The sequence below is a fragment of the Pseudonocardia yunnanensis genome (genome assembly GCF_039534065.1).
Taxonomy (GTDB): Bacteria; Actinomycetota; Actinomycetes; order Mycobacteriales; family Pseudonocardiaceae; genus Pseudonocardia; species Pseudonocardia yunnanensis.
This window is the reverse complement of the sequence record NZ_BAAAUS010000034.1, coordinates 57,672-288,357: the sequence shown is the minus strand read 5'-3', so window position 1 is coordinate 288,357 and position 230,686 is coordinate 57,672. Positions and strand designations below refer to the sequence as shown.

At 71.2% G+C, this 230,686-nt stretch carries 182 protein-coding genes, 2 tRNA genes and 1 pseudogene (2 of these 185 only partly in view); 86 read left to right on the top strand and 99 right to left on the bottom strand.

The features are described from left to right. Positions 1 to 434, bottom strand: partial view of an alpha/beta fold hydrolase gene (locus ABD743_RS29905; protein ID WP_344725701.1) — the 5' portion only. Its footprint begins 421 nt before the window's first position; the window shows 434 of its 855 coding nt (coding positions 1-434); its start codon is at positions 432 to 434; the stop codon falls past the left edge of the window. A gap of 165 nt (positions 435 to 599) precedes the next feature. Here ABD743_RS29905 and ABD743_RS29900 point away from each other — a divergent pair, with 165 nt between their 5' ends. Next, positions 600 to 6,302, top strand: a complete 5,703-nt coding sequence (locus ABD743_RS29900; RefSeq protein ID WP_344725700.1) for an ATP-binding protein — start codon at positions 600 to 602, stop codon at positions 6,300 to 6,302. 58 nt (positions 6,303 to 6,360) lie between these two features. Here the strand turns inward: ABD743_RS29900 and ABD743_RS29895 are convergent, their stop codons facing one another. Continuing rightward, positions 6,361 to 7,545 (bottom strand): glycoside hydrolase family 3 N-terminal domain-containing protein, encoded by a 1,185-nt coding sequence (locus tag ABD743_RS29895; protein WP_344725699.1) that lies wholly within the window; start codon positions 7,543 to 7,545, stop codon positions 6,361 to 6,363. Between the two features lie 90 nt (positions 7,546 to 7,635). Between ABD743_RS29895 and ABD743_RS29890 the strand changes: the two genes are divergently transcribed. Together ABD743_RS29890 and ABD743_RS29885 are read left to right on the top strand one after the other, a co-directional pair. Beyond that, positions 7,636 to 7,884, top strand: coding sequence for an AbrB/MazE/SpoVT family DNA-binding domain-containing protein (locus tag ABD743_RS29890; RefSeq protein WP_344725698.1), 249 nt, complete (start codon positions 7,636 to 7,638; stop codon positions 7,882 to 7,884). After that, a complete protein-coding gene (locus ABD743_RS29885; protein ID WP_344725697.1) occupies positions 7,881 to 8,285 on the top strand; it encodes a PIN domain-containing protein in 405 nt (134 codons plus the stop codon). The genes ABD743_RS29890 and ABD743_RS29885 overlap by 4 nt, the downstream gene beginning before the upstream one ends. Here ABD743_RS29885 and ABD743_RS29880 read toward each other — a convergent pair. From ABD743_RS29880 to ABD743_RS29860, 5 genes are all read right to left on the bottom strand, one after another. Next, positions 8,278 to 9,276, bottom strand: coding sequence for a glutathione S-transferase family protein (locus tag ABD743_RS29880; RefSeq protein WP_344725696.1), 999 nt, complete (start codon positions 9,274 to 9,276; stop codon positions 8,278 to 8,280). The genes ABD743_RS29885 and ABD743_RS29880 overlap by 8 nt on opposite strands. Positions 9,277 to 9,573: 297 nt before the next feature. Next, positions 9,574 to 10,197, bottom strand: a complete 624-nt coding sequence (locus ABD743_RS29875; protein WP_344725695.1) for a GtrA family protein — start codon at positions 10,195 to 10,197, stop codon at positions 9,574 to 9,576. A 95-nt stretch (positions 10,198 to 10,292) separates the two neighbouring features. After that, on the bottom strand, positions 10,293 to 10,841 hold the full coding sequence (pcaG, locus tag ABD743_RS29870) for a protocatechuate 3,4-dioxygenase subunit alpha (protein ID WP_344725694.1): 549 nt from the start codon (positions 10,839 to 10,841) through the stop codon (positions 10,293 to 10,295). After that, complete coding sequence (gene pcaH, locus ABD743_RS29865; RefSeq protein ID WP_379658937.1) at positions 10,834 to 11,580, bottom strand: protocatechuate 3,4-dioxygenase subunit beta; 747 nt, start codon at positions 11,578 to 11,580, stop codon at positions 10,834 to 10,836. The genes pcaG and pcaH overlap by 8 nt, the downstream gene beginning before the upstream one ends. Further along, entirely contained in the window at positions 11,577 to 12,746 is a 1,170-nt protein-coding gene (locus ABD743_RS29860) for a 4-hydroxybenzoate 3-monooxygenase (RefSeq protein ID WP_344725693.1), read from the bottom strand. Before ABD743_RS29860 ends, pcaH begins: the two co-directional genes overlap by 4 nt. Before the next feature lie 80 nt (positions 12,747 to 12,826). On the opposite strand from ABD743_RS29860, the gene ABD743_RS29855 reads away from it, so the two are divergent. From ABD743_RS29855 to ABD743_RS29835, 5 genes are all read left to right on the top strand, one after another. After that, positions 12,827 to 13,567 (top strand): IclR family transcriptional regulator, encoded by a 741-nt coding sequence (locus ABD743_RS29855; protein ID WP_344725692.1) that lies wholly within the window; start codon positions 12,827 to 12,829, stop codon positions 13,565 to 13,567. Between the two features lie 212 nt (positions 13,568 to 13,779). After that, positions 13,780 to 14,505: a YoaK family protein gene (locus ABD743_RS29850; RefSeq protein ID WP_344725691.1), complete on the top strand. Its 726-nt coding sequence runs from the start codon at positions 13,780 to 13,782 to the stop codon at positions 14,503 to 14,505. A gap of 135 nt (positions 14,506 to 14,640) precedes the next feature. Beyond that, positions 14,641 to 15,639: an acetamidase/formamidase family protein gene (locus ABD743_RS29845; protein WP_344725690.1), complete on the top strand. Its 999-nt coding sequence runs from the start codon at positions 14,641 to 14,643 to the stop codon at positions 15,637 to 15,639. A 13-nt stretch (positions 15,640 to 15,652) separates the two neighbouring features. Further along, positions 15,653 to 16,411, top strand: a complete 759-nt coding sequence (locus ABD743_RS29840) for an SDR family NAD(P)-dependent oxidoreductase (protein WP_344725689.1) — start codon at positions 15,653 to 15,655, stop codon at positions 16,409 to 16,411. A 2-nt stretch (positions 16,412 to 16,413) separates the two neighbouring features. After that, complete coding sequence (locus ABD743_RS29835; protein WP_344725688.1) at positions 16,414 to 17,547, top strand: epoxide hydrolase family protein; 1,134 nt, start codon at positions 16,414 to 16,416, stop codon at positions 17,545 to 17,547. A gap of 144 nt (positions 17,548 to 17,691) precedes the next feature. Here ABD743_RS29835 and ABD743_RS29830 read toward each other — a convergent pair whose 3' ends face one another. Further along, positions 17,692 to 18,984, bottom strand: a complete 1,293-nt coding sequence (locus ABD743_RS29830) for a competence/damage-inducible protein A (RefSeq protein ID WP_344725687.1) — start codon at positions 18,982 to 18,984, stop codon at positions 17,692 to 17,694. Between the two features lie 28 nt (positions 18,985 to 19,012). Further along, entirely contained in the window at positions 19,013 to 20,005 is a 993-nt protein-coding gene (locus ABD743_RS29825; protein ID WP_344725686.1) for a patatin-like phospholipase family protein, read from the bottom strand. 166 nt (positions 20,006 to 20,171) lie between these two features. Between ABD743_RS29825 and ABD743_RS29820 the strand changes: the two genes are divergently transcribed. Next, entirely contained in the window at positions 20,172 to 21,446 is a 1,275-nt protein-coding gene (locus ABD743_RS29820; RefSeq protein WP_344725685.1) for a glycosyltransferase family 2 protein, read from the top strand. 32 nt (positions 21,447 to 21,478) lie between these two features. On the opposite strand, the gene ABD743_RS29815 is transcribed toward ABD743_RS29820, so the two are convergent. After that, positions 21,479 to 21,940: an acyl-CoA thioesterase gene (locus ABD743_RS29815; RefSeq protein ID WP_344725684.1), complete on the bottom strand. Its 462-nt coding sequence runs from the start codon at positions 21,938 to 21,940 to the stop codon at positions 21,479 to 21,481. A 206-nt stretch (positions 21,941 to 22,146) separates the two neighbouring features. Here ABD743_RS29815 and ABD743_RS29810 point away from each other — a divergent pair, with 206 nt between their 5' ends. The 3 genes from ABD743_RS29810 to ABD743_RS29800 all read left to right on the top strand — a co-directional run bounded on the left by ABD743_RS29810 (position 22,147) and on the right by ABD743_RS29800 (position 24,215). Beyond that, on the top strand, positions 22,147 to 22,545 hold the full coding sequence (locus ABD743_RS29810; protein WP_344725683.1) for an STAS domain-containing protein: 399 nt from the start codon (positions 22,147 to 22,149) through the stop codon (positions 22,543 to 22,545). A gap of 55 nt (positions 22,546 to 22,600) precedes the next feature. Beyond that, positions 22,601 to 22,696 (top strand) — tRNA-Sec (locus ABD743_RS29805). A gap of 124 nt (positions 22,697 to 22,820) precedes the next feature. After that, a complete protein-coding gene (locus tag ABD743_RS29800; RefSeq protein WP_344725682.1) occupies positions 22,821 to 24,215 on the top strand; it encodes an amidase in 1,395 nt (464 codons plus the stop codon). 36 nt (positions 24,216 to 24,251) lie between these two features. Here the strand turns inward: ABD743_RS29800 and ABD743_RS29795 are convergent, their stop codons facing one another. Together ABD743_RS29795 and cds1 are read right to left on the bottom strand one after the other, a co-directional pair. Next, complete coding sequence (locus ABD743_RS29795; protein ID WP_344725681.1) at positions 24,252 to 25,652, bottom strand: alkaline phosphatase PhoX; 1,401 nt, start codon at positions 25,650 to 25,652, stop codon at positions 24,252 to 24,254. Positions 25,653 to 25,858: 206 nt separating this feature from the next. Then, on the bottom strand, positions 25,859 to 26,962 hold the full coding sequence (cds1, locus tag ABD743_RS29790) for an L-cysteine desulfhydrase Cds1 (protein WP_344725680.1): 1,104 nt from the start codon (positions 26,960 to 26,962) through the stop codon (positions 25,859 to 25,861). Positions 26,963 to 27,297: 335 nt separating this feature from the next. On the opposite strand from cds1, the gene ABD743_RS29785 reads away from it, so the two are divergent. After that, positions 27,298 to 28,005 (top strand): hypothetical protein, encoded by a 708-nt coding sequence (locus ABD743_RS29785; protein ID WP_344725679.1) that lies wholly within the window; start codon positions 27,298 to 27,300, stop codon positions 28,003 to 28,005. After that, on the top strand, positions 28,002 to 31,244 hold the full coding sequence (locus tag ABD743_RS29780; protein WP_344725678.1) for a bifunctional cytochrome P450/NADPH--P450 reductase: 3,243 nt from the start codon (positions 28,002 to 28,004) through the stop codon (positions 31,242 to 31,244). Before ABD743_RS29785 ends, ABD743_RS29780 begins: the two co-directional genes overlap by 4 nt. 433 nt (positions 31,245 to 31,677) lie before the next feature. Here the strand turns inward: ABD743_RS29780 and selD are convergent, their stop codons facing one another. Then, positions 31,678 to 32,712, bottom strand: a complete 1,035-nt coding sequence (gene selD, locus ABD743_RS29775; RefSeq protein ID WP_344725677.1) for a selenide, water dikinase SelD — start codon at positions 32,710 to 32,712, stop codon at positions 31,678 to 31,680. A gap of 131 nt (positions 32,713 to 32,843) precedes the next feature. Between selD and ABD743_RS29770 the strand changes: the two genes are divergently transcribed. From ABD743_RS29770 to ABD743_RS29750, 5 genes are all read left to right on the top strand, one after another. After that, the gene (locus tag ABD743_RS29770) at positions 32,844 to 33,668 is read left to right on the top strand and encodes a coiled-coil domain-containing protein (RefSeq protein ID WP_344725676.1); all 825 of its coding nucleotides are present in this window, start codon (positions 32,844 to 32,846) and stop codon (positions 33,666 to 33,668) included. A 94-nt stretch (positions 33,669 to 33,762) separates the two neighbouring features. Then, positions 33,763 to 35,106, top strand: a complete 1,344-nt coding sequence (gene selA / locus ABD743_RS29765; RefSeq protein ID WP_344725675.1) for an L-seryl-tRNA(Sec) selenium transferase — start codon at positions 33,763 to 33,765, stop codon at positions 35,104 to 35,106. Beyond that, the gene (gene selB, locus ABD743_RS29760; protein WP_344725674.1) at positions 35,096 to 36,943 is read left to right on the top strand and encodes a selenocysteine-specific translation elongation factor; all 1,848 of its coding nucleotides are present in this window, start codon (positions 35,096 to 35,098) and stop codon (positions 36,941 to 36,943) included. Before selA ends, selB begins: the two co-directional genes overlap by 11 nt. Before the next feature lie 59 nt (positions 36,944 to 37,002). Then, the gene (locus ABD743_RS29755) at positions 37,003 to 37,416 is read left to right on the top strand and encodes an anti-sigma factor antagonist (RefSeq protein WP_344725673.1); all 414 of its coding nucleotides are present in this window, start codon (positions 37,003 to 37,005) and stop codon (positions 37,414 to 37,416) included. Between the two features lie 286 nt (positions 37,417 to 37,702). Further along, positions 37,703 to 37,996, top strand: a complete 294-nt coding sequence (locus ABD743_RS29750; RefSeq protein WP_277398639.1) for a WhiB family transcriptional regulator — start codon at positions 37,703 to 37,705, stop codon at positions 37,994 to 37,996. 53 nt (positions 37,997 to 38,049) lie between these two features. Here the strand turns inward: ABD743_RS29750 and ABD743_RS29745 are convergent, their stop codons facing one another. From ABD743_RS29745 to ABD743_RS29730, 4 genes are all read right to left on the bottom strand, one after another. Then, positions 38,050 to 38,496, bottom strand: coding sequence for a hypothetical protein (locus ABD743_RS29745; protein WP_344725672.1), 447 nt, complete (start codon positions 38,494 to 38,496; stop codon positions 38,050 to 38,052). Between the two features lie 298 nt (positions 38,497 to 38,794). Further along, complete coding sequence (locus tag ABD743_RS29740) at positions 38,795 to 41,008, bottom strand: SpoIIE family protein phosphatase (protein WP_344725671.1); 2,214 nt, start codon at positions 41,006 to 41,008, stop codon at positions 38,795 to 38,797. 61 nt (positions 41,009 to 41,069) lie between these two features. Further along, on the bottom strand, positions 41,070 to 42,473 hold the full coding sequence (locus ABD743_RS29735; protein WP_344725670.1) for an Nramp family divalent metal transporter: 1,404 nt from the start codon (positions 42,471 to 42,473) through the stop codon (positions 41,070 to 41,072). Between the two features lie 102 nt (positions 42,474 to 42,575). Continuing rightward, positions 42,576 to 43,109, bottom strand: a complete 534-nt coding sequence (locus ABD743_RS29730) for a GNAT family N-acetyltransferase (RefSeq protein ID WP_344725669.1) — start codon at positions 43,107 to 43,109, stop codon at positions 42,576 to 42,578. 40 nt (positions 43,110 to 43,149) lie between these two features. Here ABD743_RS29730 and ABD743_RS29725 point away from each other — a divergent pair, with 40 nt between their 5' ends. Further along, positions 43,150 to 43,713, top strand: coding sequence for a helix-turn-helix domain-containing protein (locus tag ABD743_RS29725; protein WP_344725668.1), 564 nt, complete (start codon positions 43,150 to 43,152; stop codon positions 43,711 to 43,713). Positions 43,714 to 43,766: 53 nt separating this feature from the next. Here the strand turns inward: ABD743_RS29725 and ABD743_RS29720 are convergent, their stop codons facing one another. From ABD743_RS29720 to larE, 9 genes are read right to left on the bottom strand one after another with little or no spacing between them, the layout of a single operon-like run. Next, positions 43,767 to 45,563 (bottom strand): IlvD/Edd family dehydratase, encoded by a 1,797-nt coding sequence (locus ABD743_RS29720; RefSeq protein ID WP_344725667.1) that lies wholly within the window; start codon positions 45,561 to 45,563, stop codon positions 43,767 to 43,769. Positions 45,564 to 45,580: 17 nt separating this feature from the next. Further along, positions 45,581 to 46,342: an SDR family NAD(P)-dependent oxidoreductase gene (locus tag ABD743_RS29715; protein WP_344725666.1), complete on the bottom strand. Its 762-nt coding sequence runs from the start codon at positions 46,340 to 46,342 to the stop codon at positions 45,581 to 45,583. 15 nt (positions 46,343 to 46,357) lie between these two features. Then, a complete protein-coding gene (locus ABD743_RS29710; protein WP_344725665.1) occupies positions 46,358 to 47,899 on the bottom strand; it encodes a UxaA family hydrolase in 1,542 nt (513 codons plus the stop codon). Further along, positions 47,899 to 49,200 (bottom strand): nickel pincer cofactor-dependent isomerase, group 22, encoded by a 1,302-nt coding sequence (locus tag ABD743_RS29705; protein ID WP_344725664.1) that lies wholly within the window; start codon positions 49,198 to 49,200, stop codon positions 47,899 to 47,901. Before ABD743_RS29705 ends, ABD743_RS29710 begins: the two co-directional genes overlap by 1 nt. Positions 49,201 to 49,211: 11 nt before the next feature. Beyond that, the gene (gene pdxA / locus ABD743_RS29700; RefSeq protein WP_344725663.1) at positions 49,212 to 50,207 is read right to left on the bottom strand and encodes a 4-hydroxythreonine-4-phosphate dehydrogenase PdxA; all 996 of its coding nucleotides are present in this window, start codon (positions 50,205 to 50,207) and stop codon (positions 49,212 to 49,214) included. Then, a complete protein-coding gene (locus ABD743_RS29695) occupies positions 50,204 to 51,325 on the bottom strand; it encodes a four-carbon acid sugar kinase family protein (RefSeq protein ID WP_344725662.1) in 1,122 nt (373 codons plus the stop codon). The genes pdxA and ABD743_RS29695 overlap by 4 nt, the downstream gene beginning before the upstream one ends. A gap of 31 nt (positions 51,326 to 51,356) precedes the next feature. Beyond that, complete coding sequence (gene larC / locus ABD743_RS29690; RefSeq protein ID WP_344725661.1) at positions 51,357 to 52,505, bottom strand: nickel pincer cofactor biosynthesis protein LarC; 1,149 nt, start codon at positions 52,503 to 52,505, stop codon at positions 51,357 to 51,359. Further along, on the bottom strand, positions 52,502 to 53,167 hold the full coding sequence (larB, locus tag ABD743_RS29685) for a nickel pincer cofactor biosynthesis protein LarB (protein ID WP_344725660.1): 666 nt from the start codon (positions 53,165 to 53,167) through the stop codon (positions 52,502 to 52,504). The genes larC and larB overlap by 4 nt, the downstream gene beginning before the upstream one ends. Then, positions 53,164 to 54,000: an ATP-dependent sacrificial sulfur transferase LarE gene (larE, locus tag ABD743_RS29680; protein WP_344725659.1), complete on the bottom strand. Its 837-nt coding sequence runs from the start codon at positions 53,998 to 54,000 to the stop codon at positions 53,164 to 53,166. The genes larB and larE overlap by 4 nt, the downstream gene beginning before the upstream one ends. Positions 54,001 to 54,198: 198 nt before the next feature. On the opposite strand from larE, the gene ABD743_RS29675 reads away from it, so the two are divergent. From ABD743_RS29675 to ABD743_RS29660, 4 genes are all read left to right on the top strand, one after another. Further along, positions 54,199 to 54,597 carry an STAS domain-containing protein gene (locus ABD743_RS29675; protein WP_344725658.1) on the top strand — a complete coding sequence of 133 codons (399 nt, stop codon included), beginning with the start codon at positions 54,199 to 54,201 and terminating at the stop codon, positions 54,595 to 54,597. Between the two features lie 68 nt (positions 54,598 to 54,665). Next, on the top strand, positions 54,666 to 55,106 hold the full coding sequence (locus ABD743_RS29670) for an ATP-binding protein (protein ID WP_241034770.1): 441 nt from the start codon (positions 54,666 to 54,668) through the stop codon (positions 55,104 to 55,106). After that, positions 55,103 to 55,882, top strand: a complete 780-nt coding sequence (locus ABD743_RS29665) for a SigB/SigF/SigG family RNA polymerase sigma factor (protein ID WP_241034771.1) — start codon at positions 55,103 to 55,105, stop codon at positions 55,880 to 55,882. The genes ABD743_RS29670 and ABD743_RS29665 overlap by 4 nt, the downstream gene beginning before the upstream one ends. 30 nt (positions 55,883 to 55,912) lie before the next feature. Beyond that, positions 55,913 to 57,136 carry an NAD(P)/FAD-dependent oxidoreductase gene (locus ABD743_RS29660; protein ID WP_344725657.1) on the top strand — a complete coding sequence of 408 codons (1,224 nt, stop codon included), beginning with the start codon at positions 55,913 to 55,915 and terminating at the stop codon, positions 57,134 to 57,136. 10 nt (positions 57,137 to 57,146) lie between these two features. Here ABD743_RS29660 and ABD743_RS29655 read toward each other — a convergent pair whose 3' ends face one another. Then, positions 57,147 to 57,368: a DUF3618 domain-containing protein gene (locus tag ABD743_RS29655; RefSeq protein WP_344725656.1), complete on the bottom strand. Its 222-nt coding sequence runs from the start codon at positions 57,366 to 57,368 to the stop codon at positions 57,147 to 57,149. 123 nt (positions 57,369 to 57,491) lie between these two features. Here ABD743_RS29655 and bcp point away from each other — a divergent pair, with 123 nt between their 5' ends. After that, positions 57,492 to 57,959 (top strand): thioredoxin-dependent thiol peroxidase, encoded by a 468-nt coding sequence (bcp, locus tag ABD743_RS29650; RefSeq protein WP_344725655.1) that lies wholly within the window; start codon positions 57,492 to 57,494, stop codon positions 57,957 to 57,959. On the opposite strand, the gene ABD743_RS29645 is transcribed toward bcp, so the two are convergent. Further along, positions 57,949 to 59,328: a 6-phospho-beta-glucosidase gene (locus tag ABD743_RS29645; RefSeq protein ID WP_344725654.1), complete on the bottom strand. Its 1,380-nt coding sequence runs from the start codon at positions 59,326 to 59,328 to the stop codon at positions 57,949 to 57,951. The genes bcp and ABD743_RS29645 overlap by 11 nt on opposite strands. A 155-nt stretch (positions 59,329 to 59,483) precedes the next feature. Between ABD743_RS29645 and ABD743_RS29640 the strand changes: the two genes are divergently transcribed. From ABD743_RS29640 to ABD743_RS29630, 3 genes are all read left to right on the top strand, one after another. After that, positions 59,484 to 60,671 carry a carbohydrate kinase family protein gene (locus ABD743_RS29640; RefSeq protein WP_344725653.1) on the top strand — a complete coding sequence of 396 codons (1,188 nt, stop codon included), beginning with the start codon at positions 59,484 to 59,486 and terminating at the stop codon, positions 60,669 to 60,671. Between the two features lie 55 nt (positions 60,672 to 60,726). Beyond that, positions 60,727 to 61,404, top strand: a complete 678-nt coding sequence (locus ABD743_RS29635) for a hypothetical protein (RefSeq protein ID WP_344725652.1) — start codon at positions 60,727 to 60,729, stop codon at positions 61,402 to 61,404. Continuing rightward, positions 61,369 to 61,441 (top strand) — tRNA-Leu (locus ABD743_RS29630). The genes ABD743_RS29635 and ABD743_RS29630 overlap by 36 nt, the downstream gene beginning before the upstream one ends. Positions 61,442 to 61,471: 30 nt before the next feature. On the opposite strand, the gene ABD743_RS29625 is transcribed toward ABD743_RS29630, so the two are convergent. Then, complete coding sequence (locus ABD743_RS29625) at positions 61,472 to 62,155, bottom strand: TVP38/TMEM64 family protein (RefSeq protein ID WP_344725651.1); 684 nt, start codon at positions 62,153 to 62,155, stop codon at positions 61,472 to 61,474. A gap of 129 nt (positions 62,156 to 62,284) precedes the next feature. Here ABD743_RS29625 and pcaC point away from each other — a divergent pair, with 129 nt between their 5' ends. Beyond that, positions 62,285 to 62,686: a 4-carboxymuconolactone decarboxylase gene (pcaC, locus tag ABD743_RS29620; protein WP_344725650.1), complete on the top strand. Its 402-nt coding sequence runs from the start codon at positions 62,285 to 62,287 to the stop codon at positions 62,684 to 62,686. A gap of 7 nt (positions 62,687 to 62,693) precedes the next feature. Here the strand turns inward: pcaC and rdgB are convergent, their stop codons facing one another. The 12 genes from rdgB to clpS form a co-directional block, all read right to left on the bottom strand. Beyond that, positions 62,694 to 63,284, bottom strand: coding sequence for an RdgB/HAM1 family non-canonical purine NTP pyrophosphatase (rdgB, locus tag ABD743_RS29615; RefSeq protein WP_344725649.1), 591 nt, complete (start codon positions 63,282 to 63,284; stop codon positions 62,694 to 62,696). Continuing rightward, positions 63,281 to 64,033 carry a ribonuclease PH gene (gene rph / locus ABD743_RS29610; protein ID WP_344725809.1) on the bottom strand — a complete coding sequence of 251 codons (753 nt, stop codon included), beginning with the start codon at positions 64,031 to 64,033 and terminating at the stop codon, positions 63,281 to 63,283. Before rph ends, rdgB begins: the two co-directional genes overlap by 4 nt. An 85-nt stretch (positions 64,034 to 64,118) precedes the next feature. After that, positions 64,119 to 64,904: an MBL fold metallo-hydrolase gene (locus ABD743_RS29605; protein ID WP_344725648.1), complete on the bottom strand. Its 786-nt coding sequence runs from the start codon at positions 64,902 to 64,904 to the stop codon at positions 64,119 to 64,121. Between the two features lie 10 nt (positions 64,905 to 64,914). Next, positions 64,915 to 65,316, bottom strand: a complete 402-nt coding sequence (locus ABD743_RS29600; RefSeq protein ID WP_344725647.1) for a hypothetical protein — start codon at positions 65,314 to 65,316, stop codon at positions 64,915 to 64,917. After that, positions 65,309 to 65,671, bottom strand: coding sequence for a hypothetical protein (locus ABD743_RS29595; protein ID WP_344725646.1), 363 nt, complete (start codon positions 65,669 to 65,671; stop codon positions 65,309 to 65,311). Before ABD743_RS29595 ends, ABD743_RS29600 begins: the two co-directional genes overlap by 8 nt. Before the next feature lie 74 nt (positions 65,672 to 65,745). Then, positions 65,746 to 66,582, bottom strand: a complete 837-nt coding sequence (gene murI / locus ABD743_RS29590; RefSeq protein WP_379658932.1) for a glutamate racemase — start codon at positions 66,580 to 66,582, stop codon at positions 65,746 to 65,748. A gap of 10 nt (positions 66,583 to 66,592) precedes the next feature. Beyond that, positions 66,593 to 67,222 (bottom strand): rhomboid family intramembrane serine protease, encoded by a 630-nt coding sequence (locus ABD743_RS29585; protein WP_344725645.1) that lies wholly within the window; start codon positions 67,220 to 67,222, stop codon positions 66,593 to 66,595. A gap of 150 nt (positions 67,223 to 67,372) precedes the next feature. Next, positions 67,373 to 68,323: a PLP-dependent cysteine synthase family protein gene (locus ABD743_RS29580; protein ID WP_344725644.1), complete on the bottom strand. Its 951-nt coding sequence runs from the start codon at positions 68,321 to 68,323 to the stop codon at positions 67,373 to 67,375. A 30-nt stretch (positions 68,324 to 68,353) separates the two neighbouring features. After that, entirely contained in the window at positions 68,354 to 68,626 is a 273-nt protein-coding gene (locus tag ABD743_RS29575) for a MoaD/ThiS family protein (protein ID WP_344725643.1), read from the bottom strand. Positions 68,627 to 68,676: 50 nt separating this feature from the next. Further along, a complete protein-coding gene (locus ABD743_RS29570; RefSeq protein ID WP_344725642.1) occupies positions 68,677 to 69,156 on the bottom strand; it encodes a M67 family metallopeptidase in 480 nt (159 codons plus the stop codon). A gap of 67 nt (positions 69,157 to 69,223) precedes the next feature. Next, positions 69,224 to 69,775 carry a DUF2017 domain-containing protein gene (locus ABD743_RS29565; protein WP_344725641.1) on the bottom strand — a complete coding sequence of 184 codons (552 nt, stop codon included), beginning with the start codon at positions 69,773 to 69,775 and terminating at the stop codon, positions 69,224 to 69,226. After that, positions 69,772 to 70,068, bottom strand: a complete 297-nt coding sequence (clpS, locus tag ABD743_RS29560; RefSeq protein ID WP_241035040.1) for an ATP-dependent Clp protease adapter ClpS — start codon at positions 70,066 to 70,068, stop codon at positions 69,772 to 69,774. Before clpS ends, ABD743_RS29565 begins: the two co-directional genes overlap by 4 nt. Before the next feature lie 78 nt (positions 70,069 to 70,146). Between clpS and ABD743_RS29555 the strand changes: the two genes are divergently transcribed. Next, on the top strand, positions 70,147 to 71,454 hold the full coding sequence (locus tag ABD743_RS29555) for a nicotinate phosphoribosyltransferase (protein ID WP_344725805.1): 1,308 nt from the start codon (positions 70,147 to 70,149) through the stop codon (positions 71,452 to 71,454). Continuing rightward, positions 71,451 to 72,017, top strand: coding sequence for an isochorismatase family protein (locus ABD743_RS29550; RefSeq protein ID WP_344725640.1), 567 nt, complete (start codon positions 71,451 to 71,453; stop codon positions 72,015 to 72,017). The genes ABD743_RS29555 and ABD743_RS29550 overlap by 4 nt, the downstream gene beginning before the upstream one ends. A 59-nt stretch (positions 72,018 to 72,076) precedes the next feature. On the opposite strand, the gene ABD743_RS29545 is transcribed toward ABD743_RS29550, so the two are convergent. After that, positions 72,077 to 72,982, bottom strand: coding sequence for a hypothetical protein (locus ABD743_RS29545; RefSeq protein WP_344725639.1), 906 nt, complete (start codon positions 72,980 to 72,982; stop codon positions 72,077 to 72,079). Between the two features lie 138 nt (positions 72,983 to 73,120). On the opposite strand from ABD743_RS29545, the gene ABD743_RS29540 reads away from it, so the two are divergent. Then, on the top strand, positions 73,121 to 75,142 hold the full coding sequence (locus ABD743_RS29540; protein ID WP_344725638.1) for an ATP-dependent DNA helicase: 2,022 nt from the start codon (positions 73,121 to 73,123) through the stop codon (positions 75,140 to 75,142). Positions 75,143 to 75,155: 13 nt separating this feature from the next. On the opposite strand, the gene ABD743_RS29535 is transcribed toward ABD743_RS29540, so the two are convergent. The 6 genes from ABD743_RS29535 to ABD743_RS29510 form a co-directional block, all read right to left on the bottom strand. After that, positions 75,156 to 75,869 carry an aminoacyl-tRNA hydrolase gene (locus ABD743_RS29535; protein WP_344725803.1) on the bottom strand — a complete coding sequence of 238 codons (714 nt, stop codon included), beginning with the start codon at positions 75,867 to 75,869 and terminating at the stop codon, positions 75,156 to 75,158. A 20-nt stretch (positions 75,870 to 75,889) separates the two neighbouring features. Next, on the bottom strand, positions 75,890 to 77,122 hold the full coding sequence (serB, locus tag ABD743_RS29530) for a phosphoserine phosphatase SerB (protein ID WP_344725637.1): 1,233 nt from the start codon (positions 77,120 to 77,122) through the stop codon (positions 75,890 to 75,892). Positions 77,123 to 77,144: 22 nt separating this feature from the next. Next, positions 77,145 to 78,899, bottom strand: coding sequence for an aa3-type cytochrome oxidase subunit I (ctaD, locus tag ABD743_RS29525; RefSeq protein ID WP_344725636.1), 1,755 nt, complete (start codon positions 78,897 to 78,899; stop codon positions 77,145 to 77,147). Between the two features lie 172 nt (positions 78,900 to 79,071). Continuing rightward, entirely contained in the window at positions 79,072 to 79,881 is an 810-nt protein-coding gene (locus ABD743_RS29520) for a PIG-L family deacetylase (protein ID WP_344725635.1), read from the bottom strand. Between the two features lie 73 nt (positions 79,882 to 79,954). Continuing rightward, positions 79,955 to 81,817: an AAA family ATPase gene (locus tag ABD743_RS29515; protein ID WP_344725634.1), complete on the bottom strand. Its 1,863-nt coding sequence runs from the start codon at positions 81,815 to 81,817 to the stop codon at positions 79,955 to 79,957. 93 nt (positions 81,818 to 81,910) lie between these two features. Further along, positions 81,911 to 83,020, bottom strand: coding sequence for an NDMA-dependent alcohol dehydrogenase (locus ABD743_RS29510; RefSeq protein WP_344725633.1), 1,110 nt, complete (start codon positions 83,018 to 83,020; stop codon positions 81,911 to 81,913). A gap of 270 nt (positions 83,021 to 83,290) precedes the next feature. Here ABD743_RS29510 and ABD743_RS29505 point away from each other — a divergent pair, with 270 nt between their 5' ends. From ABD743_RS29505 to ABD743_RS29475, 7 genes are all read left to right on the top strand, one after another. Continuing rightward, complete coding sequence (locus ABD743_RS29505) at positions 83,291 to 84,895, top strand: benzoate-CoA ligase family protein (protein ID WP_344725632.1); 1,605 nt, start codon at positions 83,291 to 83,293, stop codon at positions 84,893 to 84,895. 13 nt (positions 84,896 to 84,908) lie between these two features. Then, positions 84,909 to 85,328: a GNAT family N-acetyltransferase gene (locus ABD743_RS29500; RefSeq protein WP_344725631.1), complete on the top strand. Its 420-nt coding sequence runs from the start codon at positions 84,909 to 84,911 to the stop codon at positions 85,326 to 85,328. Positions 85,329 to 85,509: 181 nt separating this feature from the next. After that, positions 85,510 to 86,853 (top strand): ABC transporter substrate-binding protein, encoded by a 1,344-nt coding sequence (locus tag ABD743_RS29495; protein ID WP_344725630.1) that lies wholly within the window; start codon positions 85,510 to 85,512, stop codon positions 86,851 to 86,853. Then, complete coding sequence (locus ABD743_RS29490; RefSeq protein ID WP_344725629.1) at positions 86,850 to 87,830, top strand: carbohydrate ABC transporter permease; 981 nt, start codon at positions 86,850 to 86,852, stop codon at positions 87,828 to 87,830. The genes ABD743_RS29495 and ABD743_RS29490 overlap by 4 nt, the downstream gene beginning before the upstream one ends. Further along, entirely contained in the window at positions 87,827 to 88,702 is an 876-nt protein-coding gene (locus tag ABD743_RS29485) for a carbohydrate ABC transporter permease (protein WP_344725628.1), read from the top strand. Before ABD743_RS29490 ends, ABD743_RS29485 begins: the two co-directional genes overlap by 4 nt. Continuing rightward, the gene (locus tag ABD743_RS29480) at positions 88,699 to 89,901 is read left to right on the top strand and encodes a Gfo/Idh/MocA family protein (RefSeq protein ID WP_344725627.1); all 1,203 of its coding nucleotides are present in this window, start codon (positions 88,699 to 88,701) and stop codon (positions 89,899 to 89,901) included. Before ABD743_RS29485 ends, ABD743_RS29480 begins: the two co-directional genes overlap by 4 nt. Before the next feature lie 32 nt (positions 89,902 to 89,933). Then, positions 89,934 to 90,761 (top strand): sugar phosphate isomerase/epimerase family protein, encoded by an 828-nt coding sequence (locus tag ABD743_RS29475; RefSeq protein ID WP_344725626.1) that lies wholly within the window; start codon positions 89,934 to 89,936, stop codon positions 90,759 to 90,761. Between the two features lie 73 nt (positions 90,762 to 90,834). Here the strand turns inward: ABD743_RS29475 and ABD743_RS29470 are convergent, their stop codons facing one another. Both ABD743_RS29470 and ABD743_RS29465 read right to left on the bottom strand, forming a co-directional pair. Further along, entirely contained in the window at positions 90,835 to 91,689 is an 855-nt protein-coding gene (locus ABD743_RS29470) for a sugar phosphate isomerase/epimerase family protein (protein WP_344725625.1), read from the bottom strand. Positions 91,690 to 91,706: 17 nt separating this feature from the next. Then, positions 91,707 to 92,704 (bottom strand): annotated as a pseudogene (locus ABD743_RS29465) (LacI family DNA-binding transcriptional regulator). A gap of 158 nt (positions 92,705 to 92,862) precedes the next feature. Between ABD743_RS29465 and boxC the strand changes: the two are divergent. Next, positions 92,863 to 94,560, top strand: coding sequence for a 2,3-epoxybenzoyl-CoA dihydrolase (gene boxC / locus ABD743_RS29460; RefSeq protein ID WP_344725624.1), 1,698 nt, complete (start codon positions 92,863 to 92,865; stop codon positions 94,558 to 94,560). Positions 94,561 to 94,574: 14 nt separating this feature from the next. Continuing rightward, positions 94,575 to 95,987 carry a benzoyl-CoA 2,3-epoxidase subunit BoxB gene (boxB, locus tag ABD743_RS29455; RefSeq protein ID WP_344725623.1) on the top strand — a complete coding sequence of 471 codons (1,413 nt, stop codon included), beginning with the start codon at positions 94,575 to 94,577 and terminating at the stop codon, positions 95,985 to 95,987. Between the two features lie 1,547 nt (positions 95,988 to 97,534). Here the strand turns inward: boxB and ABD743_RS29450 are convergent. Together ABD743_RS29450 and ABD743_RS29445 are read right to left on the bottom strand one after the other, a co-directional pair. Next, a complete protein-coding gene (locus tag ABD743_RS29450) occupies positions 97,535 to 99,109 on the bottom strand; it encodes an alpha/beta hydrolase (protein WP_344725622.1) in 1,575 nt (524 codons plus the stop codon). A 289-nt stretch (positions 99,110 to 99,398) separates the two neighbouring features. Further along, complete coding sequence (locus ABD743_RS29445) at positions 99,399 to 100,562, bottom strand: D-2-hydroxyacid dehydrogenase (RefSeq protein ID WP_344725621.1); 1,164 nt, start codon at positions 100,560 to 100,562, stop codon at positions 99,399 to 99,401. 6 nt (positions 100,563 to 100,568) lie between these two features. On the opposite strand from ABD743_RS29445, the gene ABD743_RS29440 reads away from it, so the two are divergent. The 3 genes from ABD743_RS29440 (at position 100,569) to ABD743_RS29430 (ending at position 103,544) form a co-directional block, all read left to right on the top strand. Beyond that, positions 100,569 to 101,630 (top strand): alpha/beta fold hydrolase, encoded by a 1,062-nt coding sequence (locus ABD743_RS29440; protein ID WP_344725620.1) that lies wholly within the window; start codon positions 100,569 to 100,571, stop codon positions 101,628 to 101,630. A 100-nt stretch (positions 101,631 to 101,730) separates the two neighbouring features. Further along, positions 101,731 to 102,264 (top strand): RNA polymerase sigma factor, encoded by a 534-nt coding sequence (locus ABD743_RS29435; RefSeq protein ID WP_344725619.1) that lies wholly within the window; start codon positions 101,731 to 101,733, stop codon positions 102,262 to 102,264. Further along, positions 102,261 to 103,544, top strand: a complete 1,284-nt coding sequence (locus tag ABD743_RS29430) for a VOC family protein (RefSeq protein WP_344725618.1) — start codon at positions 102,261 to 102,263, stop codon at positions 103,542 to 103,544. Before ABD743_RS29435 ends, ABD743_RS29430 begins: the two co-directional genes overlap by 4 nt. A 21-nt stretch (positions 103,545 to 103,565) precedes the next feature. Here ABD743_RS29430 and ABD743_RS29425 read toward each other — a convergent pair whose 3' ends face one another. Beyond that, entirely contained in the window at positions 103,566 to 104,276 is a 711-nt protein-coding gene (locus ABD743_RS29425) for an SDR family NAD(P)-dependent oxidoreductase (protein WP_344725617.1), read from the bottom strand. Between the two features lie 129 nt (positions 104,277 to 104,405). Between ABD743_RS29425 and ABD743_RS29420 the strand changes: the two genes are divergently transcribed. The 5 genes from ABD743_RS29420 to ABD743_RS29400 all read left to right on the top strand — a co-directional run bounded on the left by ABD743_RS29420 (position 104,406) and on the right by ABD743_RS29400 (position 109,703). Continuing rightward, positions 104,406 to 105,302, top strand: a complete 897-nt coding sequence (locus tag ABD743_RS29420; RefSeq protein ID WP_344725616.1) for a helix-turn-helix transcriptional regulator — start codon at positions 104,406 to 104,408, stop codon at positions 105,300 to 105,302. Positions 105,303 to 105,486: 184 nt separating this feature from the next. Then, a complete protein-coding gene (locus tag ABD743_RS29415; RefSeq protein ID WP_344725615.1) occupies positions 105,487 to 105,906 on the top strand; it encodes an ArsR/SmtB family transcription factor in 420 nt (139 codons plus the stop codon). Further along, complete coding sequence (locus ABD743_RS29410; RefSeq protein ID WP_344725614.1) at positions 105,906 to 107,336, top strand: substrate-binding protein; 1,431 nt, start codon at positions 105,906 to 105,908, stop codon at positions 107,334 to 107,336. Before ABD743_RS29415 ends, ABD743_RS29410 begins: the two co-directional genes overlap by 1 nt. 98 nt (positions 107,337 to 107,434) lie before the next feature. Further along, entirely contained in the window at positions 107,435 to 108,979 is a 1,545-nt protein-coding gene (locus tag ABD743_RS29405) for an amidase (RefSeq protein ID WP_344725613.1), read from the top strand. Between the two features lie 244 nt (positions 108,980 to 109,223). Beyond that, positions 109,224 to 109,703 (top strand): MarR family winged helix-turn-helix transcriptional regulator, encoded by a 480-nt coding sequence (locus ABD743_RS29400; protein ID WP_344725612.1) that lies wholly within the window; start codon positions 109,224 to 109,226, stop codon positions 109,701 to 109,703. 264 nt (positions 109,704 to 109,967) lie between these two features. On the opposite strand, the gene ABD743_RS29395 is transcribed toward ABD743_RS29400, so the two are convergent. Next, positions 109,968 to 110,441 carry a GNAT family N-acetyltransferase gene (locus tag ABD743_RS29395; RefSeq protein ID WP_344725611.1) on the bottom strand — a complete coding sequence of 158 codons (474 nt, stop codon included), beginning with the start codon at positions 110,439 to 110,441 and terminating at the stop codon, positions 109,968 to 109,970. Positions 110,442 to 110,494: 53 nt separating this feature from the next. Between ABD743_RS29395 and ABD743_RS29390 the strand changes: the two genes are divergently transcribed. From ABD743_RS29390 to ABD743_RS29380, 3 genes are read left to right on the top strand one after another with little or no spacing between them, the layout of a single operon-like run. Beyond that, on the top strand, positions 110,495 to 111,130 hold the full coding sequence (locus ABD743_RS29390; RefSeq protein ID WP_344725610.1) for a class I SAM-dependent methyltransferase: 636 nt from the start codon (positions 110,495 to 110,497) through the stop codon (positions 111,128 to 111,130). Positions 111,131 to 111,140: 10 nt separating this feature from the next. Beyond that, the gene (locus tag ABD743_RS29385; RefSeq protein WP_344725609.1) at positions 111,141 to 111,968 is read left to right on the top strand and encodes an MOSC domain-containing protein; all 828 of its coding nucleotides are present in this window, start codon (positions 111,141 to 111,143) and stop codon (positions 111,966 to 111,968) included. A gap of 50 nt (positions 111,969 to 112,018) precedes the next feature. Beyond that, entirely contained in the window at positions 112,019 to 112,843 is an 825-nt protein-coding gene (locus ABD743_RS29380) for an MOSC domain-containing protein (protein ID WP_344725608.1), read from the top strand. Between the two features lie 72 nt (positions 112,844 to 112,915). Here the strand turns inward: ABD743_RS29380 and ABD743_RS29375 are convergent, their stop codons facing one another. Beyond that, positions 112,916 to 113,707: a TIGR03084 family metal-binding protein gene (locus ABD743_RS29375; protein WP_344725607.1), complete on the bottom strand. Its 792-nt coding sequence runs from the start codon at positions 113,705 to 113,707 to the stop codon at positions 112,916 to 112,918. A 230-nt stretch (positions 113,708 to 113,937) separates the two neighbouring features. On the opposite strand from ABD743_RS29375, the gene ABD743_RS29370 reads away from it, so the two are divergent. Then, positions 113,938 to 114,792, top strand: coding sequence for a metallophosphoesterase (locus tag ABD743_RS29370; RefSeq protein ID WP_344725606.1), 855 nt, complete (start codon positions 113,938 to 113,940; stop codon positions 114,790 to 114,792). An 8-nt stretch (positions 114,793 to 114,800) separates the two neighbouring features. Here ABD743_RS29370 and ABD743_RS29365 read toward each other — a convergent pair whose 3' ends face one another. The 8 genes from ABD743_RS29365 to ABD743_RS29330 all read right to left on the bottom strand — a co-directional run bounded on the left by ABD743_RS29365 (position 114,801) and on the right by ABD743_RS29330 (position 122,346). Continuing rightward, positions 114,801 to 115,430, bottom strand: coding sequence for a TetR/AcrR family transcriptional regulator (locus tag ABD743_RS29365; protein WP_344725605.1), 630 nt, complete (start codon positions 115,428 to 115,430; stop codon positions 114,801 to 114,803). 115 nt (positions 115,431 to 115,545) lie between these two features. Continuing rightward, positions 115,546 to 116,778 (bottom strand): alpha-D-ribose 1-methylphosphonate 5-triphosphate diphosphatase, encoded by a 1,233-nt coding sequence (locus ABD743_RS29360; protein ID WP_344725604.1) that lies wholly within the window; start codon positions 116,776 to 116,778, stop codon positions 115,546 to 115,548. Then, positions 116,775 to 117,518 carry an ATP-binding cassette domain-containing protein gene (locus ABD743_RS29355; protein ID WP_344725603.1) on the bottom strand — a complete coding sequence of 248 codons (744 nt, stop codon included), beginning with the start codon at positions 117,516 to 117,518 and terminating at the stop codon, positions 116,775 to 116,777. The genes ABD743_RS29360 and ABD743_RS29355 overlap by 4 nt, the downstream gene beginning before the upstream one ends. Positions 117,519 to 117,523: 5 nt before the next feature. Then, positions 117,524 to 119,347 carry an alpha-D-ribose 1-methylphosphonate 5-phosphate C-P-lyase PhnJ gene (locus tag ABD743_RS29350; protein ID WP_344725602.1) on the bottom strand — a complete coding sequence of 608 codons (1,824 nt, stop codon included), beginning with the start codon at positions 119,345 to 119,347 and terminating at the stop codon, positions 117,524 to 117,526. Then, on the bottom strand, positions 119,344 to 120,552 hold the full coding sequence (locus tag ABD743_RS29345) for a carbon-phosphorus lyase complex subunit PhnI (RefSeq protein WP_344725601.1): 1,209 nt from the start codon (positions 120,550 to 120,552) through the stop codon (positions 119,344 to 119,346). The genes ABD743_RS29350 and ABD743_RS29345 overlap by 4 nt, the downstream gene beginning before the upstream one ends. A gap of 2 nt (positions 120,553 to 120,554) precedes the next feature. Beyond that, the gene (gene phnH / locus ABD743_RS29340; RefSeq protein ID WP_344725600.1) at positions 120,555 to 121,142 is read right to left on the bottom strand and encodes a phosphonate C-P lyase system protein PhnH; all 588 of its coding nucleotides are present in this window, start codon (positions 121,140 to 121,142) and stop codon (positions 120,555 to 120,557) included. Beyond that, positions 121,139 to 121,597 (bottom strand): phosphonate C-P lyase system protein PhnG, encoded by a 459-nt coding sequence (locus ABD743_RS29335; RefSeq protein WP_344725599.1) that lies wholly within the window; start codon positions 121,595 to 121,597, stop codon positions 121,139 to 121,141. Before ABD743_RS29335 ends, phnH begins: the two co-directional genes overlap by 4 nt. Further along, positions 121,594 to 122,346, bottom strand: coding sequence for a GntR family transcriptional regulator (locus tag ABD743_RS29330; RefSeq protein ID WP_344725598.1), 753 nt, complete (start codon positions 122,344 to 122,346; stop codon positions 121,594 to 121,596). The genes ABD743_RS29335 and ABD743_RS29330 overlap by 4 nt, the downstream gene beginning before the upstream one ends. 276 nt (positions 122,347 to 122,622) lie before the next feature. On the opposite strand from ABD743_RS29330, the gene ABD743_RS29325 reads away from it, so the two are divergent. From ABD743_RS29325 to ABD743_RS29310, 4 genes are read left to right on the top strand one after another with little or no spacing between them, the layout of a single operon-like run. Further along, entirely contained in the window at positions 122,623 to 123,585 is a 963-nt protein-coding gene (locus ABD743_RS29325; RefSeq protein WP_344725597.1) for a phosphate/phosphite/phosphonate ABC transporter substrate-binding protein, read from the top strand. Next, positions 123,582 to 124,406, top strand: a complete 825-nt coding sequence (gene phnC / locus ABD743_RS29320) for a phosphonate ABC transporter ATP-binding protein (RefSeq protein ID WP_344725596.1) — start codon at positions 123,582 to 123,584, stop codon at positions 124,404 to 124,406. Before ABD743_RS29325 ends, phnC begins: the two co-directional genes overlap by 4 nt. Then, the gene (gene phnE / locus ABD743_RS29315; RefSeq protein WP_344725595.1) at positions 124,406 to 126,181 is read left to right on the top strand and encodes a phosphonate ABC transporter, permease protein PhnE; all 1,776 of its coding nucleotides are present in this window, start codon (positions 124,406 to 124,408) and stop codon (positions 126,179 to 126,181) included. The genes phnC and phnE overlap by 1 nt, the downstream gene beginning before the upstream one ends. Before the next feature lie 30 nt (positions 126,182 to 126,211). Continuing rightward, complete coding sequence (locus tag ABD743_RS29310; RefSeq protein ID WP_344725594.1) at positions 126,212 to 126,745, top strand: HD domain-containing protein; 534 nt, start codon at positions 126,212 to 126,214, stop codon at positions 126,743 to 126,745. An 8-nt stretch (positions 126,746 to 126,753) separates the two neighbouring features. Here the strand turns inward: ABD743_RS29310 and ABD743_RS29305 are convergent, their stop codons facing one another. Next, positions 126,754 to 127,071, bottom strand: a complete 318-nt coding sequence (locus ABD743_RS29305) for a hypothetical protein (RefSeq protein WP_344725593.1) — start codon at positions 127,069 to 127,071, stop codon at positions 126,754 to 126,756. A gap of 133 nt (positions 127,072 to 127,204) precedes the next feature. Between ABD743_RS29305 and ABD743_RS29300 the strand changes: the two genes are divergently transcribed. Beyond that, on the top strand, positions 127,205 to 128,386 hold the full coding sequence (locus ABD743_RS29300) for an acyl-CoA dehydrogenase family protein (RefSeq protein WP_344725592.1): 1,182 nt from the start codon (positions 127,205 to 127,207) through the stop codon (positions 128,384 to 128,386). A gap of 9 nt (positions 128,387 to 128,395) precedes the next feature. Here the strand turns inward: ABD743_RS29300 and ABD743_RS29295 are convergent, their stop codons facing one another. The 5 genes from ABD743_RS29295 to ABD743_RS29275 form a co-directional block, all read right to left on the bottom strand. Further along, entirely contained in the window at positions 128,396 to 129,166 is a 771-nt protein-coding gene (locus tag ABD743_RS29295; protein WP_344725591.1) for a crotonase/enoyl-CoA hydratase family protein, read from the bottom strand. Then, on the bottom strand, positions 129,163 to 129,324 hold the full coding sequence (locus tag ABD743_RS29290; protein WP_344725590.1) for an AMP-binding enzyme: 162 nt from the start codon (positions 129,322 to 129,324) through the stop codon (positions 129,163 to 129,165). The genes ABD743_RS29295 and ABD743_RS29290 overlap by 4 nt, the downstream gene beginning before the upstream one ends. A gap of 441 nt (positions 129,325 to 129,765) precedes the next feature. After that, a complete protein-coding gene (locus ABD743_RS29285) occupies positions 129,766 to 130,038 on the bottom strand; it encodes a helix-turn-helix domain-containing protein (protein ID WP_344725589.1) in 273 nt (90 codons plus the stop codon). Beyond that, positions 130,035 to 130,379 (bottom strand): hypothetical protein, encoded by a 345-nt coding sequence (locus tag ABD743_RS29280; RefSeq protein WP_344725588.1) that lies wholly within the window; start codon positions 130,377 to 130,379, stop codon positions 130,035 to 130,037. Before ABD743_RS29280 ends, ABD743_RS29285 begins: the two co-directional genes overlap by 4 nt. Positions 130,380 to 130,421: 42 nt before the next feature. Then, the gene (locus ABD743_RS29275; RefSeq protein WP_344725587.1) at positions 130,422 to 130,658 is read right to left on the bottom strand and encodes a MerR family transcriptional regulator; all 237 of its coding nucleotides are present in this window, start codon (positions 130,656 to 130,658) and stop codon (positions 130,422 to 130,424) included. A gap of 1,075 nt (positions 130,659 to 131,733) precedes the next feature. Between ABD743_RS29275 and ABD743_RS29270 the strand changes: the two genes are divergently transcribed. Next, positions 131,734 to 132,237, top strand: coding sequence for a hypothetical protein (locus ABD743_RS29270; protein ID WP_344725586.1), 504 nt, complete (start codon positions 131,734 to 131,736; stop codon positions 132,235 to 132,237). A 94-nt stretch (positions 132,238 to 132,331) separates the two neighbouring features. Here ABD743_RS29270 and ABD743_RS29265 read toward each other — a convergent pair whose 3' ends face one another. Next, complete coding sequence (locus ABD743_RS29265) at positions 132,332 to 133,594, bottom strand: AMP-binding protein (RefSeq protein WP_344725585.1); 1,263 nt, start codon at positions 133,592 to 133,594, stop codon at positions 132,332 to 132,334. A 685-nt stretch (positions 133,595 to 134,279) separates the two neighbouring features. On the opposite strand from ABD743_RS29265, the gene ABD743_RS29260 reads away from it, so the two are divergent. Further along, on the top strand, positions 134,280 to 135,092 hold the full coding sequence (locus ABD743_RS29260) for an SAM-dependent methyltransferase (RefSeq protein WP_344725584.1): 813 nt from the start codon (positions 134,280 to 134,282) through the stop codon (positions 135,090 to 135,092). A gap of 31 nt (positions 135,093 to 135,123) precedes the next feature. Here the strand turns inward: ABD743_RS29260 and ABD743_RS29255 are convergent, their stop codons facing one another. Further along, on the bottom strand, positions 135,124 to 135,780 hold the full coding sequence (locus tag ABD743_RS29255; RefSeq protein ID WP_344725583.1) for a hydrolase: 657 nt from the start codon (positions 135,778 to 135,780) through the stop codon (positions 135,124 to 135,126). A gap of 293 nt (positions 135,781 to 136,073) precedes the next feature. Then, positions 136,074 to 136,991 (bottom strand): glutamate ABC transporter substrate-binding protein, encoded by a 918-nt coding sequence (locus ABD743_RS29250; protein ID WP_344725582.1) that lies wholly within the window; start codon positions 136,989 to 136,991, stop codon positions 136,074 to 136,076. A 166-nt stretch (positions 136,992 to 137,157) separates the two neighbouring features. Between ABD743_RS29250 and ABD743_RS29245 the strand changes: the two genes are divergently transcribed. Then, positions 137,158 to 137,913: an SDR family NAD(P)-dependent oxidoreductase gene (locus ABD743_RS29245; protein WP_344725581.1), complete on the top strand. Its 756-nt coding sequence runs from the start codon at positions 137,158 to 137,160 to the stop codon at positions 137,911 to 137,913. Between the two features lie 15 nt (positions 137,914 to 137,928). On the opposite strand, the gene ABD743_RS29240 is transcribed toward ABD743_RS29245, so the two are convergent. Continuing rightward, positions 137,929 to 139,497, bottom strand: coding sequence for a bifunctional metallophosphatase/5'-nucleotidase (locus tag ABD743_RS29240; RefSeq protein WP_344725580.1), 1,569 nt, complete (start codon positions 139,495 to 139,497; stop codon positions 137,929 to 137,931). Positions 139,498 to 139,813: 316 nt separating this feature from the next. Here ABD743_RS29240 and ABD743_RS29235 point away from each other — a divergent pair, with 316 nt between their 5' ends. The 8 genes from ABD743_RS29235 (at position 139,814) to fdhD (ending at position 148,735) form a co-directional block, all read left to right on the top strand. Further along, a complete protein-coding gene (locus ABD743_RS29235) occupies positions 139,814 to 140,413 on the top strand; it encodes a superoxide dismutase (protein WP_344725579.1) in 600 nt (199 codons plus the stop codon). A gap of 160 nt (positions 140,414 to 140,573) precedes the next feature. Next, the gene (locus ABD743_RS29230; RefSeq protein WP_344725578.1) at positions 140,574 to 141,509 is read left to right on the top strand and encodes a LysR family transcriptional regulator; all 936 of its coding nucleotides are present in this window, start codon (positions 140,574 to 140,576) and stop codon (positions 141,507 to 141,509) included. A gap of 69 nt (positions 141,510 to 141,578) precedes the next feature. Beyond that, a complete protein-coding gene (locus tag ABD743_RS29225) occupies positions 141,579 to 142,061 on the top strand; it encodes a formate dehydrogenase subunit gamma (RefSeq protein ID WP_344725577.1) in 483 nt (160 codons plus the stop codon). Further along, entirely contained in the window at positions 142,058 to 143,632 is a 1,575-nt protein-coding gene (locus tag ABD743_RS29220; RefSeq protein ID WP_344725576.1) for a formate dehydrogenase beta subunit, read from the top strand. Before ABD743_RS29225 ends, ABD743_RS29220 begins: the two co-directional genes overlap by 4 nt. Continuing rightward, positions 143,629 to 146,454, top strand: a complete 2,826-nt coding sequence (gene fdhF, locus ABD743_RS29215; RefSeq protein ID WP_344725575.1) for a formate dehydrogenase subunit alpha — start codon at positions 143,629 to 143,631, stop codon at positions 146,452 to 146,454. The genes ABD743_RS29220 and fdhF overlap by 4 nt, the downstream gene beginning before the upstream one ends. 3 nt (positions 146,455 to 146,457) lie before the next feature. Next, positions 146,458 to 146,685: a formate dehydrogenase subunit delta gene (locus ABD743_RS29210; RefSeq protein WP_344725574.1), complete on the top strand. Its 228-nt coding sequence runs from the start codon at positions 146,458 to 146,460 to the stop codon at positions 146,683 to 146,685. Further along, positions 146,682 to 147,875, top strand: a complete 1,194-nt coding sequence (locus tag ABD743_RS29205) for a molybdopterin molybdotransferase MoeA (RefSeq protein WP_344725573.1) — start codon at positions 146,682 to 146,684, stop codon at positions 147,873 to 147,875. Before ABD743_RS29210 ends, ABD743_RS29205 begins: the two co-directional genes overlap by 4 nt. After that, entirely contained in the window at positions 147,863 to 148,735 is an 873-nt protein-coding gene (gene fdhD / locus ABD743_RS29200; protein WP_344725572.1) for a formate dehydrogenase accessory sulfurtransferase FdhD, read from the top strand. The genes ABD743_RS29205 and fdhD overlap by 13 nt, the downstream gene beginning before the upstream one ends. 118 nt (positions 148,736 to 148,853) lie before the next feature. On the opposite strand, the gene ABD743_RS29195 is transcribed toward fdhD, so the two are convergent. The 4 genes from ABD743_RS29195 to ABD743_RS29180 form a co-directional block, all read right to left on the bottom strand. After that, positions 148,854 to 149,165, bottom strand: a complete 312-nt coding sequence (locus tag ABD743_RS29195; RefSeq protein ID WP_344725571.1) for a type II toxin-antitoxin system PemK/MazF family toxin — start codon at positions 149,163 to 149,165, stop codon at positions 148,854 to 148,856. A gap of 12 nt (positions 149,166 to 149,177) precedes the next feature. After that, positions 149,178 to 149,405, bottom strand: a complete 228-nt coding sequence (locus ABD743_RS29190) for a hypothetical protein (protein WP_344725570.1) — start codon at positions 149,403 to 149,405, stop codon at positions 149,178 to 149,180. A gap of 105 nt (positions 149,406 to 149,510) precedes the next feature. After that, complete coding sequence (locus tag ABD743_RS29185; protein ID WP_344725569.1) at positions 149,511 to 150,965, bottom strand: MFS transporter; 1,455 nt, start codon at positions 150,963 to 150,965, stop codon at positions 149,511 to 149,513. A gap of 160 nt (positions 150,966 to 151,125) precedes the next feature. Then, positions 151,126 to 152,859 carry an alpha-keto acid decarboxylase family protein gene (locus tag ABD743_RS29180; RefSeq protein WP_344725568.1) on the bottom strand — a complete coding sequence of 578 codons (1,734 nt, stop codon included), beginning with the start codon at positions 152,857 to 152,859 and terminating at the stop codon, positions 151,126 to 151,128. 206 nt (positions 152,860 to 153,065) lie between these two features. Between ABD743_RS29180 and ABD743_RS29175 the strand changes: the two genes are divergently transcribed. Genes ABD743_RS29175 through ABD743_RS29165 form a run of 3 tightly spaced genes read left to right on the top strand, consistent with a single transcriptional unit; the run spans position 153,066 to position 155,954 of the window. Then, positions 153,066 to 154,118 (top strand): FecCD family ABC transporter permease, encoded by a 1,053-nt coding sequence (locus ABD743_RS29175; RefSeq protein ID WP_344725567.1) that lies wholly within the window; start codon positions 153,066 to 153,068, stop codon positions 154,116 to 154,118. Next, entirely contained in the window at positions 154,115 to 154,975 is an 861-nt protein-coding gene (locus ABD743_RS29170) for an ABC transporter ATP-binding protein (RefSeq protein ID WP_344725566.1), read from the top strand. The genes ABD743_RS29175 and ABD743_RS29170 overlap by 4 nt, the downstream gene beginning before the upstream one ends. Next, positions 154,896 to 155,954 (top strand): ABC transporter substrate-binding protein, encoded by a 1,059-nt coding sequence (locus ABD743_RS29165; protein ID WP_344725565.1) that lies wholly within the window; start codon positions 154,896 to 154,898, stop codon positions 155,952 to 155,954. The genes ABD743_RS29170 and ABD743_RS29165 overlap by 80 nt, the downstream gene beginning before the upstream one ends. Before the next feature lie 24 nt (positions 155,955 to 155,978). On the opposite strand, the gene ABD743_RS29160 is transcribed toward ABD743_RS29165, so the two are convergent. Both ABD743_RS29160 and ABD743_RS29155 read right to left on the bottom strand, forming a co-directional pair. Next, positions 155,979 to 156,896 carry a hydroxymethylglutaryl-CoA lyase gene (locus tag ABD743_RS29160; RefSeq protein ID WP_344725564.1) on the bottom strand — a complete coding sequence of 306 codons (918 nt, stop codon included), beginning with the start codon at positions 156,894 to 156,896 and terminating at the stop codon, positions 155,979 to 155,981. 1 nt (position 156,897) lies between these two features. Continuing rightward, positions 156,898 to 158,136 (bottom strand): CaiB/BaiF CoA transferase family protein, encoded by a 1,239-nt coding sequence (locus ABD743_RS29155; protein ID WP_344725563.1) that lies wholly within the window; start codon positions 158,134 to 158,136, stop codon positions 156,898 to 156,900. 121 nt (positions 158,137 to 158,257) lie between these two features. Between ABD743_RS29155 and ABD743_RS29150 the strand changes: the two genes are divergently transcribed. From ABD743_RS29150 to ABD743_RS29130, 5 genes are all read left to right on the top strand, one after another. After that, the gene (locus ABD743_RS29150; protein WP_344725562.1) at positions 158,258 to 159,067 is read left to right on the top strand and encodes an IclR family transcriptional regulator; all 810 of its coding nucleotides are present in this window, start codon (positions 158,258 to 158,260) and stop codon (positions 159,065 to 159,067) included. Between the two features lie 224 nt (positions 159,068 to 159,291). Beyond that, the gene (locus ABD743_RS29145) at positions 159,292 to 160,728 is read left to right on the top strand and encodes an MFS transporter (RefSeq protein WP_344725561.1); all 1,437 of its coding nucleotides are present in this window, start codon (positions 159,292 to 159,294) and stop codon (positions 160,726 to 160,728) included. Positions 160,729 to 160,958: 230 nt separating this feature from the next. Continuing rightward, complete coding sequence (locus ABD743_RS29140; RefSeq protein WP_344725560.1) at positions 160,959 to 162,146, top strand: MFS transporter; 1,188 nt, start codon at positions 160,959 to 160,961, stop codon at positions 162,144 to 162,146. Positions 162,147 to 162,198: 52 nt separating this feature from the next. Continuing rightward, complete coding sequence (locus ABD743_RS29135; RefSeq protein ID WP_344725559.1) at positions 162,199 to 163,176, top strand: aldo/keto reductase; 978 nt, start codon at positions 162,199 to 162,201, stop codon at positions 163,174 to 163,176. A gap of 95 nt (positions 163,177 to 163,271) precedes the next feature. Further along, positions 163,272 to 163,772: a hypothetical protein gene (locus ABD743_RS29130; RefSeq protein ID WP_344725558.1), complete on the top strand. Its 501-nt coding sequence runs from the start codon at positions 163,272 to 163,274 to the stop codon at positions 163,770 to 163,772. Positions 163,773 to 163,781: 9 nt separating this feature from the next. On the opposite strand, the gene ABD743_RS29125 is transcribed toward ABD743_RS29130, so the two are convergent. Continuing rightward, entirely contained in the window at positions 163,782 to 164,408 is a 627-nt protein-coding gene (locus tag ABD743_RS29125; protein ID WP_344725557.1) for a DJ-1/PfpI family protein, read from the bottom strand. Between the two features lie 198 nt (positions 164,409 to 164,606). Here ABD743_RS29125 and ABD743_RS29120 point away from each other — a divergent pair, with 198 nt between their 5' ends. Further along, positions 164,607 to 166,052, top strand: coding sequence for an outer membrane protein assembly factor BamB family protein (locus ABD743_RS29120; protein WP_344725556.1), 1,446 nt, complete (start codon positions 164,607 to 164,609; stop codon positions 166,050 to 166,052). Here ABD743_RS29120 and ABD743_RS29115 read toward each other — a convergent pair. The 3 genes from ABD743_RS29115 to ABD743_RS29105 form a co-directional block, all read right to left on the bottom strand. Further along, complete coding sequence (locus ABD743_RS29115; protein ID WP_344725555.1) at positions 166,027 to 167,487, bottom strand: FAD-dependent oxidoreductase; 1,461 nt, start codon at positions 167,485 to 167,487, stop codon at positions 166,027 to 166,029. The two genes, ABD743_RS29120 and ABD743_RS29115, sit on opposite strands and share 26 nt — an antisense overlap. Before the next feature lie 115 nt (positions 167,488 to 167,602). Continuing rightward, positions 167,603 to 168,373, bottom strand: coding sequence for an alpha/beta fold hydrolase (locus tag ABD743_RS29110; RefSeq protein ID WP_344725554.1), 771 nt, complete (start codon positions 168,371 to 168,373; stop codon positions 167,603 to 167,605). A gap of 203 nt (positions 168,374 to 168,576) precedes the next feature. Beyond that, complete coding sequence (locus ABD743_RS29105; protein ID WP_344725553.1) at positions 168,577 to 169,395, bottom strand: APH(3'') family aminoglycoside O-phosphotransferase; 819 nt, start codon at positions 169,393 to 169,395, stop codon at positions 168,577 to 168,579. Between the two features lie 163 nt (positions 169,396 to 169,558). On the opposite strand from ABD743_RS29105, the gene ABD743_RS29100 reads away from it, so the two are divergent. The 3 genes from ABD743_RS29100 (at position 169,559) to ABD743_RS29090 (ending at position 172,851) form a co-directional block, all read left to right on the top strand. Continuing rightward, positions 169,559 to 169,942, top strand: a complete 384-nt coding sequence (locus ABD743_RS29100) for a VOC family protein (RefSeq protein WP_344725552.1) — start codon at positions 169,559 to 169,561, stop codon at positions 169,940 to 169,942. Between the two features lie 270 nt (positions 169,943 to 170,212). After that, entirely contained in the window at positions 170,213 to 170,710 is a 498-nt protein-coding gene (locus ABD743_RS29095; protein ID WP_344725551.1) for a (2Fe-2S)-binding protein, read from the top strand. Beyond that, complete coding sequence (locus ABD743_RS29090) at positions 170,707 to 172,851, top strand: xanthine dehydrogenase family protein molybdopterin-binding subunit (protein ID WP_344725550.1); 2,145 nt, start codon at positions 170,707 to 170,709, stop codon at positions 172,849 to 172,851. Before ABD743_RS29095 ends, ABD743_RS29090 begins: the two co-directional genes overlap by 4 nt. Positions 172,852 to 172,881: 30 nt before the next feature. Here ABD743_RS29090 and ABD743_RS29085 read toward each other — a convergent pair whose 3' ends face one another. From ABD743_RS29085 to ABD743_RS29065, 5 genes are all read right to left on the bottom strand, one after another. Further along, entirely contained in the window at positions 172,882 to 173,982 is a 1,101-nt protein-coding gene (locus ABD743_RS29085; RefSeq protein ID WP_344725549.1) for an LLM class flavin-dependent oxidoreductase, read from the bottom strand. Then, positions 173,979 to 174,749, bottom strand: coding sequence for an enoyl-CoA hydratase/isomerase family protein (locus tag ABD743_RS29080; RefSeq protein WP_344725548.1), 771 nt, complete (start codon positions 174,747 to 174,749; stop codon positions 173,979 to 173,981). Before ABD743_RS29080 ends, ABD743_RS29085 begins: the two co-directional genes overlap by 4 nt. 80 nt (positions 174,750 to 174,829) lie before the next feature. Beyond that, positions 174,830 to 175,978 carry an FAD-dependent monooxygenase gene (locus tag ABD743_RS29075; RefSeq protein WP_344725547.1) on the bottom strand — a complete coding sequence of 383 codons (1,149 nt, stop codon included), beginning with the start codon at positions 175,976 to 175,978 and terminating at the stop codon, positions 174,830 to 174,832. Positions 175,979 to 176,154: 176 nt separating this feature from the next. Beyond that, entirely contained in the window at positions 176,155 to 205,953 is a 29,799-nt protein-coding gene (locus tag ABD743_RS29070) for a DUF4781 domain-containing protein (protein WP_344725546.1), read from the bottom strand. A gap of 1,397 nt (positions 205,954 to 207,350) precedes the next feature. Next, positions 207,351 to 208,319, bottom strand: a complete 969-nt coding sequence (locus ABD743_RS29065) for a GbsR/MarR family transcriptional regulator (RefSeq protein ID WP_344725545.1) — start codon at positions 208,317 to 208,319, stop codon at positions 207,351 to 207,353. Positions 208,320 to 208,531: 212 nt separating this feature from the next. Between ABD743_RS29065 and ABD743_RS29060 the strand changes: the two genes are divergently transcribed. Both ABD743_RS29060 and ABD743_RS29055 read left to right on the top strand, forming a co-directional pair. Beyond that, positions 208,532 to 209,725 carry a cytochrome P450 gene (locus tag ABD743_RS29060; protein WP_344725544.1) on the top strand — a complete coding sequence of 398 codons (1,194 nt, stop codon included), beginning with the start codon at positions 208,532 to 208,534 and terminating at the stop codon, positions 209,723 to 209,725. Between the two features lie 124 nt (positions 209,726 to 209,849). Beyond that, positions 209,850 to 211,586, top strand: a complete 1,737-nt coding sequence (locus ABD743_RS29055) for an MOSC domain-containing protein (RefSeq protein WP_344725543.1) — start codon at positions 209,850 to 209,852, stop codon at positions 211,584 to 211,586. A gap of 15 nt (positions 211,587 to 211,601) precedes the next feature. Here ABD743_RS29055 and ABD743_RS29050 read toward each other — a convergent pair whose 3' ends face one another. The 3 genes from ABD743_RS29050 to ABD743_RS29040 all read right to left on the bottom strand — a co-directional run bounded on the left by ABD743_RS29050 (position 211,602) and on the right by ABD743_RS29040 (position 217,057). Beyond that, positions 211,602 to 212,270, bottom strand: coding sequence for a maleylpyruvate isomerase family mycothiol-dependent enzyme (locus ABD743_RS29050; protein WP_344725542.1), 669 nt, complete (start codon positions 212,268 to 212,270; stop codon positions 211,602 to 211,604). A gap of 145 nt (positions 212,271 to 212,415) precedes the next feature. Further along, positions 212,416 to 213,786 (bottom strand): hypothetical protein, encoded by a 1,371-nt coding sequence (locus tag ABD743_RS29045; protein WP_344725541.1) that lies wholly within the window; start codon positions 213,784 to 213,786, stop codon positions 212,416 to 212,418. Between the two features lie 400 nt (positions 213,787 to 214,186). Beyond that, entirely contained in the window at positions 214,187 to 217,057 is a 2,871-nt protein-coding gene (locus ABD743_RS29040) for an ATP-binding protein (protein ID WP_344725540.1), read from the bottom strand. A gap of 383 nt (positions 217,058 to 217,440) precedes the next feature. Here ABD743_RS29040 and ABD743_RS29035 point away from each other — a divergent pair, with 383 nt between their 5' ends. Next, positions 217,441 to 217,887 (top strand): DoxX family protein, encoded by a 447-nt coding sequence (locus tag ABD743_RS29035; protein WP_344725539.1) that lies wholly within the window; start codon positions 217,441 to 217,443, stop codon positions 217,885 to 217,887. Between the two features lie 36 nt (positions 217,888 to 217,923). On the opposite strand, the gene ABD743_RS29030 is transcribed toward ABD743_RS29035, so the two are convergent. The 7 genes from ABD743_RS29030 to ABD743_RS29000 all read right to left on the bottom strand — a co-directional run bounded on the left by ABD743_RS29030 (position 217,924) and on the right by ABD743_RS29000 (position 227,161). Continuing rightward, positions 217,924 to 220,455: a Pls/PosA family non-ribosomal peptide synthetase gene (locus ABD743_RS29030; RefSeq protein ID WP_344725538.1), complete on the bottom strand. Its 2,532-nt coding sequence runs from the start codon at positions 220,453 to 220,455 to the stop codon at positions 217,924 to 217,926. Between the two features lie 347 nt (positions 220,456 to 220,802). Further along, positions 220,803 to 221,627, bottom strand: a complete 825-nt coding sequence (locus tag ABD743_RS29025; protein ID WP_344725537.1) for a DUF1295 domain-containing protein — start codon at positions 221,625 to 221,627, stop codon at positions 220,803 to 220,805. Further along, positions 221,624 to 223,021, bottom strand: a complete 1,398-nt coding sequence (locus ABD743_RS29020) for a class I SAM-dependent methyltransferase (protein ID WP_344725536.1) — start codon at positions 223,019 to 223,021, stop codon at positions 221,624 to 221,626. The genes ABD743_RS29025 and ABD743_RS29020 overlap by 4 nt, the downstream gene beginning before the upstream one ends. A gap of 50 nt (positions 223,022 to 223,071) precedes the next feature. Continuing rightward, on the bottom strand, positions 223,072 to 224,235 hold the full coding sequence (locus ABD743_RS29015; RefSeq protein WP_344725535.1) for a class I SAM-dependent methyltransferase: 1,164 nt from the start codon (positions 224,233 to 224,235) through the stop codon (positions 223,072 to 223,074). 125 nt (positions 224,236 to 224,360) lie between these two features. Next, on the bottom strand, positions 224,361 to 225,089 hold the full coding sequence (locus tag ABD743_RS29010; RefSeq protein ID WP_344725801.1) for a DUF1365 domain-containing protein: 729 nt from the start codon (positions 225,087 to 225,089) through the stop codon (positions 224,361 to 224,363). Between the two features lie 41 nt (positions 225,090 to 225,130). Next, positions 225,131 to 226,393 (bottom strand): NAD(P)/FAD-dependent oxidoreductase, encoded by a 1,263-nt coding sequence (locus ABD743_RS29005; protein WP_344725534.1) that lies wholly within the window; start codon positions 226,391 to 226,393, stop codon positions 225,131 to 225,133. Positions 226,394 to 226,453: 60 nt separating this feature from the next. Continuing rightward, positions 226,454 to 227,161, bottom strand: coding sequence for an alpha/beta hydrolase (locus ABD743_RS29000; RefSeq protein ID WP_344725533.1), 708 nt, complete (start codon positions 227,159 to 227,161; stop codon positions 226,454 to 226,456). An 825-nt stretch (positions 227,162 to 227,986) separates the two neighbouring features. Here ABD743_RS29000 and ABD743_RS28995 point away from each other — a divergent pair. Both ABD743_RS28995 and ABD743_RS28990 read left to right on the top strand, forming a co-directional pair. Beyond that, complete coding sequence (locus ABD743_RS28995) at positions 227,987 to 228,121, top strand: hypothetical protein (protein ID WP_344725532.1); 135 nt, start codon at positions 227,987 to 227,989, stop codon at positions 228,119 to 228,121. 567 nt (positions 228,122 to 228,688) lie between these two features. Beyond that, positions 228,689 to 230,656: an APC family permease gene (locus ABD743_RS28990; RefSeq protein ID WP_344725531.1), complete on the top strand. Its 1,968-nt coding sequence runs from the start codon at positions 228,689 to 228,691 to the stop codon at positions 230,654 to 230,656. Between the two features lie 19 nt (positions 230,657 to 230,675). Here ABD743_RS28990 and ABD743_RS28985 read toward each other — a convergent pair whose 3' ends face one another. Continuing rightward, positions 230,676 to 230,686, bottom strand: partial view of an SseB family protein gene (locus ABD743_RS28985; RefSeq protein WP_344725530.1) — the end only. It continues 406 nt past the right edge of the window; 11 of the gene's 417 nt are visible here — the last part of the coding sequence; its start codon lies off the right edge, out of view; the stop codon is at positions 230,676 to 230,678.

Sequence of the window (230,686 nt, the reverse complement as noted above, 5' to 3'; positions counted from 1 at the left end):
CAGGACGCGAGCGCCTGCCTGGTCGTGAACAGCGAGCGGACGTACACCCCGGGCGGCGGCACCGAGATGGCGGTGAGCGAGCGGACGCGGTCGGGGTTGCGCGCGGCCAGCGACCAGGCGACCGCGGCACCCCAGTCGTGCCCGACGAGATGCACCCGACCCGCCGGGCCGACCAGCGAGTCGACGACGGCCAGCGCGTCGCCGACGAGACCGGACATGCGGTAGGCACGCCTGCCCCGCGGGCGGGCGCACGGCGAATAGCCGCGCTGGTCGGGGGCGAGCGTCCGGATGCCGGCCGAGGCGAGCCGCTCCGCGACGGCGTCCCATGCCGTGCCACGCTGTGGGAATCCGTGCAGCAGAAGAACCGGGACACCATCGGCCGAACCATGCTCGTGGACGTCGAAGGTCAGGTCACCGTGGGTCACCGTCAGCACCCGTGCATCATGCAATGCCGCTCACTCGGGGGGTTACCCGCTCGTCGGTTGTGCGACAGCGGGAGGTCGAGTTGGGTGGGCCCGGGCCGGGAGTTCCAGGCGCTACGGTCCCCGCCGGTACTGCCGCGGGAGGGGCCGTGGCACCAGTGACGAGAGTGAGCAGATGTGACGGATCAGTCGTTCCACCGGGTCGTCATCGTCAACCGCGGGGAACCGGCAATGCGGTTGATCAATGCGGTACGAGAGTGGAACGCCGAGGTCTCATCACCCGGATCTCCCGAATCCCTAGGCGACCGGCGGGAGCTGCGCACGATCGCGCTGTACACGGCGGTGGACCGGCACGCGATGTTCGTCCGCGAGGCCGATGAGGCGGTGCTGATCGGGCCGGACGATCCGGACCAGGCGTTCGCCGCGAGCCCGTACCTCGACCACGCGGAGCTGGAGCGTGCACTGCGGGAGGCGCGCGCCGACGCGGTGTGGCCGGGCTGGGGCTTCGTGTCGGAGAAGGCCGACTTCGCACGCCTGTGCCGTGAGCTGGGCATCGTGTTCATCGGCCCGTCGCCCGAGGTGATGGAGCGGCTCGGCGACAAGATCGCCGCGAAGAAGCTGGCCGAGGAGGTCGGCGTGCCGCTGGCCGCGTGGAGCGGCGGCGCCGTGTCCGACGTCGCCGCCGCGCGGGAACACGCGGAGCGGATCGGCTACCCGCTGATGGTCAAGGCCACCGCCGGTGGCGGCGGTCGCGGCATCCGTCGCGTCGACTCACCCGAGCAGCTCGAGGAGGCCTTCGAGCGGGCGAGCTCCGAGGCGTCGAAGACGGCGGGAGACGCCACGGTCTTCCTCGAGCGCGCGATCCGCGGTGGGCGGCACGTCGAGGTACAGGTGGTCGCCGACGCCGACGGCGACGTGTGGACGCTCGGGGTCCGCGACTGCTCGGTGCAGCGGCGCAACCAGAAGGTGATCGAGGAGTCCGCCTCCACCGCGCTCGACGCGGAGCAGGAGGGGATCCTGCGCGCGTCCGCGGCCGAGCTCGTCCGGGCGGCGGGCTATGTGAACGCCGGCACCGTCGAGTTCCTCTACGAGCCCGGGGAGCGGCTGCTGTCGTTCCTCGAGGTCAACACACGGCTGCAGGTGGAGCACCCGGTCACCGAGGCCACCACGGGCATGGACATCGTCAAGCTGCAGCTGCACGTCGCAGCGGGCGGCAGGCTCGCCGACATCGCACCGGAGGCCCCGGCTGCCCGTGGGCACGCGATCGAGGCGCGGTTGACGGCGGAGGACCCCGAGCAGGGTTTCGCACCGGCACCGGGGCGCATCGAGCACCTGGCCCTGCCCAGCGGGCCCGGGATCCGGGTGGACACCGGCGTCTGCACGGGCGACCTGATCCCGCCGCAGTTCGACTCGATGATCGCCAAGGTGATCGCGTGGGGCCGCGACCGGGGCGAGGCGCGGGCCCGGCTGTCCCGGGCGCTCCGCCAGACCGCGGCCGTGATCGACGGCGGCACCACCAACAAGGCGTTCCTGCTCGACCTGCTGGACCGCCCCGAGATCCTCTCCGGCGACACCGACACCACCTGGCTCGACGCGATGATGGCGAACGGCTACTCCCCGCCGCGGCGGCTCGACGTCGCGCTGCTCGCCACGGCCGTGGAGGCGCAGGACGCGCACGTGGCGCGCCAGCGCGACCGGCTCTTCGCCTCCGCCGAGCGCGGCCGTCCCGAGGTGGGGCACGAGACCTGGCACCAGGTGGACGTGCGCGCCGCGGGGCAGTCCTACCGGCTGCGGGTTGCCCAGGCCCGGGGCAACCGCTACCGCGTGGAGCTCGACGGCCATGTCGTGGACGTCGACGCGGAGCGCACCGGACGCTTCGAGCGCAAGCTCACGGTCGCAGGGCAGACGTTCGCGGTGCTCTCGGTGCCGCAGGGCTCCGACTACCTCGTCGAGGTCGACGGCGCGGTGCACCGCATCTCCGGCGGCGAGGCCGGCCTGGTCCGCGCGCCGGCGCCTGCGATGGTGGTGTCGATCCCGATCAAGCCCGGCGACGTCGTGGAGGCGGGTGACGTCGTGGCGGTCGTCGAGAGCATGAAGCTCGAGACGGCCCTGCGTGCGCCCGTGGCCGGCCGGGTCTGCGAGATTCTCGTCGCCCCGAACACGCAGGTGGAGGGCGGCACGAAGCTCGTCCGCCTGGAGCCCGACGCCGACGCGGCGGGCGCTGGCGACGGTGAGCGCGCCGACCTCTCCGGACTGGCCGGGCCGCCCGCGGTCGGGGCCGACGCCGCGGCCGTCGCCGCGGATGCGCTGATGTCGCTGCGGTTCCTCGTGCTCGGCTTCGACATCGACGAGCGCGACGCCCGCCCGCTGCTGGCGGCGCTCTCCTCGGCCCGCAACGCGCTCCCCCCGGACGACGCCCGCGTGCTCGCAGGCGAGACGGCCGTGCTGCGCATCTTCGCCGACCTGTGCGCGCTGTCGCGCAACCGCCGGGGCCCCGAGGACGAGACGCAGCAGATCGACCCCGCGGGCGAGGAGGCCCGCAACCCGCAGGAGTTCCTGCACGCCTACCTGCGCTCCCGCGACGCCGACGCCGAGGGCCTGCCGGAGTCGTTCCGGGAGAAGCTGCGCCGCGCGCTCGCGCACTACGGCGTGCCGGACCTGACGCCGGCCGCCCCGGTCTCCGCCGACGCCCTGAACAGCGCGCTGTACCGGATGTTCCTGGCCCACCGCAGGGCCACGGCCCACGTCCCGGTGGTGCTGGAGCTGCTGCAGTGGCGGCTGCTGCACCCCGACTCGCTCCCGGAGTCGACGCGTGAGGAGTACCAGCACACCCTCGACCGCCTGGTCCGTGCCACCCAGCTGCGGCACCCCGTCGTCGGCGGGTTCGCCCGCCGCGTCCGGTACACCTGCTTCGACGAGCCGGTGATCGCCGCCGAGCGCGCGGCCGGCCAGGCCAAGGTCCGCGCCGAGCTGGACCGGCTGTCCGACGACCCCGCCGTGCGCGCGGGGCAGATCGACACGATCGTCGCCGCCGCGGAACCGATCCTCGGCGTGTTCGGCGAGCGGCACCACGCCGCGATGCTCGAGGTGATGACCCGCCGGTACTACCGCGGGCGGACGCTGACCGACGTCCGGCTCGAGGACCGCGGCGGGCGTCCACTGCTCACCGCCGCCTACTCGCTCAAGGACGGCGCGCGGCCCCTCGACCGGGTCGACGACCTCGGCCCCGACCAGGCCGCGCATCTCGAGCAGATGGTGCTCGCCACCACGGTGCACACCGCGCCGGACGCCCCACCGGCGGGCGATCCGATGGCCGTGCAGGGCGACCTGAGGCGGATCATCTCGCAGCTGCCGGACAGCTGCACCGTGCTGCTCGACCTCTACGTCATCGCAGGCGAGGCTCCGGACGCCGACCCGGAGCGTTCGGCGGAGAAGATCAGCGCGATGCTGGGCAGGCTGCCGAACCGGCTCGCGCGCGTGGCCGTCGCGGTGCGCAGGCCAGGTGGTGACGAGCGCTCGGCGTGGTTCACGTTCCGGCCCGACCCCACCGACCGCCGCCCCGTCGAGGACCGCACGCTGCGCGGGCTGCACCCGATGGTCGCCGAGCGGCTCGGACTCTGGAGGCTCTCCGGTTTCGAGCTGACCAGGCTGCCCTCGCCGATCGACGTGCACCTCTTCCGCGCCGTCGGCAAGGAGGTGCCCGACGACCGCAGGCTGATCGCGCTGTCCGACGTACGTGAGCTGACGGTGCTGCGCGACGAGCGGGGTCGCATTCGCGCGCTGCCTCAGCTGGAGCACGTGCTCGACGCCTGCCTGGACGCCATGCGCTCGGCCCGCGCCACCGATCCCGGCGACGCCAGGGTGGACTGGAACCGGGTGCTGCTCTACGTCTGGCCCGTGGTCGAGGTGCCTGTCGACGAGGTGGACTCGGTGATCCGGGTGCTGGCCCCGCGCACCGAGGGGCTCGGCCTCGAACAGGTGCTGGTGCAGTTCCGCCACTCCGGCGGGGACGACGGCCGCGAGCCACGCGACCTCCTGCTGCGGATGTCCCGCCCACCCGGCGCCGGCCTCACCGTCCAGGTCACCGAACCGCCGACCGCTCCGCTTCGGGAGCTGGACGCCTACGCGCAGAAGGTGATCCGGGCCCGGCGCCGCGGGGCGGTCTACCCGTACGAGCTGGTCCCGATGCTGTTGCGCGACCCCGACCGCCGCGGTGCCGACACACGAGCCGCCGAGGCCGTGCGGGGGGTGTTCACCGAGTACGACCTGGACCCGGACGGTGCCCCGGTCGTGGTCGACCGCGCGCCCGGCGGCAACACCGCCAACATCGTGCTCGGCACGGTCACCACCCCGTCGCAGCGCTACCCCGAGGGCATGACCAGGGTGGTCCTGATCGGCGACCCGACCAAGGCACTCGGTGCACTCGCCGAACCGGAGTGCCGGCGCGTGCTCGCCGCGATCGAGCTCGCCCGTCGTTTCGACGCGCCCATCGAGTGGTTCGCGGTGTCTGCCGGGGCCAAGATCGCGATGGACTCCGGCACGGAGAACATGGACTGGATCTCCCGTGTGCTGCGCGGGATCATCGAGTTCACGCAGGACGGCGGTGAGATCAACGTCGTCGTCACGGGCATCAACGTGGGCGCCCAGCCGTACTGGAACGCCGAGGCCACGATGCTCATGCACACCAAGGGCATCCTCGTGATGACGCCCGACAGCGCGATGGTGCTCACCGGCAAGCAGTCCCTCGACTACTCGGGCGGCGTGAGCGCCGAGGACAACTTCGGGATCGGCGGCTACGACCGGATCATGGGCCCGAACGGGCAGGCCCAGTACTGGGCGCCGGACCTGTCCGGCGCGGTGGACGTGCTGCTCACGCACTACGCCCACACCTACCGGGCGCCCGGCGAGCGGTTCCCCCGCCCCGCCCTCACCAACGACCCGGTGGATCGCGACATCAGCGACTCGCCGCACTCCGGCCCCGGCTGCGACTTCACCAGCGTGGGCGAGGTGTTCACGGCCAACCCGGGGCGCAAGAAGCCGTTCGACATCCGCTCGCTGCTCTACGCGGTGGCCGACTCCGACCACCCGACGCTGGAGCGCTGGGTCGACATGCTCGACGCCGAGGGCGTGGTGGTGCTCGACGCGCACCTGGGCGGGCAGCCGATCGCGCTGCTCGGCATCGAGTCGCGCCCGCTCCCCCGCCGCGGGCGCCCGCCGGTGGACGGGCCCACGACGTTCACGGCCGGCACACTGTTCCCGAAGTCGTCGAAGAAGACGGCCAGGGCGATCAACGCGGCCAGCGGGAACCGGCCGCTGGTGATCCTGGCCAACCTCTCGGGCTTCGACGGGTCACCGGAGTCGTTGCGCCAGCTGCAGCTGGAGTACGGCGCCGAGATCGGCCGGGCGGTGGTCAACTTCGACGGCCCGATCGTGTTCTGCGTGGTCTCCCGCTACCACGGCGGCGCCTTCGTCGTGTTCTCCGGAACGCTGAACGACAGCATGGAGATCGCCGCCGTCGAGGGGTCCTACGCATCGGTGCTCGGCGGGGCGCCCGCCGCAGCGGTCGTGTTCGCGGGCGAGGTGAACAAGCGGACCGCCGCCGACCGGCGCATCTCCGATCTCGAGGGGCGCATCGCGGAGGCCCGGCAGGCCGGCGCCGAGTCCGAGGCCGCCCGGCTCACCTCGGAGCTCGCGGCCCTGCGTCCCGGCGTGCGGTCGGAGAAGCTCGGGCAGGTGGCCGACGAGTTCGACACCGCGCACAGTGTGGAGCGGGCACAGCGGGTCGGGTCGGTGCACTCGATCATCGATCCCACCCGCCTGCGCCCCTACCTCGCCGACGCCGTGCAGCGCGGTATGGCGAAGGCGGGATCGAACCGCTAGCGAGCAGCCGCCGGCTCGGCCCGTCGCACGGCGGGCCGAGTCGTACGGAGCGCTTCGGTCAGGAGCAGACCTGCTTGGCCTTCAGCACCCGCGTCACCGCGGCATCGTTCGCCGCGGGGTCGATGCGGCCCGCCTGCAGGTCCTGTTCCAGCCGGTCCAGCACCGGGGTGACGCGTCCGCCGCTCGACCACAGCGCCATGTCGGCGCCCGCGGTCAGGGCCCGTTCGACGGCCGTGGGCAGGTCGAAGGTGTCGGTGATGGCCTTCATGGCGCCCAGGTCGTCGGTGAGCACGAGACCGTCGAACCCGTAGTCGGTGCGCAGGAGGTGGTAGGCCGCGGGCGTGAGCGTGGCGGGCAGGTCGGTGGTGAGCCCCGGCACGTCCAGGTGCCCGACGAGCACGCCCGTGCGGCCGTCGGCGAGCGGGCCCCCGGGGCCGAGGAGGGTGGCGTAGGGGCGCAGGTCGTCGGTCCGCAGTTGGTCGAGCGGCGGGGTGGTGGCCTTGCCCTTGTGCGAGTCGCCGACGGCACGGCCGTGGCCGGGGAAGTGCTTGAGCACGGTGAACACGCCCGCCTCCCGCTCGCCCTCGGCGAAGGCGGCCGCGTACTTCGCGACCGTGTCGGGGTCGGTGCTGAAGGAGCGGTCCCCGATCACCGCATTCGCCGGCTGGTTTCCCATGTCGACGACCGGGGCGAGATCCATCGTGATCCCGCGGGCGAGCTGCGCGCGGCCCCGCTCGAGGCCCTGCTCCTTCACCTGCGCCGGCGTCATCCGCGCCGCCATCACCCGGGCGCTCGGCATGTTGCCGTCCAGGGTGTCGATGCGCTGCACGCGCCCGCCCTCGTCGTCGACGGAGACAGCGACCGGGATCCGGGCCATCGCCTGCACACCGCGCAGAGCCTGGTTGCTCAGCAGCTGGGTGGCGTTGTCGCCGACGAAGATGCCGCCCACCTGCGTGGCGCGCACGGTCTCGGCGGTGGTGGCCGGATCGGAGGCGTCGACGCCCACCATGAGCCGCTGCGCGAGCTTGTCGCGCGGGCTCATCGCATCGAGCACTGCGGCGCAGCGTGGCAGCCGGTCCGCACCCAGGTTCGCGCCGGTGAGCGGCGGCGCCGGAGCGGGTGGCGCCGCAGCGGCGGGTAGCACGGGGACCGCGGCCACAGCTGCCGCCAGCAGCGCGGCGAGGGAACAGGCCCGGGCGCGCCCGGGCAGCGTGTGCGAGAAGAAGCGTGATCGGCTCGGCATCGCACGCCATCCTTCCCCCGCGAGCGGCCGGGCGGGGGGCGGGGCACAGCGAGGCCAATCACAGGCCACCGCGAATGGTAGATTCCTACCATGCGCACTACCATCGACGGCGCCGGGCGTGTGGTCATCCCGAAGCAGCTGCGCCAGGCAGCCGCGCTCGAGCCCGGCCAGGAACTGGAGATCGTCGAGCGCAACGGGCAGATCGTGATCGAACCGGTCTCCGCGCCGATGGAGCTCGTCGAGCGCGACGGTTTCCTGGCGGCCGAGGTTCCGGGGGACGATGCCCCCTCCCTGACGCCCGACGAGGTGCGCGACGTCCTCGAACGCACCCGTCGGTGATCACATGTGACACCTCGGTCCTGGTCGCCGCATTCGCCAGGTGGCACACCGAGCATCCGCTCGCGGTGGCGGCGCTCACCCGAGTCGACGCCGTGATCGAGCATGCGCTGATCGAGACATTCTCGGTTCTGACGAGGCTGCCGCCGCCGCGGCGGGTTCCCGCGCAGCTCGTCACGTCGTTTCTCGACAAGCACTTCACCCCGTCGACGTCGCGGCTCGCGGGCGCCCCCTCCGCCGATGTCCTGCACGTGGCGGAAAGCACCGCCGTGATCGGCGGCGCCGTCTACGACCTCGTGATCGCGCTGTCCGCCGCACGGGCCGGCGCCGTGTTGCTGACCCTCGACCGGCGCGCCGCATCCACCTACGACGCCGCAGGTGTCGATTACGAGCTGCTCAGCTGATCGGAGGCACCCGCTCGCCCTCCGGCGGAGGACCGGGCGGGGTGCCGTCGCCGAACGGGCGGCCGCCGAGCGCTTCCCGCCCGTGCGGGGTGAGCCAGTTCCGGACGTCGGGGCCGAGGGGCACCACCCGGGTCGGGTTGATGTCCGTGTGCACGCCGTAGTAGTGCTGTTTGATCTGCTCGAAGTCGATCGTGTCGCCGAAGCCCGGAGTCTGGAACAGATCGCGCGCGTAGGCCCACAGCACCGGCATCTCGGTGAGCTTCTGCCGGTTGCATTTGAAATGGCCGTGGTAGACGGCGTCGAAGCGCACGAGCGTGACCCACAGCCGGATGTCGGCCTCGGTGATCGTGTCGCCGACGAGAAAACGCTGCGTTGCGAGCCGCTCCGACAGCGCGTCGAGCCGGGCGAACAACGCCCGGTAGGCCTGTTCGTAGGCTTCCTGGCTGTTCGTGAAGCCGCACTTGTAGACGCCGATGTTGACGTCCTCGTACACCGCCTGGTTGATCTCGTCGATCTCGGCGCGGTGCTCCACGGGGTAGAGATCCGGGGCGCCGTCGCGGTGGAGGGCGGTCCACTGGGTGGAGAAGTCGAGGGTGAGCTGCTGGAACCCGTTCGTCACCACCTTCCCGGTGGCGATCTCCACCACGGCGGGAACCGTGATGCCGGCGTCGAAGCCGGGGTCGGCCTTGCGGTAGGCCTCACCGAGGTACTCGATGCCGAGCACCGGGTCCCGGTTGTCCGGGTCGAGGTGGAACCGCCAGCTGCGCTCGTCGTGCAGTGGACCGGCCAGACCCATCGACAGCGCGGGCTCCAACCCCAGCAACCGGCGCACGATCACGCTGCGGTTCGCCCACGGGCATGCCCGGGCGACGACCAGGCGGTAACGGCCGGCCTCCACCGGCCATCGCGACGAGCCGTCGGAGGTGATCCGCTCGTTCAGTGCCACGGGCTTGTACTCGAATGCCTCGCTGCTGGACTGTGTGGCAGTCATGTCAACAATCTAAGCCGTGCTCCGGGATGACCACCCGGTTCAGGCCGCGCGGCCCTTCACTGTCGAGGGTCTGCCACGCCGGACCGATGCGACGAGGGAGGGCGACGCCGGTCAACGCCGCCGCCCCTCGTCCGCCCGCGGCGTCCCCGAGATCGGTCCCCTCGTCCATCCCGTCCGCGAGCACGTCAAGTCTCGAACGGGAGTGCGCCGCTCGCGCCAGGGGTGACCACGGGCTCGACCCCGGGCGCAGGCCCGTGGGGCCTACCGGCGACCGCTTGCTTCGGCCCGGTCGTCAGGTCAACCCAGCTGTTCGGATCCGCGCTCCGCGCGTTGCGAGGCCCCGGCGCCTTCCGATCGCGAATCGTCGTGGGCGTCCGGCTCGAACACCCAGTACCGCAGCACGAGGAACCGGCCCAGACCACCGAGGACGCTGGCCACGGCCACCGCCATGGTCTGCTCCCAGGCGGTCGGGGAGTCGATCGTGGCCGCGAGCAGCATCAGCACCGCGGAGCTGTAGAAGGCGTAGAACAGCACCGTGCCACCGCTCTGCACGTGGGAGCGCAGCCAGTGGACCCGGGCGCCCCCGAAGGTGAACCGGCGGTTCGCCTCGGTGCTCACCACAGTGCTCAGGACGAGAGCCACCAGGTTGGCCGGGATGGTGTCCCACCACGTCCGCAGCACCAGGAAGATCACGGCGTTCACGAGCGTGCCCAGGCCGCCGATCACCGCGTACCGGGCCAGCTGCACGAGTAGCGGATGGCGCTGCTCGCGCCCCGACGGCCCCCGACCGGACGGCATGCCGCCCAGCTGGGCGCCCACCGGGAGCGCTGCGCGCGCCACTTCGACCACGTCCCCCCACAGCTGCCTGAACCTCGTGGTCCCCGTTATCGCAGGGGCGTCGATGACCACGCTGTTCGTCACCTGTGACAACGATGTGGACGATCTCCGATTCCCGAGATGCTGCACATCGTGCAGTGATCGTCACCACCTGGCGCAACCGGGGGGCGCGGACGTCGTCAGACGGAGAGGAAGACGGTCTCCCCGACGCCCTTCAGGCGGATGTCGAAGCGCAGCTCGTCCGGGCCCGCCTCCTGGGCCACCAGCGTGGCGGCCCGCTCCGGCGGGAGCGACGCGAGCAGCGGGTCGGCGGCGTTGGCCGCGGCCTCGTCCGGGAAGTAGATCCTCGTGACCACCCGGTCGAGCAGGCCGCGCGCGAGCACGGTGACATCGATGTGGGGTGCCTGGCCGTCACCGATCGCGCCGGGCTTGACGGTGAGGATCTCGAAGCGGCCCTCTCCGTCCGTTGCGCAGCGCCCGAAGCCGCGGAACCCGGAGCCCGTCGCGCCCCGCGGGTCGTCCGGGTGGTCGAAGCGACCGTCGGCGTCGGCCTGCCACGTCTCGACGAGCCCGTCCACGACCGGTGCCCCGGCGCCGTCGGTGAGCACACCGGAGATCCGGATCGCTCCGGGCGTGCCCTGCGGCACGACGAGGTGCCCCTCCAGCCAGGTGAGCCCGAGGCTCAGGAACGGTCCGACGGTCTGTGACGGGGTCAGCAGCTCACTCATGGGGCTCCTCGAAAGGGGTCTGCTCGCGGCCGCGGAGCACGATGTCGAAGCGGTACGCCAGTGCCCATTCCGGGCGCGTGGCCGACAGGTCGAACGTCGAGACCATCCGCTGCCGGGCGGCGGGGTCGGGCACGGAGTTGAAGATCGGGTCCTGGTCGAACAGCGGGTCGTCCGGGAAGTACATCTGCGTCACCAGCCGCTGGGTGAACGACCGGCCGAACAGCGAGAAGTGGATGTGCGCGGGGCGCCAGGCGTTGTGGTGGTTGCCCCACGGGTAGGCGCCGGGCCTGATCGTGGTGAACGAGTAGTTGCCCTGGGCGTCGGTCACGACGCGACCGCCGCCGGTGAAGTTGGGGTCCAGCGGTGCGGGCCAGTTGTCCACGGCGTGGGCGTAGCGACCGGCCGCGTTGGCCTGCCACACCTCGACGAGCGTGTTCGGCACCGCACGGCCGTCACTGTCGAGCACCCGGCCGAAGACGACGATCCGCTGCCCGATCGCCTCACCCGCGTGCTGCGTGGTCAGGTCGTTGTCGTTCGGGCCGATGTCGCCGGTGAGCAGGGGACCGGTCACCTCGGTGAGCCGGTGGCGCAGCACCACGGGCGCCTGGGACGGCGCTCGCAGGCTCGTGCTCCGGTAGCCCCCGAACGACAGTGACGGGTGGTTCCCCTCCGCGGCCGGGCGGTAGCCGGCGGGATGCGGGATCGACGTGGTGGGTTGCGATTTCGCGAGTTCGGTCAACGGTTCTCTCCATGGGGCAGGCCGACGTAGTTCTCGGCGAGGGAGGTGGCCGCCGCGCGGGAGGTCACCGTGTAGCGCAGCTGGGACAGCTGCAGGCGGTGGGCGAAGGGGTCGGGGTCCGGGGAGACGTGCAACATCGAGGTCATCCACCAGGAGAAGTGCTCGGCCCGCCACACCCGGCGCAGACAGGTGTCGGAGTAGGCGTCCACCCCGGACTCGTCGCCGTGGCTGAGGTAGTCGGTCAGTGCCTCGGCGAGCACGCGTACGTCGGCGATCGCGAGGTTCATGCCCTTCGCGCCCGTCGGCGGCACGATGTGCGCGGCGTCGCCCGCCAGGAAGAGCCGGCCGTGGCGCATCGGCTCCGCCACGACGCTGCGCATGCCGGTGACGCTCTTCTCGATGAGCGGCCCCTCGTTGAGGGTGAAGCCGTCGGCGGCGAGTCGTACGCCCAGCTCGTCCCAGATCTGAGCATCCGACCAGGTGCCTGCATCGGTGTCCGGCGGCACCTGTAGGTAGAGCCGGGTGATCTCGGGGCTGCGCATCGAGTAGAGCGCGAACCCGCGCGGGTGGTTGGCGTAGGCGAGCTCGTGCTGCGTCGGAGCGGCCTTGGCGAGGATCCCCAGCCAGGCGTACGGGTACTCGCGGTCGAACATCTGTGGCTCGAACGCGCCGCGGCTGATGCCGTGGAAGCCGTCGCACCCGGCCACGACGTCGCACCGCAGTTCCTGCCGCTGTCCGTCGGCATCGGTGAAGCCGATCACGGGTGCGTCGGCGAGCCCGTCGAGCGTCACGTCCGACACCTCGAACCGGAGATCCCCGCCGTCGCGCAGCCGTGCGGCGATGAGGTCCTTCACGACCTCCTGCTGGCCGTAGACGGTGATACCGCGCCCGACCAGGTCGGCGAAGTCGATGCGGTGGTCGCCACCGTCGAAGCGCAGGGAGATGCCCTCGTGAGGCATCCCCTCGCGGTCCAGGCGCTCGGCGAGCCCGACCTCGCGCAAGAGCTCCACCGTGGGGTGCTCCAGCACGCCCGCCCGGACCCGGCGTTCGACGTAGTCGCGGCTGCGTGCCTCCAGCACCACCGAGTCGATCCCGGCCCGGGCCAGGAGGTGGGACAGCAGTAGTCCTGCCGGTCCGGCTCCGATGATCCCGACCTGCGTTCGCATACGGGCAAGACTGGCCTACCGGCCTGGAAGCGCTCGACTCCGCTTCCGCTCACCGGAAGCCCGAGGCAGACTGGCTCACGATGGCGCAGTCGGTCACAGCCCGTGTTCTGCAGGTGCTCGCCGCGTTCAGCGCCGAGCGCCCCGAGCTCACGCTCACCGAGATCAGCAGACGCACGGCGCTCCCGCTGACCACCACGCACCGCATCGTCGGCGAGCTCGCCGAGTGGGGCGCTCTGGAGCGGGCCACCGATGGCCGCTATCGCGTCGGGCTCCGGCTCTGGGAAGTGGGAGCGCTCGCCCCCCGCGGGCTGGGGCTGCGCGAGACGGCGATGCCGTTCCTGGAGGACCTCTACGAGGTGACCAGGCAGAACGTGCAGCTCGCGGTGCTCGACGACGACGAGGCGGTGTTCCTGGAACGGCTGTCAGGGCGTGGCGCCGTGCACGTCCTCACGCGCGTAGGGGGCCGGCTTCCGCTGCACGCCACGGGCGTCGGGCAGGTCCTGCTCGCGTTCGGCGGGCCGGAGCTGCAGGAGAGGGTGCTCGCAGGCACCCTCAAGCGCTACACGGATCGGACGCTGTGCGACCCCGAGGACCTGCGCCGGGCGCTCGCCGAGGTCCGCCGCACCGGCGTGGCGGTCACCGCCGGGCACGTCGAGCTGGTCGCCACCTCGGTTGCGGCCCCGGTGCGGGGCCCGCGGGGCGACGTGGTGGCCGCGCTCTCGGTCGTGGTGCCCTCCGCCAACTCCGACACCATGGCGTTCGTCCCGGTCGTCCGGGCTGCGGCAATGGGCATCTCCCGGCGACTCAGCGCTCCCGACTGATCCTTCCCGGCAACGAGAGCCCCAATGGCCACCACGCTCCAGGTGCCCGACTTCGGCGTCACGGGTGCTGCGCGGTAAGGGCGCCACGGTGGGGACACCACATGGAGGACATTGCGCACGCACCCGTCGACCTCGGCGCCGTGCTTGGACAACGATGAGAACAGACGGGACGGTCCTGTCCGCCCGGTGCCGTCGGGCACCGAGGAGGTGGAATGGCGAGCGCTGGGTCGCGGCTGTGGACCGAGCTCGCGCGGCACGAGGCGGACGGCCCGCTGCCACTGCTCTTGCTGGTGCTCACCCTGACGACTGGTGTGCTGGACGCGGTCAGCCTGCTCGGCCTCGGCCGGATCTTCGTCGCCAACATGACCGGCAACGTGCTGATCATGGGGTTCGCGATCGCGGGGACGCCGGGGTTCTCGCTGGCCGCCTCGCTGGCGGCCCTGGTGGGGTTTCTCCTCGCGGTGTTCGTCGCAAGACGGCCCGTCGAACGGTGGTACGGCCACCGTGGCCGGCTGGTGCGCAATACCGCGGCGATCGAGTTCGGCCTGCTCCTGGCCGCTCTCGTCGTCGCGATCGTCCGTCCCGGCGCTCCCGACACGCCGAGCGCCGTGGTCGTCGCCGCGATCCTGGCCATCGCGATGGGCCTCCAGAACACGACCGTGCGCCGCCTCGCGGTGCCGGACCTGACCACCACCGTGATCACGATGACGATGGTCGGCATCGTGGCGGACCGCGGGATGTCCGCCCGGGTCAAGGCCGCGCGCCGGATTCTCGCCGTCGTGATGCTGCTCGTCGGGGCGATCGCGGGAGCGCTACTGATGCTGCATGCCGGTATCGTCCCGGCGCTCGCGGTCGCGACCGCGCTGCTCGGGATCGTGTTCCTGATCGCCGCCTTGCGCAGCCGCCCCCTCGCGACCTGGCAGCTCGGAAAGAACTGAGACATCGGGTGCCCGCACCCGGCACCCGGTCGGCCCTCCCACAATGGGCCGAGTCGCCCCGTTATCCCCTACCAGCCGCTCCGTAACCTCCTGGGACTTGCGCGTCAGTAGTCGTTGACACGACGATCACCCCCCGTGGACGTCGTCGAGTTCCGCCCCGAGCCCGAGCAGTACGCATGGACATTCGGTGGGGTCGCGCCCACCCACCGCATCACGCCGGGCACCGTGCTACGGCTGTGGACGGAGGACGCCTTCTCCGGCCGGCTGCAGCGCACCTCCGACAAGCCGTCGCAGGTGCTGGACATGACCCAGGTGAACCCGCAGACCGGGCCGTTCCACGTGGAGGGTGCCGAGCCGGGCGACACGCTCGCGCTGCACATCGTCGACCTCACGCCGGCACGGGACTGGGGGGCGTCGACCACGATCCCGTTCTTCGGCGCGCTCACCGGCACCGACCGCACCGCCCTGCTGAACGAGCCGCTCCCCGAGCAGACCTGGATCTACCAGCTCGACCGCGCCCGAGGCACCGTGCTCTTCGAGGCCCAGCGCTCACAGCTGCAGGTCGAGCTGCCGCTCGCGCCGATGCTCGGCACCGTCGGTGTGGCGCCGCCCGGGCGGGAGGTCCGCTCGAGCCTGGTGCCCGACACCTTCGGCGGCAACATGGACACCCCTGAGATGCGGGCAGGCACCACCTGCTTCCTCGGCGTGAACGTCGAGGGTGCCCTCTTCTCCGTCGGCGACGGCCACTACCGCCAGGGCGAGGGCGAGAGCTGCGGCACCGCCGTCGAGGGCGCCATGAACGTCACGCTGATCGTGGAGCTGATCAAGGGTGGGGCACCGGCGTGGCCCCGGCTGGAGCACGACGACCACTACGCCGTCGTCGGCTCGTCCCGGCCGCTGGAGGACGCCTGGCGGGCCAGCCAGGTCGGCATGGTCGGTTGGCTCGGCGAGCTCTACGGGCTCGACCCGCTCGACGCCTACCAGCTGCTCACCCAGATCAGCCGCTCGCCGCTGGCGAACGTCTGCGACACCAACTACAGCGCGGTCACCAAGATCGAGAAGGCGCTGCTGCCCGGCGCGGACGCGTACGGGGGCATGCACCGCCATCTGCGTGACCAGGCCCGCGGTCTTTAGGAAAGGACCTCCGATGGATCTACAGCTGACAGGCCGGATCGCACTGGTCACCGGCGGTACGAAGGGCATCGGCCGCGCCGTCGTGGAGGGCCTGGCCACCGAGGGCGCCAAGGTCGCCTTCTGCGCGCGCACCGAGGCCGATGTCGCCAAGGTCGAGGAGGAGCTACGCGGCGCGGGCCACGACGTCACCGGCACCGCACTCGACGTCGCCGACGCCGACGCGCTCACCGCATGGGTGGCCGCATCGGCGCAGCACTACGGCGGCATCGACATCGTCGTGGCCAACGTGAGCGCCCTCTCGATCGGCCCCGGCCCGGAGCACTGGAAGCCGAGCTTCGAGGTCGATCTCATGCACACCGTGCGCACGGTCGACGCGGCCCTCCCGCACCTCGAGGCGAGCGGCGTCGGATCCATCGTCGCCGTGTCGAGCGTCTCCGGCCGGGAGGTCGACTTCGCGGCGGGCGCGTACGGCGTGATGAAGGCGGCGCTCGTGCACTACACGTCCGGGCTCGCGTTCCAGCTCGCCGGGAAGGTGCGCGCCAACGCCGTCTCGCCCGGCAACACGTACTTCGAGGGCGGCGTCTGGCACAGCCTCGACCAGAACGACCCGGAGTTCTTCGCCCAGGCGCTCGGGCTCAACCCCACCGGCCGGATGGCCACCCCGGAGGAGATCGCCTACGGCGTCATCATGCTGGCGAGCCCCCGGGCAAGTTTCATCACCGGTACGCATCTCGTCGTCGACGGCGCCCTCACCCGTGGGGTACAGCTCTAGGCATGCGCGAGTTCCGAGTCGAGGTCCCCGAGACCGAGCTGGACGACCTGCGGGAGAGGATCGCCCGCACCCGCTGGCCCGAACCGGCCACCTCGCCGGGCTGGACTCAGGGCGTGCCGCTGGACTACGCCCGCGAACTGTGCGGCTACTGGGCGCGCGAGTACGACTGGCGGCGCTGCGAAGCCGAGCTCAACGCGCTCCCGCAGTTCCGTACCGGCCTCGACGGCGGGGGTGACGACACCGTCGAGGTGCATCTGATCCATGCCCGCTCCCCGCACCCCGGCGCGCTGCCGCTGCTGCTCACCCACGGCTGGCCCGGCTCGGTCGTCGAGTTCCTGGGCGTGATCGAGGCCCTGACCAACCCGCCCGACCCCCGCGACGCGTTCCACCTCGTCGTTCCGTCGCTGCCCGGCTACGGCTTCAGCGCCAAGCCCACGGTTCCCGGGTGGGGCATCGAACGGATCGCCACGGCGTGGGCGCAGCTCATGGACCGGCTCGGCTACGACCGTTACGGCGCTCAGGGAGGCGACTGGGGCTCGCTGATCACCTCCGCCCTGGGCACGGGTGCCCCGGAGAGCCTCGTCGGCATCCACCTGACGATGCCGCTCGCCGAGCGCCCGCCGGACGCCGAGGCCCAGCCGCTCACGGTCGCTGAGAAAGAGGCCTTCGCCGCGCGCGAGACCTTCCAGAAGCTCGGCACGGGCTACTCCAGCGAGCAGTCCACCCGGCCGCAGACGATCGGCTACGGCCTGCTCGACTCGCCGTCGGCGCAGTGCACCTGGATCGTCGAGAAGTTCTGGGACTGGACCGACTGCGCCGGCCACCCGGAGAACGTCATCTCACGCGACCGGCTGCTCGACAACGTCATGCTCTACTGGCTCCCCGGCACCGGCGCGTCCTCGGCTCGGCTGTACTGGGAGAGCTTCAAGCGGCGGCGGATGGACGAGGTGCCCGTGCCCACCGGCGTCACCCAGTTCCCGCAGGAGCTCGTGCGGCTGCCCCGGCACTGGATCGAGCGTCGCTACACCGACCTGCGGCACTGGAGCGAGCCGAAGACGGGCGGCCACTTCGCCTCGCTGGAACAGCCCGAGGTCTTCGTGGACGAGCTGCGCACGTTCTTCCGCCCGCTGCGCTGATCGGGCTGATCCTTGCCTCAGGTCCGGTCGCCGCCGACGACGACGGCGGCCGGACCGACCCCCGACGGGCCGGGCTGCCAGAGCGATCACCACCGGGAGTTGCAATGTAGGTGCAGAGGGGCCGGTCGGCCACTCGAGGCGCGATCACTCCGCCCGGCGCGGTGCGGCCGCCCGCAGCAGCAGGTGCATCCCGAGGTCCGTCGAGCGCTCCCGCACGTCGGAACGCCCGCCCGGAAGGCGGGGATCGCGGGCCAGCACGAGGCCGCCGCCGGTGGTGACACAGAAGCAGACATAGCCGACCGGCTTCGCCTCCGTGCCACCGTCGGGGCCGGCGACACCGGTGATCCCGACGCCGACGTCCGCTCCGAACCGCTCGCGAGCGCCGTCGGCGAGAGCGCGCGCCACCTCGGGTGACACCGCTCCGTGCTCCTCGATCATCTCCGCCGGCACGCCGAGCAGCTGCGTCTTCGCGGTGTTCGAGTAGGCCACGACGCCCCCGGCGACGTACGCGGAGGAGCCGGGCCGGTCGACCAGCCGCGACGCGAGCATCCCGCCCGTGCACGACTCGCCGGTCGCAACGGTCCAGCCACGCTCCAGCAGCGCACGGGCGAGCAGCTCGTCGGTGGTGGTGCCGTCGTCGCTCACCAGGTGCTTCGCGTGCCGGGCCGCGAGAGCGCCGTGCAGCTCGGCCGCGAAGACCGCGGCACCGGGCTTCGGCCGCAGGTCCACCTCGAGCTCGGAACGGCGCAGGCAAGTGGTGACCTCCACCCCGGACAGATCCATCTCGGAGTCGAACTCACGCAGCGTCGACGCGATCTCGGACTCGGGCAGCCCGAAGAACCGCAACGACAGCGACGTCGCCGCGGGCACGCCTGCGAGCAGCTCCCGGAACGGCGGCGCCTCGAGCGCGGCGGGCCACATCCCCCGCAGCTCACGGGGCGGTCCGGGCATCACCACCACGAGCGGCCCGCCCGGCCGCGGAACCACCAGCCCCGGCGCCGTGCCGACCGGTGGCAGGGCGGTGGCGCCCCGCGGCACCATCGCCTGCTTGCGGTTGGCCTCATCCAGAGCGGGCCCGCCGAAGCCTGTGCGAACCGCCCAGCCACGAAGGATGCCGGCGATGTGCTTGCGCAGGTCCTCGTCGAGAACCAGCTCGACACCTGCGAAGGACGCCACCACCTGCGCGGTCAGGTCGTCCGCCGTGGGCCCGAGACCCCCGCTCGTGACGACCAGCACGCAGCCCGAGTTCACGGCGAACCGCAGTGCGGCGTCGAGATCGTCGGGCCGGTCGCCGACGAGCAGCACGTGCGCGACCTCGAAGCCGAGCTCGCCCAGCTCGCGAGCGAGCCACGGACCGTTGCGGTCGGTGATCGATCCGGTCAGAAGCTCGCTGCCCGTGACGATGACGGCCGCGCGCGGCCGCTCCCCTGCCTCCATGCCACCGACGTTATCCGCCGGAAGCGGATCAGGCGGGGTCGAGGTCGCGCCGCTGCGCGGCGACCGACTCGATGGCCGCGACGACGGACTCGTCGCCGACCCGCACCGCCTCGCCCACCAGCGCCGGATCGACGCACAACGAGCCCATGCCGACCGATCGGGACGGCCCGATCGCCGCCAGGTGCCCGGGGCCGCGGTCCGGATGGGCGGCATCGGTGACCAGCCGCAGGTCGGCGCCGTAGCGGCGGGATCCCTGCGCGACCGTGCCCAGCCCCGGCACCACCCTGTCGAGGGCGCGGGCCCAGAGCGACAGCCCCGCGTCGGCGTCGGGATGCAGGTCGTCGGTGCCGCGGCAGAGCACGACCAGCACGTGGGTGGCCCCGCCGCGCAGCGCCCGCGCCATGGCCAGCGGCTCGCCCACCGACCCGTCCACCCAGCGACGCCCCCCGTAGGAGACCGGCGGGCCGCAGAGCAGCGGGATCGACGCGCTGGCCCGCAGCGCCAGCCGCCAGTCCGCGACCGTCTCCATCCCCTCGAGGGTGTGCGCGCTGAGGTCACCCGCGTCCGTCGCCACGATCCGCAGCGACGCCGGGGTCTTCCCCAGCTCGTGCCATGCCATCGGCTTGCGGCCGTCGAGCACCTCGTGGATCAGGTGGTCCAGCGCCACCACGGGACGCCTGCTGCCGAGCCTGCGCATGTTGATGAACACGTCGGTGCAGAGGTCCTCGGGGTAGCTGGCAGCACAGGCCGCGGCGTCACCCGTGAGGAAGGCCGCCGCGCTGAAAGCCCCCGACGACGCGCCGTACACCTCGTCGAACGCCGGGACCAGACCAGCGCGGTCCAGCGCCCGGAGCATGCCGGCGACGTAAGCGCCCCGCATCCCGCCGCCGCCGATGACCAGGGCAACCCGGTGATCGTCCGCACGCTCTCCTGGCTCACTCCCCTCGGCCCTGCGATCCAGCAGGACGCTGATCACATCCCGGTCGCCGTGGAGGAAGGGGACGAGCGCCGCCGATGCCACGGCAGAAGGGTACGTGCCGTCCGGCGCGTTTCTCAGGGTGGCCACAGACGTTTGGCCGACCAATCGGGACCGATGGACGCCAAACGGACACACGTCACCCGTCGGACTGTCCGATTCCCCTTAGCGTTCCCGCTGCCCCCCATAGCCCATCTTTGGAAGGCCCCGGTTGTCCCCCTGGAACGCTCCCCATTCGCCGACCTGGGTCGGCGAGCTGGACCGCCGTGCCGCCGTCTCCGATCTCGCGGTGGCCCCCCACTTCACCGCGGCCCGGCTGCTCATCACCTCGAGCGGCGCCCCCGTCGGCATCGCCGAGCTACCGCTCGTCGCCGGCATCGCCCGCGCATCCGCCGTCCGTGCCGCCATCGACGTACAACTCGGTGAGGTGCCCGACCCACCCCTCCCCCCGTGGTCCGACGAACCGCTCACCGTCGTGGTGGCCACAAGAGGACGCGCGAAGAGCCTGGAACGTTGCGTGCGAGCCGTGCTCGCAGGTGACCACCCCGACATCACCGTGCTCGTCGTGGACAACGACCCCACCGACGACCGCACCGCCGCGGCAGTGCGCGCTATCGGCGACCCCCGCGTCCGATACGTGCTCGAGCCGCGCCGGGGCGCGTCCGTCGGCCGCAACCGCGGCCTACAGGAGGCCGACACGGCGATCGTCGCCTTCACCGACGACGACACCGAGCCGGACCGCGGCTGGGCCGGACGCATCGCAGGCGCGTTCGCGGTCGACCCTGCGCTCGCCTGCGTGAGCGGCCCCGTGCTCGCCGCGAGCCTCACCTCCGCCGAGGAGGTGGCCGCCGACAGCGCCATGGCCTGGAACAAGGGCTTCGAGCGACGGCACTACTCGCTCGACGAACCGCCGGCCGACTCCGCGATCTTCCCGTTCTCCCCCGGGCTGTTCGGGATCGGCGCCAACCTCGCGGTGCGCGCAGACGCGGCGAGGGCCGTCGGCGGTTTCGACGAGGCACTCGGACCGGGCTCCCTCACCCACGGCGGTGAGGACTGCGAGTTCATGGTGCGGCTCATCCTCGCCGGCCGCGTCCTGGGCTACGAGCCCTCGGCCTGGGTCTGGCACCACCACCGCACCAGCCCGGCGGCCCTGCGCGCCCAACTGGAGGGCTATGCGGTCGGACTCGGCGGCTTCCTCACGAAGATCGCGCTGGACCCCCGGGCTCGCGCGGTCGCGGCCCGGCGGATCCCCGCTGCGGTCGCGCAGATGCGCCGGATCTCCGAGCGGGAGAGTGAGGCGGGCCCCGCGATGCCTGCCGGCGCCGGCGGCGTGCGCCTGCGCGGTCTCATGACGGGCCCGGTCGCGTACCTCTGGGGCAGGCGGGTCGCCAGGCGGGCAGGCGGCCGGGTGCCGCCCCTGGTGGCACCACGCCTGCCGTTGCCGTCGGAGTCCCTGCCCCGCGAACCCACCGAGCTGCTCCTCTGACCCTTCGATCGCGGCGGCGCCGGCGCGACGGGCTACCCCAGCCCGAGTCGCTCCGGCGCCGTGGCGATCTCCGCCAGTCGTGCCCAGGGCTCCGCCACCAAACGGCGGATGGCGGAGTCCAGCACGCCCATGCGGCAGGTGATCTCGGCCGCTACGGTCTCGGAGTCCGCACCGTCGGTGCCCGTAGCGCCTTCCGCGCCGCAGCGGCGAATCGTGTGGGCCATCTCGAACGTCTTGCCCGTCCCGAACGTCATCCGGGAGTCGACATCAACCAGATCACCGTGACGCAGTTCGCGGACGAACCGCACGTGTGTCTCCAGGAGCACGATCCCCAGGCCGTGCTCCTGGAGCCGGGCCATCGAGCAGCCCGCGGCGGTGAGGTGCTCGGTGCGCGCGTGCTCCCCGTACTGGTGGTAGACGGCGTGGTTGACGTGGCCGTTCGCGTCGATCTCGTAGCTGCGGACGCTCACGCGAACGGAGAACCGGTCAGGCATTCCGGCAGGATCTCTCAGCCTGTACGCCCATGGCACCCCGCCCCGACGAGATCACCTCGATCCCGCCGTGACCGTGATCCCCTGCGGCAGGACGCCTCGGAGGGGGTGTTGTCGACGCCCGGGAGGGGCGCCCGTAAGGTTGAACCGCGGTTGAGACAACAGCCCGCCCCACCAGTCCACGACGTCATTTCGAGGAGCCGGTGCGCATGAGCGGCGATTTCCCCGTCGAGTCCGGAGGCGCAGCAGCCTCCGACGACATCGGCGAGGTCGTCCGGTTCGACGTCGTCGGCCACGGTGACGGCGTCAGGGTGATGCACGTGGTCGGTGAGATCGACACCCTCACCGCTCCGGTCCTGCGCGACCGCGTGACCGAGCAGCTCGCCGGCGTCACGCTGCTGGTCCTCGACCTCACCGACGTCTCCTTCCTCGGCTCGGCCGGACTCGCCGTGCTCGTCGCGGCCAAGGACGAGGCAGAGCAGCGGAAGTGCCGCCTCCGGCTGGTACCGGGCTCGCGCATCGTCACCCGCGCGTTGGAAGCCACCGGCCTGCTCGGCCTGTTCGAGATCGCCGACGGCGTCCCGCAGGCTCTCGAGGTCAATCGCTGATACCGCTGCCGGAGCGCCGTGAGCGGCACGGCTGGGGCCCGATAGCCTTCCTCGCGGAGGCGTAAGGGCGCCTGGTGGCCCCCGCGGTCTTCAAAACCGACGTGGCCGAGCATCTCGGTCAGGCGGGTTCGATTCCCGTCCGCCTCCGCCATTCCTGCCCCGACCTGGAGCGACGAGTCGCTGCCCGGCCCTGAACCGGACTCGCGGCGACAGGTCGACCGAACGCCTCGGCGGGTCGTCCGCGGATAACCGCTGATCAGTGCGATGGTGGGGGGATGGAGGCCCTCGACCTGACTGCGCTCACCGCGGCCGAGATCGTCGAGCGCGTGCACGACGGGCGGCTCAGTGCCGTCGAGGTCGCCCGAGCCCACCTCGCTCGGATCGCTGAACGCGAGCCCTGGGTAGGTGCGTTCCAGGAGCACGAGCCCGAGCGTGTGCTCGCAGAGGCGGGGGCCGTCGACTCACGGCCCGACCGCTTCGCCCTGCCGCTGGCGGGGGTTCCGGTGGCGGTGACGGACAATGTGGACGTCGCCGGCTACCCGACGCGGCACGGCTCGGCGGCCACCTCCAGCGAACCGGCCCGGCGCGACGACGAGCTGGTCAAGCGGCTGCGCGGCGCCGGGGCCGTGATGATCGGCAAGACCCGGATGTCCGAGCTCGGGATCTGGGGCTTCACACACTCGGCACTCGGCGTCACGCGCAACCCACTGGACCTCGAACTGGATCCCGGCGGGTCGAGCGGCGGCAGCGCGGCGGCGGTGGCGGCAGGGATGGCGGTGCTCGCCTTCGGCACCGACGGCGGCGGCTCCATCCGCGTCCCGGCGGCGTACTGCGGGGTCGTGGGGCTCAAGCCGGGCACCGGCGTCGTCCCGCTGCCCAGGGGCGCGCCGGAGCACTGGTGCGGGCTCACCGCCGCCGGTCCGATCGCCCGCACGGCCGCGGACGCCGCGCTGATGCTCGGTGTGCTGAGCGGGCGGGGCGATTCCGAGCAGCGGGACATCGACTCGGGTGATCTCTGGCCGGCGCGCATCGCCTTGTCGTTGCGCGATCCGTCGCCCTCACCGATCGGGCGCCTGCACTCCGACCACCGGGCCGCCGCGGTGGGGGCCGCGGCTCGGCTGCGCGCGGAACCGGGCGGCGCGACCGTCACCGTGGCGGACCCGCCCTACCCGCGGAACCTGGCTTCGCTCTGGACGCGCCGATGGCAGGCGGGGGTCGCTTCCGATCTCGCCGACCTCGGCCTCGACGACCCGGATGTGGAGCACCGCACCGCCACTCTGGCGCGCAAGGGCCGCCGGGTGCTGCGGTTCCGCCCGCCCTACCCGGAGGCCGCGGCCGTCTGGCGCGAGCGGTTCCTCGACTGGCTCGACGCGGGCGGCCACGACATGCTGCTGACCCCCGCGGTGGCCGGCCCACCGCTGCGAGCCGGCGCACTGCTCGGCCGCCGGTACCTACCGACGTTGCTGGTCTCGGCCGTCCGCGCCCCGTACACGCAGGCGTGGAACCTGGCCGGGCTGCCCGCCGTGGTCGCCCCGGTGACGGTTCGCGGCGCACCGGTGGGTGTGCAGCTCGTGGGCCGGCCGGGCGACGAGCCGAAACTGCTCGCCGCCGCGGCACGGCTGGAATGGCGGGCAGTGCCCGCGCTGGCCGCCTCCGCCAGGGGCCGGTGATCGGGGGACCCGGCCCCTGGCTCTGAGAGCGGCTGGTTACTTCTGCGTCTTCCAGGGACCGGTGATCGCGAACATGATTCCCGGGGTCTGGATGTTGCCGAACAGCACCTTCTTGTCGTTCGAGTAGACCGGGCCGGTGAACTCGCTGCCGTTGCCGAGCTCGTTGCGGGCCATCGGGAACGACTCGCCCTTCTCGGAGATGCCGAGGAGGTGCTGAACACCCTCGCCGTCCTCGGCCACGATCAGGCCGCCCCACGGGGAGACGCTGATGTTGTCCGGGCCGTCGAACGCGCCGTCCTGGTCGGGGTTCGGGTTGACACCGAAGCGCACCTTCAGGGTGAACGTCTCGCGCTTGGGGTCGTAGAACCACACCTGGCCGTCGTGCTCAACCGGGCTGTCCTCGCTGCGCGCGAAGCTCGTGGCGATGTACGCGCCGTTGTCGCCCCACCAGGCACCCTCGAGCTTGTGCCCGCGGGTCACCTGGTCGCCGGTGAACTGCTTGCGCGTGGAGGTGGTGCGGGCGTCACGGTCGGGCACCTCGGTCCAGGTGACGCTGTAGGTGGTGCCGATCTCGGTGGCGCGGGACAGGTCGTCGACGAAGGCGCCGCCCTTGTCCGTGCAGCGCATGGCGGCGAGCACACCGTCGGTCGGGCCGAGCTCCTTCAGGCCGCCCTTCTTCGGCTTGAAGCCCTTCGGCGCCTCCCAGCGGTACAGCAGGCCGTTCGGGCCACCCGCGTCCTCGGTGAGCAGGATGTTTCCCGACTTCGGGTCCACGACCGCGGCCTCGTGGGCGAACCGGCCGAGAGCCTTGATCGGCTGCGGGTTCTTGTTGGCCTCCTGGTCGAACGGGTCGACCTCGAAGACGTAGCCGTGGTCCTTGGTGCGGCCGCCGGAGCCGGCGAGCCCCTCGGTCTCCTCGCAGGTCAGCCAGGTGTCCCACGGCGTGATGCCACCGGCACAGTTGGTGGAGGTGCCCGCGATCCCGACGAACTCGCGGACCCGCTTGCCGTCCTTGTCGGTCTCGATGATCGTGCAGCCGCCCGCGCTGCCCTCGTCGTAGGTGAGGCCCTCGAGGTGCGGAACCGGCAGCTTCGTGTTCGCGAAGGGGTCGCCCAGCTCGTGGTTGTTGACCAGAACCGTGCCGCCGCCCTTCGCCTTGAAAGCGCCGGTCCCGTCGTGGTTGCTCGGCGTGAACTCGCCGGACTCCAGCTTCGTCACGCCGGCCTCGGTGACGACCGTGTACTTGAAACCCTCCGGGAGGGCGAGGCGCTTCGCGGGGTCGGCCACCAGCGGGCCGTATCCCACGCCCGCCGGAGCCGGAGCGGCGGCCGCGTTGGGCGCGGTGAGCAGGACCTCGCTCGCCCCCAGCAGCACGACACCGGCACCGGCAGCGGCAGTCCCCCGCAGGAACCCGCGGCGGGACATTCCGTTCGTCATCGATGTTCTCCCTGTCACGTACGTGGCCGATCGAGTTCACCCGACCGGGTGGTGGCCGGCCGTCACGTTCGCCGATCTACACGGCTGGAAGATGAACGGGGAGCGACGCGCACAGGTCACACACAGGACGGTCATCAGAGCCGTCGTGTGTCACAACGGACGAAAACGTCCTGGACAGGGGGAATGGGCCGGAAGACGCCGACGGGTCAGGAAGGTGGCGGTGCCCACTCCCCCGTCGCGAGGAACCGCTCGATCGCAGCCGTGTACGGCGCGAGATCCATCCCCTGATCGGCCACCCAGCCGTCGTCGTAGTAGCTGTGCCGGTAGCGCTCACCACCGTCACAGATCAGCGTGACGATGCTGCCGCGCACCCCCGCGTCGAGCATCCGGGCCACCAGCTGCCACACCCCCCACAGGTTGGTGCCCGTGGAGCCGCCACCCCACCGTCCGGTGACGGCATGCAGGTGCCGCACCGCTGCGACGCTGGCCGCGTCCGGCACCGGGATCATCAGGTCGATCAAGGACGGGATGAAGCTCGGCTCCATCCGCGGCCTGCCGATGCCCTCGATCCGCGAGGGCATGCCGGTGCCGTAGTCCGGCGCGCCCGTGGTCCAGCCGGGGAAGAACGCCGAGTTCTCGGGATCGACCACGGCGAGGCGCGTCGGGTGGCGCCGGTAGCGGAGGTAGCGGCCGAGGGTCGCGGACGTCCCTCCGGTGCCGGCTCCCATCACGATCCACTCCGGTACCGGATAGCGCTCCAGCGCGAGCTGACTGAAGATCGACTCGGCGATGTTGTTGTTGCCTCGCCAGTCAGTGGCGCGCTCGGCATAGGTGAACTGGTCGATGTAGTGCCCGCCGCACTCTGCGGCGAGCCGCTGCGCCTCCTCGTACACGTCCGGCGCGCGGTCGACGTAGTGGCACTGCCCGCCGTACCGTTCGATCAGCGCGATCTTCTCCGGGCTCGTCGACCTCGGCATCACCGCGACGAACGGCACCCCGATCAGCCGGGCGAAGTAGGCCTCCGAGACGGCGGTGGACCCCGAGCTCGCCTCGACGACGGTGGTGCCCTCGACGACCCAGCCGTTCACCAGCGCGTAGAGGAAGAGCGAGCGGGCGAGCCGGTGCTTGAGACTGCCCGTCGGGTGCACCGACTCGTCCTTGAGGTAGACGTCCACCCCCCACTCCGCCGGCAGCGGGAACGGGTGCAGGTGCGTGTCCGCCGACCGGTTCGCATCGGCCTCGACGAGCCGGATCGCCTCGGTCACCCAGGCACGGGTGCGGTTACAGGATCGGTCGACAGGCTCGGTCACGGGGCCAGTGAAGCGCACCGGGACCGGGCCGACCCCGCCGAGGCCGCGGGGGCCACTGCACTCCCGCCTGCCGGACGACGCCGGGGCGGTCCGAACAGGAGATCGCTGACCAGCGAAAACCCATCGTGTCCGGCGTCTAGCCGACCGTAGCCGCAGGCGGGGCCGTTCGCGTGAGCCGGTGGGGGCGAATGGCTCATCTCGCTCGGTACGGGGCGTCTCGGTATTGACCGGGCACCGCGGACGCCCGTACTACAGGCGCGGGACTGGGCGTCCCGGCGGGGAACGACGACCGGGCTGGCCGGTCCCGGGCGCCCGTGGTCCCGAGGGGACCTCCCATGGCGGCAGCCACTCGGCACGACACCGGTGACCCACCGGTCATCGCCAGGCCAGGGCTGTTCCACGCCCGGATGGCCGGCATCTCCGGCGTGGTGTTCGCGGTGTTGTTCGCGGTCGGGCTGGTGCTGCTCCAGCAAGCACCGGACCTGGAGGCCTCGGACGCCGAGTACGTCGCGTTCTACACCTCGGGATCGCGCAATGTGCTGGTCGCGCTCGGCCTGTACGTCGTCCCGTTCGCAGGCATCGCCTGTCTCTGGCACATGATCGCGACGCGCACCCTGCTGCAGGTACTCCGTCCGGGGTCGTGGTCGCAGATCCCGCACTGGCTGCATCTAGCCGCGGGAGTGTTGTTCGTCGCCATGCTCTACAGCGGTACGGCAGCGGTCGGCGCGGTGGCCCTGCTGTCCCAGTTCTCGAACGTCCCGGCGCCCGCACCCGACGTCGCCCGCGCCCTCTCGTCGGTGGGCTATTCGATGGTCTTCGTCTACGGCGTCCGCGCCGCCGGCGTGTACATGATCACCACCACCGGACTCGCCAGGCTGGCAGGCGTGCTCCCGCGCTGGCTCGCAGCAGCGAGCTACATCGTCGCCGCGTTCCTGCTGGTCAGCGTGACCTTTCATCCCGCGATCCTGCTGGTGTTCCCGGCCTGGGTGCTCATGATGAGCGTCCTGCTGCTCGTGCACCGGCCGATTGGAGAAACGCCATGAGCGAGCCGATCGGACTCGACGAGGTACCCGGTCCCCGAGGCCTCCCGCTGCTGGGCAACATCTTCGACCTCGACGCCCACAACCCGATCGACGCGCTGGTGCGAATGGCCGGTGAATACGGTCCCCTGTTCAAGCTCAACGTCCCCGGTGGGATGCGGCTGTTCGTATCCGGTCCCGAACTGGTGAACGAGATCTGTGACGAGCAGCGCTTCGACAAGCAGGTCGGCGGGGGTCTGTCCAACCTCCGTCGCGGCGGCATGTCGAACGGGCTCTTCACCTCCCGCACCGACGACCCGTTGTGGCACCGCGCGCACAACATCCTGATGCCACCGTTCAGCCAGCAGTCGATGCGCGACTACATGCCGAAGATGCTCGACATCGCCGATCAATTGATGGAGAAATGGGAGCGGCTCAATCCGGGCGAGGACGTGGACGTGCCCGCGGACATGACCAGGCTGACCCTCGACACCATCGCGTTGTGCGGATTCGGCTACCGGTTCAACTCGTTCTACCGCGATACGCCGCACCCGTTCGTCGAGGCGATGGTGCGTTCATTGACCGAGGCGCAGACCCGGGTCCGGCAGACGAAGCTGCAGACCCGGCTGCGGGTCCGCGCCCAGCGTCAGGCGGAGGAGGACCAGGCGTTCATGAACGACCTGGTCGACCGGCTGATCGCCGAACGCCGCGCAGAGGGGGACGCAGCCGACACCACCGACCTGCTCGGACGGATGCTCGTGGGCGTCGACAAGCAGAGCGGCGAGCGGCTGCCCGACGCCAACATCCGCGCGCAGTGCATCACGTTCCTCATCGCGGGCCACGAGACGACCTCGGGCCTGCTCTCCTTCGCGATCTACTACCTGCTCAAGAACCCGGACATGATGGAACGGGCGCGCGCCGAGGCCGATGACGTGCTCGGTACCTGGGCGTGGCCGACCTTCGAGCAGGTCCAGCGGCTGACCTACATCAGGCAGGTGCTCGACGAGGCCCTTCGGCTCTGGCCGACGGCCCCGGCGTTCAGCCGCTACCCCTACGAGGACACCGTGATCGGCGGCCGGTACTCAATCCCCGCCAACACCACCCTCAGCGTGGTGATTCCGGCGCTGCATCGCCAGACATCGGTGTGGGGCCCGGACGCGGCGGAGTTCAACCCGGACCACATGAGCCCCGAGCGGCTGGTCGGCATTCCCCCCAACGCGTACAAGCCCTTCGGCACGGGGCAGCGGGCGTGCATCGGGCGGCAGTTCGCGCTGCAGGAGGCCACGCTCGTACTCGGCATGCTGCTGCAGCGGTTCGAACTCGTCGACCACCTGGGCTACGAGCTGAAGACCAAGACGACGCTGACCGTCAAGCCGGACGAGTTCCGGATCCAGGTCCGGCCCCGCAGCGACGTCCACATCGAACGGGGCGCCGTCCCACCGGTGGCGACCGAGAGCCCCGTCCGCACCGAGTCCATCGGCACCGCCGCCGCGGAGGTCGCCCCGGCGGTGGCGCGGCACGGCACCCCGCTGTCGGTGCTGTTCGGATCGAACCTCGGCACGGCCGAGGGCATCGCCACACGGCTGGCGCAGGAGGGCACGGAACGCGGCTTCGACGTGACGCTGGGCGCGCTCGACGACCACGTCGACGACCTGCCCGCGAGCGGGGCCACCGTGATCGTGTCCTCGTCCTACAACGGCACGCCGCCGGACAACGCCGACGGGTTCTGCCGATGGATCACCGGAGCGGGCGACGGGGCCGCCGAGGGCGTCGCGTACACCGTCTTCGGCTGCGGCAACACCGAGTGGGCAGCCACCTACCAGGCCGTGCCCACGCTGCTGGACGAACAGCTCGACGCCCACGGCGGCCGCCGCGTGCACCGCAGGGGCGAGGGCAACGCGGCCGGTGACTTCGACGCGCAGTACCGCGACTGGCACGGCGACCTCTGGTCCGACCTCGCCACCGCGCTCGACCTGCCGGCCGAGGTCGGCGCCGCCGTCGACTCCGGGCCGCGGCTGTCCCTCACGTTGACCAACCGGCAGCTCACCAACCCGGTGATCGTGTCCTACCGGGCCCGCCCGGGGCGGGTCACCGTCAACCGGGAGCTGCTGGTCGGCAACGGCAAGCCGGTCGACCGCTCCACCCGGCACGTCGAGATCGCGTTGCCACCGGAGATGCCCTATCGCGCAGGCGACCACCTCGGCGTGCTCCCCCGCAACAGCGTCGACCTCATTCGCCGGGTGATGGCGCGCTTCGGGCTGGACGCCGGTCAGTACGTCACGATCATCCCGCGCAGCGGCACCCACACCCACCTCCCGATCGAGGAGCCCGCACCGTTGCTCGGCGTGCTCGGCAGCTGCGTCGAGCTGCAGGACGTGGCCACGCGCGACGACATCCAGACCCTCGCCCGCTACACCACCGACCCGGACCAGAAGGCCCAGCTCGAGTCCTTCGCCGGCGACGATGCGGACTCCCACGCCCGCTACACCGAGCACGTGTTCGCGCCGAACCGGTCGGTACTCGACCTGCTCGAAGCGTTTCCTGCGTGCGAGGTGCCGTTCGAGGTCTTCCTCGACATGCTGCCTCCACTGCGCCCGCGGTACTACTCGATCTCCTCGTCACCGATGGCGGATCCGGAGGTCTGCAGCATCACCGCAGGCGTGCTCCGCGGGCCTGCCCGGTCCGGGGTGGGGACGTTCACCGGGATCTGCTCAGGACACCTGTCGATCGTCCCGGAGAACGGCACGGCGTTCGTGTTCGTCCGCCAGCCCACGATCCCGTTCCGGCCGCCGGAGAACCCCCACGTGCCGATGATCATGATCGGCGCAGGCACGGGGCTCGCGCCGTTCCGCGGGTTCCTGCAGGAGCGGGCGATCCTGCAGCAGCAGGGCGTGCCGATCGCGCGGTCGCTGCTCTTCTTCGGCTGCCGCCGCCCGGACACCGACATGCTCTACGCCGACGAGCTGAGCACGTACGAGGAGCGGGGCGTGGTGCGCGTGGAGAACGCGTTCTCCCGGGCCGACGCCCGCTGCCGGTACGTCCAGGACGCGATGCTCGACTGCTCCGACGAGGTGTGGAGCCTGTTGCAGCAGGACGCCGTGGTGCTCGTGTGCGGCAACGCCGGGACGATGGCACCGGGCGTCCGCGCCGCCCTGCAGAAGATCTTCCGAGCCCACACCGGCGCAGGCGAGTCCGACGCCGAGGCCTGGCTCGCCGGCCTACGCAGCGCCGACCGCTACCTGGAGGACATCTGGGGCGGCTGAGCCACCGCCGTCCGCACGACCGGCGCGTTCGTCCCAGAGCCGCTCATCCAGCAGCGGGCCCGGCCCACCGTACGAGCGGCACGTCCGCCCAATAGGTCCGAATGAACGCGCCGCTCGTCCAGCAAAGCCGGGCCGGACGGAGCAGCGGGGCCGGCCCGGCCTTCCGCACGAGCGGCACTCTCGTCCACTAGATCGGGACCAGCGCGCCGCTCGTCCGACGCGCGCGCCGGCCCACCGGCGGGGCAGCGCCCAACCGCCGCAACGAACGGCACTCTCATCCATTAGGTCCGGATCAGCGCGCCGCTCGTCCGACAACGCCCCGCCGGCGCGGCACAGCGCCCTCCGCGCCGATCCCGCTCCACCCACTAGGGACGAGCGGCGCTCTCGTCCGATAGGTCCGGACCGGCGGGCCGCTCGTTCACCTCACGGGGGCTCAGCGCAGGGTTATGCGGCCCGTGCCCGTGCGGGCGCGGCCGATCACCGTTGCGGGGGCGCCCAGCTGCGCCACCGCCTCGGCGGCACGGTCGGGCGCGGCGCCGAACAGGAGGCCGCCGGAGGTCTGGGCGTCGGCGAGCAGCAGGACCTCGAGCTCCGCGAACCCGGCGGAGTCCACCGACGGGGCCACCCAGTCGCGGTTGCGGCGGGTGCCGCCGGGGATCGTTCCGGCCTCGGCCAGTGCGCGCGTGCCGGGCAGGAACGGCACGGCGGCCACGTCCAGCTCCACGTCGACGCCGGAGGCCGCCGTCATCTTCGACAGGTGCCCCAGCAGCCCGAACCCGGTGACGTCGGTGCAGCCTGTGGCGCCGGCGGCGACGGCCGCCACGGCCGCTGCGGAGTTGCTCGCCGTCATCGAGGCGACCGCGGCCTCCTGCACCTCGGGCGACGCGGTGCCCGCCTTGATCGCGGTGGTGGCGATACCGACCCCGAGGGCCTTGGTGAGCACCAGCACGTCCCCGTCCCGAAGCCCGGCGTTGGTCAGGATCCGGTCCGGGTGCACCTCCCCGACGACGGCGAGGCCGTACTTGGGCTCCGGGTCGTCCACGCTGTGGCCGCCGACGACGGCGAAGCCGCTCTCCGCGCCGATCTCGGCCCCGCCCGCCAGCACCTCGGCGAGCATCGACGTCGGCAGCTCCGACGAGGGCCAGGCCACGAGGTTCAGCGCGAACAGCGGGCGTCCGCCCATCGCGTAGACGTCGGACACCGCGTTCTGTGCGGCGATCCGGCCCCAGGTCCGGGGGTCGTCGACGAGCGGGGTGAAGAAGTCGGTGGTCGCGACCAGTGCACGGTCGGCGTCGAGCCGCCACACCGCGGCGTCGTCGCCTGTCTCGGTGCCGACCAGCAGGTCGGGGTGGGACTGCGGGGTCAGGGTGCGTAGCACGGTGGCAAGCTCGCCCGGAGCGAGCTTGCATGCGCAGCCCGCGCCGTGGCTGAACTGCGTAAGGCGGCGGGAGAGGGTGGATTCCGACACGACTCGAGCCTAAGAGTTCCCGGCGGTGATGGCAGTCAGGACGAACCCGACCAAACCGGCTACCGCACGAAATCACCCGCCTGTCGATCTCCGGTTCAGTTTCGCTCGTTCGGGGGAACAAACTACGCGCCGTGACGATCAGCGCCCAGAACCCTGCTCACGGAGTCCCGAACGTGCAGAGCGCGGGGACCGGCGGCCCGTCATCAGGGGGAGCGTCCTTCGACGTGGTCCGGCGCGGGTACGACCGCGACCAGGTCGACTCTCAGATGCGGGAGCTGCGGGACCGGCTGGCCAGCGCGGAAGCGGCCCGCCAGGGCGCAGAGCAGCACGCCCGGGCCACCGAGAAGGAGATGCGCGCCCGCGCCGCGGCCCAGGCGGACGCGCCGATGTCGCAGGACAGCTTCGGGTTCCGCGCCGAGAAGATCCTCCGGCTGGCCGAGCGCGAGGCGGCCGACGTCCGCAACCGCGCGGCCAACGAGGCCACAGCACTCCTCGAACAGGCCCGCGCCGACGCGGAGCGGCACCGCCACGAGGTGGAGCAGGCGCTGATCGCCCGGTCGGCCGAGCTGGACCAGGAAGCCACCCAGCGCAATGTGGCGCTGCAGGAACGCGAGCAGCAGGCCGCCGCCACCCTCGCCGCGGCCCGCGACGATGCCGCCCGCATCACCGACGACGCTCGGCACGCCGCCGACGCCCTCGTCAGCGAGGCTCAGGCCCGTGCCGAGGAGGTGCGCCACCGCAGCGAGCAGGACCTCAAGCGCCGTCGCGAGGCCGCCGAGCAGGAGCTGCGTCGCGTCGAGGGGCTGCACGAGAGCGTGCGCAACGAGATGGGCAGGCTCCACAAGCTGCTCGGTGCCGAGCTGACCACAGGTCCGGAGACCGGGCCGTTCGGCGGCGACGGCGCCGACTCCCCGGCAGCCCGGCCTGTTCAGCGCGAGCGCTCGACCGTCGGCTGAACCGGCCGCCGATCGGCGGCGGCGTAGCTCCCCGCGCCGCCGCCGGGGGTCCACTGCGGAACGTGGACGTGTTGCCTGGTCGTAGGGTGGTCCCGTGACCACGGTGGATCCGCGGCGACAGGTGCCGCGAACCGACGCGGTCCTGGCCGAGCCACGGATCGCTGCCGCGGCCGAGCGGCTCGGCCGAGCGCTCGTCAAGTCGGCGGTCACGGCCGCGCAGGATCGCGCCCGGCGAGGTGAGCTGCCGGTCGAGCAGGAAGCTGTCGTGAGCGCCGTGCTCGACTCGTTGCCGACCACCGCCACGGGCCTGCGACCGGTGTTGAACGCCACCGGGGTGCTGCTGCACACCAACCTCGGACGGGCCCCGCTCTCCGCAGCCGCCCGGGCCGCGCTGGACCTGGCCGCCGGCACCTGCGACGTCGAGCTCGACCTCGCCACCGGCGGGCGGGGTCCCCGCGGCGCCGCCGCCATCGACGCCCTCCTCGCAGCTGTGCCGGGTGCCGCGGCCGCCCACCTGGTCAACAACGGTGCCGCTGCGCTCGCACTGGTGGCCGTCACGCTCGCCACCGGCGGTCCCGACGGGCGCCGCGAGATCGTCATCGCCCGCGGCGAGCTCGTCGAGATCGGCGACGGGTTCCGCATCCCCGAGTTGCTCACGGCCACCGGGGCACGCCTACGCGAGGTCGGCACCACCAACCGCGTGAGCCGCGCCGACTACGCCGCCGCGGTCGGTCCCGAGACAGCACTGATCCTCAAGGTGCATCCGTCGAACTTCGTCATCAGCGGCTTCACCCGATCCGTCGAGATCGAGGAGCTCACCGACCTGGGTGTGCCGGTCGTCGCGGACATCGGCTCCGGTTTGCTGGCGCCGCACCCGCTGCTCCCCGACGAGCCCGACGCCGCGAGCACGCTCGCACGCGGCGCCACCCTCGTCACGGCATCGGGTGACAAACTGCTCGGTGGTCCGCAGGCCGGGCTGCTGCTCGGGGCGCCCGGTGAGGGAGCCCAGCTCGTGCAGCGGATCCGGCGCCACCCCCTGGCCAGGGCGATGCGGGTGGACAAGCTCACCCTGGCCGCGTTCGAGGCCACCCTCCGCGGGCCGGCGTCGCCCACCAGGGCCGCGCTCGACGCCGATCCGGAAGCTCTGCGCGCTCGCGCCGCGCGGGTGGCAGGCTCGCTCGCCGAGGCCGGCGTCGACGCGGTCGCGGCGGACTCCGCGGCCACCGTCGGCGGTGGGGGTGCGCCCGGCGTCACGCTGCCGAGCGCCGCCGTCGCGCTGCCCGAGCGGTACGCCGACGCACTGCGCGCTGGTGAGCCGGCCGTACTCGGACGCGTCGAGCACGGGCGCTGCCTGCTCGATCTGCGCGCCCTGCCTCCTGATGCCGACGCCGCTCTCACCGCTGCGGTGCTCGCGGTGGGAGCAGGACGTGAGCGGTAACGAGGGACGGTCCGCCCGTGCCGTGGTGGCCACCGCGGGCCACGTGGACCACGGCAAGTCCACGCTGGTCCGCGCGCTCACCGGGATGGAGCCCGACCGGTGGGCCGAGGAGCGCCGCCGGGGCATGACGATCGACCTGGGTTTCGCGTGGACCACGCTCGAGTCGGGCACCACCGTGGCGTTCGTCGATGTTCCCGGCCACGAGCGGTTCGTCACCGCGATGCTGGCCGGGGTCGGGCCCGTGCCCGCCGTGGTGCTGGTCGTGGCCGCCGACGAAGGGTGGATGCCGCAGTCCGCCGAGCACGTCGACGCGCTCTGCGCACTCGGTGTGCGCCACGGGCTCCTGGTGATCACCCGAAGCGACCTCATGGAGCCGGAACTGGCCCGCGACGAGGCGCTCGAGCACCTGGCCGGTACACCGCTCGCCGGCCTGCGGACCGTCTGCGTGTCGGCGGCGACCGGCGCCGGGCTCGACGAACTGCGCGACGCGCTGGACGACCTGATCGCCGATCTGCCCGAGCCGGACACCACGGCGGACGTGCGCCTCTGGGTGGACCGCGCCTTCACCATCCGCGGGGCCGGCACGGTGGTCACCGGCACGCTCGGCGCAGGCCGTATCCGTGTGCACGACGAGCTGGAGCTGCTCACGGCCGAGGGCGCTCGCACCGTGAGCGTTCGCGGTCTGCAGAGCCTCGGCGCCGACACCACCGAGACCGTCGGCGTGTCGCGGGTGGCGGTGAACCTGCGCGGGGTTCCCCGCGAGGCCGTGACCCGCGGCGACGTGCTGCTCACCGCGGGGGCCTGGCTCGCCACCGACCTGCTCGACGCCCGTCTGCACGGGATTCGCGACGGCGTCCCCGTCGACGTCGGCGACCTGCCGGCCGAGCTCAGCCTGCACATCGGCGCCGCAGCCGTCACGGCCCGGATACGGCCACTCGGCACGGACACCGTGCGGCTGCGACTGCGCCATCCGCTCCCGCTGCGCGTCGGAGATCGGGCGGTGCTGCGCGATCCCGGCCGCCGCGTGGTCACCGCCGGGCTGACGGTGCTCGACGTCCGTCCGCCGGAGCTGCGCCGCCGCGGAGCCGCCACCCGACGCGCGGCCGAGCTCGCGACGATGACCGGCGTCGCGTCCGCGGCCGCGGAGCTGACCCGCCGCCGTGTCGTGCGCCGCAGCGAGCTGCTCGCCATGGGCGTCGCCCACCCCGACCTGGACGTCGTGGCGCGCGGGGCGCCGGGGGCGGCCGGGTGGCTGGTGGATCCCGGGCGGGCCACCGAGATCGCGACCGAGCTGGCGGCTGCGGTGGCCGCGCACGACATCGACGACCCACTCGACCCCGGCCTGCCCACCGAGGCGGCGCGGCGGGCCGTCGGCCTGCCGGAACCGCGGCTGGTGGAGGCCGTGCTGCGCCACGCCGGGAGCGCAGGAACCGATACCGGCCTCGTGCTGCGGGACGGGCGGGTCGTGCGATCGGCGGCACGCTCGCTACCGCCCGCGGTTCGCGCCGCGATGGACACACTGCGCGCCGACCTGGAGCGCACCCCCTTCGCGGCGCCGGAGGCCGCGCGCCTTTCGGAACTCGGGCTGGGTCCGCGGCAGGTGGCCTCGCTCGTCAAGACGGGCGAGCTGATGCGGATCGCCGACGGCGTCGTGCTGCTCCCGGGCGCCGACAGGCGTGCCCTGGAGGTGCTCGCCGACCTCGGTCCCGAGTTCACGCTCAGCGCGGCACGCCAGGCCCTCGGTACCAGCCGGCGGGTCGCCGTCCCGCTTCTCGAACTCCTGGCCAGCGGCGGACACACCGTGCGGACCCCTGACGGGGGTCACCGGCTCGTCTGAGAACCAGGACGAGTGTCTGGAGTGGCAGAGCAGCCACGTGGCCCCTACCGTGAGCCTCGATGTCCGAGACCCGTGAAAACCTGCCCGCCGATCCTCCCTCCGTCAGGCTGGGAGGCGACGTCGACGACCAGATCACCCTGGACCGGCGGAGCCCTGCACCTGGGCAGGTCGTGATCGAGGTCGGAGGTGAGGTCGACATGCTCACGTCGCCTCAGCTGCGCTCTGCCGTGATCGAGCAGTTCGGCACGGAAGCGGGCGTGGAGCTCGTGGTGCTGGCCCTCGACGGTGTGTCGTTCCTCGGCACGAGCGGCTTGGCCGTCCTCATCGAGGTGCGCGAGGCGGCCCATGCCGCGGGTGTGGAGCTTCGGCTGGCGTGCACGGCGCGTCGCGTTCTCCGCCCGTTGACGATCGCCGGGCTCGTGCCGTTGTTCGACATCCACGACACGGTCGAGCAGGCCTTGGCGGCAACCTAGCCCGATTGAGTGACCCGTAACTGGCGTGAGCTGTATCACACCGGATCGGGTGAAGAGCGGCGTCGCCCGAGAGCGTGGAGGCGCCCACGCCGCGTAGGCGGCTCTCTGAGCTGCTCGAACGGCGGAGCAGACGTCCCACGGGCGGCCGCGGCGCCGAGCGTTCGGCCAGCGCGGAACGTCGGCAGATCCGTCATGTCCTATTGGGGGGTGTTTGGCCCCTCAACCAGCCGGGAACGACGTCGTGGATTCGCCGAGTGCCGTCGGGCACGAACGACAAGAGGTGACGATGAGCGACGTCAGCCGGCTTCCCGGCCCGATGGACCATGCGTGGCAGTGGCAGCGGTTGGGTTCCTGCCGGGGGATGGACAGCGCCGTGTTCTTCCACCCGGACGGTGAACGCAATCCGTCCAGGGCCCGCCGGACCGCACAGGCCAAAGCCGTCTGCCACCGATGCCCGGTGATCGAGCAATGCCGGGAGTTCGCTCTACAGACCCGCGAGCCGTTCGGGGTGTGGGGCGGCTTGGCGGAGTCGGAGCGGCGCGTGATCCTGGAGCAGCGCGGCGTGCCGCTGGCGAGCTGAGCGGCCAGAACAGCACGAGGGGTGGTCCGGGAGCGGGCCACCCCTCAGCGCTGTCAGGCCCCTTCCTCGCCGACGACCGACAGCTCGAGGCAGAGGTAGCGCAGCAGCGGAATGCCGTACACCTGCGCGATGCGCCGGGCCGCCCGGTTGACGACGGCGCGAGCCGCGTCGGCGGGCGCCGGGGCGGGTGCCAGACAGTAGACGCCCGGCTCCGGGTCGAAGCCGACGAGTTCACTGATCGCCGCCACGACGTCGTGCTCGGCCCAGGGCCCCAGCGGCTGGCGCAGCCCCAGGCGGTGCAGGTGCAGGCCGGGGACACCGAGTTGGTCCACATCGGCGCGGAGCTCGTCGTACCCGTCGTCGAAGCCCTCGCCGTACCCGTCGAGCGCCTCGACCACTGAGCCGGATACCGGCTCGTCGTCGGCGATGACCAGCACGTCGATGTGCGGGAACGCGGCGACCGCCCGTGCCAGATCCGACTCGGGCCGTAGTAGCTCCATCGCAGTGACGGCAACTGCAACGGCCCGTCGCCTCTGTAGCGAAACAGGCGATCGTTCGATGACAGATGTTGCCATCGGTGCGGAGAACGGAATCTCCGGAACCGCGACCATGTAGTACGTCCCCCTAGACGCGTGCCGACCCCTCGCCCCCCGAGGCGCCTCCCTTTCTGTTGAGGATTGAACCGGCAGGTCCCTACAGGTCGCTCGTTTCCCGGGACCTCGAACGACAAGCGGCGCGCCGCGATCCGCAAACGGCCCTACTACCAGCCGGTAACTCATTCCGGCCCTGATACGCCGTTCAGCGCTCGGCTGTCACAGTTTGATCATCGATGCGGACGGCGAGCAGCGCGACATCGTCGCGGAGGCGGTGCGGGCTACAGGCCGCCAGCACCTGTTCGACGACGGCTTCCGGTTCTGATCGGGGCGCCATTGCGGCGAGGGTGCGCTCCAGCAGCTCCGTGCGCTCGTCGGCGTCCTCCCCCGCGATGTCGGTGAGCCCGTCGGTGTAGAGCAGCAGGATCGAGCCGGGCGGACAGCGCAGCACGGCCTCCGTGCGCCCCGGCTCGGTGGCCCGGCCGAAGCTCCGCACAGCCCCGATCATCGGGGACGTGTGCTCGTCGAGCCGCCGGAGCGTGCCGTCCGGCCCGAGCAGGAGCGGCGCGGGGTGCCCGGCGTTGGCGTAGCGCAGGAGCCGATCGTCGCTGCCCTCGATCGGTTCGATCCGCGCGTACACCGCCGTGGCCATGGCCGCCATCTCCAGGCCCTGCACCAGCTGGTCGCAGCGGTCCAGCACCGACCCGGGAAGGCCCCCGTCCCAGGCGTAGGACCGGACGACGCCGCGCAGCTGCCCCATCGCCGCCGCGGCGCGCAGGTCGTGCCCCACCACGTCACCGACCGCCAGCCCCACGGATCCGTCGGGCAGTTTGAGCACGTCGTACCAGTCCCCGCCCACCTGGTTGCCGTCGACACCCACCAGGTAGCGCGCCGCCACCTGCAGTCCCTCCACCTCCAGCACGGCAGGCAGCAGGCTGCGTTGCAGGGTGACCGCCGCGGCGTGCTCCACCTCGTACAGGCGGGCGTTGTCGACGGTGAGCCCGGCGCGGCCGGCGATGTCGGTGGCCAGGTGCAGATCCCGCGAGCCGTACCGGCGTCCATAGGGATGCTGCGTGACGAGGGTGAGCGCCCCGAGCACCCGGCCACGCGCCCGTACCGGCACGACCATGACCGACCGCATCCTCAGCGTGTCGTACACGGCGGCAGCCGCAGGGTCCTCGGGGTAGCGGTCTTCGCCGTGCTCGGGCAGCTCCGGCACGAGGACGGGACGCTCCCCCACGAGCACGCTCCCGGTGTCGCTGCCGCTGCCCGGCCGGTTGCTGCGCAGCCTGCCCAGCTCCAGCATGCGCGCCTCGTCCGCGAACTCCCTGGCCGCCACGGCGATACGCAGCGGCACACCGGTGCCAGGCCGGTCCAGCAGGTCGACGGCGCACACGTCGGCGAGCTCCGGCACCAGGCTCCGCGCGAGCCGCTCGCACGCGTCGGTGACGCCGAGGGCACCGGTCATCTGCGTGGTCGCCTCGGCGAGCAGCCGCAGCTGACTACGGGCCTCCTCGGCCTCGGCGAGCGCTGCCCTGCGCTCCTGCTCGACGATCACCCGCTCGGTGACGTCGGTCTGCACTCCCACGAAGTTGATCAGGTCGCCCTGGCCGTCGAACACGGGCGAGATGGAGACCTGGTTCCAGAACGCGGTGCGGTCGCGCCGGTAGTTGAGCAACAACTCGGTGATCGGCTTGCGGCGCAGGAGCGCCTCGTGGATGCGCCGCACCGCGGCCCTGTCGGTGTTCGGTCCCTGCAGGAACCGGCAGTCCCGCCCGACGATCTCGTCGTAGGCGTAGCCGGTGAGCTTGGAGAACGACGGGTTGGCCCAGATCAGCGGGTTGCCGCCACGCCCCGGCGCGGTGATGGTGAACGACATGTCCGTGGCGATGACGGCGCGGTCCCGCAGCATCTCGAGCCGCCGCCGATCGCCGTGCTCGGTATTGGAGAGCTGGAGGAACACCACCAGCGCGCGAGCGTCCGTCCCGTTGTCGAAACCGGAGGGCACCATCTCGGCGGGCGCCTGCGAGAGGCTGAAGCCCGTGACCCAGAGCAGCTTCCCCTCGCTGGCCTCGCGCTGCGCGGAGGTGACGCTCCCTCCCCGTCTCGTCGCGTCGCGCACCGCCACCGGCTCCCCCGCCACCGATACGCCGCTCGCCACGAGCGACAGCGGCGAGCGGCTCTCGCTCATCCGCCTGCCCCCGAGGTCGGTGAGCCCCGCCGCGTCGCCCCAGCTGTCGATGTCGACGGGCAGCCGCACGCGGTTGCCTGTGAGCTCGATGGCCGCCTCGTTGGCGTAGACGACGTGCCGCCGCTCGAGGTCGATCACCAGGACTGCGGCGGGCGCCCCGTTCAATACCTGTGGAAGGTCTGCAACGGGGCGCGCCATGCCGGCACCGAGGTCTCTGCCGTCCTCCACCCAGTCCAGACTAGGGGCACCTCGGGTGCTGCGCGCCCGATGCCCGGAGCAATTCGGACACCTAGCCGATCCCGAGGCCGAACACCTGGAGCAGTGTGTAGACGCCCAGCAACCCGATGGCGACGCTGCTGACGACGAGCAGGACATTGAAGGTGGTCCCGCCACGCAGCCGCGGATCGGTCTCAGTGCTGCGCAGATACCAGACCGCCACCACCGTGGCCACGAGGAAGATGCCCGTCATCACGCCGCCGATCTGCACCATCACCACCGGCGACTGGATGGTGAGGTAGACGACCGCCCACAGGAGCGGCAGGGCGACCGTGAAGATGCGGATCCACCGCAGTCGGGCAACGGGGTCCTGCCAGTCGAGCACGCCCATCGTCGCCAGCAGGTTCACATACATCCGCGACCAGCTGGGCACCGCCGCCCACATCGTCGAGCCCAGCACCGCGATGGCACCGATCAGGAAGGCGATGCTCGCCCATTCGCCGAGCACGTCGGTGTAGATGCGCGAGAGCGTGGTGATCATCCCGTTGCCCTCGGGCACGAGACCCTGCGGGTTCAGCACCGCTGCGCCCATGATGTAGAAGGCGAGCGTGCCGAAGGTGTAGACGAGCCAGGAGATGAACGCGTCCTTGTACATCACCCGGATCCAGCCGTTGGCCCGGCGCACCCAGGCCTCGCTGCCGTCGTTCGGGCCCGCCCACCGCGCGTAGCCCTTCTCGATGCACCAGTACGTGTAGAACGTGATCTCGTCCGCACCGACGCCGGTGATTCCGAACATCGCGATCGCGGCGCCGACCGCACCCGCGGGAATGAGGAACGTCAGCCCGCTCGCCACGTCACCGGCGCCGTAGGCGAACGGCGTGAACGGCAGGCCGAGAGCGATGCCGACCGTGACGAACGTGAAGATCACCACGAGGAGCACCGCTCCCCGCTCGATGAGCCGGTACGAGTTCGTCCACAGCAGCGCGATGCTGCCCAGGGCGAGCATCGACGTCCAGATCAGGAGCGACTGGAAGGCGAGAGGGTCGGGCCCGAACGGCAGCAGGATGCTGAACGCCACGGCCGTGCCGCCGATGATGCCGCCGAGCTGCAGCAGCTTGGTGAGGGCCAGCACCATCCACAGGACGTTGACCCAGCCCATCCGGCCGATCCTCGGCGGCACCCTGTTGTAGCCGGTGAGCGCGGGCTGCCCGGTCGCGATGGTCCAGCGCGCCAGCTCGACCTGGACGGCGACCTTCACGAACGTGCTGAAGATGACCAGCCAGAGCAGTGCGAAGCCGACCTCCGCGCCCAGTGTGGTGGTGGCGATGAGCTCGCCCGACCCCACGATCGACGCACTGAGGATCAGGCCTGGGCCGAGATAGCGGAAGCTGGCCCTCCAGCCCATCGGCGGATCCTTGATCCCCTCCGGCGTCAGGGTGTACGGATCGGTGCTGGTGGTCTCGGGTGTGGCAGACATGCGGCCCCCGTCGGCGTTGACAGCGAGTACCCGATGATGGACAGATACCCCTGATCGGGTCAATGCGACGTATGCACCGTGGAGCCACATAAGCCGCAAAAGTCACACGAGCTCGGGCGGCGTCTCCGCCTCGGCGCCGATCGCTCGTTGCATGAAGGCCACGTCGTGCCACCTGCCGTGTTTCCAGCCGACGCGGCGGAAGGTCCCGATCTCCTCGAACCCCATGGCGCGGTGCAGGCCGACGCTCGCGTCGTTGGGCAGCGTCATGCCCGCCACGACGGTGCGGAACCCACGCTCGGCCAGCCGGGCGAGCAGCGCCTCGTAGAGCACACGTCCCCCGCCGGTGCGCTGCCTGCCGCGCTCGAGATAGACGCTGACCTCGCATGACCAGTCGTACGCCCGCCGCGCGCGGAACGGGCCGCCGTAGGCGTAGCCGATCACCCGGCCCTGATCCTCCAGCACGAGCCAGGCATGCGTGCGCACGGCGTCGGCGATACGCCGGGCCATGACCCCGGGCTGTGGCGGTTCGCTCTCGAACGAGATCGCCGTGTCGGTGACGTAGGGGGCGTAGATCTCCGCGCACGCCCGGGCGTCGGCATCGCAGGCGTCCCGTATCCGGGTGGACACAGCAGTCATGGCAACGATAGTAGACAAATCGGCCCCTATAGTGACAGCTGTGTCCGACCCGCTCTCCGCGTCACTCGCCGCCACGCTCTCCGCCGCCCGGCGGTCCCGTTCCCTGTCGGCCAGCGCTCTCGCGGAGCGCTCCGGTGTCTCGCGAGCGATGATCGGCAAGATCGAACGCGGCGAGGCGCAGCCCACCGCGGTCCTCCTCGGCCGTCTGTCGGCGGCGTTGGGAATGACGCTCTCCGAGTTGGTGGCCCGCGCCGAGGGCGGTGACCGGCGCCTCGCACGGGCCGCGGACCAGCCGACATGGACCGACCCGGAAACCGGCTACCGTCGCCGTGCCGTGTCACCGATCAGCGGCGGACCGCTGGAGCTCGTCGAGGTCGAGCTGCCCGCGGGCGCGGAGATCTCCTACGCGGCCGACACCTACGCCTTCAGGCACCAGCAGATCTGGGTACTGGAGGGCCGGCTGCTCTTCCGCGAAGGCGACACCGACCACGAACTCGACGCCGGCGACTGCCTTCAGCTCGGACCACCGGCCACGTGCACGTACGCGAACACGACTCGCGAGCCGGTTCGCTACCTGGTGGCGCTGACGAAACGCGCCACCTGACCCGACGACCGGAACCCCGCCGCGGCGGACGTCCCGGTCGTCGGTGGGGCGCCTCAGTGGTTGTCGCGGGGTATGCCCATCGTCTGGGCCACGCGCTGGTAGGCCACCGCGGGCTTGAGGACCATGCCGCCACTGAGCTGGTCGACCATCGAGCGCTGGATCTCCTGCCACGGCGTCTGCGACGGGGGCATCGGGTAGCCGCCCGCTTCCTCCAGCTGACGCCGGCGCTCCGCCAGCTCCTCGGGATCGACGAGGACGTCGGCGGCGCCCGTGTTCAGGTCGATGCGCACCGTGTCGCCGGTGCGCAGCAGTGCCAGCCCGCCACCGGCCGCGGCCTCCGGGGAGGCGTTGAGGATCGACGGCGAGCCGGAGGTGCCGCTCTGGCGGCCGTCACCGATGCACGGCAGCGAGTGCACCCCGCGCTTGATCATCGCTGCCGGGGGCTGCATGTTGACCACCTCGGCCGAGCCCGGATGACCCAACGGCCCGCCACCCCGGATGACCAGCACGGAGTCCTCGTCGACGGCGAGCTCGGGGTCGTCGATCCGGGCGTGGTAGTCCTCCGAGCCGTCGAAGACGACGGCCCGGCCCTGCAGGACGTTCGGATGGTCCGGGTCGCTCAGGTACCGCTCGCGGAACTCGGGAGAGATCACGCTCGTCTTCATGATCGCGCAGTCGAAGAGGTTGCCGCGGAGCACGAGGAACCCCGCGTCGCCGACCAGCGCGTCGTCGAAGGTACTGATCACGTCGCGGTCACTGGCCACCGTGGCGCGGCAGTTCTCCCCGATCGACGCCCCATTGACGGTGCGGGCGTCCTCGTGGATGAGGCCGTGTGCCATCAGTTCGTTGATCACCGCGGGCACGCCACCGGCGCGGTGGAACTCCTCGCCGAGGTACTTGCCTGCCGGCTGCATGTTGACGATCAGCGGAACGGTGAGTCCGAGCCGCTGCCACTCGTCCATCTCCAGCGGCACGCCGATGTGCCGCGCGATCGCGGTGATGTGGATCGGCGCGTTCGTCGACCCGCCGATGGCGGAGTTCACGACGATCGCGTTCTCGAACGCCTCGCGGGTGAGGATGTCGGAGGGCTTGAGGTCCTCGTGCACCATCTCCACGATCCGCCTGCCGGTCGCGTGGGCGATGCGGGCCCTGTCGCGGTGCGGAGCCGGGATCGCCGCGCAGCCGGGAAGGCTCATCCCGAGCGACTCGGCGAGGGCGTTCATCGTGGACGCGGTGCCCATCGTGTTGCAGTGCCCCGGCGACGGCGCCGACGACGCCACCAGTTCCACGAACTCGGCCTCGTCGATCTCACCGGCGGCCAGCATCTCCCTGGCCTTCCAGACGATGGTGCCCGACCCGGTGCGCTCGCCGTTGTACCAGCCGTTGAGCATCGGGCCACCGGACAGCACGATCGCCGGGATGTTCACCGTGGCCGCCGCCATCAAGCAGGCGGGCGTGGTCTTGTCACACCCGGTGGTGAGCACGACCCCGTCGAGCGGGTAGCCGTAGAGCACCTCGACCAGGCCGAGGTAGGCCAGGTTGCGGTCCAGCGCCGCGGTGGGGCGCTTGCCGGTCTCCTGGATGGGGTGCACCGGGAACTCGAACGCGATGCCCCCCATCTCCCTGATGCCCTCGCGCACGCGGTCGGCGAGCTGCAGGTGGTGGCGGTTGCACGGCGAGAGGTCCGATCCGGTCTGCGCGATACCGATGATCGGCCGGCCCGACTGCAGCTCCTCCCGGGTGAGGCCCCAGTTCATGTACCGCTCGATGTAGAGCGCCGTCATTCCGGGGTTGTCCGGGTTGTCGAACCACGCCTGGCTGCGTAGGCGACGTTGCCCGTCGGCGTTCATCCATGCTCCGATCTCGGTCAGGGGGTGAGCTGGCCGCCGTTGATCTCGATCACCTGTCCGGTGATGTAGCCGCTCATCGCCGGCGATGCGAGGAACAGCACAGCGCCGGCACACTCGTCGGGCCGCCCGGCACGGCCCATCGGGACGCCGCTGAGCATCCCCTTCATCTGCGCGTCGGACGTGTGGCGCTCGTGGAAGGGGGTGGTGATGATTCCCGGCGCGATCGCGTTGACGCGGATCCCCTCGGGCGCGAGCTCCTTGGCCAGCCCCCGGGTGAAGGTGCTGACCGCGGCCTTCGCCGTGGCGTACACGACCGAGCCTCCGGCACCGCCGGTGCGCGCGGCCACGGAGGTGACGTTGACGATCGATCCCGATCCCTGGCGGCGCATCACCGGCACGACCTGCCGGCTCGCGGCGAAGACGGACGTCATGTTGACGTCCATCACGCGCGCGTAGTCGACGTCGGACGTCTCCGCCACCGGGCTGCGACGCAGGAGGTCACCGGCGTTGTTCACGAGAACGTCCAGCCGCCCGAGCCGGGCGACGACGTCGTCGACGACCGCGGCGGCCCCGTCGGGTGGTGCGAGGTCGCCCGAGACCTCCACGGCCGTGCCCCCGGCGGCCTGGATCGCGGCGACGACCTTCTCGGCCCCCTCGCGGTTGCGGTGGTAGTGCACCGCAACGCGAGCACCGTGGCGGGCGAAGCCTTCGGCGACAGCCGCGCCGATCCCGCTGCTCGCGCCCGTGACGAGCACGACCTGATCACTGAAATCGAGCATCCCGTCCGTCCCTCATCACATGACTGCCCCGAGTTGCCAGGGCACGAACTCCTCTTGACCGAAGCCCAGCTCCTCGCTCAGGGTCCGGCGGCCGGACGCCGTCTCGAGGATCAGCTCGAAGAGCTCACGACCGACGTCCTGCACCGACGCGGCACCGTCGGCGATGACGCCGCAGTTGAGGTCCATGTCCTCGGCCATCCGCGTGTACATCTCGGTGTTGGTGGCGAGCTTCAGGCTGGGGGTGGGCTTGCAGCCCAGCACCGACCCGCGTCCGGTGGTGAAGCACATGACCGTGGCTCCGCCCGCCACGATGCCGGTGACCGAGACCGGGTCGTAGCCCGGCGTGTCCATGAACGTGAATCCCTTGTCGGTGACCTTCTCGGCGTAGCGGTAGACCGCCGTGAGGTTCGTCGTGCCGCCCTTCGCGACGGCGCCGAGCGACTTCTCCAGGATCGTCGTCAGACCGCCGGCCTTGTTGCCCGGCGAGGGGTTGTTGTCCATCGACCCGTCGTTGTCGGCGGTGTACTTCTCCCACCACCGGATCCGCTCCACGAGCCGGTCGGCGACCTCGCGGCTCACCGCCCGGCGCGTCAGCAGGTGCTCGGCGCCGTAGATCTCCGGGGTCTCGCCGAGCACCGCGGTGCCGCCGTGGCGCACGAGCAGGTCGACGGCGGCACCCAGCGCGGGGTTCGCCGTGATGCCGGAGTAGGCGTCCGAGCCGCCGCAGTTGAGCCCGAGCACGAGCTCACTCGCGGGCACTGTCGTGCGGCTCACGTCGTTCGCCGCCGGGAGCATCGCCTGCAGAGCCGCGACGCCCGCCCGCACCGTGGCGGCTGTGCCGCCCTGCTCCTGGATCGTCATCGTCGCCACGGGCGTGCTGGGGTCGATGCTCCACTCGTCGGCCACGCCGGAGATCTGGTTGACCTCGCAGCCGAGCCCGAGCAACAGGAAGCCTGCGAAGTTCGGGTGCTCGGCGTAGCCGGTGAGCGTGCGCTGGAGGACGGCGAGGCCCTCGCCGTCGGCGGCCATCCCGCACCCCGTGCCGTGGGTGAGGGCCACGACGCCGTCGACGTTCGGGAAGGCGTCGAGCAGGCCGGGACGGCGGAACTGGTCGGCGATCAGCTTGGCGGCGGTGGCCGAGCAGTTCACCGACGTGAGGATGCCGAGGTAGTTGCGGGTGGCCACGCGACCGTCGGCGCGGACGATGCCCTGGAAGGTGGCGCGCTCGGCCTCGGGCACCATGTCGGTGGCCGTGACATCGGAACCGGGGGCGTAGTCGCGCTCGAACGCCTTGAACTCGACGTTGTGCGTGTGCACGTGGTCGCCGGGCTCGATGGCCGTCGTGGCGAACCCGATGATCTGGTTGTACTTGCGCACGGGCTCGCCCACCGCGATGGCTGCCGTGGCGACCTTGTGTCCGCGCGGCACGGCCCGGCGAAGGGTGAGCCCGCCAGCTGTGGCGCCCTCGCCCAGATCGCGGAAGGCGACCACGACGTTGTCGGCCTCGTGCAGCCGCACACCGATCTCGTCGACATCCACCGACGATGCCCTGCTCATCAGCCCTCCAGCTGCCCTTCGTCGTCGAAGACCATCGGAACGGCCTCACCCGTGACCTCCAGGCCCGGGTGGGCCAGCACCTGTTCGCGCAGCGACTCGGACACCCACAAGTGCTCCAGGTCGAGGGTGTTGCGCATGCGGACGAGCGTGACCCCTGCGAGATCCGGCCGTCCGCAGGTGAGGATCGCCGCGGCGATCGCGCTCCGGTCGGTGGCCATCGCCATCGGCACCTGCGCGCGCTGCGGGCCGCCGAGGCCGGAGGTCATCGCGTTGATGTAGACGGCCTCCAGATCGATCCGCTCCAGCAGCCGGAACGGCACGAAGTCGGCGAGACCCAGGCCCACCGCGTTGCCGTGGGAGGCGTCGCTGACGTCCAGCACCGCGATGTTGGTGATGCGCGGACGCTCGAACTCCACGCTGCCGCGGATCATCATCCGGCCGATCACGTTGGTGTCCATGCCGGAACCGGAGTAGTTCTTGCCCAGGAGATCGACCACGGCCACGTCGATGTCGTCGAAGGGCAGGGTGGCCATCCTGCGCTTGGCGTCCAGGAGCAGCTCGCCCTCGACGGGGCCACCGATGTCCTGGGCCGCGACCAGCTCGATCCGGGCCGCCCGGTCACCCGCGTTCTCGATGATCGCGAGGCCGCCGAGCACCTTGCCCGTCTCGACGACCCGGCGGGCCACCTGCGGGATCCACACGCCGAGGTTCGCGGGGCCGTACCGGTGGATGCCCTCGGCGCCGCGCCGTTTCCCCAGCCCGATGGCGACGATCTTGGCGAGCCCGCTCTCCACCTCGTCCGAGAAGTCGGTGTGGGCTTTGATCCGGTTGACCGCGAGGATGCCGTCGGCCTTGGCCGCGTTGGCGTCGAGGTGCACCGCCGGACCGTCGGGCACCCGGCCCAGCTCGACCGTCTCCATCGTGGCGTGGATCGGCATGCCGAGCGACTCCTCGGTCATCCCGAGCTCGGCGAGCAGCTGCACCTGCCCCTCGGCGGTGGCGCCGCCGTGCGAGCCCATCGCCGGCACGACGAACGGCTCGGCGCCGAGCGATCGCAGCCACTCCCCCGCCGCGCGCACCACCGCGCACTTGTCGTGGATGCCGCGGCTGCCGGCCGTGATCGCCACGCTCATGCCGGGGGTGATCCGGGAGCGCAGCGGCTCCAGGGCCGCCGCCGTGGCCGCCGCGACGTCCTGGATGCGCGTGTCGTCCAGGAGCTGGCGGACGGGCAACAGGTGCGGGAAGGGCGCGTCGAACTCCAGGCCGCGAACGGCCTCGAACGGGCCCAGGTGGTTGGTCACGGCCTCTCCCCTCATGCGCGGGCGGTGGCGCGGGCCTGTGCCATCGCCGCCCCGACGGTGATGGCCTCGACGAGGCTGTCGGCGCTCGCTTTGCCGGTGCCTGCGATGTCGAAGGCCGTGCCGTGGTCGACGCTCGTGCGCACGATCGGCAGCCCGATCGTCGCGTTGACGCCGGTCTCGAAGCCGAGCACCTTCACCGCGATGTGGCCCTGGTCGTGGTACATCGCGATGGCCACGTCGAAGTCGCCCGCGACGGCCCGCCCGAACAGCGTGTCGGCGGGCCACGGTCCGCTGGCCGCGATTCCTTCGGCCTTCGCCTGCTCGATCGCGGGCGTGATGACCTGTGCCTCCTCGTCACCGAAGAGGCCGCCCTCGCCGGCGTGCGGGTTGAGCCCGGCGACACCGACGGTCGGCTTGTCGATCCCCATGTCGCGCAGTGCGGCGTGGGCGAGCCGGATCGTGGTCAGGACGCGCTCGGTGGTGACGCGCTCCAGCATCTTGCGGATCCCGACGTGTGTGGTGACGTGCACGACGCGGAGCTTCAGCGCGGTGAGCATCATCGCGAAGTCGGTGGTGCCGGTGAGGTCGGCGAGGATCTCGGTGTGGCCGGGGTAGGGGTGGCCGGCGAGCGCGATGGCTTCCTTGTTCAGCGGTGCGGTGACGATGCCGTCGATCTCGCCCGCGAGCGCGAGCGACACGGCGAGCTCCACACCCTCGAAGGCGATCTGCCCCGCCTCGGCGGAGAGCCGCCCGACGGGTACGGCGACGTCCGACGGCACGGGGAGCACGTCGAGCGTGCCCGGCTCGAAACGGGCCTCCCCGGGGGAGGACACCGCACGCAGGGCAGGCGGGTCGGGGACGACCGCCGCGGCGGCACGCAGGGCCTCGAGACTGCCGATCGCAAGGAGGCGCGCGACCGCGACCCGCGGATCACCTGCCGCCTTCAGTGTGACCTCCGGTCCGATGCCGGCAGGGTCACCGACGGTCAGCCCGAGCAACGGCGTCATGGGCGCACCTCCAAAGCCTCAGCGGCGCGGCACAGCGCGTCCTTCGCGCCGAATCCGCCCGACTTGGTGACCACCGGGATACAGCGGTCCCTCCCCATCACCATCTCACCCCGTGGCAGGCCAGGCGTCACTTCCGAGAGCAGGCACACCTCGTGAGCTCCGAGGACGGTCGCCACCGAGAGGGCGGTGGCACCGCCGGTGAGAACGAGCCCGGCGGACGGCGCCGCGTCCAGCACGGCGGTCACGACCCGCGCGAGCTCCGCCGTCAGCGCCACGGCCTGCGGGCTGTCCGGTTCGACCTCGCCGGTGACCTCGCAGGTCAGCACGATCCGGCGGCCGGCCCGCAGGGCAGCCGCCACGGTGGCGGCCGGGGACGGCGCCCCGGAACGGATCACCACGAGCTCGGCCCCGCAGCCGATGGCATGCTCCACCTGCGCCGTCGTGGCCGCATGCGCGGTGCCGACGACGAGCAGCACACCCGTGGCAGCCGCTCGCGCTCCGCCTCGGCGGGGCCGGGGCTCGCGCAGAGCGGCGAGAGCACGGGAGAGCCCGCCCGAGCCGATCGCGACGGACCCGTCCGCCACGATCCGGCGGGCGATCTCCGTCAGGTCGTCGTCGGTCTCGGCGTCGGCCACCCGCACACCGGACGGGAAGTGGTCCGCCACCCGTTCCACGGTCGTCTCCCCGTGAACGACGAGGGCCCCGTGCCGGACCGTGCGGCCCTGGCCGGGGAAGGCCGGGGTGGCGACGGCGTCACCGCCGCCCCAGGCGTCCAGCGCGACCGTGACATCGGCGCGCACCCGCCCGCGCAGCGTCGAGTCGATCTTGACGAACAGCATCTCGGGACCCCACTCCCGGATGCGGGACACCGCGGCCCGCATCCGCCGCGCGGCTTCGGCTTCCAGCCGCCAGCGGTTGTCGGTGAGCAGGGCGAGCACCTCGGCGTCCGCCGGCAGCACCTCGGAGGAGGGCAGGACGACGGAGACATTCATTCCGCGGGCGGCGAAGGGGGCTGCGGCGTCGGCGGCGCCCGTCAGGTCGTCGGCGACGATGGCCAGGTGACGGACGGTGCCGGAAGCCACTCGCGCGATGTCCTCCGTCGGCAGGGAAACGGCCACTTCCGAGGCTATGTGGATGCGCTTTCCAAAGTCAACGCGCCTCCTCCGACCCGGCGCTACGGGCCCGGCGCGTGACCTCCCGCAGCGGCAGGCCGAGTGCGGCCGCCGCCGCGGCCACGTCGTCGTGCTCGGGCTTGGAGCCCCAGGGACCGTGCTTGACCCGGACCGCGTGCCCGTCGACGTCGACGGTCACGGTGCTGCGGGGCAGCGCCAGCCGGTCGACGGTGGTGCGCCGTAGCCCGAGGCTGCCGGTCTCGGCGAGCACGATCCGTTCACAGTCGCCTGCCCGCTCCGGCGCGGCGAGCACGTGCACGGTGTGCGCCGGGCGCCCCTTCTTCATGACGATCGGCGAGAGCCAGGCGTCCGCGGCACCCGCGTCGAGCAGCAGCCCGACCAGGTGGCCCAGCACCTCGCCCGTGACGTCGTCGACGTTCGTCTCCAGCAACACCATCGCCGCCCCGGCTCCCGATGCGGCCCCGGAGGCCTCGCCGAGCAGGGCCTGCAGCACGTTCGGACGGTCGGCGGGGTCGCGGCTCCCCGCGCCGTAGCCGACGGACTGCAGTGCCATGGTGGGCACCGGCCCGAACCGTGCCTCCGCGGCGACGAGCAGCGCGGCCCCCGTGGGCGTGACGGTCTCCCCGCTACCGGTCCCCGTCACCTGTGCGCCCGCCGACGCGAGCAGCGCCGCGGTGGCCGGCGCGGGTAGCGGCAGGATGCCGTGCCTGGTCGAGACGGTGCCGGTGCCCAGGGCGAGCGGCCCGCAGTGCACCTCCGTGACGTCGAGGAGGTCCAGGGCCGCGGCGACGCCCACGGTGTCGACCACCGTGTCCAGGCCGCCGATCTCGTGCAGGTGGACGACGCCCGGATCGGTGCCGTGGATGCGCGCCTCGACCTCGGCGATCGCCCGGACGGCGCGCGCGGCCAGCGGCAGCTCCGCCCGCTCGACGTGCGCGAGCAGTGCCGCCGCCCGGCGCTCGGTCGCCGTGTCCTCCACGGTGACGAGCGCCCTGGTGGCCGACATGCCCCCGCGCGTGACGCGCGCGGCGTCGAGACTCCAGCCTGCGAGGCCGGTGCGCGCCACGGCCTCGCGGACGCCGTCGAGCGGTGCGCCCAGGTCCAGGAGGGCGCCGAGCAGCATGTCCCCGGAGATTCCGCTCACCGGGTTGAGCCAGAGGATCATCGCCTGACCGCCATCCGGTGCGCCGCCACCGCCGCACCGAACCCCGAGTCGATGTTCACCACCACGAGCCCCGGGGCGCACGAGCTGAGCATCGCGAGCAGCGGGGTGACCCCCTCCAAGGTCGCGCCGTACCCCACCGACGTGGGCACGGCGATCACCGGACAGCCGACGAGCCCGCCCACGACGCTCGGGAGCGCACCCTCCATCCCTGCGATGCAGATCACGGCGTCGGCGCCGGAGAGAACCTCGACCTCACCGAGCAACCGGTGGATACCGGCCACCCCCACGTCGCGCAGCTCGAGGACGTCCAGGCCGACCGCGCGGGCGACCGCCGCGGCCTCGGCCGCCACCGGTGCGTCGGACGTGCCTGCGGAGACGACGACCACCCGGAACGCCCGTGGCGACGCGGGCCGCCACACGAACAGGCGGGCGGCCCGGTCGTACTCCCCGCCGGGGACGGCCGCGGCGACGACCGCCGCGGTGGCCTCGTCGAGCCGCGTGACGAGCACCGGCCCCTCGTTGGCGGCGAGCAGCGCCCCCACCACGCCGACGATCTGCTCCGCCGTCTTACCCGGGCCGTAGACGACCTCCGGCAGGCCGAGCCGCCGCTCCCGACCGGTGTCGGCCCGCGCGTACCCGAGGTCCTCGAAGCCGTCCGTCACGGCGCGCTGCGAGCAGGCATGCCGAGCAGGACGTTCATCCGACCGCTTGCGAAACCCTGCAGGTCCAGCGCGCAGAAGTCGAAGCCTGCCGAGCGGACGACCGCGTCCAGCTCCCCGCGCAGCTGCGCAGCACGGGGCACCTCGTCAGCGGGAACCTCGATCCGCGCGACCGCGCCGCCGGCGTGGACCCGCACCCGGCAGACGGGGAACCCCAGCTCGCGCACCCCCACCTCGGCGATCTCGACGCGGTGCAGCACCTCCGGCGTCACCGGGTCGCCGTACGCCACCCGGGAGGCGAGACACGCCGCGGCCGGCTTCTCAGCGGTGTCGAGGCCGAGGGCCACGCTCACCTGGCGCACCTCCGCCTTGCCGAAGCCGACGTCGAGGAGCGGGGCGATCGCCCCGCGCTGGCTCGCGGCCCGCTGGCCCGGCCGATGGTCGCCCAGGTCATCCATGTTGGTGCCGAGGGCGATGCGGGCACCGGACAGGGTGGCCAGCGGCGCGAGGGCGTCGAACAGCGCCGTCTTGCAGTGGAAGCAGCGGTCGGCGCCGTTGGCGACGTACTCGGGCCGGTCGAGCTCGTCGGTGTCCACCTCCACGTGGGCGATGCCGCGGCCACGGGCGAACTCCTTGGCCGCGACGCGCTCCGCGCGGGGCAGGCTGGCCGACACCGCGGTGACCGCCACGGCACGCTCACCGAGCTGCTCCGCCGCCACGGCGGCCACGAGGGCCGAGTCGACCCCTCCCGAGAACGCAACGAGCAATCGCTGCTCGCTGCGCAGCCGACCTCGCAGAGCGGAGAGGAGGGCATCCACCGGTGGTTGCGTGCGCACCAGGTCACTGTATGTGTGCCGTGCGAGGACCCACCACCGGACAGCGGTGGTGCGTGCCGACGCACGTCGGCGCAAGGGTAGGGTTTCGCCTGACGCGCCCGAGACCCCATCGTTTCGACCGAGGTACTTGCGGAGCTCCGGATGGTGCTTCCTCGATCCGGCCGGGCCAGCGTCTTACAGGCGCCGGAGGTGGAGACCATGCCCGACCCCGCACAGCCCGGGTCGAATGCGCCCGCTGCCGATCCGGTCGGCGAGTTCCTCGGCACCGTCATCACGCGGTCCCGGCCCGGCACGGTCGTCCTCGAGGTGCAGGGCGAGGTGGACACCCTCACCGCACCCCAGTTCTCGGCCGCCGTCGACGAGCTGATGAACGATCGGACGAGCAGGCTCGTCGTCGACCTGAGCGGTGTGACGTTCCTGGCCTCGAGCGGTTTGGCCGTCCTCATCCAGGCGGCGCACCGCGCCGAGGAGCGCGGTGCAAGACTTCGGCTGGTCGTGACCACGCGGGCCGTCCGGCGTCCGCTGGAGGTCACCGGCACCGACCAGCTCTTCGACATGTACGCCGACGCGCGCCACGCGACCGGCGACGATGATTGATCCCTCACACAGCGGGTAGCAAGATGACCGATCACGTTCACAGCACGACCGGAAGGAGACCCGGCAGCGTGTCCGACCTGGACGGCCTCTCGCCCGCCGAGACGCTCGACGGGGCCTCGACCGTCGAGGTCCGGACGTCGGCGAGCGCCGCGCTGATCCCCACGATCCGCGCCGTCGCCTCCGACCTGGCCGCGCGAGCGGACTTCGACCTCGACGCCATCTCCGACCTTCGGATGGCCGTCGACGAGGCATGCGCCACTCTGGTCGACGTCGCCGCACCGTCCTCGATGCTGCTGTGCACCTTCATGGTGCGTTCGGAGCGCATCGAGGTGCACGCCGAGGTACAGGCCCGGCACCCCGATGCCGCGGTGTCCACCGACACGTTCGGATGGCGCGTACTCCAGACCCTCGCCGACGACGTCGCCGTGCACCACGAGCCCGGTGTCGGCGGAGCAGGACCCACCGTCGGCATCCGCCTGGACAAGCGCTCCGGCGATCTACCACGGTGACCAGGGCCGATCCCGAGTACGGCCACCTCGCTCCCCTGCTCGAGCGGTACGCGGCGCTGGAGCCGGACGACCCGGACCGCGAGAGGCTGCGCGAGGAGCTCGTTCGCGGCTTCCTGCCGGTGGCCCAGCACATCGCGCGCCGGTTCTCCAACCGGGGCGAGCCGCTCGACGACCTCGTGCAGGTGGCGACCGTCGGTCTCATCAACGCCATCGACCGCTACTCCCCCGAGCGCGGCAGCGACTTCTTCTCCTTCGCCGTGCCCACGATCAGCGGCGAGGTGCGCCGCCACTTCCGTGACCTCGGCTGGTCGATGCGGGTGCCGCGGCGGCTCAAGGACCTGCACGTGTCCATCAACGGTGCGGTCTCCGAGCTGTCGCAGAACCTGGGCCGGGCACCGAAGCCCACCGAGATCGCCGAGCTGCTCGGCGTGCCGGTGTCGGACGTGCTCGAAGGACTCGAGGCCTCGGAGGCCTACCGCAGCTCGTCGCTGGACGAGATGCTCTCGTCCGAGCAGGGCAGCGCCACCGTGGGAGAGCTGGTTGGCGCGGCCGACGCGGAGCTGGACCGCGTCGACTTCCGCCAGGCGCTGCGTCCCGTGCTGGCCGAGCTCGCCGAACGCGAGCGAACCATCGTCCTGCTGAGGTTCTTCGGCAACATGACGCAGACACAGATCGCCGATCGCGTCGGGATCTCGCAGATGCACGTCTCCCGCCTACTGGCCCAGACCCTCGACCGGCTTCGCTCGCGGCTGGACCCAGAGACCCGCGTCAGCTGACCTTCGGCTCGTTCCTGCGGAGGGAGACTCATGACCGGCCAACCCGAACACGTGATGATCATCGGCGCGGGCCTCGGCGGCCTGCGCACCGTCGAGCAGCTGCGCTCGGCGGGATACCAGGGACGGATCAGCCTCGTGGGCGCGGAGCAGCACGCTCCGTACGACCGGCCGCCGCTGTCCAAGCAGATCCTCACCGGCGACTGGGAGCCCGAGCGCACCACGCTGGCCGGGCTCGACGAGCTCGAGGACCTCGGCGTCCGCGTCCACCTCGGGATGGCGGCCGTGGCGCTGCGGCCAGGCGGTGGCGGCACCGGCTGGAGCCCGGGAGCAACCTCGGGCCACGAACTCGAACTCTCCGACGGCGCCACGCTGCACGGTGACGCCGTGGTGATCGCCACCGGCCTGGTCGCCCGCACGCTGCCCGGACAGCCCGACTCCGTCCACACGTTGCGCACACTGGACGACGCACTCGCCCTGCGCGCCACCCTGACGCAGATCGAGTCGCTGCTCGTCGTGGGCGGCGGCTTCATCGGCGCGGAGGTGGCGAGCGCGGCCCAGCAGATCGGGGTCGCCGTCACCGTCCTGGAGGGCCTACCCGTGGTCCTCGCCCGCGCGCTCGGGCCCGAGGTCGGGTCGATAGCCGGCCGCTTGCTCGTGGAGGGCGGCGTCGACCTGCGCACCGGAGTGAAGATCACCGGGTTCACCGACTCCACCGGCCCCGGCGTGGGCGTCGAGCTGGCCGACGGCTCGAGCGTCTCGGCCGACGCCGCGGTGGTCGGCATCGGCGGCGTCCCACGGCTGGACTGGCTGGCGAACTGCGGGCTCGACCTCGGCAACGGTCTACCCTGCGGTCCCACCGGCCGGATCCACGGGCTCGACGCCGGGTGGGCCGTGGGCGACGTGGCTGCCTGGGACGACCCGGTGCACGGTGAGCGCTACCGCGACGAACACTGGACGAGCGCCTCCGACCAGGCCGCGGTGGTGGCTCGCGACATCCTCGGCGCCGCTCCCCCGCCCGCGACCGTGCCCTACTTCTGGTCCGACCAGTTCGGTCTCAAGATCCAGCTCCTCGGCCGCCCGGAGCTGGCCGACAGCGTGGTGCCCCTGCACGGCGAGGGCTTCGACGGAGGTCCCGTCCGCGGCACCGTTGCCGGCTACCTCGACGGCGACCGGCTGGTGGCCGTGGTCGGCTTCGGTGCGGCCCGGATCGTCACCCGTTACCGCATGCAGGTAGCCGAAGGCGCAACCCTGTAGGGCCCGTGGGTCAGCGGAAGATGCGGCGGATGAACGCGATGGCGAGCAACGCCCCCAGGGCCATGAGGCCGTAGCGGATCCTCGGGTCCTCGAGCTGCTCGTGCACGCTGTCCTTGCCCGCGTCGACCAGGCGCTTCGGGCTGGCCCGCTCACCCAGCGCGTCCAGACTCTCGGCGAGCGCGTCCCTGGCCTGCTCGATCTCACGCTGAATGGTGTCCGGGTCGCGCGCCACGATGCCTCCTGCAGTTCGCACGGTCGAGGAAGATGCCACCGTAGATCACGCGCACCCCGCTGCTCGGCACGGCTCGGGCGGGTCGGCGCGCCACCCCCCGGCAGTGGTGCGAGTATCGCCGACATGAGCACTCGACTGGCGGTGGGCGACGCGGCCCCGGACTTCACCCTCTCCGACGCCGACGGCAAGCCGGTGTCGCTTTCGGACTATCGCGGCCGCCGGGTCATCGTCTACTTCTACCCCGCGGCCAGCACTCCAGGCTGCACCAAGGAGGCGTGCGACTTCCGCGACAGCCTCGCCGACCTCGGCGACGCAGGGCTCGACGTCATCGGCATCTCGCCGGACAAGCCGGCCAAGATCGCGAAGTTCCGCGACGCCGAAGGCCTGAACTTCCCGTTGCTCTCCGACCCCGACAAGGAGGTCCTCACCGCGTGGGGCGCCTTCGGGGAGAAGAAGATGTACGGCAAGACCGTCACAGGCGTGATCCGCTCCACGTTCGTGATCGACGGAGACGGCAAGATCGAGGAAGCCCAGTACAACGTGCGCGCCACCGGGCACGTGGCGAAGCTGCGCCGGGAGCTCAAGATCTGAGCCGCCCGGGGCCCAGCACCGCGGCCACCCCGGGGAGCGCCGCCCGGTAGGCGGCCACGAGCTCGCGCGCCACGGAGACCGAACCGACGAGGGGATGCTGGGCGAAGGCGCGCACGGCCAGCGTCACGGAGCCCGTGAACGCGGCCTCGATCGTGTCCTGCTCCACCGCCTTGACCTGCTGCAGGAGCCCGAGCATCGAGCCCGGAAGCGGATCGGTGGCCAACGGTGTGACGCCGTGCGGACCCACCATGCACGGCACCTCGACCACCGCGGCTGCCGGCAACCCCGGCACCGCCGAGCCGTTGCGCACATTGAGGATCAACATGCGCGGCGAGCCGCCGGCCAGCGCCGTCATCAGCTCCAGTGCCACCTGCTGGTAACCGCCCGCCGCGACGTCGACCGCCTCGCGCTCACCCGCACCGCTCGCGCGGCGGCTCTCCGCCATGTAGGTGGCATCGCGCTCGTCCCGGGTCCGCGACCAGCGTCGCAGTGCGTCCTCCGGGTCGGAGGTGGCCGCCGCGTCGTAGAAGCGAGCCTGCTGCTCGGCGAGGAACTCACCCCGGGTGGCCGGCTCGGACCGGATCGCCGCTACTGCCTCCGGCGTCCGGTAGAAGTAGTAGAGGTACTCGTTGGGCAGCGCCCCGACGGTGCGCACCCAGTCGGCGCCCATCAACCGCACCTCCTCGATGGTGCGCAGCGCGGCGTCGTCGGCGAGCAGATCGGGCAACCGGTCCACGCCGTTCACGCGCAGCGTGCGCAGCCAGCCCAGGTGGTTGAGCCCCACGTAGCCGACACCGAGACCGCTCCCCTCCCCGCCGGCCGTGGCGTCGCGCAGGCCCATGCCCTCGATCGCCCGGAGCGCCCGCTGCGCCAGGCCGACCGGTGAGTCACAGATGCCGATCACCCGCTCGCCGAGCACGCGCTGCATCGCCTCGGTGATCATGCCGGCCGGGTTGGTGAAGTTGATCACCCACGCGCGCGGCGCGACCTCGGCCACACGCTGTGCCACCCGCACCGCCACCGGCACCGTGCGCAGCCCGTACGCGATGCCGCCTGCACCGACGGTCTCCTGGCCCAGCAACCCGTGCGCCAGCGCGACGCGCTCGTCCACGGTCCGTCCGGCCAGCCCGTCCACCCGGATCGCCGAGAAGACGAACCGGGCACCCGTCAGCGCCTCGTCGAGATCGGTGGTGGTGTGCACGGCTGGGGCGCCCGGCCGGTCCATCCGGGCCAGCACGGCGCGGATCGCGGCCAGCCGCGACGGCGCCACGTCATGCAGGACGACCTCGGTGACCGGCGAGCCGCCCGCCAGCGCGGCGTAGACCAGGGGGACCCGGAAGCCCCCGCCGCCGAGGACGGTGAGTCTCACGCGAGCGCCTGCACGAAGTGAGCCACCCGCCGACGGTAACGCAGGCGCCACCCGCCTCCCGCGGGCCACGGGACACGGCCCCGCGATCGCGTTGCCACGCGCGCGGACAAGACGGCAGTATCCGAAGAGAACCACCGGAGGGGGATGAGTTCACCGTGACCAGCGCAGCGTGGAGCGCGGTTCCCGATCCGGAGGCGTTGCCGGTGGGGCCGCTGACCTTGCCGCACGAGACGGTCTGGTGGGACCCCCTCGTCAACGTGCGCGACGCCGACTGGCCCGACGTCGACGTGTTCATGTCCGGCATGGTCTTCCTCGACATCGTGTTCACCGGCCTGCCCACCCTCCCCGCCGCGGGCACGGAGGTGTGGGCCGGGGGGATGGCGTCCTGCCCAGGAGGCATCGCCAACCTGGCGATCGCATCGGCCCGGCTCGGACTGCGCACGAGCCTCGCGGCAGGCTTCGGCGACGACGTCTACGCCGACTTCTGCTGGCGCACGCTCGCCGGACAGGAACGGGTGGACCTGTCCCGCTCGCAGCAGTTCGCGGGGTGGCACTCGCCCGTCACGGTGTCGATGGCCGTGGAGCGCGACCGCAGCATGGTCACCCACGCCCATCGCCTGCCGATCAGCGCCGACACCCTGATCGGCACACCCCCGGCCTCGCGAGCGGTGATCACCAGCATCGGCGGAGGGGCAGCCGAGCCGGTACTCCCGGACTGGGTCGCCCAGGCCAGGGCGAACGGCTCGATGATCTTCGCCGATGCCGGCTGGGACCCCACCGGGGCCTGGGACCCCACCTTGTTCGCCACGCTCGACGGGTGCGACGCGTTCATGCCGAACGCCGTGGAGGCCATGAGCTACACCCGTACCGACAGCCCTCGCGACGCGCTGCACCGGCTCGCCCGCCACGTCCCGCTCGCCGTCGTCACCTGTGGGGGCGACGGCGCGATGGCTGTGGACGCCGTCACGGGCGAGGAGGCATCGGTCCCCGCGCTACCCGTCGATGCGCTCGACCCCACCGGCGCGGGCGACGTGTTCGGAGCCGGCCTCGTGCTGGGCACGATCGCGGGCTGGCCGCTCGAACACCGGCTGCTGTTCGCCGGGGTCTCCGCGGCGCTGGCCGTGCACGAGTTCGGCGGTTCGCTCGCCGCTCCCGGGTGGGGCGACATCGGGGACTGGTGGCGGCAGGTGGAGGCACGGGCCGCCGCGGGTCACCGGGGAGCCGACGAGCTGCGCCGCCGCTACGGCTTTCTCGACGCCCTGGTGCCCCGCACCCACGTCTGCGGTGTCCGGCGCGCAGCCGCCACCATCGCCCGCCAGTCGGACCTGACCCGCCCCGTCTGAGCGTCGTTGACGACTCTGGGCCCAGACTCGAACATGTGTTCGATATGATCCGTTCATGCCCCGCGCCCGAAGCTGGACCGACGAGCAGCTCGCCATGGCGGTGGCCGCGAGCCGCACGATGAGCGAGGTCTGCCGGCGGCTGGGGCTGCAACCCGGCAAGTACGACGTGCTCCGGCGCCACATCCAGCGTCTCGGGCTGGACGCCTCACACCTGCCCCGTGCGAGCGCGGCTTCGCCACGCAGCTCGCGACGCTTCAGCGACGAGGACCTCATCGAGGCGGTACGCGTCGAGACGTCGGTGCACGGCGTGCTGCGACGTTTGGGCTACGAGACCAACGGCGGGATGTTCCGCTACATCGTCGCCCACATCCGCCGGCTCGGCCTCGACACCAGTCACTTCCGCGGGCAGGGCTGGGCACGGGGATTGAAGCGGCCGTCCACCGGCCTCACCCCTCTCGATAAACTTCTGGTCAAGGGCTCCACAACAGGATCGAGTTCTCTTCGACTACGGCTCGTCGCCGCGGGACTGCTGCCCGACCGCTGTCAGGAGTGCGGACTGAACGAATGGCGAGGTCAGCCGCTTCCTCTCGCCCTGGACCACGTCAACGGCGACCACACTGACAATCGTCTTGAGAACCTCCGTATCCTCTGTCCCAACTGTCACGCCATGACCGACACGTGGTGTGGACGGAAGAACGCCGGCGTAGCCCAACGGCAGAGGCGCGGGTCCTAGGAACCCGACAGTGTGGGTTCGAATCCCACCGCCGGCACCCGTGCCCGAGAGGCGCTCGCCGAGAGCGCTACCCGGCCTGAGCCGCCCCGGTTCCCCCGTGCGCCGCAGGGGCGACCGGCTCGTCGATCGGCCGGCGGCGCGCCACCAGGAGCGCCCCGATGAGCCCCAGCAGCCCCGACACGACCGACACGGCGAACATGGCCGGGTGCGGGCTGCCGCCCACCGCCGCGTCGCCCAGCACCACGATCGCGACCGTGCCGGGCAGCACCCCGAGCACCGTGCCCAGCAGGTACGGCAGGAAGCGCACCCCGGACAGCGCCGAGGCGTAGTTCATCACCGCGAACGGCACGGCCGGGATGAGACGCAGGGACACCATGGCGAGCAGCCCGCTCTGGTCGAGCCGACTGCGCACCCAGGCCACTCCACGGCGGTGGGAGTGCCGCTCCGCCAACTGGCCGCCGATCAGCCGGACCAGCCAGAAGGCCAGCACCGCGGCCAGCGTGGTGCCGGCGACGGTGAGCAGCAGCCCCAGCACCGAGCCGAACAGCACGCCCGCGGCCACGGTGAAGACCGTGCGCGGCACCGGAGTGATCGTGATCGCACCCTGGAGCAGCACGAACAGCACCGGCGCCCAGAGCCCGGCGCTCTGCACCGTCTGGCGTACGTCGGGGATCCCGTCACGCAGGAGGAAGACGGCGATGCCGGCCACCACCAGCACAGCGGCGCCTGCGGCCACCCTCCTCCAGGTCATACTTCGACCGTACCGACGGAGGCGTCGACGACACGTCGACGGGTGCAGTACGCCACCATCAGGCCACCGCCCCGCCACCGTGCGATCACCGAACGACCCGCGTCGCGGCGACGGCTACGGTGGATGATCGTGACCACCGAGCAGCCGCAACCACCCGCCCTCGACCTCGACCCTGACGGGCTCGCCGTGCGCCGTGAGGTGCTCGGGCCCGATCACGTCGACGCGGCACTCGCCCGTGCCGACGACGTCACGGCCGAGTTCCAGGAGATGATCACCCGATACGCGTGGGGGCACATCTGGACCCGCCCCGGCCTGGACCGGCGGATGCGCAGCGCGATCACGATCACCGCCCTCGTCGCGCACGGGCACTACGCCGAGCTGGAGCTGCACCTGCGCGCTGCGCTGCGCAACGGCCTCACGCGGGCGGAGATCGTCGAGGTGCTGCTGCAGACCGCGATCTACTGCGGAGTGCCCGCCGCCAACTCCGCGTTCGGCGTGGCCCGCCGCATCCTGAACGAGGACGCGTCCTGAGCCTGGCTTACGACAGGTCGCGCAGGTGCGGGATGAGGGCGCGCATCGCCCTGCCCCGGTGCGAGGCCGCGTCCTTCTCGTCCGGACTGAGCTCGGCGCTGGTGCGCTGCTCCCCGTCCGGCACGAAGATCGGGTCGTAGCCGAACCCGCCCGAGCCACGGGGCTCGCGGACGATCCGGCCGGTCCATTCGCCGTGCACCACGGTCTCCAGGCCGCCCGGCACCACGAGCGCCGCGGCGCAGACGAACGCCGCTCCCCTGCGCTCGTCGGGCACGTCGGTGAGCTGGCCCAGCAGCAGCTCCAGGTTGGCGACGTCGTCCCCGTGCCGGCCCGACCAGCGGGCGGAGAGCACGCCCGGCATGCCGTTGAGGGCATCGACGGCGAGCCCCGAGTCGTCGGCCACGGACGGCAGCCCGGTGGCGTTCGCCGCGTCCCGTGCCTTCGCCAGCGCGTTCTCCGCGAACGTGGCTCCGGTCTCGGGCGCGTCCGGGAACTCAGGGACGTCGGCGAGCCCGACGACCTCGACGGGGCCGTCCGCGAGCATCCGCCGCAGCTCGGCGAGCTTGCCCGCGTTGCGGGTGGCGAGCAGCACCTTCACGGCTGCGTCGGCAGCGTGCCGGGGTAGGGCTCCGCGAGCGCGGCGGCCTGCAGGTCGGACAGCTGCCGGATGCCGGCGAGCGCCGTGTCGAGCATGGCGTCGAGCGTGCTGCGGGTGAACGTGGCGCCCTCACCGGTGCCCTGAACCTCGATGAGCGTGCCGGTGTCGGTGGCGACGACATTGGTGTCCACCTCCGCGCGCGAGTCCTCCTCGTAGGGCAGGTCCAGACGGACGCGCCCGTCGACGACCCCCACGCTGACGGCCGCCACGCGGCACGAGAGCGGCTTCGGGTCGGCGAGGCGGCCGTGTGCCCCGAGCCAGGTGACGGCGTCGGCGAGCGCCACGTAGGCACCGGTGATCGCCGCGGTGCGGGTGCCGCCGTCGGCCTGCAGCACGTCGCAGTCCAGGGCGATGGTGTTCTCGCCGAGTGCGGCCAGGTCGATGCAGGCCCGCAGCGAGCGGCCGATCAACCGGCTGATCTCGTGCGTGCGACCGCCGATGCGGCCCTTGACCGACTCACGGTCGCTGCGGGTGTTGGTGGCCGACGGCAGCATCGCGTACTCGGCGGTGAGCCAGCCCAGGCCGGAGCCCTTGCGCCAGCGCGGCACGCCTTCCGTGACGCTCGCGGCGCACAGCACCTTCGTGTCGCCGAACTCGACGAGCACCGAACCCGCCGGGTGTTTCTGGAAGCCGCGGGTGATCGTCACCGGCCGTAGCTGATCGTCGGCTCGGCCATCCGCCCTGGCCACGTCGCGGGCACTGCCATCCGTTCGTGTCACGCGCGCCAGCTTAGGTCGCCGGGCCGGGAGCCTTCGTCCGGCGGGAGGGACGAGCTCAGATCGTGTAGCCGGCGTCGGGGGCGACCAGCTCGACGGGTCCGCCGAATGCGGCCTTGGCCTCGGCGAGCAGTTGGTCGCCGTCGAACCAGGCCGGGACGTGCGTCACCAGCAGCCGCCCGACGCCTGCCGCCTCGGCGTGCTCGCCCGCTTGCCTGCCCGAGAGGTGCACCCCACGCGGCGGCTCCGACCAGGACTCGGTGACGTGCGGCCACGTGGCCTCGCAGAGGAGCACGTCGGCGCCGCGCGCGAGCTCCACCAGCCCGTCGCACGGGCCGGTGTCGCCGCTGTAGACGAGGCTGCGCCCGCCGTGCTCGACCCGGACCGCGTACGCGTCGCAGGGGTGGTCGACGGCGCGAGCGCGCAGTGTCACACCGGCGACCGTGCCGGTTGCGCCGTCGGAGAGCGGGTGGAAGGTGAAGACGTCTGTGAGGTCGGTCTCTGCCCGCTCGGCTGCCGAGGCCGCGAACGCGGCTGCGAACCGGTCCGGCGCCTCGACCGGGGCATGCACGGGCAGCGGCCGCGTGGTGGGGTCGAACGGCGGCCGCGGGTGGAAGCGGCGGTGCACCACGAGCGACGCGAAGTCGGCGCAGTGGTCGGGGTGCAGATGGCTGAACACCACCCCGTCGAGCTCCCACGGGTCGAGGTGGCGCTGCAGCGCACCCAGTGTGCCGTTGCCCAGATCCAGCACCAGGCGTGCGTCGCCCGCCTCGACGAGGTAGCCGGACGACGGCGAGGCCGGGCCGGGGCCGCTGCCGGAGCAACCGAGAACGATCAGCCTCATGAGCCGCACGCTAACGCGCGCGCGTGTGTCGCAACCACCACAAGCCGATGAACGGAAGGACCAGTGGCACGAAGCCGTAACCCCGCCCGTACACCGACCACACGGTGTCGTCGGGGAAGTCGGCGGCGTCGAACACGGTGAGCGTGCCGACGACCAGCACTCCGACCAGCTCGAACCCGACGGCGGCCCAGGCCAGCTTGCGGGCGCCGGGCCCACGCCCGTTCAGCCCGATCGTGGCCAGGATGTAGACGACTCCGGCCAGCGCGGAGAGCAAGTACGCCAGCGGCGCCTCGTGGAACTTCGTGGCGATCTGCACGAGGGCACGCGCGGTGGCGGACAGGGCGAACACGCCGTACACCGCGATGAGCACCCGGCCGGGGCCGGACGACGTGGCACGGGCGGGCTCAGGCACCTGCGTCCCACAGCCCCTGCAAGCGCCACACGGCCACCGCGGTGGCGATCGCCCCGACAGCCACGACCGTGCCGCCCCAGCGAGTGGGCTCGGCGGTGGCGAACTGCGTGGCGATCGGGAGCACGCACACCGACACGACGAGATAGATGAGGAACGTCGTGGTCTCCGGCAGCGTGACGCCGCCGAAGATCCGGACGGCCGCGATCGCGGCCTGCACGAGCAGGAGCGCCTCCGCGACGCCCACCGCGCGCTTCGTCCAGACGTCCGGCGGCCGGTTCAGTGCTGTCGTGACCACGCCGTACACGGCCAGCGCGGCAAGTGCCACGAGAACCACGATTTCCAGCGCCCCGATCACGCTGGGACGGTACCTGAGCGGCCACGACCGGCCCGCTCGGCATGGACCGGCGACGAGTGATCTGCGAGGGAACCTCAGCGGGCGAGGGGCGTCTGTTCCGTGGCCGGACCGAGAGCGGCGACCTGCCCGATCTCCGGGCCCAGGAAACGACGGCCGAGCCTGCGGAACGGCTCCGGGTCGCCCGTCGCGAGGAACTCGTGCGGGCCGGGCGCCGGGGCTTCGGGGTCGCGAGCGAGGTCGGCGTCCATGAGCACGCGCACGAGGTCCTTCGCGGTCTCGTCAGCGCTGGACACTAGCGTGACCTCCGGGCCCAGCACGATCTGCAGCACGGCGGCCAGCAGCGGGTAGTGGGTGCAGCCGAGCACGAGCGTGTCGACGCGGGCGCGCTGCAGCGGTTCGAGGTAGCTCTGGGCGAGGCCCAGGATCTGGCGCCCACTCGTCATGCCGCGCTCGACGAAGTCGACGAAGCGCGGACACGCCACCGCTGTGACCTGCACGTCGCGGGCCGCCTGGAACGCATCGGTGTACGCCCCGGACGCGATCGTGGCTCGAGTGCCGATCACCCCGATCCGCCCGGTGCGGGTGGCTGCGACAGCGCGGCGCACCGCCGGGCGCAGCACCTCCACGACCGGCATCGGGTAGCGCTCCCTGATGTCCGGGAGGCAGGCCGCCGTGGCCGTATTGCAGGCGACGACCAGGGCCTTGACCCCACGCTCCTGCAGCGCGTCACCGACGGCGAGCGCATGCCGGCGCACATCGGCGATCCGCAGCGGGCCGTACGGGCCGTTCGCGGTGTCGCCGACGTAGATGACCCGCTCGGCGGGCAGGAGGTCGATGACCGCCCTCGCGACCGTGAGTCCGCCGACACCCGAGTCGAAGATTCCGATCGGGGCGTCGATGTCTGAGGGCACGGCCAGAAGTCTAGGCGCCGAGGATCGGGGCGGGGCGGGATCGTCGGTCGGCCCGCGCAACGAGCCGCGCGGCCAGCAGCCCGGCCACCGCGCCGAACAGGTGCGCCTGCCAGGAGATGCCCGCCTGACCGGGGAGGATGCCGAACAGGATGCCGCCCCAGATCACGAACAGCGCCACCGCCAGCAGGATCTGTCGGCCACTGCGGGCGAAGAACCCGCGGGCGAGCAGGAACACCAGCCAGCCGAAGATCAGCCCCGACGCACCGATCGTGGACGTGTTCGCCGGGCCGATGAGCCACACCCCGAGCCCGCCGAGCAGCCAGATCATGGCGGTCACCACGACGAACTGCCGGAACCCGCCCGCCATGGCGAGGAACCCGAAGACGAGGAAGGGCACGGTGTTGGCCAGCAGGTGCGGCCATCCGGCGTGCAACAGCGGGGCCCAGAGAATGCCGTCCAGCCCGTCGAGCGTGCGAGGCACGATGCCGTCGTCGTCGAGGCGCAGCGCGGTGAGCTGGTCGACGAACTCGGCGATGTACAGCACGCCGGTGAAGAGCAGCATGAAGAACAACGAGCGCACCGGCGCGGGCGGAAGCACCCGCGCGATCGACCGACGGGACGCAGGCGCGGGGACGACCATACGACCGAGGCTACCCGCGCCAGGCAGCCGTTCCGCGGCTCTTCAGCGTTCCTTCAGCGAGTTCATGTCATTCCGGACGAGCGGGACGTCCGTCCGATAGGCCTGGACGAACGCGCCGCTCATGCAGCAGGAGTGCCGGTATCCGTCCGGCTACGCCCAGAGCTGGCCCTCGATGCCGTGGACCGCGTCGTCGAGTTCGCCCGCGTAGGCGCCCGTGGACAGGTACTTCCAGCCCGCGTCGGCCACGATGATGGCGATGTCGGCGGACTCGCCTGCTCCCGCCGCCTTCTCCGCCACGGCCAGCGCGGCGTGCAGGATGCCGCCGGTGGAGATGCCGGCGAAGATGCCCTCCTGCTCGACGAGCTGCCGGGTGCGGCGCAACGCGTCGCGCGATCCGACGCTGTAGCGCGCCGTGAGCACCTCGGGGTCGTACAGCTCGGGGACGAAACCCTCGTCGAGGTTGCGCAGCCCGTACACCAGCTCGCCGTAACGCGGCTCCGCCGCCACGATCTGGATGTCGGGCTTGTGCTCCCGCAGGTAGCGGCCGGTGCCGACGAGCGTGCCCGTGGTGCCGAGCCCCGCCACGAAGTGCGTGATCTCCGGGAGGTCACGCAGGATCTCCGGACCCGTGGTGCGGTAGTGGGCGTCGGCGTTGGCCGGGTTGCCGTACTGGTAGAGCATCACCCAGTCGGGATGCTCCGCCGCGAGCTCCTTGGCCAGGGCCACAGCCTGGTTGGAGCCGCCGGCCGCGGGCGAGGAGATGATCTGCGCGCCGTACATCTCGAGCAACTGCCTGCGCTCGATGGAGGTGTTCTCCGGCATCACGCAGATCAGCTCGTAGCCCTTGAGCTTGCAGGCCATCGCGAGCGAGATGCCGGTGTTGCCGGACGTGGGCTCCAGCACGGTGCAGCCCGGCTTCAGCAGGCCGTCCGCCTCCGCCTTCTCGATCATGGCGAGAGCGGGACGGTCCTTGATCGAGCCCGTGGGGTTGCGGTCCTCGAGCTTCGCCCAGAGCCGCACGTCCGGCGAGGGCGACAGGTTCGGCAGGCCGACGAGCGGGGTGTTTCCCACCGCGGCGAGCAGCGAGTCGTAGCGGGCCATCCCTGGCCTTCCTTCCCGTCGCCTGGTCCCTCAGCCGCCGGCGACGGCAGGCAGGATCGTGACGGTGGAGTTCTCGCCGACCGGGGCCTCGAGGCCACCGGCGAACCGGACGTCCTCGTCGTCGACGTAGATGTTGACGAAGCGGTGCAGCGACCCGTTGTTGACCAGGCGCGCAGCGATGCCGCTGTGACGCGACTCGAGGTCGTCGATCACCTCGCCGACGGTGCTGCCCTTCGCCTCGACGGACTTCTCGCCGCCGGTGTGGGTGCGGAGGATGGTGGGGATGGATACGGACACGGCCATGGCGATGCTCCAGGTCGGGTGGTTCTGAACGGTCGTGGCAGGGGCGGGCGTCAGACCGACGCGTCCCTGTCGGGGACGTCGTCCGCGCCGGTGTGCGCGAACATGTAAGACTCCACGACCTCAACCTGTTCCTCGGCGACCACACCGTCCACAATGCGGAACGACCGGAGCTCGTGCCCGGTGTGGTTCGGCTCGGCCTGCTCCCGCGTGGATACGAGCACGTAGTGCGCATCGGGCTCGGAGGCGAGCGCGATGTCGGTGCGCGACGGGTGGGCCTCCGTGGCGGTGTGCGAGTGGTAGATCACCACGGGCACCTCGTCGCGGGCGTCCATGTCACGGTAGAGGCGCAGCAGGTCACCGGAGTCGAACTCGTAGAACGTGGGCGACCGGGCCGCGTTCAGCATCGGGATGAACCGCTCCGGCCGATCAGAGCCCTCGGGCCCGGCGATGACACCGCACGCCTCGTCGGGATGGTCCCGGCGGGCGTGGGCGACGATCTCCGCAACGAGATCGGCTCGGATCACCAACACCCCAACAGCCTACGTCTCGAGGGCGCTTCATCCCACTCCAGCGGGACGGCTCACACCTCGTGGTGGCTCAGCGCACCTGCATCCGGCTCTGGACCAGCGCGTCCTGCACGAACGTGAGCCAGTGGTAGACGCCGATGTGGGTGGCACGAGGGTCGTCCGGGGGCAGCTCTTCAGGCATGTCCTCGCTCACGTCGAGGGCGGTGCCGAGAGCGAGCCGCACGTCGTTGAGTGAGGCGAGCCAGGCGTCGGCCTGTTCAGGTGTGAGCTCGACCCGGCCGCCCGACTCGGGCAGAGTCTCCAGCAGCACGGCCGCGGCCGAGTCCTTGGCCTCGATCAGCTCCGGTTCGTGCAGGGAGCGCAGGCCTGCGGCGAGGTCGGCGTCCTCGGTGGTGAAGTCGGGCAGAAGCCTGGCGAGGACACGGTCGGTGGGACGGGTCGACGGGCCGGTGCGCATGCCGGTGAGGGCAGCCAGCTCGTCGGCGGGGTTGTCGTCGGCCCTCCCGGCGAGGATCTGCCGGACCTCACCGACGAGGCCGCGCAGCACAGCGGCTTCCTGCGGCTCGAGCGAGGCCACGAGCCGCGCCCGGCCTCCGCGGCCGGAGCGCTTCCAGCCGTTCACGCGCGTTGCATGGTGGCCCACAGGCCGGCGGCGTGCAGCTTCGCGACGTCGGCCTCGATCTTGTCCTTGTCGCCCGCCGACACTGCCGCCTTGCCCTTGTGGTGAACGTCGAGCATCAGCGCGGTGGCCTTCGGCTCCGGATAGCCGAAGAGCTTCTGCAGCACGTAGGTGACGTAGGACATGAGGTTGACTGGGTCGTTCCACACGATCGCCTGCCAGGGCGTGTCCAGCACCGTGTCCTCGGCAAGGTCCGGATCCACCTGGCGCGTGGGTGTGGGTAGCGGCGCGGCCATGCGGTCCATGGTGACACCTCGGCCATCAGCGCCGCACGGCAACATAGGCTCCACCGCATGACTGAGCGGGCAAGGGCGATGAGCGGCAGTCCGTCGTCGGCCGGGGTCAGCACAGCGTTGCTCACCGACCGGTACGAGCTGACAATGGTGGCCGCCGCGCTCGCCGACGGCACCGCCAAGCGCCACTGTGTGTTCGAGGTGTTCGCCCGCCGACTCCCGGATGGCCGCCGCTACGGAGTTGTCGCCGGCACGGGCCGGCTCCTGGAGTCGATCGAGCGGTTCCGGTTCGGCGACCAGGAGCTACGGATGCTCGCCGACGTCGTCGATCGCGAGACGCTCGACTGGCTGGCGGACTACCGCTTCTCCGGCGATGTCGACGGCTATCCGGAGGGCGAGCTCTATTTCCCCGGCTCGCCCATCCTGACGGTGAGCGGCACGTTCGCCGACACGGTGCTGCTGGAGACGCTGGCCCTGTCGGTCCTCAACTACGACAGTGCGGTCGCCTCGGCCGCCTCCCGGATGGTCACGGCCGCCGCCGGCCGTCCGATCATCGAGATGGGCTCGCGGCGCACGCACGAGGCCGCAGCGGTCGCCGCCGCCCGCGCCACCTACCTTGCCGGGTTCGCCGCCACGTCGAACCTGGAGGCCGAGCGCCGCCACGGCATCCCCACCGCAGGCACCGCCGCCCACGCCTTCGTGCTCCTGCACGACGACGAGCTGGGCGCGTTCAAGAGCCAGGTCGCAACCCTCGGGGCGGACACCACCCTGCTCGTCGACACCTATGACATCCGGCGGGGCATCGAGCTGGCGATCGAGGCGGCCGGCCCCGGGCTGGGCGCCATACGCATCGACTCCGGCGACCTCGGCGAGCTGGCCCGGCAGGCCCGCCACCAGCTCGATGCCCTCGGCGCGAAAGAGACCAGGATCGTGCTGTCCGGCGATCTGGACGAGTACGCGATCGCCTCGCTGCGCGCCGAGCCCGTCGACTCCTACGGCGTGGGCACGTCGGTGGTCACGGGGTCCGGCGCGCCCACCGCGGGCCTGGTCTACAAGCTGGTGGAGGTCGACGACAAGCCGGTCGCCAAGCGCAGCGTGGCCAAGGAGTCCCGCGGCGGGCGGAAGTCGACGTTGCGTCGCTACAAGCCGACGGGCACGGCCATCGAGGAGGTCGTGCACCCCGCGGCCGGCCCGCCGGAGATGGGTCCGCACGACCGCGTGGTGCCGATCCCGCTGATGCGCGGTGGGGAGCAAGTGGCGGGCCTGCCCACGCTGGAGGAGTCCCGCGAGCACCTGCGCACCGCGCTCGTGTCCGTGCCGTGGGAGGGGCTCAAGCTCTCGCGCGGCGAGCCCGCCATCGCCACCGTGTTCGAGGGAGGCAACCGTTGACCCGTGCTCTGATCGTCGTCGACGTCCAGAACGACTTCTGCGAGGGTGGCTCGCTCGGCGTCGACGGCGGTGCGGCGGTGGCGGCCGCGATCTCGGCCGCCCTGCGGTCCGGGCAGCAGGGACGCCACTGGGATCACGTGGTGGCCAGCCGTGACCACCACGCCGACCCGGGCGCGCATTTCTCCGACGCCCCCGACTTCGTCGACACGTGGCCGCCGCACTGCCGGACCGGCACTCCGGGCGCGTCCTTCCACCCGGAGCTCGACGTCGCGCGGATCGAGGCGGTGTTCGACAAGGGCCTGCACGAGGCTGCGTACTCCGGCTTCGAGGGAATCGAGCCGGGTGGCGCGAGCATGGGCGCCTGGCTGCGCGCCCACGACGTGGACGCGGTGGACGTGGTGGGCATCGCCACCGACCACTGCGTGCGCGCCACCGCACTGGACGCCGCAGCAGGAGGATTCACGACGAGGGTGCTGCTGAGCTTGTGCACAGGAGTAGCCCCAGAGACGACGACCAAAGCGCTGGAACAAATGAGAACAGCAGGAATACAACTAGCGAGGTAAGGAGACGTAGTGCTGTCGGTGGTACGTGAGGGACAGCACTACGGCTCCATGGTCGAGTCTCAGACCGAGCGCATGCGGAAGGGTTCCAGGCGTACGGCCAGGTCGCCCGGGTCTCCATCCTCCTCCGGGAGGTGGTGGGCGCCCACCGCCTCCGCCAGCCCGATGCAGCGCGGGCCGTCGAACAGACCGCACGCATAGCGCACCGAGGCGTCGTCGAGGTCCAGCACGCCCACGCGGAGCTGGTAGATGCCCGGGTAGCGCACCTCGTCGAGGTAGTCCACGCGCAGCGAGCTCGGCGAGAGCCCGTCGAGCGGGCCACCGGTGGGGTAGCCGAGCACGTCGAGGTGCAGCTCGGCGAGGCCGTCGAGGTACCAGCCCGCCAGCGCCACGTTGTTCACGTGCCGGTTGGGGTCGAGGTCGCCGAAGCGGGTGCGGACGTCCAGCCGGAACGGGTACGCCTCGCGCACCGCGCGGGCCGGACCGCGCTGCAGGCGGGTCGGTTCGGGGGCGTCCATGCGCAGGGTCTTCAGCGCGTCGCGTACCGGCTCGGGAAGCGGCGCCGGTCCCCCGGCCGTCGCGTGCACGCTGACCGATTCGCCCGTGGCCACGCACTCGTCACCGGCGTAGACGCCGTAGGTGTAGGCGAAGGAGGAGGTGCCGATGTGGCTGACTCCGATACCGATGCGGTACTGCCCGGCCTCGATTCGCGCCCCGACAGCAGTGCGGGCAGCCACCTGCAGGGGGGCCAGCACGTCGACCCGGACCGAAGCCAGCAGCAGCCGCATCCGCCCGACCAGAGCGGCACCGAAGACATCCCGTTCGACGGCGATGCGCGCGTCTTCGAACCACCGCACGAGCGCGTCGCGCCCGATGCGCCGGCTCGGGTCCAGATCGCTGTACCGGGCGGCGTGCTCGATCAGCACCGGGTAGTCCGACGGACGGAGCATGAGCTGGGTGTGCGTCACTCTGCTCATGATGGCGGCACCCGGCCGCGGCCTGTGGGCCACCCCGCTCGGGATCACGTGTGAGCCTCGCAACGCAGGTCGCGGGCGGGATCGGCGGTTCTGCCGCGGGCCGGCAGGCGCTGGGAGTAGCCTCCCGGAGTGCCCACCACGACCGAGCTGCCCGGCGTGGCGGAGCTCCTGGAGGCGGCTGTCACAGCGGTCGGCGGCCGGCGCCGCGAGGGCCAGGACGCCATGGCCCAGGCAGTGCGCAGAGCGATCGCCACGGGCGAGCACGTGGCCGTGCAGGCCGGCACCGGCACGGGCAAGTCGCTGGCCTACCTGGTGCCCGCCATCCACCACGCCGTCGCGAAGGGCGCCACGGTTGTGGTGTCCACCGCCACCATCGCGTTGCAGCGCCAGCTGGTCGACCGCGATCTCCCGCGCGTGGCCAAGGCCCTCAAGCCGCTCCTCGGCCGCGCGCCCACGTTCGCGATCCTCAAGGGCCGTCGCAACTACCTGTGTCTCAACAAGCTCCACGGTGGTGACGAGCAGGACCCCGCCGACGAGCTGTTCGACCCCTTCGCGATCTCGGCGATGGGCCGCCAGATCAAGCGCCTGCACGAGTGGGCCGACACCACCGACAAGGGCGACCGGGACGAGCTGGTGCCGGGCGTGCCCGACTCCACGTGGCGGCAGGTCTCGGTCACCGCACGCGAGTGCATCGGGGCAGCGAAGTGCCCCATCGGCGACGAGTGCTTCGCCGAGAAGGCCCGTGCCGAGGCCGGCCACGCCGACATCGTCGTCACCAACCACGCGCTGCTCGCGATCGACGCGCTGGAGGGCCGCCCGGTGCTGCCCGAGCACGACGTCGTGGTGGTCGACGAGGCGCACGAGCTGGTCGACCGGGTCACCGGGGTGGCCACGGCCGAGCTGGCCTCGGGCGTGGTCGGCATCGCGGCCCGCCGGGTGGGCAAGCTGGTCGACCAGGCGGTCGCCGACCGGCTCGCCGAGGCGGGCGAGGGCCTCGCGATGGTGCTGGAGGATCTCCCGCCCGCGCGGTGGGACAGCCTGCCGCAGGCCGCTGTGGGTGCCCTCTCGGCGGTCCGCGACGCGGCCGCGGCGTGCAAGCAGTCGCTCGGGTCCGAACGGCGCGAAGACCCCGAGGCCGCCACCGGCCGCAAGGTCGCGCAGGCGGCGCTCGACGAGCTGGCCGACTCCGCGGTCCGGCTGCTCACCGCGTTCGAGGAGCCCGATCCGGCGAAGCGGCGCGACGTCGTCTGGCTCGGTGAGCAGGGGCCCGACGGCGCCCGGCACAAGGTGCTGCGCATCGCGCCGCTGTGGGTGGGCGGGCTGCTGCGGGAGCGGCTGTTCGGGCGGTCCACGGTGGTGTTGACGTCGGCCACGCTGGCGCTGGGCGGCAATTTCGACGCACTCGCGCGCCAGTGGGGCCTGCCGCCGGAGAAGGCGGCCGACACCGGCGGCGAGAGCGACCCGATCCCCGATCCCGACGCGCCGAAGTGGTCGGGCCTCGACGTCGGCTCGCCGTTCGCCCACGGCCGCAGCGGCATCCTCTACGTCGCGAAGCGGCTGCCCCCACCGGGCCGCGACGGGCTGCCGCCTGCCTACCTCGACGAGATCGCCGGTCTGGTGGAGGCGGCGGGTGGGCGCACCCTGGGGCTGTTCTCGTCGATGCGCGCGGCCAAGCAGGCCACCGAGGCGCTGCGCGGCAGGCTCGACACCCCGCTGCTGTGCCAGGGCGACGACTCCACGATGCAGCTGGTGAAGAGGTTCGCCGAGGACGAGCCCACCTCGCTCTTCGGCACACTCTCGCTCTGGCAGGGCGTCGACGTGCCGGGGCCCTCGCTCTCGTGCGTGATCATCGACCGCATCCCCTTCCCGCGCCCTGACGATCCGCTGGTCGCGGCGAGGCAGCGGGCCACCGACGCCCGCGGGGGCAATGGCTTCCTCACGGTGTCCGCCACCCACGCGGCCCTTCTGCTCGCCCAGGGCGCCGGACGACTGCTGCGCGGCATGGACGATCGGGGCGTCGTCGCGATCCTCGATCCCCGTCTGGCCACGGCCCGCTACGGCGGGTTCCTGCGTGCGTCGCTGCCGCCGTTCTGGCCCACCGACGACCGGGAGAAGGTGCACGGCGCGCTGCGGCGGCTGCGTGGGGCGTGACGACGGGCAGGGCTCAGCTCGGTGGCGTGGCGATGCAGGTGATCGTGCCCGGCGCCACCTCGGTGAAGCCGGCGTCCCGCACGGCCACGCCCTCGCCGCTCTGCACGCCGTCGCACAGCTGCGCCCAGCGATCACCGCGAGCCTCGCGCACGGCGAACGACGGCACGGCCGTGAGGCCCTGCGCGGCGGCGTAGAGCATCGAGGCGTGCCCGACCTGCGCGGCCGCCTTGCCCACGGTCATCTCCAGGTCGGCGTTCACCCAGATCACCGGCACCCCGGGCGGGGGCGGACCGGGTTCGTCGGCCGGTAGCTCGGTGCCGCCGATCTGCAGGCGGGACACCACTTTGGGCACCTCGTCGACGGGCCCGGGCAGCAGTGCTCGCGCCTCGGCCGGACCGTCGGGCGAGTCGACCACGCACGTGACGCCGGGGAGCTCCTGCACCGCCGCCCAGTGCGCGCCGCGGGCCCTCCGGGCGATCTTGCGGATGCGGCCGGCCACCCACGTGGCGACGGCGTCGTGCCACTCCCCTCCGGGCTCGGCACGGGGGTCGAGGCAGACGGCGAGCGCCGCGTCGGCCGCAGCTTCCAGCACCGGGGTGCGGGGGGCGGGGGGCCGGTCCAGCCGGAGGACGACCGGCATCGCCCGCACCACGCCGTCCGGCTCCGGCGGGATGTCGGTGTCGCGCCGCACGTACCGCGCGGCGAGCGGCTCCAGCACGCTGGTCATGTCGTGAGGGGCGGGGCTGGTCACGCGATCGGCACCCGCCGCAATACGCCTTCGGCCGCGTCGGCGTGCTCCACCTCGTCGCGGGTGATGCCGAGGACGAACAGCACCACGTCCAGGTACGGGTGCGAGAGCGCGGCGTCCGCGACCTCGCGCAGGGCGGGCTTGGCGTTGAACGCGATGCCGAGCCCCGCGGTGGACAGCATGTCGATGTCGTTGGCGCCGTCACCGACGGCGACGCACTGCTCCAGCGGAATGCCGAACGTCTCGGCGAACCGGCGCAGGGCCACCGCCTTGGCCGGTCGGTCGACGATCTCGCCGAGCACACGCCCGGTCAGCGTGCCGTCGACGATCTCCAGCTCGTTGGCGGCGCAGAAGTCCAGCCCGAGCTCGTCGACCAGGCCGCTGATCACGCGGGTGAAGCCGCCGGACACGACGCCGCAGCGGAACCCGAGACGCTTGAGCGTGCGGATCGTGGTGCGCGCACCGGGTGTGAGCTCCAGCTTCGCGGCGACCTCAGCGAGCACCGATTCCGGCAACCCTTCGAGCACCGCAACGCGCCGCCGCAGCGACTCGGCGAAGTCCAGCTCGCCGCGCATGGCCGCCTCGGTGACGGCCCGGACCTCCTGCTCGGCGCCCGCCCGGGCCGCGAGCATCTCGATCACCTCGCCCTGCACGAGCGTGGAGTCGACGTCGAACACGATCAGCCGTTTGCTGCGGCGGCTGAACCCGGCCCGCTCGACGGCGACGTCGACGCCGGCGGTGCGGGCCACCTCGACGAGCCGCGCGCGCAGCGTTCCGGGCGGATGGGCTTCGCTGCCACCAGACGGATCCGGTGAGACCATCAGCTCGAGCCCGGTGACGGGGTAGTCGGCGACCCGGCGGATGGAGTCGATGTTCGCTCCCACGCCGGCGAGCGCCTGCGCGATCGCTCCGAACGCGCGCGCCGTGATCGGGCTTCCGATCACCAGCACGACGTGCGTGGCGCGCTGCCGCACCGACCGATCGTCGGGCACCTCGAGCGAGGTCTGCACGTTCATCGAGATGCTCGCCATGGCCTGCTCGACGGCCTCCTGGAGGCCTTCGGGGTCGTGGTGGGCGGCCACCAGCGCTCCCAGCGTGAGCTGACCACGGATCACCACCTGCTCGACGTCGAGCAGGTCCACCCCGTGCCGGATGAGCGCGGCGAACAGCACCGAGCTCACGCCGGGCCGGTCCGGGCCGGTGACCGTGATGAGGACGGTGGTGTCTGTCATTCCGTGAAGCGTAGGAGATCGGTCACCGTGACCGCGGATCGCCGTTCGGTTGCGACTCCGGCCCGGTGTGCTGGGCCGCCACCTCGTACGGCGACGGCTTGCCGCTGGAGTGTGCCTCGTCGCGGAAGCGCTCCACCAGATGCGGGTAGTGCAGCTCGAACGCCGGACGCTCCGACCGGATCCGCGGCAGCTCGGTGAAGTTGTGCCGCGGCGGCGGGCAGCTCGTGGCCCACTCCAGCGAGTTCCCGAAGCCCCACGGGTCGTCCACCGTGACGATCCGGCCGTAGCGGTAGCTGCGGAAGACGTTCCAGATGAACGGAAGCGTCGAGGCACCCAGCACGAACGCACCGATCGACGACACCATGTTGAGCGTGGTGAACCCGTCGGTGGGCAGGTAGTCGGCGTAGCGGCGGGGCATGCCCTCGGCACCCAGCCAGTGCTGCACCAGGAACGTCAGGTGGAACCCGACGAAGGTGAGCCAGAAGTGCACCTTGCCCAGCGTGTCGTCCATCATCCGGCCGGTCATCTTCGGGAACCAGAAGTAGATGCCGGCGTAGGTGGCGAACACGATCGTGCCGAACAGCACGTAGTGGAAGTGCGCCACCACGAAGTAGGTGTCCGAGACGTTGAAGTCCAGCGGCGGGGACGCCAGCAGGATGCCCGTGAGGCCGCCGAAGAGGAACGTGACCAGGAAGCCCAGCGCGAACAGCATGGGCGTCTCGAAGGTCAGGTGACCCTTCCAGAGCGTGCCGATCCAGTTCACGAACTTGATCCCGGTGGGGATCGCGATCAGGAACGTGGTGAAGGAGAAGAAGGCCAGGAGCACGGCCCCGGTGGCGTACATGTGGTGCGCCCACACGGCGCCGGACAGCGCACCGATGGAGATCGTCGCGTAGATCAGGCCCTTGTAGCCGAAGACCGGCTTGCGCGCGAACACCGGGAAGATCTCGGACACGATGCCGAAGAACGGCAGCGCGACGATGTAGACCTCAGGGTGGCCGAAGAACCAGAACAGGTGCTGCCAGAGGATGGCGCCACCGTTGGCCGGGTCGAACACGTGCGCCCCGAGTTGCCGGTCGGCCAGCAGCCCGAGCAGCGCCGCGGTCAGCACCGGGAACGCGATGAGGATCAGGATCGCGGTGACGAAGATGTTCCAGGTGAAGATCGGCATCCGGAACATCGTCATGCCGGGCGCGCGCATGCAGATGATCGTGGTGATGAAGTTGACGCCACCGAGGATCGTGCCCAGACCGCCGAGCGCCAGACCCACGATCCACAGGTCCGCACCCGCTCCGGGCGTGTGCACCGCGTCGGACAGCGGCGTGTAGGCGAACCAGCCGAAGTCGGCCGCACCACCGGGAGTGAGGAAACCGGACAGGACGGTCAGTCCCCCGAAAAGGAACAACCAGTACGAAAAAGCATTGAGTCGCGGAAATGCGACGTCGGGGGCACCGATCTGCAGCGGCACGATGTAGTTGGCGAAGCCGAACAGGATCGGCGTCGCGTACAACAACAGCATGATCGTGCCGTGCATGGTGAACAGCTGGTTGTACTGCTCGTTCGACAGGAACTGCAGTCCCGGTTCGGCCAGCTCCGCACGCATCAGCAGCGCCATCGCGCCGCCTGCCAGGAAGAACCCGAACGACGTCACCAGGTAGAGGATGGCGATGTCCTTGGGATCCGTGGTGTGGAGCATCTTGACCAGCGCTGATCCCTTTGCCGACCGCCGGGCCGGATAGGGGCGCGCGGTGATCGGCTTGGGGGCGACGGCTGTCACTGAGCCTCCTGAAACTGCCTTGCCGATTGCATTTGGCCTTGCCGAACTGATGGGCGATCGGGGCTACGAGCCCAGCGTGGATCGTAGCTCTACCCGTCGTCGAAGGCTTGCCCCGGCCCCGGTATCCCGGCGTGACACACATCGCCCGAGAAACGGGCGTAATGCGACATAACTATCGCAATGGGTTGAAAAGTTCCTCGAACAGGTCGGGGGTGGCCGCCGGGCTCGGCAACGGGTCGACGACGTAGAACTCGACACCCATACCCATGGCGAACAGCGCGTCCGGCATCGCGAGGAGGAAGTGGTCGGGAGCGATCTGGCTCGCGTGGGCCCGCATCGACGCCTTCTTCTGCTCGACGAAGTCCACGGCGTCGACGCGGTGGGTGATCTCGCTCTCGGGCTTGCCGAAGGTCGGCTCGTCGAGCGCGGGGAGCTCCCAGCCCTCGGGCAGCTGCCCGGACTTGGCCATCCCGCGGATGCCCCGCGTCATCCAGTCGCGGTTGACGGTGCTCTGCGCCACCACGGGCACTGCCGACAGCTCGGCGGCGCGGCGGCCCACGCGGTGCACCTGGATGTGGTCGGGGTGCCCGTAGCCGCCGTTGTCGTCGTAGATCGTGAGGACGTCGGGCTCCTCCTCGTCGAGGATCACCGAGAGGAGCCGGGCGGCGTGGTCGACGTCGGCCCGCCAGAAGCAGAAGGGGGCGTCGTTGCTCGGCTCGCCCATCATCCCGGAGTCGGTGTAGGGGAGGAACTCCACGCGCTTCGCACCGATCGCGGCGGCCGAGTCGTAGCACTCCGCCGAGCGGCGGACGGCGAGCTGTTCACCGTCGGCGAGGACGCCGGGCACGGGTTCGCCCAGCTCACCACGTGTCGCGAAGACGAGAACAACGCGGTGACCTGCGGCAGCGGCGCGGGCGAGAGTGCCCGCCGAGCCGATCGACTCGTCGTCGGGATGTGCGTGAAAGGAGACAATTGTGCCCACCGAGCGAGACTATCTCCGCCGCGAGATCCGGCTCCCGGCCCTGCGCAGGGCGATCAGCCGGATCTCGTGGCGATCAAGTGAGGATCCGCGTCAGTGCCGGGCCGACGTCCGCGAGCCGGCGCACGGTCTGTGCCCGCCCGCCCGCTCGCGCAGCCAGCGCGGACGCCGCGGCCTCGGCCTCCGCGCCGCCCAGCGGCACCAGCACGTGCAGCCGGTCGATCCCGGCGAGTGCCTCCGCGGGCTCGTCGCCCGCTGTGTGCCGGCAGTCCGAGAGCAGCACGACCAGCCGCTCGTCGGCCACCGCCCCGGCGAGCTGGCGCGATGCCTCCCGCAGTCCGGCCGCCAGGTCGGTGAGGCCGTGGCCGCGCAGGGCGACGATGTCGGACAGCAGCTCCTCGGGCGGGCGACGCACGCCCTGTGCCTGCAGCACCCGCACGCCGGCACCGAACGCGAGAACCGCGGGCTCCAGCTTCCCGTCGGCCGCCACGACGACGCCCGCCGCGGCCACTGCCGCCAGCGCGACGGCGAGACCCTGCATGGATCCGGAGATGTCGACGACGAGGCACACGGCCCGACGGTGTGCGGTCCAGGTGCGGGTGACGATGTCGTCGGTCTCCGGCCGCCGCGACGGGCCGGGCGACCAGCCGTCGAGCGTGCGGTCGAGGTCGAGGTCGCCGTCCATGCCCCGCGCAGGCCCGAGCCGTCGCGTGCCCCGGGTACGCGCGGGCCCGACCCGGCCGAGCTGGATGAACACGCGGCCGGCCAGCCGCCGTGCCGCGGCCCGCAGCTGCGCATCGGTGGCCACGGCGAGATCGGCCAGCAGTGCGGCAGCGGCCTCCGGTGACGTGGCGAGCGCCCGGTCGAACGCCTCGGCGTCCAGCGAACCGAGCTCGGGAGAGACCTCGGCGAACTGCTCGTGACGCGCGCCGAGCTCACTACGGCCGAGAGTGCGCTCCCCCCGGTTGCGGTGCGGACGCTCGCGGGATCGGCCCGCCGCTCCCGGCGGCGGGCCGTCAGCTTTTCCCGGGCTGCCGGCCTCCGGCTCGTCACCGGGCTGTGGTGGTGCCGCGGCGTCCTCCGGCCAGAGCCGGTCGAGCAACTCGTCGATCACCGACTCCGCGGTGCGGTCGACGCCGTCGGCCACCCGGATCCGCCCGGACAGCGCGGCGTAGGCGGCGTCGCGGGCGGTCTCCCTGGCCGGCGCGACCTCGCCGCGCAGCTCCGTCAGTCCGGTGAGCACGAGTGCGAGGTCGATCGCGCCGCGCACCGACGAACCCATCCGCACGTCCCGGTGGGTGCGGGTGGCGCGGGTGAGCGAGACGGCGAAGTCGGTGACCCAGCCGGTCACCCCGCTGACCGAGGCGGTGATCGCCTGCTCGCCGGCCTCGTCCTGGTAGCCGAGCACCACCCGGCACATCCGGTCGGCGATCGCCTGGCTGACACGCGCGGTGCCGACCGCGTCGAAGGGGTTCATCGCGGCGATGAGCCGGAACCGCGGGCCTGCACGCACGGTGCCCAGCCGCGGCACGGCAATCTCGCCCTCGGTGAGCACGGTGATGAGGACGTTGAGCGTCTCCTCGGGAACCCGGTTGAGCTCCTCGAGGTAGAGCAGCGCTCCCCCACGCATCGCGGTGAGCAGCGGTCCGTCGACGAAGCTCGCGGGCAGGTACCCCTCGGCCAGCACCTGCGACGGGTCGTACGCGCCGATCAGCCGGGCCGGGGTGAGCTCGGCGTTCCCCTCGACGAAGACGACCTGCTGCACCGCATCGCGGGCGATCGAACGCAGCAGCGTCGACTTCCCGGTGCCGGGCGGCCCTTCGATGACGACGTGCCGGCCGGTGGCGAGCGCGACCGTCAGCACCTCCCGCTCCCGGCGCAGCCCGACGACGGGGACGGGCGAGGAGGTCTGTGACGGTGGAGCGGTCACAGGAGTCACGGGTGGCACCACCTTCGGAAGCGGCCGCGCCGGGCCCGCTGAGGACGGGCCCGGCGCGTCACGGGTATGGCGGACTCTGTTCCTCCGGTGCGGTCAGTAGACGATCACGCCCCGGATGTTCACCCCGTTGATCAGGTCGTCGTAGCCCTTGTTGACGTCATCGAGGGTGTAGGTGTTGGTGATCAGCTCGTCGAGCTTGAGCTGCCCGGCCTGGTACATGTCGACCAGCCGCGGGATGTCCTTGAACGGGTCGCCCGAGCCGAACAGCGAGCCCTGGATCCGCTTCTCGAACAGGGTGAGCAGCGCGCCCGGGATCTCGATCGTGTTCTTGGTCGGGTCGGCCAGGCCGGTGACGACGACCGTGCCGCCCTTGCGGATGGCGTGGAAGGCGTTGGTGGTGACCTCGGTGTCGACCACCCCGACCGTGACGATCGCCTTGTCGGCGCCCACGCCGCGGGTGAGCTCCTGGATCAGTGCGTGGGCCTCCGCGGCGGTGCCGCAGGAGTGCGTGGCGCCGACCCGCTCGGCCATCTCGCGCTTGTTGGCCAGCGGGTCGATGGCCACGACGTTGGTTGCGCCGGCGAGCGCCGCACCCTGCACGGCGTTGATGCCGATGCCGCCGACGCCGTAGATCGCGATGGTGTCACCGGGCTGGGTCTGCGCTGCGTGCACGGCCGAGCCGAAGCCGGTGGGGACACCGCAGCCGATCAGCACGGCCTTGTCGAGCGGTACGTCGTCGGCGACCTTGACGCAGGATCCCTGCGAGATCACGGCACGCTCGGAGAACGTGCCGAGCATGCACATGCCGCCGATGTCCTCCCCGGAGTCGGAGTGGAAGCGGTAGGTGCCGTCGGGCAGGTTGCCGTCGAGGATCGAGGCGCCCATGTCGCAGAGGTTGGTCATGCCGGCCGCACAGAACCGGCAGGCGCCGCAGACCGGGAGGAACGAGCAGATGACGTGGTCGCCGGGCTTGAGCCGGGTGACGCCCTCCCCGACCTCCTCGATGATCCCGGCACCCTCGTGACCTCCGACGATCGGGAAGCGCGGCACGATGTCGCCGTGCCGGAGGTGCTCGTCGGAGTGGCAGAGCCCCGCGGCGACGTACTTGATCAGTACCTCGCCTGCCTTGGGCGGGTCGAGGGTCAGCTCCTCGATCTCGAACGGTCGGCCCACCTCGCGCAGCACTGCGGCCTTGGTCTTCATCGACCCTCCAGACATCAGCCCTCGTTGGCTGATCATGTGACGTGAGTGTCTCCGGCAGGTCCCCCGGTCGCGGGCACCTGCCCATCGCCCGGGTGTGCCTCGTCCCCATTCGTATCAGCACGGGCATGCCAGCGGAAGGCCGTCGCACCCGAAGATCAGGCCCGTTCGATCGACGCAGAAGGGACGATTTGATCTTCTACTGATCTGTAGCGGCGAATGATGAAGCTGTAGTGTCTGGCCACCCGAACCGGCATGGGAGCGAGCGCCGTCATGACCGAACTCTTGAACGCCGCGGAGTACCTCACGGAACGCCGCGTCGCCGCGGGCGATCGTGACCGTGTGGCGATCATCCATCCGGGCGGGAGCCTCACCTACGGGGAACTCGTCGGCGAGGTCCGCCGGGTCGCCGCCGGGCTCGTCGCGATCGGCGTGCGCCCCGAGGAGCGGGTGCTGATGTGCATGGCGGACGACGTCGAGCTCGCCACGGCGATCCTCGCCACGATGTACATCGGGGCGGTGGCCGTGCCGTCCTCGACGATGCTGACCGGTGGCGAGCTGCACAAGCTGGTGACCGACTCGCGCGCCCGCGTGCTGCTCGGCGACACGCGGTTCGCCGACGCCGTGACCACCGCTGCGACGAACGCCCCCGACCTGCGCCACGTCGTGCTCACCGGGGACGTCGAGCCTCAGATCAGCGGGCTCGTCACGCTCACATGGCGGGCCTTGCTCGACGGCGGTCGCGACGTCGAGGTCGGCGCCGCCTACCGCACGTGGGACGAGTCGCCCGCGCTGTGGCTCTACACCTCGGGCACCACGGGCACCCCGAAGGGCGCCATGCACCGGCACACCGACATCCGCTACGTCTGCGAGACCTACGCGGATCAGGTGCTCGGCGTGGGACGCGACGACGTCTGCCTGTCGGTGGCCAAGCTCTTCTTCGCGTACGGCATCGGAAACTCGCTGTTCTTCCCTCTCGCCGTCGGCGCGACCACGGTGCTGGAGCCGTCGCGGCCGAACCCGGCGCTGTACGCCGACCGCGTGGCCGAGCACGGCGTCACGCTGTTCTTCGGCGGTCCGAGCTTCTGGGGTCCGCTGATGGCCGCCGACCTCCCGCGGGAGAAGTTCGCGACCGTCCGCAACGGAGTCTCGGCGGGAGAGACGCTTCCCGCCCGGATGTTCCACGGCGTCCGCGAGCAGTACGGCTTCGAGATCCTCGATGGCATCGGCTCCACCGAGGCGCTGCACATCTTCATCTCCAACGTCGCAGGCAAGGTCGTTCCCGGCAGCTCCGGGTTCCCCGTCCCCGGGTACCGGGTGGAGCTGCGCCGCACCGACGGCAGTGTGATCGAGGGGACGGGCGAGTCCGGGATGCTCTACATCGCGGGCGACTCGATCTGCACGGGCTACTGGTGCCGCACCGAGGTCAACCGGGCGGTGTTCCAGGGCGAGTGGATGCGCACGGGCGACCAGTACGTACGCGGCGAGGACGGGAGCTACACCTGCCTCGGCCGGGCCGACGACGTGCTCAAGGTCGGCGGGATCTGGGTGAGCCCCACCGAGGTGGAGACCCGCCTGCTGGAGCACCCGGCGGTGGCCGAGGCCGTGGTCGTCGGCGTGCCGGACGCGGACGGGCTCGACAAGCCGGTGGCCTACGTCGTGCCGCGGACGGGCATGGCTGTGGACCAGGACGAGATCATCGCGTTCTGCCGGGCCGGGCTCGCGTCGTTCAAGCGGCCCCGCCTCGTCGTCGAGGTGGACGAGCTGCCCAGGACCGCCACGGGCAAGATCCAGCGCTTCCGGCTGCGCGCCCTCGCCACCGCCACCGAGGCACCGGTGCCCATCACGGCAGCGGACGTCGCAGAGGTGCAGTCATGACGGAGGTGCGGCTGTGAGGTGGGTCCGGGAGACGCCCGCGCACTGGGACGCCGACAAGCAGCGCGTGCTCGGCGACCTCGCCCCGGAGCTGTTCGGCTTCGGCAGTCCCGGCGTCGGCGACGTCCTTGCCGACGAGTGGTGGCGGGTGGAGGACGGCGACCAGGTCCTCGGCTACGGCAGGCTCGACGACACCTGGGGTGACGCGGAGATCCTCGTGCTCGTGGATCCGCAGCGGCGCCGGTCCGGGGTTGGTGCGTTCATCCTCGAACGCCTCGAGGCAGAGGCCGCGGCCCGCCATCTGAACTACATCTACAACGTCGTGCCGGACCGTCATCCGGATCCCGAGAAGGTCACCGGCTTCCTCGCCGCGCACGGCTTCACCCCCAACGCCGTGGGCGAGCTCCGCAAGAAGGTGCCGGCCGAGGGGGCCTGACCCCCGCCCCCTCTCATCGGACGAGAGGGCCGTTCAACCGGATCTATCGGACCAGAGTGCCGATCGTTTGGTCGCCGGGACTGCAAATTCCTGCAAGGGATTGTGCCCCCGGATGCAGCCTGCCTATCTTCGGGCCCCAGCAGGCGGGTCCGCGGCTGCGATCAGACAAGGAGGTCTGACGATGTCCGGTCGAAGGTTCCTGGCGTTGGTGGGTGTGCTCGGGGTGGCGGTGACCCTCGCCGCGTGCGGGGGTGGATCGAGCAGCGGCGGCGGTGACCACACCGGACAGACGCTGCAGGTCTACCTCAGCAGGCAGGCGTCCTACCCCGACGAGCAGCAGCAGTGGATGCAGCACATCAAGGACGAGTTCCAGAAGAAGACCGGCGCGACCGTCGAGTTCGAGACCTACAGCTCGGCCACCGAGGAACAGCAGAAGATCCAGACCTCCGTGGTCTCGGGCCAGGGCCCGGACATCTACGAGATCGGCACGACGTTCACCCCCACCGCCTATTCCAGCGGTGCGTTCCTGAAGTTCGGCGACGAGCAATGGGACGCCGTCGGGGGCCGGGACCGGTTCGTGCCCTCCACGCTGGCGATGTCCGGCCCCGACGAGGCGGACCAGATCGCAGTGCCGTTCTCGTCGATCCCGTTCGTGCTCGTCTACAACACCCAGATGTTCGCCGCCGCGGGCATCGCCGGGCCACCGTCCACGTGGGACGAGCTGGTGGCGGACGCGAAGAAGCTGACCCAGGGCGACACGTACGGCCTCGCGATGGACTACAAGGACAACTTCTCGCCCTGGAAGTACGTCTGGATGTTCGCCCAGCAGTACGGCAACCCGCTGGTCGAGGGCACGACCGCCCGGATCGACGACCCCACGGTCGCCCGGGCCTACGACACCTACTTCGGGTTCCTCACGAAGGACAAGATCGTGAACCCGGACGCCGTCAACTGGTCATCGCCGGACGCCACCGCGAGCTTCGCGTCCGGGAAGTCCGCGATGTTCGCCATGACCAGCACGAGCGTCATCCCGACGCTCGCCAAGTCCCCCGTGGCGAACTCGTACGCGTTCGCGCCGATGCCGACCGTCCCGCCGGGCGAGAGCGCCCTGCCCGCCGGCGGCGTGCCTGCAGCCAGCATCGTGTCCGGCCAGAACCTCGTGGTCGCCTCCTACTCGCCGCAGCAGGACCTGGCCCTGCAGTACGTGGAGCTCGTCACCTCGGAGGCCGAGCAGAAGCACTTCTCCGACGTGTTCGGGGTGCTGCCCGTCAACGCGGCGGCCGCCGACTCGGTGGCCAGCGGGAAGGAGCAGTACGGGCCGGTGCTGGAGGCGGGCAAGCAGGCCAAGCCCACACCGTTCACCGGGGCGTGGTCGGAGATCCAGCTGGGGCTGACGAACATCACCGTGCAGTCGCTCGCCGGGCTGAGCGCGGGCTCGGTGCCGCCCGACCAGGTGCAGCGACAGCTCGCCGACCTCCAGAAGACCGCGCAGGCTGCCGTCGACAAGGCGGCGGCTGCCCGGTGAGCCTCACCAGCCCGGCGGACCGGCCACCCATGGCGACCCGCCCGGCCGCCGCGACGGCCGGGCCGAAGCGCACCGGCCCTGCCCGACCGGCCCGGCGTAGGCAGGGGCCCCTGTGGCTGATGACGCCGGGCGGCGTGCTGCTGCTCGTGGTGGTCGTCGTGCCGTTCGTGCTGGCGCTGTGGATGTCGGTCACCGACCTCGACCAGTACACGCTGCGGCAGTGGGCCGGCGCGCCCTTCCTCGGCCTCGGCAACTACGTCGAGGCCGTCGCCTCCGGTCCGCTGCTGCACAGTGTGTGGCTGAGCGTCGCGTTCAGCGTGCTGACCACGGTGCTGACGCTGCCGCTCGGGCTCGCCGCGGCGTTCGCCGCGCACGACCGCTTCCGGGGCCGCGGCCTCGTGCGCTCGATCTTCCTCATCCCCTATGTGTTGCCGGCCTTCGTGGTCGGCACCGTCTGGCGCATCGCGCTCGGGCCCGACGGCGCGGTCAACACCGTGCTCGGCACCGTCGGGATCGACGGGGGCAACTGGCTGATCGGGGGCCGCACCTTCTGGACGCTCGTGCTGGTCGACACCTGGGCGGCGTGGCCCTTCGTGTATCTGCTCTGCTTGGCCGGCCTGCAGTCCATCGGCCGCGAGGTGCACGAGGCTGTGGCCGTCGACGGGGCGTCGTGGTGGCAGAAGACGGTGTACATCGTGCTGCCGAGCCTGCGCGGTCCCCTCCTGCTGGCGGTGATCATCGCGACCCTGCACCACCTCAACAACTTCACGCTGCCGTTCGTGTTGTTCGGCTCGCCCGCCCCTGACGAGGTGAACGTCCTGCCGATCGCGATCTACTCGGCCTCCTTCCAGACGTTCCGCTTCGGCCTCGCCGCGGCGATGTCGGTGGCCTCGCTGGTGTTGGTGCTGATCCCGCTGCTGTTCTACCTGCGGGCCGTGCGGCTCGACACCGGGCTGGAGAAGGGGGCACAGGCATGAGCTCCGCCGGCAGGCGCTCCGGTGTGGACGCCACCGCGATCCTCCCGCCGGGTCTGCGCCGCGGCGTGATCATCGTGCTGGTGCTGTTCGTGCTGGCACCGTGCGCCTACATCCTCGCGGCCTCCGTGATGCCGGACATCGAGGTGGCCTCGGGCACGGTCGTCCCCAGCAGCGTCACGCTGGAGAACTGGATCGCGATCTGGACCACGGTGCCGCTGGCGCAGGGCCTCGCCACCAGCGTGCTGGTCTGCGGTGTCGTCGCCGTGGTCTCGGCGCTGCTGGCGGTGGCCACCGCCTACGTCCTCGTCCGGTTCACGTTCCTCGGACGCATCACGTTCCTGCGGGCGCTGGTGGGCCTGCAGAGTGTGCCCGGCACGCTGCTGCTGCTCCCGCTGTTCGTCGTCTACGCCTCGGCGCCCACCTACCTCGGGATCACGGTGGTGGGCACGACCTGGGGCCTGATGATCACCTACCTGACGTTCGCGCTGCCGTTCGCGACCTGGGTGATGGTCACCTACCTCCGGGGCATGCCCGTGGAGTTGGAGGAGGCCGGGCTCCTGGACGGGCTGAGCCGCATCGGGGTGCTGCGCCGCATCGTGCTCCCGCTGAGCGCCCCCGGACTCATCGTCGCCGCGATCTTCTCCTTCCTGCTGGGCTGGAACGACGTGCTGTTCGCGAGCGTGCTCACCCAGCCCCGGACCCGTACGGCGGCCGTCGTCCTGCAGGCGTTCGGGGCCTCCCAGGAGGGTGGAGCGCTCCCGCTGTACGGCCAGGTCATGTCGTCCGCCGTGGTCTGTGCCGTACCCGTTGTCGTCCTGTATCTGATCTTCCAGCGCTACCTCGTGGGTGGCCTGACCGGAGGGCTGAAGTGAACGATTCCGTGCCGCATGCACCCGTACGGTTCGCCGTTGTCGGCTGCGGGGTGATCGGACGCCTGCACGCGGAGGTCCTCGCCGCCGGGGAGGACACAGCACTCCGCGTGCTCGTGGACACCGATCCGGCCGCGGCGGACGCCGTGGCCGACCACGTGGCCGAGTTGTTCGGTGACCGGCCCGCCGTCACCACGTCCCTGACCGAGGCCCTGGCCCGCGACGATGTCGACGCCGTCGCCGTCTGCGTGCCCAGCGGTGCGCACGCCGCGGTCTCGGTGCCGGTTCTCGAGTCCGGGCGCCATCTCGTGGTGGAGAAGCCGCTCGACGTCAGCGTGGCAGCGGGCCGAGCCGTCGCCGAGGCCGCGGCCCGCCACCCCGGCCTCGTCGCCGCCGTGATCAGCCAGCACCGTTTCGACCCGGCGAGCGTGGCCGTCCACGAGGCCGTGACGCGTGGGGAGCTCGGCAGGGTCACCTCCGCTGTCGCGACGGTGTCGTGGTGGCGCAGCCAGGGCTACTACGACTCCGGCGACTGGCGCGGCACCTGGGATCTCGACGGGGGCGGCGCGCTGATGAACCAAGGTGTGCACACCGTCGACCTGCTGTTGTGGTTCCTCGGCCGGCCGATCGACGTGGTGGCCCACACGGCGCTGCTCGCCCACGAGCGGGTGGAGGTGGAGGACACCGTGGCCGCCGTGGTGCGCTTCGAGTCCGGCGCGCTCGCGACGCTGCACGCCACCACGGCGGCCTATCCCGGCCTCACCGTCCGGCTGCAGGTGATGGGCGACGCCGGCTCGGCAGTGGTGGACAACGACCGGCTGTACTACTTCCACAGCGCCCATCGCTCCAGCGTGAGGGCGGCCGGGGACGCCGGTGTCGGGCCGAACAGCGGAATCGGCGGCGACGGCAACCAGGCGGCTCAGCTCGTCGGGCCGGAGGACAGCGGGCAGCAGGTCGGAGGTGGCCCGGGCACCAGCGCCATGTTCACCGGCCATCATCGTCAGTACCGCGACGTCCTCGATGCGATCCGGACGGGCCACGCTCCGGGCGTGACCGTGGCCGACGCCCTGCTCGCCCTGGCCACCGTGCAGGCCGTCTACGAGTCCGCCCGGACCGGCACGGCCGTGGCGATCGCCGATGTGCTCGACGGCCGGATCGTCCCTGCGCCCGAACCGCCTCGGCGACCCGCCGCTGTCAGCTGAGACCCCTTCCGACCCGACCCGAGGAGCAGCCCGTGTGGACCCTGTCCGGCTTCGCCGACGAGATCTCCCCCGACCTGGACGAGCAGGTGCGCGTGCTCAAGGAGCTGGGGATGACCCAGCTGGAGCTGCGCGGCGCCTGGGACACGAACGTCTCCGACTTCGACGACGAGCAGGTGGAGCGCATCGCTCGCACCCTCGACGGGGCGGGCATCACGGTGTCGTCGATCGGCTCGCCCATCGGCAAGGTGCCGGTGACCGCTGACCTGGACGAGCACGTGGCCCGCTTCCGCCGCTGCGCGCAGGTGGGACGCCGGCTCGGCGCACCCTACGTACGGGTCTTCTCCTTCTACCCCAGGGACGCGCAGGATCCCGCCGCCGACCGCGACACCGTGCTGCGCGGCATGTCGGCGCTGGCGGCGGCGGCCGAACAGCACGGGGTCGTGATGCTGCACGAGAACGAGAAGGCCATCTACGGGGACGTCCCCGACCGCTGCCTCGACATCGTCGAGTCCGTGGGCTCGCCTGCGCTGCGCCTCACCTGGGACCCCGCCAACTTCGTGCAGTGCGGTGTCCGGCCGTTCACCGAGGGCTACGAGATGCTGCGCCCGTACGTGGACTACATCCAGATCAAGGACGCGATCGCCGCGACCGGCGAAGTGGTGCCGGCCGGGAAGGGCGACGGCGAGGTGGCGCAGACCCTGGCGGCCCTGCGCGCCGACGGCTTCGACGGCTGTTTCTCACTGGAGCCGCATCTCGCGCAGGCCAACGCGCGCGGCGGTTTCAGCGGACCGGAGCTGTTCGCCACGGCGCATGCGGCGTTCACCGGACTGCTGCGCGAGCAGGACATCCCGTTCCGGTAGCCCCTCCCGCGTCACCTGACCGGGCCTGGCGATCACTCGCCCGGCCCGGCAGGCGACCCGGACCGCGATCCGGTCAGGCCGGCACCGCGGCCACCCGGGCCGCTCGCAGGTAAGCGAGGTTCGCAGCCGTGCGCTCGGCCAGCGGCCGGTCGGTGGAGAAGTCCTCCACCGTGACCCAGCCGTCGTAGCCCAGCTCCGTGAGATGCCGCAGGTACGCACCCACGTCGGCCTGACCGGTCGGCAGCTCCGCCCACGCGTGCTCCCAGCGCACGGTTCCGTCCGCCCCGGTCTCCGCAGGTCGCCACACGCAGTTCTTGACGTGCACGTGCGCCAGGTAGGGGCCGAGCATCTCCAGGCCCGCCCGCACGTCCTCCCCGCCTTCGATCACGAGGTTGCCGAGGTCGTGGATCACCCCGACGGCAGCCGGGTCCACCCCATCGAGCAGGCGCAGCGCGGCAGAGGAGCTGGAGACGACGGTCTGGTGGTGCAGCTCGACGAGGACCTTGACGCCGTGGCGGGCCGCCCGCCCGGCGATGTCGGCGAAGCAGGTGCGGGCGTGGGCGAAGAGTTCGCCGTAGGACGCCGTGCCGAGCGCGGGCGTGCGCACCCGCACCTGGGCTGCGCCGAGGGCGGCGGTAGCGGCGAGCAGGCGGTCGACGTCGGCGTGCTCGTCGCACAGGGCGTAGCCCCCGACCCCGGAGAACTGCAGGCCTGCCCCCTCGGTGAGCTCGCGGATCCTCGGCACGTCCTGCTCCAGCGTGGCGAGCGGCCAGGTGCAGCGGTTGCCGGCCCAGAATCCCGGTTCCGGGGCGTCCTGCTGATCGACCACCCGCCACTCGATGCCGTCCCACCCCTGCGCGGCCAACTGCTCCACGGCCTCCCGAGGTGTCCATTGCGGCAGTGCGGCGGTGAAGACCGAGAACCTCACGGGTTCCTCCCTGGATGTCACTGACGGGGTTTTCTCCGGGCGGGGGCGGGTCCGGTCGAGCCACGGATCGTCAGCACGGCCGGCACGGTGTGCACGCGCGGCGGGGGCGCCACCGGCCGCAGCTGCTCCAGCAGCATGTCCGTGGCCAGCCGCCCGACCTGCTCGATCGACGCGGTGATGGTGGTCAGCGGGGGGTGGCAGAAGTCGGCACCGAAGATGTCGTCGCACCCGACCACGCTCATGTCGTCGGGCACCGCCACCCCACGGGTGAACAGCCGCTGCAGCACGCCCAGCGCGATCAGGTCGTTGAAGGCCATCAAGGCCGTCACGCCGGCGTGCACGGCGGCGTCGGCCGCGGCCGCGCCCGCCGCGCGGGTGGGCGGGAACGGCCCGAGGCGCCGGACCGACAACCCGGCCTGGCGTGCGCCCAGCTGCACGGCCCGCCAGCGTCGTCCGTTGGACCACGACGAACGCGGACCGGACAGGTAGGCGACATCGCGGTGGCCGAGTGAGGCCAGGTGGTGTACGGCCTGGACCACGCCCGACGGAGTGTCGATCACCACCGAGGTGACTCCGGCGTGCTGCGGTTGACGGCGGTGAGCGGAACCGAGCGGGCCGCCTCTCGCAGCGCGTCGTCGCTCAGCCGCGACGCCCCCAGCACCAGGCCGTCGGCGCCCTTCGCCGCCGTCACGATGTGCTGGTGCTCCAGTTCCACCGACTCGTTGGTGTCGATCAGGATCTGGCTGTAGCCCGCTGCGGCAGCCTGGGCCTGAGTGCCCCGGACCAGGTCGAAGAAGAACGGGTTGGTGATGTCGGGGACCAGCAGCGCGAGCGTCATCGACCGGCCCGACATCAGTGAGCGGGCGGCGGTGCTCGGCTGGTAGTCCAGCTCAGCGACGGCGGCCAGCACACGCTCGCGAGTGGCGGCGTTGACGAGGTCGGGCCGGGAGATGGCCCGCGACACCGTGGAGATGGAGACCCCGCATGCGCCGGCCACGTCGTGGATCGTCGCCATGGCCCCCCTGCTCGCACCGTTGCGATGCGGCGGTCGGGACCCGCCGCGCATTGCACGTTACTGCAAGCGCTTGCGCCGGGTAAGCCTCGTAAAGTTCTACACACATGGACCGCCCGTCGTGAATGTTGTAGAGTTTTGTGCGACCCACGGAGGAGCCGATGACGACCACCGCAGATCCCGACCAGGCCGCGATCCCGGCGGTCTCGTTCGACACCGAGCCTGCGTCGTACCGGCACTGGAGCCTCGACATCGACGGGGAGATCGCCTACCTCCGCCTCGACATCGACGAGGCGGGCGGCATCGTCCCGGGCTACGAGCTGAAGATGAACAGCTACGACCTGGGCGTGGACATCGAGCTCTACGACGCCACTCAGCGGTTGCGCTTCGAGCACCCGCAGGTGCGGGCCGTGGTCCTCACCAGCGCGAAGGACCGCAACTTCTGCGCGGGCGCGAACATCCGGATGCTCGCCCAGAGCTCGCACCCGTGGAAGGTGAACTTCTGCAAGTTCACCAACGAGACCCGCAACGGCATGGAGGACGCCACGGCCAACTCCGGCCAGACGTACCTCGCGGCCGTCAACGGCACCGCCGCGGGTGGGGGCTACGAGCTCGCCCTGGCGTGCGAGCAGATCCTGCTGATCGACGACAACTCATCCGCGGTGTCTCTGCCGGAGGTGCCGCTGCTCGGCGTGCTACCCGGCACAGGCGGACTCACCCGGGTCACCGACAAGCGCCGGGTCCGCAAGGACCGCGCCGACGTCTTCGCTACCCGGCCCGAAGGGGTGCGCGGCAAGCAGGCCGTCGAATGGAAGCTCGTCGACGAGGTGGTGCCGAAGCGAGTCTGGGACGAGACCGTGCGCGAGCGGGCCGCCACCGCGGCCGCCCGCTCCACCCGTCCCACTGACGTGCAGGGCATCTCCCTCACCCCGCTGCAGCGCGAAGAGACCGCCGACGGCATCCGCTACCAGCACGTCGAGGCGCGCTTCGACCGGTCGCAGGGCCTGGTGGAGATCACCGTGCACGGCCCGGAGGGGGACGTCCCCGACACCGTTGCACGTGTGCACGAGCTCGGCGCCGACTTCTGGCCGCTCGCGATGACCCGCGAGCTCGACGACCTCATCCTGCGGCTGCGCACCAACGAGCTGGAGCTCGGCACGTGGGTCATCCGCACGAAGGGCGCCGTCGAGCACGCGCTCGCGTTCGAGCGAGTCATCGCGGAGCACTCCCGTGACGACTGGCTGGTCAACGAGATCCGCCACTACTTCAAGCGGGTGCTCAAGCGCCTCGACGTCACGTCGCGCTCGCTGATCGCGCTGATCGAACCCGGCTCGTGCTTCGCGGGCGCACTGCTGGAGCTGGCACTCGCCTGCGACCGGCAGTACATGTTGGAGGGTCTGCTCGAGGAGGACGCCCAGGAGGGCGAGCCGGCGCAGATCGTGCTGAGCGAGAGCAACTTCGGCGCGTTCCCGATGAGCAACGGGCTGTCCCGTCTCGCGTCCCGCTTCTACGGCGACGACGACCACGTCGCCAAGCTGCGCCAGGAGACCGGCCGCCGGATCGAGGCCGTCGAGGCCATGGAGCTGGGCCTCGTCACCGACGCCCCGGACGACATCGACTGGGAAGACGAGATCCGGATCATGCTGGAGGAGCGCGCCTCCCTCTCCCCCGACGCGCTCACCGGCATGGAGGCCAACCACCGGTTCGTCGGACCGGAGACCATGGAGTCGCGCATCTTCTCGCGGCTCACCGCGTGGCAGAACTGGATCTTCGTTCGACCCAACGCCTCCGGCCCCGACGGCGCGTTGCGCAGGTACGGCACGGGACGCAAGGCCGACTTCGACCGCAAGCGAGTCTGAGAGCAGAGCGAATCATGTCGATCGACTACTCCGAGAAGATCCCGAACAACGTGGATCTGGCCGGCGACCGCAAGCTCCAGCGCGCACTGGAGAGCTGGCAGCCCAACTTCCTCAACTGGTGGAAGACGATGGGCCCGGCCGTCCCCACCGAGGACGTGTACCTCCGTACGGCGGTCGCCGTGGGCCGTGAGGGGTGGGCCCACTTCGACCACGTCGCCATGGAGGAGTACCGCTGGGGCGTGTTCCTCGCCGAACGCAACGCCGACCGGCGGATCGCGTTCGGGGAGCAGAAGGGAGAGCCGGTCTGGCAGCAGGTCCCCGGCGAGTACCGCGCCGACCTGCAGCGGCTGATCGTCATCCAGGGCGACACCGAGCCCGCCTCGGTGGAGCAGCAGCGCAGGCTCGGCGAGACCGCGCCGTCGCTCTACGACCTGCGCAACCTCTTCCAGGTCAACGTGGAGGAGGGCCGCCACCTCTGGGCGATGGTCTACCTGCTGCACGCCTTCTTCGGTCGCAACGGCCGTGAGGAGGCCGAGGCGCTGCTGCAGCGCAACTCGGGCGACCTCGACAGCCCGCGGATCCTCGGCGCGTTCAACGAGGAGACGCCCGACTGGCTGTCGTTCTACATGTTCACCTACTTCACCGACCGGGACGGGAAGTACCAGCTCGGCACGCTGAAGGAGTCTGCGTTCGACCCGCTGTCGCGCACCTGCGAGTTCATGCTCAAGGAGGAGGCGCACCACATGTTCGTCGGCACCACGGGTGTCGACCGCGTGGTGGCCCGCAGCGCCGAGCTGATGCGAGAGCACGACACCGAGGACATCGCCCCGCACGGCGGCATCCCGCTCGACGTGATCCAGAAGTACATCAACTTCCACTACTCGGTCTCACTCGACCTCTTCGGCTCCGAGCAGTCCACCAACGCCGCCAACTACTTCACCGCGGGCCTCAAGGGGCGCTGGCAGGAGGAGCGGCGCAAGGACGACCACGTGCTCACCGAGGACTCGGCCCACATCCAGCTCGTCCGCGACGGCGAGCTCGCCTCCGACGAGGTCCCGGCGCTGCTGGCGCTCAACAACGACCTGCGCACCGAGTACATCTCCGACTGCCAGAGCGGGCTCAAGCGCTGGAACCGGGTGCTCGAGCAGGGCGGCGTCGACCGGCGGCTGACACTGCCGCACGTCGGGTTCAACCGGGACGTCGGCCTGTTCTCCGAGCACCACATCACGCCCAAGGGCGACCTGGTCGGTGCCGACGTCTGGGAGGCCAACCGCGACAATTGGCTGCCCACCGAGGCCGACAAGACCCACGTCCGGTCGCTCATGCGCCCGGTATACGAGCCCGGCAAGATCGCGGGCTGGATCGCCCCGCCCTCGCACGGCATCAACGACAAGCCCTTCGAGTACGAGTACGTCCACTTCCCCTGAGCCTGGCCCGTGAGACGCGCCCCGGTCCGCTGTCCCTCGTGGGCCGGGGCGCCGTTGCCATGATCACCAGTTGGGGACGCGGAGGTGGGCCCAGCGCAGCCACGCGCCCGTGACCCCGGCCGCTTCACCATGATCACCAATTCGGGACGCTCAGCCGCGCCCAACACGGCTCCCGCTCCCCAAACAATGACCACGCCACTCCGCAGCCCACTCGCAGGTCGAGGTGACCCGCGGCCGGCATCATCGGGCTACCCCGCCGCAGCCACCACCCCCGCCCACCGCAGCCGTCCCCACCATGATCACCAATTCGGGACGCCCAGCCGCACCCAACACGGCTCCCGCTCCCCAAACAACGATCACGCCACCCGGAACCCGCCCGAGGGCTCAAGGGGGTCGCCGGTCGGCACGGAGCCAGCCGACGACAGCCACTTCCTCCCAAGCCGCCCATCGCGGCCAACCTGACCATGATCACCACTCGGGGACGCGCAGGCGCGTCCGACGCGGCCGCCGCGCCCGAAACACCGATCACCGCCGAGCGCTGACCCCGACCGCTGCACCATGATCACAAATTCGGGACGTCCGGCCGCGCCGAACACGGCCACCGCTCCCCAACGATCACGCCACCCCACAGCCCGCTCACGGAGCCGAGGTAACCAGCGGGCGGCATCCATCGGGCCAACCCGCAGCAGCCACCGCACCTACACGCGCCCACGGCGGCCGGCGCAACCATGATCATCATTTGAGGACGCACAGGCGCGCTATGCGCAGCTACCGCTCCACAAACAACGATCACCACGAAGCGCTCGCCCGGAAACGGCACCATGATCATCAGTTCGGGACGTCCAGCCGCGCCTAATACGGCTACCGCTCCCCAAACAATGATCACGCCACCGCGCAGCCCACTCGCGCGTCGAGGTGACGAGTCGTCGGCACCGTCGAGCCAGCCCGCCGCGCCACCGCCCACACCACAACGGCCGCCCCCACCATGATCACCGTTTGGGGACGCGGAGGCAGGCCCAGCGCAGCTACCGCGCCCCAAACAACGATCACCACGCAGCGCCGAGCCGGAGCGGCGCCATGATCATCGGTTGGGGACCCACAGCCGCACCCGACACGGCCACCGCTCCCCAAACAATGATCACGTCACCCCGCACCCGCCTGCGGCTCGAGCGGATCGCCGGTTGGCACCATCGGAGCCAGCACGCAGCCACCGCCCCACACCCCGCCCACCGCGGCCGCCCCATCATGATCACCAGCTAGGGACGCACAGCCGCGCCCAGCGCAGCTACCGCGCCCCAAACAACGATCACCACGCAGCGCCGAGCCGGCACGCCACCATGATCACCAGTTCGGGACGCCTAGCCGCACCCAACACGGCCACCGCTCCCCAACCAATGATCACTCCGCCGGGCAACCCGCGGGGTGATCACCACCGGTCGACAGCTCGGAGCCAACCCGCGGATCGAGCAGCGGCGGGCCGCTGGCCCACCGCAGCACCTGCGGATGTCCGATCCCCACGGGCCGAGCACCCGAGGCGTGGCGGACGGTTACGAGACCGCCAGTGCGGTCGGGGTCGGCTGCGGGAGCGGGGAGCACTGCGCGTCGGAGGTGTCGCCGGACTTGCGCTCGGGCAACGTGCCATTGGCGAGGTAGTCGGCGACGTGGTCGTTCACGCAGTCGTTGCCGCTCGAGAGCGACGCCGCGTGCGTGGTGCCGCCAGTGCCTTCCACCAGCGCGGAGTTGGGGAACTCGCGGCGGGCCTGGAGGGCGCCCGGGTACGGCGTGGCACCGTCGAGCGTCTCACTGACCAGCAGCAGGTTCTTCAGCTTGCTGCCGTCGATCTTCACGGGCTTGTCGGCTCCCGGCTTGACCGGCCAGAAGGCGCAGGGCGCGTTGTACCAGGCGTTGGCCCAGGCCTCGAACGGCGCTTTGGCCGCCACCTTCGTGTTGTCGTCCTGCCAGGTGCTCCAGTCGGTGGGCCAGGGCGCGTCGGTGCATTGCACCGCGAGGTAGATGGCGTAGTTGTTGTCGTCGGTGGGCGAGCCCGATCCGTCGTAAACCGCCTTCAGAGCCCCCGCGTCACCGTCGTGCACCCAGCGTGAGAAGGCGCTCGCGACGGTCTCGTAGTTGCGGACGTCGTAGCCCGCCCCGAGGAAGAGGTCGGTGAACTCGTCCGGCCCGATCTGACCGCCGGCCGGTTTCTGGCGCAGCTTGTCCTTCTCCGAGTAGAAGAGTTTCTCGACGTCGTCGCCGCTGTTGCCGAGCTTGTAGATGTTGTCGTTCTTGGCGATCCAGTCGAAGAAGATCTTCTCGTTGCGGTCGAACGCGACGTCCTGGCTGAGGTTCGCCTCGTACCAGACGTTCCGCTCGTCGACCACGCCGTCGAGCACCATCCGGCGCACCCGGTCCGGGAACATCGTGGCGTACACCTGGCCGATGTAGGTGCCGTAGGAGAAGCCGTAGTAGTTGATCTGGTCGGCTCCGAGCGCCTTCCGGATGCTCTCCATGTCGTTGATGGTGTCGACGGTGGTGAGGTGGCTGAGGAGAGCGCCGCCCGTCGACTTGCAGGCCTGGGCGTAGGACTGCGCGCGCTTCAGCCAGGCGGCCTCGGTGCCCGTGTCGGGGTCGTAGTCGGGCCGGTTGTAGCCGCCGTAGTTGGCGATGCAGCTCAGTCTGGGCTCGCTCGACCCAACACCGCGCGGGTCGAAGCCGATCCAGTCGTAGCTCGAACCGACGTTGCGCGGCACCGCGCCGCCGAGAAGCGAGAGCCCGACACCGGACCCGCCCGGCCCGCCCGGGTTGACGAGCATGACGCCCTGGTACTGGTTCTCGGGCACGGTGTGCTTCACCATCGACACCGCGAGCTTGATCTTCGTCTTCCCGGGTGCGGAGTAGTCGAGCGGCACCTCGACGAACCCGCACTGCGCCGACGCCGCCTTCAGCTGTTCAGCGGCGCAGGGCGCCCATGCCACCGGCGGCGGCGTGTAGTCGGGCGCGGCCGCGTCGGTCTGCACGGCGGCGTGCGCCTCCGCCAGCCCGAGCGCTCGATGGCCCGCAGGTGCGACAGCGGCCCCCACCGCCACGAGCCCAGCCGCCACAACAATGGTCACAATTCTGCGCACGCATGCCCTCCGACTTCTGCCCCGATGCGAGCGACAGATCCCCCTACGAGCGACACGTCACTCTGCGCTATAGCCGCCCAAACCTCAATCGGAGGGACGCCCCGCCGAGGGCGACGATCACCATGCGGAACCGCGCGGCGATTCCTGCCGGGTCCCACCGCCCTCCACACCGGACAGACGGGTCCATAAAGGCCCCAGGCCGCCCGGCGTGGGCAAAAGTGTGATCTGCGTCTCGGTAAGGGGCGGGAGACACGCACCCGGCCGGTCGCGCTCCTCCGCGCAGAGGCTGCTAGTAGAACTCGACGGTGTTCACCACGTTGCGCAGCGGGCGTCCGTCGAGGAGCCGGCCGGCGTTCTCCGCGAAGAGCTCGGCGATCCGCCGGCCCTCCGCCGCGGTGATGGTGGCGGTGTGCGGGCTGATCAGCACGTTCGGCAGATCCCACAGCGGGCTGGCCTGGTCGAGCGGCTCCACCGCGAACACGTCGAGCGCCGCGAAGCCGATGCGCCCGTCGCGCAGGCCGTCGATCAGGGCGTCCTCGTCGATGACGGTGCCACGGCCGACGTTGACGATCGTCACGCCGGGCCGGACGGCGGCGAGCACATCGGCGCTCACCATCTTCTCGGTGGCGTCCGTGCCGGGAAGGGTGACGACGATGCCGTCGACCCGCCCGACCACGGCGGCGAGCTCGTCGGGATGCACCAGCTCGGCCACGCCGTCCACCGGCTCGCCACGCCTGCTCGTGCCGATCACGCGTGTGCCGAGCGCCGCGAGCACCCTGGCGACCTCGCTGCCGATCCCGCCGAGCCCGACGACCAGCACGGTCTGCTCCCGCAACTGCGCCACCGGCCAGCGGCCCCACCGATGCGCGGCCTTCTCGGCGAGCAGCTTGGGCAGGTTCTTCGCCCCTGCCAGCAGCCCGAGGAGCGCGAACTCCGTGAGCGGGGCCGCGTGGACGCCCGCCGACGTCGTGAAGATGACGCGGTCGAGCTGCTCCTGGGCGAGGCCGGCCGCCTTCACGTGGGCGCCTCCCCCGGCGGCCATCGTGTGCACCCAGCGCAGGCCCGGGTTGGCCTCGACGGCGCGGCGCAGCTCTGCGGGGCGGTCGTCCGGGATCCCGTAGAGCGCTTCGGCCGCGTCGAGCATCTTCTCGAAGCGCTCCCGCTGCTCCGGGGTACGGACGAACGACGGGTCGCCGGCGTGGTCGGCCGGGTAGCGCACCGGCGGAAGCAACTCCTGGTCGCGCACCAGGTCGATGCGCGGCTCCAGACGCTCGATCAGCCCGCACAGCTCCTCGCTCAGGGGCGTCGCCACCGCGACCCGGAGCCGATCCTCCACCCGCCACCTCCTGCTCCGACCACCGCTGCCGTCCGCGGCTTCGGTGACACACCCTGTCACGACGACGAGCCGGGCCCGGCTGCGGACCTTGCCCGGCAGGCCGACACCCGAGAGCATCCGCGCATGACCCTGCCCCCGGCGGCGCTGCTCCCCGGCGTACGTTCCGCGACCGTCGACACCGACCGCATCCGCATGCACTACCTCGACTCGGGCCCGACCGGCGGCACGCCGATCGTGATGGTGCACGGCAACCTCTCGACCAGCCGTTTCTTCGAGCATCTGATGCCCGAGCTCGCGCAGTACCGGGTGATCGCGCCGGACATGCGCTGCTTCGGCGACTCCGAGCCCGCTCCCGTCGATGCGACCCGCGGCCTCGCGGACTGGGCGGACGACGTGTTCGCGCTGGTCCGCGCCCTCGGAATCGACGAGCCGCCGCATCTCGTCGGCTGGTCGACCGCAGGTGCCGCGATCGCCCGGTACGCGATGGACCGGCCCGTCGCGTCGCTGACCTTCCTCGACCCCGTTTCGCCCTACGGCTACGGCGGCGTCCGTGCCGACGGCACGCCCTGCTTCCCCGACTTCGCAGGTTCCGGCGCCGGCACCGTCAACCCCGAACTGGTGCGGCGCATCGCCGCAGGCGACGACTCGGACGAGAGCCCCCTCTCCGTCCGCAACGTCTTCAACGCCTTCTACGTCGCACCGGGCCACCGCGAGCCGCCCGAGCGCGAGGACCTGCTCGTCGCCGAGATCCTCAAGACGGTGACGGGCGACGCCAACTACCCGGGCGACCTCGCGACCTCGCCGAACTGGCCGGGGATGGCCCCCGGCACGTCGGGCCTCCTCAACGCCCTGTCCCCCAAGTACTGCAACTGGGCGGGCATCGTCGACCTGGATCCCAAGCCTCCCGTCCTCTGGACGCACGGCAGCGCCGACCTCGTGGTCGCCGACGGCTCGTCGCTGGAGCTGGGCACGCTCGGCGCATCAGGGGCCGTCCCGAACTGGCCGGGGCAGGACGTGTTCCCGCCGCAGCCGATGGTGAGCCAGATCAGAGAGGTACTGGAGCGCTACGAGCAGGCGGGTGGGTCGGTCCGCACCGAGTTCTTCGACGGGTCCGGACACGCCCCGCATCTGGACGCTCGCGAGAAGTGGCTCGCGGTGTTCACGGAGTTCCTGACGTCCACCTGACGCCGCGAGTCACCCGTTCCGGTCGGCGAGTCGCGCCGGCCCGCTGGTCGGATCGGGTGAACCACCGTCGGAGAGCGCGCCTGCGCGCCGATGAAGAGGTGTGCACAGCGGCGAGAGGGTCCGGCCGGACGCCGGTGCCGTACTGCTCGACCTCTACGACGTGGCGCTCCCTCAGGTCTACGGCTACCTGCTGGCGCGCTGCGGCTGGCAGGCACTCGCGGAGGAGCTGACGGCGGAGACCTTCCTCGCCGCCGTCGCCGCATGCCGGCGTGAGCCCTCCCCGGCGCCCACCACGGCATGGCTCATCGGCATCGCCCGTCACAAGCTGATCGACCACTGGCGCGCGGCCGAGCGTGAGCATCGCGGGCAGATCACCGTGGCTCTGGCCGAGCCGGACCCGGTCGACGACCCGTGGGAGGAGCGGCTCGACGCGATGCTCGCCCACGAGGTGCTCGACGCGCAGACCAGCACCCACCGTGCCGCGCTCACCCTGCGCTACCTCGACGGGCTGCCGGTGCCCGAGGTCGCACAGGTGATGGGCCGCACGGTGCACGCCACGGAGGCGCTGCTGGTTCGCGCGCGGAGCGCGTTCCGCCACAGCTACGCGGCAGTCGAGAAGGAAGGCCCGCGATGACCGACGCCTTCGACGCCCTCCGCATCCCCGACGCTCCCGCTTCTCCCGACCTGGAGTTCGCCAGTGGCCTGCGCGCCCGCATCGAGGGCGCCCTGCTCGCCCCTCGGGAGGTCCCCATGTCCGTAACCGAAGCGACGACCACCGATGTAGCTGCGCCGTCCCAGCCGCCTTCCCGGCCACCGACTCAGCACACCATCACGCCGTACCTCGCGGCCGCCGACGCCCGCGCCGCCGTCGACTTCTATGTCGACGCGTTCGGCGCAGTGCAGCGGGGCGAACCGATCGAGATGCCGGACGGCCGCATCGGGCACGTCGAGATCGAGCTCGGTGACAGCGTGCTGATGCTCGCCGACGAGTACCCGGAGCTGGACCTCCTGGCCCCGGTCACACGCGGCGGCCCCAGCCAGTCGCTGCGACTCGAGGTCGCCGACCCGGACGCGGTGGTGCAGCGCGCGGTCGCCGCGGGCGGCGTGCTGGAGCGCCCCGTGGCCGACTCCCCCCACGGCCGGGGCGGCGTGGTGCGGGATCCCTCCGGGCACCGGTGGATGGTGTCGCGTGAGGCCCCGTCGGCGGCGGCGCCACGGCCGGGGGACGTCGTCTACACCTCGCTCTGGACGGACGACGTCGAGCGGGCCGAACGGTTCTACGGGGCCGTGCTGGGCTGGGTGACGGCGCGGGGGTACGGATCGCAGGAACGTCAGGTGACGAACGCGGGCACCCGGCTGGGACTCTCCGGCGGGCACGCCCGGCCCACCGCCATGCTCTGCTACGCCGTGCCGGACGTGGACGCGGCCGTCGCCGTGGTGCGGGCCGCCGGTGGCACGGCGGGTGACCCCACCGACGAGCCGCACGGCCGCGTCGCGGACTGCGTGGACGACATGGGGGTGCCCTTCGCGCTGTGGACGGGTGCGTCCGCACCGGCCTCCGCGCCCGAGGCCCGCCCCGCGATCGCCCATCTCGTGGTGCGGACGCCGGACGCGCGCCGCGCGAGGGCGTTCTACGGCACGGTTCTCGGCTGGGGTTTCGCGCCCGCCCGTGTCCCGGACGGGTGGAACGTCCGTGCAGCAGGGCGCGATCCGTGGCCGCGCACCTCGATCTGGGGCGGCCACTCCGAGGACGCCGCGGTGGTGCCGGCGTTCACCGTTGCCGACCTCGCCGCTGCGGTGCACACCGTCCGCGAGGCGGGAGGCACCAGCACCGAGCCCGAGCGGCGCCGGTTCGGGACGGTGGCCGAGTGCCGCGACGACCAGGGTGGGCGGTTCCAGCTCGTCGAGCGCTGAGCCCAGCCCGCTCCGGGCCGGCTACCAGGGAAGCGGCCCGGTGCGGTCGAAGAACCGCCCGGTCGGACCGTCCGGTGCCACGGTCGCGAGCGCAACGATCGCGTCGCTGCCCTCCTCGACGGTCTGGACGCCGCTGTGGCCGTTGAGGTCCGTGGCTGTGTAGCCGGGATCGGCGGCGTTGATCCGGAACTCCGGCAGCGCCCGCGCGTACTGGCTCATGATCATGTTGAGAGCCGCCTTGGACGACGGGTAGGTGAGCCCCACGATCCGCGACTCCAGCCGCTCCGGGTCGCCGGTGATGGCCAGCGAACCCATCCCGCTCGACACCATCACGACCCGCGGTGCGGCCGAGCGGCGCAGCAGGGGCACGAACGCCCTGGTCACGCGGACGGGACCGAACACGTTCGTCGTGTAGCAGGCGAGCATCTCCTCGGCGCCGGTGTCCAGCGCCGCCACCAGCGGCCCGATGATCCCGGCGTTGTTCACCAGCACGTCGAGTCGCCCGTAGCGGCTCTCGACCTCCTTCGCGGCGCTCGCCACGGACTCGTCGCTGGTCACGTCCAGCGGGAGCACGGTCACGTCACCGTCGAGGCCTGCGGCTGCGGCCGCCCCGCGGCGGGCGTCCCGCGCTCCCAGCAGCACCGTCCAGCCGCGCTCTGCCAGTCGGCGCACGGTCGCCAGGCCGATGCCCTTGTTCGCGCCGGTCACCAGCGCGATCGTCGTTGGCGTCATCCTGGATTTTTCCGTCGTTTCCGTCATAACTCGACATTGCTGTCACGCCGGGGCCGCTGACCAGGTCCGACTCAGCCCGGGACTGCTTGTACCAGGCTGCGGGGGCGGAGGATGCGCCATGCTCGTCCGGTGGACCGCACCGAGCTCGGCAGCACGCTACGCATCTGGCGCGAGCGGCTCCGCCCGTCCGACGTCGGTGTGCCGGCCGGGTTGCGCCGTCGCACGCCGGGGCTGCGGCGCGAGGAAGTCGCCGCGCTCGCGGGAGTGTCGGTCGACTACCTGACGAGGCTCGAACAAGGCCGCGGCCCGCGCCCGTCCGACGGGGTGCTGTCCGCGCTGGCCAGAGCCCTGCGCGTCACCGACGCCGAGCGGGACCACCTCTTCCACCTGGCCGGCAGCGCGCCACCCCTTCCGGGCCGGATCCGCAGTGCCGTCCGGCCGAGTGTGCTGCGGTTGATGGACCGCTTCACCGATCTCCCCGCCCTCCTTCTCGACGCGAAGAGCGACGTTCTGGCCTGGAATCCGATGGCGGTCGCACTGCTCGGGGATCTGTCGTCGATCCCGCCCACCCGGCGCAACATCGCGCGACAGGCGTTCACCGGGACACACCGGGTCGAGTTCTACGCCGAGGAGCGGGAGCGACTCGACCGAGCCCTGGTCTCCGACCTGCGCCGATCCGCCGCCCGCTACCCCGCCGACCCGGGTCTGCAGCGCTTGGTGTCGGACCTGCGAGCGGCGAGCGCCGACTTCGAACGACTATGGACCCTGCGCGAGCTCGACGAACGTCACGGTGACACGAAGCGGATCCGCCATCCGGAGCTCGGGGTGCTGGAACTCGACTGCAACGTCCTCGAGGTGCGGGGCGACGACCAGGTGCTGCTGGTCTACTCCGCCGCACCCGGCACACCGGCCGCCGAAGCGCTGTCGCTGCTCCGTGTGATCGGTCTGCAAGACGTAGGTCACACCTCGACGGACTACGCTCGAACCCCTATACAAGGTCAGGACATCACTCAGGGGGGCCGGTAGTGAGCGAGCCTGCGAGCGAATCAGTGTCACAGCGCCTTCGCACGGTGACGTCTTCCAATGGGCCGGCGGAGCGCAGCGAGGGCGAGCAATGAGCGAGCTTGCGAGCGAATCAGTGTCACAGCGCCTTCGCGAAGCGCCGGCCGAGCGCAGCGAGGGCGAGCGATGAGCAGGAGGGACGACCGAGGTGGTTGCTGACGAGGCGTTCGACGCCCTCGCGGATCCGGTTCGCCGCGAGATCCTCACGCTGCTCTCCCAGCGCGACGAGTGCAGCGCGGGTGAGCTGTCCGAGCAGATCAGCCGGGTCGGCCGCACGGCCGTCTCCAGCCACCTGCGAGTTCTGCGCACCGCAGGGCTCATCGCCGAACGCCGCACCGGGCGCTTCCGCTACTACTCGGTGGACCCCACCGGGCCTGCGCAGGAAGTGATCCAGCTGCTGATCGAGCTGTTCCAGGGATCGCTCGACGCCACGAAGGCCGCTGCGGAGAACACTGCCGCGAGCACCGACCGGGTGAGCATCGCCCGCTCCGGTACGGCGACGGCGCCCGTGTCCCGGCCGGTCGCCGGTGCTGCCCACCCTGACGGGTCCGTCCGCCGAGCCATGTGATGAGCCGGCTCGCCCTCACCGCCGAGCAGCACGTCGACGCGCCGCCCGAGGCGGTCTTCGCGCTGTTCGGCGCAGGCGCGGGCGCGGGTTGGGTCTTCGACGCCGTGTGCGACCGGGTCGCCGTCGGCGCGGTCGTCACGTTGCAGGCACCGATGTTCGGCGTGGCCGCAGGCCCTGTGGAGATCCTCGGCCGGATCTCCAAGGTCCGTGCGCCGTCGCGCATCGAGATCCGTCATGACCAGCCATGGCGGGGGCGGCTGCGGGTGCACGCCGACCCCGACGGCACCGGCACCCGGGTCCGCCTGATCGCCGACCTCGACGATGCCGGCCTCCACTGGCTGATGCGCCGCCGCGGGTTCAGCGTGCCCGACGGCGCACCCGAGGGCACCCATCCCGTGGGCCTGCTGACGAGCAAGTCGGGGTCGGCCAGCGTGTTCGCGTCGGGCACCGAGAATCTCGCGGCGATGGCCGTCGACGAGATCAACGCCGAGGGCGGCGTCGACGGCAGACCGATGCGGCTGGTGGTCGGGGACGACGCCACCGACCCGCGGCTCGGCACGATCGAGGCGTGGCGGCTCGTGCACGCGGGCTGCCGGGTGATCATGGCGAGCACGACGTCGGCCACGTTCTCCCGGGCCGCCGACGAGCTGCGCGACTCGGGCGTGCTGATGGTCCAGCCCGTCATGAACGAGGGCGGCAGCAGCGGCGCGCTGCGCGTTCAGCTCGGGGAACGCCCCGAGAGCCAACTGCGGGCCGCGGCGCGTCCGATCATGCAGGTGGCCGGCGGGCGCCGATGGTTCCTCGCCGGCAACGACTATGTGTGGCCCCAGGTGGTGCACAGCACGGCGCGGCGGGTGCTCGCCGAGGACGGCGGCACCGTGGTGGGAGAGACCTTCGCGCCGTTGGGCACGCGGGACTTCGCCCCCCTCATCGAGGACGTTCTGAACTCCGGCGCAGACGTCATCCTGTCGTCCTTCGTGGGAGCCGACCTGGTGCACTTCGAACGGCAGTGCCACGCGATGGGTGTCCGCGACCGGTGCCGCTCCCTCGCGCTCGCCCTCGACGAGCCCACCCGTGAGCGAATCGGTGACGACGCGGCGGCCGGCATGTGGGGGGTGTCGGGCTACTTCGAGGAGCTTCCCGGCGACGTCAACGCTGCGTTTCTGCAGCGGTACCGATCGACGTACGGGCCGTTCGCACCGCCGGTGTCGAGCATCACGGAGTCGGTGTACGAGGCGATCCATCTCTACGCCAAGGCCGTCCGGCGCGCAGGCGCCGACGACCCGGCAGGCACAGCCCGTGAGCTGCGCCGCAGCCGCGACGACTTCCCCCGCGGTGAGGTCGCGGTCGTCGGACCCGAGACGGTGCGCCAGCGCATGTTCGTGGCCGAGGCGACGCGAGGCGGGTTCCTCGTGAACCTCCCTGGTTGACGTTCGATCACAAGTTCGTCATCGCGCCAATGATCGTTGACGCGTCCTGTATCGCCTCGTTACGGTGCGTTGTCTGCCGACTGCGAGGAGATTCCCGGATGCCCGTTCAGCCGCCTGATCCGTCGGTCATCACCAAGGTCGCCGAGAGTTACGGTCTGGGTCTGACCGACGCCGACGTTGCATCCTTCGCCCCGCTGGTGCACGGCGTGCTCCAGTCCTGGGACATCGTCGAGCGGCTGCACGCCGAGGTCGAGCCGGCCGTTCCGCAGCGGGCTTGGAGCCGTCCGGAGGCGGCCGACAACCCGCTGGGCGCCTGGTATGTCACCTGCGAGGTGACCGGCAGCGGACAGGGTCCGCTCGCCGGGCGCACGGTGGCGGTGAAGGACAACACGGCGGTGGCCGGGGTTCCGATGATGAACGGCTCCGCCACCGTGGAGGGCTTCGTTCCGCGCCGGGACGCCACGATCGTCACCCGGATGCTCGATGCCGGTGCCACGATCGCCGGCAAGTCGGTGTGCGAGGACCTCTGCTTCTCCGGCGGCTCGCACACCTCGCGCACGGGGCCGGTGCGCAACCCCTGGGACCCGACCCGGTCCAGCGGTGGGTCCTCCAGCGGCAGCGCGGCGCTTGTCGCATCGGGCGCGGTCGACTTCGCCACGGGCGGCGACCAGGGCGGGTCGATCCGCATGCCCGCATCTTTCAGCGGGATCGTCGGGCACAAGCCCACCCACGGCCTCGTGCCGTACACGGGCGCGTTCCCGATCGAGCAGACGATTGACCACGTGGGTCCCATGACGCGCACGGTGGCGGACGCCGCGCTGGTGCTGAGCGTCATCGCTGGGGTGGATGGGTACGACCCGCGGCAGCCTGCGGACCTCGTCGTCGACGACTACGTGGGCGCGCTCGAGCGCTCGGCCGAGGGACTGCGAGTCGGCGTCGTCAGCGAGGGCTTCGGGCACCCGAACTCCGACCCGGACGTCGACGACGCTGTGCGCGAGGCGATCGAGACCCTGCGCGAGGCCGGGCTCACGGTCGAGGACGTCTCGATCCCCTGGCACGCACATGGGCTGAAGATCTGGGACGTCATCTCCATCGAAGGCGCCACCGCGCAGATGGTGGACGCCAACGGCTACGGACTGAACTGGCAGGGCCTCTACGACCCCGAGCTGATGGAGTTCTACGGCAACAAGTGGCGCGAGGACGGCAGCCAGTTCTCCGAGACGGTCAAGCTCGTGCTGCTCTCGGGCCGGTACGCGCTCGACCGCTACCGGGGCAAGCACTACGCGATGGCCCGCAACCTGACCTCGCACTTGCAGGCGGCCTACGACGAGGCGCTGTCGCGTTTCGACGTGCTGGTCATGCCGACCACACCGATCCAGGCCTCGGTCATCCCGGCGGAGGACGCCCCTCGCGAGGAAGTGATCGCCCGCGGCCTGGAGATGGTGGCGAACACCGCTCCCACGGACGTGTCCGGTCACCCCGCGTGCAACGTGCCCGCCGGGATGGCGAACGGTCTCCCGACCGGGATGATGATCGTCGGGAAGCGGTTCGACGACGCCACCGTGCTCCGGGTGGCCAACACGTTCGAGCAGGCGGTCGGTGGCTTCCCGGCCCCGACGACCGTCGCGGTGGCGGGCGCCTAGCACCGTCCCCTGAGCCTGCGGCGGACCCACCCGTCCCCCCTCCGCGGTGGGTCCGCCGCCTCGTCAAGGCGTCGGCTGCTGCGTGCCGCCGCCTATGCACGCACCGCCGTCGCCGCAACCCGGCCACCGCACCGCGGGCATACCCTGTGGTGGGTCGGGTCCTCACCTGGATCCCCACGTGGACAGGCGAGCATCTCGTCGCAGCACAGTTCTCGATCTCCAGCGACAAAGTCGAGGTGGCGACGTGGATTCCGACGAGCTGCGGTCGGAAATCGACATATCGATGTGGCGGTTCATCGCCGACGTCGTGCTACGCACCCAGGCCGTTGCCCAGCAGGTGGGCCTCGGGGGGAGCGACTGCCAGTTCGTGGCGCTTCTGGGCGTGCACGGTCCGCTCACCGCGGGCCGTCTTGCGGAGCTGAGCGGGCTGACCACCGGCACCGTGACAGGGGTGCTCGACCGGCTGGAGAAGGCCGGGTACGCGCGTCGCGTTCGGGACGCCACCGACCGGCGGAAGGTGCTCGTGACCCCGGTGCCCGAAGCGATGGCGACCCTCGCGGAGTACCACCAGGCTCACGGCGAGCATCTCGACGCCGTGCTGCGCCGCCGGGACGCAGCTCAGCTGCAGGTGATCGCCGACTTCCTCGCGGAGCTGAGCGCCTCGGGCTCTTCGTCAGGTTCGCGGGACGGCGGAAGCGGCACCACGGCGAGCAGCGGGAGCTGACCGTCCTCGGCCCGGTTGGGGCGCCGGACGTGGGCAACCACCCACCCGGTGCTCCGAGCATGGCCCTGCACGAACGACACCCTCATCACCTCCGCCTCCAGTGGAGCACGAGGTACCGACAGGCCGGCGCGCGACCGGGTAGGAGGGTGCTGACCAACTCCGCCCGTAGCGAGCGGTGATCCAGGTGGTTGCATCGCAAGGCGACAACGCCGCGAGGGCGCCGCCTGGGCGCCGCGCAGTAGGGCCGAGTTGGTCAGCGCGCTCCTAGCGGAGCGTGCGGGACATGCACAGGCTCAGCGGCGAGTCGGCGTACTCCCCGAAACGCTCGATCTCGACGTACCCGGCGCGCCGGTAGAGCTCGACGGCCTCGATCTGGCGAGCTCCGGTCTCGAGCACCACACGGTCGGCGAAGAGCGCCTCCGCCTCGGCCTCCAGCGCACCGAGGAGCGCTCTGCCGATCCCACGACCGCGGGCGTGCGGGCGGACGTACATCCGCTCGATCTCGGCGACCCCCGGTTCACGCAGCCGCACGGCTCCGCAGCCGAGCAGGTCGCCCGTCTCCTCGTCGACGGCGGCGAGCAGCACGCCGCGGCCGGCGCTCACCTCGGCCGCGTCGAGCCGGTCGTGGACCGCGCCCGCCTCCGGGTACAGGTCGTGCAGCTCGGCGTCCAGCTCCTCGATCAGCTCGCGCACGGCGGGCTCGTCGATTGCCACGGACTCGATCCGTACGGACGACATCGGCGCAGGATATCGACGCGCGGATGATCACGACGCTTCCTAGGATCCAGCCGGTGTCCGACATCGCCACTACCTCCGCCTCCGCTTTCGACGCCGCCGCCGACACCTACGACGAGGACCTGCACCACGTCGAGATCGCCGAAGAGCTGGTCCGTGGACTGCAGCCGACCTCCCCACCGGCCCTGGTCGTGGACGTGGCCACCGGCACCGGGTTCGCCGCGTTCGCCGCGCTCCGCCTGCTCGCGGCGCAGCGCGTGGTGGGCGTCGACATCTCACGAGGCATGCTCGACCGGGCGCGGGCGAAGGCACCGCACGAGGACCCCCACGGCCGGATCGAGTGGCGCCACGCGCCCGCGGTACCGCTCGATCTCGCAACGGGCTCCGTCGACGTGGTGCTCTGCGCGTCGGCGCTGCACCTGCTCGGCCTGGACGCGCTGCGCGAGTGGTTGCGCGTGCTGCGGCCCGGCGGGCAGGTGGCGTTCAGCGTGCCGATGGCCGAGGACTTCCATCCGTCGCCCGAGTTCCGTCGCATGGTCGAGAGCCACCTGTCCGTTCCATCGGATGCCGACGCGGCCGCTCGCATCGCGCTCGACGCCGGGTTCGCCGGGGTGAGCGCAGGGATTCTCGCTCCCACGTCCGCCGAGCGTCGGCGCCGCGTGTTCATCGTCCGGGCGCAGGCCCCGCTGTAGCGTGGATCGCGTGGCCAGGGTGGTGTCGCTGCTGCACTATCCGATCAAGGGATGCGCAGGCACGCCGGTGTCCGGGTCGGTAGTGACCGCTGCCGGGCTCGCCCACGACCGATCGTTCATGGTCGTCGACCACGACTACGTCTTCCGGACCCAGCGGCGGGACCCCCGGCTCGCGGTGATCCGTCCGGAGGTCGGCGCCGACGGCCACCTGCTGACGCTGCACGCGCCGGGCATGGCCGAGTTGTCCGTGAAGGTGGATCGCGACGGCGCCCGCCACGGCGTCGACCTCTTCGGCAACCGCTACACCGGGATCGACCAGGGCGAGCCGGTGGCCCGATGGCTGACCGAGGTGCTGGACGCCCCGAGCCGCCTCGTCCGGGTGCCGCCGGAGCACGACCGCGCGACCGACGGCGAGACGCCGGGCACGGCGGGCTACGCCGACAGCGCAGCTGTGCTCCTCGTCGGCCGGCCGTCGCTCGACCTGCTGCATCTGCGGCTCGTCGAGCAGGGTGGCGAGCCGCTGCCGATGAGCAGGTTCCGCCCCAACATCGTCGTCGACGGGTGGGACGAGCCGCACATCGAGGACAACGCCCGACGAGTCACGATCGGGAACGTGCAGCTCGGCTACACGAAGCTCGCCATCCGCTGCCCCGTCACCCTGGTCGACCAGGAGACGGGTGTCCGGGCGGGTCCGGAGCCGCTTCGCACGCTCGCCACCTACCGCCGCTCCGCCGCGGGCGGAGTGACCTTCGGCGCGAAGTTCGCCGTGCTCCGCGCGGGCGAGCTGGCGGTGGGCGACGAGGTGAAGGTGGAGCGCTGGGCCGCCGCGGCCGGCTAGCTCGCGTCGATGACATGGCCGCTCCGCTGCCCGCTGGTAGCGTCGATCACGTGGCCAAGGTCGCATCCTTGATGCATTACCCGATCAAGGGCTGTGCCGGCACCGTGCTCAGCAATGCCGCCGTGACCGTCGCCGGGCTCGCCCACGACCGATCGTTCATGGTCGTCGACGACGACCATGTCTTCCGAAACCAGCAGAGCGCCCCTCTCCTAGCCGTGATCCGACCGGAGATCGGCGACGACGGCGAGGTTCTCACGCTCCACGCACCGGGCCTACCCGCGCTGTCCATCGAGGTCCAGCGCGAGGGCGATCGCACGGACGTCGGCCTCTACGGCATCCCCTACACGGGGATCGACCAGGGCGAGCCTGCGGCCGCATGGCTGACCGAGGTGCTCGGCTCCCGGAGCAGGCTCGTCCGGGTGCCCCCCGATCACGTCCGCACGACCGACGGCGAGACGCCCGGACGGGCGGGCTACGCGGACTGTGCCGTGCTGCTCGTCAGCATGCCGTCGCTCGACCTGCTGCACACGCGGCTCGTCGAGCAGGGCGGGGAGGCGCTGCCGATGGACCGCTTCCGGCCCAACATCGTCGTCGACGGGTGGGGCGAGCCGCACATCGAGGACCGGCTGCGCCGCGTCACGATCGGGAGCACGCGGTTCGGCTACGCGAAGCTCGCCATCCGCTGCTCCGTCACGATGGTCGACCAGGAGACGGGCACCCCTGCCGGTCCCGAACCGATGCGCACGCTCGCCTCCTACCGGCGCTCGCCGGAGGGCGGGGTGACCTTCGGAACGAAGCTGGCCGTGCTGAAGGCAGGCGACGTAAAGGTAGGCGACGAACTACAGGTAGAACACTGGGCCGCGGAGACGACCTAGATCACGGCACACATGTTGTGGCCACGGTGCACATGTTCGGCGGTGTGCACCGTGGCCACACGATGTGCGCGGTCAAGGTCGAAAGGCCCCGGGTGCTCGGCCGGGGCCTGGTTCTCCCGCGAAGGCTTGCGCTATCGAGATCCATTCCGTTGCGACCGGTCCTACTACCTCCAGGCCGGTGTCGGCTACGTTGCGGCGCTGGGTGACGACCAGGCAGAAGTCCAGTGCATCGCCGCTCACGCGGTCGGCCGCGTCGGCATCACCCCAGGTCCAGACGTCCCCGGACGGTCCGACGAGCTCCACCCGCACGGGGACGGACGGGGCGGCGCGGCCGTGGAGGGCGAAGCTGAAACCGGCGGTGCGCACGCCCAGATGGGCCACGTGCCGCAGCCGGTCGGTGGGCTCCCGACGGACGCCCAGCGCGTCGGCGATGTCCTGGCCGTGGGCCCAGGTCTCCAACAGCCGCGCCGTGACCGACGTCGCCGCGCTCATGTCCGGGCCGAACCAGGGCAGCCGGGCCGAGGGGTCGAGTGTCCGGAACGTGTCGATGAACTCCTGCCGGGCCCGCCAGAACCACGACCGCACCTCGGCGGCGCCCATGTGGGAGTGCTCGGCCGCCACCCGGTCGGAATGGTCGGTGCCGGCCTCCGCCTCCGCGATGCGCCGGAACCCGGCGGGATCCACCGCGGCCTGCAGGGCCGCCTCGTCGAAGAAGGCGAGGTGGGTGAGCTGGTCGCGGATGTCCCAGCCAAGGGACGGGGTGGGGGTGCTGATCGAGTCGTCGTCGAGACGGGCCACCAGCGCGCCCACCGCGTCGGTCTCGGCCTGCAGGTCATCCAGCAGCGCCGCCATCGACACGGCCATCGTCAACGTTCCTCCACCTTCTCGACGATAACCGCGAGCCTTGCGTCGGCGCCTACGGTCTCTCCCACATCCACGAGCACCTCAGCGACGACTCCCTCCGCCGGGGACGTCGCCCGGATGCGCCATCTTCATCGCCTCGACCGCACCTGCCGACGGGGCACGCGGCGGATGCCGTGAGTTCACCCGGAATCGCTTGCTGCGCTCGCCCCGCCGACCGAGGATCTCCGGTCGTGACCCCCGAGCACACCCTGATCCAGCTCACCGACCTGCATCTCGTCGCCGAGCCCGGGGAGCTGCGCCACGGCGTCGACACGGCCGACGCACTGGCACGCGCCCTCGCCTCGGTGGAGGAGTCAGGGGTGCGGCCCGCTGCTCTGCTGTTCACCGGCGACCTGGCCGACGCAGGCGAGCCCGGTGCGTACGAGCGGCTTCGCGAGATCGTCGAACCGGTCGCCAGGCGTCTCGGCGCTCCCGCGCTCTTCGCCATGGGGAACCACGACGACCGCGCCGCGTTGCGCCGGCACCTCCTGGGCGTACGCCTGCGCGGCGAACCGGGCGACACCGCCCCACTCGACCACGTCACGTGGGTCGGCGGCCTGCGGATCGTCGTGCTCGACAGCACCGTGCCCGGACACGTCCACGGCGAGCTCTCCCCGGCCCAGCTCGCCTGGCTGGAGGCCGAGCTGGCCGAGCCGGCACCTTCCGGCACGGTCCTCGCGCTGCACCATCCGCCGCTGCCGACGTCCTCCCGGCTCTCCGCGGGCATCCAACTGCGGAACCGGTCGACGTTCGGCGCGATCCTCACCGGCACCGACGTGCGCGTCGTACTCGCCGGGCACACCCATGTGGTGAGCGCCGGCGCGGTGGCCGGGATCCCGGTCTGGATCGGCGGAGCAACCTCCTACATCAGCGATGCCCTCGTCCCGGCGGGCGGGGAGCGCACGCTCAACGCCCCGTCGGTGAGCCGGATCGACCTCTTCGCCGACGCCGTGGTGACCGGGGCCGTGCCCGTGGGCGCGGAGCACGGGACCGCGCTGTCCGCAGGGCAGGTGACGCAGCGGATCGCCGAGTTCGGCGTGGCCTGAAGCTGCGATCAGCCCGCCGGACGGCTGTACACGCCGTGCCACTGCGAGACGGCGAGCTCGCGGGCGATCAGCATGTCGCGGGCAGGGTCACCGGCGGCGACGTGGCGGGAGATGACCGCCGCGCCGCCGACGGCCAGCGTCCAGCCCGCGAGGGCCGGGTCGACGTCGGGGGCGAGGCGTCCTGCCTTCTGTTCTTCCGTCAGGCGCGCCACTGCGCGCTCGGCGAACCGGCCGATCTCCTCGGTCCAGTACTCGCGGACCTCCGAGTCGTAGCCGGCGGTCTCGGTGATCGCCGCCAGCACCGCCCCGTGGTCGCGGTAGTAGCGGATCATGCGCTCGTACAGCGCGGTGAGCCCGTCGGGTCCGCCGCCCGGACCGGTCGGACGCCAGTCCTCGCCGAGGCCGAACAGCTCGTCCTTCAGCGAACCGGCGAGCCGGACCAGCAGCTCGGTCTTGTCCCGGAAGTGCAGATAGAACGTGGAGCGGGCGATCCCCGCCTCGGCGGCGATGCGCTGCACCCCCAGCTCGGTGAACGGCACACCCTCCACGAGCAATCGCTCGGTCGCGGCCAGCACCTGGGCGACCGCCGCCGCACGGCGGTCGGGGCCCTGGGGCCGGGGGCGGGTGATCGAGGGCATCGCCGGATCCTATGGCGCCCGGCCCGTGTGCCGGCGTGCACATCACGGCGCCGCCGTGCACACGTCAGGACGTGTGCACGGCGGCCATCGGGTAGGTGTGGTCAGCAGACCGTCGTCAGAAGGTCTCCTCCGCGCGCAGCACCGACCGGACCACGGGCCACGGGTCACCCGGTTGCATCAGGACGAGGTCGGCGCGCAGCCCGGGGGCGAGCCTGCCGCGGTCGGTGAGCCCCGCGGCCTCCGCCGCACCCCCGGTGATCAGCCCGATCGCCGCAGGCAACGACGTCACACCGCGTGTTGCGAGCAGGAACGCGGCGGCGGTGAGCCCGGACGGGAGGTAGTCCGACGCCAGCGCGGTCAGCAGCCCGCGGGCCGCGAGGTCGCTGCCGGAGACGTTGCCCGCGTGCGACCCGCCACGCAGGACGTTGGGCGCTCCGGCGATCACCGGCAGCCCCCGCTCGCGTGCTGCCTCGGCCGCCTCCAGGGTGGTCGGGAACTCGGCGACCGAGCCGCCCCTGGCCACCAGCTCGTCGATCTCCACCGCGCTCGCGGGGTCGTGGCCGAGCAGCCGGATCGCGCCGGACCGGGCCAGCCCGCCCAGCCACTCGAGGGCCTCCTCCCGAACCGTGAGCCGGCCCTCGCGCTCGACGATCAGCTGGTCGACGTGGTCCTTGGCCTCGCCGTCGCTCAGGCCCCGGGTGCCCGCCACGTACCGCTCGTAGTGGCGCCGGTCGGCGTACTGACCCTGCCCCGGCGTGTGGTCCTCGTGGGACACCAGCGGGGGTACGTCGCCCGGGTCCGTCGTGTCGAACCGCTCCCGAAGGGCGGCGATGCCCTCCGGGGAGCGGACGTCCAGGCGGTGCAGCAGTCGATGATCGACGGGTGCGGGCCCGCGCGCCGCAACGGTGGCGCACAGCTCGCTGGTCCGCTCGACCGAGCGCATCGTGGACGGGGAGGTGCCCTCCTCGAACGACGCGCCGTGGAAGACCGTGGTGACACCAGCTGCGCGCAGCTTGCCCTCGAAGGACAGGATCGCGAACTCCCACGGCAGGCGCGCCGACGGTCGGGGCAGGATCTCCCGCTCCAGGCCGTCGGAGTGCACGTCCACCACGCCCGGCACGCACAGCAGCCCCGCACCGTCCACATCGGCCGCCGACCCGGCCGGCTGCGGCGCCACCTCGGCGATCCGCCCGTCGCGGACGGCGATCCACGCGTCGTCGACGATCCGGTCGGGCAGCACCGCCCGGACGTGGCCCAGCACGTAGTCGTCAGGCGGTAGCCCGAGCGTCCAGCGCGCCGCCGTGCCGCTCGCCTGCTCGGTCAGCACCGATGATTCGTTCTCGCTCACGCCGCGCTCCCCAGCAGCTCCGTCGGGGCGCCGTGCCGCTGCACCCGTCCCGACCCGAGTTCGACGACGCGGTCGGCGAGCCGCCGCATCGCGTCGGCGTCGTGGAAGACCGCCAGCACCGCCACACCCTGCGCGGTCAGGGACGCCACCAGGTCGAGCGCCCGCTCCCGGTTCCGCGGATCCAGCGCCGAGACCGGCTCGTCGAGCAGCAGCAGCCGGGGCGGCCGCACGGTGCCGGCGGCAAGGTTGATCCGCTGCCGCTCACCGCCCGACAGCACCCCGCAGTCGACGTCCCACAGCGCCTCCTCGATCCCGAGAGCGCGCAACGCGGTGGCCGCCGCACCGACCGCCTCGGTGCGGTCGAGCCCTCTCCTGCGCGCGGCGGCCGCGACGACCTCGAGCGGACCGGTCCGCGGGGGTGCAGTCAGGAACTGGGCGACATACCCGAGCTCCCGGCCACGCAGGCGGGCCATGGCGCGGTCGGGCAGCGTCGTCAGCTCGATGTCGCCGAGCCGCACGCTGCCTGCGTCGGGCAGGTAGCTGCGGTACACGCACCGCAGCACGCTCGACTTCCCCGCACCGCTCGGACCGGCCAGCGCCACGTGTTCGCCGGCGGCCACGTCCAGGTCCACGCCGTCGAGGGACACGACGGTGCGCCCGTCGACGGTGTGCAGGGTGAAGGTCTTGTGCAGGTCACGGACGCGCAGGACCGGTTCCTGCGCCGGGCCGTCCGTACTCACGTCGGTCACCTCCGTGCCGCGGCCACGAGCCGCTGGGTGTAGGAGTGGTGGGGGTCGGAGAACAGCTGGTCGGTGAGGCCGTGCTCGACCACCCGGCCGAGCTGCATCACCACCGCCCGGTCGGTGAGCGCCTCGATCACCGCGAAGTCGTGGCTCACCACCACCGCAGCGACGTCCCGCTCGGCGAGCAGTCCGCGCAGCAGGTCCAGCACACCGGCGGCGACGGAGGCATCCAGCCCTGTGGTCGGCTCGTCGAGCAGCAGCACCGACGGGTCGGTCGCGAGCGCCTTCGCGATCTGGACGCGCTGGCGCATACCGCCGGAGAACGTGCGCACCGGGTCGTCCATGCGGGAGAGCGGGACCTCCACGCGATCCAGCAGCTCCGCGGCGCGCCGGCGGATCGCGTGGTAGCTGCGCCACCCCGCGGCCGTCAGGCGCTCGGCGATGTTTCCGCCCGCCGAGACACTGAGCGCGAGCCCGGCCGACGGGTCCTGCTGGACGTAGCCGAGCACGTCGATACGCAGCCTGCGGCGCGCCGCCGCGTCCAACGCCAGAAGCTCGGTGGCGCCGCCGTCGAGAGCGGCCAGCCGGACACTTCCCGTGGTGGCCTCCTCCTCCCCGACGACACAACGCAACACCGTTGACTTACCGGAGCCGGACTCGCCGATCAGCCCGACCGCCTCGCCGGGAGCCACGTCGAACCCGACGTCCCACGCGGCGACGATCGCACCGGTGCCGGGGCTGACCGCGGTGCCGTGCTCCGGGCCCGTACCCGCGATGGCCGCGGCGCCGCCCGGGCCGTGCACCTTGCCCAGACCGGCCACGCGCAGCGTCCACTCCTCACCCGCGGCCGCAAGGCGCGGGGCGCTCGTCGCCGGTGCGGTACCCACCACAGCGGGCACACCCGACCGCACCCGTCGCGCCGGATCGGGCAACAGGCCCAGCGGCGCCACCGCAGCGTGGGCAGCGAGGTCGGCGTCGCCCGCGGCCACCCGCCCGCACCACTCCGTGTCGCTGCAGATCGTGCGCCCGCCACCGCCCTCGACGAGGAACGTGTCGGCCGAGCCGCACAGCGCGCACCGCTGCTGCGGGCCGCCCTCCACCTCGAACGGCACGTCGTCGAACGTCAACGGCTCGACGTCGGTGCCGGGCGGCACGGCGTAGATCCGCTTCTCCCGCCCGGCGCCGAACAGGCTCAGGTGCGGCGCCTGGTGCAGCCGCGGGACGTCCCAGCGCGGGATCGGCGTGGTCGCCATGACATAGCGGCCACCGACCAGCACCGGGTAGCCGGTGGACTTGGTGATCACACCGTTGCGCACCAGGTCTTCATAGAGGCTCACCCAGATCGCCGCGTAGTCGCCCTCGGCGTGCATCCGGTCGCACTCGGCGGTGGAGCGTTCCACCCCACGCAGCGGTTCCGGCACCGGCACCTGCAGCACGAGCACGTGCTCGTCGGTCAGGGGTTGCTCGGGAATGCGGTGCCGGGACTGCACGATGCTCGCCTCACGGCTGTCCGTCGTCTCCTCGCAGCCCTCGGTGGCGGCGATCATCCGGCGCAGGTTGGTGGCATTGACCCCGGCGTCGTCGCCCTGGTCGATCACCTTGACGGTGTCGTCTGCGCCGATCACGGCCAGGGTGACCTGCAGACCGCCCGACCCCCACCCGCGTGCCACCGGCATCTCCCGCGACCCGAAGGGCACCTGATGGCCCGGCACGCACACCGCGGTCAGTGCGGCTCGGCGGATCTCCCGCCGCGCGCCCTCGTCGAGCAGTCCCTGCCCCTCCTCGCTCGAGTCGATCTCGGCGAGCAGGTCCACGACGGCGGTCATTCGCAGTCCTTCCCGATCGGGTCCGTCGCGCGCGGCCGCTCCCCGGTCCCGCGCACGGCGAGCTTCCGATCGACCATCGAGCGGAAGGTGACGTAGTGCGGCAGCTTGAGGTGCTCGAGGAAACCACCGGAGTCGAGCCCGTCGACGGTGAGCAGGAGCAGCTGCTCCAGCGGCGTGTCACGGCCGAAGCGGCGGCACGCGATGTCGAGGTTCGCCATGGCGATGGCCTTGCGCTCGTTGTGCCCGAAGCACAGGCCGTAGCCGAGGTCGAAGCGGCCGCGGTCCTCGTCGGCCCCGTCGAGGTCCTCGATCGCCTCGGTCTCGGTGGCCCGGAAGTGCCCGACGGTCACCGGCGCGCCGGTGTGCGGGTGCTTCACCCGCAGCGGCAGCCTGCCGTGGCGGACCTCGCCGAGCGTGACCTCGTGGACGTTCCCGTCCGGGCCGAGGATCGAGCGGTACCAGAGTCCGACGAGAGCGCCGGTCTCCGCGCGGGCCATGCTCGCGAGCACCGCCGAGCGCGGTGCCGGCGGGCGGGCCGGGCGGCGGGTCACGTCGAAGGGCTCGGGACGGGGAGCCGTGGGGTCGGCAGGCCGGTGGTCGACCAGCAGATCCATCTCGCGCAGCAACTCCGAGAACCGCCGCGGCCTGCGCTCGTCCGGCCGCCCGCCGTTCCGCGAGTCGCTCGTTCCCGGCCCACGGGTCGCCCCGTCGGCGTCCGCGAGTCCCCCGTTACCGTTCTGCGAGTCGCCCGTTTCGAACCCGTGAGTCGCCCCGTTGCCGTTCCCGTTCGTCGCCGCGGGCGGCCCGTCGAGACGCTCGAGCAACCGCCCCGTGTAGTCCGACGTGCGACCGAGCAGCTGCGGGCCCTCGGGCGTGCGGTGAGCCGGGACGATCCGGCGCAGCACCACCATCTCGTCGGGGTTCACCGGCTCGCTGCGCGCCAGCCGGGGCAGCGCCGAGCGATGGGCGCGCACGAGGTGCGCGGCCTCCAGCGTGTCGCCCTCGGCCTGCCGGAATGCATGGGCGGCTGTCTGCTCGTCGTAGAGCCCGGCCTCCCCCATCACACGGTCCACGGCCAGCCGGAACCGTGCCGTGATCTGGCCGGTCTCGGCCCACGGCGCCGGCGCGTGGTCGCGCGAGCGGCGCACCAGGTCCTCCGCGGCCAGAATGGCCTCCAGGCCGCCGCGGGCTCCTGAGTACCCCATGGTCAGCTCCCTTCGTTCGTACGCGTGCTGCGCGGCAGGCCGACGCAAGCGCCGTCGGCGTCCACGAACAGCAGGTCGGCACCCGCGGGGTAGGCCACCGCTGCGCGGACGTCGAGCCAGCCCACGGGCAGCCCGGTGGGGGCGATCACGGCACCGGACGCTGCTCCGGGGCCCTCCAGTCGCACGACCGGGCCCCCGGTCAGGGCGGGCACGGCGAGCGCGACCAGCGCGGCCTCTTCCGGATCGGCCGGGGTCCCCACCCGGACGGCACGCAGCTCGTCCATGGTGACCGGCCGCAGTGCCGCCACGAGCCGAGCGTCCCCGAGGTCGGCACCGGGCGCCGACGTGGCGGTCATGACGGCCCGGAGCCACTGGTCGCTGTCGGCGCTCGTGGCGTCGAGCACGCACACGGGTGTGTCGAGGTCGGCGAGGGCGAGGAGCGGTGCCATCGCGGCCGGCACCCCGGCAGGCGCCGGCAGGTGTGTCGTCGTCCCCGGCCGGGCCAGGGCGTCGAGCACCGCGCGGAAGATGCGTTGAGCGTCCCGATTCCCTGGCCGGACCAGGACGGGTGCCGCCTCGGTGCTGGTCATGCGAGCTCCTCGAACGCGACGACGGTGGGGGCGAGCACGGCCCATTCCGCGGCCTCGGCAGCGGCCTCACGCGCAGCGACACGGCGGCACAGCGCGGCCACCTCGCCCGCCATCGGCCTGTCGGCCTCCGCCTCGGCGTCGCACACGGCCGCCGCGAGCACAGCCACCCGGTCATCGCCGAGGCGCATCGCCCATCCCCGTGTCCCGGCCAGCTCGACCTCCGCACGGCAGGCGAGCACGTCGCCCAACAGGAACCGTTCGTGGCCCACCGGCTCCAGCACCTCGGTCGCCACGCAGCCGACCTCAGGTGGGACGAGCACTGTCAGCTGGGCGCCGTCGGCGAGGCAGCCGTCGGCCAGCGCAACGAGCTCGGCGGTCCCGGCCAGCGCCAGCAGCCCCGCCCGTTCCTCCCGTCGGCCCGCTCGATGCCCGGTCGTTCGCTCCGATGTGGTCATTCCGCTCCTCTTCGTCCTTCCCCGAGCTCCACCACCACGCGGAGCGCATCCGCGCGCATCCATGAACTGCTGCACATCACCGGGCTCCCCGCATCGCCGTCCCGGCTGAGGCTCTCGACCAGCCAGACCGGTGCCGTCGACTCCATCTGCAGGCCCGCGACCACGTCCGGCGGTGGCACGTCGAGACTCACCCGGCTCCACGAGCGCACCGGACAGACCCGTCCGACCTGGCGCAGCACGAGGTCGACGGACTCCGCTGCGTGCAGCGCCGCGCCCAGCTCGGGCACGATCGCGAACGGGATCCATTCGTGCGTCGCGGCGGCGAGCAGATCGTCGATGTAGGACTGGCGGCGCAGCCGGTGCGCCGGCGTACCCGGCGGCAGGTCGAGCAGCGCCGCAGGCTCCGGCGGCAGCGGCACCACATCGACCGCTCGCACCACGGTGCGGGGCTGGGCGCCCGCCGCGGACACCGTTTCGTGCCATGACGGTCGCCGGTCGTGGGAGATGACGTAGTCGATGCGCCGGTTGACGAAGGTGCCGGCGCCCTGGATGCGGCGCACCAGCAGGCGGCGCTCCAGCTCCTGGAGCGCCGCGCGGGCCGCCGCCCGCCCGACGCCGAACCTCAGGGTGATGTCGTGCTCCCCGGCGACGCGCGCCCCCGGTGGTAGCCCGATCAGCTCACTCGCGAGTTGCTCGGCGATGTCCAGGTACCGCCTGCCCCGGGTGGTGACGGTGGTGGCCGCGTCCATGGGCCCAACGCTGCCCCTCGGACTTGTCCGGACAACTCCACGAACGCGAACGCCAGGCGGTCCGCCGGTGAACCCCATGAGCGCTTGTCGCGGCCGAGACGGGCAATTGGGATCAACGCCGACTTGATCGGGCATCGGAGGGGAACCGTTGCCCTGCGTTCAGCCTCTCGCAACCCGGGGGACCGCACCCCAGCATCGCCGGCTCGGACCCTCGGCCCTGATGTCGGACGGCCGGATGGTCCGACGCTTCCTACTGACAGGGAGACACCACCTCACATGAAACGCACTCTCCGCCGCGTGCTCCCCGCCGTGGCCGCAGCTGTGCTGTTCGCCGCTCTCGCCGCGTGCGGCGAGAGCGCCTCCACCGCCGGCCAGGGTGGAGGCGGGGGCGCGGACCCGGACACCCTGGTGTTCGCCGCGGTCCCCAGCGAGCAGACGACCACTCTCCAGCAGAACTACCAGCCTGTACTCGACATGCTCAGCAAGGTGACGGGCAAGAAGGTCGAGTTCCGCCAGGCCACCAACTACGCCGCGGTGATCGAGGCCCAGCTGTCCGGGCAGGTCCAGATCGCCGCCTACGGCCCGCTCTCGTACGTGATCGCCAAGTCGAAGGATGCCGGGATCACGGCCGTCGGCGCTCAGATCACCGCAAAGGGCGCTGCGCCCGGGTACAAGTCCTACGCCATCACGAAGGCGGGCTCCCCGATCAAGTCGCTGAAGGACTTCGCGGGGAAGAACATCTGCTTCGTCGACCCCGACTCGACCTCCGGGTACCTGTACCCGTCCGCCGAACTGCTCGAGAACGGAATCGACCCCGCCACGGGCGTGCACCCGATCTTCGCGGGCGGTCACGACGCCTCCGTGCTCGAGGTGGCCTCGGGCCGCTGCGACGCCGGGTTCGCCGAGGACTCGATGGTCGACACGACGCTGATCCAGTCCGGCCAGCTGAAGCCCGGGCAGATCACCACGCTGCTGAAGTCCGAGGAGATCCCCGGCTCGCCGGTCGCGATCAGCACGACGCTCTCGCCCGAGCTCCAGAAGACCCTCACCGACGCCTTCCAGAACAAGGCCAACGTCGACTACCTGCAAGCCAACGGTTTCTGCCCGCCCGGGGCGAAGGGGGCCTGCACGATCGGCGACGGCGGTGGATGGGGCTTCGCCCCGGTGGACGACTCGTTCTACAACACGATCCGCCAGGTCTGCGACGTCACCAAGAACAAGAGCTGTACGCAGGCATGACCGGCGACAGAAGGAACGGGACGGCGAGACACACCGGCGAACCGCCGGTAGTGGAGTTCGCCGGCGTCAGCAAGCGCTTCGGCCCCGACGTCCTCGGACTCGACGACGTCAGCCTGACGGTGCACGCGGGTGAGGTGGTCGCCCTGGTCGGCCTGTCCGGCTCGGGGAAGTCCACCCTGCTGCGGCACGTCGACGGCCTGCACCTGCCGACGGCAGGCAGGGTCCAGGTACTCGGCGTCGACGTCGGCAAGGTGCGCGGGAGCGCCCTGCGGTCGCTGCGGCGCCGGATCGGCTTCGTCTTCCAGCAGTTCGAGCTGGTGGGGAGCCGGACGGTGCTGGAGAACGTGTGCACCGGCGCGCTCGGCCGGCTCCGCGGTCCTCGCCTCGGCCTGCCGACCTACCCCAAGTCGGTGCGCCGGGAAGGACTGGAGCACCTCGACCGGGTGGGGCTCGCCGACCGGGCGTTCCAGCGGGCGGACACCCTGTCCGGCGGGCAGCAGCAACGGGTCGCCGTGGCTCGCGCGCTGATGCAGCGGCCCGAGGTGCTCCTGGCCGACGAGCCGGTGGCCTCCCTCGACCCCGAGTCGTCGGAACAGGTCATGGCCCTGCTGAAGACGATCAGCCGGGAGAACTCGCTCACAGTGCTGTGCAGCCTTCATCAGGTGGACCTGGCGCTCGGCTGGGGCGACCGGATCGTCGGGCTGCGCGGCGGGCGCACGGTGCTCGATCTGCCCACCGCCGGGCTGGACCGTGAGCAGGTGATGGCGGTGTACTCGCGCGTCGGTGCTGCCGCGAGTGCCCTGTTGACGACCGCACGCTGATGTCGGTCCCCTCCCCACTGCGGGAGACCCCGGTGCCGGCTGCTCGTCCGCCGGCGCCGGGGCGGCTCACGACGCGCCCGTCGGCCGGGACGGTTGTAGCCGTGCTCGTGCTGCTCGTGCTCCTGGCCGCCTCGCTGTGGTCGGTGGCCGAACTGCGGATCAACGTCGCGACGTTCGTCGACGGCGCCCACCAGGCCGTGGCGTTCACCCGGCGGACACTGCCGCTGGACTTCCCGCCGGTGCTGGAGATCCTCCGGCTCTGCGGGGAGACCCTCGGCATCGTCATCCTGGCCACGCTGCTCTCGACGATCCTGTCGGTGCCGTTGGCCCTGCTCGCCGCCGCGAACACGACGCCGAACAACCCGAGCCGGCTCGGTGCCCGCGGCCTGATCGTCGTCGCTCGCGCGGTCCCCGACGTCGTGCTGGCGATCGCCTTCGTCCGGATCTTCGGCATCGGCGCGCTCACCGGTGTGCTGGCGATGGGCCTGCACTCCATCGGGATGATCGGCAAGATGTACGCCGACGCGATCGAGCACGTCGACGCCGGACCACCCACGGCACTGCGCGCCACCGGCGCCACGCGGCTGCAGCAGATCGCGGGCGGGGTACTTCCCGCGGTGCTGCCGGCGTTCGTCGCGGTCGGGCTGCATCGGCTCGACATCAACCTGCGTGTCTCTGTCGTACTCGGCTTCGTGGGTGTGCAGGGCATCGGCTTCGCCATCGCGGAGTCGATGGCGGTGCTCGACTTCCAGCGCGGTATCGCATTGTCGCTGGTCGTGCTCCTGCTGTGCGTCGTCGTCGAGCTGATCTCCGGGTCCATCCGCACCGCCCTGCTCGGCCGTGCCGCGGCCGGGCCTTCGCGAGGTATCGCGGCCGGCATCACCCGGCTCGCCGGCCGCCGCTCCGCGTCCGGGAAGGTCTGGGACGAGCGCCTCGACCTCGACGCCGATCTCGTCCGGGATCCGCGCCTGCGCTCCGCGGCCGCGCTCGTCTCGGGCCGGACCACCCCGCCGTGGACCACCCGGCGGATCGCCTCTGCCGCCTACACGGCGATCACGGTCGCGGTGATCGTCCTGTCCTTCGTCGGGTCGGGCATCTCGCCTGTGGAGTTCTTCGAGTCACTCCCCGAGACGATCCACAGCATCGGACTGTTCTTCCCGCCCCAGACCGGCGGCCTCTTCGGAACGCTCTTCGAGCAGTTGCTCGTGACCGTGCAGATCGCGCTCGCGGCGACGCTGTTCGGCGTGGTGCTGTCCCTCCCGATCGGGGCGCTCGCGGCGCGCAACGTCGCGCCCACACCGGGCGTCGCGAATGCGTTCCGGCTGGTCATCCTGCTCATCCGCGGTATACCGGAGCTGATCCTCGGCATCGTGTTCGTGGTGATCACCGGGCTCGGTGAGGTGGCGGGCGCGGTGGCACTCGGGATCGGCGCGGTGGGTTTCCTCGGCAAGCTGGTGGCGGATTCGCTGGAGGAGGTGGACGCGGGGCCGGAGCACGCCCTGCAGGCCACCGGCGGGTCACGGTGGCAGGTCTTCTTCGCCGCGACGCTCCCCGCGGGCTCCCGTGCACTCGTGGCGCACGTGCTCTATCTGCTCGACACGAACATCCGCTCGGCGACGCTGCTCGGCATCGTCGGTGCGGGTGGGATCGGCTTCTATCTGCTCAGCGCCTCGCAGGTGCTGCAGTTCGGTGTCGTCACGACCATTCTGATCATGATCTTCGTGACGGTGATGCTCGTCGAGCTGCTGGCGCTCTGGCTGCGCGGGCGGTTCTGAACAACCTGACGTGAGGAGACGACGTCTGCCATGAAGATCCGCGAGACCGTCCGCGACACCATGCGCGGTGACCTGCTGGCGATGGCCGAGCTGCCCTACGGCGGTGAGGACGTGGACCAGCTCGCCCACGCGCTCCAGGCGGGCACCCTCGCCGTCGCGGCGGGGAGCCGGCCCGCGCTGGTGGCCGCCGCGTTGCTGCACGACGTCGGCAGGGTGCCGCGCGTGATGGCTGCGTTCCCGGAGACCCCGCACGAGGAGGCCGGCGCGGCGTACGTCAGCGACCTGGTCGGCGCCGAGGCGGGCTGGCTGGTGGGGTCACACGTGCTGGCCAAGCGTGCGCTCGTGGCCACCGACCCGGACTACTTCGCGCTGCTGTCGCCCGCCTCGGTGCGGAGCCTCGCCCGGCAGGGCGGCGCCGCGGACGTGGAGGAGGTGGAGCATTTCCTGCGCCACCCCCTCGCGGCCGATGCGATGCAGTTGCGGCGGTGGGACGACCAGGCCAAGGATCCGCAGGCCCGGCCGCTCCCGATGGACGAACTCCTGGACGCCGCCCTCGGCGGCTGAGCAGGGACCTACGGGCGGACCCGCACCACGACCTCGGTGTCGGTGACGCGCTCGACTCCCACGGTGAAGCCCTCGGCCTGCGTCTCCCCGCCCACCGGCGCCGTGATCCGCTGGCCGGCGACCTCCAGTTCGGCCGTGCCTGCGTTCACACCGACGAGCTTGGCCTCGATGCCCAGCACGGACACTGCGGCGGCGCCGTCGCGGGGGAAGGTGATGGTGCAGCCGTCGAGGCCGCAGTCGGTGTTCGAACCCGCGCCCCCGCATCCGGCGACGAGGACGAGCGTGGTGAGTGCGGAGAGGACGAGCGCTGCGGGGCGACGGGTCATGATCGCCATGGTACGTGCCTGCTAGTCCGTTTTGTCCGGGTACCGTTGCCACCCGGCGAGATCCGTCACCTGTCCGCGAAGCGGCCTATGCAGTAGGCAGGGACTCATCCGCACGCCCGACCCTGGGGGAACGATGAGCGAAGAGCCCGCTGCCGAGCGGCGCGCCGAGTTCGTGGCCGTCGCCGACCGGCTGGCCGGGCGCTTCGCCGAGCGAGCGGCAGCCCACGACGTGGAGGCCAGCTTCCCGCACGACAACTATGCCGACCTCGCCGACGCCGGGCTCCTGCGGCTGACCGTCCCCGAGGAACTCGGCGGACTCGGCGCGGGGCTCGGCGACGTCGTTGCGGTGCTCGAACGGCTCGCGACGGGCGACGGGGCCACCGCGCTCGCCGTCACGATGCACATCTCCCCGCTGGGCCAGTGGGCCGCCGTCTGGCGGCGCACCGGGAACGCGCGGCTGGCCCACCTGCTGCGGCAGGCAGCGGAAGGCTCGCTGGTGTGGGCGGCCGTGACCGGCGAGCCGGGCATCCGCAACGACATGACCGACGCCCGCACAGCAGCCGAGAAGGTCGACGGCGGGTTCGTCCTCACCGGCCGCAAGATCTTCGCGACGAACACGGCGGTCGCCACGCACTTCTCCACCACCGCCCGCCACGAGGACGCCGACGGCGGACCGCGGCTGCTGCTCTGCCAGGTGGCGAAGGACCAGCCGGGCGTGCGGGTCCACCCCACCTGGAACGCGATGGGGATGCGTGCCACCCGCAGCGACGACCTCGAGCTCGACGGTGTCTTCGTGCCCGACGAGCAGGTGGTGCACTCGCTGCCGGTCGGCCACCTGGACGCGCGGGTGCTCGAAACCGTCTGGTCGTGGGCGATGCCGTCGTTCGGAGCGGTCTACACGGGGATCGCCGCGGGAGCGCTGGACTGGACCGTCCAGCGCGTCCTGCGTTCCGGACGCGCGCAGGACGCCGTGGTGCAGGACGTGATCGGCGGGTGCCGGATCCTCCTCGAGACCTCGCGGGCGATGCTGGCGAGTCACGTCGACGAGGTGGAGAACGGCCGCCTCCTCGACCGGGGAGTACAGGGCGGGCTGGCCTGGTGCGCCACGGTCAAGTACGTGGCCGCCACCAATGCGGTCGAGGTGCTGCAGCGGCTCGTCGACGTCGTGGGCGGGCCCGCCTACACCAGGAACCAGCCGTTCGAGCGCATGTGGCGCGACGTCCAGGCAGGTCCGATCATGCCGATGGGCAACCTCGCCGCCCGCCGCCTGATCGGCGCCGACACGCTCGGCGTCGCCGTCGCGCCGGTCAGCTGACCAGCGGAGTCACGAGCCGGCGAACGACCCGTGCCTGCCCGCGCCGCCCGCGAACCGCGCCGCGCCGGCGGTCGCGTCGGCCGCCAGCGACACCTGGCCGTGCGCGAACTCCGCGTCCAGCGCGTCGGCTTCGGAGAGAGCTTCCTGCTCGAGCGCGGAGAGCCGGTCGCGGCGCATGCAGGTCTGCGGGAACGCCGCCAGCTGCGTGGCGAGCTCGTGGGCGGCGTCGAGGGCCTCCCCCGCCGGTACCACCCGGTTGGCCAGGCCGATCGCCAGCGCCTCCGCGGCGTCGACCGGCCGCCCGGTGAGGATCATGTCCATCGCCCGGCTCGTGCCGATCAGGCGCGGCAACCGCACGGTGCCACCGTCGATCAGCGGGACGCCCCAACGCCGGCAGAAGACGCCGAACACGGCGCTCTCGTCGGCCACCCGCAGGTCGCACCACAGCGCCAGCTCCAGCCCACCGGCCACGGCGTACCCCGACACCGCGGCGATCACCGGTTTCGACAGCCGCATGCGGGTCGGCCCCATCGGACCGTCGCCCTGGGGGTCGACGCGGTTGCCGCGCTCGGTACCGACCGCGGTCAGGTCGGCGCCCGCGCAGAAGACGCCGCCCTCGCCGTGCAGTACCGCGACCGCGGCCCCCTCATCGGTGTCGAACGCGCGGAACGCGTCGGCCAGCTCCGCGGCGGTGGCCCCGTCGACGGCGTTGCGGCGCTCGGGGCGATGCAGGAAAACCGTGGTGACCGGTCCGTCGCGCTCCACGCGGACGGCGGTCACGACCGGCCCCACAGCGGGTCGCGCAGCGCCCGGCGCAACACCTTGCCCACCGGCGACAGCGGGAGCGCATCGACCACGTGTACCTCCTTCGGGACCTTGTACCCGGCCAACCGGGCGCGGACCGCGCCCTGCAGCTCCTCGGCGGCCGGCGGCCGCACGCCCCGCGTGATCCTCGGCCGTGTCGCCCTCAAAGACTTGAGCTGGGGCCACCGTGGTGGACTCCTTGCTCTGGATTAGTGCGTGCTCAGTGCCGACAGATCGCAGGGCCCCGATTTTGGGCATACTTCACCCCCAGGTAGAACCAGAGTCAGATCTTGATCTAGGGCTGTTGGCCGAAGATCGTTCTCAGTCCTACCAACGATGGGTGGATATGCAGGATTCGGGTGGAGCAGCTACCCCCATCCGTTGTGGGGAGTGGGCCGACTGACCCTCACCTGGCCATCAGAACTGATCATAGCGTGTCACATGAATGTAGTTCGAGTCCATTTCGTCGGCGAAGTCACGAAACAAGAGACAAATCTGCGACGAACGGTGCGGTGAACGGTGGATAGCTCCACTACCCCATCACGGAGCGATTACGGGGTAGCGCAGCTACCTATTCAGAACAAAGGGAGCTGGTCAGCGTCCCGGGGCGGGGGCAGGAACCGCCGCTTGTTCGGGCGCGGAGCGAGAAGGTCGCCACCCTCCGTGGTGAGGGTGCGGACCCGCTCGATCTCCTCCTCGGCGATGAGCCAGCGGCCACCGTGCATCACCGCCGCGACCTTGCCGGAGCGGATCAGCTCCTTGAGTCGGGCAGGCTCACCGCCCAGTTCCTCGGCCGCGGTGGCCACGTCCACGAGCACGAGGTCGTCGAACTCGATCCTGCTGGTCATGCTGCTCCTTCGGCGGCCTGCTCAGCGCGCCGCCGGGTTCGGATGTGGCGGATCACCGACGCCACGCTCTCGATCTCCTCCGGAGTGAGGCGAGGGGCGTAGGTCAGAACCGCGTGGCAGTAGTCGCCCCAGGGCGTGGGCCGCTGGGCGCGTAGTTCAGAGGGGGCGAGATCCGGGGCCTGCACCAGGCACTTGGTCTCGTAGTCGGTGGGCGGCTTGGACTGGCCGCGCTCGATGTCGTCGATCCTGTCCGGCGTTAGCGCCGCGATGGCGGCGAGCTGGTGGATTTCGAGACGCTGACCCTCACGGTGTCCGCGCAGCCGGTCGGGGCTGAAGGGCATGAGACCAGGGTGATCGCCCTGGCATCGCATGCCGTCTCAGACTTATCTGCCCCTTCGAACGGGGCGAGGCGCCTGCTCCCGGCCGGCGGCGTCCCGGAACTTCTCCGCCATGACCCGCAGCTGCTCCTTGACCTGGTCGATGTCCCAGCGAGCGTGCTGCCCCTGTGCGACGAGGACGGGGCTGATCCAGCCCTCGCGCCGGTACCGCTGGACGGTCCTGACGGACAGCCCCAACTCCTTCGTCAACTCGCCAGTCGTGACGGGTCGCCCTGACGCCATGCGTCCACCGTATGTGCTGGTAAGCCACAGTGTTCCGCCTCTGGCGCGAGCTGCCACCAACGGCCACGAATAGATACCTGTGCCGCCGGCTCCGAGGGGGAACCGGCGGTACAGAAAGGTTCCGGGGATCGGTGCGATCCTCGGAGCCTTCATTCGTTACAGAGCGTCGTGGCATTCAGTCAAATGGCGGAACCTCGGTAATAGGTCGTAACGGACTGGTCGCCCGAGGCGAAAAGTCGGTGCCCCAGCACCCCGCCGTCCCGTCGCTCCGCTCCCCCCAGCAGCGACGACCGGCGCACCCCAAAACGGAGTCCGTGTGAAACGACCGTCCCGCCTCATCCTCGTCATCGCATCTCTGACGGTGGTCGGGCTCCTTGTCGGAGGCACCGCCTACGCGATGTCCAGCCGCCGCTCAGACACCTTCGAGGCGTGCGTTAACAACCGGACCGGCGCCATTCGGATGCTGCTCGAAGACACCCGCGACGGCTGCTACACACGGCGCGGGCCGTGGCAGGAGACTCCGATCTCGTGGAGTCGGAACGGCGGCCCCGCCGGACCTGCCGGGCCCGCCGGCCCTCGCGGACCTCGCGGGCCTGGAGGCTCGGGCGGGAACGGCGACGGGGACCCGCTCGGGAGCCTCGACGACCTGGCCGGCCTGTCATGCAACACCGACAGCGACGACGAAGGTGTTGTTGAGATCCGGATCAGCCCGCCCAACCAGGGCTCGGGGATCCAGATGATCTGCAAGACCGACGGGACCGTCGATTCGCCGCCTCCGCCGAGGACGACCACTCTGCCGACGCCGACACCTCCTCCGACGAGGCCGACTACTTCGCCGACGACGACGACTCGGCCGCCTCTCTTCCCGACGACGACTCAGTCAACGCCGACGACGACTCACTCAACACCGACGACGACTCAGCCACCGGCGGCGTCTCAGCCACCCTCGACGGTGCCGGGCGATGGGACGCCGCCGAGGGGTGGGTCGACGGGGGTTGCGTGAGTTGTCGCCGCCGCTGGCCGTGATCGCGGGGGTGCCCCACGTGGGGCGCACCGGAGGGGAGACAGGATCAACATGAAGCGTCCGTTCCTATTGCCGGGCCTGCTGATGGCTGCGGTGCTGGCCCTGGCCGGCTGCACGAGTGAGGTGGCCGGCAGCGCGTCACCTGCGCCTGCGCCGATGGCGTCGGTGGCGGCTCCGACGAAGATCACGTCGAGTGCGGAGGCCGACCGCAAGGTGTGCGTCGACCTCGACGCTCGTGGCGGAGCGCTCTACTCGGTGTTCGTGGTGCCGATGATGGCCGGTGCGGTCGGGAAGAAGTCGATCAACGTCGACATCCAGCAGATGGTCCGGGCCGTGGACACGCTGACCAAGATGGACGAGGACGAGATCGACAAGGCCAGTGCCAGCGTGAAGGACCAGGGGCAGCGGCTGCTGGCTGCGGCCGAGGCGTTCCAGGCCTACAACAACGCCGAGGGGACGGCCCTGCTGACGGCGATGGTCGGCACTGCCGGCGCGTGCCAGATCGCGGGCTTCAAGCCCTCGTGGTTCGACGCGAACAAGCTGGCGGGCAAGTGATTCGAAAGACTCTTGGCTGGCTCGGCGGCGTACTCACGGTCGCCGGGTTCGCCATGGGGAACTACCTGGCTGGAGCTTCCCCCCTTTCCGCAGGTCAGAGCACAGGACACAAAGGCATGACCTCGCCCGTGATGATCATGTCGCTCGTGCGGTCGACCAGGGTGAGGTAACCGCGCTCGTCGACCCGGGCGAGGTCACGTGTGCGTACCCACCCGTCGGTCGTGATCGTCTCGGCGGTCAGCTCGGGCGCCGCGTAGTAGCCCGCCATCGCGAACGGGGCGCGCAGTTGCAGCTCGCCCACCTCGGCCACGCCCAGCGGCGTGCCGTTCTCGTCGGCCACCCGCACCTCGGCGTCGACGGACGGGTGTCCGCAGCTGCCCCACAGCCCCCGGTCGGCGTGGTCGCCCTTGTCGAGCACGGTGATCGCGAGCGGCGCCTCGGTCTGGCCGTAGTACTGCACGAACCGCGGCCCCCACAGGTCGAGCACCTGCTCCAGCAGCGGGCCGGGCATCGGGCTCGCCCCGTAGAAAGCGGTGCGGAGGTGGGAGACGTCGGAACGTTCGGCTGCGCCCGACGCGACGAGCATGCCCAGCATCGTCGGCACCAGGTTGATCTCGGTGGCGCGGTGTGCGGAAACCGCGTCGAGGTAGGTGGCGGGGTCGAACCCGGGCAGCACGGCGGAGACGCCGCCGCGTACCCAGTACGGCAGCACGAAGGTGCCGCTCGCGTGGATCAGCGAGGCCGCGTGCAGCATCACCGAGTCGGGCCCTGGAGAGACGAGGTTGGCAAGGACGTTCGCCGCGATCGCGGCCCAGCTCGCCTGGGTGTGCACCACGGCCTTCAGAGCACCTGAGGTACCCGAGGTGTAGGCCACGACGACAGGGTCGCCCGGCTGCGCGGGGAGCATCGGGTCGCGCCCCGACGCGGCTGACATCTCCGCGACCAGGTCGGGGGCGTCGACCACATCGGTGGGGCCCAGGCACGCCGGTCGCAGCCCGTCGAGCCGCGCCACCAGCTCGCTCGCCCGCTCCGCGAGCGCGGCGGTGTGCACCAGCAGCCGCACACCGGTGGCCTCGATCATTCTGGCCTGCTCGTCCAGGGAGAGCCGCGGGTTGAGCGGGACGCGTGCCGCGCCCGCCTTGAGGCACGCGAAGTCGATCGGGACGGACCACAGCCCGTTGTCGACCAGCAGCCCGACCCGCGCACCCCGCTCCACCCCGAGCCCGGCGAGCACGTGGGCCAACCGGTTCGCCGCGCCGTCGACCTCGGCGAAGGTCATCGACTCCGCTCCGGCGACCACGGCTGTGCGCCCACCGTGCCGGGCAGCACCCCGGCGTACCAGTTCCACGGCCAGCATCAGCATCTCCCCCTGATCGCGCCCGAACCTACCTGCCCCGGCAAGGCGCGGAGGGGATCGCGGAAAGGTCGGGACAGAGCCCCATCCGGGTGAATGTGAGAATCCCGGAGACCCGGTCGAAACGCCTCCTGCGACGCCGTGGGCCGATCACGCCGGTGCAACGGACCGCGTTCCCATCGGGACGCGCCGAGCGGCAGCGGCGTCCGGCCGACAATCATCAGATGGGCAAAAACCCAGGTCACATGCCAGATCGGGCCCGTCCGGTGTGCCGTGACCGATCGACTGCCCGACGCGCGGCAACCAGCCGTCGGCCGAACGCAGACGCCCTTGCCTCGGTCGGCGGCCATAACCGTGACGTGACAACCGGCCGGATTCCAAGAATGAGCCGGTTAACAGTTCTCCGGCCTCCTGCGAGCCCTGAGAGAACCGCTCGGCGCCAATCCCCCCGGGAGTCGAGCGGCCAGTCACGGTCCCGCTGGACTTCACGGTCCAGCGGGACCGTGGCGCCCTTTCACAGCCCGGCCAGGTCCGCAGAGCGTGATCTCCGGTGAGCCGGTCAGCGGGTCGCGCGGCCGCCCGATCCCGTACCGACGGATCGGTCAACGGCGGCCCGAACCGCCATGATCGTCCTAGACTCGGCGCGCCATTGACCGTGTCGGTTCGAGGCCGAGGAGTGAGAACCACGATGTCGAGTGCCGCACCTCCGTACGTCGACACGACGAAGGCCAGCGTCGCGAGGGTCTACGACGCCTTCCTGAACGGCACCGACAACTACGAGATCGACCGTGAGGTCCTGCGCCGCATCCAGCAGGTGGCTCCCGAGGCCACCTTCCTCGGGCGCGACAACCGCGAGTTCCTGAACCGGGCCAGCCGGTTCATCGCCGGACAGACCGAGATCGCCCAGTACCTGGACTGCGGCTCGGGTCTGCCCACTGCGGAGAACACCCACCAGGTCGTGCAGCGCATCCATCCCGATGCGCGCGTGGTGTACGTCGACAACGACCCCGACGTACTCAGCCACGGCAGGGCGCTGCTCGAGGAGAACGACCGCACCCACCTGATCGGGGCCGACATCTTCGAGCCCAGCCAAGTGCTGGACAACGAGGTGGTGCGCAAGCAGCTCGACTTCTCCGAGCCCATCGCGCTGTACCAGTGCGGCACCCTGCACCACTACACGGGCGAGCGGAGCGCCGACATCATGCGCGAGTACATCGACGCCCTGCCGTCGGGCTCGTACGTGGCGTTGAGCCACTTCTTCGACCCCGAGACCACCGAGGACAGCGCGCTCGCCCGCAAGATGGAGGACATCTTCCTGCACAGCCCGATGGGCAGCGGCATGTTCCGTACTCGCACCGAGATCGAGAGCATGCTCGACGGGCTCGAGTTGGTCGATCCCGGCCTGGTGCTGTGCGCCGACTGGTGGCCGGACGGTCCTCGCGTCAAGCCGCTGGTGCCCGTGCAGCGCTGCATCGTCGGGGCGGTCGGCCGCAAGCCCTGACCGCGGGCGTCCGGCGGCCCAGCGTGCAGGCCTACTTCATCATCGCGCGGGCGTAGTTCACTCCTTGTCCCCAGGCTCCCATGTGATCGCGGACGATGTCGTTGACCGGACCGTAGGTCTCCTCGCGTGCCCAGTCTCGCTGCCATTCCGAGAGCATGTTGGCAACACTGACCGGCACCACGCCCATCTGCATCATCCGGAGGATCGCGGCGTCGTGCGCCGCAGTGCTGGACCCGGCCGAAGCGTCCACCACGGCGAACACGTCGTACTCCGCCTCGATCGCCGAAAGCGCGGGAAATGCCAGGCAAACCTCGGTCCACAGCCCCGCGATCACGAGCCTGCGCCGGCCCGTGGCCTCCACCGCTGCCCTGAACGCACCATCTTGCCAAGCGTTGATGAAGGTGCGGTCGATGACCGGCGTATCCGGGAGTACGTCCGTGATCTCGGGAATGATCGGCCCGGCGAACGTGGTTGCGGCAATCGACGCGAGAACGGTCGGGATCTCGAACACCGTGGCGAGCTTGGCCAGCGCGGTCACGTTGTTGATCACGGTCTCCGGATCTGCACTGCGCGCCCCGAAGATCATCTGGGGTTGATGGTCGATCAGCAGCAGAGCGGTGTCCTTCGTTGAGCTCAGCGCCTTGATGTCACCATCCGACAGGTCCGGCAGGCGACGTGGTTGCGACACGCGTTCTCTCCTCTATATCAGGACCGCACAAGGTTCCCAACAGCCTTTTCGCCTACTGGGGATGTTCCGTCATTCGTGTTGACCACCGAACGGTCCCGCGCCCACAGGAGAGAGGCGACCCACGGCATCGATCAACAAAAATGTCAAATATCACACCGCTCAAATATCCTTCGATTCCTTGACGGCAGTGAGCAGCAGCAGATCGTCTTCGCTTCCCGGAATCGCGTTCCTGTGGGCTCGGTCCGTGCGATGGCCCAGTCGCCCGTCAGCCATGAGGACCGAGTCTGCTCATATCAGGAGCCCACGACGGAGCCGATCGCCGGCGGGGTGGGTGCAGCGCCGCTCACGACCGTGCCGAGCGTGGCCTTCCACAGCTTCGCCCAACTGCCGTTCGCATAGATCTTCCGGAGCCACTCGTTGACGAAGGCCTTGGCCGCGGGGTCGCCGAGCGGGAGCCCGATGCCGTAGGACTCCCGGGTGAACGGCTCACCGACGACCTTCACGCCAGGGTTGGTGCTCGCGTCGGAGACGAGGATCACCTGGTCGAGCACGTATGCGTCGGCGCGGCCCTGCTGCACCGCTGCCACGCACTCGGGGTCGTGCTCGAACGTCACCACGTGGGCGGCGGGGGCCGCCGCCCGCAGCGCGAGCACGGCGGTGGAGTTCGACTGGGTGGCGACCGTCTTGCCGTTGAGGTCGCCGACGCCGTGAATGGCCCCGTCCCCCGCCGTGACCATGATCGCGTCGCCCGAGGAGTAGTACGGGCCGGCGAAGGCGACCTTCGCTGCGCGCTCCGGGGTGATCGAGTAGGTCGCGACCACCGCGTCCACCGTGCCGTTCCGGAGGAGCGTCTCGCGGGTGTCCACGGTGACCGGCGTGATCGCGACGTCGTTCGTGGGCTTACCGGTGATGTAGTGCGCGAGCATCTCCGCCAGCCCGGCGTCGAACCCGGTGACCCTGCCGGTGGTCGGGTCCCTGAGGGCGAAGAGCGGCAGGGTGTCGCCGCTTCCGACGTTCAGGGTGCCCCGCTGCCTGATCCTGTCCGCCCATGAGCCCGGCGTGATCGACGCCGGGTCGGCGACGGGTGAGTTCATGATGATCGCGTCGTACCGGTTCACGTCGGTCGTGCCCGGAAGCACGGAGGCCGCGTCGGAGTCGGCACACCCCCCGAGGGCGACGACGCACGCCAGCACGGTTACGAGCACCCCCATTGCCCGAATAGTCACAATGCGCATCGTCATCGCCCCCAGGATGCCGCCATATTGCACGCAGCGTAACCAGACGGGGAATGACAAGAATGGGCACTCGAAGCACCCTCACCGGGCCCTGTGACCCGTCGTACTGTCGAGATCCGGTAGCGACGAGGAGGACAACCCCGTGGCCGACAGCGGCATCGACTCGGTTCTGCGCGATCGTGTGGCTCTGATCACGGGAGCCTCCGGCGGTATCGGCCAGGAGATCGCACGGCGGCTCGCCGAGAGCGGCACCGATCTCATGCTCACCTACGGCGGACACGCCGACGAGGCCGAACACGTGGCGGACCAGGCCCGCAGGCTCGGCCGCCGCGCCGAGGTCATGCAGGCCGACTTCACGGACCCCGACAGCCCGGCGCGCGTCGTCGCCGCGACCCGCGAACGGCTGGGCGACGTCGACGTGCTGGTCCCCGCGGCGGGCGTGGCCGAGCAGAGGTCGTGGACGGACGTCGACGGGGCGCTGTGGGACGAGAGCATGACCGTGAACGTCCGCGCCCCGTTCTTCCTCGTCCAGGAGACGCTGCCCCGGATGATCGAGCGGGGGTTCGGCCGGATCCTGCTGTTCTCCTCGGTGGCCGCGTTCACCGGCGGGGTCATCGGCCCGCACTACGCGGCGGCAAAGGCGGCGCTGCACGGCCTGACGCACCACCTCGCGGCACGTGTCGCCGACACGGGTGTGACCGTCAACGCGATCGCTCCTGCCCTCATCGCGGGCACCAGGATGCTGCCGCTCGGGCCGGACGACCCGGTGCCCCCGATGATCCCCGTCGGCCGCCTGGGCACCACCGCGGAGGTGGCCGACCTCTCCCTCGCCATGCTCCGCAACGGCTATCTGACCAACAAGATCATCGCGCTCGACGGCGGTGCGTACCCCGACTGAGGCGCGTCCCGCAGGTCAGGACACGGTGATCCGGTCGGTGGCCGGGGGTGCGACCGGGCCCACCTCGGTCAGGTAGTCGGCGAGACCGTCGATGTCGAGGCCGCCCACCACCCGGTTCGTGCCCTGGGTCAGCACGGAGAAGCCGTCGCCGCCGTCGGCGAGGAAGCTGTTCACCGTGATCCGGTAGGTGGCCGCGGGATCGACGGGTGCGCCACCGATGCTGAGCGCGCCGACGCGGGTGCCCGAGCAGGGGTCGGCGGCCGTGCCCGACGCCCCGTTGGGGTCGACCGTGTAGGCCACCGACGCCGACGGCTGCAGCGTGCGTTCGGCCACGAACTGCTGCTCCAGCAGGCAGTCGAGCTGCGCGCCGCTGAGGTCCACCGTGGTCAGGTAGTTGTTGAAGGGCTGGACGGTGAAGGCTTCCTCGTAGGTGACGGGGCCGGCGTCGAGGTCGGCACGCACGCCACCGGGGTTCATGAACGCGGCCACCGCGCCCTGCTCCTGGTCGGTGGCCGCGAGCTGCGCGTCGGCGATGAGGTTGCCCAGTGACGACTCGCCCACCAGGGTGCCGAAAAGCGGTTCCTGGGCGCGGGTGACGGCTCCCGTGGTCTCGCCCACCTGACGGGAGGCGATCGGCCCGAGCAGCGCGCGGTACCGCGTGACGAGCTCGGTCTCCGCCGGATCCGCCGGCACGTCACGTCCCACCACCACGTTGGTGGCCGTGGCCGTCAGCACGTTGCCGGTGGCCGGGTCGATCTGCAGGTCGATGTCGGTGACCAGGCGCCCGAACGAGCTGGTGCTGGTGACGACCTTGCCCGCGATCACGCAGTTGTAGGCCTGGTGGGTGTGGCCGCTGACCACGACGTCGATCGCCGGGGAGAACCCTTCGGCGATGGGGACGATCGGCCCCTGCAGCCCGGCGCAGTCGTTGATGCCCGCGTTCGGGGCCTGCGTGCCGCCCTCGTGCAGGAGCACCACGATCGCCTCGACGCCCTGCTTCTGCAGCTCCTCCGCGTACCGGTTGCCCGTCTCGATCTCGTCGCGGAACTCCAGCCCGGCCACGCCGGACTGCGTGACGATGTCCGGGGTCCCCTCCAACGTCATCCCGATGAACCCGATGCGGACGCCGCCGACCTCCTTGATCGCGTACGGCTCCAGTAGCGGCCCGCCGGTATCGGTGACGAAGGCGTTGGCCGAGAGGTACTGGAACTCCGCGCCCTTGTACGGCCGGTCCTGGTCGGCGCAACCGTCGTCGGGGTGACAGCCGCCGTTCTGGATGCGCAGCAACTCGTCGGCGCCCTCGTCGAACTCGTGGTTACCCACGCTCGCAACGTCGAGCCCGGCCAGTCCGAGTGCCTCGATCGACGGTTCGTCGTGGAACGCGGCCGACAACAGCGGCGAGGCCCCGATGAGGTCACCGGCGGCCACGGTGATCGTGTTCTCCTGCTGTGCCTGGCCGGCAAGTTGCGCGAGCTGGGTGGCGAGGTACTCCACACCACCGGCCGGGACGCCGGCGATCGTGCCGCTGGAACCCGTCGGCGGTTCGAGGTTGCCGTGGAAGTCGTTGAGTGCGAGCAGCTGCACCGCGACCGGCTCGGGGCCGGTGTCCCCGCCGCCTCCGTCGCCCCCGCCCGTGGTGGCGGCGGTCAGCGCCCGGCGAGCAGGACACCCGCAGCCACGAGCACAGCGCGCCGGACCGGACGAGACGACCGAGGCATACGAGGCCCTCCACTGGTTGCTGCGCCGGACTGTGCCACAGCACGAACCGGATCATGCTCGCATGATCGGATGAACAGGGCATTACGGGCGCTCGGCCGTTGAGCACCGAGGGTCCCGGCTGACGATTCCTCTTGGCTGTTGCAAGATAGTGGCGACTACGCACTGACGAGCGGAGGAGTCCATGGCCGAGTACACGCTTCCCGATCTCCCCTACGACTACGGCGCCCTTGCCCCGCACATCGCCGGCGAGATCATGGAGCTGCACCACAGCAAGCACCACCAGACCTACGTCACCGCCCTCAACGGCGTGCTCGACAAGCTCGCCACCGCCCGCGACAGCGGCAACTTCGACGCGATCGTCGGGCTCGAGAAGACACTCGCCTTCAACCTCGGCGGCCACGTCAACCACTCGATCTTCTGGAACAACCTCTCCCCCGACGGCGGCGACAAGCCCACCGGCGAGCTCGCCGCCGCCATCGACGACGCCTTCGGAGGCTTCGACGCCTTCCAGGCCCACTTCACCTCGGCCGCCACCACCATCCAGGGCTCCGGCTGGGCCATCCTCGGCTGGGACACCCTCGGCAGCCGGCTGCTGATCCACCAGCTCTACGACCAGCAGGCCAACCTCCCCGCCGGCCAGATCCCGCTGGTCATGCTCGACATGTGGGAGCACGCGTTCTACCTGCAGTACAAGAACGTCAAGCCCGACTACGTCAAGGCCTGGTGGAACGTCGTGAACTGGGCCGACGCCCAGTCCCGCTTCGACGCCGCCCGCGCATGATCACTGCGAGATCCGCGGATCCGCCCTCGTGGGGGCCGGTCCGCGGATCTCGCGGCGATCGTGGCGGGGAACGGGCAACTCGCGCGCCCGGAACGGGCGACTCGCGGGGGGTGCGCGGCCCGGCTTTGCGCTTCTGCCTCCGCGCCGGTATCCCTGTCCGGTGCTCCTGCGCCAGCTGGAATATCTCAGCGCCCTCGCGCGGGAACGTCATTTCGCCCGTGCGGCGGCCGCGTGCCACGTGTCGCAGCCGGCACTGTCTGCGGCGATCCGCAGGCTGGAGGCCGATCTCGGGGTGCAGATCGTGCGGCGGGAGCGGCGGTTCGGCGGATTCACGCCGGAGGGCGAGCGGGTGGTGCTGTGGGCACACCGCATGCTCGCCGACCGCGACGCGCTGCGGCAGGACCTGGACCGGATGGCAGGTGGCCTCACCGGCCGTCTCCGCATCGGCGCCATCCCGACGGCGCTCACCGCCGCTCCCCTGCTCACCGGCCCGTTCAGCGAGCTGCACGGGCGGGTGCGGATCTCCTTCGAGTCGTTGTCCTCCCGCGAGATCGTGCGCAAGCTGGCCGAGTACGAGCTCGACGTCGGCATGACCTACGTCGACGGTGAACCGCTCGGCGGCGCGGTGCGCACCGTCCCGCTCTACCGGGAGCGCTACCTGCTGCTGACGCCCGACGACTCGCCCCTCGCCGGGCGGACCACCGCCGCGTGGGACGACGCGGCGACGCTGCCGCTCTGCCTGCTGTCGCCGGACATGGAGAACCGTCGGATCATCGACCGCGCCTTCACCGACGCAGGTGTCGCGGTGGAACCGATGTTGGAGGCCGATGCGGTGTCGGTGCTCTACGCGCACGTCGCCACCCACCGGTGGTCGACGATCATCGCGCACGCATGGTTGCACCTGTTCGGTGTTCCTGATGGGATGCGCATCGTTCCCATGACCCCGCCGACCACGAGCCACCGCATCGGCCTGGTGCTTCCCGACCGCGTTCCGGAGCCGATGCTGGCGCGGGCCCTGCTCGATGTTGCAGGGTCGGTGGACATGCGAGCCGCGCTCGACCAGCTGCTCCGAAAGCACGTCCGCGGCCGTTCATAGCTCCCGCTTATCAAGGCATAGGCAAGATTGCTTTGAACTGTGGCACCTCAGAGCGGGACACTCGCGACCATGACGACGGACGTCACGGATCTCGCGGCAGTACGCGCTGAGCACGTGCGCAATATCGCGACAACGCTGCGGGACGTGCGCGGCCCGCTATTGCCGATACTCCACGCGATACAGGAAGACCTGGAGTACATCGATCCGGCTGACGTACCGGTGATCGCCGACGTGCTCAACCTCGCGGTCGCCGAGGTCCACGGCGTCGTCACCTTCTACCGCGACTTCCGGCGCGCCCCGGCCGGCCGCACCACGGTGCGGGTGTGCCAGGCGGAGGCCTGCCAGGCGGTTGGCGCCGAGGCGCTCGGCGAGCACGCGAAGCGACGCACGGGCGTCGGTTTCGGTGAGACCACCTCCGACGGCGCTGTCACGCTCGACGAGGTCTTCTGCCTCGGCAACTGCGCTCTCGGTCCGGCGGTGCAGGTCGGCGATCGGCTGCACGGCCGGGTCACCCCCGCCCGCCTCGACGCACTGCTGGGAGAAGCCCGATGACTCGTCATGTGCGGGTGTTCGTGCCGCGGGATTCCGCCGCACTGTCGGTCGGTGCCGATGAGGTGGCCGAGCGGATCGCCGCTGCGGCCGCCACTGCCGGCCGCGACGTCGAGGTGGTGCGCACCGGTTCGCGCGGAATGCTCTGGCTGGAGCCGCTGGTCGAGGTCGAGACGGCCGAGGGTCGCGTCGGGTACGGGCCGGTCGCTCCGGAGGAGGTCGACGGCCTGGTCGCCGCCGGCCTGCTGGACGGCACGCCGGAAGGCCTCGGACTCGTCGAGGACCTGCCGTGGATGCAGCGCCAGCAGCGGGTGACGTTCGCCCGCGTCGGGATCGTGGACCCACGCTCCGCCGAGGACTACGAGGCCCACGGCGGCTACGCCGGGCTCCGGGCCGCGCTCGCGAAGACCCCGGCCGAGGTCGTCGAGGAGGTCGTGGACTCCGGCCTGCGCGGCCGTGGCGGTGCGGGCTTCCCCACAGGCATCAAGTGGCGCACGGTGCTCGGCGCACAGTCGGACGTCAAGTTCGTCTGCTGCAACGCCGACGAGGGCGACTCGGGCACCTTCGCCGACCGCATGCTGATGGAGGGCGACCCGTTCACCCTCATCGAGGGAATGACGATCGCCGCCTACGCCGTCGGCGCCACCGAGGGCTACATCTACGTGCGCTCGGAGTACCCGGAGGCCGTCGAGGCTCTGAACGCGGCCATCGAGACGGCCCGGCAGCGCGGCTGGCTCGGCGAGCGGGTGCTCGGCTCCGACCTGACGTTCGACATGTTCGTACGGGTCGGCGCGGGCGCCTACATCTGCGGTGAAGAGACCTCGATGCTGGAGAGCCTCGAGGGCAAGCGAGGCACGGTGCGCGCGAAGCCGCCGATCCCCGCCCTCGAGGGCCTCTTCGGGCGTCCCACCGTCGTCAACAACGTGCTGTCGCTCGGCTCGGTGCCTGCGATCCTTGCCCACGGCGCCGCCGCGTACGCGGAGCTGGGCACCGGCCGCTCCCGCGGCACCAGCGTCTTCCAGCTCGGCGGCAACATCGCCCACGGCGGCATCTTCGAGACACCCTTCGGGATCACCCTCGGCGAGCTCGTGCAGGACCTCGGCGGCGGCACGGCCTCCGGCCGGCCGGTACGCGCGATGCAGGTCGGTGGACCGCTCGGGGCGTACGTCCCGGCGGAGCAGTTCCACCTGCCGATGGACTACGAGTCGTTCGCCGCGGCGGGCGCCATGCTCGGCCACGGCGGCGTGGTCGTGTTCGACGACACGGTGGACATGGCCGCGATGGCCCGGTTCGCCTTCTCCTTCTGTGCGGAGGAGTCGTGCGGGAAATGCACGCCCTGCCGCGTCGGCGCCGTCCGCGGTGTCGAGACGATCGACCGTATCCGCGCAGGCGAGGACCGCACGAAGAACCTCGTGCTGCTCGACGACCTGTGTGAGCTCATGACCGACGGATCCCTCTGCGCCATGGGTGGGCTCACCCCCATGCCGGTGTTGAGCGCGGTCCGGCATTTCGGCGAGGACTTCGGCGTCCCGGCGACCACCACCACAGGAACAAGCGACGGGGGCACGGCATGACTCTGCTCAAGGAGCCCGACTTCGGAACGCCCGCCCGCGAGGGCGCGGCCACCGTCGAGGTGACCATCGACGGCGTGGCCGTGACGGTGCCACCGGGAACGTCGGTCATGCGCGCGGCCAAGCAGGCCGGGCTCGACATCCCCAAGCTCTGCGCCACCGACAGCCTGGAGGCGTTCGGCTCCTGCCGGCTGTGCGTCGTCGAGATCGACGGCGCACGCGGCACGCCGGCGTCCTGCACCACACCGGTCGCCCCCGGCATGGTGGTGCGCACGCAGACCGAGAAGCTCGGGAAGCTGCGCCGCGGTGTCATGGAGCTCTACATCTCCGACCACCCGCTCGACTGCCTCACGTGCTCGGCCAACGGCGACTGCGAGCTGCAGGACATGGCCGGGGTCACGGGGCTGCGTGAGGTCCGCTACGGATCCGGTGTCGATGCCGGCGCCAACCACATGGACGCCCCCAAGGACACGTCCAACCCCTACTTCGACTTCGACGCCTCCAAGTGCATCGCGTGCTCGCGCTGTGTCCGCGCCTGTGACGAGGTGCAGGGCACCCTGGCCCTCACGATCGAGGGCCGCGGCTTCGACTCGAAGGTCGCCGCGGGCGCCGGCGTCTCGTTCATGGAGTCCGACTGCGTCTCCTGCGGCGCATGCGTGCAGGCCTGCCCCACGGCCACGCTGCAGGAGAAGTCGGTCGTCCAGCTGGGCATGCCCACCCGCTCGGTCGTCACCACCTGCGCGTACTGCGGCGTCGGCTGCTCATTCAAGGCGGAGCTGCGCGGCGACGAGCTGGTGCGGATGGTGCCCTACAAGGACGGTGGCGCCAACGAGGGCCACTCCTGCGTCAAGGGCCGGTTCGCCTTCGGCTACGCCAGCCACCCCGACCGCGTGATGTCCCCGATGCTGCGCGACTCGATCACCGACCCGTGGCGCGAGGTCTCCTGGGACGAGGCCATCCAGTTCACGGCACGGCGGCTGCGGGAGATCCAGGCCGAGCACGGCTCGAGCTCGATCGGCGCGATCACCTCGTCCCGGACGACGAACGAAGAGGTCTACGTCGTCCAGAAGATGGTGCGCGCGGTCTTCGGCAACAACAACGTCGACACCTGCGCCCGCGTCTGCCACTCCCCCACCGGCTACGGGCTCAAGCAGACCTTCGGCACCTCCGCAGGCACGCAGGACTTCAAGTCCGTCGCCAAGGCCGACGTGATCATGGTGATCGGGGCCAACCCCACCGACGGCCACCCGGTGTTCGCCTCGCGGATGAAGCGGCGGCTGCGCCAGGGCGCCAAGCTGATCGTCATCGACCCGCGGCGCATCGACCTCGTCCGCTCTCCGCACATCGAGGCCACCCACCACCTGCAGCTCGCGCCCGGCACAAACGTCGCGATCGTCAACGCGATGTCGCACGTCATCGTCACCGAGGGGCTCGTCGACCGGCAGTTCGTGCAGGAGCGCTGCGAGGACGTCGAGGCGTGGGAGAAGTTCATCGCCCAGCCGGAGCACAGCCCCGAGGCCGTCGAGGAGATCACCGGGGTCCCCGCCGCCGAGGTCCGCGCCGCGGCCCGGCTCTACGCGGAGGCCGGCAACGGCGCCATCTACTACGGCCTCGGCGTCACCGAGCACAGCCAGGGCTCGACCACGGTCATGGGCATGGCGAACCTCGCGATGGCCACGGGCAACATCGGCCGCAACGGCGTGGGGGTCAACCCGCTGCGCGGGCAGAACAACGTGCAGGGCTCCTGCGACATGGGCTCGTTCCCGCACGAGCTGCCCGGCTACCGCCACGTGTCCGACGACGGCGCCCGCGACGTCTACGAGCAGCTCTGGGGGGTGCCGCTGCTCGAGGAGCCCGGCCTGCGCATCCCCAACATGTTCGACTCGGCCATCGAGGGCTCGTTCCGGGCGCTGTTCGTGCAGGGCGAGGACATCGCTCAGTCCGACCCCAACACCAACCACGTGCACGCCGCGCTCGCCGCGCTGGATCTGCTCGTCGTCCAGGACCTCTTCGAGAATGAGACGGCGAAGTTCGCCCACGTGCTGCTGCCCGGCACGTCGTTCCTGGAGAAGGACGGCACGTTCACCAACGCCGAGCGGCGGATCAACCGGGTGCGCCCGGTGATGGCGCCGCAGACCGGCAAGCAGGAGTGGGAGATCGTCTGCGAGATCTCGCAGGCGATGGGCTACCCGATGCACTACGACAACTCGTCGCAGATCATGGACGAGATCGCGATGACCACGCCGACGTTCGCCGGCGTCTCCTTCGCCCACCTCGACAAGGTCGGCAGCGTGCAGTGGCCGTGCAACACCGCGGCCCCGAACGGCACGCCGATCATGCACGAGACCGGGTTCGTGCGCGGCAAGGGCCGCTTCGTCGAGACGGTCTACGTGCCCACCCGCGAACGCAGCACGCGCAAGTTCCCGCTGATCCTCACCACCGGCCGGATCCTGTCGCAGTACAACGTCGGCGCGCAGACCCGCCGCACCGCCAACGTCGCGTGGCACCCCGAGGACATCCTCGAGCTGCACCCGCACGACGCGGAGGTGCGCGGGATCAACGACGGCGACATGGTGTCGCTCTCCAGCCGTGTCGGCCAGACCACCCTTCGGGCGGTACTGTCGGAACGGATGCCGGTCGGCGTGTGTTACACGACCTTCCACCACCCGGTCACGGGAGCCAACGTGATCACCACCGACAACTCCGACTGGGCGACCAACTGCCCGGAGTACAAGGTCACGGCCGTTCAGGTCGGACTCACACCGGAGCAGGCCGCCGTGCGCGAGCACCTGGCGCAGCGACCGGTCGTCACGGCAGGAGATTGATCGATGTCCATCAGCACCGTTCCTCCGCACGTACGGCTGGTCAACGAGGTCGCGGAGCAGTTCGGGCACAAGCCGATCGAGGTGGCCGCCGCCGAGGTGGCCGTGCACCTGCGGGACTTCTGGGAGCCGCGCATGAAGAAGGCGCTCCTGGAGCACGTGGCCGAGGGCGGCGAGGGGCTCGACCCGGTGGCGCTCCGCGCGGCCGAAGTGCTCGGTCAGGCGAGCTCGTGAGCACCGCGTTCGCGCCGCCGACTACGTCCCTCGCCTGGGACGCGGCCCGCGAGCGCGCTCACGCTGCCGGACAGCCCCTTCCTGCACGGTCGGTCCCCCTCGCCTCCGCCGTCGGCACGGTGCTCGCCGCCCCCGTGGTGGCACCGGCGAACGTGCCGCCGGTGGACCGCTCGGCGATGGACGGCTACGCCGTGTGCGGCTCGGCCCCATGGACGATCGTGGGCCGGATCGACGTCGCCGGCGTGCCGTCCGTGCACCTGCGCGACGGCGAGGCGTGCGCTGTGGTCACCGGCACCGCCGTCCCGCCGGGCACCACGGCGGTGCTGCCCGACGAGGACGCCGTCCTCAACGGGCACCTGCTCGCCGGCGCGCTCAGACCGGGCGCACACGTGCGACGCGCAGGTGAGGAGTGCTCGGCCGGTGAGGAGCTGCTGCCGGCCGGGACGCTCGTGCGCCCCGCCGTGCTCGGTCTCGTCGCCACGCTGGGACTGGACCGCCTGCCGGTTCGGCCACGCCCGCGCGTCGCGGTGGTCGTCACGGGCAACGAGCTGGTCACCGAGGGGGCACCGGGGCCGGGCCGGGTGCGCGACGCCATCGGCCCGATGCTGCCCGGTCTGCTGGCTCAGGCCGGTGCCGACGCGGTGCCCGACGTCCGGCTGCCCGACTCACGCGCTCTGCTTCTCGAAGCGCTGGCCGATGCCGACGCCGACGTCGTGCTCGTTTCCGGGTCATCGTCGGCGGGCCCGGCCGACCACCTGCGTCCCGCGCTCGCCGCGCTCGACGCCGAACTCCTCGTCGACGGCGTGTCGTGCCGGCCCGGCCATCCGCAGGCGCTCGCCCAGCTGCCCGACGGCCGCCTGGTCGTGGGGTTGCCCGGCAACCCGTTCGCCGCGCTCGTCGCGTTCCTCACCCTCGCGGTCCCGGCCATCACCGGGATGCGCGGGGAACCGCTGCCTGCACTGGTCGCGGCGCCCGTCCCGGGCGGTCTTCCCCGCCATGCGATGAGCACCAGGCTGATCCCGGTGCACGTCGGCCCGCAAGGCGCCGTTCCCGTGGGGCACGCCGGCTCGGCGATGCTGCGCGGGGCCGCGGTCGCCGACGCGCTCGCCGTGATCGACCCCGGTCCGGCCGCGGCAATCGCCGCGCGCCTCCTTCCTCTCGACCCGGGAGCCCGCCCATGGGGCGTCTGATCGCTCGTCGTCCGGTACTCCGCGTAACGGCGAACGGGGCCGCGCGACGGCCGGACTCCATCGCCGTCGAGGAGCCGCTGGAGCTGCGGGTCGGTGGCCGCGCGCTGGCGGTCACGATGCGCACCCCGGGCCACGACGTCGAGCTCGCCCACGGCTTCCTGCTCACGGAGGGCGTGATCGGGAGCGCCGCCGACATCCGCGACGCGCGCTACTGCGACTCCGTCGACGACGAGGGCCGCAACACCTACAACGTTCTCGACGTCGGCCTCGCGCCGGGCGTGCCCACCCCGGATCCCGGCGTGGAACGCAACTTCTACACCACGTCCTCGTGCGGTGTGTGCGGCAAGGCGTCGCTCGACGCCGTGCGCCTGCGCTCCCGGTACTCCCCCGGCGCCGACGAGACGCGAGTGTCCACCGAGGTGCTCGCCGACCTGCCCGACGCGCTGCGCCGGCGCCAGCAGGTGTTCGACCGCACCGGCGGCCTGCACGCGGCGGGGCTGTTCAGCCCCACCGGTGAGCTCCTCGTCGTGCGCGAGGACGTCGGTCGGCACAACGCGGTGGACAAGGTGCTCGGATGGGCACTGCTGCAGGGCCGGGTGCCGGCGAGCGGCCTCGTGCTCGCCGTCTCCGGACGCACGTCGTTCGAGCTGGCCCAGAAGGCCGTCATGGCCGGCGTGCCGGTCATCGCGGCCGTGTCGGCCCCCTCGTCTCTCGCGATCGAGCTGGCCGAGGAGTGCGGCCTGACGATGGTCGGCTTCATCCGCAACGGATCGATGAACATCTACACACACAGCGACCGGGTCCTGTTGCCCGAGCGCGCCCCGGAGCCCGCGCGCAACCCGGTCCTCTCGACGTCCTAGCGAACCCCGCCGATTGACGACACCTGCCCCGGCCCGTCGGGGAATACTTCGATCCTGCGGATCGCTTGGTAGCAAGCTGATGTCCCCGCCGCTCCGACGGCGGGGCCCAGGGCCACGGCTACCCGGGCAGGCCGTACATGGCGGCGATCGCCACCCCGACGGCTTCCATCTCGTCCGAGGTCGCCTCGCCGATCTTCTCGACCAGCCGCCGGCGAATCACGTTCTCCGACGACATGGCCGACGCCCACCCGTGGGGCTCGATCCGGACGGCGAGCAGCCCACCGGGGTCTGCGTCGAAGATCCGTAGCCCGCGGACGACCACGAGCTGCTCGTCGTGGTTGATCGCGTCGTTCGAGACGATCAAGCGGAGCCGGGGCTCGCCCTCACGGGAAATGACAGGCTGGTACACCCAGATCTCGCCGCGCAGCACGCGACGATCGTGTCAGGCGGACTGCGCCGCCTCGTACTCAGCCTCGGCGTCCTCGAAGTATGTCGGGCGCGCGGCGAAGAAGGCGGAGTGGCTACGCACGGAGTCGGCGACGGCGAGCTCGTGGAGCTGCGCGGCGGCGGCGGCGGCCATTGAGCCCCCACGCGTGCGGGCGCATGCACGCAGCCAGCGCGCGGTGGCCGCGTCGACCTCGACCTCGATGCGCTCCACTTCGTGTGCCATGAGCGCGAGGATACGGCACTCGGCGCTTCGGGCAGATCGCTTGGTGAGAGGCAGTTCGCTGGTGCCCCGGCCGTCAGCGGGGGCACCAGTAACGCGGGCGACCGGCTACCTGGACTGGACGGCCACGCTCTGGGCGACCGGCATGTCCTGGGGGAACTCCTCGTCGAACACCTGGGCCTTGCGCATTCCCCACTTGCCCGTGGTCAGGACGCCGATCACGAACATCGCCACACCCGCTCCGGCCATGATCAGCCAGCCCAGGTGAGCGGCGGCGACGAAGCCCGTCGACAGCGGTCCGACGATCCGCGCGGTCACCACCGAACCGAGCACCGCCACACCGAGCGTCGCCCCCACCTGCCGGCTCGTTGATGCCACTGCCGCCGCGACCCCCGCCTGCGACGCGGGCATACCCGAGACGGCCGCGTTGGAGACCGGCGCGTTGATGAAGCCGAACCCGATGCCGAACACGGCGTAGGAGAGGACGACCTCCACCACCGGCGACTGCGCCGTGAGCACCGAGAGCAGCAGCGATCCCGCCGTGATCGCCACGGTTCCGGCCGCCAGCGGGATCCGTGGACCGTGAGTTGCGACGAGCCGGCCCGCCACCGGCGCGAGCCCACCGGTCATCACCGCCATCGGCAACGTGAGCAGGCCGGCGTGCAGCGGCGAGTACCCACGCACTTCCTGCAGGTACAGAGCGTTGAGGAAGAGGAACCCGGCCATCACGCCGAACGACCCGACCGCGATGAGCGTGGCGCCCGTGAACGGCGGGCTTGCGAAGAAGCGCATGTTCAGCAGTGGCTCGTCCACACGCTTCTCGTAGCTGACGAACGCGATGGCGGACGCGACCGCCACCAGGAAGCACGCGATGATCCACGGCGACTCGATGCCCTGGCCGGGGGCCTCGATGATCCCGTACGTGAGCGTGGCCAGCAGCACGATCAGCAGCAGCTGTCCGATCGGGTCGATCGGCCGGGGCCGGGCCGAGCGGGACTCCGGGACGAACCGGGCGACGAGCAGCACGGCGGCCAGTCCGATCGGCACGTTGATCCAGAAGACCGACCGCCAGCCGATGCTGTCCACCAGCAGGCCACCGAGCACCGGCCCGAGCGCCCAGCTCAGACCGACGACCGCACCCCAGACACCGATCGCCTTGGCGCGTTCACGACGATCCATGAACACGTTCGTGATGATCGACAACGCGACGGGGTTGAGCATCGACCCGCCCACCGCCTGCAGCATCCGGAACACGATCAGCAGTCCGATCCCGGGGGCGATGCTGCACAGCAGTGAACCGAGGCTGAAGAGCACCAGGCCGGTCTGGAAGACGCGCTTCCTGCCGATCCGGTCGCCGGTCGAGCCGGCCAGCATGAGGAAGCTCGCGAGCACCACCGTGTAGGCGTCGATCACCCATTGCAGGCTCGACACGGAGGCCTGCAGCTCGTGGCCGATCGAGGGTAGGGCCAGGTTGACGATGGTGTTGTCCAGCCCGACGATGAACAGCCCCATGCAGCAGATCGCCAAGATCGCCATCTTGTGGCGCTGGTCAAGTTCGGGCATGCCCACCCCAAAAAACTCGCGGATAGTTAGCACGCTACAACGACTTTCCCAGCGTGAACCGTCTCAAGCTGGGATGTCCGTCACCCCCGCGTCGCGGCTGCGCAAGATCCGTTTCCTGCCGACGCGCAGCCCTCAGCGGGGACGGATCACCCCTGCTCTGTTAGGCCGGTTCGGTCGGTGCGGATGGCGCACCGTTCGCGCGCGCGGCACCGCGGCCGAGCTCGACGAGCATCTCGGGGGCGTCGGAGGGGTCCAGCACCGCTTCGATGAGCACCAGCCGGTCTGTGCTCTCCCGGGCCTCGACGAGCGCCTCGGCGAGCTCCGCTCGGGTACGGACCGTCGTGGTGAGCGAGGGCACGCCGGGGGCGAGCACGGACGGCAGGGCGGACCAGTCCCACGGGGTGATGTCCTGGTACGCCGCTTTGGGGCTCTGGATCGCGCGCTCGATCGTGTACCCGGCGTTGTTGATGAGCACGATGATCGGAGTGTGGCCGCGGTGCAGGATCGTGGCCAGCTCCTGCACCGTCAGCTGGGCGGCACCGTCGCCGATGAACAACAGGCTGCGACTCTCCGGCCTGGCCAGGCAGATCCCGAGGGTCGCAGGCAGGGTGTAGCCGATCGAGGACCAGATCGGCTGCGCGAGCAGGTCGCTGTCGTGCGACATGTGCAAGCCGAGCGCTCCGTACAGGGCGGTGCCGGCGTCCGCGATCGCGGTCACCCCCTCGGGCATCCACTGCTGGATCTCCGCCCAGAGCTGGGCCTGTGTCAGCGCGTCCGACGCCGGCCCTTCCGCGACCTCCGGCCTGGTCAGCGGCGGAAGCGGAGGCAACGGAGCGAAGTCCCGCTCGGCAGCCGTCTCGTGCAGGATCCGCACGGCGTCCTCCATGCGCACGCCATGGAAGAGGGAGGCGCCGATCCGTGCGGTCTCGAACCCGAGCTCGACGGCGTCCTCGGGCGTGAACCGGTGGGTGAAGAGCCCGGTGAGGACGTCGCTCAGCGTGGTGCCGGCCAGCACCAGCAGCGGCGCGAAGTCGACGGCGTCCCGGGTGATCTCCGACCTGGTCATGCCTCCCATGTAGGTGCCGAGGCTCGCGGGATGCGCCTCGTCGAGCATCGCCTTGGCGCCGGCCTGCGTGGCGATGCGCACTCCGGGAAGGTCGGCCAGGGCGGCGAGCTCACCCTCCAGCCGCCGCCGGTGCACCCGCGGACCGGCAAGGACGGTCAGCGAGGGGTGCTGGGCGAGCAGCGCCGTCAGCGCGTCGCGGAACTGCTGCACGGAGGTCGGGTCGCTGGGCGAGCGGCGTAGCGGGAGGGCCAGGTTCGCGGCCGGGACGCGCGCCACCGCGACGTCGGCCGGGATGCCGAGGTAGACGGGCTTGCACTCGTTGATCGCGGTCAGCAGCATCCGGTCGATCTCGGCCACCGCCGTTGCGGCACGCAGGACGGCGCCCGCCGCGGTCACCTCACGGTAGGCACGGACGAAGTGGTCGTGGTCGCCGTCGGCGAGGGTGTGGTGCAGCAGGAGCCCGTCGGCCCGGGCACGGCTCGGCGGCATCCCCGACACCAGCACGACCGGGACGTCCTCGGCGTAGCTTCCGGCCACGCCGTTCATCGCCGACAGCTCGCCGACGCCGTAGGTGGTGAGTACCGCCGCGACGCCACGGCGGGCCCTGGCGTAGGCGTCGGCGGCGTATGCCGCGTTCAGCTCGTTGGTGCAGCCGACCCACTCGACGCCGGGGACGGTGAGCATCTCGTCGAGCATGCTGAGGCTGAAGTCCCCGGGGAGACCGAAGACGTGATGGCCGTCGAGCTGGCACAGGCGGGTGGCCAGGTACGCGCTCACGGTGACCGTTTCGCCCTGGTGCGGGAGTGCGGCCGCGGTGGTGTCGGGCATGGTTCCCCTCGGCTCCGTCATTACCGCGGGATTCCGCGTACAGACGAGCCTGGCCGACCGGGGAGCTCCTGTCGTCCGACCGTGACGACGATCGCGCTGCACGGCCGCCCGAGCCGGGGCGATTGATCACGGGAAATACCTGCCCATATGATCAGTCGATCAAGTGTTGCGCAGGTGTGCGGTTGCGGGAGCGGGAGGCGTACCAGGTGACGGCAGTACGCGTTCGGGGCCGCCTGCGGACGCCCGCCGTGCTGGCCGTGCTCACCGTCCTGCTCGTCGTCACGGCGATCCTCTCCGCCGGTGTCGGGGCCGAGACCCTGCCGCCCGGCGCGGTGCTGGATGTCCTGCACTCCCGGTTCACCGGAGGCGTGCCGCGGGATCTCGCCGAGGACACGATCGTCTGGGACCTGCGGGCACCGCGCTCGCTGCTGGCGATCATCGTCGGGGCCGGACTCGCGATCGCCGGCGCGGGGATCCAGACGCTGGTCCGCAACCCGCTCGCCGACCCGTACGTGCTCGGGGTGTCCTCGGGCGCAGCGGTCGGCGCCACGGCCGTCATCACGTCAGGGGTGCTGGCCGCGGCCGGTACATGGGCGCTCTCGGCCGGTGCGCTGCTCGGGGCGCTGGCCGCGGCGCTGCTCGTGTACGCCGTCGCACTGGCACAGGGCGGGTTGACGCCGCTGCGGCTCGTCCTCACCGGCACCGTTCTGGGCTCCGCGTTCTCGGCTGTGGCGAGCTTCCTGGTGTTCCGCAGCGCGGACCGCGCGGCCGCCGAGTCGGTGCTGTTCTGGCTGCTCGGGAGCCTGTCAGGGGCCGCATGGGACGAGCTGTGGCTGCCGCTCGTCACGGTGGTGGTGCTCGGTGGGCTGCTGCTCGCCGGCAGTGGCTGGCTCGACGCCCTCGCCGCGGGTCCGGACACGGCGGCCGCGTTGGGCGTTCCGGTCCGGGCGGTCCGCAACGTGTTGTTCGTGCTGCTCGCCGCGCTCGTCGGCGTGCTCGTGGCCGTCTCCGGCGGCATCGGCTTCGTCGGACTCGTCCTGCCCCACGTCGCGCGGCTCCTGGTCGGCGCGCGCCACCGCGCGATGTTGCCCGTGGCCGCCCTCGCCGGTGCCGTCTTCCTCCTGCTGGTCGACATCGCGGCCCGGGTGCTGGTGCGTCCGGTCGAGGTCCCGCTGAGCGTCGTCACCGGCCTGATCGGCGCCCCGGTCTTCCTCGTGCTGATGGGTCGGCGCCGCTACCGCTTCGGCTCGGCGTCATGACGCCCCATCTGAGCGCGAGCGCCGTGTCGTGTGCGGTCGGGCGCCGTACGGTCCTCCGCGGCGTCGATCTCGACGTCGCCCACGGCGAGACCATCGGCATCGTCGGCCCGAACGGCAGCGGGAAGTCCACCCTGCTGCGCGTCCTCGCCGGAATCCGGCCCGCCGTGGCCGGTGAGGTCCGGCTCGACGGCAGGGCCTTGCATCGGCTGACGGCCCGGGCCCGGGCGCGCTCGATCGCCTTCGTCGGGCAGGAGGAGGAACTTCCCGCCGATCTCCTCGTCGGGGAGTTCGTGGCCCTCGGCCGGGTGCCCCACCGCTCGCCCTGGGCGGGCGGCGACACCGCCGAACGCGACGCGGTCGGCCGGGCGTTGCGGGCGGTCGAGATGGCCGACGCCGTGGAGCGACCCGTCGAGCAGCTCTCCGGCGGGGAACGCAGGCGGGTCGTACTGGCCCGCGGTCTCGCGCAGGACGCCGCCGTTCTGCTGCTCGACGAGCCGACCAACCATCTCGACGTGCGCCATCAGTTCGCCCTGCTGCACCTCGTGCGCGGGCTCGGCCGAACGGTCGTGCTGGCCATGCACGACCTGAACCTGGCTGCCGACCACTGCGACCGCATCCTCGTGCTCCACGACGGCAGCGCCCGCGCGGCAGCCGCGCCGCACGATGCCCTGACCCCCGAGACGGTTCGGACGGTGTTCGGGGTCGACGCGACCCGCGTCACCCACCCCGTCACCGGCGCGACCCATCTGCTGCTGCAGCCCCCCACCAGGAGGAACGATGCCTCGACGACCCCGCCTCGGAACGGTGCTGGTGTCGGTCTGCTCGATGGTCGTGCTGGCGGCGTGCGGGAGCGGTGAGACCACCGCGCCCACCGGTGCTCCCCGGGAAAGCACCGTGACCGTCACGAACTGCGGGGCGCCCGCGGAATTCCCCGCATCGGCGTCGCGGATGTTCGTCAACGACGGCAACCTGATCTCGATGGTGCTCGCGATCGGGGCGCAGGACCGCGTCGCGGCGGTCTCCAGCATCCAGCGCGACGCCGACACGCTGCGCCGTCACTACGGCGCGGCCGCGGTCGACGGGCTGCACGACGTCTCGCCGCAGGCGTACCCGGGGCGTGAGACGGTGCTGGCCCAGCGCCCGGACGTGATGGTGGCCGGCTGGAACTACGGCTACGCCGAGGACGACGGCCTCACCCCGGACTGGCTGCGGGCCCAGGGCATCGCCCCCTACGTCCTCACCGAGAGCTGCCGCTCCGGGGACACCGGGGCCCGCGGGATCGTCGACCCGTGGGCGGCGCTACGCGACGATCTCACGAACCTGGGCACGATCACCGGCCGAGATGCCGAGGCCCGAACGGTCGTGGACGACATCACCGCCCGCCTCACCGCCCTGCAGCAGGCCCCACAGGCCGGCACCCCGCCGACGATCTTCCTGTTCGACAGCGGCACCGACACCGTCTACTCCAGCGGTCGCTTCGGCGCACCCCAGGGGATCATCACGGCTGCGGGTGGCCGCAATGCTCTCGACGACGTCGCCGACACCTGGACCTCGGTGTCCTGGGAGCGCATCGCGGCGAGCCGGCCCGACGCGTTCCTCTTCGTGGACTACCCCCCGCAGTCCTACAGCGAGAAGATCGCGGTGCTCCGGGCGCGTGACGGGATCAAGGATCTGCCTGCGGTGCAGCAGAACCGGTTCCTCAACCTGCCCTACGGCCTCTGGACCTCGGGGCCCTTGAACATCGACGCCGCCGAGCAGGTACGCAAGGCGCTCGAGGGATGGGGCCTGGTGCCGCCGTCGGCGCTGCAACCGGCATTCGACGACACCGCCCGCTGAGCCCCCCCCCCGGCTGCCCGGACCTCAGTTCACGCCGACGGCCACCCTGGGCTTCGGTATGCGGGACAAGGCTGAGTTCAGCGGATGACCGACCACCGCGGCGAGCAGGTCGCGGGCCTCGGCCAGCATTTCCGGGTCGATCCCGGTGTGCACACCCTCCCGGTGGAAGAAGTGCACGAGGTCGTCGGTGGCGATGTTGCCCGAGGCGCCGGGGGCGAAGGGGCATCCGCCGATACCGCCGAGCGCCGCGTCGAAACGCCTGATCCCGAGACCGAAAGCGGCCCACGCGTTCGCCGAGGCCATTCCGTAGGTGTTGTGGAGGTGCAGGCCGAGTGGGACCTCGGGCACCGCATCGCGGGCGGCCATGACGCCGCGGATGATCGCGCCCGGGTGTGCCGCACCGATGGTGTCTGCGAGGTGTACGACCTCGGCACCGAGTTGGACCAGCCGTTTCGCGGTCCTCGCGACCTGCTCCGGCGGGGTGTCGCCGTCGAACGGGCACACGAACGCGGTGGCGATGGACGCCTCGATCGTCACGCCGGCGTCCCGCAGCACTTCGGCGGCCGGCGCGAGACGGTCGAGCGCGACGTCGGTGGTGACCCCGGCGTTCGCTCGGCTGTGGCCGTCGGTCGCCGAGACCACGAACCGGACGGAACGAGCCCCGGCCTCGACCGCCTGCTGGGCGCCGAACTCCGTGAATACCAGGGTGTGCAGCGCAGCCGTGGCATCCCGGGCGAGGACTTGCAGCACCGCGTCGGTTCCGGTCATCTGCGGAACCTTGCGCGTGCTCACGAATGCGCCGACCTCCAGGGAGCCGAGACCGGCGGCGAGCAACAAGCGGCCGAGCCTGACGCGATCCTCAGCAGCGACGATGATCGGCTCGTCCTGCAATCCGTCGCGAAGCACGACATCGGTGATCAGCACGTCACGGTCGGGTTCCATGTCAGATCACCCCCTCTGCGCGCAGCCGCTCACGCTGCGCGACGTCGATCCCGATGGCTGCGAGTACTTCGTCGGTGTCGGCACCGAGCTCCGGACCGAGCCATCGGGTCCGGCCGGGACGGTGTTCGAGACGCGGAACGACACCCGGGAACACGACGTCCCGCTCGTCGTCGGCGGCGATACGCACATGGTGACGCTCGTGCATCCCGCGCTCGGTGAAGTGCGGGTCCTTCACGATCTCCTCCGCTGTGAGGATGGGACCGTTCGGCACGTCGGCCGCGACGAGCACAGAGGCGACCTCGTCCTGGCTGTGGGCGGCGGTCCACGTGCCGATCGCCGCGTCGAGCTCGTCGGAGTGGGCAACCCGGCCGGCGTTGTCGGTCAGCCGCGGGTCGGTGGCGAGATCGGGCCGCCCGATGGCGTGCATGAGCCTGACGAAGATGCCGTCGCCGTTACCACTGATGACGATGTAGCGGCCGTCGGAGCAGCGGTAGGTGTTCGACGGCGCGATGCCGGGAAGTCCGGACCCCGCCTGCTCACGCACGACGCCGAACGCGTCGTAATCGGGCACGAGCGACTCCATGAGGGAGTACACGGCCTCGTAGAGCGCGACGTCGACGACCTCGCCGCCCGTACGCTCACGCGCCAGCAGACCCATCAACGCTCCGATCACCGCGTAAAGGCCGGCCACGGAGTCAGCGAGGCTGATGCCGACCCGGGTGGGAGGCAGACCGGGATTGCCGGTGAGGGCGCGCAGGCCGCCGATCGCCTCGGCGACCCCGCCGAACCCCGGCCGGTCGCGGTACGGCCCGGACTGCCCGTACCCGGAGACCCGAACGACCACCAGCTGCGGGTTCTGCTCGCGCAGCCGGTCGGGGCCGATGCCCCAGCGCTCCAGGGTGCCCGGCCGGAAGTTCTCCAGTACGACGTCCGATTGCGCGGCCAGCCGCAGGACGATGTCCCGGCCCTCGCTGGTACGCATGTCCACGGTCACCGATCGCTTGTTGCGCCCCAGTGTGCGGAACAGCAGGGACGTCTCCCCACCGTGCAGGCGCCAGCGGCGCAGCTCGTCGCCACTACCGGGACGCTCGATCTTCACGACATCCGCGCCGAAGTCGCCGAGCAGCCGCCCGGCGCTCGGTGCGGCGATGAAGTTCCCGAGCTCGAGGACGCGGATCCCGGCCAGCGGGCCCGCGCTCGCAGTACCGGTCGCGTCGAGCTCCGCCTCAGCGATCGTCATACGACCATCTCCCATCACCCACTTCATGAAGGTTCGCACCAGAATGTGAGTCGACGGTCTAGTCGTCAAGCGACAGGTCGATACGATGCGGGAGGTCACACTCGGGACAGGAGGTGGAGGCATGGCGGAGGATGACGGCCGCGCGTCGGTGGTGCCCGTTCTGGTGCTGCGCAAGATCACGCAGATTCTGCGGTCTTTCAGCGTGGACCAGCCCGAACTGACGCTGCAGCAGATCATCCGCACGACCGGCCTCCCCGCGAGCACCTGTCAGCGGCTGGTCCGCAATCTGGTGGTCGAGGGGTTCCTGGATCGCGAGGACGACCACTACCGCATCGGCCTGGACTTCGTGCAGTGGGCGGCGCCCGGCACCTTCGGGCTCGACCTCGTCCGGCTCACCCGGCCCGCGCTGCAGGCGCTGCGCGACCGCACCGGCGAGACGGCCTGCCTCTACGTCCGCCACGGCCCCTTCCGCACCGTGGTCTCGCTCGCCGAGTCCCGCCACCCCGTGATCCGGCTGTTCGTGGTCGGGATGGTCATGCCGCTGCACGCAGGATCCGCAGGTAAAGTGCTCCTTGCCTGGGATCCCACCGCGCGCCAAGAAGCGGTTCGGCACGGTCTGGGCAGATTCACCGACCACACCGTGGTCGACATCGACGAACTCACCGAGCAGCTCGCCGCCATCCGGCGGGCCGGCTTCTCGGCCTCCTTCGAGGAGCGCGACGCCGGCGCGGCGTCCATCAGCGCCCCGGTCTTCGGACTCAACGGCGAACTCGTCGCCGCCCTCGGAATCGGGGCACCGCTGCAGCGGGTGAGCCCGGCCGACGTCGAACGGTTGGCGCCGATCGTCATGGAGCTCGCACGCGACGCCTCCCGCCGCATCGGCTTCCGCGCCGAGACCCCCTTCGCGGTCCGCTCCGCCACCGAGCTCTGACCGATTCCGCGCAGACCCGTCACCGCGGCCGGTGAACGGGCGCGGGCACCGTTCCCCCGAAGCTTCTGCACCCCTCGTCCCTTGTGTCCGATGTGCTTTCCGCAATGCCGGGCAACGCCCTTGACGGTCGTGATCCCTCACCCGCAGCATGACGAGACAGCGTTCACATCGTGGTTCGAACAACCAGCGCTGTGTCTGACTGTCTGACCGTTCAAGGAGGATCGATGCCCGAGACACGTGGGACGCAGAGGCTGCCTGAGTCTCCACCGCTGACGACCGGGGATGTCGCAGGGCGGATCGACCAGTTGCCCGTCACTCCCACACAGCGGCGCGCCACGATCGCCGTGGGTCTCGGCCTATTCTTCGAGTTCTACGAGGTCTTCCTCACCGGCGTGCTCACCAGCGTGCTCGTCGGTGAGTTCGGTCTCACCAAGGCGGAGCTCCCGCTGGTCCTCGCTTCCACGTTCATCGGGATGTTCATCGGCGCGCTCGTGCTCGGCCGGCTCGCCGACCGCCTGGGCCGGCGCGGGGCGTTCCTGCTCAACCTCGCGGTCTACTCGGTCTTCTCCCTGCTCGGGGCGTTCAGCATGAACGCGGCATGGCTCGTGGTCACCCGGTTCCTGGCCGGGGTCGGGCTCGGGGCCGAACTGCCGCTCGCCGACACCTACCTCACCGACCTGCTGCCGGCACGGCGGCGCGGCAAGTACATCGCCTGCGCCTACACGATCGGCTTCATCGGGGTGCCGGTCGTGGGGTTCGTCGCCCACTCCCTCACGGCGACGACCTGGATCGGCATCGAAGGCTGGCGCTGGATGTTCGTGATCGGCGGAGTGGGTGGCTTCATCGTGCTCCTCCTGCAGCGTGGACTGCCGGAGTCGCCGCGGTGGCTCGAGTCGGTGGGGCGCACCAAGGAAGCTGATCGCATCGTCTCCCGGCTCGAGGCGGAGGCCGGAGGCGCGGTCGAGCCGCCTCTCCCTGCCACGGAGACCGTGACCACCGAGGCGACGCCGGCGCGGGCGGCCGCACCGCGGCTGACCGGAGTACGGGCCCTGCTGGTGCCCCCCTACAACAAGCGCACCGCCATGATGCTCGTCTTCCACGTGTTCCAGACGATCGGCTACTACGGCTTCGGCACGATGGTGCCGCTGGTACTCGCGGCGAAGGGATACCCGGTCTCGGAGTCGCTGCTATTCACCGGACTCACCTACCTCGGCTATCCGATCGGATCGGCGCTGTCGCTCCCCCTCGTGGAACGGTTCGAGCGCAAGTACCTGGTGGTGGCCGCCGGGCTCGCGATGGCGGTGTTCGGCGTCGCCTTCGGGTTCTCGAACACGATGGTGCTGATCCTCGTGTTCGGATTCCTCTACACCGCGGTCAGCAACGTGTTCTCGAACGCGTACCACATCTACCAGGCGGAGATCTTCCCGACGCATCTGCGCTCGACGGCATCGAGCGGGACGTACGCCCTGTCCCGCCTGGTGACGGCGGCCATGCCGTTCGTACTCGTCCCCGTGCTCGCCGGGGCGGGCGTCAGTGCGCTCTTCGCGATCGTGTGCGCGGCGATGGTCGTGGTCGCCGTGGACGTCACCGCGCTCGGGCCCCGCACCACGGGCCTCCGGCTCGAGGCCGTCAACAGCAGCGAGTCTCTCGTGGGCCACTGAGCCCCGACGGCCACGAGAGACCGGCCCGCACCCCTCCCGGCATCCGGCCGGGAGGGGTGCATCTCACCCTCCGCACCGTCGTAAACGCTCCTAACGTGGACTTGCGAGGAATCGGTCAGCGTCGATCCCAGGTTCTCGGTTCGGTCTCGAGGAGAACAAACGACGTGAAGCCTGTCGATGCGACCGCGGCCACGGCACAGGCCCCGACTGAAGGGGACGGAGCGCCCGGCATGCGGCGGACGCCCCTGTCCCGTGGCGTTGTGCTGCTGATGGCCCTCGCCAGCGGGGCGGCCGTCGGCAACCTGTACTACACCCAGCCGCTGCTGGACGTGATCGCGCGCGATCTGCACATCGGCCAGGGCACAGCCGGCCTGCTGGTGACCACGACCCAGGTCGGGTACGCCTTGGGGATCATGTTCATCGTCCCGCTCGGGGACATCCACAACCGTCGGCGCCTCGCGCCGGCGATGATGCTGCTCTCGGCTGTGTGCCTGGCCGCCTGCGCCGTAGCTCCGGGCATCATGATCCTTCTCCTCGCTCTCGTCGCGGTGGGCGTCACGACGGTGGCCGGGCAGATCTTCATCCCGTTCGCCAGTGATCTGGCCGACAACGCCCGGCGCGGCGAGGTGGTCGGCATCGTGCTCAGCGGGGCCCTCACCGGCATCCTGGCCGCGCGGGTGGTCAGCGGGCTCATCGCGGGTGCGCTGGGCTGGCGAGCCGTGTTCGTCATCGCGGCGGTGCTCATGCTGGTGCTCGGCCTGGTGGTGGCCCGGATGCTCCCGCACGACGTCCCGCGCGCCACCCAGCCGTATGGGGCGCTGTTGCGCTCCATCTTCGGGTTGGTCCGCCGCGACACGTCCCTGCAGATCGTCCTGCTCTACGGAGCGATCAGCTTCGGCTCGTTCTCGCTCTTCTGGACCGGTCTGACGTTCCTGCTCAGCGGTCCGCCCTACGGCTACTCGACGTTCGTCATCGGGCTCTTCGGCCTCGCCGGGCTCCTCGGCGCCCTCGCAGCGCAGGGTTCCGGGCGCCTGCACGACCGGGGCTGGTCCAGCCGGGCGACCGGGCTGTCCTGGCTGCTCGTGATCGTGTCCTGGGTGATCTGCGACCTCGGCGCTTTCTCCCTCCCGTGGCTGCTGATCGGGATCGTCCTGCTCGACGTCGCCACCCAGTCCCAGCGCATCCTCAACCAGGCCCAGATCTTCGCCGGCGCGCCGGAGGCCCGCAGCCGCGTCAACACTGCCTACGTCACCACGAACTTCATCGGTGGTGCGATCGGGTCCGTCGTCGCCTCCGTGCTGTGGGCCTACGGCGGGTGGAACGCGGTCTGCCTCGTCGGAGGCGTGCTGTGCGCCGTCGCGTTCGTACTCTGGCTGGTGACCGTCGTCCGGTCCCGGGCAGTGGCAGCCCGCGTCTGACCCCTACGTCCCACGCACGACCTGCTCGCCACCCTCAGAAAGGTGCACTGCGATGAGGAACGCCTCTTTCGGCAACCTGTCCGTCTCGGCCCTCGGCCTCGGCTGTATGGGGATGTCGGGCATCTACACCGGGGCCGGAACAGATGACAGCGAGTCGATCCGCACGATCCACCGGGCCATCGACCTCGGCATCACCCTGATCGACACCGCCGACGTCTACGGCCCCCACATCAACGAGGAACTCGTCGGCCGCGCCCTCGCCGGCCGCCGTGACGAGGTCGTGCTCGCCACCAAGTTCGGCCAGCTCTCGTACCGCGACACACCCGACGGGGTACGCAGGTTCGACAGCAGCCCGGAGAACATCCGGCTCGCCGTGGAAGGGTCGCTGCGGCGTCTCGGCATCGACCACATCGACCTCTACTACCAGCACCGGGTCGACCCCGATACCCCGATCGAGGACACCGTGGGCGCGCTCGCGGAGCTCGTGACGGCGGGCAAGGTCCGCTACATCGGGCTCTCCGAGGCGGCCCCCGCCACGATCCGGCGCGCCCACGCCGTGCATCCGATCACCGCACTGCAGTCGGAGTACTCGCTGTGGACGCGCGACCCGGAGGCCGAGGTCCTGCCGCTGGTGCGCGAGCTCGGCATCGGGTTCGTGCCCTACTCCCCGCTCGGGCGCGGCTTCCTCACCGGGCAGATCCGCTCGGTGGACCAGATGGCCCAGGACGACTTCCGCCGGACCATGCCGCGGTTCGCCGAGGAGGCGTTCGCTCAGAACCTGCGGATCGTCGACGCGGTCGAAGCCGTGGCGAAGGAGCTCGACGCGACACCGGCCCAGGTGGCGCTCGCCTGGCTCCTGGCGCAGGGCGACGACATCGCCCCGATCCCCGGCACGAAGAGGGTGCAACGCCTCGAGGAGAACGCAAAGGCGGCGGACATCCAGCTCAGCGCCGACCAGCGCAACCGCCTCGGGTCCGTGCAGCCTCCCGTCGGTGCCCGCTACGCCGACATGACTCCCATCGGGCGCTGATCCCCGCGGCACGGCAACTGTCACCCACCACCGCAACCCCCACGACCAGGCGTTTTTCGTGCCGCCGCCCGGCCGGGGGCACGTACGTTGGCCTGATGGCAACGACAGCATCGGCTCCGGCAATGACGACGGTGTCGGCCGTCCGCGAACTGCGCGCCGGATATCACGAGGACCTCGGGCCGGGCGAACGAGCCACGTTGATCTCCTGGCTGGCCTTCACCGCCACGTTCACCGCCGTGCGGGTGATCACCTACAGCATCCGCGACGGGGTGGGGCCCTTCCGCAACGTGAGCCTCGGTGGGGCGCACATCCACCACTACATGTGGGGAATCGCGGGGCTCACCGCCGTCGGCGCCGTGGCCGTGCGGGGTGATGACCGGCTGCGCCGCCACCCGGTGCTCGCCGGGACCTACGGCTCGGCACTGGCCCTGATCGTGGACGAGTTCGCGCTGCTCCTGGACCTGCAGGACGTGTACTGGGCCAAGCAGGGGCGGTTGTCGGTGGACATCGGCGTCGGAGCGGTCGCAGTGGGCGGCGTCGGCTTCGCGGCTCTGCCGCTCCTGCGACGCGTCGCCCGCCGCTGCTTCGGTCGCTGAGGCGCGACCTCAGCTCCCGTTGAGCGCTGCCCGGAGGAATGCGACCGCCTCCGGTGGCGCCGTCCGCGGCGAGCCGCTGTCGAACGGCGGCTGGGGGTCGTACTCGAGCGCGAGTTGGATCGTCCTGGCCGCCATCTCGCCGAACAGCGTGGCGGCGAGGGTGAGCCCCATGTCGATGCCGGCGGACACACCGGCGGCAGTGATCACGTCGCCGTCCACCACGACGCGTTCGTTGCAGACGACGGCGCCGTCGTCTGTCAGCGTGTCCACCACCGCCCAGTGGGAGGTGGCACGGCGGCCGGTGAGGATGCCCGCCTTCGCCAGCAGCGTCGACCCGCTGCAGACGGACGTGGTCCAGGTTGCGGTCTTGTGCACCGAGGCCAGCCAGGCGATGAGTACCTCGTCGTCGAGAGCGCTGCGCCACTGCGAACTGCCCGGCACGACGATCACATCAGGCGTGGGCACGTCGTCGAACGCGAAGTCGGCATGCAGAGCCAGGCCGTTGTCGCTGCGGACCTTCCCCGCCTTGGCCGCGACGAAATGTGGCGTCACCTGCGAGTGGCCTGCCAGCACCTCGTAGGGCCCGACGAGATCGAGTGCGGTCAGGTTGTCGTACAGCACGAAGGCGGCGTTCACGACTGTCCTCGTTGCTCGCTCCGGCGGGGCATGTACCCAGCATGGCCGCGCGCGACGGCGGCAGCCATGACGCACACCCCTCCGATCAGGACGCCGCAGGCCCAGCGGATCACCTGATCAGGGTGGACGTTCTCCGCGTACCTCCCGATCGCCGCGCGGGCGGCTGCGACGGCCTCCGGGCGATGGCACCATCGCCGGATGTCGAGCCGGAGATCCCCCCTGCGGGAAGGCTGCACCCACGGGAGCACCCGGCGGTGGACGGCGGCACTCGCGGCGGCACTCGTCGGGATCGCCGTGCTCGCCGGCTGCGGGTCGGCACCGGGTGGGGACCCCGTCGTCACCGGCAGCCCGGCCGCCACTGCGACGCCCGTTCCGTTGTCGCTCGGTCCGGACTGGCCGACCTACCACGGCGACGGCACCCGGGCCGGCTACGTACCTGAGGGGCCGGACCCGGCTTCCCCCACCGTCGCGTGGCGGGCGCCCTTGGATGGAGCGGTCTACGCCAGCCCGATCGTCGTCGACGGGCTGGTGGTCGCGGCGACCGAGGGTGGGTCGCTGTACGGGCTGGATGCGGCGACAGGTGCGGTGCGCTGGCGCACCCACCTGGCCGATCCGGTGCCGGGCTCGGCTCTGCCGTGCGGCAACATCGATCCGATCGGGATCACCGGCACCCCGGTCTATGACTCGGGCACCGGTGAGGTGTTCGCGGTGGCCACCCGGCCCGGCGTCGAACATGTCCTCTTCGGCGTGGACCTGCGCAGCGGGCAGGTCCGAGGGCAGCGCACGGTCGATGCCCCGGGCAGCGAGCCGGCCACCCATCTGCAGCGCGGGGCGCTGCTGCTCGCCAACGGGATGGTCTACATCCCCTACGGCGGCAACTTCGGCGACTGCGGCCAGTACCTGGGCCGCGTCGTCGGCGTCCCGGTCACGGGGAACGGGCCCGAGGTCGACTTCGCCGTCCCCACGACCCGGGAGGGCGGCATCTGGGCGCCGTCCGGTCCGGCCGTCCTGCCCGGCGGGGACGTTCTCGTGACCACCGGCAACGGCGAGGCCGTGGGAGGGGCATGGGACCACAGCGACTCGATCCTGCGGTTGTCGCCCCAGCTGCGGCTGCTCGACGGCTTCGCCCCGTCCGGCTGGGCGCAGGAGAACTCCGTCGACGCCGATCTCGGCTCCACCGGCCCCGTGTTGCTGCCGGGCGCGCACCGGGTGCTCGCTGCCGGCAAGGGCGGTGGGGTCTATCTGACGAACGTCGATGCGCTCGGAGGTGTGGACGGCCAACTGGACCGGCTGGAGCCATGCCACTCCTACGGCGGCGCTGCCACTGCGCCGGGGCAGGACGGCGGCGCGGTCGTCTATCTGCCGTGCACCGAGGGGCTGCTGCAGGTGCGCGTCGGCACCGACGACCGGATGACCCGCGGCTGGCAGGCCCCCGCCGTCACCGGATCACCGATCGTGGTGGGCACGACGGTGTGGTCGGTGCAGCAGAACGGCACCCTCGACGGCCTCGACTCCGCAACGGGGCAGGTCCGGGCCACCGTGCCGGTCGGTGCCGCCACTCGGTTCGCCACCCCCGCGGTAAGCGGCACGGCGCTGTTCGTGCCCACCCGCGACGGCGTCACAGCGGTGGCGCTGCGCCACTGACGTCGGGGGCTTCGCGGTCGCCGCTCTCGCCGACGACGGCCAGGACCTCGGCCCGCCGTGGGCCCTCGGCCGCGTAGCGCGGCAGCCCAGGGCCGAGCGTCTCGAGCTTCTCCCGCACCCCGGGCATCGCCAAGGCGTGCTCCGGCGTGTCGAGCAGGTACGCCGCACGCAGGAAGGCCCGCCGCACATCGGGATCCTCGGCCGCGACGTTCATGAAGCGACGACTGACCGCCCAGTCCGGATCGGACGACGCGTAGGGCGTGCCCAGGATGTCGGCCTGCATCTCGGCCATCCGGTGCCGGCCGTCGTGGAGCGAGATGTCGTACAGCGGCCCGACGACCTCGTCGGTCACCTCCGCGAAGCACTGCACGAGCTTCTCCGGATCGCTCGTTCTCACAGCACGCAGCACGTCACGCAGGGCGGCCACGTGGAGCAGTCCGATCGTGGCCCCGCGTCCGAGCGTCGGATTTGTGCAGGCCCAGGCGTCGCCCAGCGCCACGAGCCCGGTGACCACCGGCACGTCGTCCACGACCAGCCGCCTCCGTCTGTCCTCCAGGCCCGACAGCACCTGCACGTCGGTCAGCGCGATCCCGGCGGCGCGGCTCTCCGCGGTGCCGGGGAACAAGGCGAGCACCTGGTCCCAGACCGCGGGACTGCGCAGCGCACGGAGATCCTTGTCGTTCGCAGCGGTGACCAGCGACCAGCCCCAGGTGTCGTTGTCGCCCGGGATGGTCACCAACGACATGCCCTCGACGTGGGTGACCGCGTTCGGCAACGGCGCGGGCCGCCCGTCCAGCGTGCGGAACTGCCGGGAGTAGTGGACGAATCCCTGCTCCTCCCGTTCCTCCGTGGGTTGACGGGCACCGATGGCGCAGAGCATGCGCTGAAGCGGTGAGCACCTGCCCATCGCATCGACCACCAGGTCGGCTCCGACCAGCTCCCCGCGCGCGGTCTCGACGCCGACGACGCAGGGAACGCCCGCCGTACACGGGCCGGTCACCAATCCGGTGACCCTCGTTCCCCTGCGGACGACCAGCCCGCGCGTACGGACGGCGACCGCCGCCAGCGCGGCCTCCAGCACCGGTCTGCGCGCGATCACACACCTGAGCTCGTCGTCCCCCTGCCGGGGACCGCCGCTCACGGCGGCCGGCAGCATCTCGATCGGGCTACGGCGACGGCCGCCCAGCCCCTCGAGCTCGTCGAAGAACTCGGGGATCTCCTGCTCCATCCGGCTGCGCCAGCGCCCGAGCATGACGTGGAGCTGCCGGAACTGGTTGACCCCGGGCCGCTCCCAGTGGTCCCACAGCTGACGCGCATCGCCCTCCGGCTCGTCCGGATCACGTTCCAGGACGGTGACGTCGTGCCCGTCACGGGCGAGCAGCACGCCGGCAGCCAGGCCGTTCAGTCCGGCACCGATCACGAGAACAGCTGCCATCGACAATCTCCTCGGAATGGGTCAGCGACGACTCAACCCGGCGGCATTCAGGATTCGCGGGACAATTGCCGAAGTACGCCACAGCAGATCCCGCCGTGCATTTCGGACCGTGCCATCACAGCGAAGCCCAGAACCGGGTGAGCACCGCCGCTCCACGCTCCGGGTCGCGCGTCATCCACCAGTGCCCGAGTCCGTCGAGCACCTCCGCCCGTGCGCCCGCGCGGGCCGCCGAGCGTCGGCGCTGTTCCTCCGTGCCGACGACATGGTCCTCGCTCGCCATGATCGCGAGCCCCGGCCGCGCGGCTGCCGCCTCCAACCCGGCGCCGAGCTCAGCCATCACCGGCTGTGCCGCCGACCGGTAGAGCCGCAGGATGCACTCGCCCATCACGTGGTCCATGGCCGGAGCGATCCGCTCGGCGATGCTCGCGTCCATCCCGCGCTGCACGAGGAACGACACCTTCTCCGCCACCGGAGGCTGCACGAGCCGGGCGACCGCGGCCTCCCCATCGTCGAGGCTCTGCCAGCCCTGAGCGAGCTCGTGCCACACGTAGTCCGGATCGAAGAGACCGATGACGTCGGAGCACCAGCTACGCAGCAGGTCGGGGCGCGTCATCGCGACGTTCACGACGTGGCCACCACCCCAGTCGTGCCCCACCAGATGAACCGGCCGGCCCACTCGTTCGAGCTCGGCCACCAGCCAGTCGCGGTACTCACCGATAGTGGCGCCCCACCCCGTCGGGACGGGCGCGCCGAAGCCGGGAGGAGAGAGGCAGAGCGGCTTGTCATGACCCTGGCCGACGAGCTGCTCGACCAACAAATCCCACACCGCAGCGGTCTCGGGGTTGCCGTGCACGAGCACCACCGGCGTCACCTGGTCTGTCGGCATCGTTGATTGCGACCTTTCGCTCGAGCGAGAAGAAATGCGACAGGAAATCAGTCAATTCGAAAGAACGCACTCGCCCGCGGACAAGCGCCAACCGTCAATGGAACGAAATCTGCACCGCGTGTCACCGGCCGGTCAACAGTTTTGTCGGTGGCGTCACCGAGCATTCGGTGAGCCGTCGCCCGCTATTCGGGTACGTATCGATGTCACCAGGTCAGCGGGTCGAGGTCCAGGTAGAACCGCAGCCGCTCCCGGTCGACGGTCTCGATCTCGTACGAACGGAAGAACTCGTCGTCGGCGCAGCCGGCTTCGTCCTCGTCCCGCCACGTCTCCCGTGAGCTCGCCAGCAGCAGCGCGATGTCCGCGTACCGGTCGGCGGTACCGAGGCGGCCGAGGTCGATCAGTCCCGTGCACTCGGCGGTGCGTGGGTCCAGCATCAGATTCGGCAGGCAGGCGTCACCGTGGCACACCACGCGATCGTGCGTCTCCTGGAGCAGGCGCCGCTCCAGCTGCGGCCGCAGCTCCGCGAGCAGCTCCGACGGCGGTGTGTGCCGATGCTCGTCGGGGAGGAACTCGGCGTTCACCGCGCCCCGCCCGACCACGTCCTCTGCCAGCCGGAACGTCCTCGCCAGACTGCGGTCGAACGGGCAGTCGGCGGCGGGAAGCGCGTGCAGCCTGCGGAGCATGTCCGTGATCGACTGCCACGCCCGCCGGAGCTCCACCGCGGACACCCGGCTTGCCGGCACTCCCGGCACCGCCGTCGTCACCAGACAGGCGCCACGGTCGGAGGCGGACCAGTGCCCGACGTCGGGCCCGGGGATGCCCGTGCCGCTGAGCCACTCGATCCGGCGGCACTCCGCGTCGAGCTCGTCGATGCCGTCCGGACCGATGCACTTCGCGTAGGCCCAGCCGTCCTCGCGCCGGAACACCTCGGCGTTCGACTCGCCCGTGGTGACGGCTATCCACGCTCCGGATCCCCGCACGTCACGGGGGAGGAGATCGAGCAAGGACGACGGCTGCCTCATGGTTCCTCCTCGGACGACGCTACGGCAGCGCGGCACGAAGGCCGGCGCCCGAGGGTGTGCGTCCATCGAAGGGATGACCGCGGGTCATCGCGGTCTGGGAGAGTGCCCGATCCAGCAAGGACCGCGACGTGACCGACAAGGCCACGTCGGAGAAGGGATCCCGGTGACCGCACGCATCTCCCACCTGTCGTTCGACGCGCTCGACGCCCATGCTCAGTCGGTGTTCTGGGCGGCGGTTCTCGGGTTCGCCGAGGATCCGGACGACCCGAACGAGCCCGGTCACGAGGAGTGCATGATCTTCTCGCCGGACGGCAACCAGCGCGTCCTGTTCATCGAGGTGCCCGACGCCAAGCAGCTCAAGAACCGGCTGCACCTGGACCTGGAGCCCGCCGAGGGCACCCGCGACGCCGAGCTCGCCCGGCTCCTCGGTCTCGGCGCAACCGAGGTGGCCGACCGCCGCCGGGGCGACGGATCGGGCTGGGTCGTGCTCGCCGACCCCGAGGGCAACGAGTTCTGCATCCTGCGAAACGCGATCGAACGATCCTGACCTGCGCAAGAACCGGTCCCGCTGTCCGTCGCGTCGGATCTCTGGTGATCGTCTCCGGATCCACTCGCTGCTCAGGCAGCCTCCGCTACTGTCGAGGTGAACCTCCGCCAGTGTGGCCGAGCGCCGATCAGGCCGGATGCTCCCCGCGAACGCGATGCACCCGGGCAGGCTCTTCGCCGCACACCGTTGTGCCCGTGGGGCGCTGCAGGAAGGAGAACGTCATGCCGGTGAGACGTGGCCGGATCACCACAGTGGGAGAACGAGCCGGCAATGGCTGAGTCGACGCCGTCGCGCACGATCTCGGTGAACGGACGACAGCACGAGGTTCACACCGAGGACGACACCGCACTCTTGTACGTGCTGCGCAACCATCTCGGGCTGAAGGGCACCAGGTTCGGCTGCGGCCTGAGCCTCTGCGGCGCCTGTTTCGTGCTCGTCGACGGGAGCCCGGTCTACTCGTGTGACACGCCGGTGTGGGCGGTGGAGCACAAGGAGGTCACCACGGTCGAAGGGCTCGGCACGCCGGAGGAACCGCATCCCGTGGCGCAGGCCATGATCGAGGGCCAGGCCGCTCAGTGCGGCTACTGCATGTCCGGGATCGTGATCTCGGCCGCCGCCCTCCTCACCGAGAACGACGACCCGTCCGAGGACGAATTGCGCGCCGCCCTCGACCGGAACCTGTGCCGGTGCGGCGCCCACAACCGCGTCGTCCGGGCCGTGCTCGCGGCGGCCGCGCAGATGCGAGCGAACCGGGAGAGCGTCCGATGACCACAGCACCCGAGACCACACCGGTCCTGTCGCCCTCCCTCACGGCCAATCCCCTGCTCCTCGACTGGCTGCGCGTCCTCCCCGCCGGGGTGGTGGAGGTGCGTTCCGGGAAGGTCGAGCTCGGCCAGGGTGTGCTCACCGCGCTCGCCCAGGTGGCCGCCGAGGAACTGGACGTCGACGTCGCCCGCGTGCGCATGACCGCGGCCGCCACCGACACCAGTCCCGACGAGGGGTACACGGCGGGAAGCCTGTCCGTGCAGACCTCGGGCGCCGCGATCCGCACGGTCTGCGCGGAGGCGAGGGCCGTCTACCTGGCCGCGGCCGCCGACAAGCTGGCCGTGCCCGAGGAGGCGCTGACCGTCCGCGACGGAGATTTCGTCGCGCCCGACGGGCGATACACGAGCTACTGGGAGCTTGCGGACGACACGCTGCTCGACCGCGCCGCCACCGGCCGGGTGGCGGTCAAGCCATCGTCGTCCTACCGGGTGGTCGGCACCGATCTGCCGCGGACGGACCTGCGCGACAAGCTCACCGGGCGGCCGCGATTCGTCCACGACCTCGCACCGGAGGGCCTGCGCTACGGCCGCATCGTCCGGCCGCCGTCACGTGGCGCCAGGCTGGCCGCCCTCGACACGGCGCCGACCCTGGCGATGCCCGGCGTCGTGACGGTCGTGCGTGACGGCGACTTCCTCGGGGTCGTGGCGGAGCGGGAGGAGGTGGCGTTGCGCGCCGCCGACCGACTCCGTGCGGACGCCACCTGGCAGGAGCGGCCCACGCTGCCCGACGAGGACGACCTCCCGGCCTTCCTGACCTCCGCACCCGCCGAGACCGCGGTGCTCGCCGAGAAGGACGAGCGGCTCCCGGCCGCGGCCGTCGCGAGTTCCATGGAAGCCTCCTACCACCGGCCCTACATCTCGCACGGCTCCATCGGTCCCTCCAGCGCCACCGCCCTCGTCACGGACCGGGACGGCGTGCGGCTCGAGGTGTGGACCCACAGCCAGGGCATCTTCGTGCTGCGCCGCGTGCTCGCGCGCGCACTCGACCTCGGCGAGGACCAGGTCACCGTCCGGCACACCGAAGGGGCCGGCTGCTACGGGCACAACGGGGCCGACGACGCCGCCATGGACGCGGCCCTGCTCGCCCTGGCGGTTCCGAACAGCCCGGTGCAGGTGGTGTGGTCACGGCAGGACGAGCTCACCTGGGCCCCTTTCGGCCCGGGCGCGGTGGTCCGCATGGCGGCGGACGTCGACACCGACGGCGGGGTGCTCTCCTGGCGCCACGAGATCTGGGGCAACGGCCACATCTCCCGGCCAGGCTTCACCGAAGCCGTTGCACTGCTCGCGGCGAGCCACCGCAGCGGCGGTAGCGAGATCAGGACCGCACCCGAGCCACCGTGGCAGCGCGGCGGGGCCGCCGGGCGCAATGCGGTGCCGGGCTACGACTTCCCGGCCTATCAGGTGGTCAACCACCACCTGACGACCATGCCGCTGCGGACGTCCTCGCTGCGATCGCTCGGTGCCTTCCTCAACGTGTTCGCCGCCGAGTCGTTCATGGACGAGCTCGCGGAGGCGGCCGGGCGCGATCCCGTCGAGTACCGGCTCGCCCACCTGAGCGATCCGCGTGCCCGCGCGGTGGTGGAGGCAGCAGCCCGGCGTGCGGGCTGGGGACAGTGGGCGCCCTCGGAGACGATCGGGCACGGCATCGGCTACGCCCGCTACAAGGGCACCAGCGCCTACTGCGCCGTGGTCGCCGAGGTCGAGGCGATCAGCGACGTGCGGGTGCGACGGCTGACGCTGGCGGTCGACGGCGGGCTCATCATCAACCCCGACGGTGCGGCCAACCAGATCGAGGGCGGTGCGATCCAGGCGACCAGCTGGACGCTCAAGGAACGGGTGCGCTTCGACCGCATGACCGTCACCAGCGAGGACTGGGAGAGCTACCCGATCCTGCGGTTCTCCGAGGTGCCCGCGGTGGACGTCGAACTGCTGCCAGGAGACGGGAACCCGGCTCTGGGCGTGGGTGAGACCGCGCAAGGACCCACCGCCGCAGCCATCGCCAACGCCGTCACCGACGTGCTCGGCGTGCGTGTGCGATCCCTGCCCCTCACCCAGGAGCAGATCGTCGCCGCCATGCCCGACTGACCCCGACCTGCTCGTTCAGCGATGCTCGGCTCAGCTCGGGATCCGGATTCCCTTCGCCTCCAGCCGCGGCAGTACCTCCTGGGCGAAGTAGCCGAGCTCGGAGATGTAGTCCACGAACGAGAGAGTCATCCCGCCGAAGCCCGCGCGGTGGAAGCGCTCGATCTCGTCGGCGACGTCGTCGGGCGTGCCGATGAGCGGGCAGCTGCCGTGGCCCGCGGCGAAGCGGGACCGGAAGGTCTGCAGCATCTCGGGCGTGAACGACTGCGCGTGCAGCCCCTGCAGCGCCATGAGGTTGTCGACCGCCTCCCAGTCGGCCCGCTCGCCCGCGTAGTCGTGCAGGAACTCCTCGGCCTCGGCCCGGGTCGGACGGCACACCACGTGCCCGAGCGTGAACACTCCGACGGTTCGGTCGTAGTGGTCGCGCGCGGACGCCTGCACCGTGCGGACGATCTCGGCGCCGTCCTCGGGCCCACCGACGATCGTGAACGCGAAGTTCGCGTTGCGTGCGGCGAAGTCACGGCCCTGTCGCGACGACCCGGCGTTGAGCACCGGCACCGACCCTTCGTACGGCTTGGGCATGCCTTCCACGTGACGGAGGTGGAAGAACTTGCCGTCGTGGTCGAACTGCCCGGGCGTGCTCCAGATCTTCCCGATGACGTCCCACCACTCCTGCGCGAGCGCGTACCGCTCGTCGTGGTCGTCGGGCAGCTCGATGCCGAAGGCGTCGTACTCGGGCTTGTTCCAGCCGGCGACGATGTTGATGCCGGCCCGGCCCTGGCCGATCTGGTCGACCGTCGCGAGCTGCTTCGCCACGACGATCGGGTGGTTGAACGCCGTGTGGACCGTGGCGAAGACCGCGATCCGCCGCGTGTGCGCGAGGAGGCCTGCCGACCACACCGTGGGGTCCAGCACGCCCTCGTGGAAGTTCGTCTCGCCGCCGTAGCCGATCCAGCGCGCGATGGGGAGCAGGAAGTCGATCCCGACCTCGTCGGCGAGCTGTGCGAGCCGCAGGTTGTCCTCCCAGCTCCCCGACCACCGGTCCGGCACGGTGGTGACGGCCATTCCTGAGGAACAGTTCGCGGAGAACAGGCCTAGCTTGAACGACTTGCCGTCCAGGATCGCCTTGCTCATGGGGTGCCTCCTCGGGCCGAACGGGGGGTGCGGTGCTGGTAGCGCTCGACCGCCTCGGCGGTCGCGGGGTCATCGAACAGATCGCCGAACACGTCGACGCTGCTACTGACGCTGGTGGTGATCCCGTGATTCAGCCACGTCTCGAAGAGCGACTTCTGCGCGGCGATCACCTGCGGGGTGTGCGCGGTCAGCTTTTCGAGCATCGCCAAGGTCGCCGCCCGCAGCCGCTCGGGTTCGGCCACCCGGTTGGCGAACCCCGGACCGAAGGCCTCGAGGTCGTAGAGGTCGCCGGTGAGGATCATCTCGCGTGCCCTGGACAGGCCGACGAACGCCGGCAGCAGTGCGGCGTCGGCCACCGACGGGATCCCGAGCTTCACTTCCGGGAGCCCGAGCCGGACAGCTGGGTGCGCGATCCGGATGTCACAGGCCAGCGCGAGCTCGAGCGCGGCGCCCAGGCACGTCCCGTTGAGCATCGCCACGGTGGGCACCGGGCTGAGCCGGACGGCGCGCAGGAAGTCGGCCACTCTCGCGATCAGCCGCCGCGCGGTGATCGGCGTGAGGTCACGGAACGCGTCGAGGTGCATCCCGGCGGAGAACGTGCGCTCGCCCGCGCCGGTGAACACGATCGCCCGGATTCCCCCACCGAGATCGCGCACGGCGTCGGCGACGTGGTCGAGATCCTCGACGCGTAAGGCGTTGGCGGCCTCGGGCCGGTTGAAGGTGATCCAGCGGACCCGATCGAGGTCGGCGACGGTCGGCAAGCCCATGAGGTCCCTTCGGTCGAGAGCGCCCTTCCGGGGCCCGGACCATTCCGATCCTGTCAGTGGACGGTGCTCGGTGGCGCCGATCAGTCCGGTTCGACCGGAGAGTCCCAGTCGATGTGGTGGTCGCGGATCCAGTCGCCGCCGCCCTGGGCGCGCTTGGTCGGCTGCGGCTGTGGCTTGCGGCTGCTCAGCGCGGCCGCGGCTTCGACCAGCCGTTCCACGCGGGGACGGCGCAGCGCCTCGTAGGTGGCGAACGCGCGCGGCACGTCGGGCACGTCGCGCAGGCATCTCGCGAGCACCACGGAGTCCTCGATCGCCATCGACGCACCCTGGCCCGCCGACGGCGAGGCCGCATGGGCGGCGTCGCCTGCGATCGTCATCTGGCCGCGATGCCACGTGGGCACGGTGGCGATGTCGTAGTCGTTGTGCCCGACGATCCTGTCGGTGGCCGCGACGACCTCCACGGCCGGGCCGCCGTCATCGCCGAACACGTCGACGAGCCGGTCCTGCCACCACTGCGTTGTCATCCCCGCGTGCTCGGCCTTCGTCAGCTCCGGGGCGGGCACCCTGGCGAACCACCACAGCCCACCCCGAGGCCCCCCGATGACGCCGAAGAACGCGCGACGCCCACGGACCATCCGGTACGTGTCGGCAGGCACCGCGACCGGCGCCGCCGTGCTGAAGCCGTAGACGATGTGCTGGCCGGTGTAGCGCGGCGCAGGCGCGTCCGGGTCGAGGAGCCCACGGGTCACCGACCACACGCCGTCGGCGCCGACGAGCAGGTCACCGTGCGCGTGACTGCCGTCGGCGAACACGGCGCGCACCTGCCCGTCCGACGTGGTGGCGTCCACGAGCCTGCGCCCGCGCTCGACCCGCACCCCGCGCCGCTCGGCCTCGTCGAGCAGCACCCGGTAGAGCGCCGAGCGCAGGAACGTCCGGGGCACCAGGTCATGTGTGTCGGCGCCGGTCAGCGGGCCTTCACCGACCTTCGCGCCGTCGGCGTCGTAGACCTCGATACGGCGCGCGGGCTCCCCCGCTGCCGCGACCGCGCCGTCAAGGCCCACGGCCGCGAGTGCGTCCATGCCGTTGACACCCAGGGTGAGGAAAGCACCGACATCGTCGGCGAGAGTCGGGTACGCCTCGCAGACGGTGGAGCCGATGCCGGCCTTGTGCAGCGCCACCGCGGTGACCGCGCCGGCGATGCCCCCTCCGATGATCACAGCGTGCGTCATGATCCTCCCGGGGCTGACATTAGCGCCGGTGCTCGTCGGCGGCGCGGAGCGCCGTGCTCGAGTCATGAGGTCGCCGGCCCGAGGGTGGAACGAACCTCCGAAAGAGCCCATTCGGCCTGGTCACGGGCCGGCGACCCAGGCTCGAGGCCGACCGCTCTGGTGTAGATCCGGCCGAGCTAGGAGATGGCCGCTCGCACAGCGACGAGGGCGGTGAGCAACTCGTTCGTCGCGGGCGCCCCGGGCTTCAGGAGCATGGGTTGTTCGAGCAATCGGAGGAGATCGCGAACTTCCGGTCGTCGACGCAACTCCGGACTGCGGATGGCGTCGAGGAGGCGCCGACCGAACTCGGACAGCGCGATGTCCAGCTGCCGCGGGTGACTCCCCGGCCGGCGTGACCGCACCCGATCGACGAGGCCGCCCTCTGCCAGCACGCGCAATCGTTCACGGGTCCGGAACATGTTGATCCCGGTCGCCTCGGCGAGCTCGGGCACGGTCAACGCCTCCGAGGCGTGCGCGAGGAGCTCGAGCAGGGCTCGGACCGAATCCCGTCGGATGGGAACGTCGAGGGCCGGAGGCAGCCGTCTCACCACCGACCGTGCGTCCGCGACCGCCCGAGCGATCTCCGCGGCTGTCGCCGACGCCGGGTCCGGACTCCCGGAGCGGTTGAGGTGCAGCACGAGCAGCGCGAGGGGCAGCCGCGTCCCGTGGTGGGTCTCCCGCCGATCGAGCTCCGCCAGGATCGCGGAAGCGTCGTCGGCCAGGCGAGCGCCCCCTCGACCGGTCCGGATCACCAGCTCCGACGCCGCGAACAACGCCAGCCGTTGTCGCATCTCGCTCTTGTCCAAGCCGGCGATCTTCGCCAGCTGTAGGGCCGTGAGTCCGTCCGGATAGCCGGCCAGGACGTCCAGGGTGCTGCGCAGCGAGTCCGCTGCCGGTTTCCCGAAAGCCGGAAGCAGCTGCGCGAGCCGCACGGCGACGAAGAGCTCTGCCGTGCGCTTCGATGCGGGTGCGAGGCTCGGCAGTTTGCCGAGCAGCTGCGCGGCACGCTCCAGGGCGTCACCGTGGAGCGGACGATGGGTCGCTGCCCGGTTGTCCAGGTCCGTCAGGAACGAGCGGCCCTCTTCGGAGAGGACGTACCGCCACCTGAACCGGCCGACGGGACGGGCGCGGTCGTCGTCGGGCACGCGTTCGAGCAGTCTCCAGTCGGCCACGGTCGCGAGCCGCTGGGCTGTCGCCTCGGCGTGGATACCCTCGATGCGCGCGACCACATCGTTGGCAGTGAGGCCACGGGGAGCGGCACGGAACAGCAACAGCATGCCGTGCAGTGACCTCCGGTCCACCTCAGCCCGTGGGGGTGTGTGGGTCCCGGCGAGCGCACCGTCTCGAAGGCCCCGCATTGCAGCGAGCATCGCCTCGACGTGCCTCGCGACCCACTCGTCGATCCGATCTTCCCCTCGATGGTTCAGCAGGGCGCCGAGCACCTCGAGATGTCCTTCGTAGTCAGTTCCGAGGTAGGTCACGGAATGGTCGATGTCATGCAGCAGCCGGCGGGTGTGCTCAGGCATGCGGAAGGCGATATGGGCGCCGTCGTCCTCCCGGTCGAGCAGACCACGCACAGCGAACCAGTCCAAGCGCCGGCCGAGAGCCCCCTCGGGGGCTGCCGGCGCCAGGCTCAGAATGCCCGCCGGTGCCGTGGCCACCGCGTCGAGCGCAGCCCGCCACGACGAGGTGAGCGAACCCTGCGGTCCGGCTTCCGTGGACAGCACGTGTCCGGTCCGCTCGTCGAGGAGCCGTACGAGGTCCAGAGGAGCGACCCTGCCCCGGTGATTGCGCTGCAGCCGGCCCTGTGCCAGCCAGGCACCGACCGTCCCCCGCTCGACCCCGGCGATCGACACCACCTGATCGACTCCCAGTCCGCGAGAGTCGGCGCCGTCCGTCGTGGCCGAGGGCTCGCCGGGCACGAGCAGTCGGGCGAGCTCGCCGACCAGGTCGGTCATCGCGTCCTGGCTCAGGCTGAGCGCGTCGCGGAGCAGCACGGCGATACGCAGCACCGCCTGCCGGTTCGCCCGATCCGGCTCGCTGTCCGGCCTGGCCACGACGTCGGCGAACCTCTGTCCGAGTTCGGTGAGCTCGTAGGTGAACCTCGTCCGATGCGGGCTGTCGCCCGGCTGATACGGGTTCTGGACAGCTCTGCCCTCGGTCAGCGTCAGCGTCCACCGGGTGATGCGGACGAGATGGGGTGAGAGGCGCACTACGCGTCTGGGGTGCACGCGGTCGATCGCGACATCCAGGCTGAGCGCCACGCCGGACGTGTCCGTTCCGGGCCTACGGCCGATGGCCAGTAACAGGTCCAGGTAGTTCAGGGGCAACGGCGCGTGTCGCTCGTCGAACCCGCGCTCGCGCTGCAACGGGCCGCTGGACAGATCAGCGGTGCGCTGCACGGCGTCGGCCAGCTCGTCCAGCCACGGCGGCGGCTCCCGCATGAGGAGCCCGGCGAGATCCCAGACGGATGCCCGGTGCTCCGCGTCCGTGATCTGGCGTGGATCGACGAGATCGGCCACGAGCCCGACGGCTGAGGCGGCCGGCTCATAACGATCGTGGTTCCTCGGGTGGCGGACGACCGTTACCAGACCCAGGCGTGTCAAGTTCTCGGCCGCCGCACGAACGACGTCCTCATCGTGCAACCCGAGCCCGTCGGCGATCTCTCCCGGGGTGACGCCAGGTGCATCGCGGATCCGAAGCAGGACAGCTCCGTAGCTGAGCGGTCCCGGCTCCCAGAGGCCCTCCCGATCAGCATCCGCGTGGAACGGGCTGGCCTCGACCGTGGACATCCGGGCCATCGTCTCGGTCAGCGCTCGCTCGATCCGGTCGCCGGCGCCGGGTCGACGTTCCAACAACTGCTGAAGGTCCGCCAGAGCCAAGGCGTAATCGCGCGCGTCGACCTCGTCCCGACCGGCGAGCTCGCCGATCAGCCGCCGCTCCGCGGCGTCGACCCGGTACGTCCGCTCCTGGTCGTCGAGCCGGACCAGCCCGGCCGCGTGGAGAACTCGGAGCGCTGCAGCATCACCCTCGGCCGGGACGCCGGACGGGTTTGCCGCGACGGTGTGCAGCACGTCGAGGTAGGTGACTGGACGGTTCCCGTACAGCGCGAGCTCCGGGCGCTCGCGGAAGTGCCGGACCAGCTGTCCCATTGCCCGGCCCGGTGTCCACGACGCGGCGACGGCGAGTGGGGACGGGCCCCCCGGCACCGTTGCCGCCCACAGCGCCGGGCGCACGGACAGCAGCGCCGCGACGGCGTCGAGCAGCCGCCGAACCAGCGGGTCCGTCTCCTCCTCCCGATGGTCCACCTGCATCAGCAGGTCCAGCACCTGCTGCACCGGCCCGAACGTGTCTCCGTCCACACCGGCCCGGACCAGCCCGAGTTCGACGAGTTGCCGCATCACGGCCCGGGCTTCTTCCGGCGCGACGGGCAAGGAGGTCTCCCGCAACCGGTCGAGGCCGACCCCGGGATTCGCTGCAACCTGCGCGAGCAGCGACCTCAGGCTGAGCAGCCGCGCCGACCCCGCACCGCCATCGCGACGGGGACGCTCCCGCTCATCATGACGCCGGATCCGCGCGGTGGTCAGCTCTGTGATGAGTACGGCCCGCTGCAGGTCGATCCGTGGCCCGGTGCCCGCGTACCGGTCGAGCTCCGCCACGTAGTCGGCAGGCAGCATCTTCTGGCGCACGAGCTGGTCGAGCTCGGCGATCGTGTGTCGGAACCGCACCGTCCACGTGCGACCGTGGACGTCGACCACGGTGTAGCTGATCAGCTCGCTCTGCATCCGCTGCAGACGAAGGCGAGCGAGCTCAGGTGCCCACGAACTCCAGTTGAGCGCCACTTTCCCACCGCGGTGCGACAACGGCTGGCGACCGAGACCGGCGGAGAACAGCCGAGCGAGCTTCCGCTCCTCGGTCGCGGTCAGCGGCCCGGCGACCACCCCGTACCCGAGGCGAGGCCGGACGAGCGCCGACAGCGCCGACGCCGGTGGCAGCGGCATCGCCTGCACCTCGTCCTCGGCCACACCGTTCAGCCGCGCCAGCTCTCGATCCGCCAGCAGCCGACGCCACTCCCCGGAGAGCAATGGCAGTCTCTCCAGCACCTCCGCATCGACGAACACCGCCAGGCGATCCGGGTCCGCTGGATCGGGGGCCACGAACATCACGACGGCGAACCGCGTCAGCTCGTCGTTCAGTGCGGGCACCGCGTAGAACCGCGGTGCGTACCCGGCCCATAGGGCGTCCGGGGCGATCTCCCACATGACGGCCCGCTTGCGCTCCAACGCACCGACGACCGACAGGTGCTCACCGTCATCGAGCCGGACCGGCTCGCCCGTCCTCCGTAGGACAGCAACGGCCCCGCCCTGTCGCTCGGGCGACGCGTCGGGAGGTCCACGACGGTGGAACGGATCGCTGCCGTCGCCCGTCAGCGGGCCCGCGGCATTCGGACCGGCGCCCGGCGGCAACCACAGCCGTCCCGGCACGCCCACCCGGACAGGCAGTTCGACGACGGCATGGGAGAGCGCTTCGACGTACATCGGCTCGAGCAGGCCGTCGAAGGGGAAGCTGATCGTCATCTCGGCCTCGGCCGCGTCCGCCGGCGCGACGAGGTTCGGCCGGCCCTGCTGCGGCTCGTCGAAGAACTCCGTGAGCCCCAACGCCCCCACGTCGGCAGCCCAGGCCTGCAGGTAGCGCGTGAAGACCGCTCCGAGCTGCTGATCGGTGCTGTCGAAGGGCTGGCTCAGCGGGAAGACGATCCTCGCACCACGACTGCTGTCCCCCGACCGGGGCACCCCAGCCCGCGACAGGTCGGGCACACCCACGTACTGGCTGGCCAGCGGTTCCCGGCCGGTCCGCGTCACGCGCCAGACACGCAGCATCGCCTCCCGCGACCTCAGCGCGTCCTGGGCGTGCTCACGCCGAGCCCCGAACTCGCACTGCACGCAGTCCCGCGCAGCAAGCAGGACCTCGATCGGATCGTGCTCCACCACGACGACCACATCGATCAGCTCGCCACCGCGCGGATCGACGATCCTCGCCGCGACATCGGCCGGAGCATGCTCGCGGGCGATGAAAGGCCGGTCGCCTTCGACACCCGCGAGCAGCACCCGGCGGCGTTCCCATGCAGCCGCCGACGCCTGCTCCCGGCTCCCCGTGCTCTGCCACACCGTCAGGTAGCGCTCAACCATCCACCTGGTCACCTCGGCCGCCACCTCGTCGTGCACGACGAGCCTCTCCAGGGTCACGGGCATGTCGGCCGGGATCGGGAGCCCCGGATCCAGCTCCGCCCCCAGCACCGCAGCCAGAGGTCGCGGCAGGACGTCGTAGCGCAGGCGTTGTGCCAGGTCGTCGAGCAGGCCCGGGAAACGCCGTGACGCCACACCCTTCCCGAGCCGGACCGTCAGATCGGCCATGCGGTTCATCAGATCGGCCACGCGATCCGCCACCTCCTGCGACACCGCGGGAGCACGTTCAAAGGCCGGCCTGGCCCGCGTCAGCACATGGACCAGTCGAAGCCAGGCGCCGGTGAACTGCTCGGGAGTGCGCTCCGGAGCCCGGCCGAACAACGTCTCGGCAGCCACCCCGGCGGGCCCGGCGGCAGGAGCCCAGACCAGCCAACGCCACAGCCCACGCAACTGCCGCGCCGACCGTTGCTCCTTGGGCAACCCGACGAGCCATCGAGGAAGGGCCGGGGCCGCGGTCGCGACGACGAGGGCGAGCCAGATCTTGTCCTCCCAGCCCGCGTGCCTCCAGTGCCCGCGGAACCACTTCGGCAGCTCGCCGTCGCCGGCGCCGGCAGCGAGCGCATCGAGGATCCACGCCGGCGGAGACGCCAGGAATCCCCAGTCGGTGCCGGCCTGATAGGTCTTCCCCATCGCCTCCGCGACCATCGCCAGGATCTCCGCGGTCAGCTCGTCCCGTGGGCTGGTGGCCGCCCGTTCCAGCGCCCGCCACACCCTCAGCCAGTAGCCGGTGCCCCGGTTGCCGTCGAGGACCGCGTCCCGCCAGACCAGCTCCGCGAGCATCAGGCGTTCCTCGGCGATCTGCGCCGCCATCGGCTCGTCGCCCACCAATGCCCAGACCGGCTCGGCCAGCACCGTCATCACCAGGCCCGAGGCGACCAGATCATCAGCGAGCCGATCGCTGATCGGAGCCTTAGCTCGCACGGATGCCGTGGCCGTCGACCGCTGCTTCCTCGCCGCCGCCAACGCGGCGACCTGTACGTCTCGGCGGGACAGATCCGCCGGGCCGGCCACCACGACCGCGACACCGGCGGCGAGCCGCTGCTGCGGTGTGGACGCGGCCCAGCCGCCCCGCATCCATTCCACAGGCCCGCTCGGCAGGCCCGGCCCATCGAGGAAACTCCAGTCGCCATCCGCGGCCACCCCGTGATCGACCGCCTCCACCAACAGACGCACCAACCACCGGTCCCGCTCCACCCACCCGCCACGCGGGGTACCGGCCAGCCGACCCAGCTCCGCCCAGCCGCGCGCCCAGAACTCGACCCCATGGGCCGGGCGGACGAGCGCCCGCAACAACTCAGCGGCCGGCAACGGCATCGCCTGCACCTCGACCTCGGCGACGCCGCGCAGCCGAGCCAGCTCGCGGTCGGCCAGCAACGCGCGCTCCGTCTCGTCGAGCAGCGGCAACCGCGCCAGAACCTCCGCGTCGACGAACACCGCCGGCCGCCCCGGTTCCACCGGGTCCGGCCCGACGAACATCACCACTGCGAACCGCGTCGACACGATCGTGTTCAGCCTCTGCACAGCGAACACGCGCGGGTCGTCCCCGGCCCATACCGAGTCGGGGTCCATCACTGTCATGGAGCGCGCGTCCCCTCGGATCTCGCGCATCCGTCCTTGCCGGAACGCCAGGTCCAGCCCCCGGACCGTCTCCGCCTGCTCGCGATCGTCCAGCCGCGTGGGCTCGCCCGTCTCACGCAGAACCGCAACCGCCCCACCCCGCCGCTGGGCATCGCCAAGGCCACGATGCGCGCCGGGCTCCTCCCCCGGCGGGGACCGCATCCCGGGCATCCCCGTCAGCGCGGCCAGCACACGCCGTTGATCGACGTGCACGACGTCCGGTGTCCACTCGCGGCTGTTGTCGTCCGTCGCATCGGAGGCGCGCAAGGAGATCTCCCACAGCTCGACGCCCCCGCCTGCCCCGCGGTAGCCGTGCATCCAGACCGGGGCGCCGGCAGCGGCGAGTGCCTCGAGCTCTCCCTGGCTCGCCAGCCGGAGCACGTCGGGGATCAGGCCGTCGCCCGGCTCGTCGGCAGGACGGTCCGCGGCAGGAACGTCGATCCCGGGCTGGTCAGCCGGGAACGTCACTGCCATCGCTCGTCGTGCCTCGTCGAGGTCGGCGAGCAGCAGCGGCGGAAGCTCCTCGGTACGCGCCACCGAGTCGGCCCAGTCCAGCCTGGCGACCATCATGCTGTGGAGCTCACCGGCAGGAACTCGGGCCAGAATCCGGTCGCGAAGGCTCACGATCCAGCGAAGCCTCGCGAGGATGGCGTCGGGCGTCAGCATCCCGAGGACGGCGGCGGCGAATCGCTCGTGCCCCTGGACGGGGATGCGGAAGCCCTCGACCGGCAGCCCCATCCCCGGGCGCATCGCGGTGTCGAAGTCGATCCGGTAGTCCCTCCCGTCGCGCCGCTTCATGTTGTCCCGCTTCAGGCGCTGCGCGTCCCAGTCCTGCAGGAGCGCGTTGCCGGGCCATTCGCCTGCCAACCGGGCACGCTGCGCCGGCGAGTCGAAGGCGGGCACGTCGCCGTCGATGTACTCGGCGATCTCCACGACGTCACCGGCCCGGATCTCCCCACCGGCTGTGTCCTCGGTGGCGATCGCGAGCCAGGTGCCGGGAACCGGCACACCGAGAACTCCGTAGACGGCGGCCGCGACAACGGTGCGGATCACCGTGGCGGGGTCGTTGTCCCAGTGCTTGACGACCAGCAGGTTCCCGTCGCCCTTGCTCACCAGCATCGACTTGGGGCGGCCACCGCGAACGGTCCGGCTGATCGGCTCGCCGAGCCGCCCGTCCGCGCCGACCGCCCGCGAGTCGAGCGTGCGGAGGAACTCGACCTTCCCGAGCGTCCGCAGCCGCGGGCCCGCGGGCAGTACGGGTCCGGTGACCGGCGTCCGCCCATCACCCGCGGTGTAGCGCCACACCTCATGCTCGGAGAAGTCACCGTGGCGCCAGTGGACGAGCTCGTGATCCTCCATGGCGGCGCGGACGTCGAGCGGCAGACGCCTGATCTCGGCGAACAGCTTCCGGTCCGCCACCACCCTCCGGCCGGCCCGGTCGAGGAAGTAGATGATGGTGATGTGCGGCAGGCCGCGAGCCGCCAGCACCTGGCCGACCTCGTGGTTCAGGTCGTCACCGAGCGGGAACGCGAGGCCCTCGGTCGACCATCGTCCGCGCGGGGAGGCGTCGCGCATCGCTCCGCGCCCGGCGTCACGGAGCCGTCCCGCCGGCTGCAACGCGGCGAGGACATCCAGTACCGCGTCCAGCACGCCGGCCATCCCGGAGGCGTGCAGGTCGGCGAACCGGCCGTCCGTGTCGAGCGCGAGCAGGTGACCTCGGTCGTCGCCCTGCTCGTCGACCGCCGCGACCCCACCGCTTCCCGCCTCACCGCTCCGTCCGACGGGCTGGGTGTCGAAAGTAGACGGTTCCGCAGGCACCTGGACCCGATGGAGCGGGGTCCGAGCGCTCAGGTTCGCCCGGCCTGCCGCGGCGGCCGAAGGTGGCCCACGTACTCGCGGGCGGCCGATCATGCGCCTGATCCGGTTGGCGCCGATCACTGCGGCCACAGCCGCGCCGACCGCGAGGACGGGCAGCACCACCGCCGGCAGTACTCCCTGCACGGCGGCCGACACCAACAGGCCCGCGGCCGACGCCGCCAGGGTGAACCCGGCGTACTCCACGGTGATCGCGCCGGAGTCGCCGCTGCGGGCCTGCCCCGACTGTGCCTCCTGCAGCGCCGCGAGCGTCCGTCCGACGCTCAGCACCACCTCGTCAAGCAGCTGCTCGGGCGTCAGACCGATCCGGTATCCGTCGCCCGCGTCGCGAGCGGATGTGAGTTTGTCGATCTCGACCTGGTCGGCCGCCACGCCCTTGACGTAGGTCTGGCGGAACTCGCGCAACGACATCGGCTCGCCCGAGCCGTCCCACGACACGACCAGGTCGACGATCCGGGCGATCGTCTTGGGATCCTGAGCGCCCTGCTCGGTGAGATAACTCCGCAGCGCTTCGCCTCGCTGATCCGGGACTAGCGTCAGCAACCGCTCGAGGAGTGCGCGTTCCGCGGTCGGCTTGAACCTCTTCGCGTTCGCCTTCACGCTCACGTACCGCACGGGACCGGCGTCATCGACGAAGAGGTAGTCGAGTTCGAGCAGGTCGCCCAGGACCTTCCCGGAGTCGGTCACCATCCGGACCAGCACGTTCTTCAGCATGAGCTCGCCGCGACGATCAGCGAGTTCCTGCATCACCGGCACCGCGAGTTGTTCGAGAAGGCTCCCGACGACCGTCGTCGTCCACCGGGAGTTGCGGACGTAACCCGGCAGATCCCGCAGGGCCGCCGCCCAGCTCTCCGGTTTCGTGAACAGGTGACGACCCCGGCGGACGATCTCCCGATCGAGCGTCGCCTGCTGTTCCGATGTCAGCGCGGAACGGACCGGGGGCGCCACGTCCGTCGCGGCAACGGCAGGTGCGCTGTTTCCCAGCCGATGTTCCGTGTGGCGCAGCAGGTCAGCCAGCAGGTCGGTACGCGCGTGGCTCGGTGCGGCGGCACCCACCGCGTCCTGCAACCAGGTGAACCGCTTGCCGCCCGGCCCGCCAGGACGAGCGAGCATCGCGCGGGCCCGGTCGGCGCCACGCCGATGGATCTCGAGCAGAGCCGGGCGCGACGGCTGTGCGGTCTTGATCGCGACGATCCGATCGGGCTCGGTCAGCACGGTGACCTCTGCCGCACCGAGCCCGCGAAGGGCGGTTGTCACCTCGGGCAGATACGGGTGGGCGTCAGCGTCGATCCCGATGGTCAGGGTCCCGCCCACCCGCAGTGCGGACATGACCTCGGCGAGCGCTCCGATCCGAGGCCCGGTGAACGCGGTGTAGCCCGCGTCGGCGAAGAGCACCTCTTGGTAGCGCTCCACCGGGAGGTCGGCCACCGCCGCATCGGCGACCCGATCCACCAGGGCGCCCGGTTCAAGGCTCGACGCCGGATCCGGGACACCGCCCACGACGAGCCGGGGCGCCGCCTCGCCCGCCCCGGCAGCGCCATCCGCGATGGTGGCCGCCCAGGTGCTGCCGGCCTCGTCGTATCCGTGCACGCCGAGGAGCCGGCCCTCGTCGAACCGCGCCGCCAGCTCCTCGCGGCCCAGCTGCGCCGGATGCCCGGTCGGCGAGTCGAGCGCGACCGCGAAGGCGTCCGCACGGGCAGCAGCGTCGGCCTGGTAGCGCGCCCGCCGGTCCGGATCACCGAGCCCGTACCGCTGCTGGGCGACGACCCGGGCCAGCGCCAGTGAGTCAAGGACCTCCGCACCATGCGGCGCCGCACCCAGGCCACCGGCGGCCACGACCCGCTCGATCCACTCGAGGTCGCGCAGTGTCCGCGCGAGCGCGGCACCGTCGAGAGCGGTGGCGAGCAACCGGTCGCGATGGCGGAGCGCCTCGCCGAGCTGCCGGACGATCTCCTCCTCGGAAAGCCGTCCGTAGGCGCCGGGGCGGGCGTGCAGAAGTACGCGCAGCCAGCTCGCCAGCGACTCACCACGCTCGACCGGCGCCATACCGATGTGGACGAACGGCCGTGCCCCTCGCCACTGGCTCTCGGGAAGGAACCGCTCGGACAGCTCGAAGTCAACCTGAACTGCGCGGCCGTCGGTGTCGAGGACGACGTTCTTCGGCGAGGGTCCGTCCCAGTTGCCCGAGAGCGCGTTCGCCACGAACGTGCCCGCGAGCTGGTCGTAGATGTCGTCGCGCTGCGCGGGCCGCGCATGCAGGAGGGCGTCCACGCGGCCGGGCGTGTGGACGGCGATCTCGACCGGCTCCCCCCGGGCCAAGACGCGGCCGTCGCCGAGGTCGCGCGGTTCGGTCGCAATCACCAGCCGCGTGTCCGGCGCGAGGCCGCCGAGGATGCGGAACTGGATCGCACTCGCGACGGCGGCAAGCGGGTGGAACCGGCTACGCCCGGGCTTGATCCACCGTTTTCCGTGCGCGGTCTCCGCCGAGAGAACCCTCGGCAACGAGCCGTCCGATCCGTCGACCACGACCTCGACGTCCCGCAGCTCATCCAGCCGCGCCGGAGACAGGCCCCGGCCGAACAGGCCCCAGAACGGCACCCCGGCTGCCGCCATGGCGAATCCGCCGTGATGTCCCGCCACCATGTCCGCGACGGCCGCCAGCCCCAGGAGCACCGCGGCCCCCACCGCCGGTGCCACACCCCCGATCCGACGCCCGCCGTCCCGGCGCGGTGCCGGCGTCCCGTGTCCGGTGCCGCCCCTGTTCAGCGCGACGACGGCGGCGGTTGCGTCGTCGGTACCCCCGGCCGCGCGGACGGCGTCGAGGAGAGCGTCGGCGGCCCGGCCCGGTGCGGTCACCGGAAGAGCGGTGGCGGCGAGGGCGTCCGGGGTCGGGAAGTAGTTGTGCACACCGTCGGTGGTGAGGATCAACGCACCAGGCCCGGTGACCTCGGCGACCACGACGTCCGGCTGGGCCGACGGGTCGGTGCCCAGCCAGCGCGTGACGACCTGACCGGGCGCGGTGATCGGGTCCGCAGTGCCTTCCTGCGGCACGCTCCAGGTGTGGTCGTCGGTCATCTGCCCGGCAGCACCACCGTCCCGGACCACGTAGGCCCGGCTGTCGCCGACCCAGGCCACAGCGATCCGGGTGGTGCCGCGGCCGGTGGGCGTCGCCACCGCGATCAGCAGCGTCGTGGTGGGCGGGGCCTCGCCTGCCGAACCCGGGTCCGCCATCGCGCGGCCGGCCGTCGCTGCTGCCGCGGCCGCGAACGCGGCGCGTGCCACACGCTCGGCCGGGGCGTCGGGATCCTGGGTGTGGAGCGCGTCCATCGCGGCGGTGACGGCCACCTCCGCTGCCGTGGTCCCCGAAGCCCCGGCCTGCTGGTCGGCGATCGCCACGACCACCCGGCCGTCGGCGTCGCGCCGAGCCGCTACGGCATCGCCGCTCCGGACGCTCTCGAGGCCGCTCTCGGTGCGACCGGCCACCAAATGGCCGAGGTCGAAACCGACCCGCCCGGTCACGGAGCCGGGCACCGTGCCGGACTCCCGCACGCCGGACTGCTGCGTCCTCGGCGGCACCAGCAGCAGTGACGCCGGCGCGGCACTCTGCTGTCCATCCCTGGAGCCGGCGCTCGCGGCGCGCTCGGCGATCGCGCGGGCCTGCCCCTGGTTCTCACCGATCACCTCGATCAGGCGGACTCGCGTCTTCAGGAGCCAGGACCGCCGCGCGCCCATGGCCCGGATGGTCAGGTCGGAACCCCCGCTCGCCAGGAGGCGCACGAGCCGCTCGTCGGTCCCCCGGAGCGCGCGCTCCACCCGGGCCAGCCGGGCACGCTGCCGCTCGACCGCGAAGCGCAGCCGCGCCAGGGTGCGATCCCGCACCCGCCGGTCCTGGGCGGCCTGGCGCTCGGCGAGCGTGCTCCGGCGCCTCTCCGACCGGCCCGGCTCGGCCGCGGCCAGGGGCGTGCCGGACTGCCTCGCGAGCCGCTCCTGCGCCGCTCGTCCCGGACGTGAAAGCAGGTTGATCGGCGTGCCCGCCTCGCCGTACTCGACGACGGTCAGGTTCAGGAGCGCGAGACGCCACTCGGCGAAGTGGGGCACCACCGGGTCGCGAGGGCCGATCCCGAGCACGAGGTGGAACTGCGACAGCCAGTCGAAGAGGTCCGTCGTCGTCACGCTCAGGTCGTGCACCGCGCGCCAGTCCCTGGCCCAGCGCCAGAGGTTCAGGCGCTGCCACCCCACGCGCCGTGGCGCCGTGAGCTTCTTCGTCAGCTTCTTGCCCGCCACGTGGAAGGTGATGAAGCCGAGGGCGAGCCGGATCGGCCCCAGGTAGAGCTGCACGTCGATCCGGAACAGCACGAACGTCCCGACGGTGATGTTGTCGTTCGCGAACGGCTTCTTGATCTCGGCGACGGTGAGGTCGCTGTAGAGGCCGTAGACACCTCCGCTGACCTTGAGCCCCAGGCCGACGTACTGGCCGTGGACCTCCGGGCCGACCGGCGGATGCGTCACCGGCAGGCCGGCGACGAACGCCCGGTTGTAGCGCAGCGCACCGACGAACCCGGCGATCCTGCGCAACTTCGCCCGCAGGCCGACCGGCCTCGGCTCGGCACCCAGGCGCTGCGTCTCGTCGAACACCCGCAACTTCAGGTGCAGCAGCTGAGTCAGATCGATCATCCGCAGGAAGGGGCCGACAACCGGGATCTGCCCGAGCAACACCTGCAGGTACGGCACGTAGATCCGGTGCTCCCGGCCGACGTCACGCACCCGCCACTTCGTCAGCGCGGCCAGCACCGCCGCACGCAGCGCGGGCCTGGTCCAGGTGACCGGAAGCTCGGGCAGCCCTCTCCACCCGAACGCGAGGTTCAGGCCGGCTGCCGTGTCGATCCACCACACGGTGGCCCCGACGCGCAGGTCCCGGGCCAACCGGACGACACCGCGCGGCGGCCCCCTCGGCGAACGTGAGCTCCACGCTGCGCGGACCTGCGACACCACTCCCGGAGCGGCGGTGGCCGCCACCTCGGCGAGGGTGCCCGTACGCGCTCCCGGAGCGATGCCCATGCCGGGTTGCGCTGCGGCGTCGACCAGCACGGGGGCGAGGCGCGCATGCAGAGCGTGCAGGGCGCGCCGAATCGAACGCGCCACCACACCACCACGTCGCGGCCCGGAGAGCAGGGCGACCTGCTCGCTGGACGGCCCGTGCGCGGCGAAGGTCGCCGCTTCCGTGTCCGCCGGGTGCTGGACGTGGTGGTGTTCGTGCGCCGCGGCCGCCCGCCGGACGTCCTCGGGCAGGTGGCGGATCCGCTGCTCGAACAGGTCACGGTCGGCCGTCACCGCGCCGGTGACCGCGTCGGTCGCGTACACGATCACGACCTGCCGCCGCCCGGCCCGCGCCGCACGCTGCGCCATCCGCTCGTTGAGCCCGTGCGCGAGCTCGAGCGTCATCCCGGCGCCTGCCCACAGCCCGTCCGGGTCGGCGACCGCGGACACCGCGGCGTCGGCAGGCGCGATCCGGCCCTCGGCTGCAAGCTCGGCGCGCACCGCGTGGAAGTCGGTGAGCTCCTCCTCGGTCAGCTCGACCATTTCCCGCGTTCTCGCGTCGGCCGCGATGGTGTGGCCGGACGCGGGCGGCGGCCCGCGTGGGGCCGCCTCGGCCAGCAGGGCGTCGAGCTGTGCCCGGGTCGCATCGGCGAGCGTGACGAGTCTGCGCAGGTCGGCCGCTCTGAGTTCCGGAGTCCCGTCGGCAGCGAGCTGGTCGAACACCTCGCCGAGCACTCGCAGGCGGCCACCGAGCTGCGCGGCCGTGTGGCGCTGCATGTCGTCCCAGTGCAGCCGCGACGCACCACGGAGGCTCTCCTGTGCGGCAGCGATCCGAGGCGCCACGAGCTTGCCGACGCTTGCACGGTTCGTGGTCATCGCCGTCGTGAGCTTGTCCAGCCGCACGACCAGTTGCGCCTCCCGGACGGCGAGGACCGCGCTCGGGTCGAGCACCCAGACCGCCGTACCGCCGATCACGACAACCTGCACCGAAGGCTCCGGCTGCGCTGCCCTGGCGACGACGACCCGCGCCAGCTCGGTCCGGACGGCGTCGAGCTCGGCCTGCTGGTCGTCGAGCGTCGCCAGGAGCAACGTCCGCACCCGATCGGCCACGGCCCGGCCGGTCGCTGCGCGCCGGCTGGCGAGCCTGCCGGGCAGCGTGCCCAGTGCCTGCCGGACACGCGAGGGCAGCACCGGCGCCACCACCCGGCGTGCAACCCACAGCGCGCCCATGGCCAGGTAGCGGCCCGGGTCGGTGACCAGGTTGAACGAGCGGACCCGCCCGCGGTAGCCGAACTCGATCGTCTGGCCCGAGATCCGGAACTCGACGTAGTTCGGCAGCTGCAAGTTGCGCGGACCGACCCCGAAACCGATCTGCGACTGCGAGGTGAACGTGAACGGCTTCCACGTCACCGGGTTCAGGTCCAGCGCCAGGACGTAGTTGCGCACCCACCGGAGCGGGTGGAAGCCCACCAGCTTCGGGCGGCCCGCCGGCTGGTTCAGCTCCTTGCCCGGGACGTCGAAGTGCAGGACGAAGAACTCGCCCCGGCCGATCCCCTCCACGATCAGCGACACCCCGGCGCGGATGGAGAGCCAGGCGCCCAGGGTCCGCTTCCGCATCGTCGTCCTGCCACCGACCTTCTGCTGGTCCAGCACGGCGAGACTGCCGCTGTCGGTGAACATCCACTTCACGCCCAGCCACAGCCGCATCCCGGCGACCTGCCAGGGCAGCAGGTACTCCTGCTCGAACTTGCCGAACACCGTGGCGCCGCCCGCGACGAACGCCCGGTTGTAGATCAGGCTCTTCACCTTCGTCCAGCCGCGCCGCAGCCGCTCACGGATCGCGGTCGACTCGCCGGCCTTGCGGGGCTGCTTGCGCAGCTTGAGGTGCAGCAGCTGGCCCACGAAGGCGCCGAGCGCCGGACTGATGAACGCGAGGAACTCCTGCACGTAGGTCGGGTAGATCCGGTTCTCGCCCGTCGCCCGGAGCCGGGTGGTCCGCAGCTTCGCGGTCCTGGCCGCGATGGCCGCGCCCACGACCCGTGCGGCGGCAGCGACGGCACTGATCGGCGCCCACCGGCCGACCCGACGGTTCGACACCGCCGCGTTCGTCGCCCGCCCGCCTGTGGCCGGGAGCAGGGCGTCCACCTCGTTCGCGATCGCCGTGACACGCCCGGCGAGCTCTGTGAACCCGGTGGACAGCGTGCCGTTCCGGGCCGCCTCGAGCTCGTCCTGCGCGCGGCCGATCCGACGCTGCAACTGGTTGCCGGCAGCCACCTGTCCGCCGTTCCAGCGCAGGCGCGACGCGTTTTCCAGCCGCTGTCGTGCCGCGTCGAGGCTGCGGGCGAGGGACCGGGCTGCGCGCCGCTGGCGCATCAGCTGCCATGCACCGCCCGCCGCGTTCGCGAGCTCCCCCAGGCCGCGGCCCATGGCCACGAACGGCCTGCGGAACGCGTCGCCGATGCGCGCGGCGCGCGGCAGGGCGAAACGGATACCCAGCGCGGTCGCCAGCACCGCGAGGGCGCCGCCGATCACGGCCCAGGGCGGACCGCGGGACACGGGCCGGCCGGTCGGCGGGTTCGCCGGAGCACCGGTCGACGCCGTCGGCGCGGGGCTGCTCGACGGCGCGGACGCGCTCGGAGACGGCCCCGGAGCGCCGGACGGGCTCGGGTCGGGGTTGGGTGTGGTGGACGGCGAGCCCTGCGACCTGTCCGGGGCCGCGGGGAGTCCCGGAATGCGGACCAGCGCACCCGGGTGGATCAGCCGCGGGTTGTCCCCGATATCGGCCCGGTCGACCACGGCGAGCCGCTGCCAGCCGCCACGGACGTCGAAGCGCTCGGCGATCGCCCACAGCGAGTCGCCAGGCTGGACCGTCCAGACATCCTTCGCCGCAGCGGGGATGACCAGCCGCACCCACCGGCCGATCGGTGCGTCGTCGTGCATCGGCAGCCGAGCACCCGGGTTCGCGGCGCGGAGCTGTCGCGGCGTGACGTTGAGGCCCGCAGCCAGCGACCCCACCCGGTCGTTCGGGAGCGTCGTCAGCGTCGAGCTGTTCGTGTGCTGCCGGCTCGTCGGACTCGTCGGGCGAGCGACCGGTTCGGCGCGCGCGACCGCTGCGAGGGCACCGACCAGCGGTGCGGCGATCGCCACGGTGATCAGTGCGCGGATCGCCATTCGGTGAAGCGTGCGACCGATCGCCGGGGGTCCGCGGGCCTGCACGCTGTGGCGCAGCATGCGGAGCACGGCCCCGCCGCCGATGAAGGCAGCCATGCCACCGAAGAACGGAACAAGAGGCCCGCTACCGAGCACCGCGAACCCGCCGCCGAGCAGCACGAGGCTCGCCACGCCGGTACGTGCGACGTCGAGACCGCCGCCGAACGTACGTCGGCCGGCCTGTGCCACCCGATCACTCAGCCTCGACGGAACGAGCTGCAGGAACGGGCTTCCTTGCGCATGCCTGCGCGCGGCACGGACACCGTCGGCCCTTCTGGCGGTCCACACGGTTGCCGCAGTCCCCTCCCGGGGCGCGGTGCCGACAGCGGGGTCGTCGTTGGCGCGCCGCAGCGCCGTCAGGAATTCCGTGCGGGTCGTCTCGTCCCAGCCCAGCCCGTGCCGACCGGCGAAGCTCTGCAGCCTTCGCGCGTCCGCGGAACGCAGTCCGCGCAGCTCGGGGAGCAGGCCCCGCACCGCAGCTCCGTCGCGATCCGCGCCCTCCGCGCGATGGAGCAGGCCGGCCAGGTCGCGGGTCACCGGGGCCGGAGCGCCGGCGGCACGCCACCAGCCGATCAACACGGCGGCATCGCGCGCGGGGCGATCTGCCGACCGATGCGGCGTCAACGTCCGGAGGCCCGGGCCCGCAGGAGCGCGCCGGACCGCGGCCGCCGCTACCGACAGGCCGGCCCCGGCATCGGCGACAGCACGCCGGCTCGCGGCGAGATCCTCCGGCGAGGCGTTCTGGGCCACGGCGCTCTGCAGATCCGCGCGACGACCTTCCCACTGCGCGCCGGCGGCGCGGAGCTGAGCGAGGGCCTGGGCACGAGCCCGCGCGGCGGCGAACTCGATCGGCGACGGCTGCACACCGGAGAGGAGGGCGGCATCTGTCTCCGCGTCGGCCCGAGCGATGACCTCCGCCAGATGAAGGTCCGCCTGACGCAGCTCGGTAGTGGCGTTCTCCAAGGACTTCTGCGCCGCGGCGTCGGGCAGCGACGACCTCGACGCCTTGTATCTCGCTTCCGCCTCGGCTGCGACGGCGTTGCCCCGCCGCTCCTGCGCCTCGCGCAGCTCGGTTCGTGCCCGGGCGGCAGCGAACTCGGACGCGCCCTCCGCGAGTCTCTCGTCCGCCGCGGCGATCTCCCGCCGAGCCGACTCGGCCTGCCGGCGCGCCTCCCGCGCCATCCCGCGCAGGACGGTGACCTGGGCGTCCCCGTCAGCGAGCCGGGAAGCCTCCAGCTCAAGCCTCTCGGCGTCTCCGATCCGCCGTGCCGCGGCCTGAGACCGTGTATCCCGCAACTGGTGGAGCCCGCGCTCCGCACTGATCAGCTCGGCGTCCTGCGCGACGGCATCCTTCTGGTTCTCACGCTGGTCCTTCGTTCGCGCGTACTGCGACAACCACTTGTCGACCTTCAGGACGCGTGGGGTGGCATTGACCTTTCCGCGCAGCGCACCGATCGAACTGATCCAGCTCTCGTCGTCGAGCACCGGAACCCGCATCGACGGCGGGGCCAACCACCCGACCGGTGATCCGCCGCCGCCGGGCCCGGCGCGCATCACGGTCTGCCCGGGCGCCGCCTGCAAGTCGCCCTGCCGCTGCTCGGATCCGGTCCTGCCGGGCTGTGATCCGGCCGACGCCTGCCCGGCCTCCTGCACGGCTCGCGGCTGCACGTTCCGGGGCGCCGCGGACCGCAGCTCAGCCGCGACCTGTGCGGTCCGGACGGTGGCGTTCCGGAGCTCCCCACCCGTCGCGCGGGTGGTGCCGGCGGTCGAGTCATGGGCACTCCGCTCCGTGGGCCGCACCGAACGTCCGGGCTGGTGCTCCGCCGCGACCCGCTCACCGCTCACCCGCGCGCCCGCGGGCTCCACCACAGCGCCACGCCCCGGGGTGACGGGCCCGCTCATGACCATCAGACCCGCGGCAACCGAGGACATCGCCCGCTTGGTCCTCGCTCCCAGCGCTCCCAGCACCCGGCTCTGCGGAGCGCCCGGTGCGTTCGATGCCACGTCCTGCACGTTGCGGACGGGGCGTGCCGCGGTCGCGGCGCCGGCGGCCGGTTCAGTGGCGCGCGCCCCACCGCTCGCGGCGGCGTTCTCACCACGTACGGCAGGCGCAGGTACCGACCGCTCCCCGATGGCCCGGCCCCCGCCGAGCCAGGAGGGCAGGTCGGTCGGGGACGTTCGCTGCGCCTGCACGTCCGGGCTCGCGCTCCGCTCGGCCGGGACGCCTCGCGCCGGCGACACTTCGGCTCCCCCGCCTCGCCCCGGACGGACGACGTACGCCTGTCCGTCCGGAGTGGTGACGCGGACCGATGCGACCCGCCCCGGTGCCGCTGCTCCCGCGGCAGGAACGGCTGCCCGACCCGGTAGCGCGGCAGGCCGGCCCGCTGCGGCTGCGACAGGCAGGGCGTTCCGCATCGATGCGACCGGCGGCTCGGCACCTGCTGCGGTGACCGGACGGCTCGGCAGCGCCGACGTCCCGGTCACCGCGGGTGCGGTGGGCGCCCGCGGGACGCCGATGCCCCGGAAGCCCGTGGCCTGGGCATGCTTGTCCATCACCGTGGGCATGGCGAGCATGCCCCAGTTCAGGGCGAGGTTGCCGCCGGCCTCCCACCTCTGGCCGGTGGACATGTCGTCCCATCTCGCGGCGACCTGCGCGGTCTCCTTGACCGCCAAGCCGCCGAAGACACCGGTCGCCACCTTGTTCGCCACGTTCGAGCGGCTCCCCCAGACGGCCGCTCTGTCCGCAGCGGCTGCAGCCGTTCTCGCGGCAGTGCTCGCACTGCTCACCCCGGCGGCGGCCTCCATGGCGACCCCGGCACTTGCCGCGGATTTCGCGGCGACCGCGCCGACACCCATGGTCGCCAGGCCGAGCGCACTGGAGCCGATGCCCACCCACGCCTGACGCGCGCCCGGCGACGTGAAGGGGTTGTTGCTCTGTCCGTGGGCACTGCGGTTGCGGAGGTCGTTGTAGGCCTCGGCACCACTGCCGACAGCGCCCGCGATCATCGCGGTTCCCCCGGCGGCGGCGGCAACACCCGCCGGGGTCCCGAGCCCAGCTGTGAAGATCGTGCTCGCGCCGCCTGCCACATAGAGCCCGATGCCGCCCGCGACCATCAGTCCGGAGTAGACGTATCCCTTGGTCTTGTCCCATCCGGAGATGTGGCGCCCGGTCGTCTCCTCGAGATGGAGATCCGCTCCCTGGGTACCAGCCGTGCGCAGACTCTTCGGTGCGAGAACGGGGGTGTCCTCGCTGAAGATCTCGTTGTTGTCGCGGAAGTCCTTCAGCTCGCTGTAGTGCGCACCCTCGACGTCGATGAGCGTGACGTCGTCGCCGTTCGTCACCCGGTACATCGGCATCAGGCCGACCTCGTGCGTCTCCGGGTTCTCGAACAGCATGTTGAGCTTCTCGACCTTGCCGCCGCCCTTGGCGTACTTGCGGATCGGGTCGGCGATCTTCTTGTCGACCTTCGTCAGGTCCTGTGACGAGAACTGCTGCACGGCAAGCAGCTTGTTCATGATCTCGTTCGGGGTGCCCCTAGCGGCGAACTCCGCGTACCGGTCCGCCGCGGTCCGGCCCATGGCGGGGTCGCCCTCGAAGTACTTCTTCGCCAGGTTCTTCTCCCCGCTGAGCGGGCTGGTCCCGTTGCGCACCGCGTCGTACGGCTGCTTGTTGATCGCCGACGTGACCGCGCGCAGCATGTCGGTGCTGCCTGTGGACGGCAGCCCGTTCCCACCGAGCAGGCTTCCGCGCGCGCGTGAGCCCTGGTCCGTGGCAACGGTCGTGTAGGACAGGCCGGCGACTCCCGAGAGAGTCCCGAAGTCCTTGGCCAGCGCCTTCTGGGCCGGATCCTTCGAGCGGCCCATCTTGTCCGCGAGCGTGCCCGCCCTGGTCTGCAGGTCGTCCCAGTCCTGCAGCCGGGCGGCCATCGCAGGGTCGCCCGCGGAACCGGCGAATGCCGCGTCGTACTCACGAAGGCGCGACACTGCGGACGCCGACGGGGGCGGCGGCAGTGGCAGCGTGGCCCGCAGCTTCTTCGCCCGCGAGTCCACCGACTCGATCGCGGCCTTCTCCGTGTCGAGCGCGGCCTGCCGGGACTTCAGCTGCTGCTGGAGTGCGGGCGCCGCCCCACCAGCCTTGTTGACGGCGGTGACCTCGGCGTTGTAGCTGTTCAGCTGCTGCGCGTACTCCGCCTTGCGCGGGATCAGGGTGAGCTGTGCCAGGTCAGCGGCGTGCGACTTCTGGAGGTCGGTGTCGCTCAGCTTCACCGTCGTGTTGCCGTGCGCGTCGGAGTTCTGGAGCGACTCCAGCTCCTTCTGCACGGCGGAGAGCGAAGGCTGTCCGACCCTGCCGGGCAGAGCGGAGTCACCGGCGAGCTTCTGCTGGTCTGCGCCGTTCAGGTGCTCCTGCGGGTCGGCGACGGAGACGGCGTCGATGACGGCCCGCGCGTCGCTGAACTCCTCGTTCAGGGCGTTGGCCTGTCGCACCACCTTCAGCTGGGGCGCCAGCTTCTTCTTCTCGGCACTCGTGAGACCGCCCGGCATGGCTCGCTCGTATGCGGTGACGGCCTTGTCCAGGGCCGGGCGGATCGCGTTGGCCTGGTCCTCGTCGTACTGCGCCGTGCTCAGGTTCCTGCCCATCGCGAGGACCGCGAAGTCCTTCTCGTCCTGGGTGAGTGGACGCAGCGACTTCTCGTACTTCGCCGCCAGCGCGGGGTCCTTCTGCTTCAGGCGGTTCAGCTCGGGGTTCGTCAGCGGGGGAAGCTGGTCGCCCGGCTTCGCGCCGAGGATCTTGGTCAACGACGTGTCGTGCACGGTGTCCAGCGCCGGCCGCTTGTAGCTCGGGTCGGTGAACGACATCCAGGACGCGTCGGGGTCGCCCTTCCAGCCGAGGTCGACGACGTTGCTCGTGCAGCTAGCCGCGTCCCGGCACATCACGCCGGTGTTCTTGCCCGCGTTCTTCCCCTTGGTGATCGGGTACAGCAGCGCACCCTCACCCGTCAGGTACTGGCCCTCCGTGTTGGTGCCGGCACAGCCCTTGCCCGCGCAGACCGCCCCGCCGCCCGGGCCGTAGACGACACCGAAATGGCAGCCGGCGCTGCTGCACTGCTGCTCGTTGCCGGACGGGTCCACGAACTTGACGGGGCTGTTGCCTGCGAGGTTCTTCACCTGGCCGTAGCCGTTCGGGGCCGGACCGCTGCCGGTGGCGAGGTGCTCGGTGAGCTCGCAGTTCACGCACGCCGGCGTCTGCGCCAGGTCCTTCGGGCGGGTGAGTGTGCAGGAGCCACTGCACCCCAGTGTCCCGCCCTTGCCCGTGCCGTCCGGGGTGGTGACCGAGATCGAGCCGGTCGTCTGCTTGAGCGGCGTACCGAACACGCTGCAGTTGAACGAGCAGTAGGTGTTGCGCGACAGGAAGGTCGACTTCTGGTCGATGTGGTTGGCGAGGGTGTAGCCCTCCTTGATGTGGACCAGCCCGCTCTGGACGTTGTAGACGCCCGGGTTGCCCTGGGCGTCGCGGGTGGTGATCGACGTCGGCTTGGCCGTGTCGGCGTATGCCTTCACGATGTCGCCCTCGGAGGAGTGGAACTCGCCCGCGCCCGTGAACGTGATGAACGCGGGGGCGCCCTTGGCGTCGCGGCCGGTGATCGTGCCGGTCGGGCCGGTGCTCGTGAACGTGTCGAACTTGCCGGGGAGCTTCGGGTTCGGGGCCTTCCACTCGACGCCGCCGTGATAAGTGGTCTGGAACCTCGCGCCGTTCTTGTTCGCGAAGGTCGCCTCGTTGTGCTGCGGTTGGGCGAACACCGCGTTCGACTGCGTGTACGTGACCGTCGTGTCGCTGTAGCCGTCGTAGAGGCTGCCCTTGCCGTCGACCGAGCCGCCGCGGTTGCCCTTCTCGTCGGCGGACAGGCTGCAACCCTTGCTGCCGTTGCAGCGGTCGTCCGACGCGGTGGACTTGCCGGCGACCTGCGGGTTGCGCCCCTGGAAACGGTCCTCCGACTCCTTGGCGCCCGGGTCGTAGGTGATGCTCTGGCCGTCCTCGCCCTTGAGCTTCAGATCCTGCTTGCAAGGGGACTCGCAGACTGTCGGCTCGGTCTTCGTCCCGTCGGCGTTGCGGACCTCGAGAATGATGTCGCCGTCCTCGTCGGTCTTGCCGATCACGCCGTACTGGTTCTTGCCGTTGACCGTGCTCGGGGCGGGCGTGCCGTCCTTGCCCTTCGCCTTCGCCGACGGCGTCGGCTGGGCCGGAACGAACTTGACGTTCCTCGCCGACTCGCACGTGCCGCCGCCCCAGCAGGAGGCCACCGTGCCCTTGCCTGGTGCGTCGGGGTTGGCGACCGCTATCGCCGTCGCACCGCAGGCGCCGTTTCCGCCGCTGATCCGGCAGGTCGCCGTGGGGTCCGAGGTCGCGGTGCCCTTCTCCGTCGTCTTCTTGGCGTGGTCTTCGGCGTGGGCGGTACCGCTGCCCGAGCACTGCTGCGCCGAGCAGGACATGGAGATCGAGGCATTGTTCGGCCCGGCCGTCGCCTTCACCGACACCGAGCCGCCGATCGCGCCCTGGCCACCACGGCCGGAGCCGTGCACCGTTCCGTTGGCAGAGCTCTTTGCGCTCCCGCCCGTGTACGAGGCGGAGTCCGACGCGCTGAGGTCGTATCCGGTGCTGCAGTTCGCCGCCCCGTAGCAGGACGCGGACCCGCTCGCGTAGCCCGGACCGGCGTCGGCCTGCGCCGTCACCGCAACACCGCCACCACCCTGGCCGCCACCGCCCGAACCCGACGCCCAGGCGCGCGCCGCGCCCTTGCCCGCCGAGGCCGACACGTTCGCCGAGTACGAGTGGCTGCAGTTCGCGGCGCCCATGCACGAGGCCGACGCGTTCGCGAAGCCCGGACCGGCAGCGGCCTGCGCCGTCACCGCAACACCGCCACCACCCTGGCGGCCCCCGCCAGAACCGGACGCCGACGCCGACGCGTGCGCCGCCCCGTAGCTCGCCGCCGCGGAGGCGTGCGCTGAGTAGGAGTACCGGCAGTTCGAGCCCGCGGTGCCGACGCACGACGCAGCCGCCTGCGCGAACCCGGGGCCGGCCGCGGCCGCGGCGGTCGTCATGACCTGGCCGCCACCGACCGTGCCCTTGCCGGAGCCCGTGGCGCTGCTGTGAGCGGCAGAGCCGGCCGACGCCGCGCTGTGCGCCCGGTAGGAGTACCGGCAACCCGACCCCGCGCTGCCCTCACACGCGGCGCCGGCCATGGCGAAGCCCGTGCCGGTCTGCGCGACGCCGCTGGTGGCACACCAGCCGGTGCCCGCGCCGCCGCTCGCCCCGCAGGCCGCCTGGGCGGTCGCCCGGTTGCCGCCGGTCGTGCTGCCGGCCTTGCTGCTCGCCTTGTAGCTCTGGGTGCAGGTCGCTGCGGCGCCGTCACAAGCTGCCGCGGCCTGGGCGCCGGTCTGCGCGGCGGCGACCCGGCCGGTGCCGCCGCATACCCCGTCGGTTTCGGCGGTGCAGGCCGAGCGCGTGGTGGCGCTGTTGCCGTCGTAGCGCGCCTCGCCCTGGATCGCGGTGCGGCAGCCGGTGCCGGCACAGCCTGCGGCCACCTCGGCCACGTTGTCCGAGGCGTATCCGTTGGTGGACGACTGGCACGGCCCGTTCCCCGAGCAGGTGGCCGTGGCCACGGCCGTCGTCGTGCGCCCACGCGCAGCGGCCTTGCCGCTCTTCTGGGTGGCGGCGAGCACCGCGCGGACGTCGGTGCCGGTGCTGGTGCTGCGGGTGGTGGTCGGGCAGGCACCGCCGGCGGCCTGGCAGTCGGCGGACGCGGATGCCGACGTGATGCCGAACCGTCCGCTCGCGGCCTTGCCCGGCTGCACCGCAACGGAAGCGCCCGTGCTCACGGTGGCCTGGCAGCCGCCCTCCTGACCGGAGCAACTCGCGGCGCCGTCCGACGTGGACAGGCTGATCGGATCGGTGGCCGCGCCGTTGCCCTTCCCGGGCTTCGGGGCGCCGGCCTTAGCGGCCCGGATCGCGGCGGCGCTGCCTCCGGTCGGGGCGGCCGCGGCGGCGGAGTCACCGGTGACGCTGCCGGTGCACGCACTGTCGGGGCAGTCGATCGCGGCGTCGGCCTGCGTGGAGCCCGCCCGCGGGCCGGACGTGGTCCCGGTGTTCCGCTCAGTGCCGGCAGACGCGGTGCTGCCGACCGTGCAACCGGACCCGCCACTGCGGCAGATCGCGCCGCTGTGCGAGGTGCTGGTGGCGGCGGGGTCCTTCTCGGTCCCCGCAGTGGCCGTGACCTTCGCGTCGCCCGTGGTGGCGGCGGTGCACAGACCATCCCCTGCGCCGCACTGCGCCGAGGAGCTCGATTCCGAGGACGTCGCCGGAGCGTTCTTCACCGGCTCGGCGGCCAGGCTTGCCGCGGCTGCGGCGTCCTTGTCCGCCTGGGCCGCGGTCGTCACGGCTGCGGCGGCTGCCTTCTTCTGCTCGGCGGTCGCACCGGTGCGGGCGGCGGCCTCCCGAGCCTGCTCGGCGACCTGCCGAGCCTGCTCCGCGTCCTGCGCTGCCTGCTCGGCGGCAGCATGCCGGGATTCGCTGATCATGTCGGCCACGACCTGACCGGACCCCGCGGTCGAGTCGGTGGTGGCCTGGCAGCCGCTCTCGTCTGCGGTGCAGCTGCCGGTCGAGGAGGACACCCCCGTCGGCGGGCCGCGCGCGCTCACGCCGCTGTTGCCGGCGTCCGGGCCATCGGTGCCCGCGGCCGAGCTGTTCGCGGTGCCCGAGCACCCGCCCGACGAGCCGGCGCAGTCGAGCACGGCCGACGCGCTCGTCCAGCTCGACGCACCCGGCACCGTCGGTGCCCCGGAGCTCGCTGACGAGCCGGGGGCCGTCGGGGCGGGCGGTGTGGCGGGCTGGTCGGGCCCGGGCAGGTCGTTGTCGCGGTTCCGGTCGTCCGACGGCGCCTCATCGGTGGGGCCGGTGGTGGCGCTGCGGACAGTGGCGTTCGCCGTCGAAGGTGCCTTGACCAGCGGCGCGATGCTGCTGGCGTCGGGGCTGCTGGAGGCACCCGAGTTCGTCACGGCCTGGCAGGTGCCACCCGAGACCCCCGTGCAGGAACCCTCGCCGTGCGAACCCCGCGGGTCGGGCGAGATCGAGGGGTCGGTGCCGGTGGCGGCGCTGGTGACCTTGCCATCGCAGACATCGCCCCCGTCGCAGCTCAGCACGGCGCCCGAGGCCGACGCGGCCGACGGGCCCGCGGGCCGACGGGCCGGGTTGACGGCCGTCTCCGCACCGGCACCTGTCTCGTCGACGCCTGCGAGGGCCTTCGTGGCACCGGGTGCGCTCGACGAGACGGACGTGGTCTCGGCCTGGCACGCGCCGCCCCCGGCCTCGCAGGTGGCCGAGCCCGTGGACGAGCGCGGCTTGCCTCCCGCGACGGCACCGTCCGATGCGGACGACGCGGTGTGCGCGACGCCGGAGCAGGCGGCCCCCGCCGAGCAGTCCACCGACGCGCTCGCCGACGACGTGCTCGACGGGCCGGTGGTCGGCTGGCCCGCGACCGGCTTGCCGGTGGCCGGGTCCATCGTCACGTAGTCCGGCGCGCTCGAGGCCGACGAGGTGGTGTTCCCGGAACATCCACCGTCGGTGACCGTGCAGTCCGCGCTCGCCTGCGAGCCCCGGGCCTTCGGCGACACGGCGGTATCGCGGGCGCTGGTCGACGACTTGGCCGTGCCGCCGCACGCCGTGCCCGCGCTGGTGCACTGCACCGACGCGGACGCGGTCGACACGCTCACCGGGCCCGACACACCCGAGGTCGATCCGTCCACGGCGATCACCGGGTCGCGGTCGGACACCTCGGTGCCGGACTGCGCGCCACAAGTCCCACCGGCGCCGTGTGCCGTGCAGCTCGCCGTGCCCGTGCTGTCGCGCGTGCCGGTGACGTCGCCGGTGGCGGCGCCCTTCGTGGTGGTCGAACCGCTGCCGGCGCACTCGTCGACCGCACAGTCGACGTGCGTGCCGGCGCTGCTCGACGCCGTCAGTCGCACGGTCGCCGGCTCGGCGCTGTCGTCGGCGAACCGAGCGCGCGAGTCGCGGGAGGTTTCTGCGCCGACGCTCGACGTCGAGTCGGCGCCGCACCGCCCCGCGGTGGCCGAGCAACTGCCGGACGCGCTGGTGGTGCGGATCGCGGCTTTCGTGGTGGCCGTGGCGCCTGCGGTGATCGTGCCGTGGGTCGTGGTCGAGCCCGAGCCCGAGCAGCCGGCCGAGCCGGCACAGTCGACGTCGACGGTGGCGGTGCTGGTTGCCGGGGCGGCTCCGCTGCGCCTCCAGCCATCGGTCCCGCCGTCGCCCGAGGTCGAGCGGCTGGCGGCCCGGCAGCCGCCACCGCTGGTGGTGCAGGTGGCGGAACCGTCGGTCTTCTGCGAGCGGGCGGCGATGTCCTTCGCCGCCACACCGGGCGTGGTCGAGGCAGTGACGAGGCCGGTGGTCTTCGTCGCCGCCTGCGAGGTGCTCGCACCGGTACGGCTCGACGCGGAGCCGGTGCATCCGGTCGCGCCGTCGTTGCAGCGCGTTCCTGCCTCGGCCTCGGCCTCGCGGCTGCCCCAGTCGTCACCGGTCTCGACACTGCTCGACGTACCGCAGCCCCCGGTGGCCGCCGTGCAGCGCGCAGAGGCACTGCCGTCCCGGCTCTCCTTGCGCTTCCCCGCCGAGGTGGACGCCACTGCCGGCGTCGCGCCGGCCGGATCTCCTTCACCGGCGGCGCGCGCCTTGCCCGACGTCGAACTGTCGCACGTGCCGGTCCCGGTGTCGCACGAGGAGTCGGCGCCGTGGCGGGTGGCTGCGGTGCTCTGGCCGCACTCCCCCGCCGTCATCGAGCACTTCGCGGTGGCGTTGTTGTCCCCGCTCGCCGAGGTGCTGCTGCAGTCGCGCTTCGAGCCGCTGATCGTGCAGGATGCCGAGCCCTTGGTGTCTCCCGATGTCGTGGAGACGGAACAGCCCGAGGAGATCCCGGCAACGGCGACGCAGCGGTCCTGGTCCTTCTTGCCGTCGGCGTCCCGGCTGACCGAGCCGCACTTGACGAACGCGCCGTTCGCCCCGCACCCGGCAGCCGAACCCTCACCGCCGGAAACGCGGGTCGGGACGTCCGGAACGTCGTCGCCCATGGCGGACATCAGGTCGTCGGTGGCGTCGTAGACGTCGTCGCGCTGCGCCTCGTAGGCCGCGGTGTGCTTCGCATACGTCTGCTTCGTGACGGTGCCCGCGGCGACCTTCTTCTTCTCGGCCGCGAGCGTCTTCTCCTGCTTCGCCAAGGACGTCTGCCCCTCGACGACCTGGTCGACCAGGTCGGCCCGCTCCGGCGAGAGCTCCGCGCGGTCGGTAGCGAGCTGATCCTTCAGCTTCTTGTCCTTGGCGACGTTCTTGTCGTACTGCGCCTTGGTCATCGTGCCCGCGGCGACCTTCTTCTTGTCGGCCGCCAGCTGGGCCTTGCTCTTGTCTGCGGCGATGCGTCCCTCGAGCACCTGCTCGGTCTGCTCGGCCGAGTCGTCGTACTCCGCGCCCCAGCCACGGGCGGATCGTCCGAAGCCGGTACCGCTCTCCGGAGGCCCCCGCACACCGGCGGCCGTCAGCTCTGGCGACGACAGCCGCGAGGCACGCGTGGGCTGCTCACGGAGAGTGGCCATGACGGCGTCCTGCAACGCGGCCTTGGTGGTCCGGACGGCCGAGGTCATCTTCTTGCCCGACGCACCTGTGCGCTTCGCGGCGGTCTTCATCGCGTCATCGACGATGTCGTTCACGGCCTGCGCCCGGTCCTTCGGCGAACCTGCTGCGGCGATGTCGTCCACGAGGTTTCGGACATCCGAGCCGCTCGCCCGGAGCTGCTTCTGAATATCCGACTTCTTTCCGTCGACGACCTTCCCGACCTGGTCCCGGACGATCTTGCGCAGCTCCGCGGACGAGGGAGCGCGCTTGACCGCCTTCGCGGCAGCAGCACTCGCCTTCGTGGCGGTCGGCTTTGCAGGAGCCGGCTTCGCAGCGGATTTCGTCGCCGAAGTGGAAGCCTTCTCAACTGTCTTCGGGGCGGAAGCGTTCGCCTTCTTGTCTCCGGGCTTCGTAGCGGTCGCGGCGGCTGTGCCCGACTTCGCGACCCGCTTGGCGGGCGCGGCGGCGGCCGCCCGGACCGTCGTCACCGGCTTCCCGGCCTTCGTGTTCCGAGCGCTCGACGCGGGCTTCTTCTCCGACGTCGAATCCTTCTTCGAGGCCGTCTTCTTGTCGGTGGCCGCGACCGACTTCTCCGGACGATCGTCCGTCTGGTTTCGAGTGGCCGGTCGAGCCGACTTCGCCTCATCGTTCGACTCCGTGTCGCCGACCGACTTCGTGACGGGCTTCTGCTCGGCGGCCGACTTCTTCGCGGTGGTCTTCTTCTCCGGCGCCGACTTCGTGGCATCGGACTTCGCGGATTCCTTCTCCGTCGTGACCTTCTTGGCATCCGGCTTCTTCTCGGCGGCCGGCTTCGCCTTGCTCGCCTTCGTCGACCCGGTGCTCGACTTCTTCACCGTGGTCGTCTTCTTCTCGCCCGAGTCCGCCTTCTTGGTGGTCTTCGCTGAGTCGGACTTCGCGCTAGACTTGCCGGCCTTACCGGATTCCTGCTTCGGCGCCTTCTTCTCCGCGCTCTTGCTGGAGGACGTCGAAGAGCTCTTCGAAGCGGAATCGCCGTTCTTGCCGCCGGCGGGCTTGCTGCTACCTCCCTTCGGCGCGCCCGTCTGGACGTTCGCCACCGGAACGATCACGGCGGCGGAGGCCGGTGCGGCAGCGAGGAAGGCCGCCCCGAACCACAGCACGACCACGGCCCCGGCCAGTGCCAACGTCCACCGCACCATCCGCCAGAGAGCCTCCCGCAGCGACAGGCGCAACCGCACGGGGGCGCCGGCACGCACAGCGAGGCCAGTGGCCTCACCGTCATGCAGGGACACCACGTCCATGTCGGAAGCTCCAGAGTTCGCTACGTGAAGAGCGGGCTATCGGCGGGTGAAACGGAAACGCGCAGCTCACAGGCCGTGCACAGGGCGTGATGAAGAGAGGTGCATCGCACGTCGCGCCTGAGGCAGCGACCCACATCCCCGACCGGTAGGTACTCACGATCGGCGGCACCTGCGGCGCCCGGTTCGCTTCCCGGTGCGCAACGTCAGCATCAGGAGTGGAACCGTCACCACAACTCGACCCGAAGATCAAGCGAACGGGAGGTTACCAGACGGCTCGCCGAGTTGACCAGATCGACACCGGGAGTCGAGCCACGGAGCCCCTCGACCCCCACGGCCGGCCGGCTTCGAGGAGGCACCGGAAGACCTGCCCGGCCTGTCGTCGGCTGGGACGGCGATCCCGATACGACCTCGCAGCCGGCCGGAAATCCGCGATACAGCCGCGGTGGGTGCCGCCTGCAGCACGATGCGCCCGGGAACGGCATCGGACGCCGTAGCGACAGTCGAACGATTTCCGGACCCGAGGAGAAGCGCCGGAACGAACCGCACGACGACGTGAACGCCAAGCATCTGGTGAGCCCCTCCGAGCCTTATCCGCTCCATGGCATACGCGGATCCACGTCCTGCGTGGACGAGTCGCGGCCCGGCCAACGCCTCCCCGGCCGAAGTTGCTCGGCTCCATCTCCCGTGTATTCCGGCCCGCGCAGACCGGCGAGCGGAAGGGATCACACATCGTCCGACCGGGCGGGAACAGCGGGGAAGCACACGACCCCTACGCCACGGCATCGTTCACCCCCGGACCGGGTCGCGGGCCGACAGATCAACCCACACATGGCGCTGTATCGCAGACCCGCCGACATCCTGCGCGCTGCCCTCGTGGGTTGCAGGAGCTCCCACGACGAACAGGAAATCGATCGCAGCGCATCCGCACGCCACTGAACCGTCCGATCGTCCTCGCCGGGTTCCGGGAAGTGGAGTTTCGGCTTTCGCGCCCGCGGGTGCTGTACCCGGCGGGCGACCAGCGTGATGCAACTGCTCCAGGCCTGCGACCGAGACGGCTGGGCTCGCGGGAGTCACGATCACCAGCCTGTGCTGTCGCGCGCCTGCCGATGCATATCGGCGATTCGAGCCGGACAGTGCAGTGAACCGTGTTTCCCTGCGGCGTACCCATTCCCGCGCGGGGGCTGCCCGTATCGACGCGCACGGGTCGCGCGCAGCCGTGAGAGGCAGAACCGTGTGAGGCGCGCCGGATCGCATCGCGCAGCGACCCCGGGAAACGGCGCGATCGACGATATTCGGGGCCCGCTCACCCCGCACGACACGTCCCGCATCGTCGTGGCCCTGCCGCCACGAGACCGGAGCGGTAGCGCGTCCCCTCGATCCCCTGCAACTACCCAGCGTCACTGAGCCTTGGGGAGCCGCTCCCTGCTCCGGCCGGTGTTGTCGAGCGCGTCGCGTTGTGCGCTGGTGAGCCGGTCGGGCCTGGCGATGACGGTGCAGGCGCCGGCAGGGGTGCGCCGGAGCGCGACGGGATCGGCGATCTCCGGGTGGTCTTCCGCGTCGCGCAGTGCGTCGGCGACACGGTCCAGGGGCCAGTCGAGCGCGGCGGCGAGATCGTGCGGCGTGAGCGGCTCGGCAGAATGCACGAGGGCCGCGAGGACGGTCAGCGCGTCCGCGGCGTCGAGCATCATGTCGCCGCCGAGCATGCCGTGGTAGATGCGCTCGAAGAACCGGCCCAGCGCTTCGAGGCGGGAGCCGGCGGGTGTGCCCGCGCCGAAGACCTCGACTCCCCGCCGGGCCGTCTCCACCCACATCGCGTTCGCCCGGACGTTCGCCGACCACGACCGGGACCAGACGTCGTCGTCGATGATGTACCGCTCGCGCCGCTGCGGGGCATCGCGCTCGCGCCGGACCAGCTCCAGACCTTCGAGGTAGCTGATGGCGGTGGAGATCGACGCCGGGCTGACCCGCAGCCGCGCCACCAACTCGGCGGCGGTGAGGCTGGCGGAGTCGCTGACGTAGAGGCTTGCGAGCACCCTCGCCGCCATCCTCGGGAGCCCGGTCTGGACCACCATCGTCACGAACTGCTCTTCGAAATCGCGTGCCGTCTCGCCCTCACCCGCCTCGGCGTTGGTGATGGCCAGGGCCCCGCCCGGCGAGCCGGACGGACGGCGGCGGGCGCGCCGGGTCGTCAACCGGCTCGCCTCGTCGGCGCGATAACCGCCGACCCCGCCGTTCCGGGCCACCTCGCGGCTGACGGTCGACGTCGGACGCGCCAGGCGCCGGGCGATCTCGGCGTATCCGAGCCCCTCGGCCAGACCATCCGCGATCAGCCGGCGGTCCTGGCTCGTCAGCCTGCCTCCGGGCATCCACACTCCCCCCGCTCGTCGATCGTCGCGCCCAGTGTGCGTTCGCGATCAGCACATTGCAATTCGGACACATCCGAGAGTTGCATTCGCCGGCAATCTCATTGCAACGAAACACATGAATATGCCGGTAGATGTAGCGATCGACGTTGACGATCTTCAAAACGCAACGTAGCCTTCGGCACTGTCTGAAAGATCGACGACTGAGGGCCGAGATGACGAAACTCCTTTCACTCCCCACCACGCGGCCGGCAGGGCGCCCCTTCGACCCGCCGGAGGAGCTCGCCCGGATCCGCGAGCAGGAGCCACTGAGCCGGCTGGTCTTCCCGGACGGGCACGAGGGCTGGCTGGTGACCAGCCACTCCCTGGTGCGTGCCGTGGTGGGCGACTCCCGCTTCAGCGCGCGGCACGAGCTCCTCCACATCCCGCTGCCCGGGCCCGGTGCCATGCAACAGCCCCCACCCGCGCCGCCGGGGTTGTTCATCGCGATGGATGCGCCCGAGCACACTCGCTACCGACGCCTGCTCACAGGCAAGTTCACCGTGCGGCGGATGCGCCTGCTCGCGGATCGGGTCGAGGAGATCGCCGCCGAGCAGCTGGACGCGATGGACCGGAACGGCCCGCCGACAGACCTGGTGGAGGCCTACGCCCAGCCCATCCCCGCGCTGACGATCTGCGAGCTCCTCGGCGTCCCGTACACCGACCACGAGTCGTTCCAGCGCCATGCGGCCACGGTGAACAACCACGACGCCACGCTGGAGGAGCAGTACGCGGCCATCATGGCGGTTCAGGAGTATCTGCAGGGGCTGGTCTCGGCCAAGCGCGCGAAGCCCACCGACGATCTGCTCAGCGACCTGACCACCAGCGATCTCACCGACGAGGAACTCACCAACGTCGGCACATTGCTGCTGGGCGCCGGCCTCGACACCACCGCCAACATGATCGCGCTCGGCACCTTCGCGCTGCTGACCCACCCCGACCAGCTCACCGCCCTCCGCGACGACCCCGCCCTTGTCGACCAGGCGATCGAGGAGCTGCTGCGCTACCTCTCCATCGCGCACACCGGGGCACGGTCGGCGCTGGAGGACGTCGAGCTGAACGGCCATGTGATCAAGGCCGGCGAGACCGTGGCCCTCTCGGTGCAGGCCGCCAACCGCGACCCGGAGAAGTTCCCCGACCCCGACACCTTCGACATCCGCCGGCAGGCCGGCGGGCACCTGTCCCTCGGCCACGGCATCCACCAGTGCCTCGGCCAGCAGCTCGCCCGCGTCGAGATGCGGGCGGCCTTCCCGGCGCTTCTCGCCCGGTTCCCGACGCTGCGTCTCGACGTCGCGCCCGAGGATGTGCCATTGCGCCACAACTCGGACATCTACGGCGTCGACCGGCTCCCGGTTGCTTGGGAGGCCTAGCGCGCCTCTCGAATTTCCGGGCCGATGCGCCTAGCGTCGCGGGCTGGAAGTGCACACGGGGGGCGTCCATCGTCTCGGGGACCGGCATGGGTGACCGCTGGTCGTGGCCCGCGGAGGAGTCGCCATGGCCTCACTGCTGTCCGTCAACGTCGGCATGCCGAAGGACGTGCCGTGGGAAGGCAGGACCGTCCACACCGGCATCTGGAAGTCACCGGTGCCCGGCCCCTGCATGGCGCGCCGTCTCAACCTCGACGGAGACGGCCAGGGCGACCTCGCCGGCCATGGCGGCGAGATCCGGGCCGTGCTCGTCTACCAGGTGCAGTCCTATGACTACTGGCGCACCGAACTCGACCGCGACGACCTCGAGTTCGGTGAGTTCGGCGAGAACCTCACCGTCGACGGGCTACCGGACAGCGAGGTCTGCATCGGCGACCGCTACCGCATCGGCCACGCCGAGTTCGAGGTCACCCAGCCACGAGTGACCTGCTACCGCGTCGGCATGCGCATGGGCCGCCCGGACATGCCTCAGCTGCTCGTCGCCCACCACCGTCCCGGCTTCTACATGCGGGTGATCACCGAAGGCGTCGTCGAGGCAGGCGACGAGATCGTCAAGACGTCCTCCGGCCGGCACGGGATGAGCGTCGCCGACATCGATGCCCTGCTCTACCTGCCCGACCGCGACGTCGAGCAGATGCGGCTCGCGCTCGACATCCCCGCGCTCAGCCCGGGCTGGCAGGGCTCGTTCCGAGAGCTCGTCGCCGCCGCCGACTCGCCGGCCGCCGCACGGGCTGCGGTACACGAGCCCGCATGGCCCGGGTTCCGCACGCTGCGTGTCGCCGATGTCGTGCCGGAGAGCGGCACCGTCATGTCCATCTATCTCGCCGCCGACGACGGACAGCCGTTGCCCCCGGCGCTACCGGGGCAGTACCTCACGGTGCGGGTCACCGGCGCCGCGAGCCCCGCTCCCGTCCGCAGCTACTCGCTCTCCTCTGCCCCAGGGGCGGAGGAGTACCGGCTCAGCGTCAAGCGCGAGAACCACGGCCTCGTCAGCGGCTACCTGCACACAACGCTCCGACCCGGCGCCGTTCTCGACGTCGCCGCGCCGCGCGGCGACTTCGTCCTCACCGACCGCGACACCCCGGTGCTCCTGATCTCGGCGGGGATCGGCGTGACTCCGGTGGTGGCCATGCTGCACCGCCTCGCCGCGGAGCACAGCGATCGCGAGGTCTGGTGGCTCCACGGCTCCCGCGGACCAGCCGACGACGCCCTCGCCCGAGAAGCCCACGGCCTCCTCGAGACCCTCCCCAACGCGCACCGGCACCTCTTCTACAGCGCCGCCTGCCCGGACGACCTCGCGGCCGCTCACGCCGTGAGCGGCCGCCTGACACCCCAGGCGCTCGCGGACCTGGACCTCCCCACGGACGCCTCCGCCTACATCTGCGGCCCCTCGGGGTTCATGGCGGACATGCAGGACGCGCTCAGATCGCTCGGGCTGTCTGCCGACGACATCCACGTCGAGCTGTTCAGCGCGCTCGACGCGATCACCCCGGGCGTCACCGACCACCAGCGCGTCCCGCCCCATCCGCCGCAGGGCCCGCCAGGCATCGGTCCGCTGACCACCTTCGCCCGCAGCGGCATCTCCGTGCCCTTCGACACCGGGCGAACGAGCCTGCTCGAGTTCGCCGACGCCTGCGACGTCCCGACGAGGTGGTCGTGCCGCACCGGCGTGTGCCACACGTGCACCACTCCCCTCCTCTCGGGAGAGGTCGACTACTCGCCCGAGCCGCTCGAGCCACCGCCGCCCGGCGAGATCCTCATCTGCTGTTCGCGCCCCACCACGGACGTGGTGCTGGACATGTAGCGGCCTGCCGCCGGGTCACGAGCGCGAGCGCAGGATCTCGACGCCGTCACCCGTGAGGTCGTCGCAGTACGCCACGCGCCCGGTGGTCGCCATCGTGATCGCCAAGGTCGTGCCGGACACGAGCGGACCCTCACCTGTGGTGAACGGGCCGTCCGTCGCGACGAGGCGTAAGCCGGCCACCCGGCTCTTGCCGACGAGCATGAGGTCCGAGCTCGTGTAGAAGTCGGCCAGCTGCGTGACCAGCTCGATCGGGTAGTCGTGATCGATTCCCAGGGGACGCCGGATGTCCTCGCCGTGTACGACGATCTCGCCGAGCAGCGCGACCTTCGGCAACGGAGGCGCCGTCGTGCTGCGAACGACACCACGGAAGCGGGCGAGGGTCTCGGCAGGCGTCGCACCCAACTGCTCGGCCAACCGCATCGCCACCTGCTTTTCGAAGTCGAAGCGGCAGCGGACCACTCCCACGAACCAGCGCAGGGCGTTCAGGCTCGCTCCCGCGGTGAGATGAGCGAGAACCTCGCGCACCGACAGGCCAGGGCACAGTGACGGTGTCGTCCACTGCTCATCGGTCAACCCTGTGAGGTCAGCGACCAAGGCCGCCCGCTCGGCATGGACAGCCGGCCAGGTCGGCCGTCCGGTCGTGCTGGAAGGAACTGCGTTGCTGCGGTCACGGAACAGTGCCATCTGAGTCCTCACGCCGGGAGCGGGTCGCGCACAACCGGAGACTGAGACTCCCGCCGTGGCGCGGAATCATCGCCGGGCTGAGCGGGACTCACGCAAGGACACGCAGTTCGCTGGGTACGCTCACGTGTGTGGGGATGCGTGTGGCTCAGCGGGTGGGGGCGAGCTTCCGCACCCTGCGGACCCGCAGTGTCTGACCCGCCGCGGCCGGGCGCTCCACCACGCCGCGTTTCTCGCGCAGCGCCGGCGACCGATCCATGTTGGCGGTGAGGTCCGTTCCGAGCGCATCCTCGAACGCCGACACCTCCCGCGCGCCTGCCCCGGAGCACACGATGTCGATCAACCCGTTGACGAGGTCACGGTTGTCGATCAGTACAGCCGCGGCGTCGATGGTGGGGCTCAGCGCGCACACGATCGTGTTCTCCTGATAGGAGTGATCGCCGATCTCCACCGCACGCGAACGGATCACAGCGACGGTGCCGTTGAGCGCGGCGGCGGTCGGTGTGCGTGCCACGGCGCCCGTGGCCGAGTACGCGGCCTTCGAGTCCCTCCTCGACTGGGAGCGCAGGCCCGCCACGGCGTCGGCGGCAGCCTCCCGGAGGTCGGTGTTGGCCGGGTCGCGCGCCAGCGCGGCGAGGGCCGCCGCCACCGCGGAGTCCCCGAGAACCCTGCCGAAGTCGATGCCCGGGTTCTCGACCGTGTGGAGGAAGACGTCGCGCTGCTCACCGGCGGCGCGGCCGACCGACGACCCGTCGACCTGGATCGCGACGATCCGGCCGGTCTCCTGTACCTGCTCGGGTGAGCCGACGTCGGACGCCCGGGCATCCGGGGGTTCCCACACGGTCCACCATCGTCCCGTGGTCGAGTCCTGCGACAGCACGACATGGTCGGGCGGGCGGCTACCGAGCGCACCGAGCCTGCGCTGCAACGACCAGACCTCCTCGCGAAGCGTCGAGTCGTCGACCACGCGACACACCGTGAGCTCGCGGCGAATCACGTCGAGATGTCGGTCCGTGTCCCAGCCGAGCCGGTTCACCGACTTGTAGGCACCCGGCGCGGTGTTGCGGACCGCATCGGCGAGGCCCGCGTACGGGACGTGCGCACGGACGGCCTTGTCGAACGTCTCGACCGCGGCTTGGATCAGCTCCGGCGTCAGGGGCTCCTCGGCCAGGGACTCCGGGACAGAGGGCTCGCTGTCCCTCACCGGGCGCGGTGGTTCTCCGGTTTCGGACAAAACGCACGCATGGATCCAGTGGGTGCCCGCCTCGAACCGTCCGATACTGATCCGCGCCACCGCCGCTCCGCCGGGCGCGATCTCGTCCGACTGCCACTCGTCGAAGAATTGATCATCAATCGTGACCTGCACGCGCACGGGACGTGATTCGTCGCCGATATTGCGAACTTTGAACGAGATCAACACCCCGGAGTCGGTGTGCGGGACGCCGTGCTCGCCCGGGTTGTCACCGGGGTCCGGCATCACACTGATCCCACCGCTGGCGAACTCGAAGACCGCACCCATGTGCCATACACCTCCGCGCCTCTACCGGTTCACCGAAGGTGCTGATCAGTGCGTTGCTCGCGGCCAGTGGCCCCGCCTGCCGAGAGACGACCCGGCGGTCGGACCGCCGTACCGGAGTCCAGGCAGCCCCCCGCCGCCGGCTGCACAATGACGTTACTGGCACCGTTGCGCGGACGCACCGTACGACTGCGAGGCACTCGCCCTCCTGGTTCGACGGACAGGCAAAGATCGAACTACAAAATCACATTGTCATGACAGATCTGGGCGTCAAACTTTCAGGTGTTTCACGGTGGACCCCGATCACCAGGAGTGACAAGCGGTCCGCAACTTCGGGATCGGCCCCCGTCGGAACCGCCGTTCGAGGGAAGCCACCTCGAAACGCCCGAGTATCGTCCTCGTCCTACGCACAGTCTCCGGGCTGACCGGAGAGACCAGCGGGCATGTCCTCGGACGGACGTGCCGAGTCGTCGTCCGGCGGGTCCTCGGGCAGTGCCGCCAGAGCGTCGCGCAGGGCCGCTCGCGAGGTGATCCCGAGCTTCGGATAGATCTGGTAGAGGTGGGCGCCGACGGTGCGGTGGGACAGGAAGAGCCGCTCGCCGATCTGCTTGTTGGTCAGGCCCGAACCCGCCAGCTCGGCGACCTCGCGCTGCTGAGGGGTGAGGACGGGCGACGTCGTCGTGCTCCGCCGGGCCTTGCTGATCCCGGTGGCCCGCAGCTCGTTGCCCGCCCGCTCCAGCCAGGGCTGTGCGCCGAGCCGCCCGAAGATGTCCGCGGCAGCAGACAGCTGGACGCGCCCCTTGGCTGTGGCGCGTGCGCGGCGGAGCCGTTCGCCGTAGGCGAGGCGCACACGGGCGAGGTCGAAGGGCCAGCGGGCGTTGCCGGGGAGGGCGAGCGCGGCGTCGAACGCATCGACGAACCGGTCGTCGTCGGCAACCATGGCGCCGGCGCCGGCGGTGAGCAGCGCCAACCGGGTCGACAGAGCGGGTAAGTCGGCCTCACGCATCGCGCCGACATGGGCGCGGGCCTGGGCCAACCGGTCGGTCTTGAGTGCCGCTTCGACCAGATCGAAGCTGGTCCACATCGCGTGCGGGATGTGCGAGGCGATGGTGCCCGGCTCGTTGTGGACAGTGGCTTCTCGGTAGGCGGCCTCGTAGTCGCCCTGTCCGATGTAGTTGAGCGTGCGGGGGTGGACGACGAACCACTCCACCCCGCGGGCACCACGGGCCCCGGCCCAGCGGATGAGCTCGTCGGTGATCGCCTGGCTCGCCTCGTGGTCACCACGGACCGCGGCGTGCAGCCCGCGCATGTGGCGGAAGTACCAGATGAAGAACCGGTAGCCGCGCTCCTCGCACAGACGCGCGCCCTCGTTGGTGAGCTCGGCCATGGTGTCCCACTGGCCGGTGTGGAACGTGTCGTGACACAGGTGCATGAGCGCGGCGACGTAACGGCGCACCGCGATGCGTCCCTCGCGACCCTCGCGCACGATCCACCAGTGCACGTCCCGGGTCGCAGTCAGCCGGTCGAGATACACCGACGCGGCGCCCAACCGCACGATCCGCGTCGGGTCGGTCTCGTCGCATGCCCCGTCCAGCAGCGCATCCAGGACAGGCACAGCGGCATGCGCTGTGCGGGCAGGGTCGGAGTACGTCCGGCAGAGGATCCACAGCAACTCCGGCGCGTTCGGCGTCAACCGGTCGACGGCGGCGAAGGCCGGTTCCCACAGCTCGCGACGACCGGCGAACCAGCACAGCAGCAGCAACGTGTACAGCGCCTCGACCAGCGCCTTGTCGGGTTCGTCGGCAGTGTTCTCGCTGGTCTCGATCGCCTCGGCCAGCAACTTGTGCGCGGTCATCACGTCACCGTCGCCGTCGATCAGCAGGATCGCGGCCGCGGTAACCGCATGCAACGACGCGCCCCCGGCCGGGCTGGTGCGGCGGGCCTCGTCGAGAAGGTGCGACGCACCCACCAGTTCCCCCACCGAATCGGCACCCAGATAGGCGGCCTCGGCCAGTCGCGACGCCCGGTCGACCGATTTCGGGCTGAGGTCCGCCGCACGGGTGAGCGAGGCGATCGCGCCGACGGCGTCGCCGCGCGACTGCGCCAGATGCGCCGCCTCCTCCAGACGCTGCGCGACGTGCTCATCCGGACCGACCACACCTTCGCCCAGGTGCCACGCCCGACGCTCCGCGTGCTCGCTCAGTACGTCCGCCAGACGCCGATGGGCGCCGCGCCGCTCGACGGCAGTGGACACCTCGACCACAGCGGAGCGGATCAGAGGATGTCGGAACTCGAAGCGCCCGGCGATCTCGTCGACGTGGACCAACTGGTCGTGCTCGGCAGGGGCAAGGCTCTCCAGGCCGTAGCACGCCGCGGCAGCGCGCAGTGCATCGTGGCCGCCACTGCGATCCAGGGCGCCCAGCAGCATGATCCCCCGGCAGGCTTCCGGCAGCGCCGCGATCCGGGACGCGAACAAGGCCTGCAGCCGCTGCGTCAGCGGCAACACTGCCGGCAGCGATTCCACCGCCTGCTGCTGGGGGCCGGACAACGCCTGCGGCAGCTCCAACAAGGCCAGCGGATTGCCGCGCGCCTCGCGCAGCAATCGCTGCCGCACGCTCGGTGCCAGTGCGGGAAACTGCCGCGCCACCAACTCGCTCGCCGCGCCGCCGTCCAACGGCCGCAGCTCGTGATCCGGCAGGTCACCACCCTCGAACGAGCTACCCGTGTGCGACCGCGCCGCACCCAGGAACCCCACCCTGCTCCCCGCCAACCGGCGGGCCACGAAGCCGAGCACGGTGGCGCTCGTCCGATCCAGCCACGGCAGATCGTCCACCACCAGCAACAACGGACGCTGTACTGCGGCATGGCGAACCAGCAGCAACGCCGCGTTGGACACCAGTAGCCGATTCGGCGGCTGACCCCCACCGAACCCCAAAGCCACCTCGAGAGCCTCGCGATGCGCAGCGCTGAGCTCACCGAACAACTCACGCAGGGGGAACAGCAACTGGTTCAGACCCGAATAGGCGACCGAAGCCTCGAACTCCACTCCCCCGGCCCGCAGCACACGGATACCCCGGGCAGCGGCCATGGTGACCGCCTCCTCGAGCACCACCGTCTTCCCGACACCCGGCTCCCCGACCAGCAAGAGAGCCCTGCCGTTGACGGCAGCGTCGTCGACGAACGTGCTGATCAGGCAGAGGTCGTCATGGCGGCCGACAAGCCGCGCAGGGCACCCGACACCCACGTTCACATCGCCCCCCGCTCGCACATCCATGACCTGATCCAATGCTACGCATTACTTTTCGGCGCAGCCATCATTGTGCAGATTCTCGCGGGTCGATGTTCTCGACACCCACTCCAAATTCGCGGATCGTCACATCTGGTCGAATTGTCGGGACGGAATCAATTATTCCGGTCCACCGAAAAAGCGTTTCGAAAGTCAGGCGCTCCGGTCGTCGACCTCGCCGGAGTAGCCGAAGGCCGGCTGCATGAGCCTCGACCGCGAGGAGTGGGCCGGTCGGGCTCGGCCTCATGGTCGACCGACGGCGCGCGACACCACAGTCTGCCGGGTCTCTTCGGATCCGAGCGATGAGTTCGACATGTCCGGTTGGTCCCAAGCTCTGACGGAGCTCGACAGGGGCGGACACAGGAGACCTCATGAACACGCAGCACAACCCCCCGGCCACGACCACCGGCACGGGGCGCGGGCAGGCGCCGGGGCGGCGAGTGCACTGGGCCCTGTGGGTGGCCCAGGTCCTGCTCGCGCTGGTCTTCCTCGCCGTCAGCTACCCGAAGGTGACGCTGGATCCGGTCGCGGTCGACGGCTTCGCGGCGATGGGCTTCAGCGTGGCAGGCACGATGATCATCGGCTGCCTGGAGATCGCCGGGGCGATCGGACTGCTGGTGCCGCGCCTGTCGGGGCTCGCCGCTCTCGGCCTGGTGGCCCTGATGATCGGAGCCACGGTGGCGACCGTTCTCACGGTGAGCGTGGCAGGGGCGCTCATGCCCGTGCTGCTCGGCGTGGTGGCGGCCCTCGTCGCCTGGGGTCGCTGGTACCGGACGGTGGAGCTCACCCACTGGCTCCGCACTCTGGCCGGGCGATGACCCCACCTCGCTCGCGGCCCTGACGAGGCCGCAGGATCACGGGAGCGCCGGGAGCGATACCGAGGACGACATCCGCATCTCGCGTGCGGGGTTCCCGGCCCACCGCGCGCCCTCCGGGACGTCCTCACCCTTCATCAGGAACGCGTCCGGACCGAGCACGGAGCCATCGCCCATCGTCACTCCGTAATGGACGAAGGCCCCGACCCCGAGCGTGCACCCGGCGCCGATCGTGATGCGGTCGGATTTGAACGTGCCGTCCTCCTGCGAATGGCACTGGAGCACGCTGCCCGCGTTGAGCGTGCAGCCGTCACCGATGGTGGTGAGAGTCCTCTCCGTCATGGCGCAGCCGTCGTCGAAGACCCGCTTGCCGATGCGGACGCCCAGCACCCGAGAAATGATGTTCTTGAACGGGGTGCCGGCGAGCATCCTGTCGATCTGTGGCAGCACGAGCTTCCAATAGCGTTCGTGCCACCAGAAGTAGGGGTCATAGATCGAGCAGAGCTGCGGGCGCAAGCGCCGGAACCCCGCAACGCCCCGTTCGAGCAGCACGAAGTAGATCAGGCTGAACAACAGCACGATGATGAGCTGCACCGCCACCGCTTCGGCGCCGAACATCTGATAGTACCCCGCTGCGGCCATGGCCAGCAGCGTGAGCGCGAAGATGAAGACCCAGCGCGCTACCAGAACCACCCCGACCGTGCGCAGGTTGTACCGGTTCTTGGCGCTGAGGTTGCGGCGTAGCTCCTCTCCTTTGGCCATGTGATCGAACCGGCCGTCGCGTTCGACGGACCGCGGGATCTCGAAGCTCGGCGACCCCAGGAGCCCGACCCCCTCCCGGATCTTCCCGTCGATCGGGACCATGACCTTCGTCGCCAGCAGGCAGTTCGCACCCGTGCGGCCCTGCGACGGATAGGCGATGTTGTTGCCGAGGAAGTTGTGCGGCCCGATCGACGTCGGTGAGGCGCGGAAGGATGTGTTCGAGTAGTCGGCGTTGATGACGGACAATCCGTCGGCGACCATCGTCCCGCGCCCCACGGTGGTCAGGTATGGGCTCTCGTGCGCGACCGTCATGCCGAAGTTCGAGCCGGTCTGCTCCGCCCGGGACAGCTTGAATCCGAGCCCCTGCAGGTAGTGGACGATGTAGGAGCTGTCGCCGAAGAGATACATGTAGAACTTGAGGTTGGTGATTCGTGCGATGGTCCGGTGGATCGAGTAACGGATACCGTAGAGCGGATAGGTCGCGCCCGGCTTGATCGCAAATCTGAGAAGGCGCGGCACCGTGTAGACGAAGACGATCCCGAAGATCGCGGCTCCGAAGTAGAGCGCCGTGGAAAGGATCAGCACCTCGCGCCAGAACGCCCAACCCGTGGGGTGCAACAGCTCCTGGCTGAAGTTCTCGCCGATCTTGGGGATGCCGGTCAGAATGATGTTCACCCCGGCGAATCCCAGTGGCACCCACAGGAGCAGGACGCTCACCAGTTGCCATGTCGAGTAGGAGATCCTGCGCAAGAGACCGCATCGGGCCGGCTCGACAACCTGATAGTCGACATCTGCTTGCTGCGCAGGTGAGCCGTGCCAGTGCTCGCCGTCGGGCACGACCTGGCCGGAGTGCAGGGACGAGGCGTGGCCGATCTGCGATCCGTCACCCAGCGAGCTTCCGATGTCGAGCACCGTCTTCTCGCCGACGAAGGCGCCCTTCCCGATCGTGACCGTGCCTGTCTGGATCCGGCCGGCGTGGGCCCGGTAGCCCGGGAAGATCGCCTCCTTCCGGATGACGGTGCCCTCGCCGATGGTGAGCAGGTCGGTGCAGACGGGCACGCTGCGCGAGAAGATCGCCACACGTTTGCCCACCTTCGCGCCCAACGCCCGCAGATAGAACACATACAGCGGCGAACCGATGCACACCAGGACCAGCGGGTTCGCACGGACCAGCGTCTTGACGAACCAGAAGCGGACGTACGCCAGGCTCCAGACGGGGATCTCCTGCGGCTTCCAGCGACCGATGAGCACCCATTTCATGATGATCGGAAGGATGGCCGTGGTGAGGAAGAGCGCCCCGCCGACCACGACCGAGCGCAGGTACTCACGCAGGATGCCGACGTCCGCGGACACCCAGTCGTACGCCCTGGCAGTGATGAACGAGGTGAGGGAGATGTACGCCACGAAGAGCAGGAACTGCAGTGTGCCGCAGAGGATGTAGGCGAACTTCCCGCCCGCACCCTGGGTGTCGTCCGGCTCCGGCGGCGACGGCTCGGCCGGGCTCTGCTCGCTCTCGCCGAGCGCGGCCGCGAGCTTGCGGATCGTCGGCGTCGCGTAGATGTCCTTCATCGAAACCGATGGCAGATCGGGGCGTTTCCTGGCCCGTGCACAGAAACGTGCCATCACCATCGAGTCGGCGCCCAGGTCGTCGAAGAAATGATCGTCCACGGACACACTGTCAACGGACAAGATCTCGGCCAAGGCCTCGACCAGGGCTTGCTCGATGCTGCTCTTCGAAGCGACTTGGAACGTCTGCGAGATCGCGGACGCCGCCGTACCGGCCGCCGGAACCTCGACAGCTTTCTTCATCGAACCCCCCATCTCCTTCCGTTCGAGATCGGCCGGGCAGCGGCCCGTGAAGTGCGCTCCGACGATCTCGCGGTGCACGCACAAATGCGACGTCTCCGTTTGAGGTGACGTCGCCGCCAGTTCGAATACATGACTCGGAAAGAGACGGGGTGGTCGTTGCGGTTTCTGCTCGGAACCACCTGAACGGAGTGTGACGGGTCACTCGCCTGGCGAAGATTCAGAACTCTCCGCAACCGCGCTGCTCCCGCACGACCAGCTATTACTCCAGGGTGGAGAAACGGAGGAACCTTCGGCCACGGGTAGCGGTTTTCCGGGGTATCGTCACACCCGTCGGGAAAATGATCGGTTCACGCACTCGTCTTACGCGGTGGCATCGGGAGGAACCCGCTCGTGCGGCGCACGTAGTCGGCGTAGCCGGGGCGGCGCTCGCCGATCGTCGACTCGAGCAGCTTCTTGCCGGTCCCCTTCACCAGCAGCCACGTCATCAGCGCGGTACCCAGGAGCCCGATGAGGCCGGCGTAGTGGTGCAGAGCGAGCACGGTCAGGCCCCACCAGACAGCCGCGTCGCCGAAGTAGTTCGGGTGACGGGTGTAGCGCCACAGTCCTCGGTCCATGACCTGGCCCCGGTTCCCGGGATCGGCACGGAACGCGGCGAGTTGGGCGTCCCCCACCGTCTCGAACGTGAAGCCGATGACCCAGAGAGCGACTCCCACCACCGTCACGACGACCGAGAGGACGCCGGAGGCGAACCCGTACTGGCCGAGCTGGACCGGCAACGACACGATCCACAGGATCACGGCCTGCGGGAGATAGACCTTGCGGACCATGTGCAGAGTCGGGTTGCCCCTGGCTCCGGCGATGATGTCGGCGTACCGGGGGTCCTCGGGCCTACCGTGGTTGCGACGGCCGATGTGCCAGGCCAGCCGCAGCCCCCACACGCAGGTCAGCACGGTGATGAGCCATCGGCGCCACGAATCGCCCTCACCGGCGGACAGCAGCAGCGTGGTGAGCGCGACGATCGCGAAACCGCCGCCCCACACGACGTCGATCCCGTCGTGCCGCCCGCCCCGCACGACCACGGCGACGACGAGCGCTACGGCGAACACCACCGCGACGACGATCGCGGTGACCGCGAAATTGGTGAGGGCCGCGCTCCACGGGTAGGCCGTCACGCGGGCCTCGGGACAACGGGATGGCCGTTCACCGAGCCGTTGTCCGCCACGGAGTGGGAGGCCGCGGCAGCGGACTCCATGCCGAGCACCGCCTGCCTGCGCCGCGGGAGGCCGGTGCTGCCCCTGGTGTCGGGACGCACCATGAGGAACTGGTGCACACCCATCCGGTTCTCCTCGAATGCCAGAGCTGCTCCTGCGAGGTACAGCAGCCAGACCCGGTACTGCTCCTCACCGATCAAGGCGATCGCTTCGGCCTTGCGTTCCTGCAGGGTCGCGAGCCAGGGCCGCACGGTCCAGACGTAGTGCTCGCGCAGCGAGTGGACGTCGACGACCTCGAGACCGGCTCCCTCGAGCATGTCCAGTGTGGAGCCGAGCGGGCGCATGTGCATGTCCGGGGCGACGTAGCGCTCCATGAACGGACCGCCGCCGGGCGCGCTGTTGCGGCCGGACGCCCCGCGCGACATCTGCTGCACGAGCACCCGGCCCTTCGGGCGCAGGAGAGTGTGCAGGGTCGCGGCGTAGACCGGGTAGTTGTCCTGCCCGACATGCTCGCCCATCTCGATGGAGGCGATCGCGTCGAAGGAGTCGTCCGAGCCGGATCCGGTGGAGATCGCGCGGTAGTCCTGCATGCGGATCTCGACCTGGTCGGTCAGCCCGAGGTCACGCACGCGCGCGAGCCCGTATGACTGCTGCTGCGCGGAGAGCGTGACGCCCACGGCGCGCACCCCGTAGTGCTGCGCCGCATGGATCAACAGGGCGGCCCAACCACACCCGACGTCGAGCAGTCGCATCCCCGGCGCCAGGCCGAGCTTGCGGCAGATCAGGTCCAGCTTGTCGCGCTGCGCGTCCACCAGGCCGTACGTGGGCGAGCCCTCCTGGGTCCAATAGCCGCAGGAGTACGCCATCTGAGGGTCGAGCAGAAACTCGTAGAACTCGTTCGACAGGTCGTAGTGATGCGCGATCGCCGCACGGTCGCGGCGGCGGGTGTGCAGGCCGCCGGACAGCCGCGCCTCCGACGCCGGAGGCTTCGGACGGGGGCCGATCGCTCTGAGCCGGGCCGCGACACCGACGGCGTCCACGATGTCGGCGCGGGTGAGGCGCACACCGGCCAGGCCCTGGGCCTCCGCGAGCGTCCAGAACCGGGAGAGCCCCTCGGCGATGTCACCGTCCACTTCGAGCTCACCCGCCACGAACGCCCGGGCCAGGCCCAGTTCGCCGGGGTTCCACAACAGCCGCCGCAACGCCCGGCGGTGCCGGATGACCGCGACCGGCGCGTCCGGGTCGTCGGCCGGACCGGCTTCGGTGCCGTCCCAGGCACGGATACGGATCGGCAACGGCGCGCCGATCAGGCGTTCGACGAGTCCGGCGAGCTGCGGGGCCACGGCACGGGGCATGGGGTTTCTCCTGTCCTGGAGTCGGGAGGATGCGGACGCGATCCCGAACGTCAGCGGCGCTGCAGCGAGAACTGGAAGACGTCGAGGTAGCCGACGCGGAACCCGGCCTCGCAGTAGGCGAGGTAGAACTCCCACATCCGGCGGAAGGTCTCGTCGAACCCGAGCGCGGCGACGGACTCCCAGCGGTCCAGGAACGTGGTGCGCCAGTGCTCCAGCGTGCGGGCGTAGTCCGGGCCGAGGCTGCGGCGCTCGACGACCCGCAGACCGGTGTGGTCGCGCAGGTTCTGCTCGATCGCCTCCACCGAGGGGATCAACCCGCCCGGGAAGACGTACTTGGAGATCCACGTGTAGTCGTTCTGCGTCACGAGCATGCGGTCGTGCGGCATGGTGATCGCCTGCAGCCCGACGCGCCCACCCGGGCGCAGCAGCCGGTCCAGCGCCGCGAAGTAGGTGGGCCAGTACTGTGCGCCCACTGCCTCCACCATCTCGACGCTGACCACGGCGTCGTAGCTGCCCTGCGCCTCGCGGTAGTCGCGCAGCAGCACCTGCACCCGGTCCGCCGTGCCGGCGGCGTCGATCCGTTCCTCGGCCAGACGCGCCTGCTCAGCGGAGATCGTCATGGTGGTGACCCGGGCCCCGCGCTGCGCCGCGCGGATGGCGAGCCCACCCCAGCCGGTGCCGATCTCCAGGACGTGCATCCCGGACGTCACCCCGGCCAGGTCGAGCATGGCGTCGATCTTGCGGCGCTGGGCGTCGGCGAGGTCGTCGCTGCCGTCGGCGAACCAGGCCGCCGAGTAGGACATCGTCTCGTCGAGGAACACGCTGAACAGCTCGTTGGACAAGTCGTAGTGGCGGTGGATGTTCTCCCGGGCACCGTCGACCGTGTTCATCTCGGCGCGCGGCCGTCGGGCCTCGGCGATGCGTCGCCCGACGCGTTGCAGAGCCGGGGGGATCAATGTGGACAGCTGCGCGGCAAAGGGCGTCAACAGGTCGGCCGGGCGGGTGCAGGTCCAGTCCCCGACCATGTACGACTCCCCGAACCCGATCTTCGATCCGGCGCCGAGCCGGTGGAAGAACGCCTCGGGCCGCACGATCCGCATCACCGGGGAGTCGCTCCCGCCCGCCCCGATCCGTTTCCCGCCGGGGAAGACCACACGGACCGGAACAGACCGCACCGCACGCCGGAAGAGCGCCTCCGCCACGAGCGCCCTCATCGGCGCGTGTGGTGGGGTCGCGAGACCGGGCCACACGCCCTCGTTCGGCCTCGGCACATTCCTGGTTCGGCGGATGGCGGTGTCGGGTGCGCGGTGCGCCCGAGACCTGCTCATGGGATCAGCGATCACTGGACGCCCTCCTGAGGATCGTGCTCGGGTCGGCGGACCACGGGCAGCCTGCGCAGCCACAGGGCGATCCCGTGGCGGCGGATCAGCGCCGTGATCCGGTGCGTGACGAGAGGCCTGCGCAGCAGCATCCGGACCAGCGACGCCGAGGTGGCCGGCCGGCGGACACCGATCAGAGTGGCGGCGAGGGCAGTGCTGCCCTGCTGACGCAGCGACACCGACACCGCCAACCGCTCGCCGGGCACCGGCAGCGACATCGAGTAGTGCCCGTCGACGGACAGGAACGGCGAGACGTAGAAGTCCTTGACGGTTCTCGCCCGGCCCGCGGCGTCGGGCCGAAGCAGATAGCAGTGCCGCTGCCCGTAGGTGTTGTGCACCTCGGCCACCACGCATTCGAGCGCGCCGTCGGGCTGGTGGCACCAGTAGACGGAGATCGGGTTGAACACGTAACCGAGCACCCTGGCGTTCGTCAGCATCAGCACCTGCCCACCACGGAGGTCGACATCGTGCAGGGCCAGGAAGGCATCCAGGTTCTGCCGGATCGAACGCCGTGGGTCTCCGAGGTGATCTCGGGCACTGAAGCGGGCGAACGGCCGCAGCCACCGCGGCAGGTCGGGCAGCGCGTCGAGGTCGATCAACCACAGATAGATGCCGTGCCGGAAGGAGCGTTCCATCCGCTGCCTGCGGACGTGGCGCACGCTCGCCTCGTACAGGGCCGGCACCACCACCGTTGCCGACGTGTCGGTCGCGGCCGGACGGGTCGCGCTGTTCACCACTCCACGCCCAGCGCCGCGGCCGCGCGCACGCCCGAAGCGCATCCGTCCTCGTGGAAACCCCAGCCGTGGTAGGCGCCCGCGAAGGCGACGGGACCGTCGTTGAGCTGCGGCAGCCGGCGTTGCGCTGCCAGCGACTCCGGGGTGTAGACCGGGTGCTCGTAGGTCATCCGTGCGATCACGCGGTCGGGGTCGATCCTGTCGCCGCCGTTGAGGGTGACGACGTAGTCATCCGGCTCGGTGAGGCGCTGCAGCCGGTTCATGTCGTAGCTGACCAGCACCGGCGCGCCCGTGGAGGAGCACTCGGGCTTCAGGTAGTTCCACGAGGCCCGCGCACCGCGCCGCCGGGGCAGCACCGAGGTGTCGGAGTGCAGCCACGTCTGGTTGTGCGAGTAGGTGAACGCCCCGAGGACGGCCCGCTCGGCCGTGGTCGGATCGGCCAGCAGCGCGAGAGCCTGGTCGGGGTGGGTCGCGACGACAACCCGGTCCGGTCGATGGACGACGTCGGCATGGTCTCGGATCTCGACTCCGTCGCCGGCACGCACGAGCGCTCGGATCGGCGTCGCGACCCGGACCGCGCCGAGGTTCTTCGCCACCCGCTCCACATAGCTGCGCGAACCTCCGACGACCGTGCGCCACTGCGGCGATCCGCCCACCGAGAGCAGCCCGTGGTGGTCGAGAAACGTGAAGAGGTATCGCGCCGGGTAGGCGAGCGAGACCTGCTCTCCCGCCGACCACACCGCGCTGACCACGGGAAGGAGGAAGTGCTCGGTGAAGTAGCGCGAGTAACTGCCGACCGCGACGAACGCACCGAGCGGCACGTCACCCGCCCGGTCGTCCGCCAGCAGTCGCCGCGCGTGCCGGTGGAACCGCAGAACCTCGGCGAGCATCCGGCCGTAGGCCGGGCGGGCGAGGTTGGCGGCCTGCGGGAAGAGCCCGCCCAGCCCGCGTGCGCCCGCGTACTCCAGGCCGCAGCCCTGACAACGCACGCTCATCGACATGTCCGAGGCCTGGGTCGCCACCCCGAGCTCGCCGAACAACCGGATCAGGTTCGGGTAGGTGCGTTCGTTGTGGACGATGAATCCGGAGTCGACGAACGCCGTGGCGCCGTCGGAGCTGACCACCTCGTGGGTGTGCGCGTGCCCGCCCAGGCGCCCGTCGGCCTCGAAGAGAGTGACCTCGTATCGGCGTTGCAGCAGGTAGGCAGCGGTCAATCCGGCGATACCGGAGCCGATCACCGCGGCGGTGGGACGGCTCATCGTCCGTCTCCTGTGGAGCGAACACGGGTGGCGGAAGTGAGGATCATGATCGACTCCAGGTCATCGCTGGGAGACGGGAACCACGGTGCGAAGCCCGCCGGGGGCGGGTTGTCGCAGAGCGTTCGTGATCACGGGGTCCTCCGGTTCGATGCCGAGTGACCCGAGCACGAACCGGCGCACCAGCGACTGCCACGCGCGGGCGCGGTGGAGCATGTAGTGGCCTGCGCCCGGCAGTTCGAAGCGTGCCGTCCGGCCGGTCACGTGCTTGGCACGCAGCGCATAGGCGTAGGACTCCGCGGGGTCGGTGTATCGCTCCCGGTCTCCGTGCGCGATCAGCACCGTCCGCCCGGCGAGCTGGTCGACCGGGTCGGAGTCGTCGAGCCACGGCGCGAGGGCACACACCGCCACCACATTCGGCGCGCCCGCAGCCGTCAGCGCCGCGCGCCCTCCCATCGAGTGCCCGACCAGCACCACCGGGACGCCGGCGTGCCGCTTCGCGATCTCGCCCAACGCCCAGTCGGCGTCGAGCACGGGGTCCTTGAAAGGTGCGTTCCAGCCCCGGTAGCGGTAACGGAGCATGTACACCGTGGGACCCGCCGCCGCGAGCGTCCACGCGAACGGCAGCATGCGCGCATACGTCAACCGCTTCCGCTCGCCGCTCTCGCGACTCCTCGACCGGCCACCGTGCAGCACCACCACCACCCCGGGCGGGGCGGCGGCGGGACGGCCGACGACGTCCAGACGGGGTAAATCCTGATTCTCGGGCACGCAGGGTCCTCAGCAGCGACGGAACGGTTCGCATGGAGTTTCGGATGAACGGCCTCGGCGGATCACCGTTGCGATCGACGTCACAAGTCGGCCGCGGCCGTTCCCATCGCTATCGGATGCGAAAACCTCTTCATGCCCGTTTGTCCACGACCCGACCACCGACCCGGCAACGGGCCGCCGTTCACGGCCGAGCACTGACGTCGGTGACCCGCAGTCCGGTGCAGACTTTCCATTCGTCAAAATATTCAGTTGTGGAATGACGACGAGCAGCGCATACGCCGGCGACCCGCCGTCGCCACGCTCGAGCCCACCGCACCCCTGGCGGCTAACTGTCACCATTACTTACAGCAGTTTTTCCACCCGCATTCTCCCGACATCCTGCCGTAATAAAAGGGGCCGGCTTTCACGATCGACATGACTACATCGCTCCAGTAATGTTGAGGACCGTCCGGCAAGCACTGTTGGCCGAACACGGAACGCCGCTGAATGGTCATCGGCCACCAAAGAAATCCAGTTCTTGCCCCGATCGCCGCCGCAGCTCTCGCGGACAACGACATCCGACGGCAGGCCGGTGATCCATCGTGCCCGCATATCATCGAGTCCGTCGGGAAGGTCGCAATGAGCAGCACAGCTGTCATCCACAGACTCGTCGAGCTTGCCCGCAGTGCGCGGCGCGGCCCCCGGCCAGGAGCACGATCAGCGTCGCGGCGAAGCGCATCGGAGCCGCGAAGACCCTGCCCCCCGACGCCCACACGAGGCGCACCGTGCATATCCGACATAAGAACGTGGTGGGTCCGCCAGTGGCCGTTCGACGAGGATCTCGACATGCTGCCGCCGGATGCGTTCGTGCAGTCGAGCCACAATGAGATGCACTGGATCAAAGTACGCGGGCGCCTGCTGCTGAGGGGCTCGCTGCTCCCTCCCGACGTACCCGGCGACGAGCATCTCGACTGTCTCTGAATGTCGGCGCATACAGCAGCTGGAGACTTCGCGGATATGCGATCTTCTCCATCAGCAGCCGCCCGGCTCATTGCGGGACGCGGCGCGTCAGAACGTGCGCAAGGAAGGGTTTTCGCCGCCCGACCAGCTGTTCGAGAAGCCGACCACGAAAAGGACCGTTTCCGTCGTATCCACCCTGCAGGGCATCCTGCACGACGATCGATGACAGGTCCGGCACCCACCCGCGGTTCACCTCACGCATGCACCTCTGACTCTGATTCCGGGCGCCCCGCCTGCCCGTCCGGTCACTCAGATCGGACCGAGCGGCGCCCGAATCAGCAGCGACGTGCCACGTGCACCCGCGGTATGACTGCGGCGGGAGCGGGATGCCGCCCCGCGGCAGCGCGTGACTCCGCACCAGCCATGTGACGCCGTCGGCGCCGCTCCCGGCCTGGCTCGCCGATCTCAGCGGCGATCGTTCCGCAGGCCCGGGTTGCGAGCCGCGGGAGGCGCCGGCGTCCGAATGCTGGTCATGGAGACGGGTACGGGTCACTGGCTCGTGCCCGAGCACGCGAGAAGGAGATCCAGGTGGCGACGATCACCGGTCCGGATTCCCCGGCGACCCAGCCCCGAAAGCGCTTGCGCGCCTGGCTCCTCGAGGGCCTCGTCGAGCGTCCGGGTCAGCAGATGGGACCGCACGCCCGGCCGAGCCCCGAACACGTTCGCCACCAGTGGTGGAAGGTCATGTGCCTCACCGGGCTGGACTACTTCTCGACACTGGGCTATCAGCCGGGCATCGCCGCGCTGGCCGCAGGATTGCTGTCGCCGGTAGCGACCGTGGTGCTGGTCCTCGTGACCCTCGCCGGAGCGCTGCCGGTCTATCGGCGGGTCGCTTCGGAGAGCCCGCACGGGGCAGGGTCGATCGCGATGCTCGAGCGGTTGCTCACGTTCTGGCAGGGGAAGCTGTTCGTCCTGGTGCTGCTCGGCTTCGCGGCCACCGACTTCCTGATCACGGTCACGCTGTCCACGGCGGATGCCACCGAGCACCTCGTCGAGAACCCTCACGTGCCGAGCGCGCTGCAGGGACACGAGGTCGTGATCACGCTCGTGCTCATCGCTCTGCTGGGTGCGGTGTTCCTCAAGGGCTTCACCGAGGCGATGGGGCTCGCGGTCGTCCTCGTCGGGGCCTATCTCGCGCTCAACGCGGTCGTCGTGGCGGTCGCGATCTGGCACGTGGTCAGCGCGCCCGCCGTCGTCGGGACCTGGGCCGAGGCGCTGACGACCGAGCACAGCAACCCGCTGCTCGTGGTGGGCCTGGCGCTGCTCGTGTTCCCGAAGCTCGCTCTGGGCCTGTCCGGGTTCGAGACGGGTGTGGCCGTCATGCCGCACATCCAGGGCGACCCCACCGACACCGAGGAGCGCCCGCTCGGCCGCATCCGGGGCGCCAAGAAGCTGATGACCACCGCGGCCATCATCATGAGCGTCTTCCTGGTCACCAGCAGCGTCGTCACCACGCTGCTCATCCCGCATGCCGAGTTCGAGCCGGGCGGCCAGGCCAACGGACGCGCCCTCGCCTATCTCGCCCACGAGTATCTGGGCGACGGGTTCGGCACCCTCTACGACCTGTCCACCATCGCCATCCTGTGGTTCGCCGGGGCCTCGGCGATGGCCGGCCTGCTCAATCTCTTCCCCCGCTACCTGCCTCGCTACGGGATGGCTCCGCACTGGGCTCGTGCGGTGCGCCCGATGGTGCTGGTGTTCACCGCCGTGGCCTTCCTCGTCACGTGGCTCTTCGATGCGGACGTGAACGCACAGGGCGGCGCCTACGCCACCGGCGTGCTGGTCCTGATCACCTCGGCCGCGGTGGCCGTCACCATCGCCGCCCGGCGGGCCCGCCAGCGCGGCTGGACGATCGCCTTCGGCGTCATCTCCGCGATCTTCGTCTACACGACGCTGGCCAACGTCATCGAGCGCCCGGACGGGGTCAAGATCGGGGCCTGCTTCATCGCCGCGATCCTGCTCATCTCGATCCTCTCCAGGCTCCTGCGCGCTTTCGAGCTGCGCGTCACGGCGGTGAGCCTCGACGACGTGGCAGCCGGCTTCCTCGACAACGGCACCGGCGAGACGCTGCGGCTCATCGCCAACGAACCGAACAGCCGGGACGTGACCGAGTACGAGGAGAAGCTGGAGGAGATCCAGCAGGACCATGACATCCCGCCGAACGCCGACATGCTCTTCGTCGAGATCACGCTGCGGGACCCGTCGGAGTTCGAGACGGAGCTCAACGTCCGCGGCGAGCTCATGCACGGCCGCTACCGCGTGCTCGCCCTCGAGAGCGCCGCGGTCCCGAACGCGCTCGCGGCGCTACTCCTGCACCTGCGAGACCGCACGGGGCGTCGGCCGCACATCTACTTCGAGTGGACCGAGGGAAACCCGATCACGCACTTCGCCCGATTCCTGATGTTCGGCCAGGGCGAGGTGGCCCCGATCACCCGCGAGGTGCTGCGGGAGGCAGAACCCGACAGGTCACACCGCCCACACGTCCACGTCGGCTGACGCGCCCCCGCTCGGGCGGTCAGCCGGGTG

Bases quoted from the DNA above. Each gene is read 5' to 3' on its own strand.
- ABD743_RS29895 (WP_344725699.1), bottom strand. From the start codon at position 7,545: ATGCCGAGCCGATCACGCTTCTTCTCGCACACGCTGCCCGGGCGCGCC.
- ABD743_RS29890 (WP_344725698.1), top strand. From the start codon at position 7,636: ATGCGCACTACCATCGACGGCGCCGGGCGTGTGGTCATCCCGAAGCAG.
- ABD743_RS29880 (WP_344725696.1), bottom strand. From the start codon at position 9,276: ATGACTGCCACACAGTCCAGCAGCGAGGCATTCGAGTACAAGCCCGTG.
- pcaG (WP_344725694.1), bottom strand. From the start codon at position 10,841: ATGAGTGAGCTGCTGACCCCGTCACAGACCGTCGGACCGTTCCTGAGC.
- ABD743_RS29860 (WP_344725693.1), bottom strand. From the start codon at position 12,746: ATGCGAACGCAGGTCGGGATCATCGGAGCCGGACCGGCAGGACTACTG.
- ABD743_RS29855 (WP_344725692.1), top strand. From the start codon at position 12,827: ATGGCGCAGTCGGTCACAGCCCGTGTTCTGCAGGTGCTCGCCGCGTTC.
- ABD743_RS29850 (WP_344725691.1), top strand. From the start codon at position 13,780: ATGGCGAGCGCTGGGTCGCGGCTGTGGACCGAGCTCGCGCGGCACGAG.
- ABD743_RS29840 (WP_344725689.1), top strand. From the start codon at position 15,653: ATGGATCTACAGCTGACAGGCCGGATCGCACTGGTCACCGGCGGTACG.
- ABD743_RS29835 (WP_344725688.1), top strand. From the start codon at position 16,414: ATGCGCGAGTTCCGAGTCGAGGTCCCCGAGACCGAGCTGGACGACCTG.
- ABD743_RS29830 (WP_344725687.1), bottom strand. From the start codon at position 18,984: ATGGAGGCAGGGGAGCGGCCGCGCGCGGCCGTCATCGTCACGGGCAGC.
- ABD743_RS29815 (WP_344725684.1), bottom strand. From the start codon at position 21,940: ATGCCTGACCGGTTCTCCGTTCGCGTGAGCGTCCGCAGCTACGAGATC.
- ABD743_RS29810 (WP_344725683.1), top strand. From the start codon at position 22,147: ATGAGCGGCGATTTCCCCGTCGAGTCCGGAGGCGCAGCAGCCTCCGAC.
- ABD743_RS29800 (WP_344725682.1), top strand. From the start codon at position 22,821: ATGGAGGCCCTCGACCTGACTGCGCTCACCGCGGCCGAGATCGTCGAG.
- ABD743_RS29795 (WP_344725681.1), bottom strand. From the start codon at position 25,652: ATGACGAACGGAATGTCCCGCCGCGGGTTCCTGCGGGGGACTGCCGCT.
- ABD743_RS29785 (WP_344725679.1), top strand. From the start codon at position 27,298: ATGGCGGCAGCCACTCGGCACGACACCGGTGACCCACCGGTCATCGCC.
- ABD743_RS29780 (WP_344725678.1), top strand. From the start codon at position 28,002: ATGAGCGAGCCGATCGGACTCGACGAGGTACCCGGTCCCCGAGGCCTC.
- ABD743_RS29755 (WP_344725673.1), top strand. From the start codon at position 37,003: ATGTCCGAGACCCGTGAAAACCTGCCCGCCGATCCTCCCTCCGTCAGG.
- ABD743_RS29750 (WP_277398639.1), top strand. From the start codon at position 37,703: ATGAGCGACGTCAGCCGGCTTCCCGGCCCGATGGACCATGCGTGGCAG.
- ABD743_RS29745 (WP_344725672.1), bottom strand. From the start codon at position 38,496: ATGGAGCTACTACGGCCCGAGTCGGATCTGGCACGGGCGGTCGCCGCG.
- ABD743_RS29735 (WP_344725670.1), bottom strand. From the start codon at position 42,473: ATGTCTGCCACACCCGAGACCACCAGCACCGATCCGTACACCCTGACG.
- ABD743_RS29730 (WP_344725669.1), bottom strand. From the start codon at position 43,109: ATGACTGCTGTGTCCACCCGGATACGGGACGCCTGCGATGCCGACGCC.
- ABD743_RS29720 (WP_344725667.1), bottom strand. From the start codon at position 45,563: ATGAACGCCGACGGGCAACGTCGCCTACGCAGCCAGGCGTGGTTCGAC.
- ABD743_RS29715 (WP_344725666.1), bottom strand. From the start codon at position 46,342: ATGCTCGATTTCAGTGATCAGGTCGTGCTCGTCACGGGCGCGAGCAGC.
- ABD743_RS29710 (WP_344725665.1), bottom strand. From the start codon at position 47,899: ATGAGCAGGGCATCGTCGGTGGATGTCGACGAGATCGGTGTGCGGCTG.
- pdxA (WP_344725663.1), bottom strand. From the start codon at position 50,207: ATGACGCCGTTGCTCGGGCTGACCGTCGGTGACCCTGCCGGCATCGGA.
- larC (WP_344725661.1), bottom strand. From the start codon at position 52,505: ATGATCCTCTGGCTCAACCCGGTGAGCGGAATCTCCGGGGACATGCTG.
- ABD743_RS29675 (WP_344725658.1), top strand. From the start codon at position 54,199: ATGCCCGACCCCGCACAGCCCGGGTCGAATGCGCCCGCTGCCGATCCG.
- ABD743_RS29660 (WP_344725657.1), top strand. From the start codon at position 55,913: ATGACCGGCCAACCCGAACACGTGATGATCATCGGCGCGGGCCTCGGC.
- bcp (WP_344725655.1), top strand. From the start codon at position 57,492: ATGAGCACTCGACTGGCGGTGGGCGACGCGGCCCCGGACTTCACCCTC.
- ABD743_RS29635 (WP_344725652.1), top strand. From the start codon at position 60,727: ATGCCCCGCGCCCGAAGCTGGACCGACGAGCAGCTCGCCATGGCGGTG.
- ABD743_RS29625 (WP_344725651.1), bottom strand. From the start codon at position 62,155: ATGACCTGGAGGAGGGTGGCCGCAGGCGCCGCTGTGCTGGTGGTGGCC.
- ABD743_RS29605 (WP_344725648.1), bottom strand. From the start codon at position 64,904: ATGAGGCTGATCGTTCTCGGTTGCTCCGGCAGCGGCCCCGGCCCGGCC.
- ABD743_RS29585 (WP_344725645.1), bottom strand. From the start codon at position 67,222: ATGGTCGTCCCCGCGCCTGCGTCCCGTCGGTCGATCGCGCGGGTGCTT.
- ABD743_RS29580 (WP_344725644.1), bottom strand. From the start codon at position 68,323: ATGGCCCGCTACGACTCGCTGCTCGCCGCGGTGGGAAACACCCCGCTC.
- ABD743_RS29575 (WP_344725643.1), bottom strand. From the start codon at position 68,626: ATGGCCGTGTCCGTATCCATCCCCACCATCCTCCGCACCCACACCGGC.
- clpS (WP_241035040.1), bottom strand. From the start codon at position 70,068: ATGGCCGCGCCGCTACCCACACCCACGCGCCAGGTGGATCCGGACCTT.
- ABD743_RS29555 (WP_344725805.1), top strand. From the start codon at position 70,147: ATGAGCGGCAGTCCGTCGTCGGCCGGGGTCAGCACAGCGTTGCTCACC.
- ABD743_RS29535 (WP_344725803.1), bottom strand. From the start codon at position 75,869: ATGACCAGCGTGCTGGAGCCGCTCGCCGCGCGGTACGTGCGGCGCGAC.
- serB (WP_344725637.1), bottom strand. From the start codon at position 77,122: ATGACAGACACCACCGTCCTCATCACGGTCACCGGCCCGGACCGGCCC.
- ABD743_RS29510 (WP_344725633.1), bottom strand. From the start codon at position 83,020: ATGAAGACCAAGGCCGCAGTGCTGCGCGAGGTGGGCCGACCGTTCGAG.
- ABD743_RS29505 (WP_344725632.1), top strand. From the start codon at position 83,291: ATGACCGAACTCTTGAACGCCGCGGAGTACCTCACGGAACGCCGCGTC.
- ABD743_RS29495 (WP_344725630.1), top strand. From the start codon at position 85,510: ATGTCCGGTCGAAGGTTCCTGGCGTTGGTGGGTGTGCTCGGGGTGGCG.
- ABD743_RS29485 (WP_344725628.1), top strand. From the start codon at position 87,827: ATGAGCTCCGCCGGCAGGCGCTCCGGTGTGGACGCCACCGCGATCCTC.
- boxC (WP_344725624.1), top strand. From the start codon at position 92,863: ATGACGACCACCGCAGATCCCGACCAGGCCGCGATCCCGGCGGTCTCG.
- boxB (WP_344725623.1), top strand. From the start codon at position 94,575: ATGTCGATCGACTACTCCGAGAAGATCCCGAACAACGTGGATCTGGCC.
- ABD743_RS29445 (WP_344725621.1), bottom strand. From the start codon at position 100,562: ATGCTCTCGGGTGTCGGCCTGCCGGGCAAGGTCCGCAGCCGGGCCCGG.
- ABD743_RS29440 (WP_344725620.1), top strand. From the start codon at position 100,569: ATGACCCTGCCCCCGGCGGCGCTGCTCCCCGGCGTACGTTCCGCGACC.
- ABD743_RS29430 (WP_344725618.1), top strand. From the start codon at position 102,261: ATGACCGACGCCTTCGACGCCCTCCGCATCCCCGACGCTCCCGCTTCT.
- ABD743_RS29425 (WP_344725617.1), bottom strand. From the start codon at position 104,276: ATGACGCCAACGACGATCGCGCTGGTGACCGGCGCGAACAAGGGCATC.
- ABD743_RS29410 (WP_344725614.1), top strand. From the start codon at position 105,906: ATGAGCCGGCTCGCCCTCACCGCCGAGCAGCACGTCGACGCGCCGCCC.
- ABD743_RS29405 (WP_344725613.1), top strand. From the start codon at position 107,435: ATGCCCGTTCAGCCGCCTGATCCGTCGGTCATCACCAAGGTCGCCGAG.
- ABD743_RS29395 (WP_344725611.1), bottom strand. From the start codon at position 110,441: ATGTCGTCCGTACGGATCGAGTCCGTGGCAATCGACGAGCCCGCCGTG.
- ABD743_RS29375 (WP_344725607.1), bottom strand. From the start codon at position 113,707: ATGGCCGTGTCGATGGCGGCGCTGCTGGATGACCTGCAGGCCGAGACC.
- ABD743_RS29365 (WP_344725605.1), bottom strand. From the start codon at position 115,430: ATGCCCTCGATCACCCGCCCCCGGCCCCAGGGCCCCGACCGCCGTGCG.
- ABD743_RS29350 (WP_344725602.1), bottom strand. From the start codon at position 119,347: ATGACCGCCGTCGTGGACCTGCTCGCCGAGATCGACTCGAGCGAGGAG.
- ABD743_RS29345 (WP_344725601.1), bottom strand. From the start codon at position 120,552: ATGGGGTACTCAGGAGCCCGCGGCGGCCTGGAGGCCATTCTGGCCGCG.
- phnH (WP_344725600.1), bottom strand. From the start codon at position 121,142: ATGACCAGCACCGAGGCGGCACCCGTCCTGGTCCGGCCAGGGAATCGG.
- ABD743_RS29335 (WP_344725599.1), bottom strand. From the start codon at position 121,597: ATGACCACATCGGAGCGAACGACCGGGCATCGAGCGGGCCGACGGGAG.
- ABD743_RS29330 (WP_344725598.1), bottom strand. From the start codon at position 122,346: ATGGACGCGGCCACCACCGTCACCACCCGGGGCAGGCGGTACCTGGAC.
- ABD743_RS29325 (WP_344725597.1), top strand. From the start codon at position 122,623: ATGAAACGCACTCTCCGCCGCGTGCTCCCCGCCGTGGCCGCAGCTGTG.
- phnC (WP_344725596.1), top strand. From the start codon at position 123,582: ATGACCGGCGACAGAAGGAACGGGACGGCGAGACACACCGGCGAACCG.
- phnE (WP_344725595.1), top strand. From the start codon at position 124,406: ATGTCGGTCCCCTCCCCACTGCGGGAGACCCCGGTGCCGGCTGCTCGT.
- ABD743_RS29310 (WP_344725594.1), top strand. From the start codon at position 126,212: ATGAAGATCCGCGAGACCGTCCGCGACACCATGCGCGGTGACCTGCTG.
- ABD743_RS29305 (WP_344725593.1), bottom strand. From the start codon at position 127,071: ATGACCCGTCGCCCCGCAGCGCTCGTCCTCTCCGCACTCACCACGCTC.
- ABD743_RS29300 (WP_344725592.1), top strand. From the start codon at position 127,205: ATGAGCGAAGAGCCCGCTGCCGAGCGGCGCGCCGAGTTCGTGGCCGTC.
- ABD743_RS29285 (WP_344725589.1), bottom strand. From the start codon at position 130,038: ATGACCAGCAGGATCGAGTTCGACGACCTCGTGCTCGTGGACGTGGCC.
- ABD743_RS29280 (WP_344725588.1), bottom strand. From the start codon at position 130,379: ATGCCCTTCAGCCCCGACCGGCTGCGCGGACACCGTGAGGGTCAGCGT.
- ABD743_RS29275 (WP_344725587.1), bottom strand. From the start codon at position 130,658: ATGGCGTCAGGGCGACCCGTCACGACTGGCGAGTTGACGAAGGAGTTG.
- ABD743_RS29270 (WP_344725586.1), top strand. From the start codon at position 131,734: ATGAAGCGTCCGTTCCTATTGCCGGGCCTGCTGATGGCTGCGGTGCTG.
- ABD743_RS29265 (WP_344725585.1), bottom strand. From the start codon at position 133,594: ATGCTGGCCGTGGAACTGGTACGCCGGGGTGCTGCCCGGCACGGTGGG.
- ABD743_RS29260 (WP_344725584.1), top strand. From the start codon at position 134,280: ATGTCGAGTGCCGCACCTCCGTACGTCGACACGACGAAGGCCAGCGTC.
- ABD743_RS29250 (WP_344725582.1), bottom strand. From the start codon at position 136,991: ATGGGGGTGCTCGTAACCGTGCTGGCGTGCGTCGTCGCCCTCGGGGGG.
- ABD743_RS29235 (WP_344725579.1), top strand. From the start codon at position 139,814: ATGGCCGAGTACACGCTTCCCGATCTCCCCTACGACTACGGCGCCCTT.
- ABD743_RS29225 (WP_344725577.1), top strand. From the start codon at position 141,579: ATGACGACGGACGTCACGGATCTCGCGGCAGTACGCGCTGAGCACGTG.
- ABD743_RS29220 (WP_344725576.1), top strand. From the start codon at position 142,058: ATGACTCGTCATGTGCGGGTGTTCGTGCCGCGGGATTCCGCCGCACTG.
- fdhF (WP_344725575.1), top strand. From the start codon at position 143,629: ATGACTCTGCTCAAGGAGCCCGACTTCGGAACGCCCGCCCGCGAGGGC.
- ABD743_RS29210 (WP_344725574.1), top strand. From the start codon at position 146,458: ATGTCCATCAGCACCGTTCCTCCGCACGTACGGCTGGTCAACGAGGTC.
- fdhD (WP_344725572.1), top strand. From the start codon at position 147,863: ATGGGGCGTCTGATCGCTCGTCGTCCGGTACTCCGCGTAACGGCGAAC.
- ABD743_RS29190 (WP_344725570.1), bottom strand. From the start codon at position 149,405: ATGGCACACGAAGTGGAGCGCATCGAGGTCGAGGTCGACGCGGCCACC.
- ABD743_RS29185 (WP_344725569.1), bottom strand. From the start codon at position 150,965: ATGCCCGAACTTGACCAGCGCCACAAGATGGCGATCTTGGCGATCTGC.
- ABD743_RS29180 (WP_344725568.1), bottom strand. From the start codon at position 152,859: ATGCCCGACACCACCGCGGCCGCACTCCCGCACCAGGGCGAAACGGTC.
- ABD743_RS29170 (WP_344725566.1), top strand. From the start codon at position 154,115: ATGACGCCCCATCTGAGCGCGAGCGCCGTGTCGTGTGCGGTCGGGCGC.
- ABD743_RS29165 (WP_344725565.1), top strand. From the start codon at position 154,896: ATGCCTCGACGACCCCGCCTCGGAACGGTGCTGGTGTCGGTCTGCTCG.
- ABD743_RS29160 (WP_344725564.1), bottom strand. From the start codon at position 156,896: ATGGAACCCGACCGTGACGTGCTGATCACCGATGTCGTGCTTCGCGAC.
- ABD743_RS29155 (WP_344725563.1), bottom strand. From the start codon at position 158,136: ATGACGATCGCTGAGGCGGAGCTCGACGCGACCGGTACTGCGAGCGCG.
- ABD743_RS29150 (WP_344725562.1), top strand. From the start codon at position 158,258: ATGGCGGAGGATGACGGCCGCGCGTCGGTGGTGCCCGTTCTGGTGCTG.
- ABD743_RS29145 (WP_344725561.1), top strand. From the start codon at position 159,292: ATGCCCGAGACACGTGGGACGCAGAGGCTGCCTGAGTCTCCACCGCTG.
- ABD743_RS29140 (WP_344725560.1), top strand. From the start codon at position 160,959: ATGCGGCGGACGCCCCTGTCCCGTGGCGTTGTGCTGCTGATGGCCCTC.
- ABD743_RS29135 (WP_344725559.1), top strand. From the start codon at position 162,199: ATGAGGAACGCCTCTTTCGGCAACCTGTCCGTCTCGGCCCTCGGCCTC.
- ABD743_RS29130 (WP_344725558.1), top strand. From the start codon at position 163,272: ATGGCAACGACAGCATCGGCTCCGGCAATGACGACGGTGTCGGCCGTC.
- ABD743_RS29120 (WP_344725556.1), top strand. From the start codon at position 164,607: ATGTCGAGCCGGAGATCCCCCCTGCGGGAAGGCTGCACCCACGGGAGC.
- ABD743_RS29115 (WP_344725555.1), bottom strand. From the start codon at position 167,487: ATGGCAGCTGTTCTCGTGATCGGTGCCGGACTGAACGGCCTGGCTGCC.
- ABD743_RS29110 (WP_344725554.1), bottom strand. From the start codon at position 168,373: ATGCCGACAGACCAGGTGACGCCGGTGGTGCTCGTGCACGGCAACCCC.
- ABD743_RS29105 (WP_344725553.1), bottom strand. From the start codon at position 169,395: ATGAGGCAGCCGTCGTCCTTGCTCGATCTCCTCCCCCGTGACGTGCGG.
- ABD743_RS29095 (WP_344725551.1), top strand. From the start codon at position 170,213: ATGGCTGAGTCGACGCCGTCGCGCACGATCTCGGTGAACGGACGACAG.
- ABD743_RS29090 (WP_344725550.1), top strand. From the start codon at position 170,707: ATGACCACAGCACCCGAGACCACACCGGTCCTGTCGCCCTCCCTCACG.
- ABD743_RS29085 (WP_344725549.1), bottom strand. From the start codon at position 173,982: ATGAGCAAGGCGATCCTGGACGGCAAGTCGTTCAAGCTAGGCCTGTTC.
- ABD743_RS29080 (WP_344725548.1), bottom strand. From the start codon at position 174,749: ATGGGCTTGCCGACCGTCGCCGACCTCGATCGGGTCCGCTGGATCACC.
- ABD743_RS29075 (WP_344725547.1), bottom strand. From the start codon at position 175,978: ATGACGCACGCTGTGATCATCGGAGGGGGCATCGCCGGCGCGGTCACC.
- ABD743_RS29070 (WP_344725546.1), bottom strand. From the start codon at position 205,953: ATGGACGTGGTGTCCCTGCATGACGGTGAGGCCACTGGCCTCGCTGTG.
- ABD743_RS29065 (WP_344725545.1), bottom strand. From the start codon at position 208,319: ATGCCCGGAGGCAGGCTGACGAGCCAGGACCGCCGGCTGATCGCGGAT.
- ABD743_RS29060 (WP_344725544.1), top strand. From the start codon at position 208,532: ATGACGAAACTCCTTTCACTCCCCACCACGCGGCCGGCAGGGCGCCCC.
- ABD743_RS29055 (WP_344725543.1), top strand. From the start codon at position 209,850: ATGGCCTCACTGCTGTCCGTCAACGTCGGCATGCCGAAGGACGTGCCG.
- ABD743_RS29050 (WP_344725542.1), bottom strand. From the start codon at position 212,270: ATGGCACTGTTCCGTGACCGCAGCAACGCAGTTCCTTCCAGCACGACC.
- ABD743_RS29045 (WP_344725541.1), bottom strand. From the start codon at position 213,786: ATGGGTGCGGTCTTCGAGTTCGCCAGCGGTGGGATCAGTGTGATGCCG.
- ABD743_RS29040 (WP_344725540.1), bottom strand. From the start codon at position 217,057: ATGGATGTGCGAGCGGGGGGCGATGTGAACGTGGGTGTCGGGTGCCCT.
- ABD743_RS29035 (WP_344725539.1), top strand. From the start codon at position 217,441: ATGAACACGCAGCACAACCCCCCGGCCACGACCACCGGCACGGGGCGC.
- ABD743_RS29030 (WP_344725538.1), bottom strand. From the start codon at position 220,455: ATGAAGAAAGCTGTCGAGGTTCCGGCGGCCGGTACGGCGGCGTCCGCG.
- ABD743_RS29020 (WP_344725536.1), bottom strand. From the start codon at position 223,021: ATGCCCCGTGCCGTGGCCCCGCAGCTCGCCGGACTCGTCGAACGCCTG.
- ABD743_RS29015 (WP_344725535.1), bottom strand. From the start codon at position 224,235: ATGAGGGCGCTCGTGGCGGAGGCGCTCTTCCGGCGTGCGGTGCGGTCT.
- ABD743_RS29005 (WP_344725534.1), bottom strand. From the start codon at position 226,393: ATGAGCCGTCCCACCGCCGCGGTGATCGGCTCCGGTATCGCCGGATTG.
- ABD743_RS28995 (WP_344725532.1), top strand. From the start codon at position 227,987: ATGCTGCCGCCGGATGCGTTCGTGCAGTCGAGCCACAATGAGATGCAC.